The following is a 225,046-nucleotide window of genomic DNA, read 5'->3' as shown; positions in this document are numbered from 1 at the left end:
AAGCAGAAGACCCCGGAGGCCAGTACCGGCAGAAAGGCGCCGAGGCTGCGCCAGCTGGCGCGCTCCCCGAGGCTTTCACGAGTGCCGGTGGGCAGATGGCGCAGCATCAGCAGGCAGACGGCGGTGACCGCGACAATCGCTATCAGCGCTGAGGTCTGCCAGGCTGGGCCGACGGAGATCAGCAGCGGCCCGGCCAGCTGGCAGCCGGTAAAGGCCGAGGCGTAGAGACCGGTGAGGGTAGCGCGCTGGCTGCCCGCCGCGCCGCCGGTGATCCAGCTTTCGCCGAGTACGATAATGACCCCGGAGGCCAGGCCGGTCAGCAGGCGCGGCAGCAAAAGCAGCGTCATATCGGTAGTCATGCATGAGGCGATGGTCGCCAGCGCCAGCAGGATCAGACTGCCGCTCAGCAGCACGCCCATTTCAACGCGCCGGCACAGCGCAGGAGAGAGGAAAGAGGAGATCATCATGCCGGCGGGCGGCAGGGCGGCCAGCAGGCCGACGTACAGCGGCGCGATCTGCTGCTGCGCCAGCTCAAGACTGATTAACGGCACCGTATAGCCGGTGATAAATCCCACAAGCGACGCGGCCATGATCATCGCCAGCGTGGGGGCAAGACGATTCTGGTCTGGGTTAAACATTTTATTTCCGATGACGGAGAGGTCAGTAGTGGATCCTTCGGCAAATTGCCGTCCTGAGTTGCATAATAATTAATCGACTGGCCGTTGTCACCGTTGAAATCACTACCAAAAAAGGGCCGCAGGGCGGCAGGTGGGCTGTACGCCGCGCCGCCGCCGCATTTCGTGACGTTGTCAGCGTGGTAACGACAGGATATAACGGAGGGAGCGGCAGCGCCCCGACGCCGGTGAGCGACGGGGAAAAACGCGACGCATGACCGATTATTCAGCATTACGCTATGCAGGAAAGGAGTAATACATGGCCGTATCGCCGTCACTGATCGCCGAAGCCGTTGGCTGGCGACGTGAATTTCACGCCGCGCCTGAGCTCGGATATCAGGAGCAGGAGACCTCGCGCCGCGTTGCGGAGCTGCTGGCCTCGTTTGGGCTGCAGGTGCATCGCGGGCTGGCCGGCACCGGCGTCGTGGCGACGCTGGAGAACGGCCCCGGGCCGGTTATCGGCCTGCGCGCCGATATGGACGCCCTGCCGATCACCGAGCTGGGGAGCGTCAGCTACCGTTCACGCCGTCCCGGGGTGATGCACGCCTGCGGCCACGATGGCCATACCGCGATGCTGCTGGCGGCCGCCGCCCATCTGGCGCAGACCCGCCATTTCAGCGGCACCGTCCACTTTGTCTTTCAGCCGGCGGAAGAGAACCTCGGCGGCGCGCGCAAAATGGTGGAGGAGGGGTTGTTTGAGCGCTTCCCGATGGACGCCATCTACGCGCTGCATAACTGGCCGGGGATCCCTCTTGGCGAAGTGGCGCTCAGCGATGGCGCGATGATGGCCTCGCTGGACGCCTTCGAGATAACCCTGCGCGGAAAGAGCTGTCATGCGGCGATGCCGGAGAGCGGGGCCGATCCGATCGTCGCGGCGGCGCAGCTGATAATGGCGCTGCAGACCATTCCTTCCCGCCGCTTGTCGCCGCAGGATTCCGCGGTGGTCAGCATCACCCAGATAAACGGCGGCGAGGCGATCAACGTCCTGCCGGACACCGTGGTGCTGCGCGGTACCTTCCGCTGCCTGAGCAATCGCGTTCGCGCCCGCGTGCGGGAGCTTATCGAAAGCTATGTGGCGACCCAGCCGCAGGTGTCCGATGTGCAGGGCGAGATTAGCTGGTTCCCGGGTTATCCGGTGACCAAAAACCATGCGCTGCAGGCGCAGCAGGTGCGCGAGGTGGCTGCCGCCACTCTCGGCGCGCAAGCGGTGCGCTGGAATCAGGCGCCGTCGATGGCCTCCGAGATTTTGCCTGCATGCTGGAGGCCTGTCCGGGGGCCTATTTCTGGATAGGCACCGACGGCGAAACCCCGTCGAAGCCGCTGCATAACGCCAGCTATGACTTTAACGATGCGCTGATCGGCCCCGGCGTCGCCATGTGGGTGGGGCTGGTGGAGAAACAGCTGCCGGCGGCGTAACCCACCGGCAGCGGCAGAGGGAGCGCGCTGCGCTCCCTGAGGTCAGACGTCGGCAGCGGCTTTCAGTCGCGCTTTCATGTCGCTGTAGGCCGTCCAGGCATAGCGCTCCGCCCATTGCTGGTCGGCAATCGCTTCCACTTTCACCGCACAGTATTTGGTTTCCGGCGTTTTGGAGATCGGATCGAGGTTATCCTGGGTCAGCTCATTGCAGGCGCCCACCCACCACTGATAGGTCATATAGACCGCCCCCGGATTGATGCGATCGCTGAGGTCGGCGCGGGAAATCACCTTCCCGCGCCGGGAGCTGACCCACACCAGCTGTTTGTCGGCGATCCCCAGTCGTTGCGCATCCGCGGGATTCATCTGCACCCGTCCCGGCTCGTCGGCCAGCGACTGCAGCGCGGCGCAGTTGCCGGTCATCGAGCGGCAGGAATAATGTCCGACTTCCCGCACGGTGCACAGCACCAGCGGCCACTCGTCATCCGGGCGCTCCGCCGGCGCGCGCCAGGCGGTGGCGAACAGTTGCCCTTTACCCGAGGGGGTGTCGAAGCGGTTGTCTTTATACAGCCACGGCGTGCCGGGATGATCGAGGGTTGGGCACGGCCACTGGACATGGCCCATATCGCCCATTTTCTCCCAGGTCACGCCGTAAAACAGCGGGCAGAGTTCGCGCATCTCGTCCCAGATCTGCTGGTTGTTCTCATAGTGCATCGGATAGCCCATTTCGCTGGCCAGCAGGCTAATGATCTCCCAGTCGCGCTTCACATTCCCCGCCGGAGGGATCGCCTGTTCAAACCGCTGGAACCCGCGGTCGGCGCAGGTGAAGACGCCGCCGTGCTCGCCCCAGGAGGTGGCCGGCAGCAGGACATCGGCCATTTCCGCTGTTTTGGTCATGAAGATGTCCTGCACGACCACGAAGTCCAGCGCCTCGATGCCTTTGCGCACCAGGCCGAGGTCGGCTTCGGTCTGCAGCGGATCTTCGCCCATGATGTAATAGGCTTTGATCTCGCCGGTCAGCGCTTTATGCGGCACCTCGGTGATGCGGGTGCCGACCTGGTCGTCCATCAGCGCCGGGTCGATGCCCCAGGCGGCGGCGAATTTCGCCCGCACGTCCGGGTCGGTGACCTCCTGATAGCCGGGGAACAGGTTCGGCAGCACGCCCATATCGCAGGCGCCCTGTACGTTGTTTTGCCCGCGGACCGGCCCCACGCCGACGTTCGCCCGCCCCAGGTTGCCGGTGAGCAGCGCCAGGCTTGCCAGACCGCGCACCACGTCCACCGCCTGGCCAAACTGGGTGACGCCCATGCCCCACATAATAGTGGCGGAAGGGGCGGCGGCGAAGATGCGCATCGCCTCCCGGATTTCCCGCGCGCTGACCCCGACAATCCCTTCCACCGCTTCCGGGGCGTAATCCTTCACCGCTTCGCGGTAAGCATCCAGCCCTTCGGTATAGCGTTCGACATAGGCTTTGTTGTACAGCTCCTCCTCCAGCAGTACATAGCCGAAGGCATTCACCAGCGCCATGTTGCTGCCGTTGTTGAGCTGCAGATGACGGTCGGCAATGCGCGCGGTTTCAATGCGCCGCGGATCGCAGACGATGATTTTGGCGCCGTTGTCCCGGGCCTTGATTACCCGGCGGGCGACGATGGGATGGGAGTCGGCGCAGTTGTAGCCAAAGACCAGCAGGCACTTCGAGTTTTCGATGTCGCTAATCGAGTTGCTCATCGCCCCGTTGCCCAGCGCCTGCTGTAGCCCGGCGACGGAGGGGCCGTGGCAGACGCGGGCGCAGCAGTCGACGTTATTGGTGTTGAGCACCGCGCGGGCGAACTTTTGCATCACATAGTTGGTTTCGTTGCCGGTGCCGCGCGAGGAGCCGGTGGTCATGATGGCGCGCGGGCCATGCTTCTCTTTGATCTCCCTGAGCTTGCTGGCGGTATAGCGAATCGCCTCCTGCCAGCTGACCGGCGTGAAGGCGCCGCCTTTCTGGTAGCGGATCATCGGTTGTTTGAGACGGGGCGTCAGGAGCTGCGTATCGTTAAGAAAATCCCAGCCGTAGTAGCCTTTCAGACACAGCTGGTTCTGGTTGGTGACGCCGTCGGCGGCTTCCGCGCGAATGATTTTATTGTTGTCGACAACCAGTTTAAGTTTGCAACCCGCCCCGCAGTAGGGGCACACGCTCGTGATTTTTTTCATCAGTAACAGACCTGTTAACAGTGAACAGAGGATCGCTGTCGCGCCGGGCCCGACGGGCAACGATCGCGGTATCGCCTGGTGGTGATGCAGACGCAGGCCTGTTGCGCTATGCAGGTCTTGTGCCAGAATTTAAGCTCTTGATCTGTATTGAAAAATGAAAAGAGATTGATGACGGGAGCATGACCTCGTCACTAATGACGATGACGCAGAGCGCCGACGTCAGACGCTCTGCGGGAGTAAAACGCGGCTAGGCGAGAGGGCGGCAGCGGTCGAAGTGCGATTCGCTCAGGCCGACGTCGCGCGCGGCGGCGCAGATAGCCTGCCAGCTGCCGGCATCCAGCGGGATCCCCTGCGCCAGCCGCGCTTCGCGGTTGGCGGCCTCCCATTCGCCGGGCGCCAGCACCGGGGCATCGGCATCGTGCGGCGACTGCTTACACCATGCGATAAAGGCCTCCGTCTGCGCCTGGCTGTCCGGGGCATCGAACGCGTCCGGGCGCAGGATCACCGTGGTCATGCAGTTAAAGATGGCGTCGACGCTGGTCTGCAGGCTCTCCTGATGGGTGGTTTGCCCGCCGGAGAGCGCGCCGCCGAGCACTTCGCACAGCGTCGCCAGGGCATAGCCTTTGTGCTGGGCGAAGGTGAGCAGGGCGCCCAGCGGCGAGGTCTGCATCACCGCCGGGTCGGTAGTGGGTCGACCCTCGGCGTCAATCAGGCAGCCGGGGGCCACGGCTTCGCCTTTATGCCAGGCGACGCGGGTTTTACCAAAGGCGATGGCGCTGGTGGCGTAGTCCAGCAGCAGCGGCGGATGGCCCGCGCGGGGAAACACCACGCACAGCGGGTTGGTGCCGAAGCGGCTGTCCTTCCCGCGGAACGGGGCGACCATCGGGTCGCCGATGACGCTGACGAAGTGAATGGAGATCAGCCCGGCGGCGGCGCACTGTTCGGCCCAGTAGCCGATGCGTCCGACGTGATGCGCATTGCGCAGGGCGATAGCCGCCATACCGTGCTGCTTCGCCTTTTCAATGCCTAACTGCATCGCTTCGTGGGCGACCACCTGGCCGAAGCCGGCGTTGCCGTCGAGGGTGACCACGGCGCCAGCGTCTTTGGTCACCGTGGCGTGGCGGTTGAGCTGCAGAAAACCACCGGCGTGGGATTTGACGTAGCTGGGGATCATCCCGACGCCGTGGGAGTCATGCCCGGCAAGATTGGCGGCGATCAGATGGTCCGCGACGAGGGTGGCTTCCCCTGGGGTACTGCCGAGATGGGTAAACAGTGAGACGACAAACTGATGCAGATCCGTCGCCAGAAAGCGGTGTCCTGTAGGCACTGATTCTCTCCTGTAGTCTGTTGTTATTTTGTTATGTTTGCCGTTTTATGCTGCGCCGCCCGGCGCAGAAGGTCAAGGGCGGCGTCTCCCGGCGACATGCCGCTGCGCCAGCGCCTGCGCATACGACAGACGATAAAAAACCGGGCCGGGATCGCGTTTTAATTAACGCCATAAACACCACATTTTTAAATTCTGCCAGTGTCACAAAAGCCAGAAAAAAGCCATGCCCGTCGTTGCAAGGGGAGCTGATACCACTATATGTTAAATTTGTGTTTATTAATTGATGATTAAAGGTTGGTATCATGTATAAGAAAATAAGTGGTTTAGTGGTTTCACTGACGGCCGTTTTCGCCTGTGCCGCCTGGGCGGAGGTGCCTGCGGGCTATCCCGCGGATTATCAAAAAACGATTGATGCCGCCGTAAAAGAGGGCAAGGTGGTGATCTATTCCACGACCGACACCAAAGCGGCCGGGCCGTTAATTAAGGGATTTGAAGCGCAATACCCGGGCGTCAAAGTCGAATATAACGACATGAACAGTACCGAGCTGTATAACCGCTATATCAGCGAACAGGCCGCCGGGGGCGGCAGCGGGGATGTGGTGTGGAGCTCATCGATGGATACCGCGCTGAAATTAGCCACCGAATACGCCGAACAATATGCCTCGCCGGAGGTGAAGCAATTACCCGACTGGGCGGTCTGGCAGCAAAAAGCCTATGGCACTACCTATGAGCCGGTGGTGTTTATCTATAACAAACGGCTGATCCCGCAGAATGAGGTACCGGATTCGCATACCGCGCTGGCAAAACTTATCGCCAGCCAGGCCGATAAATTTAAAGGCAAAGTCACCACCTACGATATCGAAAAATCGGGCCTCGGCTTTATGCTGGCGGTACAGGACAGCCAGGCCGACGCGAACTATTTTGCCGACCTGGCGAATATCGCCAAAGGCGGCCTGACGGTGCAGTCTTCCACCGGCACAATGATGGAGCGCGTCTCCTCCGGCGAAAACCTGATCGGCTATAACATTCTTGGCTCTTATGCCGAAGCGCGGGCGAAAAACGATCCCTCTTTAGGTATTGCCTATCCGAAAGATTACGTGCTGGTGCTCTCCCGCGTCTCGTTTATTAGCCAGGAGAGCGAACATCCCAATGCGGCGAAATTGTGGCTGGATTATGTCCTGTCGGAAAAAGGCCAGCAGATCCTCGCCAGCCAGGCGGATATTCCCTCTATTCGTCGCGATATTGCAGGTAAAAATGATATCGACGGCATGACCGCGCTGCTGGGCAAAGCGTTAAAACCGATCCCGGTCAACGAAACGCTGCTCGATTATTTACAGCCGCAAAAACGTCTGCAGTTTATTAAACAATGGCGCAGCGCCGCCGCGAAATAATCCTCCCCTGGGGCATCGCCGATGCCCCTATTCACACCCGGCGGGTTTATTCACCTGACCGAAGGGATGAACCATGAACGTATTACGCAGAAAGTGGCAGGGGCTGCCGCGCGGCGTGGTGGTGTGCATCACGGCGCTGGTGATTTATGTCCCACTGTTATTTATTGTGGTGCAGAGTTTTCTTTCGGCACCGTTCTTTTCCCGCTCCAAATCGTGGAGTCTGGAAGCCTTCGCCTTTATTTTTACCGACCCGGATTTTTATCTGGCATTAAGGTCAGGTTTTATTCTGGCCTTTGGCCTGGTGATTATCGCCATTCCGCTGGGCGGTATTTTGGCGTTTCTGATGGTGCGCACCGATTTACCCGGCCGGCGGATCATTGAGCCGCTGATCCTGGTGCCGATCTTCGTCTCGCCGATGGTGCTGGGCTTTGGCTACGTGGTGGCCGCCGGGCCGGTAGGCTTCTTTTCCCAGTGGGCGCAGCAGCTGATCGGCTTTGTGCCGTGGAATATCTACTCGATGTTCAGCATTGTGGTCATCGCCGGCTTAACTCACGTTCCGCATGCCTATCTCTATATCTCTTCGGCGCTGCGCAGCGTCGGCTCCGACGTGGAAGAGGCGGCGCGCACCGTCGGCGCCACGCCGCTGCAGGTGATGACCTCGGTGAGTCTGCCGATGGTGCGGCCATCCATTCTTTACGCCTGCGTGTTGCTCTTTTTCCTCGGTCTGGAAGTCTTCGGTCTGATGCTGGTGCTGGGCGACCCCGAGGGCAACATGGTGCTGGCGACCTATCTCTACAAGCTGACTAACAAGCTCGGCACCCCCTCCTACCATCTGATGGCGGCGGTGGCGGTGGTGCTGATCTGCATCACCATCCCGCTGGTGATGCTCCAGCGGCGGCTGATGCGCACCGCCAACCGCTTTGTCACCATGAAGGGCAAGGCGTCCCAGGCGCGGGCGCTGCCGCTGGGCAAATGGCGCTGGGTGGCCGGGGCGGTGGTGGTGGCCTGGCTGACGGTGACCATCGGCGTGCCGCTGCTCGGCGTGGCGCTGCGCGCCTTTATCTCCAACTGGGGCGTCGGGGTGTCGCTGTGGGATGAGCTGTCGCTGGCGACGTTCCACAATATCTGGCAGCAGCCCAACCTGCTGCGGGCGATCGTCAACTCGATGGCTATCGGCATCGTCGGCGGCGCGCTGGCGGTGATCTGCTATCTGTTTGTCGGCATCGCCATGCACCGCAAAGCGGACAACGTCACCCGCTTTCTCGACTACAGCGTGCTGGTCCCGCGTGCGGTACCGGGGCTGCTGGCCGGTCTGGCCTTCCTGTGGGTGTTCCTGTTTGTGCCGATGTGGCTCGATCAGTCGCTGAAGCACGGCTGGCTCTCGGCGCTGCCGGTGGCCGACTGGCTGCGCGAACACCTTATCGTGCAACTGCGTGCCCTGCGCAACACTATCTTCAGCGTCTGGCTAGCCTACACCGTGGTATGGATGGCTTACGGCCTGCGGCTCATCTCTTCGACGCTGCTGCAGGTGGGCCCGGAGCTGGAGGAGGCGGCGCGCAGCACCGGCGCTTCCCGGGGGCAGATCACCCGCCACGTGACCGTCCCGCTGTCGCGCTATGGGCTGATTGGCTCCTGGCTGCTGATGTTCCTGATCTTTGAGCGTGAGTATTCCACCGGCGTCTATCTGCTGTCGCCGGGTACCGAAACCATCGGCTCGATGCTGGTGTCGCTGTGGGCGGCGGGGGCCATCGATATCGTTGCGGCGCTCTCCTTTATCAATATTCTGCTGGTGGTGATTGGCCTGGGTATCGCCCTGCGCTTTGGAGTGAAATTACATGATTGAGTTATCGGTAGAAAATCTGCATCTCACCTATGGCGACAACCCGGTGTTGAAGGGGGTGTCCATGACGCTCGGCCGGGGGGAGGTAGTATCGCTGCTGGGGCCTTCGGGAAGCGGGAAAACCACGCTGCTGCGGGCGGTGGCCGGGCTGGAAAAACCGACGAGCGGACGGATCGCCATCGGCAACCGCACGGTGTACGACGGCACGCCGCGCAGCGAGATCCCGGCCGAAGAGCGTAACCTCGGCCTGGTGTTCCAGTCCTATGCCCTGTGGCCGCACAAAACGGTGTTCGACAATGTGGCCTATCCGTTGAAGCTGCGTAAAGTGGCCGCCGGGGAGATAAAAGAGCGGGTGCAGCGTGTGCTGGATCAGCTGGGGCTGGGGCACCTTGGCAACCGCCATCCGCACCAGCTCTCCGGTGGCCAGCAGCAGCGGGTGGCCATCGGCCGGGCGCTGGTTTACAACCCGCCGGTGATCCTGCTGGATGAACCGCTCTCCAACCTTGACGCCAAGCTGCGCGAAGAGGCGCGGGTGTTTCTGCGCGAACTGATCATTAAGCTGGGCCTGTCGGCGCTGATGGTCACCCACGATCAGAATGAAGCAATGGCCATCTCCGATCGTATTCTGCTGCTGAACAATGGCGTCATTGAGCAGCAGGGGACGCCGCAGGAGATGTACGGCAGCCCGGCGACGCTGTTCGCCGCTGAGTTTATGGGCAGCAATAACCGCCTGCACGGCAAAGTGATGGCGCTGGAGAACGGCAGGGCGCGGATCGAAGGCGCCAGCTGGAGCCTGTGGGGGCGAGCGGGCGAGGGGGTTAGCGTTGGCGAGCCGGCGACGGCGGTGATCCGCGTCGAGCGCCTGCGACTTGACGGCGCCGCGCAGGATAATAGCCTCCAGCTACCGCTGCTGACCAGCATGTACCTCGGCGACCGCTGGGAGTACCTGTTCCGTACCGAAGGCGACGACTTTCCGCTGCGCGCCTACGGAACGGCGCTGCGCGATGCCGAACACTGCCATCTGACGCTCCCGGCGGAGGATGTGTGGATTTTTCCGCAGCGGTAGCCGCCCGTTACCCCGCCAGATGGCACACGGCTTCAATATTGTGCCCGTCTGGCGCAATCACAAACGCGGCGTAGTAACTGGCGTGGTAGTTTGGCCGTAGCCCCGGCGCACCGTTGTCCTTTCCTCCGGCGGCCAGCGCCGCCTGCCAGAAGGCATCGACCTGCTCGCGGCTGTCGGCGCGAAAGGCAATGTGCAGCGGCGCCGGTTTTTCCGCACTTTGATAGAGGCATAGAGAAGCATCGCCGCTGCCGGCCAGCTCTGCGCCGTAGCTCGGTTCGCCTTCGCCGACCAGCGTTACGCCAAGCGGGGCCAGGGCCTGCAAAAAGAACGCTTTGCTGGCGGCATAGTCGCTAACGCCGAATTTCACATGATCGAACATATCTTCTCTTCTCCTGTGGATGGTACATCACCAGCTGAAGGCGCTAGCCGGACAATAGATACAAGATAGTTAACAACGGTTATTAACTTTTTTAACAGCTCAAAATGTTTAATTATTCCTAATACGAGTATTTACAGACGTTTAATCTGCCATGTACCATAAACAAAAAATAACATTTGTGATACAAGTCACTCTTTTTTGGCGCATGGGTAAGCTCAGCGCGGTGTGAATGCCGCTGGTTTACCGCCTCAAGGTTATGGCAGCACTCTTCTCACGATGACAGACCGGTGAATTTCTCTCCGATTTCCCGCGTTTCGTTGAGAATCGTCTACTATCCAAACGATAACCCTATAAATGATATCGCCTCTGGCGATGTTTTATCCGACTTGCCGGGCCGGGCCAGACGCTAAGCGGTTTAAAAGCGCAATGGTATCGGTTCCAGCACGACATTCACTGGTTTTGTCAGCGACAAAAACAGTAATTTTCAATGACAGGAATGTGATGATGTCGAGCGAGAAAACCAACAATTCCAGGCGTGATTTCCTGGTGAAATCGATGGCGCTGATCCCGACGGTGGTGATCGGCGGCGCGGGAGCAGGGGCTATTGGCGTGGCCACCAGCGCGACCGCGCAGGCGGCCCCCGCTTCAGAGCCAGCCTCCGGGAACACCGCGGCGGCCAGCGACTGGAAGCCGCAGTTCTTCAACGATCGTGAGTGGGCGTTTATCAACGCCGCCGTCGCTCGCTTAATCCCGGCGGATGAACTCGGTCCCGGTGCCAAAGAGGCCGGCGTCCCGGAGTTTATCGACCGCCAGCTCAATACCCCTTACGCCACCGGCTCCATCTGGTATATGCAGGGGCCCTTCAATCCCGACGTGCCGAAAGAGATGGGTTATCAGCTGCCGTTGGTGCCCAAACAGATCTATAACCTCGGGATCGCCGACGCCGAGGCGTGGTGTCAGGACAAATATCATAAAACCTTCGCTGAACTGAGCAGCGAGCAGCAGGACGAGGCGCTCGGCCTGTGGGAATCGGGTAAAGCCGAGTTCAAACAGCTGCCGGCCTCGCTGTTCTTCACCTATCTGCTGCAAAACACCCGCGAAGGGTTCTTCAGCGACCCGATCCATGGCGGCAATAAAGGCATGGTCGGCTGGACGCTGATTAATTTTCCCGGCGCGCGCGCCGACTTTATGGACTGGGTTGAACGGGGCGAACGCTACCCCTTCCCGCCGGTATCAATTAATGGGGAGAGGGCGTAATCATGGCCACCGTATTGAAAAAAACCGATGTCGCGATCGTCGGCTTCGGCTGGGTTGGGGCGATCATGGCCAAAGAGCTGACCGAAGCGGGCCTCAACGTCGTCGCGCTGGAGCGCGGCCCGATGCGCGACACCTGGCCGGACGGCGCCTATCCGCAGGTGATTGATGAGCTGACCTACAACATCCGCCGCAAGCTGTTCCAGGATCTATCGAAAAGCACCGTCACCATCCGGCATAACACCAGCCAACAGGCGGTGCCCTATCGCCAGCTGGCGGCCTTCCTGCCGGGTACCGGCGTGGGCGGCGCCGGGCTGCACTGGTCCGGCGTCCATTTCCGCGTCGATCCCATTGAGCTGCGGATGCGCAGCCACTATGAAGAACGCTACGGCAAAAACTTCATCCCCCAGGATATGATCATCCAGGATTTCGGCGTCACCTACGACGAGCTGGAACCGTTCTTCGATAAAGCGGAAAAAGTATTCGGTACCTCCGGGACCGCCTGGTCGATCAAAGGCAAGGTCGTCGGCAAAGGCCGCGGCGGCAACGCCTTCGCCCCGGACCGCTCGGACGACTTCCCGCTGCCGGCGCAGAAAAACACCTGGTCGGCGCAGCTGTTTGAAAAAGCGGCGCTGGAAGTGGGGTATCACCCCTATAACCTGCCGTCGGCCAACACCTCCGACTCCTATACCAACCCCTACGGCGCGCAGATGGGCCCGTGCAACTTCTGCGGTTTCTGCAGCGGCTACGCCTGCTACATGTACTCTAAAGCCTCGCCGAACGTGAACATTCTGCCGGCGCTGCGCCAGGAAAAACGCTTTGAGCTGCGGACTAACGCCAACGTGCTGAAGGTCAACCTGACCGACGACAAATCCCGCGCCACCGGCGTGACCTACGTCGACGGCCAGGGGCGCGAAATGGAACAGCCGGCGGACCTGGTGATTATCGGCGCCTTCCAGTTCCACAACGTGCACCTGATGCTGCTCTCCGGGATCGGCAAACCGTACAATCCGGAGACCGGCGAAGGGGTGGTGGGGCGTAACTTCGCCTACCAGAACATGACCACCATCAAGGCCATTTTCGACAAAGACACCTATACCAATCCGTTTATCGGCGCGGGCGGCAACGGCGTCGGCGTCGACGACTTCAACGCCGACAACTTCGACCACGGCGCGGCGGGCTTTGTCGGCGGTTCGCCGTTCTGGGTCAACCAGGCCGGGACCAAGCCCATCTCCGGTTTCCCGGTACCGCCGGGCACCCCGGCGTGGGGCAGCAAGTGGAAAGCGGCGGTGGCCGACACCTACACCCATCACCTGTCGATGGATGCCCACGGCGCGCACCAGTCCTATCGGCAGAACTACCTCGATCTTGATCCGAACTACAAAAACGTCTTCGGCCAGCCGCTGCTGCGCATGACCTTCGACTGGCAGGAAAACGACATCAAGATGGCGCAGTTTATGTTCGATAAGATGGCGCCGATCGCCAAAGCGATGAAGCCGAAATATATCCTCGGCAGCCCGAAAAACGCCAACAGCCACTTTGATACCACCACCTACCAGACCACCCATATGAACGGTGGGGCGGTGATGGGGGAAGATCCGAAAACCAGCGCCGTGAACCGTTATCTGCAAAGCTGGGACGTGCATAACGTCTTCGTCATCGGCGCCTCCGCGTTCCCGCAGGGGCTGGGCTACAACCCAACCGGCACGGTGGCCGCGCTGGCCTACTGGTCAGCGAAGGCGATCCGTGAGCAGTATCTGAAAAATCCGGGTCCCCTGGTGCAGGCATAAAGGAAGGCAGATGATGAAAATGCAATGGTTATCGGCCCTGGTGCTTGGGGCATTGAGCTGCGCGGCTTTTGCCGAAGAGGCGCCTGCGGACAGCAATCTGATTAAGCAGGGGGAGTATCTGGCGCGGGCGGGGGACTGTGTCGCCTGCCACACCAACGGCAAAGCGGGGAAACCTTTCGCCGGCGGTTTGCCGATGGAGACGCCGATCGGCACCATCTACTCCACCAATATCACGCCGGATAAAGAACACGGCATTGGCGGGTACACCTTCGAAGAGTTCGACGACGCGGTGCGCAAGGGCGTGCGGAAAGACGGTTCCACGCTCTATCCGGCGATGCCGTATCCCTCGTTCGCGCGGATCAGCGAAGCGGACATGCGCGCCATGTACGCCTACTTTATGCACGGCGTGGAGCCGGTGAATGTCGCCAACAAGGACACCGACATCCCATGGCCGCTGTCGATGCGCTGGCCGCTGGCGTTCTGGCGCGGCATCTTCGCCCCGACGCCGAGCGACTTTGTCGCCAACCCGCAGGTTGACCCGGTGCTGGAGCGCGGCCGCTATCTGGTGGAAGGCCTGGGCCACTGCGGCGCCTGTCATACCCCGCGTAGCCTGACGATGCAGGAAAAAGCGCTCAGCGAAAGCGAAGGCGATGATTACCTGGCGGGCAGCAATGCGCCGATTGACGGCTGGGTTGCCTCCAGCCTGCGCGGCGAAAACCGCGACGGTCTGGGGACCTGGAGCGAAGCCGAGCTGGCCGAGTTCCTCAAAACCGGACGCAACGATAAATCGGTGGTCTTCGGCGGCATGAGCGATGTGGTGGAGCATAGTCTGCAGTATCTCTCTGATGACGACATCACCGCCATCGCTCGCTACCTGAAATCGCTCCCGCCGCGCGGCGGCAAACAGACCCCAGCCCCGGTGGAAGACAGCGTGGCGAAAGATCTGTGGAAGGGTAACGACAGTAAAACCGGCGCCGCGCTGTACGTCGATAACTGCGCCGCCTGCCACCGCACCGACGGCGCGGGCTATAAACGCGCCTTCCCGTCGCTGAAGGGCAACCCGGTGGTACAGACGGAAGATGCCACTTCGCTTATCCACATCGTTCTGACCGGGAGCACCACGCCGGCGGTGAAAGATGCGGTCTCCAACCTGACCATGCCGTCGTTCGGCTGGCGCCTGGACGACCAGCAGGTGGCGGATGTGGTCAATTTCATCCGCACCAGCTGGGGCAACAACGCGCCGGCGGTCAGCGCCAGCGATGTGGCGAAGGTGCGTAAGGAGACTGCGGCGCATGATGAGAAGGCGTTAGGCAACGCCGATATCTCGAAGCTGCCGGGGGCCGGACAGTAACCGTCAGGGTTGCGTCGCCCGCGCGGCGCAACCCATACTTAGCGACGACGTAAAATACTGGCTGAATCAAGGAGTTTGCCTTCATGCTGCATGCAGAGCGACTGACCTGCATCGTTGACGATCGACCGCTGTTTGCGGCGCTGACGCTGTCCCTCGCTGCCGGCGAGCTGCTGCAGATCGCCGGTGATAACGGCGCGGGGAAAACCTCGCTGCTGCGGATCCTCTGCGGCCTGGCGCGCCCGGAAAGCGGGGTGGTGAGCTGGCAGGGCCAGCCGCTGGCGAAGGTCCGGGAGTCATTTCACCGTCAGCTGCTGTGGCTGGGCCATAAACCCGGCGTTAACGCGGCGCTGACCGCCGATGAAAACCTGCGTTTCTTTTTTCCGGCCAGCCGCCTTCAGCAGCGGGAAAGCGCCCTCGCCGCCGTCGGCCTGGCGGGCTATGAAGACCTCCCCTTGAGCCAGCTCTCCGCCGGGCAGCAGCGTCGGGTGGCGCTCACCCGCCTGTGGTTAACCGACGCGCCGCTGTGGATCCTCGATGAGCCGTTCACCGCCCTCGACGCCACGGCGATGGAAACCCTGACCCGTCGCCTGGAGCAGCACGCCCGGCAGGGGGGATGCGCCATCCTCACCACCCACCAGCCGCTGCGGCCGCTGGGCTGTCCGTTGCGCACCCTGCGCCTCGGCGGCGACGCTGGAGGCGGGCAATGATGCGTGCGCTGTTGGCCCGGGAACTGCGCCTGGCGTGGCGCAGCGGGGCGGAGATCCTCAATCCGCTCTGGTTCTTTCTGATCGTCATCACCCTGTTTCCGTTCGGCGTAGGCGCCGCGCCGCAGCTGCTGGCGCAGATTGCGCCGGGCGTGGTGTGGGTCGCCGCGCTGCTGGCGGCGCTGCTGGTGATGGATCGGTTGTTTCGCGACGACTGGCAGGACGGTTCCCTGGAGCAACTGATGCTCCTGCCGACGCCACTGGTGGCGGTGGTGCTGGTGAAGGTGGTTGCCCACTGGATGATGAGCGGCCTGCCGCTGCTGATCGTCTCGCCGCTGGCGGCGCTGCTGCTGGGGATGAGTCTGCATGACGCCGGTGTGCTGGCGCTGACCTTGCTGCTCGGCACCCCGACGCTCAGTTTTCTCGGCGCGGTGGGGGTTGGCCTGACGGTCGGCCTGAAGCGCGGCGGCGTCCTGCTGAGCCTGCTGGTGCTGCCGCTGGCGGTGCCGTTGCTGATTTTCGCCACCGCGGCCTGCCAGGCGGCGGCCGCCGGGCTCCCGGTCGGCGGCTATCTGGCGATGCTGGCGGCGTTCTTAACCGCCAGCGCCACCCTGTGTCCGTTCGCCACCGCCGCTGCGCTGCGGCTGACCGTACGATAACTCGCTGCGCCTGCGGGCGCGGCCATCATAACCGTGTGAGTAAGCGTCTATGTGGAAAGCGTTACATCAACTGGCGATCCCCGAGCGGCTGTACCGCCTGTGCGGATGCTGGATCCCCTGGCTGGCGGCGTTGAGCGCGCTGTTGCTGGTCATCGGCCTGGGGTGGGGCTTTGGCTTCGCCCCCGCGGACTATCAGCAGGGGGAAAGCTACCGGATCATGTACCTTCACGTCCCGGCGGCGATGTGGTCGATGGGGCTGTACCTGGCGATGGCCGTCGCGGCCTTCGTCGGGGTGGTCTGGCAGATCAAAATGGCCGATCTGGCGATCGCCGCCCTGGCGCCGGTGGGGGCGGTCTGCACCCTGGTGGCGCTGGTCAGCGGCGCGGCATGGGGCAAGCCGATGTGGGGGACCTGGTGGATCTGGGACGCCCGCCTGACCTCAGAGCTGGTGCTGCTGTTTCTGTATGCCGGGGTCATCGCCCTGTGGCACGCCTTTGACGACCGGCGGCTGGCCGGGCGCGCGGCGGGGATCCTCGTGCTGGTCGGGGTGGTCAATCTGCCCATCATTCATTACTCGGTCTACTGGTGGAACACCCTGCACCAGGGCTCGACCAACCTGCAGCAAACCATCGACCCAAGCATGCGTCTGCCGCTGCGGATCTGCATCTTTGCCTTCCTCACGCTGTCGGTCACCCTGACCCTGATGCGCCTGCGTAACCTGATCCTGCAACTGGAGCGCCGTCGACCGTGGGTGGTGGCGCTGGTGAATAAAGGAGCCGCCCGATGAGCCCCGCCTTTTCGTCTTTCGCCGCCTTCCTCAATATGGGTGGCTATGCCGTGTACGTCTGGCTGGCGGTGGCCGTGACCGTCGCCGCCTTTGGCCTGCTGACGGTGCATACCCTGTGGGCGCGGCGGGCGCTGTTCCATGAGGTGCGACGCCAGCAGGCGCGCGAGCGGCGGATCGCTGCCGCCCGCGAACATGACAAGGAGGCCGCGGATGCAAGCGCGTCGTAAAACCCGGCTATATATCGTGCTGGCGGTGCTCGCCGGCCTCGGGCTAACCGTCAGCCTGACGCTGTACGCCCTGAGTAGCAATATCGATCTGTTCTACACCCCGGGGGAAATTATCTACGGTAAAACGGAAACCCGGGCGCTACCCCATACCGGGCAGCGCCTGCGGGTGGGGGGCTACGTTCAGCCGGGCTCCCTGCAGCGCGACCCGCAAACCCTCGACGTGCGCTTTAAGCTGTATGACGCCCGCGGGGGGGTGGACGTCAGCTATAAGGGCATTTTGCCGGACCTGTTTCGTGAAGGGCAGGGCGTGGTGGCCCAGGGCGTGCTGGACGGCGAGCGGCATATTACCGCCCAGCAGGTGCTGGCCAAACATGATGAAAATTACACGCCGCCGGAGGTGAAAAACGCCATGACGCCGGAGAAAACGGGGGCGCAGCCATGATGCCGGAGCTGGGCAACTTTTTATTGTGTCTGGCGGCGGGGCTGGCGCTGCTCCTGAGCGTTTATCCCCTGTGGGGCGCGGCGCGGCAGGATCGGCGGCTGATGGCCCTGGCGCGGCCGCTGGCCTGTGGGCTATTCGCCTGTATCGGCGGCGCCTTCCTGCTGCTGGTGCACGCCTTTGTGGTCAATGACTTTACCGTCCGCTACGTGGCGGAAAACTCCAACAGCGCGCTGCCGGTGTGGTATCGGGTGGCGGCAACCTGGGGGGCGCACGAGGGCTCACTGCTGCTGTGGGTTCTGCTGCTCAGCGTCTGGACCTTTGCCGTCGCCATCTTCAGCCGCCGGATGTCGCTCGACGCCGTCGCCCGGGTGCTGGCGGTGATGGGGATGATCGCCTTTGGTTTCCTGCTGTTTATCCTCTTCACCTCCAATCCGTTCAGCCGCGGCCTGCCGCAGTACCCCATTGATGGCCGCGACCTCAATCCACTGCTGCAGGATATCGGCATGATTTTCCATCCGCCGATCCTCTATATGGGTTATGTCGGCTTCTCGGTGGCTTTCGCCTTCGCCATCGCCTCGCTGCTGGCGGGCCGGCTGGATACTGCCTGGGCGCGCTGGTCGCGCCCCTGGACCCAGGCGGCATGGATGTTCCTCACCCTCGGCATCGTGCTGGGCTCGGCGTGGGCATACTACGAACTGGGCTGGGGCGGCTGGTGGTTCTGGGACCCGGTGGAAAACGCCTCGTTTATGCCGTGGCTGGTGGGAACCGCGCTGCTGCACTCCCTGGCGGTGACCGAAAAGCGGGGCAGCTTCCGCGCCTGGACGGTGCTGCTGGCCATCGCCGCCTTCTCCCTGTGCCTGCTGGGCACCTTCCTGGTGCGCTCCGGGGTGCTGGTTTCGGTGCATGCCTTCGCCTCGGATCCGTCGCGCGGGCTGTTTATTCTGGTACTGCTGATTGTCGCCATCGGCGGATCGCTGCTGCTGTACGCCCTGAAGGGTGGCCGGGTGCGGGCGCGGGTGGAACATACGCTGTGGTCGCGCGAGTCGTTCCTGCTTGGCAACAATATCTTGCTGATGGCCGCGATGCTGGTGGTGCTCCTCGGAACGCTGCTGCCGCTGGTGCATAAAGAGCTGGGCCTCGGCAGCATCTCCATCGGCGAGCCGTTCTTCAATACCATGTTCACCGCCCTGATGGCGCCGTTTGCGCTGCTGCTGGGGCTGGGACCGCTGATCCGCTGGCGGCGCGATGACGTCGCCAGGCAGATTAAGCGCCTGATTATCGCTCTGCTGGTGACGTTGTCACTTTCTCTGGCGCTGCCGTGGCTGCTGCAGGACCGTATCACCGCCATGGCGGTCATAGGCCTGATGATGGCCCTGTGGGTGCTGATCTTCGCCCTGCTGGAGGTTCACGAACGGGCCACCCACCGCCACGGTTTCTGGCGCGGCCTGCGCGCCCTGACCCGCAGCCAGTGGGGGATGGTGCTCGGTCACGTCGGCGTGGCGGTGACCGTTATCGGCATCACTTTCAGCCAGAACTACAGCGTGGAGCGCGATGTACGGATGCGTCCCGGCGACAGCATCGATATCCACCGCTATCACTTTGTGTTTAACGGCGTGCGCAATATCGTCGGCCCCAACTGGACCGGCGGCGAAGGCATTATCGCCGTGACCCGCAACGGCCGCCCGGAAGCGACGCTGTATGCTGAGAAGCGCTTTTACACCGCCAGCCGGATGATGATGACCGAGGCGGCGATCAGCGGCGGGCTGACCCGCGATCTGTACGCCGCGCTGGGGGAAGAGCTGAGCGACGGCAGCTGGGCGGTGCGTCTGTACTATAAACCGTTCGTTCGCTGGATCTGGTACGGCGGGGTGCTGATGGCCCTCGGCGGTCTGTGCTGCATGCTCGACCCGCGCTACCGGATGCGTAAGAAGCTGCAGGAGGCCTCATGAACCGGAAGCTACTGTTTATCCCGCTGGTGCTGTTTCTGGCGCTGGCCGCCGCGCTGTTCTGGCAGCTGATGCGCAACGCCGATGGCGATGACCCGACGACCCTCGAGTCGGCGCTGATTGGCAAACCGCTGCCGGAATTTCGCCTTGAAGCGCTGAATACCCCCGGTCAGACGCTGGACCGACGGACGCTGATTGACGGCAAGCCGCTGCTGCTCAACGTCTGGGCCACCTGGTGTCCAACCTGTCGCGCCGAGCATCAGTTTCTCAACGGCCTGGCGCAGCAGGGCGTGCGGGTGGTGGGGATGAACTACAAAGACGATCGCCAGAAGGCGATGAGCTGGCTGCAGCGCCTGGGTAATCCCTACAGGCTGAGCCTCTACGACGGCAACGGCATGCTTGGCCTGGATCTCGGGGTCTATGGCGCGCCGGAGACGTTTCTCATCGACGGTCAGGGCATTATCCGCTGGCGGCACGCCGGCGACCTGAACGAACGGGTGTGGCGCGAGGAGCTCCAGCCGCTGTGGGATCAATACAACCGGAGGGCGGGTTGATGAGAGGGGTAATGGTCATCCTGCTGGCGCTGATGCTGACCGGCCAGGCGTGGGCCGCCATCGATACCTGGCAGTTTAAGGATGAGGCCCAGGAGCAGGCCTTCCGCGAGATCACCTCCCAACTACGCTGCCCTAAATGCCAGAACAACAGCATCGCCGACTCAAACGCGATGATTGCCGCTGATATGCGGCAGAAGGTGTACGAGCTGATGCAGCAGGGTAAAACGAAAGGGCAGATCGTTGACTATATGGTGGCCCGCTACGGTCATTTTGTCAGCTATGAGCCGCCGCTGACCGCGGGCACGGTGCTGCTGTGGCTGGGACCGGGGTTGTTCGTGCTGGCGGGCGCGGGAGTGATTATCGCCCGCGCCCGCCGTCGCGACATTCCTGACGCGGCACTCACCGCCGAAGAGCGCCAGCGGCTGGCGGCATTATTGCAAGAAGGAAAAGAACGATGAGCCTGTTGGTGGTTATCGTCGCGCTGCTGCTGGCTGGCGCGCTGGGGCTGCTGTACTTCCCGTGGTCGGGCAAAGGGGCGGTAGACCGCGATGCCCTCAACCGCGCCCTGTACCAGTCGCGCCTGCAGGAGCTGGCGCAGGAGCGCGGCGAGGACAACCCGGCGCTGGTCGTCGAGCTGCAGCGCACGCTGCTGACGGATATTCCGCCCCAGGCACAGTCTGGCGAACGGCCGCTACGCCGCTGGGCGCTGCTTCCGGGCGCGCTGCTGCTGGTGGTCCTGAGTCTGGGCCTGTATCTGAAAACCAGCGATATTGGTCAGGTGCTGCTCTGGCAGCAGGCTGAACGACATTTCCTGCGCTGTTGCAGCAGGTTAAGGACCCGACGGCGGCGCCGCTGCGAATGGATGAGCTGGCGGAGCTGCGGCTTGGCCTGCGCAGCCACCTGCAGGATACTCCGAACGACCTCGCCGGCTGGCAGCTGCTTGGGCGGCTGGGCCTGTTGTTAAACGATGGCGAGACGGCGATCGGCGCCTTTGGCCGGGCGCATGCTCTGGCGGCGGACGACCCGGCAGCGGCTTTCGATTACGCCAGCGCGCTGGTGCGGGCGGGAGATAGCGGTCAGGTTCGGATGGGCGAGCTGCTGCTGCGTGACCTGCATCAGCGGCAGCCGAACAGCCTGCCGGTGCTGGAGATGCTGGCCCTGAGCGCGGTGCGCAATGAAGATTACCCCGAGGCCGTGGCGGCCCTGCAGGCGTTGCTGGCCCGGCTACCGGAAGGGGATGCGCGGCGCGAGGCGATCGTCCGCCAGCTGGCGCAGGCGCAGCAGCAGGCGCAGTAACTGCCCGGCGGCGCTGCGCTTGCGCGGGCCTACGAAGGGCGCGAATAGAGCGCCAAATCGCGGGTAGCCTTTGTAGGCCGGGTAAGCGAAGCGCCACCCGGCAACATGTTGGGCTCGGAGCCTGATTTCTTGCCGGAGACGGTTATCGGTTTTCCTGGTTCTCAGCCCGGGAAAGCGTTTCTCACGCGTGACTTCAGCGTACTCTGTGCTCCCGCTTCGTGGTGCTGCACCTGGTTCTCCGTGGCGCAGGGAGCGTCATGGAACGGCAACGACTGCCGTACGGTTCTCTCTCCCTCCGGAAGAAGGCCTGGGTGAGGGAAAGCACTGCCGGGAAGTCTTTTATGTTATCTGTGGCTTCAGCGTATTTTGCGCTCCCGGTTAATCTTCTGCGTTATGCCTGGCATGGCGCAGGGAGCGCACAGGGGGCGGCCAGTCGCCGCCGCCCCCTGTACCCCCGGGCTCCGGCCAGCAAAATCGCCGCTACGCGGTCCCTTCGACTTATCCCTGCAGGCTTCGGGTCGGGCCGAGGCAGCGTCCGTGCAAAACACGGCCCTCAGCCCGCATCCATGCGGGCTGCCCCGGCCTTCCGGGAACGTCTCAGCGATTTTGAGGCCGCAACACCGGCAGTTTCAGCAACAATGGTGAATAAATTAACGACAAGTCGCACGGACCGTAGGCCGGGTAAGTCGCAGCCGCCACCCGGCACAAAACCGGCTCCGCACCCGCTGCCCTTGCCCGGCGGCGCTACGCTTGCGCGGGCCTACGAAGGGCGCGAATTGAGCGCCAAATCACCGGGTCGGGTAAGGCGTAGCTGCCACCCGGCAAAAATACGGCACCAGAGCGTAGCCCGGATAAGGCGCCATACGCCGCCATCCGGGATTTTCTCTGCTGGCGCTGTCATGCCGCTGACGCGGCTTTCAGAAGCCTCTCGATGTTGTAAGTGTACGAATGCTATTCCAGAATTTCATGTCTGCTGTGTGCCAGGAGCGGACGTTGCCGCCTCACTCAAATTTGATGGGTATGCTTTAGAATTTTTATGGTAGATGTAAATGGTTCGCAGAATAAAACGTACAAGGAAAAGGTATGAAGATCAGACTTGCTGTGCCTGTGGAGGCAGAAGAATGCTGGAACATTCGAAATCAGGCTATACGTTACGGATGTAAGAGTAGTTATGATGATGCGGTTATTGCAGCCTGGACACCGGAAAAAATGCCTGAGAGCTACAGGAACGCCATTGTAGTGAATCCTTTTTTCGTTGTTGCTGCCCCTGATGGCAGACTGTTAGCTACAGGCTATCTTGATCTATCTACAGGAAGTATTGAGGCTGTATTTACGCTACCTCAATATACAGGTAAAGGTTTAGGTAGTCAGATTATTGAAGCCATCAAAAGTGAAGCTCGTGGACGTGGTTTTGAGCAATTGACTTTGTCCTCAACACCTAATGCCCAGACTTTTTATGAGAAACATGGTTTCAAACTTATGCAGGAAAGCATGTATCCCTCTGCCTTGGCGCAGGCTGAACTGCGCTGCATGGAAATGTCTATAAATCTCCTGGGATAGTGGTTCGCTGTCTAATCGCAATGATCAATATGCCCAGTTACCACTGCAGGTAGATCTTAAAAGCTTCAAAATTAACGTCCGCTCTTTGCACCGCCCGGACCTTGCTGAGCATGAATTTCTTCTGTCCTCAAGTGTGGAAGTGGCTAACAACATTCTGTATGAATCGCAATGTGGAGTGTGCCAAAGGAGCCAAGCTGGCAATCAGGCAGAGCATGGGATTACGCTAGGGACTAAGTTAATCAATCCTGCCATCGCAACACTAGATTAGCGTCAAGAAACGCTTTAGATTGCCGACATATACATTTAGCGTTATTCCTGAAAATAAACAAAATGGATTGAGCCGAATGAAAGAACTTTCACTTCTTGTTCCACTGGTGTTTACTGCGCCGGTACAGGCTTCTGAAGTCACGGTAGGTCAGATTTGCAAGGCGGCTTCTGCTGCGATGTTTGGCCGTGACCATAAGATCATGCAACTGGATAAAGTGGAATCAGGTATTGCCTACGTACATTATATCCGACAGAACGATGGCACCCGTTGGGCAATAAAGTGTAAACTTATAGGTGATCAGGTTATGTGGGCATCTGATAACCCTGACAGCACCGGTCGCTGGCGGGATGATCCTGCGGACAGTACAGTCAAATATTCTATTGATGGTAAAAAAATAATTATTACCGAGCTCTATACTGACGGTTCCAGTACCACGAACTCTTATCCCTTGATGCAGCTAAAATGACTTTGACCTGCTCTCCGTTGATTACGACACCTCAATGTTAGTAACGTAGTTGTGGGCGTGGCAAATTTCCGCTCCTCGCTCATGGCGGACCTTTGGCTCATCTGGTTTGTCCGCTCAATGCCAGGAGCAGGAAGAGCTGGCATCACTATGTAACACTCAACGCGGCGCGAGCCAGTCAGTCAGCTAGCGAGTTTTTGTAGGCCGGGTAAGGCGCAGCCGCCACCCGGCAAAAATACGCCACAAGAGCGGCACAACAGCGTAGCCGGGATAAGGCGTCACGCACAGCTATCCGGGATCCTCCCTGCTGGCGCTATGTTCAGCCGCTTCCGGGTTAAGTTCCCCGGTGTCGCAGAAATGACTGAAGAATCTCCCCCTTAGCATCAGCAGCAAGCTGCCGCTAAGCCCGCGGAGAACACCCTCTTAACGTCGCAACCGCGGTAGATCCCGAACACAGAAGTCAAAAAGGATTAGCTGAACGTCTTCAGCGCGGGACGCGAATAAATGCTAATCACTTGAGGGTGTTAGCTCGGTCATGTTCCCCGACGAACCGGATAGCGCTGCTGGCAGCTGGCAAAAGAATCGTTGATATACTCGCTCAGCTCCCACTAGTCCTGATAGCGAAACGACCCCGGGAATGGATGTGGTACGAAGCGCCTGGTAAGTAGGTCAAAGGGATTGCAGCTGAAGACGCGGTATTCACTGATCATTTCATCTGGCAGCCTGTCACTCGCACCGTTGGTAACGTGAAGATTCATGGTTAATTTTGGAATTCGGACGATTTATGCAAGCTATCAGACTATTCACCCTGATTCTGCCATTGTTCCTGGCACTCTGCGCCGGTATACCGGCCAGCGCCAGCACACCTTCAGGCAGCATTTCCTCTGCAAACACAGCAATTACCACTCATGATAATAACGGAAACCTCCTGCCGAATGCTCTGCGGATTCAGTATGATGTTGATTCAGATGGCAGAGTTCAGAATGTAAAGATACTGGAATCGACAACGACTCCGGAGTTTGAACATAAAATCATCGAGAAAATGATGAGTAAATGGCGCTTTGAAAAGGGGAAACCGGGAATAGCTAAAAGAGTAGTCGTCATGAGCCAACCCAAATCAACCGGCGGTCCCGCGAATAAGCAGTAAGCACTTTTGAGGATTAGTCGCCTGACGCATCATCTACGCCGGTAAAGTCCCTTGGGTGCCATGAGCAGACCTTTTAAAGGCTCATAGAAAAACAAGCGGAGTGTTCGCCTGTTAATTTTACATCCTGGCTTTATTTATAGATTATGGAATTCTATATGTTCTGAAAAGGATCTATCCATGAGTGTCCTCTTTCCACCCAGGCTGGCTCCAGGAGATGTTATTGGTGTAACCGCTCCCTCTGCTGGCGTACCTGAACATCTGCATCCCAGACTGGAACTCGCCATAAAAAACCTAAAGAAAAGAGGTTACCAGGTCCGCGAAGGACGCTGCTTACGCTCGCAGCACAAAAATAAAAGCGCCACTAAATTTTCCCGCGTTGAAGAATTAATGTCTTATCTTACTGACCCAGATATAAAAGCTGTTATGCCACCTTGGGGCGGTGATCTGGCGATGGAATTGCTTGATTTGATTGATTTTGATCTGTTGTCCCGGTCTAAACCAAAATGGTTTGTGGGCTTTTCAGATCTGAGTACACTTCATTTCCCACTGACGACGATATCGGGCTGGGCTACTTTGCATGGGCCAAACCTCATGGATCTTGGCGCTCAAAAGTTAGATGCCACCACTCAGGCCGTATGGGAAATTCTGGAATCGAATCGGGGAACTGTAATCAAACAGTACTCTTCAACAGCATTTCAAGCGGATGAAAATCAATGGGGAACAGCGTCAGACGGAGGTTTCAATCTGACCCAAAAAACACAGTGGAAACGCCTTGATGGTGTTACATCTTCTCTGACATTTAGCGGGAAACTGATCGGCGGCTGCCTCGAAATAATATCCAGGTTAGCAGGTACACCATTCGGGAATGTGCCCTTGTTCAAGGCGAGCAATAGCCCTCAAGGAATAATCCTCTATTTTGAAAATGTGGAAATGGCTCCCTGTGAATTAACACGCGCATTATTTAGCTTACGATTACAGGGTTGGTTTGATAACTTAAATGGTGTTCTTATCGGCAGAAGTGCTGCACCCGACGTAAGCGACCCGACTAAACATAATTATCTGGATGCCCTTAAAGCCGCTTTTGAGAATATTGCCGTGCCCGTACTGTATGATGTTGATATTGGCCACATACCTCCTCAAATATCCCTGGTCAATGGAGCCGATGCGACGGTATTTTTCGCTGAAAATGGTAGCTGGGTAACTCAGCAGTTGTAGATAAGGCAGTATTAATCACAAAGGCGGGCCTTGCTGTTCTTTTGCACTAAAGATCCGCTCTTCGTTCAGAGCGGATCTTCAGTGCAGTTAACTTTTCCGATTCGTGCAAGGAGCGGACAATGGTCCGGATTAATTTCTGTTAATAAAGAAGCAAGTCGGTCCATATACTCTCCATAATTTGCAAAAAATAAATCAACAAACCTCTGTCAGAATTTCCTTTCTGAACCGGAGGTGTTATGAACAAAATAAACTATCAAATCAAATACATTGAATATTTGTTAAGAAAATGCAGAACAATTTTGACTAATGACATTTCATTTCATGCAGACAGGTTAAGAGAAATATCTGGCACATATCCGGATTTACTCAACCCTGTAACGCTTAATGAGAAAATTTGCCATCGCATTTTATTTATCCACAACCCATTTTATACATTGCTTGCTGATAAACTTCTGGTCAGGCAGTATGTTGAGAAACGGACTAATTTAATTAAGCTTATTCCTTTAGTAGGTGTTTATAATAGAGTTGATGATATTGATTTCGACAAACTTCCCTCAAAATTTGTTTTGAAATGCAATCATGATAGTGGTAGCGCGGTCATATGCACGGATAAAACGAATATTGATCCCGCTAAGGTTAAAAGCAAATTAAAACTATCTCTTAAAAAGAACATGTATTATACGACCCGAGAATGGCAGTATAAAAACATACCACCCGTGATCCTATGCGAAATGTATCTGGATCTATTTTCCAGTAAACACCAGAATATAACTCCGGAAATGATAAGAATACATTGCTTTCACGGTGTGGCATGTTTTATCGAGGCCGACTTTACTGACAGCGATGGAAACGAATTCATTAACGTTTATGACAGAGCGTGGAATTTACAACCCTTTCAGATGGAATACCCAAACACGCCATTGCCGGTTGATGAACCAGAATCATTTCATAAATCCGTTATTGCCGCCCAGGACTTAGCAAAAGAAATAGACTACTGCCGCGTCGATCTTATGCTAAAAGGAGATGATATCTATTTCAGCGAAATAACATTAAGTCCCAAAAGAGGCAAACTTAAAATCACCCCATCAATTTGGGACGCAAAACTCGGCAGTATGTGGGATCTGTCTCTTGCTAAAACAGGTTCGATCGAGCCTGTGTATTCATGCCCTTAAACAGGCCATGAGAGTTTGAAAAGTGAGCCATTTTCTGGTGTTAAACTATAGCTAACGTCTCCACCGTGGGCGCACATAATGGCTTTAACTACCGACAACCCTAAACCACAGCCCTCTGGATTAATATTTTTGGCGTATTCTCCTCGCTGAAAAGGCTGGAATAAGGACTTCTGGAGTTCTTCAGGAATTCCAGGTCCTTGGTCCTGAACGATAATAAAATTATCGTTTCCTGTAATACCATTCTTTATTAACAGCGTTTGTGATGTGGAGTATTTTAAGGCATTGTCAAAAAGAACGGTGAGGCACTGAATAATGCGTAAGGGATCGCAAACGCAATACTGCTGGTTAATCTCAGTGACAATTTTGAAATGCTTTTTATCAAAGTCCGGCCAAAAGGTATCAAGCGCATTTGAAATCGTGGCCTTGAGATCGACTTCACTCAGCATCAAGGAGTACCCTGCGCCTCCTGAAGAACTCACGACGCGGAGATCTTCAATTAAGTTGGTCAGACCTTCAGTTTGTTTAAGAAGGTTTCTGAATAACGACGGTTCTGGTTCGAAAACGCCGTCAACCAGTCCCTGAAGCCTCCCACGTAAGATAGTCACCGGCGTCCGGAGTTCATGAGCAATTGCAGCATTCCATAAATTTCGCTGCGCATCCAGCGTCTGTAACTTTTCAGCCATCTCATTAAAGTCATTGACGAGCCTATTCATCTCTCCCAACTTAGAACTGCTGTTAAATGCTCTGGCACTAAGGTTTCCCTGAGAGATTTGTTTCAGGCTGTATGCAACGTCATTCAGTGGGTTGAATATTCTTGCAGACAGCTTTACGGTAAAGAAAAGTGCAACGACCAGACTGGTAATGGACGCCATCAGAATCCACATCCAGTCAAGGAATGTCATAGCATCTTCACTACCTTCGTTCATTCCACCCGGCAGGTAATAAATCAGGAAACTATAAAATAAGTAGGAACCTAGTATTGCAATGGCAATAATAACAAACGTTAACAACAACATATATGTCAAAATCTGACGGCTCAGAATCGTTTCTTTGTTCATTTTTTGTCACCCAACCGGTAGCCTAATCCTCGGATGCTTTCCGGAATGCCCTTCAATCCGGCATGTTCAAGCTTTTTCCGAAGTTTACTCATATGACTGTCTACAGTACGATCCAGCGAGTCTCCCTCAGGTAAACACGCATCGAGTAACTCTTCACGTGAACAGACTTTTCTCGGGTTTCTCGCCAAATAGGTTAAAAGCTTAAACTCAGTGGTGGTTAATACTGGCGTGGAAACCTCACCTTGTGCAGTGATTTCAACGTAAAACTCATCAGGATAAATCGTTAAAAAAGGCGTTCTTAAAGGCCGTGAATGTGTAGACTCTGCAACCGGTCTGGTTCTGCGAAGCACAGCTTCAACCCGGGCAATAACCTCAGATGGATTGAAGGGTTTTATCACATAGTCGTCAGCCCCGAGCCGTAGCCCCATCAGTTTATCAACGTCTTGATCCAGTGCTGTCACCATGATGACCGGTACATTCGTTTCCTTTCTTAACGTGGTGAGAACATTCCAGCCATCGTACACGGGCAGGTGGATGTCCAATAGCAGGAGATCAGGCTTGTTCAGACGGGTAAGATTGATTGCCTGCTCACCGTCTTCGGCTCTTAAGGTTTTCATACCTGCCTTACGTAAATAGCCTGTCAGTATGGCAGCGATGTCATCATCGTCTTCTGCGACGATAATCAGATTGTTGTTGTTCATATTTTCTTCCACAGTGCTGATGACAACATGCATTTTACCCTGAAAGCACTTTTATCGTCATGCTTAAAGCTCTTTAACTCAATTACAAACATTAATTTTCAATTTGATGTCTTTTGACAGGTACTTTTTGGAAAAGTTCATCAAGAAATTTTCTTAAAATTTTACCAGACTCACTCTCCATATTCACTACACATTTTATAAATAATTAATCAACATCGCTAAGTGATAATCTACAACCAGGTTAAGTGGTGCATGCAATATGTACTTTGTCTAAGGAGTTTTATGGTGCTGACTAAATGTTTTTTCCGGCGCGAGAATTTGATGGCCTCACTTTTATTTTGCATCGTTTCATATGGGTTGCTATCTACCTGGCTTTACCTTGTGCATTCAATTAATGAAAAAGTAGAATCAACATTACCCTCATCTTTACTGATTCGTGTTTTGATAATCATTACAGCATTATCATTTATTATTCAGAAAAAACCTGGAGTTTTTAAAAACTTCATTGCAATAACATTCGGTCTGGTTTTAGTGTTTATACACACCATCATTGTATTACATCTGCTTTTGAATACTTTTCCAGATATCTATGATTTTGTTTTTTATTATGAATTTTTTTTAATGGTTTTCTTTTGCGGACTACCTTTATGTTTATGTATAAGAATGGTTTGATATTATGCAATGTCAATATGATACATAACCTCAGGAGTGAGTACACATATCCTCCATAAAACATCCATTCACGATTGACATCATCACGTTACACTTAGCACATGGATTTATGACTGCTCTGTTCTGCTGTCTCGTTTCACTTAGCTGACATAATAAACCAACTGCAGAACCCTTTACACACAGATGTTTAATATAATTTATCATGATTTATAAAGGCAACGACAAACCTATGGCCCCCGGGGTTGCTATCTCACTTAAGAGACTTGCCTGGCGGCACAGAAAGAAATTGTGCATTACTTTCATGCTGGTTATTGCTGAAAACGTTGCATTCCTGCTCTACCCCGTTCTGGCGGGCATGGCGATAAATGCCATCCTGGGCGGACAGACGTCACATGCGGCCCTTTATGGCCTGATGGTTCTGTTCATGTGGTGCATGGGAGCCGCCAGACGTAGTGTCGATACGCGAAAGTTTGCACGTATCTACGCAAGTCTTGCTGTGACTGTAGTATTATCCCAGCGAAAATATTCACTTAATCACTCGACTATTGCTGCGAGAGTCACTCTGTCGCGTGAATTTGTAGATTTCTTCGAGTTGCACCTTCCCGTATTGATCACCTCGATCATTTCCCTTTTCGGCGCAGCAATTATGCTGTTATGGATTGAATTCTGGACAGGTATAGCCTGTTTGATCATCGTGGCAATACTGATGTGTTTTGTCTCAAGCTATGCCAGCAAAAATGAGACATTCTACAGACGGCTGAATAATCGCCTTGAGAAAGAGGTCGATTATGTTAATAAGGCGTCTTTTGGTGCTCTTAAGCGACATTATGACACACTTGCTCGTCTGCGCGTGGTGTTATCCGACAGAGAGGCATGGGGATATTTATCAATAGGCCTTCTGGTTTCTGCTCTCTTTTCCATGACCATTATCAGGATGAGCATGGAATCCGGAATTAATGCCGGACATATTTATTCCGTCATGACCTATATGTGGATGTTTGCAACAAGCCTTGATGACGCACCACAACTTCTTGAGAAATTTTCCCAGCTCAGGGATATCGGTAAACGGGTTTCGACTGACGATGAGACCTCTTTATCAGGAAAACCATGCTGAACTTTTACCCTTTGTATGTTGACTGGAAGTACACCTGATGCCGCACTTTTTCATTGAGCGCCCCATCTTCGCATGGGTTATTGCCCTGTTTATTGTTCTGACGGGACTGTTGTCCATACCTCGTTTACCGGTTGCGCAATACCCTGAAGTTGCGCCACCCGGTATTATCATTTCAGTGAGTTACCCTGGAGCTAGCCCGGAAGTGATGAACACATCCGTCGTGTCTCTGATCGAGCGTGAAATTTCGAGTGTTGACAATTTACTCTATTTTGAATCTTCCAGTGACACGACAGGGATGGCGTCAATTACGGTAACTTTCAAACCCGGCACCGACATCAAACTCGCCCAGATGGATCTGCAAAACCAAATTAAAATTGTGGAATCTCGCCTGCCGCAGTCGGTAAGACAGAATGGGATAAATGTTGAGGCAGCTAATTCCGGTTTTTTAATGATGGTGGGGTTAAAATCGCCAAGCGGAGCCTATCAGGAAGCTGACTTAAGCGATTATTTTGCAAGGAATGTTACTGATGAACTCCGTCGCGTACCTGGTGTAGGTAAAGTCCAGCTTTTTGGCGGAGAAAAGGCACTCCGCATATGGCTGGACCCGATGAAATTACACAGCTATGGGCTCTCTGTTACGGATGTATTAAGCGCCATCAGTCAACAAAACGTGATTGTTTCACCGGGCAGAACCGGAGATGAACCCGCGACGAGCAGTCAAGAGGTGACCTATCCAATAACGGTAAAAGGGCAGCTCTCTTCGGTTGAAGAATTTCGCAATATCACGATTAAATCACAGGTCTCAGCCGCCCGGGTGACACTGGCAGACGTTGCCCGCGTGGAATCCGGGTTGCAAAGTTACGCATTTGGCATCCGTGAAAATGGCGTGCCTGCAACGGCTGCCGCCATTCAGTTGTCTCCTGGCGCAAATGCGATTAGTACTGCGTCGGGTATCCGCGCGCGGTTAACAGAACTGTCCGGTGTGCTTCCCGAGGGAATGACATTCACCGTGCCTTTCGATACGGCTCCATTTGTAAAGCTATCGATATTGAAGGTAGTTGAGACATTTGTTGAAGCCATGGTTCTGGTCTTTTTCGTGATGCTGCTTTTCCTTCACAAGATACGCTGTACGCTTATTCCTGCGATTGTGGCACCCGTGGCGCTGCTCGGCACATTTACCGTAATGCTATTAAGCGGTTATTCCATCAATATTTTAACCATGTTTGGAATGATACTGGCCATAGGGATTATTGTTGACGATGCTATTGTTGTGGTGGAGAACGTCGAACGACTGATGGAAGACAAAAAAATGTCTCCACAGGATGCAACGCGAGAAGCGATGCGTGAAATTACGCCGGCAATCATTGGTATTACGCTGGTGCTCACTGCGGTGTTTATACCAATGGCCTTTGCCAGCGGTTCTGTGGGTATTATTTATCGACAGTTCAGCATTTCGATGGCGATATCCATTTTACTGTCGGCATTCCTGGCGCTGACGTTAACGCCTGCGCTTTGTGCAACCCTGCTCAAACCACATGGTATTCATCAGGGTAAAAGCAGCGTATTTTCAGCGTGGTTTAACGCTCACTTTCATCGCCTGACTTCGTTTTACGCCACTGGTCTGGGATTTGTACTGAAGCGTACTGGCCGTATGATGATGATCTACGCTGCATTATGTTTGGCATTGTTTGCCGGGCTGTCCACCTTACCATCATCATTTTTACCCGATGAAGATCAGGGTTATTTTATGTCCTCAATCCAGCTTCCTTCTGATGCCACGATGCAGCGGACGCTTAAGGTCGTCGATACATTTGAAGAGGAGATCGCCCATCGGCAGGCGGTAGAAAGTAACATTATGATTCTGGGATTTGGTTTTTCAGGGTCAGGCCAAAATTCGGCCATGGCATTCACCACCCTCAAGGACTGGAGACAACGCAAAGGAACCACGGCACAGGAAGAAGCTGACCATATTCGGTCCCAAATGGCAAACGTGCCTGACGCCGTAACGATGAGTCTGCTGCCTCCGGCTATTTCTGATATGGGAACCTCATCCGGGTTCACTTATTATTTACAGGACAGAGGGGGGAAAGGCTATCAGGCACTCAAAAAGGCGGCCGATGAGCTTATTGTACAGGCAAATCATAATCCTCACCTTGCCGATGTCTATATTGATGGACTTGGTGAGGGAACAAGCCTTTCCCTGCATGTCGACAGGGAAAAAGCGGAAGCCATGGGGGTTTCGTTTGATGAAATAAATCAAACCATTTCCGTTGCAGCAGGTTCCAATTATGTTAATGACTATACCAATAATGGTCGGGTTCAGCAGGTTATCGTCCAGGCGGATGCGCCATACCGGATGCAGCCTGAACAACTTTTGGCTTTGTCTGTTAAAAACCGTCTGGGGCAGATGCTTCCGTTATCCACTTTTGTAACGCTTTCGTGGAATGTTGCACCGCAGCAACTGATACGCTATCAGGGATATCCTGCCATACGCATAACCGGCAGTGCCGCACAGGGAAAATCGTCAGGTACCGCAATGGCGGCAATGGACAATCTGGCTAAGCACTTACCACCGGGGTTCGCCGGGGAGTGGGCGGGAAGTTCGTTACAGGAAAAAGAGTCTGCATCACAGCTTCCGGGTCTTATTGTGCTCTCGGTACTGGTGGTATTCATGGTGCTGGCTGCTCTATACGAAAGCTGGTCAGTTCCCTTCGCGGTCATGCTCGTTGTTCCTCTGGGGCTGCTCGGCGCTGTGCTGGCCGTATCCGTTACGAATATGACGAATGACGTCTTTTTCAAAGTGGGTCTGATAACCCTGATTGGACTTTCCGCCAAAAATGCGATTCTGATTATCGAGTTCGCGAGACAATTGATGAAAGAAGGAAAGAGTCTTATTGACGCGACATTGACGGCTGCAAAGCTACGCTTACGGCCAATTCTGATGACTTCTCTGGCTTTCACATTAGGTGTTGTTCCGCTGATGCTTGCCAGTGGAGCCAGCGACAGCACGCAGCATGCGATTGGTACCGGTGTATTCGGCGGGATGATTAGCGGAACGCTACTGGCCATTTTTTTTGTTCCGGTATTTTTCGTGACGATCACACGATTTACAGGCATGCGAAAATACAGACTGGGGAATAGCCGGAACGGCTAATCTCTGCCCTGTGTTCCGGCCAGTTTAAAGCAGACTTCTTGCTGAACTGGCTGGCATTACATTATCAAGGACATTATGACCATCATTACCACTCAAAGATTAATCATTCGCCATTTTAAGGAAGAGGATGCGGCAGCTCTTTTCGATTACCTCTCTTCACCACGTACTCCTTGCTTTAAGGATGAAAAGTTACATTCACTCGCTGAGGCAGAGGTCGACGTGGCTAAACGAGCCTCTGACCCAACACAGTTTGCCGTTTGTCTAAAAGAAACCGATACGTTAATCGGACATCTTTTTGCGGACAATAGCAACGAACCAGACAACAATACCTGGTCAGTAGGCTGGCATTTTAATCAACGTTTTGAACATCAGGGATATGCAAGCGAGTCAGTTGCTGCACTGTTTGATTATTTATTTAAAGTAAAAGGCGCCAGACGTTTGTATGCCTGGGTGGAAGATTATAATTACTCCTCTCAAAAACTATGCGAGCGACTACTTATGCGACGTGAAGGATGTTTTAAAGAATTTGTCTCCTTTGAAAACGAGGAGGGTAAGGCAAGGTATGACGACACATACATCTATGCGTTACTGCATAAAGAATGGACGAAGTAGAGGACGAAGAAAAATGTCCGCTCCTCGCTCATGGCGGACCTTTGGCTCAGTTAACAGTTCGCGCCGTGCCAGAAGCGGATCTCGCTTACTGCCAGGTATCAGTATTTACGGGAAGCAGATCAGCCAGGCTAGGGATATCTATTATTGAGTATTGAACTGAAATCGTATGTCTTGGATTTAAAATCGTTTGCGGGTGGGATATAGGCATTGAGCTTTTTACTGATGCTTGATACTCTCAGAGCACAAGCAGCGACCCAACACCATACTATAAAAGCCACAATAACGACGTATAGAGATTTCAAAATCTCTATACCATCACTCTGTGAAGAACCTCTGTATATCTCAGCACCGATATATAATAGCAACGATATTAACACAAAAGGTATTATCCACTTATGGAATTTATGAGGGTATATATTCCCGTTAGTAATTGTGTACATGCCCTGATAACGCAAGACTGCCTTCAAGGACGGAATCAATGACTGTGCATAATCGGAACTCAAGCATATGATTTTATAAGATAAATGCCAATCTCTATGCAGTCCGAATGACTGTAGGCGGAACTGCTGTTCCGCCTTTGCTAACGGATCGGAGATGGGTACAGAAGAGGTTCTAAGCCATTCGACTGCTTTTATCTGCTCGGAGGATGAGCGTGAAAAAAAGTCTCTGCGATGAAACTGAATATACTTTTTTGTAATCGCTCCAATGATAGTAAGAATGACTGCGGAAACCACTTGGTTACTAAATAGGTCCTTTATTACCGATATCATAGCTTTTCTCCTGCTTATCTAATTTCTAAAAGAGATAATATTTTATTTTTTAAAAGCTAAAGAATTTGGTTCCTCAATTTTATAGCAACTACTGTTCCTTTCAAAAGATCTCAGTCTAAAGAATACTACTTTCTCCGGCAGCAACTCCATTACCTGTGGTTTAACACGTAGCATAAAGTCATCAATGGAGCTATCCCGTTCCCGAACTTCCGCTCCTCGCTCAAATCAGACCTTCATCCCAGTCAGATTGCCCACGTCGTGCCAGAAGCGCAAGTAGGAACGCCAGAAGCCCGCAAATATTGATGCTTCGTTTCCCCGGGATGCTTACACTTACAAACCAAAAAAAAGCCCCTGCGCGAAAGCAGGGGCAAGCCATGTCAGAGCTTTTTTTTATTAGTTAAACACCATCCCGCCGTCGATCAGCAATGACTGACCGGTCATATAATCAGAATCCGGGCTGGCAAGATAGGAGACGCAGGCGGCGACATCTTCCGGCTCGGACAGGCGGCCGAGGGTGATGCGTTTGGCGAACTCGGCGGTACCGTAGCCCAGCGGTTTACCGGCGGCTTCGGACACCTGGCGGTCAATTTCGGCCCACATCGGCGTTTTGACAATCCCCGGGCAGTAGCCGTTGACCGTGATGCCCAGCGGCGCGAGGTCGCGAGCGGCGGTCTGGGTTAAGCCGCGTACGGCGAATTTACTCGAGCTATATACCGCCAGCTCCGGGTTGCCGACGTGGCCGGCCTGGGAACAGGCGTTGATGATTTTCCCGCCGTGACCCTCTTTCTTAAAGGCCTCGACCGCCGCCTGGATGCCCCAGATCACCCCTTTGACGTTGATATTGTAGACTTTGTCGACAATCTCCGGGGTAATGGACTCGATCGGCGTGGACGGCGCCACGCCGGCGTTGTTGACGATGACGTCGAAGCCGCCCAGCGTTTTGCGCGCCTGTTCGACGGCGGCAAACACCTGATCGCGGTCGGAGACATCCACTTTCACCGCCATGGCGCGGCCGCCGGCCTGGTTGATTTCGGAGGCGACCGCTTTGGCGGTGGCGTCGTTATAATCGGCAATGGCCACGGCAAATCCATCCTTCACCAGACGAAGGGCGATAGCTTTACCAATCCCCTGGCCGGCGCCGGTAACAAGTGCGACTTTTTTCATTTTCCTTTCCTTATTGTGATGACTTACAGAATCTGACTCAGATGCAGCTGGCCCATCAGCAGCGGGTTATCGCGATAATCTACCGGGATGGCCACCACCGCCGGGCCGTCGACGTCCATCGCCGCGTGCAGGGTCGGCTCCAGCGCCTCGGCGCTTTCCACGGCAAACCCTTTCGCGCCGAAGGATTCGGCATAGGCTTTAAAATCCATCGGCCCGAACTCGACGCCGGACAGGCGCTGGTATTTTTTCTCTTCCTGAATGGCCACCATGTTGTAGCCGTTATCGACCCAGATCAGGTGCAGTACGTTGGCTTTCAGGCGGACGGCGGTCTCCAGCTCCATGCTCGACTGCAGGAAGCCGCCGTCGCCGGAGACGGAGACCACTTTGCGCTCAGGATTGACCAGCCAGGCGCCGATGGCCCAGGGCAGGGCGACGCCCATGGTCTGCTGGCCGTTGGAGATCATCACCTGGCGGGCGCGGAAGCTGTACAGGTAGCGGGCAATCCAGATATGGAAGCTGCCCATGTCCACGGTCAACGTGACGTCGCTGTTGACGATGTCCTGCATGGCGCGAACGATGCGCAGGGGATGCAGGGCAAACTGGTTGAGCTGCGCGCCGCGGCGGTCCAGCAGCTCGCGCTGGTGCTGGCGGTCGCGGAGGATCTCCGCCGCCTGCGGGGAGAGCACCAGCCGATGATCGATATTTTGCGCCAGCTTGTTGAGAGTGCCGGCGATATCGCCCACCAGCTCGACATCCGGGGTGTAGTTGCGCTCTTCATAGGCGGGCAGCACGTCGATGTGCACCAGCGTCGCGTTGCCGCTGTTCCACATCGCCGGTTCGTATTCCACCGGGCTGTAGCCGATGCAGATCACCAGGTCGGCGAGCTGCAGCAGACGGTCCCCGGCCTGGTTGTTAAACAGCCCAACCCGGCCGGCGAAGCGAGAGAAGTTATCCTGATTCACCGCTCCGGCGGCCTGATAGGTGCTGGTGACTGGAATATGGCTGGTCTCCAGCAAACGGCGCAGCGCCTTGCTGTTTTCCGGCTGGCTGGCCATCAGGCCGAGCAGGAAGATCGGGTTCTTCGCCTGGGCGATAAGCTTCGCCACCTGGTCGATGGCATCATCCGGCGCGGCGCCCATCTGCGGGGCCCCGCTGGCCGGCAGCACTTTGCCGCTGACCGGGCCATCGACCACATCCTGCGGCAGGCTAACGAACGCGCTGCCCGGCCGGCCCTGCTCGGCCGCGCGGAAGGCGTTGGAGACCACTTCCGCCAGCGCATCCGGCGCCGTCACCTCGACGGCGTATTTGGTTACCGGGCTGAACATCGCCACCGTATCCATACTCTGATGGACCTGTTTGGCTTTATCGGCGCGTTTTACCGCGCCGCCCAGGGCCACCACCGGGTCGCCTTCGCTGTTCGCGGTGGCCATGCCGGTGATCAGGTTAGAACAACCCGGACCGGAGGTGACCAGCGCCACGCCCGCTTTGCCGGTAATACGTCCGACGGCGGCGGCCATAAATGCGGCGTTGGCTTCGTGGCGTACCGGAATAATGCGAATGGAGGAATCCAGCAGTGAATCGAAGACCTTGTCGATTTTAGCGCCGGGGATGCCGAACACCTGGCGTACCCCCTGAGCTTCCAGCTGACTGACGACGAGATCGGCGCCGTGCGCCCACTGGCGTACCGGATACTGTTTGTCCATGTGACCCCCTTAACATTCTACGGAACGGATGGCGGCATCGAGATTATCGGGATGCAGATTAGCCTGCAGGAACGCGCTGTCGGCGGGCAGGTCGATCATCAGCTTGTGAATTTCGCCGAAGGTCAGCACCCCGTGGTCGAGCTGGTAATCCAGCAGGTGACCGCCGCCTTTGCGGTCATCGGTAATAAAATGCTCGTGATACCCGGCGACGTTGATCCCCTGCATATGCTGCGGGGTCCGGAAGCCGACCAGCACCCCTTCGCGCTGGTTAAAGCGGAACACCGGCTGATCGTCGAGGACGTCGGTCATCGCCCGGTACGGCGGTGTCTGGCGCGGCACGGTGCGGGTATGGGCATGGCGGAAATGGCCGTCGATGCGCAGGGCGCAGAACAGGTTGTCAGAGGGGATTTGCTGGTCGATCACCTCGTGCAGTTGCTGGCGGCTCACCGGATGGTCAAAGGTTTTCCGGTACTGCGGCTGGAACCAGGTCATCACCGCGAACGGCGTTTTCTGCTCCGGCTGGGCTTTGCGCGCGCTGCCGTCGGCGCGCAGCTGATAGACCTGACTGCTGAAGGCGATCAGCTCCCCGTCCAGCTCATTAAAGGTGCCGAGGCCGAAATCGCCGTGTTTCAGCAGGTCCGCGATGGTGGTGCTGCCTTCGTAAACCCCGCTCAGCAGGGCGCTCATGAGCGATGTCTGATAGAGCACGCTCTCGGGATGCTGCGCGGAAAACGCCCGCAGGGTTTCGCATAGACTCTCTTCGCAGGTGCATTCAGCAGAATGATTCATATACCACTTCCTCGTTCAACAAATATAAGAAAGGTTAAATAAATGTTGACCCGATTCAGCTCACAGTTCCAATATAGAAACCATGCTGGTTTGAGACGTTTTCGATATGGAACTTCGTTATCTTCGCTATTTTGTCGCCGTCGCCAGGACGCGGCACTTCACCCAGGCCGCCAAGGAGCTGGGTATTTCACAGCCTCCGTTAAGTCAGCAAATTCAGCGGCTTGAGCGCGAAGTGGGGACCCCGCTGTTCCGGCGTTTAACCCGCGGGGTGGAGCTGACGGAAGCGGGAGAGTCTTTCTATGAGGATGCCCGCCAGATCCTCGCCATGAGCGATGCGGCGCTGGAGAAGGCCAAGGGCATTGCGCGCGGGATGAACGGCAGCCTGTCGCTAGGCATTACCAGTTCTGATGCTTTCCATCCGCAAATCTTCACGCTGCTGCACCGTTTTCAGCTCGACCACCCCGGGGTGACCCTGCACCAGATGGAAGACAATATGGCCAATCTGATGACCGCCCTGAGCGAGGCCGAGCTGGATATCGCCTTCGTCCGCCTGCCGTGCGAGAGCAGTAAAGCCTTTAATCTGCGGATTATCGATGAGGAGCCGATGGTTATCGCGCTGCCGCGCGATAATCCGCTGGCGACGCAGCCGACCCTTGCCCTGGAGCAGCTGCGCGACGTGGCGCCGATCCTCTTCCCGCGGGAGGTGGCCCCCGGGCTGTATGAGCTGGTGTATAACAGTTGCCTGCGCGCCGGGATCGATATGGAGCGCGCCTGGCAGTCGTCGCAAATTTCATCGTCGCTGAGCATGGTCAATGCAGGCTTCGGCTTCGCGCTGGTTCCGCAGTCGATGACCTGCATCCAGCAGCCGAACGTCAGCTATCACCCGCTTAGCGGGGCGCCGCTGAAGACCGATATCGCCATCGCCTGGCGGCGCTTCGAGCGCTCGCGTACGGTGAAACGCTTTCTGGCGATGTTCTGATCTTTGCGGCGCCAGCGGCTTACTGCGCCACCCAGCCGCCATCCATGTTCCATGCGGCGCCGCGCACCTGGGCGGCGGCATCGCTGCACAGAAACAGCGCCATTTCGCCCAGCTGCTGCGGGGTGACAAACTCCCCGGAGGGCTGCTTTTCCGCCAGCAGTTGCGCGCTGGCCTGCTCCGGGTCGACCCCCTCGGCGATGCGCTTATCGATCTGCTGCTGCACCAGCGGGGTTAGCACCCAGCCCGGGCAGATGGCGTTGCAGGTGATGCCGCTGCGCGCGGTTTCCAGGGCCACGGTTTTGGTCAGCCCGACCACCGCGTGCTTGGCGGCGACGTAGGCCGATTTCTCTTTCGACGCCACCAGGCCATGCACTGAGGCAATGTTGATGATGCGCCCCCAGTTGCGCTGGCGCATACCCGGCAGCGCCAGGCGGGTGGTGTGGAAGACGCTGGAGAGATTGATGGCGAGAATATCGTTCCATTTGTCCACCGGGAACTGCTCCACCGGGGCCACGTGCTGGATGCCGGCGTTATTGATCACGATATCGACGCCGCCGAAGGTGCTTTCGGCATAGCGCATCATCGCTTCGATCTGCCCGACGTCGCGCAGGTCGGCGTCGTGATAGCCGGGGATCTTGCCCAGCGCGGCGACTTCGGCCCGGGCGTGGCTGCTGTCGCCGAAGCCATTGAGCACCAGCTGGGCGCCTGCCTGCGCCAGCACTTTGGCGATCCCTAAACCGATGCCGCTGGTGGAGCCGGTGACCAGCGCCGTTTTACCGTGTAAGTTCATTTTATTACTCCTTCAATCTGGTATCAGACAATGCCGGTCACATAGAACGTGGCAATGACAAACAGTACCGCGAGGCTTTTGATCACCGTGATGGCGAAAATGCCGCCGTAGGCCTGGCGATGGCTCAGGCCGGTGATCGCCAGCAGGGTGATCACCGCCCCGTTGTGCGGCAGGGTGTCCATGCCGCCGCTGGCCATGGCGGCGACACGGTGCAGTACCTCGAGCGGAATATTGGCGGCGTGGGCGGCGGCGACAAAGGTCTCGGACATCGCCGCCAGGGCGATGCTCATCCCCCCGGAGGCCGAGCCGGTGATCCCGGCCAGCACCGTGACGCAGATCGCCTCGTTTAACAGCGGATTGGGAATGGCCGCGAGGGCTTTTGACAGCACCAGGAAACCCGGCAGGGCGGCGATAACCGCGCCGAAGCCATACTCAGAGGCGGTGTTCATCGCCGCGAGAATAGCCCCGCCCACCGCCGTCCGGCTTCCCTCCGCCAGCCGGCCGCGGATATTGCGATAGCCGCAAACCAGCACCAGCACAATGCCGGAGAGCAGCGCCGCCTGCACCGCCCAGATGGCGGTGATTTTCCCCACTTCGGTGACGACAGGCTTCGCCAGGCCCGGCAGGGTGAGCTCATGGCTGGCGCCGTACCACTGCGGGATCCAGTGGGTGAACAGCAGATTCAGCACCCCCACCAGCAGCAGCGGGGCGATAGCGATTAACGGATGCGGCAGATCGATGTCATCCGGGGTCTCCGGCTCATTTTGCAGGTCGGTCCCATAGCCTTCGCCGCGGGCCTGCGCTTTGCGGCGCTGACGCTCCAGCCACAGCAAACCGAAGATGATAATGAACAGCGAGCCGATAAGCCCCAGCCAGGGGGCCGCCCAGGCGTTGGTGCCGAAGAAGCTGGTGGGAATAATATTCTGGATCTGCGGCGTGCCGGGCAGGGCGTCCATGGTAAACGAGAATGCCCCGAGGGCGACGGTGGCGGGGATCAGCCGTTTGGGGATCCCGCTCTGGCGAAATAGTTCGGCGGCGAAAGGGTAGACGGCAAAGGCCACCACAAACAGCGACACCCCGCCGTAGGTCAGCAGGGCGCACACCAGCACGATCACCGGGATCGCGTGGCGGCGCCCAAGGATGCGGATGGCGGCGGCGACAATCGAACGTGAGAATCCCGACAGCTCAATCAGCTTGCCGAATACCGCGCCCAGCAGAAACACCGGGAAATAGAGCTTCACAAAGCCGACCATTTTTTCCATAAACAGGCCGGTAAAGGCCGGGCCGACCGCGCCCGGGTCGGTGAGGAGCACCGCGCCGAGGGCGGCGATCGGCGCAAAGAGGATCACGCTGTATCCACGGTAGGCTGCCAGCATCAGTAACGCCAGCGCGGCCAGGGCTATTATCACACTCATCACGACGTCTCACTCTCATTGTTATTGTAGGGGTACAGAACGCGATACTAGGGTTTCAGGGCGAAGCGCAGCTGGTGTTCCCGGCGCGACTGGATGCGCTGGTGCCGGGCCTCGTCCCAGCGGTAAAAGCCTTGCCCGCTGCGGGCGCCGGTGTCGCCTCGCGCCACTTTCTCCGCCACCAGCGACATCATCTCCGTGCCGCTGGCCAGCTCCGGCAGCAGGTGCTGGCAGATATCCTGGACTGTCGCCAGGCCGGTCATGTCCGCAGCCTCCAGCGGGCCGACCATCGCATAGCGGCGGCCCAGCGAGGCGCGCATCACCTGGTCCACCACCTCCGGGGAAGCGATGCCGCTGTGGACGATATGCAGTGCTTCGCGCAGCAGGGCGAACTGCAGCCGGTTGCCGACAAAGCCCGGCGCGGCGCGGTTGAGCACCACCGCCTCCAGCGCGCAGGCGGCGCAAAAGCCGCTCACCTCGCGCGCCAGATGAGGCAGCGTGGCGCTCCCGGGCACCACTTCCACCAGCGGGATCAGGTGCGGCGGATGCCAGAAATGAGCGATCAGTAGCCGTTCCGGGAGGCGCATGCCCTGCGCCAGCTGATCCGGCGGCAGGCCGCTGGTGTTGCTGGCGATAATCGCCTCGTCGGCGATCAGCGTTTCCAGCTCGGCGTACAGGGCGTGCTTCAGCGCCAGCCGTTCGGGGATCGCTTCAATCAGCAGCGTGGCATCGGCCAGGGCATTCAGCGTCGGGGTGGGGGTCAGACGGGCCAGCACCGCGTCGCGGTCGGCGGGATCCTGTTGACCGCTGGCCTCCAGCTCGCACAGAATGGCGCTGGCCACTGCCGGAACCTCGGCGAGACGCTGCGGATCGGTGTCATACAGGCGGACGGCGTGACCGTGGCGGGCGAAATGGCAGGCGATACCGACGCCCATCAGTCCCGCGCCGAGTACCGCCAGGCGTGGTGTAAACATAGTGGCTCCTGTTAACGTTGTAGAGTCATGGCGATGCCCTGGCCGCCGCCGACGCACAGGGTTGCCAGCCCTTTGCTGGCGCCCCGGCGCTGCATCTCATGCACCAGGCTGACGAGGATCCGGCAGCCGGAGGCGCCGATGGGATGGCCCAGGGCGATGGCGCCGCCGTTGACGTTGACCTTCTCGCTGTCCCATTCAAGCAGCTGGCCGACGGCCAGCGCCTGGACGGCAAAAGCCTCGTTGGCTTCGATAAGGTCCACCTCGTCCAGCGTCCAGCCGGCGCGCTGCAGCGCCTGGCGGCAGGCGCTCACCGGGCCGATGCCCATCACCGACGGGTCGACCCCGGCGACCGCTGAGCTGACAATGCGCGCCAGCACCGGCAGCCCAAGCTCGCGCGCTTTATCGACGCGCATCAGCAGGACCGCCGCGGCGCCGTCGTTCAGCTACGAGGCATTCCCGGCGGTGACGCTGCCGTCAGCCGGGCGAAACGCCGGGCGCAGCTGGGCCAGCTGCTGCTCGCTGGTCTCCGGGCGCGGTTGCTCATCGTCAGTCACGAATCGCGGCGGCTTTTTGCCCTGCGGGACGCTGACCGGGACGATCTCCTCGCGAAAGCGCCCGGCGGCGATAGCAGCCGCCGCTTTGCGCTGGGAGCTGGCGGCGAAGGCGTCCTGGCGCTCGCGGCTGATGTCGAAGGCGTCGGCGAGGTTCTCGGCGGTAATGCCCATGTGGTAGTCGTTGAAGGCGTCCCACAGGCCGTCCTGGATCATGCTGTCCTGCAGGCTGGCGTGGCCGAAACGCAGGCCGTCGCGGGCGCCATGCATCAGATAGGGAGCATTGCTCATGCTCTCCTGGCCGCCGGCGATAACGATCCCGGCGTCGCCGCAGCGGATCGCCTGCACCGCCTGCTGAACCGCTTTCAGTCCGGAGCCGCACACCAGATTGACGGTGACCGCCGGAGTGTCGACCGGCAGGCCGGCCCGCAGCGCGGTCTGGCGCGCCGGATTCTGCCCGCAGCCGGCGGTAAGCACCTGGCCGAAAATTAGTTCGTCGACCGCTGCGGCAGGCAGCTGGCAGCGTTCAAGCAGGCCGCGCACCACCGCCGCGCCGAGGTCGACGGCGGAAAGAGGGGCGAAGGCGCCGCGAAAGCTGCCTACCGGGGTGCGTACTGCAGCAACAATGGCAATATCGGTCATGGTCTCTCCTTAACTGAAGCGCATTTCGCGCACGTCGTCGGCGACGATCAGCCGTCCCGCCGTTTTACGTATCACCTCGTCGGGGCTGACCCCCGGGGCCACTTCGCGCAGGACAAACGCGCCGTCGACAATCTCCAGCAGGGCCAGGTCGGTGAGTACCCGGCGAATACAGCCCACGCCGGTGAGCGGCAGGGTGCACTGCGGCAGCAGTTTGGATTCGCCGTTTTTTGAGGCGTGGGTCATCACCACGATGATGTTCTGCGCGCCGGCCACCAGGTCCATGGCGCCGCCCATCCCCTTGACCATTTTTCCAGGGATCATCCATGAGGCGATGTTGCCCGCGACGTCGACCTCAAAGGCGCCAAGAACGGTCAGGTCGACGTGGCCGCCGCGGATCATGGCGAACGACTGGGCGGAATCGAAGATCGCCGCCCCGGTTTGCGCGGTGACGGTTTGTTTACCGGCGTTAATCATGTCGGCGTCGATGGTTTCCTCATCGGGAAATTCGCCCATCCCCAGCAGGCCGTTCTCCGACTGGAGCATCACTTCAATGCCGGCGGGAATGTAGTTGGCCACCAGCGTCGGGATACCGATCCCGAGGTTGACGTAGTCGCCGTCGCGCAGCTCCTGGGCGACGCGCATCGCCATTTGTTCACGGGTCAGCATCTCAGTGCCCTCCGGCGCGCAGGGTGCGCTGTTCAATACGTTTTTCGAATTGCCCGACGATCAGCCGGTCGACATAGATCCCCGGAGTATGGATGGCGGAGGGGGGCAGTTCGCCCGGCGGCACAATCTCTTCCACCTCCACCACCGTAATGCGCCCGGCGGTGGCCATCAGCGGGTTGAAATTCTGCGCGGTGTGGCGATAGACCACGTTGCCGTACCAGTCGGCTTTCCAGCCTTTGACCAGCGCGAAATCGCCGCGGATCGCCTCTTCAAGGATGTAGTGTCGGCCGTCGAACTGGCGCACCTCTTTGCCTTCGGCGACCGGGGTGCCATACCCGGTGGCGGTGTAAAAGCCGGGGATGCCAGCGCCGCCGGCGCGGATTTTTTCCGCCAGCGTTCCCTGCGGGGTGAGTTCTACCGCCAGCTCGCCGCTGAGCACCAGCTGTTCAAACAGCGCGTTTTCCCCGACGTAAGAGGCCACCACCTTGCTGACCTGGCGCGACTCCAGCAGCATGCCGAGACCGAAACCGTCGACCCCGCAGTTGTTGGAGACCACCGTCAGCCCCTGCACCTGGCGACGCTGCACCTCGGCGATCAAGTTCTCGGGAATGCCGCACAGGCCGAAGCCGCCGGCGAGCAGCGTCATGCCGTCCGTTAACCCTTCCAGCGCCGCTTCGTAACTGGCGACGCGTTTATCCAGTCCTGCCATCTTGTCTCTCCTGCCTTGCGATAGCCTTATCATTGGCGCAGGCGACTGATTTGATAATTTTGAATTTGTGACTCACTCATTTGGAATTTTAATTAATTTCCTGTTAACTAATTTTTTTCAATTAGTTAACAGGATGAAAAATGAGAATGAGTGTCAAACAGTTACGCGCGTTTTTAGCGGTAGCTCACACTCTGAATTTCGCCCACGCCAGCGAAAGGCTGAATCTGTCGCAGCCAGCTCTCAGCCTGACCATCAAAGGGTTGGAGGAGGCGCTGGGCGGCGCGCTGCTGCAGCGCAGCACCCGCAAAGTGACCCTCACCCAGGAGGGGGAACTCTTTCTGCCGATGGCCCGTCAGCTGCTGGCCGACTGGGATAACGTCGAGGAGGCCATGCGTCAGAGCTTTACCCTGCAGCGGGGTAAAATTTCGGTCGCCGCGATGCCGTCGTTTGCCGCCAACGTTCTGCCGGAGGCGCTGAAAGCCTTCCGCGACCGCTATGCCGGGGTGAACGTTACGGTGCATGACGTGATTAATGAGCAGGTGATCGAGATGGTGCGCGAGGGGCGGGTGGAGATGGGCATCGCTTTCGAGCCATCGCCCAACCACAACCTGCTGTTTACCCCGCTGGCGGTGGACCGCTTCGTGGCGATCGTTCCCCAACAATCCCCGCTGGCGAAGAAAAAGCAGCTCACCTGGCAGGAGCTGTTGACCCTCGACTTTATTACCCTGCAGCGCCCCTCGGCGGTACGCCTGATGCTGGAGGAGGCGCTGGCGCGCAGCGGACGTCAGCTGGATGTGGCGCTGGAGAGTCATCAGCTGGTGACGGTGGGGAGGATGGTGGCCAGCGGCCTGGGGGGCAGCGCGGTGCCGGCGCTGTGTAAAACGCAGATGGCATCGTTGGGCGCCGTCTGCATCCCGCTCAGCGATCCGCCGATTGAGAAGTGCGTCGGCGCGATCCATGCCGGACATCTGCCGCTGTCGAAGGCGGCGCAGGCGCTGCTGGATACGCTGAAAGGGTTTTTACCCACCTGAGGTGTGGGCGTCAAAAAAAACCGGCCTGCTGGCCGGTTTGACAATCAGATTTTACAGGCGTCGCCGCAGTCGTCGTCGGCAACGATCGCCTGGGCTTTTTTGTCCGCTTCTTCCAGACGCTCCGCGTTGCGCTCTTCCGCTTCATCCAGGCCGCTGAAGACCAGGTTGTCGAGATCAATTTCCATAAGTTACCTATCGTTGCTGGTTTTGAATCAGGGTCAAGTATAGGGCATAACCGCCAGCGGTTGTAGCCGCGCTTCGCGCCGAAGGCACAGAGCGTTAAGTCGCTGAGCGGAGGGCGTTACCTACCATAATTCATCGTTGACAGAATAAGTTTAACGACAAATAACGTCGCCAGGATAATTTCCTGCCTAAATATTAAATGAAAGGACAACGAAGGAGTAATTAAGCGTTGACGAAACGCTTTTATGTTAATATGGCCGCGATTATGGATGAATCTATGGATCTTAATCAATGGAACATACTGTTGCAGGCGCCATCAAAGAATGGCGTAAACATAATAAAGTGATCGGTCAGGTCAAAATAAGCTATAAAAAAGTTTTACGAAAATGCAGAGAGCTCTCGCTCGCAGGAGGTAAATACAGAGAATATCAAGGACTTTGTGCGAAATATCAGTGCGCGCGGTTGACCGCGGTGACCAAAGGACTGGTGCCTTTTGAGGATAAACCGTTTAAAGCGTATCTCAATAAACGGCTGTCAAAACGACGCAAACTGGATATTGCCCATGGTTCACTGAATTTCATCGAGAAAACGTTTCACCCTGATGTGCTGCCGCAGCTCTACAATGTCGCGGATTTTGGCCGCGAGATGTTTTCTATTCCCTTGAAAAATGGCGATAAGCTTGACGTTAAGCTGCTGGCCTCGCCGTTTCAGGAGGAAGGGGAGCTGATGCTGCAGCTGTTTCTTGGCGACCGGCGCGTCTATAGCGTCTGTTTTTCCTGCACCGACGATGGCCGCGCTTATATCGGCGGCATCCAGGGCGGGAAAGATATCACCAATGACGAAGTGAAGGTGCTGACTAAAGAGCTGCATGGCGCGCGGCCGAAAAATATCATCATGAGCGTGCTGTATGGTTTGCTGCGATATTTCAACATCTCCACGGTCTACGCCATCGATTCTGATTATCACGTGAAAAGCGATCTGGTGAAAGCCAGTTATTCATCGCTGTGGCTGGAAATGGGCGGTGAGAAACAGGCTCGCGGCTGGTATAAACTGCCGGCGCAAGAGATCAAAAAAGAGTATTGAAGAGGTGAAAAGTAAGCACCGGAGCCAGTTTATTAAGCGCGAAGGTCTTAAAGAGCTGATTCAGATTAATATGGCGAACGCCCTGCAGCAATTACCTTGCCTGCGCGGGTGAATTAACGCCACTCACACGTCAGGCGGGCAGCAGGGGGCTGCTGCCCGCCTGACGATATCCTTTCTTCACTGGCGCGTTTCCAGCCAGATTTCATCCTATCCCAGGGCTTTTGTGGCCGGTCGAAAATGGCGAGGCCGCGCGTCCGGCAAGCAGTGCCAGGAATACATTCCTCAGGTTTCGGCATGGGTACCGGCTTTGACGATCTGTAGCGCGCTGGGGCTCGCCACGCTGCCGCTGGCGGTGACGAACCCCGGATGGACGGTCTCGCCGCTGGCGCTGTCCACCAATGCAATAGGCGACGCGCTATGCAGCACGTGCTGGTGGCCCCATTCCATCAGGGCGAACAGCACCAGCGCCGGGATACTGCTGTGGCTGGTGCCGATGGCCGCCCTGGCGCTAATGCTGGGCTGGGCGCATCCGCTGGCCCAGATGAGCGGGTTCTTTACCAAAGCCGCGCTGATGACTTTCGGCGGGGCGTATGCCGTCCTGCCTTACGTTTACCAGGGGGCGGTGACCCACTATGGCTGGCTGACCGCAGGGCAGATGATGGACGTCCTCGCCCTGGGGGAATCGACCCCCGGACCGTTGATCATGATGGTGACCTTTGTCGGGTTTGTCGGCGGTTACACCAAAGCGGTATTGGGCGTTGATGAAGTGCTGCTGGGGGGCATCGCGGCGGCGTGCCTGGTGACATGGTTTACCTTTTGCCCTCGTTTATCTTTATTCACGCCGGCGGGTCGTTTATTGAAACCACCCATAATAAAGTGGGATTTACCGCGCCGTTGGCCGCCGCCGCAGTAGGGCTTATCGTCCATATGGCGGGACTGTCCGGCGCAGGATGAGGTTGGGCGGCAACGGGCCAGCGACCCGTTAGCGCCCAACCGGACCGGGGACCATCAGGTCGTGGGGCTTTCGCGGGTGGCCCGCGTCAGCGGGTTGCTGTCGAGTTCCAGCTGGTCGCGCAGCGCCCAGCCGCGCAGCTTGCCGGGGTTAAGCAATCCCGCCGGGTCGAGAGACTGTTTCACTGCCACGACGTCGGGACGAATCACGCCCTGTTTGCCGTCCTCAACCTGCAGCACGTGGGGGTTGTTAATCTTGACGTCGTTGTCGCGAAATATCTGCATGATGGCGTTAAGACGTTCGGGCGTGGTATAGCGCACCAGCTGCAGACCGCTGGCGGTGAGATTGCCCTCGATATCGCGCAGGAATTCAATATGGGACATCACCTCCCCGGCGAAGTGCTGCTCCATCTGTAAAATTTGCTGCGGATAGCGCAGCGGATCAAACGCCGTCTGCAGATAGGTCAGCGTATTGTCCACCTTGAGCGCATGCAGGGTGGTGTGGTTCCAGCAGTATTCCATTAACGAGCCGTTGCGCGTCCGGGCCTCCTCGCTGAACTGCCGGATGGCGTTGCTCCCGCGATGGCGCGGTAACAGGCTGGCGCAGAGTCCTTCGCTCTCCTCGGCGATCAGGCTGATAACCGCATGCTGCCCGGTGCGGTAACGATCCTTGAGGTGGCTAAAATAGTCAGCGATCGGCGTGGCCAGCAGCGCCACCTGACGCTTCACCAGCCCCGGCGAGCGGACGCAGGCGTTGGCATAGTTCAGCGCATCGGCGAAATCGTCAAACACGTCCAGACGTTCAATCCACTGGTGCGCAGGCGCCAGCGCCAGCTCAACCTCCAGGATAATGCCGTTGGTGCCGTAGGCGTGATGCAGCAGCAGCGCTTCGGGAGCCGGGACGGTCAGCACGCGGGGGACCGGCTCGACGGTCATCACTTTGACGCTGAGCACATTGCCGGGCGCCGCCAGCGGCCCATAGTTGATGGAGCCGATACCGCCGAACCCGCCGCCGTAGAGACCGCCCAGGCTCGCCAGTCGATAGGTCGATGGCATACAGCGCAGCTCCCAGCCCGTCGGGCGGGCGGCGGTTTCGATGTCCGCCAGGCGAATGCCGGCCTGGGCCCTCACTGTGCCGTTGCCGAGGGCGACGATCTGGTTGAGCCCGGTCATATCCACCAGCAGCCCGCCTTCGAGGGGGACCAGCTGTCCGTAGTTGCCGGTGGCGCTGCCGCGCAGGGTCAGCGGCAGCTGGTGCTGCGCGCAGGCGCAGACCAGCTGGCGCAGCTCCTCTTCATCGCGCGGGCGAACCACCGCGTCCGCCTGTTTCCCCGCCAGTTGCTCGGTGAGTAGCGGACTGAACCAGTGAAAATCGCGGGAGAGCCGTTTGATCTTCGCCGGCTGTAAGGTCCACTCCAGCGCCGGGAGTGCCTGCTGGATCACCGCGATCGCGTGTTGACGCTGTTCATCAGTCATCATTCTTTTTCCTGTTCGTCAGCAGAACATTAATGAGATTGCACGGCTTCGCTTTCATGCCAGGCGCTAAGCGCCCGGCGCGAAACCCAGGACATCACGCCAAACAGCGCGATACCGGCGAGAGAGATCAGCAGCAGCGCGGCAAACATCAGCGGGATATCCAGCTGGTAGCCAGCCTGCAGGATCTGATAGGCCAGTCCGGTATTGGTCCCGCCGGTCCCGGCGACAAACTCCGCCACCACCGCGCCAATCAGCGACAGCCCACTGGAAATACGCAGCGCGCCGAAGAAATAGGGCAGCGCCGAGGGGATACGCAGCCGCACCAGCGTTTGCCAGCGGCTGGCGTGATTGAGGCGAAAATAGCTCAGCAGGCCGGGGGAGACGCTGCGCAGTCCCTGAGTGGTATTGGAGATGATGGGAAACACCGCCATCAGGGTGGCGCACACCACCAGCGAGAGCGTGGCATCCTTCACCCAGATGATGATCAGCGGGGCGATGGCGACGATCGGCGTCACCTGCAAAAACACGATGTAGGGAAACAGGGCGGTTTCCACAAAGCGGTTCTGCACCAGGATAAACGCCACCGCGGCGCCGATGACAATCGACAGCAGAAACGAGATCAGGGTGATCTTGAGGGTGAACAGCAGCGCCAGCAGCAGCGGCGTGAGATGCGTCCACAGGCTTTCCAGCATCACCAGCGGCGACGGCACCAGAAAGGCCGGGATACGGAAATAGCTCACCGCGCCCTGCCACAGGAGCACCATCGCCACCGCGACGAGGGTCGGATAGAGAATTTTGAGAAAACGCGGATGCTGGATCCACGGCGTTGCGGTTGTATTTTTCATATTATGACTCCATACCGGACTGGCTGGCCTGCAACAGACTGTCCTGCAGCTGACGGGCATACAGGGAAAAGGCCGGGCTGACGCGGAACGCCTCGCTGCGCGGGAACGGCTCGCGGATGGGGATATCTTCGACCACCCGTCCGGGACGGGCCGCCATCATGATCACCCGCTGGGAGAGAAACACCGCTTCGTGGATCGAGTGGGTGACGAACACTACCGTCAGGTTTTGCTCCTGCCAGAGACGCAGCAGGTCGCTGTCGAGTTTGTTACGCGTAATTTCATCCAGCGCGCCGAAGGGCTCATCCATCAGCAGCAGCTTTGGTCGGGTGACCAGGCCGCGGGCGATGGAGACGCGCATTTGCATGCCGCCGGAGAGTTCGCGCGGCAGGACGTCGGCGAACTTGCCGAGGCCCACCAGCTCAAGGACTTCACTCACCCGGGTATTTCCCTCCGCCCGCGGCACGCCGGCCAGATCCAGCGGCAGCCTGACGTTATTGCGCACGCTGCTCCACGGCATCAGGGTGGCTTCCTGGAAGACGAACGACAGCGGATGCTGGGCCTTTTCCCGACTGTCGCGCCGCCACAGCATCAGCTTGCCGTCGCTGGGCTCCACCAGGCCGGCGACCATCTTCAGCAGGGTGCTTTTACCGCAGCCGGACGGGCCGAGCAGGGTAATAAACTCCCCCTGATTGATGGTCAGGTTGACGGGCAGCAGCGCCCGGGTGCCGTTGCTGTAGATTTTCTCCGCCGACAGCACCTCGATGGCCGGGGTGGCAGCGGCGGGTATAAAGCGGGTATCGCTCATCACGGTCAGTTTCGGGGCGGTATTCATGGCATCACTCCGGCGTCTTTGACCATCTCCAGGGTGTAAGTCTGCTCAAACGGCACCTTGCTGGCGTCGATCAGTTTGTTTTTCACCAGCATGTCCCAGGTTTTCTTCAGCCGCGGCTCGGTGATGATGCCGATGCCGCCGGACTTAGCATCGCCGCCGGTCACCAGCTGGTACTGCTTCATCTGGGCAATGCCAAAGGCGATCTGCTCGGCGCCCATCTGCGGATTCGCTTTACCGATCAGGCTGTTGCCGGGGGCGGGATCCCGCAGGTAGCTTTTCCAGCCTTCCATGGAGGCTTTGACGAAGGCCGCCACCGCCGCCGGACGTTTGCGGATGGTGTCGGCCATACAGATAATCGAGTTGCCGTAGGGCGGGTAGCCCCAGTCGCTGAGCGGATAGACATAGAACGGCTGTCCGCCTTTGGCGACGGAAAACGGCTCCGAGGTCACGTAGCCCTGCTGCACCAGGTTTTTATCGGCGAGGAACGGCTGAACGTTAAAGGTATAGGGGCGCACTTTGCTGCCAGCCAGACCCAGCTCGCTTTTCGCCCACGGCCAGAAGGAGGTATAGGCCTCGGTGGCGAGCAGGAAGGTTTTGTCTTTAAGTTCCGCCGGGTTCTCCACTTTGTCATGGGTGATAAACACCGTCGGCGAGTGCTGGAACACGGTGGCGACGGTCACCGCGTGCACCCCGGCCTGCCAGGTCTCCAGCGCCTGGCCGTTGTCGCCAAGGGTGCAATCCGCCTGACCGGCCGCCATCAGCTGCATGACGTTGATCTGCGGGCCGCCCATTTTAATTTCGACATCGAGACCGGCGTGTTGATACAGCCCGGTGGCCTGGGCCTGGTAAAACCCGCCGTGCTCGGCCTGGGCATACCAGTTGGTGAGAAAGGTAAACTTCTCCGCCGCGAAGCAGGAGGCTGAGGTCGCGAGGGCGGCCACGGTCAGCAGGGTAAAAACGGGCGTCAATCTGGTATTCATCAGGGCTCCCTGGATTCAGCAGCGAAAGAAGGTGGTAGGGACTGCACAAAGCCGTGCCAGTGCTGTTTGCCCCAGGTCGGTTCGCGACGTTCGACCCAGGCCATGCGGTGGATCTCGATGATCGCCTGCGCCCAGCTGGCGGCGAGGGAGTCGAGAAGCCCTTCGCCTTGCTCCCGCGTCGCCGGGGTCGGGTCGCCAATCACCCCGCTGGGGCCAAAGTCATACGACGCCCACGCCGCCGCCGGACGGCCTTTCGACAGGGTTGGGCAGGGGAATTCCGGGGGGAAATTAGCGACGGCCCGTTCCATATGGACGCACTCCGGCGCCAGCGCCAGCATCAGCGCCGTTTCGCTATGCCCGGCGTGCATCGCCATCCGCTGTTCATGCGGGCTGAGAAACTGTTTTTCGCAGTTGGGCACGTTGAACACGTCGTGGGGGATGGCGATGAAATCCCCGTGGCGCAGGCGCATTTCCCGGCAGGCGATCTGCAGGATCTGCGGCTGGCCGCCGTGGCCGTTGATCATCAGCAGCTTGCGAAAACCGGCCCGATAGAGAGATTCGGCGATCTCCAGCAGGGTATGCAGCAGCGTATCGCCGCTAAGGGTCAGGGTGCCGGGAAAATGCAGATGCTCCTCGGACTTACCGTAGACGATTGGCGGAATGGCGTAGGCCGGGATCGTCGCCGGCAGCCTGGCGAGGGCATGGCCCGCCACGCCGGAAGATATCACGCTGTCCACCGAGCAGGGCAAATGCGGGCCGTGCTGTTCGATCGCCCCGGTGGGGAGGACGATAACCGTATTGCTTTTATCCGGCAGGGCGGCCACGTCCGTCCAGCTCAGAAAAGGAAGAAAGCGCGCGGCAGGAATGTAACCGTTAATCATCGCGGTGCCTCGGAGTTAAATGACGGGGGTAACCAGACGGTCGCTTCGACTTCAATCAGTACCGTGGCGTCGGGCAGCATTTCGCTGACCTGCACCACGGTGGAAACGGGCGGCTGGTCGGGGTAAAACAGCTTCCTGACCCGGCTGTAATAGGGAAAATGGTCAAGGTTGCGAAAGTACTGCACCAGTTTGATAACGTCGCTCATTTGCCCTCCCGCGGACGCCACGGTGCGGCGGATGCTCTCCAGGACGTACCAGCTCTGGGCGAGGATCGGGCCCTGTTTCGCATCGGTTGAAAATTCGCCGGTCGCCCCCAGCAGCTCCCGCACCGGCTCAGGCACATCCTGAAAGCCGTTGACGATGGTGCCGGTCAGGGGATTGACCGGAATAATGCCAGAGAGAAAGATAAAATCGCCGGCTCTGCGCCAGGCAGCATACCGCGCCAGCGGCGCCCCGGCGCCTGCTTCAAGACTCATGTGCCATCTCCTCCTGCCACACGCGTCGGTGGGTTAACCTGCCGTGGTTAACCACCAGACGGGCGGCGCTGTTTAAAGGCCAGGTAAAACGGTCGCTACCCGGGAAAATCACCACGCTGGCCGCCGCCCCGACGGCAAAGGGCGCCGCGTCTGCCGGCGAACCGGTTAGCGCCGCGCGATCGCAGATCAGCCGCGACTGCTGGTCGAACAGGTCGCTGAGCTGAGCGCCGAACAGACCGCAGGCCAGGGTGTCCAGCGGGTCGTAGCTCCCCGCCGGGCAGAAGGCATCCTGCACGTTGTCGCAGCCGAGCAGGGTGGCCACGCCGGCGGCCTGCGCCTCGTGCAGCAGAGTGATCCCCCGCTGGCGCGGCGTGCGGCCGAACGTCGCATCCTGCAGCAGCAGGTTGGTCATCGGCAGAGCGATAAGGGTGACGCCGTGCGCCGCCAGCTGGCGCAGGATCGGCGCCGCCTGTTCGTCGCTGCCGGCGGCCAGCGCGCAGCCGTGGCTGCAGCAGATATGTCCGGGAAAAGGGTGGCGGGAGAGATGATCCGCCAGCCAGGTCAGCCCCTGAGACACTTCGCTGAGCTCCTCATCGATATGCAAATCCAGATCCAGATCCCAGCGGGCTGCGCTGCACAGCAGATTTTCCATGGCGGCGGCGTCCCAGTTGGAGGAGTGGATGAAGCCGCCCAGCAGGCAGCGCTCTCCGCTGTTGGCGACCGTCCGGGCGATGGCCTCCGCTTGCGCCAGCTCGCGAAACAAGGGCAGCGGGATCAGCGCCACCCGCTCCAGGGTGATGCCGACGGTATCGAGGCGGGCGATCTCCTGCCAGGCGTCCGGCGCGTCGGCGGTAAACCAGTCGACATGGCTGCGCAAATGGGTCACGCCATTCGCTGCCGCCCGGGCCAGCGCGGCGGACGCCCGACGTTGAATATCCGCCCTGGTCCAGTGTCGGCGATCCTCGTGCATGGCGTGGATTGCCGCCAGCAGCCCGGCCTGCGCCGGACGGCAGCGTTCAATGGTGAATGTCTTGTCCAGATGGGCATGGGGTTCCACCAGGCCGGGGAGCGTCAGGGCTCCCGCCAGGTCCCACAGGCCGGGAGTCGGCTGGTCGGTTGGGGTCAATGCGGCGATCCGGCCGTCGCGAAAGGCCAGGTCCGCCAGCAGCGGTTCACCGTTGGCCTGCGTCGGCCAGCCGTCGGGCAGCACCCAGGCCGGGAGTCGGGCGCGGCTGATACCGGTGAGCGGCGCACAAGAGGAGGGGAGCGTCATCGTCAGTCTCCTCACAGATCCAAAACCAGACCCGGCGATTTCGCCCGCGAACAGCAGAGCGTGATCTGGTCGTTGCCGGCTTTCTCTTCCGCCGTCAGCACGCTGTCCCGGTGTTCGGGGATCCCGTCGAGGACCCCGGTAATACACGACCCGCACATTCCCTGTTCGCAGGAGAGCATTACCTCCACCCCGGCGTGCTGTAATACCTGAGCAATGGTTTGATCCGCGGCGACCTGCAGGCGCTGCCCGCTGGAGGCCAGCTCAATATAAAACGCATTTTTCGCTGCAGTATTATTTTCCGTCGCGGGAGTAAAACGCTCGAAAACGAATTGCGACGGCGACCAGCGATATTCCTCCATGACCGACTGCAGTCGCTGAATAAAACCCTCCGGGCCGCAGGCGACCACTGCGGTATCAGGATCGGGCGTGGTTAAGCAGGCGGGGATCCGCTGGCGAAACGACGCGCCTTCCTCGCTACAGTGGATCGCCACCGTGCCGCCCGCAGCCAGCTGGGTCAGGCGCGGGGAGAAGGCCGTCTGGCGCGCGCTGGCGACATAATAATGCAGCTCCAGCCCCCCCTTTCTGGCGGCAATCGCTTCGGCCATCGCCAGCAACGGCGTGATGCCGATACCGCCGGCAAACAGCAGGTAGCGCCCGGCCTCCGGCAGGGGAAAATGGTTGCGCGGAGGCGAAATGGCGAGCCGATCGCCGGCTTTGAGCTGCTGGTGCAAATAGCGTGAGCCGCCGGTGGAGGTGTCAGTCAGCCTGATGCAAACTTCATAGCCATTGCCGCGGTCAGGCATGCCGCACAGGGAATACTGCCGGGGGCCAATGCCGGGGATAATAATATCGATATGCGCCCCGGCAGAGTAGGTCGGTAATATTTCCCCGGCCGCCGCCTGCAATATTAATGATAGATTTCCCTCTCCGTTGGGGCGTATTTCCCCGACCGAGACCGAAATAAGATCGTGGCTGTGCATTACCGTTTACTCTCCCTCATTCCGCTGTCTGCAGGGCGGCCAGGGGCGGCGAAGAGATAACTCCCCTTCGCGGTGAACTGTCCGGCGTGCAAGAAAATGGGTGAAACGATCGTTTCTCCGCTATGAATGCTACGGTATTGTGATAAAACTGTTGCGTCCAGAGCTTTGATTCGCACAACCCGTTGCAAAAAAGAGAGCACCCAAACCATGTTTGCCTTCTCCCGATTTCTGCTCTATTTCACTGAAGTGGCCCGTCAGGGATCGTTTCGTAAAGCGTCAGAGGCGCTGCATGTGTCGGCGTCTTCCATCGATCGTCAGATTTTGCGCGTGGAACAGGAACTGGCGATGCCGCTCTTCGAGCGCCATCCCACCGGGCTGAGGCTGACCGCCGCCGGGGAGCTGCTCCTGCACGCGGCCAATAACTGGAAAAAGGACTTTACCCGGGTCTGCGAGCAGCTGGACGATCTGCGCGGGTTGCGGCGGGGGCATGTGCGCATCGCCACCATCGATGCCATTAACCGGCATTTCTTTTCGACGATGCTCAAAGAGGTGCATAAACATTATCCCAACATCTCTTTTACATTGACCACCATCAACAATATCCACATCCAGCAGGCGCTGATCTCCGGCGAGGCGGATTTCGGGATCATGCTCAATCCCCAGACCTCTCGTGAACTGCAGGTCCGGGCGTTTGCCGAGATGAATATGGGGATTGTGGTGCCCACCGGCCATCCGCTGGCCAGCCGCAGCGCGGTGCGCTTTAGTCAGTGCCTCGACTACCCCTTTATCCTGCCGTCCGCCCCATTGATGATCAGCGAGCCGGTGGAGGCGCTGGTGAACATCAGCGGCAACGAGGTAAAGGAGGTGGCGGTATCGAATAACATTCACATGATCCGCACCCTGATCAAAGAGCAGATGGGCATCGGCATCCTGTGCCGGCTGGATATTCTCGATGAGATTGAGTCCGGCCAGCTGGCGTTTGTGCCGCTAACCGATCCGCAGCTTAAGCCTTTCACCCTGGCGCTGTGCGTCTCGCCCGCCCGCCAGCTTTCCCTTGCCGCCTCGATGATGTTGAACCAGCTGGAGATGCTCTTCAGTCAGCTGTGAGCGACCAGGCAGGCACTAAAATCATTCATTAACGCACCATTATGGTGCGTTTTTGGTGTGCGTGAATCAAAGGTTGCATGCCCAAGGGCGGCGGCGCAGGCGATTTCTCGCGGCCGCTCGCAGGCGTTTAAATCTGGCATTGTTTTTGTATAGCTGAGTGTGAGTAGAAGCGGTCAGTACGGGTTATCCATACGGGACATTGCTCAGTCACCATGTCGCGGTTCAATGTTGACCGGGATGGGAGGCTGAGCCACATTCGCTCGCTCCCCCTCCCGGCGTAAAGAGGAGAGGGATATGAAAACAGGCGCACGCCTTCCCCGGGGCATACGCTGGCTGGGCCTGATGGCCCTCGGCGGTGTCTCGCTGGCCGTTCAGGCCGAGGAGAAAATCGTTCTGCTGACCTCCTGGTACGCCCAGGCGGAGCAGGGGGGTTATTATCAGGCTCAGGCCACCGGGCTGTACAAAAAATATGGTCTCGACGTCGAGATCCGCTCCGGTGGACCGCAGGTCAACGGCATGCAGTTGCTGTTGTCGAAGCGGGCCGATGTGATCATCGGTTACGACCTGCAGCTGCTGGAAGGCATTCAGCGCGGCTTCCAGGCAAAGGCCATTGCCGCGCCCTTTCAGTACGATCCCCAGGGGCTGCTGACCCATGCCGATGTCACCTCCCTGCAGGGGCTGAAAGACAAAACCCTGCTGGTCTCCAGCTCCGGTCAGGCGACGTGGTGGCCGTGGCTGAAGGCGCAATACCAGCTGAGCGACGCGCAGGTTCGCCCCTATACCTTCAATATTCAACCCTTTGTCGTCGATGACGCTGTCGCCCAGCAGGCCTATGTCAGCTCCGAGGTGTTCCAGGTGCAGAAGGCCGGGGTGAAGGCGAACTTCTTCCTCTTTTCCGAACACGGCTATCCCCCCTACGGCGGCATCCTTATCGCCCGCCCGGATACCATCGCCGAGCGTAAAGCGGCGATGGCGAAGTTCGTCCGCGCCTCAATGGAGGGCTGGGTGAGCTATCTCAAGGATCCGGCGCCGGGAAATGCGCTGATTAAGCAGGACAACCCGAAAATGACCGACGATCTGCTCGCCTGGGGCGTGACCCAGATCCGTGAGCATCACCTGATCGACGGCGGGGATGCCGCCAGCCAGGGCTGGGGGACGATGACCGACGCGCGCTGGCAGAAGACCCGCGACTTTATGGTCAGCGCCGGTCTGCTGGCGGCGGCCACCGACTGGAAACAGGCCTACACCACCGAATTTGTTCAGGCCATGCAGGTTAAACCCTGAGGAGCGACGCCATGTCATTAATGATTAAAAATGCCCATGCCATCCTCAGCGGTCTGCCCGGAGAGGCGGCGCGGCTGGCCGGGCCGGATATTCGCATCCGCGACGGCAAGATTGCCGCCATCGGCAGCCTGACGCCGCTGCCGGAAGAGCGACAGATCGATGCCCGCGACTGCGTGATCTATCCGGCATGGGTGAACACGCACCACCATCTTTTTCAGTCGCTGCTGAAGGGCGAGCCGCAGGGGCTGAACCAGAGCCTGACGGCCTGGCTGAGCGCTACGCCGTACCGCTTTCGCGCGGCTTTCGATGAACATACCTTTCGTCTGGCGGTGCGCATCGGCCTGGTGGAGCTTCTGCGCTCGAGCTGCGCCAGCGTGGCGGATCACAACTACCTGTACTGGCCGGATATGCCTTTCGATACCTCGGAGATTGTCTTCAGCGAAGGGGAAGCGCTGGGGATGCGCATCGTTCTGTGCCGGGGTGGGGCGACCCAGGGCCGGGCGGTGGAGCAGGATCTGCCGGTGGCGCTGCGTCCGGAAACCTTCGACGGCTATATGGCGGATATCGAACGGCTGGTCAGCCGCTATCACGACCCCCGGCCCGATTCTCTGCGCCGGGTGGTGATGGCGCCCACTACCGTCCTGCACTCCGCGCCGGGCGCCCAGCTGCGGGAGATGGCGAAGCTGGCCCGCCAGCTGGGGATCCGGTTGCACAGCCATTTATCGGAAACCGTCGATTATCTCGACGCCGCGCGGCAGAAATTCGCCATGACGCCGGTTCAATTCTGCGCGGAACACGACTGGCTGGGAAATGACGTGTGGTTTGCCCATCTGGTGAAGCTGCTGCCGGAGGAGATTGCCCTGCTGGGCCGCACCGGAACCGGCATCGCCCACTGCCCGCAAAGCAACGGCCGGCTGGGCAGCGGCATCGCCGATCTGCTGGCGCTGGAGCAGGCCGGGGTCCCGGTCTCGCTGGGGGTGGACGGCGCTGCCTCCAATGAAGCGGCGGATATGCAAAGCGAAGCCCATGCCGCATGGCTGCTACAGCGCGCGCGCAAGGGGATGCTGGCGCAGCCGCGCTACGGCCGGGGGCGCCTTCGAGGGGGGGCCGATGCGGCCACGGTGGAGGATGTGGTGCGCTGGGGCAGCGCCGGCGGGGCGCAGATCCTCGGCTTAGCGCAGAGCGGCACCCTGCAGGTCGGGATGCAGGCGGACCTTGCCATTTACCGGCTGGACGATCCGCGCTACTTCGGCCTGCACGATATGGCCATTGGGCCGGTGGCCTGCGGTGGGCGCGCCGCGCTGAAGGCGCTACTGCTCAATGGCCGCCCCATCGTGGAAGACGACGCCATTCCCGGTCTCGACCTTGACGCGATGCGTCACGACGCGCTGGCGGCCGTCCGTACCCTCCAACAGCGCGCCGCTGTGTAACTGATAACAGGATAATGACGATGACCTCGACCACCCAGAATCAACGCTACGCCTTACAGGAACTGGAAAAAGAGGCGCTGATGGGCGCCCAGGGCGAAGAGACCTTCGCCCGCGAAGTGCGCTGTATCGACCTGTCGAACTTTGCCACAAGAAAAAATGACATTGCCGAACAACTGTGGGAGGCGGCGGTGGAGATTGGCTTCTTCCAGGTCAGCCATCACGGTATTCCGCTGGCGGATATCCGCCAGGCGTTCAGCATGACCGAGGCGTTTTTCGACCTGCCCGACGAGGTGAAGCGCCAGTATCCGCTGGCCGGCAACGCCGGCTGGGAGAGCAAAGCGCAGGTCCGGCCATCGACCCGCACGCCGGATCAAAAAGAGTCGTATCAGATCACCCGGCCGCTGATGGCCGGGCGCTGGCCCAGCGATCGGGAGTTTCCAGCATTCAAGCAGACGATGCTCGGGTTTGAATCGCAGTGCTGGCAGCTGGGGATGAAGATCCTCTCCTGCTTTGCTTTGAAGCTTGGTTTTCCGGAATCGTTTTTCACCACCGCGCACGATCCGCAGCGTGACACCTACCAGAGCACCTTGCGCATGCTGCATTACTATGCGACCGAGCAGTCGCAGCAGGGGATGTGGCGGGCCGGCGCGCACACCGATTTTGACTGTCTGACGCTGCTGTTCCAGCGCCCCGGCCAGGGCGGCCTGCAGGTTTGTCCCGGTAAAGACCGCGAAAGCCAGCAGTGGACCAGCATTGAGCCGCGGGAGGAGGTGATCACCTGCAATATCGGCGATATGCTGATGCGCTGGAGCGACGACCAGCTGCCGTCTAACTTCCACCGGGTGAGAAACCCGCTGCCCCATGAATATCAGGGGCCGCGCTACAGCCTGGCGTTTTTTTGCCAGGCCAATAAAGATGTCGAGATCCTCGGGCCGCAGAGGAAGTACCCGCCCATCAGCGCCGAGGATTATCTGCAGCAGCGGATCCAGGCCAATTTTGCCAAAGGGTAAGATGCTGCCTTGAGAGGTATACCTGCCGCCGGCTTTCGCTGGCCGGGCGGCAGGATATCCGGCGCTGAGCTTTTCAGCTACCGTGTTAAGTTCCCTGGTGTCGTTGAAATAACTGAAGAATATCCCCTAAGCGTCAGCAGCAAGCTACCTCGACTAAGGACCTCGAAATCACGCCCTTTATGTCGTAAACGCCGTAAAGCCAGCGCTCCGGGGTTAAAGGGATTACCTTAACTTTCTTGATTGCTGTTAGTGGGTTCAGGCTAACCAGGGCAGGGCGGAGGCAGAATTTATAGGCTGGTAACCGGCTACGCCGGGCTTTCGGCGCCATTTGACTCCACAGACACATGTAACCTTATCTGGCGCCTCCATGCCGCTGACGCGGCATTCAGAAGCTTTCCGATGCTGTAGGTTTTAACGTCTGCTTTGTGCCAAATGCTGACGCTCAGGAATTGAGTTTCAGGTACTTTAAAAGCGAGGCTAGCGACTCGACAGGTCCAGCGTGACAACTAGGTGAGCGGGTTTCATCCCAGGGCATTGCATCATCAGTGCAGAAGTCTCCTGCACATTCCATTTCAAGACGTTCGTCAATTAAACCAACAGGAACCCAGACATAAGGTACGTCTCGCAGACTGTTAGGCACAGTTGAGCCACATACATTGCAAAAATCTGTACGGTACCCCGTTGGCTTAGACCATGAAGCAATGCAGTTTTCCCCTTTAATCCAGCGAAACTCACTGTCTTTGACTAGTGTGGCGAGATTGTAACCCACACCGCTCTGCTTTCTGCAAAGCGAGCAATGACAACGATAAAACACTGCTGGTTTATGAGTAAGTTCAAATTCAATTGTTCCACACAAACAAGATCCATTCATTTCAAAACCATTCCTGCAAGGTCTAAGAGATTTTATGAAACATTACCATCTTTTTTGTACTGAATAGGAGCGCTCTTTTTGGCAACTCAAAATCAGCTATCAGTCGGTCTGAATATCCGCTCTTCGCTCACAGCGGACTTTAAACTCACCCAGTACGCCCGCTTCGAGCCAGGAGCGCACATTTTGAAAGCCATCAAGTCCTTAGTTTGATGCCCATCGGAATTGTTTACTTTACAATACCAGCTACGAACAGCCTAACTAAAGCCAGGTGATCACGTGCATTCAAACATGATTGAATACCTTAATATTTTCGTACAGGTTGTTGAGCAGGGCAGCTTTACAAGGGCCGCTGACATTCTGCAGATTCATCGTCCCACCGTGAGCAAAGCGATACAGCAGATAGAGGACGACCTCGGCGTAAAACTCATCCATCGCACTACCCGTAAGTTGAGCGTTACGGCTGAAGGGGAGGCGTTTTATCATCGTGCCAGGCTTGTATTGTCTGAAGTTAATGACATGATGGCGAGCTTTTCACCTACCCTTCCACCTCGGGGGCGGCTCAGGATTGATGTCCCGCTGGCGCTGGCTCACGCCATACTGATCCCTAATCTCAAACATTTCCAGTCACTGTATCCTGACATTGATGTCATATTGGTTTCATCGGACAAAAAAACCGATCTCATTAGTGAAGGTGTGGACTGTCTTGTCCGCCTGGGTGAGCTTCAGGATTCGAGTTTTATTTCCAGACGTCTTGGTGACATCAGGATGGTCACCTGTGCAGCCCCGTCTTACTTGCAACAATATGGACGACCGGAAACACTTGCGGATCTGGATCAGCATCGGGCAATAAACTTTTTCAGCGACCACAGTCGTGATGTGATGGAATGGAAATTTACTAAGGACGGGAAGATTGTTTCGTTGCGTCCCGTAGGCAGCATGCTGGTTGATAATTCAGATATTCTGCTCTCCTGTGGACTGGCGGGCCTCGGCATAATCCAGGCCACCTTTAACGCCCTTGCTCCACATATTGCTTCCGGCGCTCTTGAAGAGATTCTGACGCAATACCCTTCTGTGTCTAAGCCTGTGTCGGTGCTGTATCCGGACAGGCACTACCTTTCGCCCAAAGTACGGGTCTTTATCGACTGGTTCAGTGAAGTTCTGACCATGCAGAACCGCTGAAACCAATGGATTGTTAACAGATAATTAATACTGAAGTTCCCTGTCAGCTATTTTTGGTACGTTTATAGCAGCGTAGATTGTCAGTAAATAAACCGGGCATGTCTTCAACAATATTCGAAAGATGTGCTGATAACTGACGAGAGCTGAATATGTCTAAAGTTGTTACCTTTAACCGCACCGGTGGTCCGGAAGTTTTGGAAATTGTCGATATGGAGGTGCCCGCACCAGCAGCGGGTGAAGTTCAGATTCGCGTGCAGGCTATCGGTCTTAATCGTGCAGAAATCATGTACCGCAACGGCCAATATGTTATTGAGCCGGAATTTCCGGCACGTCTTGGTTATGAAGCGGCTGGCGTTGTGCAGGCCGTAGGTGAGAATGTTGAGGCGTTTACCACTGGCGATCTGGTCAGCGTAATCCCTTCGTTTATGTTTAATGAATACGGCATGTACGGCGAACTGGTCAATGCACCTGTGCACGCTGTTGTGAAGCATCCTGAAAATCTTTCCTTTGAGGAAGCCGCTGCAAGTTGGATGATGTATGTCACTGCATATGGCGCGCTGGTTGAATATGGCAACCTTCAGGCTGGGCAGAATGTTGTGATCCGCGCAGCATCAAGCAGCGTAGGACTGGCTGCCATACAGATTGCTAACATGCTGGGTGCTAAACCCATTGCGCTTACCCGAACTGCCGAAAAAAGAGACATGCTTCTTAAAGCGGGTGCCGCCACTGTTATCGCTAGCGCTGAGCAGGATATGGTTGCGGAAATCAATCATGCGACAGATGGCATGGGCGCCCATATTGTTTTTGATCCTGTCGGTGGGCCGGACGTGGCAAAACTGACCCAGGTGATGGCACCGCAAGGGATGTTCTTCCAGTACGGCGCGCTAGACAGCCGCGACCTTCTTGTGCCTGTCTTTGATATTCTCGGTAAGCATCTCACGCTGCGTGGATATGAGCTGTTTGAAATTACGACGGACCCTGAAAAAATGGCACGCGCAAAATCCTTCGTCACCGAAGGGTTACGTTCCGGCAAACTGAAACCTGTCATTGATAAAACATTTCCGCTTGAGGATATTGCGGATGCACAGCGCTATATGGAAGCAAATGGACAGGTTGGCAAAGTCGTTGTAGTGGTTGAGTAAACCTCAAACCCACTAACCGTTCACCCAGATGAGCTGGTATGAAAGGTGAAGCGGAGGGCCATACGCTGCAGATCAGGATTCAGCGGTGCAGACTTTTCTGACCTAAAGGGAAGGGGGCGGCACACTCTGCTTCAGTGGGGGTAGCTAATCACCTCAAATTGTTAGATACAAGGGGTGGGGGTGCCGATGCGGGTGACAAGGGTATCTCTGCCGCAGCCATAAAATCGATAAAACAGCGTATTCGCGGTGACAGATAGCGGCTGGCGGGCCACAGGACCGAGAAATGCCCATCCTTGACGCAACAGCCGGGCAACACCTCCTGCAGTTGTCCCTCATCCATTGCCTCGCGCACGACAAAATCAGGCACATAAGCGATGCCCATCCCCGCCACGCTTAAGCGAATGGCGGCCTCAATGTTATTGACCGTCATCACGGCAGCGGCCCTGAAATCTCCCGTCAGTCGCATACCGCGCAGTTCCCAGGGCTGGATCAGCCCCGTCGCGGGGAAGCGGAAAAAAATGCACTTGTGTGCCGCCAATTCCGCTGGTGAGCCGGGAACGCCGTATTCCGCCAGATAGGTCGGACTGGCGCAGAGCACAAAACGAAAACCTCCCAGCTTTCTGGCGATCAAGCGGGAGTCCGCTAATTCACCGCTGCGGATAGCGACATCAACTCCCTCATCGATCAGATTGACCAGCCGGTCGCTAAAGTCGAGATCCAGTTCAACCTGCGGATAAAGACGGCTAAAGGCGGTGAGGGCGGGGAGCAACAGGCGGTAGCCAATGACGGGCAGTGAAATCCTCAGTTTGCCGGTGGGCTGTGAGAGACTGCTGGTCAGCTCTGACTCGGCCTCCTGGATCTGCTCCAGGATACTCTGACAGCGGGTCAGAAATGCGGCCCCCTCCGCCGTCAGGCTGACGTTTCTGGTGCTGCGGTTGAACAGCCGGACCCCCAGTTTATGCTCAAGCCGGGCGACATTCTTACCCACCGCCGAGGCAGATATGCCCAGCAGCCTGGCGGCCTGAACAAAGCTTAGCGTTTCGGCGGTGCGGACAAAGGACGTCAGCGAGGTGAGGCTGTCCATCGATTATAAACCTTATGTCTCTTAAGAAGATATTTTCAGTCTATTTATCGGCAAGAACATCCGCAATAGGATGGCGACAGTTTATTCTTTCTTGCCGACTGATGAGGGCCGCCCGATGTTACTCCCCGCCAGAACACCTTCCCGATACGCCAGCGCCCTGGCCGCGCTTTCTGTCTTTATGGCGGCCTTGCTGCTGCCGTTAAGTTTTACCGGCGGTGTCATGACCACCCCCGCGATACAGCAGTCGCTGGGCGGCTCTCCCGCTGCGCTGTCGTGGCTGACCAATGGCTTTATGCTGACTTTCGGCAGCTTTTTGCTGGCCGCAGGGGTGACGGCGGATGCCATCGACAGAAAACGTATTTTTATCGCCGGCGCCGCGCTGTTGTGCCTGAGCAGCCTGCTGTTTTGTCTGACGCACAATCTCTTCCTGTCAGGCGTGTTGAGGGCGCTGCAGGGCCTGGCCGCGGCGATGATTTTAGCCAGCGGCAGTGCGGCGCTGGCCCAGCTGTATGATGGCGCCCAGCGGACGCGGGCATTCAGCATCCTCGGCACGGTGTTCGGCATTGGCCTGGCGTTCGGTCCGCTGCTGATCGGCTTCATGATCGACGCGGTGGGCTGGCGCGGCGTATACGCCCTGTTTGCGCTGCTCTCGGCAGGGGTTCTGCTTATAGGCCTGGTATCTCTGCCTGCGACAGAAAAAGCGAGCCGCGGACACCCGACAACCTGGGCTTAACCCTGTTTACGCTGGCCCTGATGCTGTTTACTGCATCGCTTATGGTCATTCCGGCCCGCGGTTTTTTATCCCTGACCACGCTGGCCTTGCTCATCGCGTCGGGGGGGCTGTTCGTGGCGTTTGTCGTACGCTGCCGGAGGGTGAACAACCCGGTGCTGGAACTCTCCCTGCTGCGTCATCCGCGTTTTGTCGGCGTACTGTTGTTGCCTGTCGCCACCTGCTGTTGCTACGTGGTCCTACTGATTATTGTTCCACTGCATTTTATGGGCGGAGAGGGGATGAGTGAGTCGCAGAGCGCACTGTATCTGATGGCGCTGACCACGCCGATGCTGGTTTTCCCATCCGTTGCGGCCCTGCTCACCCGCTGGTTTTCACCGGGGCAGGTGTCCACGGCGGGACTGATGATGGCCTCCGTCGGGTTGTTGTTGCTGGGCGATGCTTTTCACAGTAACCACCTCCCGCAACTGGTGCTGGCGCTGATCCTCTGTGGGGCGGGGGCGGCGCTTCCCTGGGGACTGATGGATGGCCTGGCGATATCCGCTGTGCCGGTCGCCAAAGCCGGTATGGCGGCAGGCCTGTTCAACACCGTACGCGTTGCCGGCGAGGGGATCGCCCTGGCGGTCGTCTCCGCGGTATTAACGGCAAGCAATACCCTGACCCTGCAGAGTCGCGTTCACGGGTATGCCCCCGAGGTGATTCACCGCGCCGCAGGCTGGCTGGGGGCCGGCAATATGCCGCAGGCGGCTGCGCTTTTGCCTGATTTTTCCCTCCGGGTGCTGCGCGAGAGCTATGACTCTGCTTATACGCTACTGTTTAGCGGGCTGGCGGTCGTCACCCTGCTGTGCGCCCTGATGATCTGGCTGACGCTATGCCGGAAGGGGGGCGCTATCCAAACCCGCGACAGTGGATCCTGAACCCCCTTGATAGCGCGGTGGCGTCACGCTTCCCGGTCTGCTCAGCGAACCGGAACTGTTATTGTTTCGCTGACGGAATTATGCTGATTAGGGCGGCCATATGCGCCGCTCCGGCAACGGAAACTGTGACTGACAGGCGGCGGTATGGCGAGTGATACGGACCGGATTTATATCGAGATTCTGGAAACGGTGCTGATGGCCACCCTGGATCCTGATTTGTGGAAATCGGCGCTGCAGAAACTGGCGTTTCTCACCGGCAGCGCCTTGATGGAGTTGTTTAACGTCAAGCCCGCCGAAAACGCAGTGGCGGAGCTGCTGGTGCGGGGTATGACGCCTTACATCTGGGCGTATCTATCGCCACGATCGGAACCCACCTTAGCGCCCTGTACCAGAAAACCCATACTCGACATCAGGCAGAGCTCCTGCTGATTCTCCGCGTAATCGACGGCGAATGGTTTCGCTCGGTCAGGAATGATGGTCGCGCAGGAAAACGGTCAGCACCTCTTTCGGCGGCACGCCGCCGCATTCGCCAATCATCCAGCCCACCGCGCCGCGGTGATAGGCGCCGTGAAAGAGCATGTGGTTCAGCATCTCCATCGCGGTCATATAGCCGTCGCCGCCGTCGACAAATTTGAAGGCGATACGTTCGTGGAAATCGGCGGGGGTCATGGCGCTGACGTACTGAATGTATTCGTCCGTACAGGCGGTCATGGCCGTTTCCAGCTCATCAACGGTTGGCGTCTCAGGGGTATTCAGCGCGGTGTAGCCGTGCGGCCTGCCGCGCAGGTTCGCCCGGAAAATCATATCAACGACATGGATATGGTTCATCAGCCTGATGGTCAGGTGACGCTTTTCGCCATGTACCGTTCCGTCAATCGCGCGGATCGCCTGTAAGGTGGCAAGGTCAATCCAGCGCTTGTATTTCAACAGCGTTACTACTGTGTCTTTGTCCATAGTCGGTCCCGGGTTGGTTGAATCGTTATCATACTGGTTATGCCGGTGAGCCGTCACTCACCGGCATCAGGCACAAAAAAGCCTCGCCGAGGCGAGGCTTTTCAATAAGCAGGTGATTTAGTCAAACACACCGTTAATCACGGCGGTGACGATCGCGGTGCTCAGGGCCACCAGCACCAGATCATCGCCGACCGCGCGCCATTCATAGCCCGGATAATAGGGCAGGTCGTTAATCATAGAAGCTGGCAGGGTCTTTTTGGCGATCCCCGGAGGGAGCGGTTTGCCGCGAGCGACATTTTTGGCGATACCCGGCGGCAGCGCCTGATAGCCGACCAGACCGTAGTTCACGGCAAGGGAGCGCGCCCGTGAGAAGCTAATATCGCTGTCGACGTGGTCGGGCTTGCCGTAGTTTTTCCGTTTGCCGTGATCTTCAGTGGACTGGCCTTTATTTTGCCCTTTATTGCCATGGTCGCCACTGTTACCGTTGTTACCATGATTGCCGCTATTGCCATGGTTACCACTGTTCCCGTGATTACCACCGCCGTTGCCATTGCCATTACCCGGGTTGGCATACGCTGGCGCGGCCATGACGGCAAGGGAAATAACCGCCGCCAGTGCTGTTTTGAGAGTGCGACGCTTAAGCATGATGTTGATACCTTAACAGGGAGTACACGCTTAAAAAAATAAGATAAAGCTATACCCCAGGCAATCTCATGTTGTCTTATTTTTTTGCCCTTATTTAATTAGCGGCGGGAAAAGGGTAGCGGGACGCGGACGAGCAATTCCATTGCTGCGTTTTGACAGACGGGCGACCGCGCCCCGCTAAATATCTTGCCGGGAGGATCGCTCCCGGGCGTGGAGAAAAAATGCCCGAAGCCATTGGGCAAAAGAGTACAAAGATGTTCCGCTTCATTTATCGCGCGTCTCACAAGACGGGGCGGATAGTAAATCCTGGCGCTGCCGCGCACAATCGGTCGGTTGTTTAGAAATAAATAACCCCATTGACCGCGCTCAGGATGCGACCCAATGACAGGCGACCCGATGGCCCGGGGCCACCTCGCGCAGCGCCGGAGGCTCTCTGCGGCAACGTTCGCTGGCCAGCGGGCAGCGGGATGAAAAGCGGCAGCCGGCGGGGGGATTGGCCGGATCCGGGATCTCGCCTTGCACCAGCGCCTGCGGTTCGCTGTGCGGGTCGAGGGTCGGCACCGCAGCCATCAGGGCGCGGGTATAGGGATGGAGGGGGCGGCTGAACAGCGCATCGCGGCTGGCGCTTTCCACCAGTTGCCCGAGATACATCACCGCCACATCGTCACATAAATGCTCCACCACCCCGAGGTCGTGGGAGATAAACAGAAACGTGACGCCGCGGTTGTCGCGCAGGTCGGAAAACAAATTGATGATCTGCGCCTGAATCGACACATCAAGGGCCGAGATGGGTTCATCGGCGACGATAAAATCCGGGTTGAGGATCAGCGCCCGGGCAATACCGATCCGCTGACGCTGGCCGCCGGAAAACTGATGCGGGAAGCGGGCATAGTGTTCCGGCGCCAGGCCGCAGATCTTCATCACGTCGATTACCCGGTCATATAGCTCATTGCGGGCGCACAGTTTGTGCTCCAGCATGGCTTCGCCAATCGCTTCGCCAATACGCAGCCGCGGGTTCAGCGAGCTATAGGGGTCCTGAAACACCAGCTGCATCCTGGGCCGGATAGCGCGCAGGGCAGGCGCGGTCAGGTCGGCCAGCTCCTGACCGTGAAATTTCACGCTGCCGGCGCTCTTCTCGTACAGGCCAAGCAGGGTCCGGCCGACGGTGGTTTTACCGCTGCCGGACTCGCCCACCAGGCCAAAAATGGTGCCCGGACGGATATTAAAGCTGACGCCGCCCACCGCGCGAAGCTCGCCGGTCTGCTGACCAAACAGGCCGTCGCGCAGCGGAAAATATTTTTTCAATCCATCCACTTCAATGACATAGCGTTCGCTCATGCTGTCACCTCCGCAAATTCGCTATAAAAGCAGGCAGCACGTTGGCGGTCGCCGAGCAGCGGCGGAATCGCCTCCCGGCAGCGCGCCGTCGCCCGCTCGCAGCGCCCGGCAAAGGCGCAGCCCGCCGGCAGGGCGGCCAGATCCGGCACCTGGCCGGGAATTGAGTACAGCCGCCGACGCCGCTCACCGGGCACCGGTCGGGAGGCGATCAGCCCCCGCGTGTAGGGATGCTGAGGATGCCGTAGCACTTCCGCGGTGGCGCCTTGTTCCACAATTCGTCCGGCATACATCACCACCACCTGCTCGGCCATCTGCGCGATCACCCCCAGGTCGTGGGTAATCAGCATCATCGCCATCTGGCTGGCCCGGGCCCGATCCCGCAGCAAGCGTAGGATCTGCGTCTGCACGGTCACGTCGAGAGCGGTGGTGGGTTCGTCGGCGATCAGCAGTTTGGGCCGACAGCTCAGCGCCATGGCGATCATCACCCGCTGCAGCATGCCGCCGGAAAGCTGGTGAGGATAGCGGGTCATCAGGCTGTCCCCGCGCGCCAGGCCGACCTCGCTTAACAGCTGGATGGCCTGATGCCAGGCGGCTTTCGGCGTGGCGCCGAGGTGGCGGATCGGCGGTTCGCATAGCTGCTCCCCGATGGTCAACACCGGGTTGAGGGCCGACATCGGTTCCTGAAAAATCATTGCCAGCTGGTGACCGCGCAGATCGGCCATCTGTCTGGCTTTCAGCCGCAGCAGATCGCGGTCCGCGAAGCGGATCTCGCCGCCGTCGATGCGCGCCGTCTGCGGCGGCAGGAGGCCCATCAGCGCCATGGCGGTGACGCTTTTGCCGCAGCCGGATTCACCCACCACGCCAACGGTTTGCCCGGCCTGAATGGTGAAAGAGACCTCCTGCACCGCGCGCACGCGAGAGCGTTCGCCGGCGAAAGAGACGGAAAGATGATCAAAGGAGACTAACGGCGTGGTCATTTCAGCCTCGGTTTCATATTGGGATCCATGGCATCGCGCAGGCCATCGCCCAGCACGTTGATGGCGATCACGGTGATAAAGATGGCGATGCCCGGCGGCATCCACAGCCAGGGGCGACGCTGGAAATCGATCAGACTGTTAGCGGCATCCATCATATTGCCCCACGACGGCGTCGGCGGCACCACGCCGAGGCCGAGATAGCTCAGCGCGGATTCACTGAGAATGGCGTTGGCGACGGCCATGGTCGCCATCACCACCAGAATCGGAATGGTATTCGGCAGCAGGTGGCCAAACAGCCGGCGACGCGCCGACAGTCCCAGCACCTGGGTGGCCAGCATAAAATCGCGTTCGCGCAGGGAGAGACATTGCCCGCGCACCAGCCGCGCCAGTCGGGGCCACTCCAGCAGGCTGAGCATCACCACCACCATATAAATGCGCGAGTCCGGCGAAAAATCGAGCTCAGAAAGCATCGCCCCGGCGACGATCAATAGCGGTAACCCGGGGATAGTCATCACCAGGTCGGCCACGCGCATGATCAGTTTGTCGGTTAACCCGCCGACGTAACCCGAGAGGGCGCCGAGCAGGTAGCCGAGGCACACCGACATCACCATGGTCAGCAGGCCGATAATCAGCGAGATGCGCCCGGCCAGCAGCAGGCGGGTGTAGACATCGCGACCGAGGAAATCGGTCCCCAGCCAGTGTTCCGCCCCGGGCGGCTGGTTGATGCTCAGGGCGTCGGTGGCATCATCACTCCACGGCGACCAGACGGGCCCCAGCACGCACCACACCGCCATCACCGCCAGCAGGATCAAGCAGAACATGGCCAGCCGGTTACGGCGCAGCTGTCGCCACCCCTGGCGCCAGGGAGAGGGGGTAATGTGCGCCAGCGCCGGGATAGCCGCCTGCCGCTGGCGGCGACGGGAAGCTAAGTAAGACAGGATCATCATGACCTCACCCGAATACGCGGATCGGCCCAGGCGTACAGCACGTCGGCGAGCAGATTCCCGACGATCGTCAGCACCGCCAGAAACAGGGTAAACCCCATCAGTACCGGATAGTCGCGGGCGGCCAGCGAGTCGATATGAATGTGGCCCGCCCCCGGCCAGTTGAATACCTTTTCGGTAATGATCGCCCCGGAGAATAGCCCCGGCAGCTCGAAGCCCAGCAGGGTGATAATCGGCAGCAGGGCGTTGCGCAGGGCATGTTTGAGGATCACCGTGCGCTCCTGCAACCCCTTGGCACGGGCGGTACGGATAAAATCCATTTTCACCACGTCGAGCATACTGGCGCGCACATAGCGCGTCAGGCTGCCCGCCTGCAGCATCACCAGCGCCAGCACCGGCAGCGCCAGATGGGCAGCCACCTGCAGCACATACTGCCAGCCGCTCTCGTCGCTGCCGGTATTGGTCATCCCGCCTACCGGCAGCCAGTGGAGATCGACGGCGAACCATTTAATCAGCAGCAGGCAGAGGAAAAAGGTGGGGAACGACATGGCGGCAAACACCGCGACGCTCACCAGATGATCAAACCAGGAGCCGGGTCGCAGGGCAGAAACCACGCCGACCGCCAGGCCGATGCCCCAGTAAAAGACCAGCGCGACGCTGGCCAGCAGAAAAGAGTTCCAGATGTACTGGTTGAGCAACTGGCTGACCGGGATCTGATACTGAAGCGAAAAGCCTAAATCACCGCGCAGCAACTGTCCCAGCCAGTGGAGGTAGCGGGTCAATAGCGGCTGGTCGAGGCCGTAGATCGCCTTTAGCTCCGCGGCGCGGGCAGCGGTCAGGGTGATATTGCCATCGATAAAGTCGCCGGGGGTTTTGGCAAACAGCAAAAAAATAATGAAGGAGGCCAGCAGCAGCATCGGCAGCGTTTGCAGCAGGCGCCTCAGGATGAAATTTCTCATGACGGTCTCACATCAGCCGCCGGTTAACCCGGCGGCCAGGGATTTATTTGACGATTTTTACATCCGGCAGGCTGCCGGTCAGGCCGTTGTAGATATCCGGCTTAAAGCCGCTGACGCGGGCGCTGCTGGCGGAAAGGATCTCGCGATAGCCGAGCAGGATCACCGGCGGATCGTCGGCCAGCACTTTATACAGCTGGTGGTAGATCGGCTTGCGCTGTTCGATGTCGAGCACCGCGTTGCCGGCGTTAATCAGCTTATCGACTTCCGCGTTATGGTAGCCGGACTCTTTAGCTTCGCTGCTGTAGAAATCCCATACCCCGTCGTGCGGGTCGTTGAGGGTGCTGGTGCTGAACGAGGCCAAATCGTAATTTCCGGCTTTGCGCTGCGCCATCAGGGCGTTGAAATCCACCACCTGCGGCTTCAGCAGCACGCCGATCTGCCGCCAGTTCTCCTTGGCGATGGGGATCAGCGCATCGTTGAGCACCTTCTTGCTCACCAGCAGGGTCAGCTCCAGGCGCTGGCCGTCTTTGGCGCGGATACCGTCGGCGCCTGGTTTCCAGCCGGCCTCATCCAGCAGCTTTTTGGCCTGGGCCGGATCGTAAGGGTAAGGGTTGACGCCTTCAGCGTTAAAGGCCCAGGAGATCGGCGCGATCGGTTCGATGGCGACTTTGCCGTATCCCTGATAGACCACGTCGATCAGCTTCTGCCTATCCAGGCCGTAAATCAGCGCCTGGCGCACCCGCTTATCCTGCAGCGCCGGGCGATGCACGTTGAATTCCACCTGGCTGTAGTCGCTGGAGCCGTAAAGATTAATATTGGCGAAGCCGAGCATCTTCAGTTGCTCAATATCGTCGGGGCGCGAGGTAAAGGCGTCGTAGTCGGTCTCCCCGGTCTGGAACAGCTGGAAGTTGGTGGACGGATTGGTCACGCGATAGATAAAGCGCGGCGTTGGCGGCGTCCCACGGTAAAAATGGCTATTGGCATGGAAGCGTATTTCCTGACCGGGAATATATTTGTCGTACACGTAAGGGCCGTTGCCCAGCGGCTTGCCGTGCAGTGAGCGTAGATAGTCGAGATTCCCCCGCTGATACCCTTTGCCGTACCAGGCTTTCGACAGTACAGGCCCGCCAATTTTGGCCAGCGTGGTGGCGCCTGGCTGCGTGGTGGTCACCTGCAGGGTGAGCGGGTCGATGACCTTCAGGCCGCTGACGCTGTCAGCCTTGCCGGCTTTGTAGTCCGCCCCGCCGGCGATATTGGCCAGGGTGATGTCGGTATCGCCATCATAGCTGGGGTCGAGCAGGACCGTCAGGGTAAAGGCGACATCTTCCGCCGTCAGCGGTGAGCCGTCGCTAAAGGTGAGGCCAGGGCGCAATTTGATGGTATAGACTTTGTTATCCGGGCTGACCGTCCAGCTCTCCGCCAGTCCCGGGACCAGCTTGCCCTGGCTGTCCCAGTCGATCAGGCGTGAAAAAATGACGTTAGTCACGTTCTCATCCCAGCCGTTGACGAAAAAGTAGGGGTTAAAGATCCCTTGCGGCTCTGAGATCCCGGCCACCACCGTGTCTGTGCGCAGTTTGGCGCTGGCCGGGATCTGGCTGGCGTCAGTGGCCGGGGTGATACCTTCTTTCAGGAGACCCTCAGCAAAGACAGCAGAAGAAAATGCTACCACGCCGCCGAGCAGGGCCACTTTTAGCGCCAGGGCGAAGCGGGTTTGTCTGGTTTTTAATCCTTGTTGTAATCTGGACAAAAGTGCTACCTCATCAAATGATTGCGTGGTTATTTACAATTCATGACGAAAGATAAGAGGCGCACTTCGCCCTGTCTAACACTGAAACGCTATGATTTATAACTAATTATCCTTAGCAAAGGATCGGCAATATAATCCCATTTTATGGCTATGAAGCAGTGGTTTCCGCTGTCTGATGATGGTTGGTCAGCATGCTGTCTGTGACCCAGCTTTTCAATCGCGAGGTTCTGAACAGGCGTCACACCTGCGCGGTATTCGCCGGCTGAAAGGGAACGATGATAGTGGCCCCGTACCGACCACCGTGTAGGGAGTAAGGCTCCCTGGCGGTCAGTTCCGGGCAGACGTTAACGCTCCTTCGCCGCTGGGGGAAGCAGGGAGGGTGCGGTTTCGGTTAGCGGCAACCAGAGCCGCTCGGGGTCATTAAATCCCTCTTCGACAAGGGCATAAAAGCGGCTGGCGTGGAGACCATCGACGAAGGCATGGTTAAACCGCCCGGCCACCGGGATAACGCCATTCTGCAATTTTCCCCAGGTGAGCGCGGGGACCGCCGCGCCGACGGCATATTCCGCATGGGTCATCGAGGTGAAGTGGAGCCATGGCAGACAGCTGGCGCAGATAAAATGCTCGCCATCGACGATGAGCGGCGCCGGGGATGTCTCTCTTGCCGCGACAATCTTCGGCGTGGCCGCGGCGCTGAAGGCGGTGAACTCGGGGGCATTGTCGCACCACACCTGACGGAATCCCTCTCCGACGGTCATCACCGGCGTCATTACTGCCAGACTGTCATATTCAATCACCTCATCGTTCCGCACTCGCTGGCGTAGCTGCGGTACCCCGTTGGCCGCGCGCAGCAGGGCATAGAGCGCGAGCTGAAAAAACGAGACCCGACGGTCCTTCGCACATTCGTACAGGCGCTGCGCCGCTATCGGCACGCAGAGATTAAAGCTGGGGTTGGCGAATTGGCGGTAAAAAGTGAAATGGTCCCGGCGGGGCCAGGATGCGGTGTCGATAATCCGGTAATGTGCCATGGATGCCTCCTGAATACTGGCGTTCTGCTGACTATGCGACGATTTCGATCAGGTTGCCATCGGGATCGGCGATCACCGCCTCATAATAGCCGTCGCCGGTGGTGCGCGGCGGCGAAATCAGTATTCCGGCGGCCCCGGCGCGTTGGGCGATGGCATCGACCTGTTCCGCCCCGCCCACCGAGAGGGCCAGATGCGCCCAGCCGGTATGGTTATTATCCGCGCTGGCCTGCTGCAGGCCAGGCTTGGTCATCAGCTCGATCACCACCTCGTCGTCGATAGTAACAAAATAGGAGGCAAAGCCGGGGTTGGTCTGGCTAAGGTATTTTTCATTGATGCTGGCGGCAAAGAAGTCCACCCAGAAGCGGGCCTGGACGTCGAGCTGTTGGGTCCACAGGGCGAAATGGGCAATTTTCATGGTAAACCTCCGGGCAGGAACGTTGACAACCAGAGCAGGGCAGACGATCATGCTTGCTACTGCTCGGTTTTGATCATTTAAGGATTGTGTTATGCTCGATTATGCTGCTTTCCCTCAACAGCGACAAGCGCTGATTTGCCAGATCCTGCAGGAAAACGGCAGAGTGGTGTGCGCGGAGCTGGCGGCGCGTCTTCAGGTGTCGGAGCATACCATCCGCCGCGATCTGCATGAGCTCAGCCGCGAGGGATTCTGTAAAAAGGTGTATGGCGGGGCGGTGCTGAGTCTGCCGGAAGCGGGGGATTACAGTGAGCGGAAAGATAAAAACCGCGCGATAAAGCTCAGGATCGCGCAACAGTGTGCCCGGCTGGTGAAGCCCGGCGGCACTATTTTCATTGATACCGGGACCACCAATCTGGCGATGGCCGAGGCGCTGCCCACCGAGCTGGCGCTGACGGTGGTAACGAACTCGCCGGAGATCGCCGCGGTACTGGTGAAAAAACCGCTGTATGACGTGGTGATCCTTGGCGGCCAGGTACAGCGAGCGAGCGGCGGTTGCGTCGGCGCCGCGGCGGTGGCTCAGGTGCAGGGCATGTTATTCGACCAGGGGTTTATCGGCGGCTGCGCGATGGCGCCAGAGTCGGGCCTGACCGGCTTTGACTATGCCGACTGCGAGTTCAAGAAAGCGGTCATTAAACAGTGCAGCGAGATTATTGTTGGTCTGACTTCGGATAAAATTCCGGCAGCAGCGCGGTTTGTGGTGGCCGCCAGCAGCGATATCGATGTGCTGGTGGTGGAAGAGAATATCAGTCGCGAATATCGCGTTGCCTTTCAGCAGCACGATATTCGCATCTATACCGTGTAACCCGCTAGCGGGTGAGGGAGGTGGCGATAAGCCGCAGGCCCAGCGCCCCCAGCACCGTCGCGGTGGCGATGTCGATCCGCCGCTTCAGCCGCAGGTAGACGCGCCGCGGGCGGTCGGCAGACAGCACCAGCGCCACCAGCGAATACCAGCTGACGTCGATCAGAAAGCTCATCAGCGGCACGATGTAATAGAAGGCGGTGGGGATCTGCGCCGGCAGCAGGGCGGTAAAAATTGAGGCGAACACCAGCGCCGTTTTGGGATTGCTGAGCTGAGTATACAGCCCGTCGCGGAAGGTCTTCAGCAAAGAGCGGTTGCCGGCCATCCCGCTGGCGGAAAAATCCATCGGCTGCGCCGACCCGCGAAAAATTTTATAGCCCAGCCACAGCAGATAGAGCCCGCCCGCCACCTTCAAACCAATAAACAGCTCCGGCACCGCGGTGAGCACCTTCTGCAGGCCCAGCATCGCCATAATGGAGAAAATGGCCGCACCGGCGCCGGTACCGAGGGCGGTAACCATACCGTGCAGACGCGAGCGAGCGACGGCATTGCGCGCGACAAAGATAAAGCTTGGGCCGGGACTGATCACGCCCATGATCAGCACCGCGGCAATGGCCATCAGGCTGGATAGGAACATAGCGACTCCTGTTATGTCCGCCGCAGGCAGGCGGTCGGTAACGTGTGGACGGTTGGAGCAGACAGAGTAGCAAACTGGTTCAGGAAAGCACGTCAAAAGGTGTGTATTAGACGGGGAGAAGCAGGCGTTGGCGGCGCGCGTTTTCTGCGCAACTGTTTGAATAACGATTCCCATTCTTGTCATCGATGGTAAACTGAATAACTGTGATCTTTGTCATACCGTAATAACTACAGAGAAGAGACACTGCTATGCAACATATCATTGAGGGCTTCCTCAACTTCCAGAAAGAGATCTTCCCCCAGCGTAAAGAACTCTTCCGCAGCCTGGCCTCCAGCCAGAATCCCAAAGCGCTGTTCATCTCCTGTTCTGACAGCCGTCTGGTGCCGGAACTGGTTACCCAGCAGGAGCCGGGACAGCTCTTTGTCATTCGTAATGCCGGGAATATCGTGCCGTCTTTCGGGCCGGAGCCGGGCGGCGTTTCCGCGACTATCGAATATGCCGTGGTTGCGCTGGGCGTGACGGATATCGTGATCTGCGGCCATTCCAACTGCGGCGCGATGAAAGCGATCGCCACCTGTCAGTGCCTTGAGCCGATGCCGGCGGTGTCTCACTGGCTACGCTATGCCGATGCCGCGAAAGCGGTGGTGGAAAAGAAAACCTGGGCTAGCGAAACCGATAAGGTCAACGGCATGGTGCAGGAAAACGTTATCGCCCAACTGAATAACATCAAGACCCATCCTTCGGTGGCGGTTGGTCTGCGCGACCATACCCTGCGCCTGCATGGCTGGTTCTACGACATCGAAACCGGCGATATTCAGGCGCTGGATAAAAACACGAAATCCTTTGTTTCGCTGTCGGAAAATCCGGACGTCTTTTTCGAATAAAGTCTTTCCAGGGCACGGAGGCCCTGCAAACCCTCACCACGCCACGCAAATTTTGCCAAAATGGGCGCCGCTTTGCAGATAGCGGAAGGCCTCCGACTGATTCGCGGCGACAGACCACTCCGCTTTACGCCGACAAGCCGCAGATAATCCAGCCAATCGGGTATTTATTGCTATCAGGCTTTTTTTGTGCTGAGAGTCAGTATTGTCCGGGATCCGGCGAATGCCGCATGGACCTGCCGGGAAAGGTCAGGAAGGGGAAAAACTAAAGCGCCGTCCAGGCGGCGCTTTAGGAAACGTTTAGGGGCAAGGGTTTATTTGCTCAGTTCAGCCGTCATATGAACACGGTTGTTAAACTGGGCGCTGGTAATTTTATAGGATGCACCCTGTTCTGCGGCCTGGGCGGCAATTTTAGCTTCCGCGCGGTCCAGCGTGGAGGCAGTGGCGCTGACGCTCTGAGCAAAGCTGGCAGCAGAGAACAGAGACAGCGCAGCAACAGCAACGAAATTTTTGATGAATTTCATGGTCGTATTCCTTAATTTGGTGTCTGATAAAGGGCCTGTTGCCCTGATGTGATAAAGAATACGCTTGATTGCTGGAGCCTAAAATCAAAACAATTTGCGAAACTCTTTCAAATAATATGAATGATTTTCCGCCGGTCGCGAGGCTGCGCGCGGCGGCAGGGTTGCATTAGCCGCTGTGGTCAGGCATCGGAGGTCGGCAGACAGGCGACTAAAAGAGAGCCTGTCGGTCATGAAATGATGAAAATGGCTATGACTGACCAGGCGGAAATTCACTTTAATCCTTTCCAGGCCGTTATAGACCCGCTTGCGATTAATCCCCAGCGTAGCGGCCATTTGATGAACCGACTGACCCTTCATGGTGGCATCAATCATCCGCATCTCCAGGCGGTTGAGCGGGGCTCGTTGACGGAAAGAAACGCTCTGACGTTGGTGACGCGGCACGAGTGGCCAGCGGCGCTCGGCCAGGCAGCGCAGAAGGCGGTTCACTTCACGTACCGCTTCGCGCTGGCTGACCCACAGTAGGGTATCCGCGAAAAAGGGGCGTCCGCGCCTTACGTTGCCGGCTGACGTAAAGCCAATGACCAGGCCCTGAAAGTGCTGAGCGATTTCAGCGGCAGCCAGGTAATCATGATAGTTTTCCAGTGACAAAATAATCACATCCAGCCCGGACAGTTCTGGAAGATGGCTGAGGGGCAGGGAGTGAATAACCTTTAATTCGGGCACTGTTTTCTGAATATCCCGAAAACACTGGGCGATACCGATATTAAAATAAATATTATTGCTGTGAATTAAAATATTCAACGAATAAACCCTGTTGCTGGCGATGTAAACGGCGCGGGGAGGGGATTAGCTGCGTACCAGAAGCTTATTCATATCAGCAGGCGAAGTGTTTATATAATTCATCATCCCCGGCGGTTTGTATGAATAAATTTCGGCTACGTAAACGTTATTAATATAATACCCCGCGCACTTAACGCGGATGATTAACGCGCTCTCCACGCCAGCCTGGTGTAAGCGAGACTTTAAGCTCTGAATAACCTGCCATAGGCGCTGCGCGGAAGGGCGGAGATTATTTTTTTCCCAAACGTTAATCATTAACTCTTCATCGCTGACCAGACGTTCTCTGCCGTGCGCCAGCAGGTACTCCAGTAAACAGGCCATGGTGCTGCGTAGCTGGACTTGCGTCCGTGTCCCGCGCAGCGTGATAATTTCCCGATGATGCAGGCAGTAGAAAATATTATCCGCTAACTTATAGCCAAGTAGTTTATAGCCTTTAGTCATCCACAACTCCCTGACAAATCCTCTTCTTGCCGGTGCAGAGTACCTGCCCGCTGCTGACTGACCAAGTGAATTTTATCAGTTAGAATAATCAAAACAAATAACCACACATCCATACATAACTAGAATAAAAATCTGATAATATCGCTTGATTCTGTTGTATTATGCGGTATAGGAAAAGTCTTAATCAGGCGACTGGCGAAGGTAAGCGGTTGAAAATATAGGTGGCATCGAAAATAATGCACTTAAATTGATTTGGATCAATTTAAGCTATTTCAGAGGGCGATGACCATTTACATTCTAAAACAAAGATTGAAATAACTTCCGTTACGCGGTGATACGCTAATTCTGAACTTGTGGAACTACCCAGGGAATGGTTCATTTTTTTTAGGAGCGTTTTTATGGTCATTGCAACTCGTAAGCCTCTGTGCAACAAACGCTGGTCGGCCAGCCCGGCCTCCCAGGATCTTCAGTTGACTCAGCTACGTCACCCGTGGGTCGCCACCAAAGCTAGCTGCAAAAGTAAAAAAGGCTGGAAGAGCCGCGGTTAACGGCTCGTCCACTTTCCCGGACAAAACGCCCCGGTCGTGCTCATGCCGCGACCCGGGTTTTACTGGGGTCATTGTTCTGCTCAACGATCACACCGAGCGCAGACAATAGCCTGAGGCGGTGTTCTCCACTCTGGCGAATCCCGGCAGGCCAAGATGCATACCGGCAATCAACCACCGTTCGCTGGCGGCCTGGCGCAGCAGGATCTCCCTGGTACGCCGGGCCTGTTCAGGATCGACGTCGAAGGCGACCGAGGCTTCTGGCCGCGCAGACTGAATGGACGGGAAATGGACGATATCCCCCCAGATCAGCAGCGAGGTATCGCCCGCTTCGAGACGATACCCGGTATGCCCGGGCGTATGGCCGGGCAGAGGGCACGGGCGGATCCCGGCGATCACTTCCTCATCATCAACCCCGCTGATTTGCGCCGCGCAGTTCGCCAGTACACGGCGAACAAGCAGCACGTTGCGCCGGCCGCGATCGCTGGCGTTGTCGAACGTGGATGTTGCCAGCCAGTAAGCGCTTTCCCGCGTAGGCAGGAACACCGTGGCGTTGGGATACGCTGGCGTACCAGCGGCGGACAGCAGGCCGCCGATATGGTCCGGATGGGCGTGGGTGAGAAGGATGGCGTCGATCTCCTCAGGACCAACGCCGAGCCGCGCCAGATTGGCGATAAGTTCGCCGCCAACGCCATTGGCTCCGCCGGTGCCGGTATCCACCAGCACCGTATTCCCGCGACCGCGGATCAGATAGGCGCCAATCGCAATGGTCTCCGGCGAGGCTAATCCTGAATGCCGCTGCAGATGTTCCGCCTCCTCCCGTGAGATACCCGAGAGTAAGGACAGCGGCGCTGACATCAGACCATCACTCACGGCAGTCACCGTCAGGTCGCCAGCGGTCAACGTATAAAAGGGAGCAGGTGACATGGCGACCTCACGCGCGCTGCGCCGGGTTGCGTAACCGGGCGGTGATGGGCTGATAGATAAAGACGGCGGCAGTCGTGGCCAGGTGATGCAGGTTGTCTCGTGGGAGGATGGCGGCATACCGGGTTTGTTCGGTCGCCAGGCCGCCTGGCTGCAGGAGTATCGGCGCAGCGACGGGCAAGTCCTCCGCGGTATCGCCCAGCAGCAGCACTTCATCCGGGGCAACCTCCCGCAGCGTATTATTCGTTAGAAAGAGGTGGCGATGCCAGTCGGCGATCGCCGATTGCCAGCGGGCAAAATGGCCGCCGCCGTTGCGGCGGTAGGCGTCGCTGTCGATGACGGTAGCATCGTGGATATCGTGCAGCGCCAGGTAGCAGGGGCAGCCCTCGCTGAGAGCGCGGAAGCGCTGGGAGGCGTAGAAACCGGGCACAGAGACCAGCGCCGGTAGTTTTTCCTGATTGTAAAAGGTATTCCACGCCGCTTCGCTTTGGGGATCGGTGTAGGCGCATTCGACGACATAGAGCATAGTGACCTCGATGAACAGATGATGTGGCGCACAAGGCGCTTTAGTGAGTTTTCATCATCCTATCGGCTAAAAATGGCGCTGAAAAACGATGTTAATTCAAGGCGTAGTGATATTCTGTCACTGACTTTCGGTGAGCCTGCACAAGGAGCATTGGCTATGCGTCGTAAAATCCCCAGCAGCGCTGCGCTACTGGCTTTTGAGGCCGCGGCTCGTCACGGCAACTTTGCCCGCGCGGCGGCGGAGCTCGCGTTAACGGAAGGGGCCATCAGCCGGCAGATTGCCCGTCTGGAAGCGCTCCTCGACAGTAAACTCTTCGACAGGACGGGGAGCCGGGTGCGGCTCAATCCGGCAGGCGCCCGCTACGCTCGTCAGGTCCGCGAGATCCTCGCTCGTCTGGAACGGGACACCCATGACGTCAGCGGGATGCCCGTCGATGGCCGCAGCCTGGAGATCGCCGTGCTCCCCACCTTCGCCAGCCGCTGGTTAATTCCCCGGCTCGGGCGCTTTGCGGCGCAGCATCCGCATATCGTGGTCAATATCGCCGCCCGCAGCGATCCCTTCATTCTGCCGGGAAGCGGATTTGATGCTGCCATCCATTTTGAACACCCGGCGTGGACCGGAATGGAGGTGACGTTTTTATTTGCGGAGTATTTGCTGCCGGTCTGCCATGCTGCGCTGCTGACGGATGACGATCTTCCGGGGCTGCTTAACCGGCTAACGCGCATTCACCGGCGGCAAAACCCGGACGCCTGGCTGCACTATGCCCGTGAGTGCGGTCTGGCGCTGGATAACCCCGCCCAGGGGCCGCGCTACGATCTGCATGAGATGGCGATCGCCGCGGTACTAAGTCAGCAGGGAGTGGCCCTGGTGCCGAAGATGTATGTGGAAAGCGAGCTGCGCGCCGGAACGCTGGCCGCCCCGTGGCCGGGCTCCCCGACGCTGGCTAAGCGCTTCTGCTTGATCAAACCCGGCGGCGGGGAGGGGGAGCCAGCGCTGCAGATGTTTGAGCGCTGGCTGCAGACGGAGATTGCGGCAGGTTAAGTCAGAGCTGGCCGGGAGACATTTAGCGCCGCCCATGGTTTCCTCCCTGTTTTACCGCGCGCTCGCTTTTTTACGCCAGGGAATAGTTTTCAGTATGGAATATTGTTGTTGCGAAGCCACCGCTTCCGCCCAGCGTCCAGACGGCCTCCATCTCTCGTCTTACAAAATATTGTCAGTTTATTTGTTTTATTCTGCTTATCGTCTTTGTCAGTATTACGCAGTCACTCCCGAGCTGAACCGAGATTCCGCTGAATTCAAACTGAATATACTCCGGCAGTACGCGGATACGAACGGGATTTTCTTGTGCATGTATTGCTGAGCGACTGCTATTCCGGGCGTTAAATAGAAGATCACCGTACTGCCTTACCCAGTGCGCTTTGGGTTCCTGTAGGGAGACAGCGACGGGCGGTAGCGTTCGCGAAAGCAGGCGGGTGCGATAGCGTGGCCAGTGGGTGGGGTGGCGAAGGGTAACGAATGGAGGACGTAATGATGAATTTTAACGCCAGAAAAGATGGAGTGAAGCGATGAGGAACAGGCTGATAAACGATGCAACCAGTTTGGTAAAGCAACCGCCGGGGCAGTCACGCTACCGGATGGTTGTTCTCCGGAGGGCGCAATATCGACAGCCTGCTGAATCAGCAACTGTTAACCCATATGGCGGCAGGACAGAAGCCGCAGCACCTGACGCGGGGCGGGATGAGGAAGAGGGGAACGCCTCAAGAGGAGTGTCCGCTTTTTTTGCAGGAAGTCTTGCCGGATTATTATTATCCGTTGGAGCTGAAACATCCAGAGCAATATACACGTCCCGATATCTGAAGCGCAGAAATCCGGTACTGCATGATAAACTGCAAAATCTGGGAGATCTGGATCTTCTGTATTTTCTTGTTGAGGATATTGTAAAATCTTTCGAAACAGCGTGTATGGTCAGTGATAAGAATCCAGCAGAATTTAACAAAATATGTGAATATTTCTTTGGTGGACTATGAATATAAAACGAACATTACTCATCCTGCTTTCCCGTGTTATCAGAGGGGCTGGGATGGGATTAGGTGCTTCAGGTATCGCGCTGGCTGGCTGGTTCTTTTTTTTCTCAGTAAATGAATATAAATTTCTCTGGGGTTTACTTTCAGTTGTGGGATTCCTGGTGGGGTATCTGATATATCGATTTGCATATGCATATATTTATGATGAATGGAATTATTATCATTAAGAAATTAAACGGCGTGGTCTGTTGATCGATTTTTGATGCTCATTAAAAGGGTTGGCTTCCTTAGCACTCATGTGGACTAGTATGGACTATGCAAGGAAAACGCTTTGCCAATACACAACATTTTAAGTCAGCAATACCAACGGGGAGCAGGTGATAAAATTCAGGAATTACAGAAGGAAAAATGATTGGTGCGTCTGAATGGACTCGAACCATCGACCCCCACCATGTCAAGGTGGTGCTCTAACCAACTGAGCTACAGACGCATTATGGTGCGTTTAATTGGACTCGAACCAACGACCCCCACCATGTCAAGGTGGTGACTCTAACCAACTGAGCTAATAAACGCATTATGGTGCGTTCGATTGGACTCGAACCAACGACCCCCACCATGTCAAGGTGGTGCTCTAACCAACTGAGCTACGAACGCAATGTTGTGGTGACAACGGGGACGCATATTAGCGGCAGGGAGGGGATGTGGCAAGAGGTAAACGTCACTTTTCTTGCACATTGCATGCGATTGCGGAACTTTTACTCATTCCGGATATATTTTACTGAACCACAAGGATATTTCTTCGCCAGCGAGCATCACGGCTCTTATTTTTCAGCCAGTCCAAACCTGCGCGGAAGGGTTGCCGATGTGTTAAATTATCGGCCACCAGAAGAGAAGGAGTCATAACGAAGATGAAATCGATTGGTATTTTTTGCGGTTCTTCAGCTGGCGAACATCCGCTGTACCTCGAAACCGCCCGTCTGGTTGGACGTACGCTGGCGCAGCAGGGGTTGGCGCTTGTCTATGGCGGCGGCAAAGTTGGTCTGATGGGGGCGGTCGCCGATGCGGCGCTGGAGGCCGGTGGCGTGGTGATCGGCGTGATGCCGCGCGGCCTGGTGGAGCGGGAAATTGCCCACCGCGGCTTGACGGAGCTGCATGTGGTCGAGGATATGCACGAGCGGAAAACCAAAATGGCGGCGCTGGCGGATGGCTTTATTGCCCTGCCGGGCGGGGCGGGGACGCTCGAGGAGATTTTCGAACAATGGACCTGGGCGCAGCTGGGGATCCATGAGAAACCGTGCGCGTTCCTGAATATTAAGGGTTATTACGATCCGCTTCAGGCGATGGTCGATAACATGGTACAGGAAGGGTTTATGCACCCGCGCTACGCGGAGATGCTGCCGTTCGCTACCTCGGCAGACGAGATTATCGCCGGTTTTCGCGACTATACGCCGCCGGCCCGTAAATGGGTTCAGCAGCCAGCTATTTAAACATCAAGCGCAGGGTAAACAGCGCGCAGACGATGAGCAGTAACAGCAGCAATTCGAAGCGATAGCGTTGCAGCATGATGTCCTCCTGAAAAAAACCGGCGCTGTTCAGCGCCGGTTTATCACCTTAACGCCCTGACCATTATGCCGCCGGTTTAACCGCCGGTTTAGCTGCGTGGTGTGCCGCTTTATGATGTTTCTTTGCAGCCTGCGCTTTCTGCGCGACTGCCGGTTTCGCAGCGGTTTTGTGGTGTTTCTTCGCCGCCTGCGCTTTCTGCGCTACTGCCGGTTTAGCAGCGGCTTTATGGTGTTTCTTCGCCGCCTGGGCTTTTTGCTCAGCAGCCGGTTTTGCAGCGGCTTTGTGGTGTTTCTTCGCCGCCTGCGCTTTCTGCTCGGCTGCCGGTTTCGCGGCCGCTTTGTGATGTTTCTTATGGTGAACGGTAGTATGGCTGGCTGCTGCACTCGGGGTGGTGCTTGCCGCATCGGCAGCGAAAGCAACTGATGACAGACCCATAGCAGCGGCAACGACCAGAGCTAATACTTTTTTCATTCTGAAATCCTCGACTTGGTTTCTTGAGTAACCCCACTGCGGGGCTGTTGGCAACACTATAAGCGCCTGCCGGGAGGCTATCAGTGAGTCTTTGGTGTCAGGGAGTAACGGAATGTACAACGCGCCGTTATAGCGAAGAACGAAAAAGCCCGCCGGAGCGGCGGGCTTAGACAAGTTAGCGCGCAGCGCGCTGTAAGATGATGCTGGAAGGCTGGCGCTGCAGAAAACGCATCCGCAGCATCATCATGATGGCGGCGGAGGTCAGACCGATGATAAATCCGCACCAGAAACCGGCAGGTCCCATGCGGGGCACAATCATATCGGTCAGCGCCAGCAGATAGCCGCTCGGCAAACCCAGCACCCAGTACGCGGTAAAGGTAATGAAAAAGATAGACCGCGTATCTTTATAGCCGCGCAGAATGCCGCTGCCGATCACCTGAATAGAGTCGGAGATCTGATAGATAGCCGCCAGCAGCATCAGGTGCGAGGCCAGCGTCACCACCTCGGGATTATCGTTATACAGCAGCGCAATCTGCTTACGCATCAGGACGGTAAAGATAGCGGTAAATACCGCCAGGCAGACCCCCACGCCCACGCCGGTGCGGGCCGAAACCTGGGCATCGATCGTTGAGCCCTGGCCAAGGCGGAAGCCGACGCGAATGGTGACCGCCGCCGCCAGCGACAGCGGCAGAACGAACATCAGCGAGCTGAAATTAAGCGCGATCTGATGACCAGCGACGTCAATGATCCCGAGCGGGGAGACCAGCAGCGCGACGACAGCAAACAGAGTGACTTCAAAGAACAGCGCCAGAGCAATGGGCAGCCCCAGCTGCACCAGCCGTAACAGGACGGCAAAATCAGGGCCGCTGAAGCGCTCGACGCAGCGGATATCGCGCATCGTACGCGCCCGGCGCACCCACCACAGCATGGTGGCGAACATCACCCAGTAAACGGAGGCCGTCGCCACACCGCAGCCGACGCCGCCCAGCTCGGGCATGCCGAAATGACCATAGATAAAAATATAGTTCACCGGAATGTTGACCAGTAATCCAATAAAGCCCATGACCATCCCGGGCTTGGTTTTTGCCAGCCCTTCACACTGGTTACGGGCGACCTGGAAGAACAGATAGCCCGGAGCGCCCCACAGCAGCGCGCGCAGGTAGCCAACCGCCTTCTCTGCCAACAGCGGATCGATGTTATGCATGGAGCTGATGATGTATCCGGCGTTCCACAGCACGACCATGATCAGCACCGAGACAAAGCCGGCCAGCCAGAAGCCCTGACGCACCTGCGGCGCGATACGCTCTCGCCGCCCGGATCCGTTAAGCTGCGCCACCACCGGGGTCAGCGCCAGCAGAAGGCCGTGGCCGAAGAGGATCGCCGGCAGCCAGATGGAGGTCCCGATGGCCACGGCGGCCATATCCGTGGCGCTGTAGCCACCCGCCATCACGGTATCGACAAAACCCATCGCCGTCTGCGCCACCTGCGCAAGGATGACGGGTATAGCCAGAGCTAATAACTGACGCGCTTCAACGAAATACTTCTGCACGTGAACACCTTCGAATTGTTGTTATTTTGAGACTAAAAAAGCCGCCGTAACTGGCAGCAAGGGGATAAAAATGAGGAATTTCCAGTCTATTGTAGCGAGGATTGGCTATTAAGCCAGTGAAAAAAGAGTCGAGGCACGAAGCGCGCTGGCAACCGCTTTGCCCTCCTGTTATTGTTCCCGATAGCGAAAGCGGTAATGATACCGTCATGATTTTCAACAGGAGCCAAACATGTTTACTGGTATTGTTCAGGGAACCGCGAAAGTGGTCTCCATTGATGATAAACCCAATTTTCGCACTCACGTGGTTGAGTTACCGGCACATATGCTGGAGGGGCTGGAAACCGGCGCCTCGGTAGCCAACAACGGCTGCTGCCTGACGGTGACCGAAATCAACGGCGCGCACATCAGCTTCGATCTGATGAAAGAGACGCTGCGGATTACCAATCTTGGCGATATTCAGGTCGGCGATGAAGTGAACGTCGAGCGAGCGGCGAAATTTAGTGATGAAATCGGCGGGCATTTAATGTCCGGCCACATTATGACCACCGCGGAAATCGTGAAGATTCTGACTTCCGAAAATAACCGTCAGATCTGGTTTAAAGTGCAGGATCCAACGCTGATGAAATACATCCTCTATAAAGGATTCATCGGTATTGACGGCATTAGTCTGACGGTGGGTGAGGTGACGGCGACCCGTTTCTGCGTACATCTTATTCCGGAGACGCTGCAGCGGACCACCCTGGGAGCGAAAAAACTGGGCTATCGCGTCAATATTGAGATTGATCCGCAGACCCAGGCGGTTGTCGATACGGTCGAACGCGTGCTGGCCGCGAAAGAGATGGCGGCTAAGGTCAATGAAGCCTGAAAAAAAATCCCCCGCCGATAAGCGGGGGAGTGTTATTTAACGGGCGACGCGCAGTCCATGTTCAATACCGCGCGAGAACACCACCTGCCAGAGCTGAATGTCGCGGGCGCGGAAGGCGCCGGCGCAGGCGTTCAGATAATAGGTAAACATGCGTTTGAAACGCTCAGAATAGTTATCGGCAATTTCCGGCCAGCTGGCGAGGAAACGCTCATACCAGGCCATCAGGGTCGTGTCATAATCGGCGCCGAAGTTGTGCCAGTCTTCCATCACAAAGTGCTTCTCGCTGGCTTCGGCAATGTGACGCACGGAAGGCAGGCAGCCGTTCGGGAAGATATATTTATCGATCCACGGGTCAACGTTATGGTCGGTGACCTTGGAACCAATGGTGTGCAGTAAAAAGCGGCCGTTGGGTTTCAAATTACGGTCGGCAACCTCAAAGTAGGTAGCGTAATTTTTCGGCCCCACGTGCTCAAACATGCCAACGGAGACGATGCGGTCAAAGCTGTCGTGCAGATCGCGATAATCCTGGAGACGAATCTCTACATCGAGATCGGCGCAGCGTGCCTGGGCCATTTTTTGTTGCTCGGCGGAGATGGTTACACCCACGACGCTGACCTGATAATTTCGCGCCATATATTCGGCGAGACCGCCCCATCCACAGCCAATATCCAGTACCCGCATGCCTGGCTCCAGCTCCAGTTTGCGGCAGATGAGATCCAGCTTAGCCTGCTGGGCGGCCTCGAGGCTCTGCGCCTCTTTCCAGTAACCGCAGGAATATTGCATATAGGGATCAAGCATCCGGCTGAAGAGATCGTTGCCGAGGTCGTAGTGCTCTTTACCGACAATCCAAGCACGTTTTTTACTTTGTAGATTAAACAGACGAGCGCCTGCGATGCGGAGTGTGTCTTTGAAATGGTGTGGGAGCTGCTTTTCCAACCCGGCGCGTAACACCTTGTGGAAGAATATATCCAGACGCTCGCATTCCCACCAGCCGTCCATATAGCTTTCGCCTAAACCCAGCGAACCTTCCTGCAAAACCCGTTTAAAAAAGAGAGGATTTTTAACCCGCAGGTCGGACGGCGCGGAGCCATTGATTTCAATTCCCGCACGGCCTAATAATTCAGCTGCAATCCGGTACCAGTCATCATTTGGTACACTTACTTCTTCTATACACGATGAACTCATAGCTTCTCCATCACGCCCAAGTGATCAGAACCTTAAAACAGCGTAGACGCTTTTTTGGCTTTGTGAGAAATCTCACGGATAATCCGTGAAGTCGCTATCCGACGTAAACAGAGGAAGGGAGATAACCCTTGCCGAAAGGCCTTCCATGGTGAAACGGAGGCATCCTGCATCCGTTAATCTGTAACTATTTTCTATTTATGTGAACCCGGATCCAGTATAGGACGCTAAGTACTGGCTTTCAATAAAAATTTCTTAGCATGCTAACGACTGGTCCGGGCCCTGGCGACGGGCATTACGCGTGGGAAGAATGGGGTGTCAGCTCCGGCGTCTGCTGCAGGCGATAGCCTATTCCGGCTAAGCCAATCGAAACCAGCATTACGCTGGTGGTGGTCAGCAGCGGCGTGGCGATCAGCGCGGATACCAGCAGACTGGTCAGGAAGCACAGGCCAAGCTGCAGGGTATTTTGCAGCGCCGCCGCGCGGCCGGTCGCCTGCGGAAAAGGCTTCAGCGCCTGAGCAACCACGATGGGGTAGATCCCGCCGTTGACCACCGCCATCATGCAGAACGGGATCATTAACGCCACCAGCGAGGCATGGGTTTGCAGGCCCACCAGCCAGGTGGCGGCTACGCTGACGGCAAAAATCACCAGCAGCCACGGCAGCATCTGTTGACCGGACCATTTCTGCAGCAGCGCGCGACAGCCATAGCCTCCCACCAGAAAGGCGATGGTCTGCGGAATATAGCTCAGGCCGATAGCGGTTGGGCCATAGCCCATTTCATGCAGGATAAAAGGTGAACCGGTAAGCCAGGCGAAGAAGCTGGCGGAACAGGCGGCGTAGATCAGGACGTTGCCGCTGTATTCCCGGGAGCGCAGCAGCGCGAGAAAGGTGATCTTTTGCTGCGTCACTACTACTGACTTCGCGGCTGCCTTCAGGCGCAGGGCAGGCAGCATCAGCAGCAGAGTGATGGCGAACAGGGTGGCGAAGATGGCTTGCCACTCGAAGTGCACCAGCAGCCAGCTGCCCAGCAGCGGGGCCAGCGCCGGCGACAGTCCTACCAGCGGCATAATGGTGGCGAAGATGCGGTTCGTGCGCTGGGCAGGATAGTAATCGGCGACCATCGCCTGCCAGGTAACGGCCGCGGCACAGACGCCAATCGCCTGCAGAAAGCGCAGCGCCAGCATCAGGGTGGCGTTGTGCACCCACAGCATCCCCAGACAGCCGGCCGCGAAAATCGCCAGGCCGCTCAGCAGCACCGGTTTACGTCCATAGCGGTCCGACAGCGGTCCCCAGAACAGCTGGCCCAGCGCGAAGCCGGCGAGGAACAGGCTCAGACTGGCGCTGATGGAGGCGGCGGAGGTGTTGAGATCCTGCTGCATGGCGGCAAACGCCGGCAGGTACATATCGGTGGCCAGAAAGCCCAGCACGCTCAGGCCGGCCAGCCAGACTAAAAATCCTTTCCCGGGTTGTGACATAACGTTCTCATAGTTGGTGTACAGGTACGATGCCGCAGAGTGTAGGGAGTGCATTGTGGCTTGTGAAACGCTAATATTTGTCACATGCATTCAAAAATTTTGCAGGCAGAAAATGTGGTCTGAATACTCTCTGGAAGTGGTTGATGCCGTCGCCCGTAACGGCAGCTTCAGCGCGGCCGCGCAGGAGCTTCACCGGGTGCCTTCCGCGGTCAGCTATACCGTGCGTCAGCTCGAAGAGTGGCTCGCCGTTCCCTTATTTGAGCGTCGCCATCGTGATGTGGAGTTGACCCCCGCCGGGGTCTGGTTTTTACAGGAAGGGCGCTCTGTTATCAAAAAAATGCAGATCACCCGCCAGCAGTGTCAGCAAATTGCGAACGGCTGGCGCGGACAGTTGTCGATCGCAGTGGATGATATTGTGAAACCGGCGCGGATGCGTCAGATGATCGTCGATTTCTATCGCCATTTTCCCGACGTCGAGCTGATCGTCTTTCAGGAAGTATTCAATGGGGTATGGGATGCGCTGGCCGACGGCCGCGTTGAGCTGGCGATTGGCGCAACGCGATCTATTCCGGTCGGCGGTCGCTATGCGTTCCGCGATATGGGGATGCTGAGCTGGGACTGCGTGGTGGCGAGCGATCATCCGCTGGCAAAGATGGAGGGACCCCTGAGCGACGACGTCCTGCGTAACTGGCCGTCGCTGGTGCGGGAGGATACCTCGCGCTCGTTGCCTAAACGGACAACATGGTTGCTGGATAACCAGAAGAGGGTAGTCGTCCCTGACTGGGAATCATCAGCAACCTGTTTGTCGGCAGGACTCTGCGTCGGCATGGTGCCGAGCCATTTCGCCCGTCCATGGATAGATCGCGGCGAGTGGACTGCGCTGGCGCTGGAAAATCCGTTCCCGGATGCCGCCTGCTGCCTGACGTGGCAGCAGAACGATGCCTCACCGGCGCTGAACTGGATGCTTGACTATCTGGGGGACAGCGACACGCTGAATCGGGAGTGGCTGCGGGCGCCGGAGAGATCCGCGCCCGCCAGATGCCTTAACGACGATAATCGACAAACGGGCCATCCGCTACCGAGCGGCGCTCAACCAGACGAGGGTGCACTTCGATAGACTGCGACTCTTCACGCTTGTTGACGATACGATCCAACAGCATGTTAAATGCGGCCTCGCCCAGGGAATCTTTCGGCTGATGAATGGTGGTTAACGCCGGGCTGAAATAGCGGGCGTTGCGCACATTATCATAACCGATCAGCGAAATGTCCTGCGGCACCCGCAGTCCCATTTCATCCGCCGCGCAGATAGCGCCCATCGCCATGATATCGCCGCCGCAGAAGACCGCCGTCGGGCGGTGCTGCTGGTTTAGGATCTGCTGCATTGCGCGGTAGCCGGACTCCGGCTCGAAGTCGCCCTGCACAATCCAGTTTTCCGGCACGCTGATATGCGCCTCTTTCATCGCCTGCATGAAGCCGGCAAGTCGCCCCGCGCCGGTGTTGCGCTCCAGCGGGCCCGGGATCACGCCGATTTCGCGATGGCCGCGTTCAATCAGGTAGCGTCCGGCGATATAGCCGCCCTGGAAGGCGTTATCGATCACCGCATCGGTGAAGTCGGCTTTCGCCTCGCCCCAGTCCATCACCACCATCGGGATATGGCGGTACTCTTCCAGCATGCTCAATACCGAATCCGGATACTCGGAACACATCACCAGCAGACCGTCTACGCGCTTTTGCGCCATCATCGACAGATAGGCGCGCTGTTTTTCCAGATCGTTCCACGCGTTACCGAGGATCAGAGTATAGCCCTTCTGGAAGCAGCTCTTTTCAACGGACTCAATAATTTCAGCGAAATAGGCGGCTTCGCTACTGGTCGCCAGCAGGCCAATCGATTTGGTGTGATTGACTTTCAGGCTGCGCGCCACGGCGCTCGGCGAGTAGTGCAGCTCTTTGATCGCCGCCCATACCGCATTACGCGTCTCTTCGGCAACGAAACGGGTTTTGTTAATTACATGTGACACAGTTGTAGTGGAAACGTTTGCGCGTTTCGCTACATCTTTAATAGTTGCCATTACATCTCACTCCATGCCTTGACCTGATCGCCTGATCATCGATACGTAAACGTTTGCCTACACACACCCTGAATACAATTTTCAACATTGCATCACGTCGGGAAAACGACACAGAACGACAGGAAGGGGTCAATGGCCGATACGCTTTTAAATTAGCGTGGGATTTTGTCCGATCTTGGGGCAAAGTGGAAGAGCAAAAATGTGCATCGCCCTAAATCCCGGAAGATTTTTGCGATTTTTTGTGCAAAAATGAGCAAGCTCACTTTTGGTGTGGGGATAACAAGAGGGAAAAATGATGGATACCAATTTAAAGTTTTCGCTGATCACCACGATTATTGCTCTCGGCGTGATTGTCGCTTTCAGCCTGACCGCCATACTGCACTAATGTTTCGCTGAGGGAGGAGCGCCGCTTCCTCCCCATATCCCGCTATTATTATCAATTCTGCAAAAATCTTTTGTCATTTCGTTCACTTTTGTTTTTTTGTGATTGATGTCATGCTTTTGACTTCTGATGTTACGCCGTCCTATCTGACGGTCTGATGGAGTCATTGAATGAAAATCAACTTTCCTTTACTTGCGCTGGCGATCGGCGCCTTTGGCATCGGTACCACCGAGTTCTCCCCGATGGGATTGCTGCCGGTGATTGCGAAAGGTGTGGACGTCTCGATACCGGTAGCGGGAATGCTGATCAGTGCGTATGCCATCGGCGTCATGGTCGGCGCACCGCTGATGACGCTGCTGTTGTCGCATCGCGCACGGCGCAATGCGCTGATTTTTCTGATGGGGATCTTCACCGTCGGCAACCTGTTGTCATCCATCGCGCCGGATTACACCACGCTGCTGCTGTCGCGGATTATTACCAGCCTCAACCACGGCGCTTTTTTCGGCCTGGGATCGGTGGTGGCGGCCAGCGTCGTGCCAAAGCATAAGCAGGCCAGCGCGGTAGCCACTATGTTTATGGGCCTGACCATCGCCAACATTGGCGGCGTGCCGGCGGCCACCTGGCTTGGCGAAACCATCGGTTGGCGGATGTCCTTCCTTGCTACTGCGGGATTAGGCCTGCTGGCGATGGTTAGCCTGTGGTTCTCCCTGCCGAAGGGCAGCGCGGGGGAACGTCCTGATGTCAAAAAAGAGCTTTCTGTCCTGCTGCGCCCGCAGGTGCTCTCCGCGTTGCTGACCACCGTGCTGGGCGCCGGGGCGATGTTTACGCTGTATACCTACATTTCGCCAGTGCTCAATACGCTGACCCACGCTTCATCGCTGTTTATAACCGCGATGCTGGTGCTGATTGGCGTCGGTTTTTCGCTAGGCAACTATCTGGGCGGCAAATTCGCTGACCGGTCGGTCTCCGGCACGCTGAAGGGCTTTCTGCTGCTGCTGATGGCGATCATGCTGGCGATCCCGCTGCTGGCGCAATCCCAGGCCGGGGCGGCCATCAGCATGATTGTCTGGGGCGCAGCAACCTTTGCGGTGGTTCCGCCGCTGCAGATGCGGGTTATGCGCGTAGCGCATGAGGCGCCGGGGCTCTCTTCTTCGGTGAATATCGGCGCGTTCAACCTCGGCAACGCGCTGGGCGCCGCCGCCGGTGGGGCGGTGATCTCTGGCGGACTGGGATATGCGTTTGTGCCGGTGATGGGCGCGATTATCGCTGGTCTGGCGCTGCTGCTGGTCTGGTTTAGCGGGCGAGCGCAGCCGGAAGAGGCTTTCGCCAGCCAGTAATCATCGGCTGGGCAAGGGCAAAAAAAACCGCAGCCGGGGAGACCCCGCTGCGGTTTGTCGTTTATGCCGCCAGGTTAGCCGCAACAAACTTCCAGTTAACCAGCGCCCAGAAGTGGTCCAGGTAGCTTGGACGGGCGTTGCGGTAGTCGATGTAGTAGGCATGTTCCCAAACGTCAACGGTCAGCAGCGGCTTCGCGTCGGTGGTCAGCGGGGTGCCGGCGTTGCTGGTGGAGACGATAGCCAGGCTGCCGTCGGCATTTTTGACCAGCCAGGTCCAGCCAGCGCCGAAGTTTTTCGCCGCGGCATCGGTAAATTTGGCTTTAAAATCCGCGAAGCTGCCGAAAGATTTGGCGATTGCGGCCGCCAGTTCGCCTTCCGGTTCGCCGCCGGCGTTAGGCGCCAGGCAGTTCCAGTAGAAGGTGTGATTCCAAACCTGCGCTGCGTTGTTGAATACGCCACCTTCAGACGTGCGGACGATCTCTTCGAGGGATTTGCCTTCGAACGCAGTGCCTTTGATCAGGTTGTTGAGGTTAGTGACATACGCCTGGTGGTGTTTACCGTAGTGATATTCCAGGGTTTCTGCGGAAATGTGCGGCGCCAGGGCGTCTTTTGCATATGGTAATGCAGGTAATTCAAACGACATTGCTACTCTCCTTATAACTTTTTGTTTTATCTCACATTGACAGGATGAGGTTTTCACCTGAATCGTGTTCTGACCGCCCGACGCTGTCGCGTCCCGGGCGTGTTATTGTATTGAGAATGTTAACATTTGCCGCAAGCAGTGAAAAGCCTTACAACGATAAAGGCTATTATCTCCGGTGCATGTGGTGAAGGCTTAACCGTTTTCTGCAGGAGTGGGCAATAAGCCGCCAAAATTGTTGCAACCCTGTATAAGGAGATGCCCTCTGCGGATTTGCGAACTCGCATGGCAATTAACTACTCTGCTTCGCCGCTGTCACGCAATGCGCTGAACAAAAAATAAAACTTTAATATCAAACGATTAATAAAAATATGCGCTCAGGCAATCGTCGCTATGCCAATAATTCATTGTCTATTTTTTAATTTGTATGACAAATATAGCCGCCAGCAGTAATTTCCCCAGGATGACGACGATGGCAAAAACAGATGAGGTGGTGAGCGCGAAAATGATCCCGGTGGTGCAGGGGATTGTTGACTGGATCGAAGCACATATTTTCGACACCCTGTCGGTGAGCGCGATTGCGAAAAAGTCCGGCTACTCACACTGGTACTTCCAGCGACAATTCGCCATGGTAACGGGCTGCACGCTGGCGAGCTACGTCAGCCGACGAAAGATGACGATTGCGACAATCTATTTAACGCAGACGCAGGCGTCGATACAGAGTATTTCTCAGTGCCTGGGATACGAGGGACAAGCCGCTTTCTGCCGGACCTTTCACCGTCACTTTGGCATGTCGCCGACCCGCTATCGTCGTGATACGCCGGGCAAAGAGAGCAATCTGCAATATCCCTTGCGGGTGGGGATGGAGATGGAGCAGGAGAGGCGGTCTGCCGCCGCAGCGGCAGACCGGGATCAGCGAATGGTTTTCGGCGTCATGACGCGACGAGCGCCGACATAATGGCGAACCCAGTAATCCTCGCTCAGGGAGGTGATTTGAATATCACGACCTGTGCGCGGCGACTGAATGAATTTTCCGTTGCCGACGTAGACGCCGACATGGTCGGCAGCGCCCCGTCCGCGGGTGCGGAAGAAGACTAAATCGCCGCTCTGCAGTTCATCACGATCCACCGGACGCGCATCGCGCAGGTGGTACATTTCGTTGGCCGTACGCGGGATGTGGATCTTGACCAGGTCCTTATAGGCGTAATAGACCAGCCCGCTGCAGTCAAACCCGGTGCGCGGCGAGGTGCCGCCCCAGCGATAGGGTTTACCCAACTGGCCCATCAGTTTATTCATCGCGGTACTTTGCGCTTTTTGCACCCGGACCTTGTGGGCGTCGGCGATCGTTAAATTCGCTTCGCTGGCCTCGGGCTTACAGCGTTTTTTATAGCCCTTGCGCACCACGCACTTGCTTTTGACGCTGTTTAGCGCCAGGGTCGGCTCGGCGCTGGCGGCGACCGTTTTCGCGCACTGCTTTTTATAACCTTTACGCAGCACGCATTTTTTCGTCGCGCCGGCGGCCTGACGATGAAGTGCGGTTTGGCTTGCTGCGGTAGTGCGGGTAGGGAGCCGGGTGCGCGAGGACTTTTTACTGGTGGTTTTAGCGGTGGTTTTAGTTTTTTGACTGGTTGCTTTTTTCTTGCGCTCTGAGCCACTTTTCGCGGGCAACGCTTTTGGCGAAGCGGAGGCGTGCGTATGCCCTGATGCCTGAGCCAGTGGCGTGAATGAGATAGACGTGAACAGTAATGCACAGAGCGATATCGCGATTTTGTTTAGCCGCGCCACTGAGCAATCCCCTGATTAATTACAGACATGTACAAATGCCTGACGATGAATGACAAACCGGAATGATTCTAAAGCATAAAAAGCCGGAAAGTTAATATTCTTTTGTATCAAAAATGTCGATTGGTTAACGATTGCAAGAAAACGCGTCAGACATTGACCGCCTCGCACAGAAAATGCGCAATGAGCGCCCGCCTGTGACCGCAAAATGATATTTTTAAGGCAACTTCGCGCAACAGAAGATAAAATATGAATAGTGAAAAAAATGTTATTATCCGTCCTGCCTACAGGACGCTACAATGACAAGTTACTGCCGTAGAAAGAAGTTTAAGGAAGCACGACAATGAGCTCGACTTTAGAAAAGATCCAACGCCAAATCGCTGAAAACCCGATCCTGTTGTACATGAAAGGGTCGCCGAAGCTGCCAAGCTGCGGTTTCTCTGCCCAGGCCGTTCAGGCGCTGTCCGCCTGTGGCGAACGTTTTGCTTACGTTGATATCCTGCAGAACCCGGATATCCGCGCCGAGCTGCCTAAATACGCCAACTGGCCGACTTTCCCGCAGCTGTGGGTAGACGGTGAACTGGTGGGCGGCTGCGATATCGTCATCGAAATGTACCAGCGCGGTGAACTGCAGCAGCTGATCAAAGAGACGGCGGCAAAGTACCATACCGACGAGCCAAAAGCGGAGTAATTCCCGCCATCAGTAAAAAAGCGACTTCCTGGAAGTCGCTTTTTTTATCACTCCGGGGTGGCCACTGGCAGCGGCCAGCCGCCCAGACGCTTCCAGCGGTTCACGATCTCGCAAAACAGCTGCGCCGTCTGCTCGGTATCATACAGGGCGGAGTGAGCCTGCGCGCCGTCGAACGGCATACCCGCGGCAATACAGGCTTTCGACAGCACCGTCTGGCCCAGCGCCAGCCCGCTTAGCGCGGCGGTGTCGAAGGTAACAAACGGATGGAAAGGGTTGCGTTTAAGTCCCGCGCGTTCGGCGGCGGTCATGGTGAAGCTGTGGTCAAAGGTGGCATTGTGCGCCACCATGATTGCCCGGCTGCAGTCGCTCTCTTTCATCCCTTTGCGCACCATTTTGAAGATGGCATGCAGGGCATCGTATTCGCTGACGGCCCCGCGCTGCGGGTCATGCGGGTTAATCCCGTTAAAAGCCAGCGCTTCGGGCTGCAGATTGGCGCCCTCGAAAGGTTCAACATGGAAATGCAGCGTTTCATCGGGCATCAGCCAGCCGTGCTCATCCATCTTCAACGTAATGGCGGCGATCTCCAGCAGGGCGTCGGTTTTGGCGTTAAATCCTGCGGTTTCAACATCGATCACCACCGGATAAAAACCGCGGAAACGGTCGCACAGACCATTCAGTTGAGCGTTCTCGGACATCAGATTCTCTTAGCTGGAAAAAAGTAGCGCGCATTATGGCAAATTTTGCCGCGGCTTGCAGCAGGCAGGGGTGAAAACAACGGGCGCCGTAGCGCCCGGGCGAGCCATGGCATTAAATATGCCAGCGTGGGGAAGCGTTAGTTGCCCAGACCTTTGCCGGCATCTTTCTCTTCAATGAGCTCGATTTTGTAACCGTCCGGATCTTCCACGAAGGCGATGACGGTGGTGCCGCCTTTTACCGGCCCGGCTTCACGGGTGACGTTGCCCCCGTTCTGACGGATCCGTTCGCAGGCTTCGGCGGCGTTATCGACGCTCAGCGCGATATGGCCGTAGGCGGTGCCCAGCTCATAGCTGTCCACGCCCCAGTTGTAGGTCAGTTCGATTACCGCGGTTTCGCTCTCTTCGCCGTAGCCGACAAAGGCGAGGGAGTACTTGTACTCCGGGTTTTCGCTGGTGCGCAGCAGCTTCATGCCCAACACGTTGGTATAGAAGTCGATAGAACGTTGCAGGTCGCCAACGCGCAGCATGGTGTGGAGTAAGCGCATAATGTCCCCTATGCAGTTTATTTGATAGATCAGAACGTTGAGTATAGCGGCGATACGTCGCCGCTATCAATGGAGGGATTACAGAGTCGGGTAATCGGTGTAGCCTTCCGCGCCGCCGCCGTAGAAGGATTCCGGGCGTTGCGGGTTAAGCGGCGCTTTTTTCTGCAGGCGAGCCACCAGATCCGGGTTGGCGATGTAATCGCGGCCAAAGGCCACGGCATCAATCAGCCCTTTATTGATAAGATCGTTGGCTTTTTCTACTGTGTAAGCGCCAGCGCCAATGATCACCCCCGGGAAGCGGTCGCGGACTTTCTGACGGAAAGCTTCACTGTAAGGTTTGCCGCCCGCCCAGTCCGGCTCGGACATGTGCAGATAGGCGATACCGCGTTTCGCCAGCTCGCTAATCAGATACAGCGCGTCTTCTTCTTCGTTCGGGCCATTATCCACATTCTGGAAGCTGCCAATCGGCGACACGCGGATGCCAATGCGCTCGGCGCTCCACTCTTGACTCACGGCGTCAACCACTTCCAGCACCAGACGGGCACGGTTCTCCACGCTGCCGCCGTACTGATCGGTACGCTGGTTCGCCGATGGCGAGAGGAACTGGTGCAGCAGATAGCCGTGGGCTGAGTGCAGCTCAACCAGATCGAAGCCGGCGTCACGGGCATTGCCGACCGCCTGACGGAAATCGTTGACGATCCCTGGGATCTCTGCGGTTTCCAGGGCGCGGGGCATTGAGGTGTCGACGCGAATGGCGTGGCCGTTTTCGTCACGCAGTGAGGTACGGGTGCCCGCGCTCAGCGCGGAAGGCGCTACCGGGGCGGCTCCGCCAGGCTGCAGGCTGCTATGGGAAATACGCCCGGTGTGCCACAGCTGGACGGCGATATGACCGTTTTCGGCATGAACGCCGGCGGTGATTTTCTGCCAGGCGGCAATCTGCTCCGGGCTGTGCAGCCCAGGCGCGCCGGCGTAGCCTTTGGCCTGCGCGGAGATCTGCGTCGCTTCGGTGATGATCAGCCCGGAACTGGCGCGCTGGCGGTAGTATTCGCCCATCAGCGGAGTAGGGATATCGCCCGGCTCAATGCTGCGCAGACGCGTCAACGGCGCCATAAATACGCGATTAGGGACGGTGACCGCACCGACTTTCAGTGGGCTGAATAATTTTGCTTCCGACATAGTGACTCCTGAGTAGACCGGTCGTCTAGTAACTGATGAAATAAAAACGCCTGTTATACCGCAGGCGCCGCAATAATCTGTTTGGCGTGGGCAAGGGCGCTTTCCAGCGGCGTTGCGCTACGCGTAATTTTGGCCTGCAGGTTGGCCCCGAGCCACAGGGAATACAGCACCTGCGACAGGGTCATGGCCTCGCCGTCAAATGCGAGACTGCCTTCCTGACGTCCTTTCTCCAGCGCGTCGCCCAGCAGGGCGATAATCTGGCTGGCTCCGCGATCCATGGCGGCGCGCATATCTTCCGACAGATCGCAAACCTCCGCGGATAGCTTGACAGTAAGACACCCGCTAATAATCCCCTGCTGGCAGAACTGATTCAGCGTGTGCTGATAGTAGGCCAGCAGGCGATCGCGATAGTTACCGTCGCCATGATCGAAGTGGTCCACCAGGCGCTGCAGATATCCGGTGTAGTGATGTTCAAGCAGCGCGACGCCGAAGGCTTCCTTAGAGCGAAAGTAGTGGTAGAAGGAGCCCTTGGGCACCTCCGCCGTCTTCAGAAGTTCGCTCAAGCCCATTCCGGTAAAACCGCGATGCATGCAAAGCTGCTCGCCGGTGGCCAGGATATGTTCTCGGGTATCGCAATCGCTGTGTCTGTTCATGCTGCACACTGTAGTAGACCGATTGGTCTAATGCAAGCGTCGGCGGAAAAATGTTAGCTGACGCAGCACGTAGTGAACAAAATTTGCGTCGGCGCGGGGAAACGTCTTCAATGAAAGGAGACGAGGGGACAGGAGGCGTGTGGTGGCAGAGCAGTTAGAATTTTTCCCGGTGCAGAGCCCGTGCCGGGGAATATGTCAGACCGATGAGCGCGGCTACTGTCGCGGCTGTTTCCGCAGCCGTGAGGAACGTTTTAACTGGCAAACGATGAGCGATGCGCAGAAACAGGAGGTTTTGCGTCTTTGCCGCCAACGGCTGCTTCGCAAAATACGCGCGAACAGGCCGGAGCCGGCGGAAGAACCGCAGCAACCCTCACTGTTTTAAGCCAAAAATTACGTATACTCAGAGCACTTTTTTATTGAGGAAGCGGTTATGGTTCAGCGTATTGCTATGGCTCCCCAGGGGCCGGAATTTTCACGTTTTGTGATGGGCTACTGGCGTCTGATGGACTGGAAAATGTCGCCTGGCGAGCTGGTCAGCTTTATTGAGCAGCATCTCGATTTAGGCGTAACCACCGTCGATCACGCCGATATCTATGGCGATTATCAGTGTGAGGCTGCCTTTGGCGAAGCGCTGAAGCGAGCGCCGCATCTGCGTAGCCGGATGGAAATCGTCAGCAAATGCGGTATCGCCACCCGGGCGCGCGCTGAGAACACCATTGGCCACTACATTACCGACCGCGATCACATCGTGCTCAGCGCCGAGCAATCGCTGCGTAATCTGGCGACGGACCATCTCGACTTGCTGCTGATCCACCGGCCGGACCCACTGATGGACGCCGACGAGGTAGCCGAAGCTTTTCTCGCGCTGCATCATAGCGGTAAAGTGCGCCATTTTGGCGTCTCGAACTTTACCCCCGCCCAGTTCACCTTGCTGCAGTCACGTCTGCCGTTTACCCTGGCCACCAACCAGGTCGAAATTTCACCGGTGCATCAGCCGCTGCTGCTCGACGGTACTCTCGATCAGCTGCAGCAACTGCGTATTCGTCCGATGGCGTGGTCTTGTCTTGGCGGTGGTCGCCTGTTTAACGAAGAGTGCTTCCAGGCGCTGCGCGATGAGCTGGCGCAGGTGGCGCACGAGCTTAACGCCGACAGCATCGAACAGGTAGTTTATGCCTGGGTGCTGCGTCTGCCGTCGCAGCCTCTGCCGATTATTGGCTCGGGCAAAATCGAGCGCGTGCGCTCGGCGATTGTGGCTGAAAAACTCAGCATGACCCGTCAGCAGTGGTTCCGCATCCGTAAAGCCGCGCTCGGGTACGACGTACCGTAACGGGCATTTCCCCTCCGGAAAGGCGTTCCTGGTTTACACTTAACAGGGAGACAGCCATCCGGAGGTGTTATGCAACGATGTATTCTCGCGATCTTATCCCTCGCATTTTGCGCTGGCGCACAGGCCGTTAGTGAAGATGTGCAACTTAATCTCGTGACCACCCAGGGCGTCGGTCAGACCATCGGCAGCGTCAAAATCACCGAAACCGACCGCGGACTCGAGTTCGCCCCCACTCTGCGGGCGCTACCGCCGGGTAAGCACGGGTTTCATATTCATGCCGAAGGCAGCTGCCAGCCGGCGATGAAAGAAGGTAAAGCCGTGGCCGCCGGGGCGGCGGGCGGACATTACGATCCGCAGCATACCGGCAAACACGAAGGGCCGTTGGGGGCCGGGCATCTTGGCGACCTGCCCCTGCTGGTGGTCAACGATGCGGGCGTAGCCGACCAGCCGATTATTGCTCCGCGCCTGAAAACGCTGGCGGAGGTGAAAGGGAAAGCGCTGATGGTCCACGTAGGCGGGGATAACATGGCCGACAGTCCGCAGCCGCTGGGCGGCGGCGGCGAACGGTTTGCCTGCGGGGTGATTAAGTAGTTCCTTCGCCAATTGTGCCGGCCACCGGGGCCTGTTCCAGCTGCGACAGGGCGCAGTACAGTCGCCAAATCGCGGCGGCCAGTTCCCGCGCCGCCGGCTGATGATGGTGGTTCAGGGCGTCGCAGATCCGCTGCAGCTCCTGCAGGGTGGAGGCCAGCGGGCGCTGCTGCACGCCGCGCTCGCTCATCACATCGCGTAACAGGTTGATGCACAGGTCGCGCACCTGGGCGAGAGGATCGGAGCGGGTTTCCCATTCGCGAAGCTGCCAGACGACGTGCGAGCAATTGAGCAGCACGACGCCCCAACGCAACAGCCAGCGGCGCGCCAGGGCATCCTTACTCTGGCTGAGCTGACTGACGTGGTGATAGACCAGCGATTCAAATTCATGCTCACTGTGCTGAGGATGACGGCTAAGCTGATCGACAAAGTGACGCCGTAACGCTCTGATATGGCGTCGCCCTTTGCGGGCGTCCGAGCCCGGACTCAGTACCGCAAAGGCCAGCCAGGCAAAGCCTACCCCGACAATCTTGCTCAAATTATCATTGAAAAAGGCCGCATAATCGTACACCGGCGGGTTGGTGACGGCGATAAACGAGCCCATAAAGACGATAAGCTGTCCCCACAGGCCGGCGTATTTGGGCCACTGCAGTTTGAGTAACTGCATGGTGGTCAGGAGCGGGAACAGGAACAGCAGAAACTGCCACAGGTCGGTTACCTGCACCATCAGGCCGAACTTCACCACGAAACTGAATAGCGACAGCAGGACCAGAGTCTGCATCAGCAATGTCAGCGAGCGAAACGGCGAGGCGGATACGGAGTAGAGCACGCAGCAGATGGAGGCCAGGGTCAGGGCCGCCGCACAGCTGGTCCACTGGGTACTGATCCCCCATGCGCCAATCGCCACCAGCGCGCAAAAGGTACGGACACCGTTGAGCAACGCCTCCGCCTGATCGGTATGGCGGGCTAACGGCGGGGCGGCGGGCACATTGAACTCGGCGATCGCCGAGGCATTTTCAACGCGGCGGATCCAGCGGCTGCTCTCCAGGTAAATGCGACAGAAATAGCGCAATCGCGCCCAGAAAGCGATGTGCCGGTAATCGGCATCCTGCCGCGGCGCCAGCGGCGCCAGGATCCGCGCAACGTGATAGCTGTCGGCATGAGGGGTGGCGAGCTCGGCGAGCAGCGACTCCAGTACCTGGCGAGTGTTCGCCGGCGCGTCAGGCCAGTTCAGCAGCATCCGTCGCAGACTGGAGATGACGCTGGTCATTCTGAGCTGCTGATGCAGGAGGTAGTTCAGCAGAGGATTCTGCCGACGGAAACGGTAGTGGCTCCAGAAGGCCTGGATACGCAGCAGGTTCATGGTCAGGATCTGGCCAATCACGCTCTCATGGGCGGTGCGAATGGCATCCGTCGTCTCCGGCACCCACAGCAGGCTGGCGTGCTCCAGCAGCCGGGCGTGCATGGTTTTCAGGGCCGTCAGCAGGTTGCTGCCGTCGGAGGTGCTTGGCAGGATCATCATCATTAGCCCGCCGCAGAAGATCCCGACGATGACTTCGCAGACGCGCGACTGGGCGATGACCCACAGCTCGTAGCTGTCGCTGATGTTAATCACCGGAAAGGCGATGATGGCGCAGGTATAGCCCGCCAGCTGAAAGGCGTAGGCGACGTTGTTGGTGAACAGGGCGCAGGCCCAGGTGCAGAGCGCCAGCCAGCCGGAGATACTGAACAGAAACAGCCAGGGATCGTTGAGTGTATGACCGGCAAGCAGCAGGGCGGCGCAGGCGCCGAGCAGGCTGCCTGCGATGCGGCCAAAACTTTACTGATCACGCCGCCGACGGTGGGAAAGCTGACCACCGCCGCGGACGTCATCGCCCAGTAGGGCTCATCAAGATCCAGCGCATAGGCGATACTCAGCGCAAGACACATCGCGATGCCGTTGCGCAATGCGTACCGCCACTGCGGCCGGGTGGCTTTAACCCAGGGGAGTGCGCGCCACGACAGGGTCTGCAGGTTCATTACTGCCCGCCAATTGAGACAGTGCAGGTGGTACCGGAGACCAGGGTGACATCGGCCGGCAGCGTATCAAAGGCAATTCGCACCGGAACGCGTTGGGCGAGACGAACCCAGGGGATATTTGGTTTGATGTTGGCCACCAGCCCGGTTCCCTGTTCCACGCTCTGGTCGACAATCGCGCGGCCGATGCTGGCGACATGGCCCTTTAGCGTCTGCTGATTGCTATAGAGAATAATTTGTGCCGGATCGCCGATGCGAATGTGGCGCAGTTTGGTCTCTTCGAAGTAGCCCAGTACGTAAAACGAATGGCTGTCCACCAGGGCAAAGACCGGATGGCCGGTGGTAGCGTAATCACCGACGCGGGTGGAAAGGTTGGTCACCCAGCCATCCACCGGCGCTTTGACAACCGTCTGGCTGAGCTGCCACTGCGCATGTTTCAGCGCCGCTTCGGTTACGCCGACCCCCGCTCTGGCGGCAGCCAGGGTGGTGGTGGCGGTATTCAGGGCGGTATTGACGTTCTCAAGGTCTTCAGCCGAGATGGCATTTTGCGACAGGCTTCGGCGACGGCGAGCCTCGCTGGCGGCCTTGCTTTGCTCCGCCTGCGCTTTCGCCACCTCCGCCTGGGCTTTCGCCAGCTGCGCCTGGGCGTTCAGCACCGCGATGCGATAGGGGGTGTCGTCGATGGTAAACAATACTTCCCCGGCTTTGACCCGTTGGTTATCGGTTACGTTCAACTGCAGAATACTGCCGGAGACCTGAGGGGTGATCCCAACCTGCTCGGCGCGCACTTTGCCGTCGCGGGTCCAGGGTGACTGAGTGTAGAAATTCCATAACAACCATGCGGCAATCAGGGCGACGGCCGCGACCAGCAGCGTTGACAGATATTTTAATCTTTTCATAACAGGGAGATCACCAGGCAATGAGTAATACCAGGGCCAGACAGACCGAGAGCGCGAACAGGGAGAGATCCATTAGTAGCGGGTGCCAGATGTCGCCCGCATACATCCAGTCACGCAGCTGGCGATGTAAAAACAACCAGATAAAGAAACCCAACAAGACGGCTTTGAACAGCGGAGGGAAATAGACGGATGCGCCGAACACCAGGTCCTGCAGCGGCAATCCGGATGTGTTAAGACTCAGTTTCACAAGCAAAAATCCTTTGCCATTACAGGGGTAACCTCAGGACGTGCTACTCTTTAACAGTGTAAATCATTGTTTTGGTTTTTGTTGAATCAAGTAATTCATTTGTTTTGATAATTCAAATGCTGCACACTATTCTAAAATCAGTATAATAACTTAGCAAGCTAATTATAAGGAGATGAAATTGGAATCGCCACTTGGTTCTGATCTGGCACGTTTAGTTCGCGTTTGGCGCGCGCTAATCGACCATCGCCTGAAACCTCTGGAGTTAACGCAGACCCACTGGGTCACGCTGCATAACATCCACCAGCTGCCGCCTGAGCAGTCGCAGATCCAGCTGGCGAAAGCTATCGGTATTGAACAGCCGTCGCTGGTGCGCACGCTCGATCAGCTGGAGGAGAAAGGGCTCATTTCTCGCCAGACCTGCGCAAGCGATCGGCGGGCCAAACGCATCAAGCTGACGGAAAAGCCGAACCGCTGATCAACGAGATGGAAGAGGTGATAGGTAAGACCCGTGATGAAATCCTCTCAGGGGTCTCGAAGCAGGAAGTGGAAACCTTGCTCCACTTAATCCGTAAACTTGAACAAAATATCCTCGATCTCCAGGCTAAAGATTAATTCTTTGCGGCCCGGGCTAATCCGGGCCTTTTTTCACCCTCCCTGCTGATGCCAGACGATCACCTGGTTACGTCCGTTATTCTTTGCTTCATACATGGCTTCGTCCGCGCGCTGAACGCACGCTTCCGCTGTCACGCTATTGTCGTAGGTGGTATACACCCCCATGCTGATGGTCATTCGCTCCGGTAAATGGCTCTCCCCGGCACTGACCGCCAGGCGGATACGCTCGGCGATCGCTTGCGCTTCTTTTTCACCGGTGTTGACCAGCAGCAGAGCAAATTCCTCACCGCCGATGCGTGCGGCGGCGTCATCTACCCGCGAATGGCTTTCCAGCACCGAGGCGGCGAACTGGATCACTTTGTCGCCCGCGACGTGGCCGTAGCTATCGTTGATGCGTTTGAAATGGTCGAGGTCGCTGATGAGCACCGACAGCGGATGCTGGGCATTCACCTTCGCCAGCTGTTGGTTAAGGGTGTCGTAGAAAAAGCTGCGGTTGTAGAGGCGGGTCAACGGGTCGCGGATCGAATTCTGATACGAATGGACATATTTGTGGTTAGACTCGCGATAGAGGATAAAGACGTCAACCAGTAGCACCAGAATCAGGAACAAGGTGCATAGCGTTTCGAAAAAACGCGCCTGGTACCAGGTCTGATCCAGCTCCCCTGCGGTGGAGAGCAGCTGGAAAAGCGTGAACAAATAAGCGCTGCAAAAAAAAGCGCCGCTGAACCAAAAAATATTACGCAGTTTACTCAAGCTAATTAATAAAATCAGCGTGATGAACCAAACTGCCATCAGCAGCCAGCCGATAATACTTTGCCACAACGGGGTAAAGGTATGGCTTAGATCGTCGATAAAATTGACGCTCAGCCACGGCGAATGGCTGGAGTATAGCCATGATAAAACAATAATGGTCAACGTAAAAAGAATACATGCTGTAAATGTAAGAACGTGTGCTTTCCACGAATGCATGATGCGCTGGCGAAAATAGTACAAAATAATAGATGACATGAATAACACAGCCATCATTATATTGCGGAAGAAATAATAGATAACGGCGTCATTTTGATTAACGACCGGGGCCGGATTGCAGGTAAGCCAGTCCGGATAGCTGCTGAGCGTGCCAAGCATCAGCAGCGCTGAGCAGGCAAACCCGAAAGAGACTGGAGTAAGGTAGAGACGCCGCTTGCTGCTCCAGTATTTCATGCCCATAAAACAGGCAATGGTAATATGAAAAACCATCAGGAAACTGGTCAGCAGCGGAAATAATATTGAGGAAGTACTACTGAAGCTGGTATGAAAAAACGCAGTCATCCCGGAAATGCCAACCCCGGCCAGTAAACAAATGCAAATATAAAGGATTAGACGTTTAACGATATGATGCACATGTTCGGGCATAGGCAATATTCCACATAAAAGGCAACGGCAGCGACGATGAGTCACCAGGGCTAATTTACGTTCTTGAGGGTAATAGGGGCGGGCAGTTAAGATATTGCGCAGGCGCAATGATTCATGGAATATTAAAATAAAGATGTCTGATGGTTACTACGAATTTATTACGGCGAAATAAACGTGGCTGAAAAATACGATGCGGCGCAACCGGCCGCATCGTAAGGGAAATTATCGCGGAGAGACGGTGACCTGGCTGCCGCTGCCGGCAATGGCCACGCGCTGACCAACGGAGAACGGAGTGCTGCCCTGTTTCTGCACTACCATAATGGTATTGCCATCGTCCTTACGGATTTCCAGTTCAACGCCCTGCGTTTTATTCATCGCGCCCTGAACGCCCTGACCGGCTACGCCGCCCGCGACCGCACCTGCCGCCGTAGCCAGAGAGCGTCCGGTACCGCCGCCGATGGTGTTTCCAAGGAACCCGCCCAGTACCGCACCGCCAATGGCCCCGATGGCATTGCTATCGTCGCCGCTCTGGATCTGTACGGCGCGCGTATGCACGATAGTACCGTAAGTCACGCTCTGCACCTGTTTGGCTTCAGATGCGGAATAAACGTCGCCGGACAGGCCGCTGCTGCTCACGCAGCCTGCGAGCGTAAAACCAATCATCGATACAGCCAAAACACGTAAAATCATTTATGAATCTCCTGTTCACCGAAGGTGTTCAATTGAACGTCCATACGGTTAATTATATGGCATTTAGTCGTCGGCGGGCATAGGTTCTCCCTGGACTATACAAAAAATAATAAACACTGGTGCTTCAACCTCAACTAAACGCCGGTTCTTTACGATGTTCTCTGATTTGTCGCTCTATTGTTAAAAAGTATTAGTACAACATAGCATTAACCGACACTTTATGATGGAGTGAAGGGCATACAAGGGTCATGGAATGAAGGAAAACGTATGAGATCGGGTCGCTTTATTGGCGTTATGTCTGGTACCAGCCTGGATGGTATCGATGTCGTTTTGGCCACCATTACTGAAAACATGGTGGCGCAGCAGGCTAGTCTCACCTGGCCCATTCCACACGCGATAAAAGAAGAGATTCTGGCGATTTGCCAGGGGCAGTCGCTGACCCTTTCGCAGCTAGGTCGTCTGGACACCCGTCTGGGACGGCTGTTTGCCGATGCCGTACTGGCGCTGATGCGCCAGGAAAGTCTCAAACCCACCGACGTCATCGCCATCGGCTGCCATGGACAGACCGTATGGCATGAACCGCAGGGAGAGGCTCCGCATACCCTGCAAATTGGTGATAACAACCAGATCGCCGCCCACACCGGGATAACCGTAGTGGGGGATTTTCGTCGCCGGGATATGGCGCTAGGCGGGCAGGGGGCGCCGCTGGTGCCGGCTTTTCATCATGCGCTGCTGGCCCACCCCGTCGAGCGACGTATGGTGCTCAATATCGGCGGGATCGCTAATGTGTCGCTGCTGGCGCCAGGTCAGCCGGTGCGCGGCTATGATACCGGGCCGGGAAATATGTTGCTGGACGCCTGGATCTGGCGCCAGAAGGGCAAACCGTACGACAAGGACGCCCAATGGGCTAGCGAAGGTAAAGTGCTGCTGCCGCTGCTGCAGGACATGCTGAGCGATCCGTGGTTTGCCTTGCCGGCGCCGAAAAGCACCGGTCGGGAATATTTCAATTACGGCTGGCTGGAGCAGCATATGGCCCGCTATCCGGGGCTACGCGGGGAGGATGTTCAGGCTACGCTTGCGGAATTGACCGCCGTCACCATCAGTGAGCAGGTATTGTTAAGCGGCGGCTGCGAGCGTTTGTTAGTGTGCGGCGGCGGCGCGCGTAACCCCTTGTTAATGGCGCGCCTGGCGGCGCTGCTGCCGGGAACCGAGGTCTCCACCACCGATGAGGCGGGGATCAGCGGCGATGATATGGAAGCGCTGGCCTTTGCCTGGCTGGCCTGGCGAACGCTGGCTGGTCTGCCGGGCAATCTGCCCTCCGTGACCGGCGCCAGCGAAGCCTCGGTGCTGGGCGCCATTTTTCCGGCTAACCCGCCGCAGAATCGGAGTTAACTGAAATCTTAAATACGACGCGACCGGTAAACTGGACAAGTTAAGCGGAGGGCGGAGTGCCCGCCGTGACCGGGAAAGTCGAAGGCAAACGAATGAAAAAATTCTTATCGCAGTTGTACCTTTTATGCTGGCGGGCTGTAGCTACTACAACCAGTTTGTCGAGCGGATGCAGACGGACACGCTGGAGTATCAATGCGACCAGAAACCATTGACGGTCCATCGCAATAACGCACGCCAGCAGGTCAGTTTTATCTATGATAATCAGCAACTGAACCTGTCTGAGGGGCTGTCGGCTTCCGGGGCGCGCTACACCGACGGCGTCTATGTGTTCTGGTCAAAAGGCGATACCGCCACCGTCTATAAGCGCGACCGCATCGTCCTTGATAACTGTCAGCTGCAGACGGCCAAACGTTGAGATTTCTGTCCGGGGGGCGCACAATAACGCCACCTTATGACTACATCCTCAATGGCCATGTCTGATAACGACGAACTCCAGCAAATTGCGCATTTGCGCCGTGAATACACCCGTGGCGGTTTGCGTCGCCACGATCTTCCTGCTGAACCCCTGCCGCTGTTTGAACGCTGGCTGCGTCAGGCCTGCGATGCGAAACTTGCCGACCCGACGGCCATGGTGGTCGCCACCGTCGATGAGCGCGGCCAGCCCTACCAGCGCATTGTGCTGCTGAAGCACTACGACGAAAAAGGGTTGGTGTTTTATACCAACCTTGGCAGCCGTAAAGCGCATCAAATTGAAAACAACCCGCAGGTCAGCCTGCTTTTCCCGTGGCATATGCTGGAGCGCCAGGTGATGGTAATCGGCAAAGCGGAGCGTCTGTCGACGCTGGAAGTGGTCAAATATTTCCACAGCCGTCCGCGCGACAGCCAGATTGGCGCCTGGGTCTCGAAGCAGTCGAGCCGGATCTCAGCCCGCGGCATCCTCGAAAGCAAATTCCTCGAGCTGAAGCAGAAGTTCCAGCAGGGTGAAGTGCCGTTGCCGAGCTTCTGGGGCGGATTCCGCGTCAGCATTGAGCAGATGGAGTTCTGGCAGGGGGGAGAACACCGTCTGCACGATCGCTTTTTATACCAGCGCGATAGCGGCGCCTGGAAAATAGACCGTCTGGCGCCGTAAACGCCGAAATTAGTTATCGAAGCGCTGGCGCTGAAAGGGCCGGCGCTTTATTCTATGTACTTTTCGCATCTGGCGAAAAGTCGTGTACCGGCAGAGGTGCAGTCGTTTATACATGGAGAATTTGATGGCAAGCAGTAACTTGATTAAACAATTGCAAGAGCGGGGGCTGGTAGCCCAGGTGACGGACGAGGAAGCGTTAGCAGAGCGACTGGCGCAAGGCCCGATCGCGCTCTATTGCGGCTTCGATCCTACCGCTGACAGCTTGCATTTGGGGCATCTTGTTCCATTGTTATGCCTGAAACGCTTCCAGCAGGCAGGTCATAAACCTGTGGCGCTGGTGGGCGGCGCAACCGGTCTGATTGGCGACCCAAGCTTCAAAGCCGCTGAGCGTAAACTAAACACCGAGGATACCGTGCAGGAGTGGGTGGATAAAATCCGCAAACAGGTGGCTCCGTTCCTTGATTTTGACTGCGGCGACAACTCGGCGATCGCGGCGAATAACTATGACTGGTTTGGCAGCATGAACGTGCTGACCTTCCTGCGCGATATCGGTAAACACTTCTCTGTTAACCAGATGATCAACAAAGAAGCGGTGAAGCAGCGTCTGAATCGTGACGATCAGGGTATCTCCTTTACCGAGTTCTCTTACAATCTGCTGCAGGGTTACGACTTTGCCTGCCTGAACAAGCTGCACGGCGTGGCGCTGCAGATTGGCGGCTCTGACCAGTGGGGCAACATCACCTCCGGCATCGATCTGACCCGTCGTCTGCATCAGAACCAGGTGTTTGGCCTGACCGTACCGCTGATCACCAAAGCGGACGGCACCAAATTCGGTAAAACCGAAGGCGGCGCCGTGTGGCTGGATCCGAAGAAAACCAGTCCGTACAAATTTTACCAGTTCTGGATCAACACCGCGGATGCTGATGTCTATCGCTTCCTCAAATTCTTCACCTTTATGGACATTGCGGAGATCAATGCCCTGGAAGAAGAAGACAAAAACAGCGGTAAAGCGCCGCGCGCCCAGTACGTGCTGGCAGAGCAGGTGACGCGCCTTGTTCACGGCGAAGAAGGCCTGGAAGCGGCGAAGCGCATTACCGAAAGCCTGTTCAACGGTAACCTGAGCGACCTGAGCGAAGCAGACTTCGAACAGCTGGCCCAGGATGGCGTGCCGATGATCGAAATGGAAAAAGGCGCCGATCTGCTGCAGGCGCTGGTTGATTCCGAGCTGCAGCCGTCCCGCGGTCAGGCGCGTAAAACCGTTGCCTCTAACGCGGTGACCATCAACGGCGAAAAACAGGCCGACCCGGAATATGTATTCAGTGACAGCGATCGCCTGTTTGGCCGCTACACCTTGCTGCGTCGCGGTAAGAAAAATTACTGCCTGGTCTGCTGGAAATAAAAAATACTGCCAGGGCGTGGGAAACCACGCCCTTTTTCTTTTTAGGGTTGTGGTAAGAAAATGAAGAACATCCTCGCCATTCAGTCTCACGTTGTGTTTGGCCATGCCGGCAACAGTGCCGCCGAATTTCCGATGCGCCGTCTGGGCGCCAATGTCTGGCCCCTGAATACCGTACAGTTCTCTAACCATACGCAGTACGGCAAATGGACCGGCTGCGTCATGCCGCCTTCGCATTTGACGGAGATTGTTCAGGGGATTGCCGACATCGACAAACTGCAGACCTGCGATGCGGTACTGAGCGGCTATCTTGGCTCCGCTGAGCAGGGAGAGCATATCCTCGGTATCGTGCGTCAGGTTAAGGCGGCCAATCCGGCGGCGAAATATTTTTGCGATCCGGTGATGGGTCACCCGGAGAAGGGCTGCATCGTCGCGCCGGGCGTGGCGGAGTTCCACGTGCGCTATGCGCTGCCGGCCAGCGATATTATTGCGCCGAATCTGGTTGAGCTGGAGATCCTGTGCGGTCATCCGGTCGCCAGCGTCAGCGAGGCAGTGGCCGCCGCGCGGGAGCTGATTGCCCAGGGGCCGGAAGTGGTATTAGTTAAGCATCTTGCCCGTGCGGGTCTGAGTATGGATCGTTTTGAGATGCTGCTGGTGACGGCCGAAGAAGCCTGGCATATTAGTCGGCCGCTGGTGGATTTCGGCCTGCGTCAGCCGGTAGGCGTCGGCGATGTGACCAGCGGTCTGCTGTTGGTTAAATTGCTGCAGGGGGCAAGTCTGCGCGATGCGCTGGAACACGTCACCGCCGCGGTGTACGAGATTATGCTCGCCACCAAAAATATGCAGGAATACGAACTGCAGGTAGTAGCGGCGCAGGATCGCATCGCCGTACCGGAGCACTGCTTCAGCGCCACCCGGCTGTAACTCCCAGGGCCTGCCCGACGGTCCGCCGGGCAGGTTCAGGCCTTATTTTAAGCCTTCAGCCGCCAGTGCGGCAGCCACCGCCGGACGCGCTGCCACCTGCGTCATCCAGCTGCCGATATGACCATAGGCAGCCATATCCAGTTTTATAGCATAGGCCCAGCGCAGCACCGTAAACAGATAACCATCGGCAATGGTGAAGCGATGGCCGGTCAGCCACTGTTTGTCTGCCAGCGCTGCATCAACGTATTGCAGCTTTTTCTCAAGCAGCCCCCGCGCGACAGGCTTATAGTCCTCCGGGGTATCCGGGCGGAACAGCGGGGTAAAGCTTTTATGCAGCTCGGTGGCCACATAGTTCAGCCATTCGAGAGTCTGATAGCGCGCAATCGAGCCCACCGGCGCCAGCAGATGACGATCCGGCACCTGGTCTGCGATGTACTGCATGATGGCTACGCCCTCAGTGAGCAGGATATCATCATCCAGCAGCAGCGCCGGCACCTGACCTTTCGGGTTGAACTGCAGATAGTCTTCCCCGTTTTCCAGCCGTTTTTGGGCCAGATCCACGCTCTGCAGGGTAAAATCCAGACCGCTTTCGCGCAGGGCAATATGCGAGGCAAGGGAACAGGCGCCGGGTTTGTAGAACAGTTTCATGCGTGACTCCTCGTGGCTGCAGTTTTCTGTATGTTAGTCCTGCCAGGGGTAAAAAAAAAGCCGCTAAACTAACGTTAGCGGCTTAAAAATAATTAGTTTTCCCTGCGGCGTCAGGCAGCCGCGGTTTCGCGTGCTTTAATGTCCGCGCTGTCGTCCTGAGTCATACGATTCAGTTTCGGCGCGGTCAGCAGCATCAGGGCGGCGATAACCGCGGTGACGATACCAATCTGCAGGAATACGTGACCGTACACTTCCAGCGACACCAGCGGATCGGTGACATTCTCCGGGACTGCCATCAGGTTAGCGATTTTCCCGGCGATGATCGCCGCGCCTGCCGTGGTGAGGAACCAGCTGCCCATAATGAAGCCCATCAGACGCTGAGGAACCAGCTGAGCGACCATCGCCAGGCCGAGGCCGGAAATCATCAGTTCACCGATAGACTGCAGCGCGTAGCTCAGAATCAGCCAGTTGACCGAGACGATACCGGCGTCGCTGGCGAACTTCGCCCCTAGAGGCAGGACGAGGAATGCGCCAGAGCACAGTACCATACCGATAGCAAATTTGTGCGGCATCGGCAGGCGGTCGCCCATCTTGTTGTAGATGGCGGCCAGAATCGGGCTACCAATCATGATCCAGAACGGGTTCAGCGCCTGATACTGTTCCGGTTCAAAGGCGAGACCGAGGATCGAGTGCTCCACGTTACGGATGGCGAAGAAGTTCAGCGAGGTCGGCATCTGGCTGTACAACACGAAGAAGACAATCGCTTCTACCATCAGCAGGAAAGCGACGATCATTTTACGACGCGGAGCGCCTTTCAGGCCTATGGTTTCTTTGGCGAAAATCACGACGATACCCAGTGCGACGACGCCCAGCACCATACGTGCGATACCCTGGTTGTGCAGCAGCCAGGTGGCGATAGCGACCAGCACCACCACGCCAGCGATGGTCGCCAGCAGTTTACCCATGTGTACCGGGGCAAAGTCCGGTTTAGAGCCGTACTGTTTAACCCATTTCTGACAGAAGGCGAAGTTAATAATGGTGATCACCATCCCCACCACGCTGAGGGCAAACGCTACGCTCCAGCCAAAACGTGCGGCCAGCCACGGGGTTGCCAGCATAGAGAAGAACGAACCGATGTTGATGGACATGTAGTACATGGTAAATGCACCGTCCAGACGTGGGTCGTTTTTGTCATAGCAGGTAGAAAGCAGGGAGGACGGGTTGGCTTTAAACAGGCCGTTACCGACGGCGATGGTCGCCATACCCATATAGACGATAGCGGCGTCATGACCGGACCAGGCCACCAGCGCATAGCCAATCGCCAGCACGATAGCGCCCAGCATGATGACACGCTTGGTACCCAGCACTTTATCACCCAGCCAGCCGCCAATGGCGACGAGGCCATAAACCAGCGCGCTAAAGGAGGAGAACAGAGTAATGGAATCCGCTTCCGACATACCCAGCTGTTTTACCAGGTAAACGGCCATGATCCCTTGCAGGCCGTAGTAACCAAAACGCTCCCACAACTCGATCGAGAAAATGAGATAGAACGCGCGTGGTTGTTTGAAAGCGTTCAGACTCACGCTTTCTGCTGGTTTATTGTTTGCAGTAGACACATATACCTCTTTTTTTACATCCCATATTTACTGGGGGGTGTTCGGGGCGCAATCTCGTTGGACCGCCGCCTTTATAGTTATTCTTGGAGGGAAAACGGCAAGTAATGTTCACTATCCTGGCGCATCAGGCAAGGCTTTTGTAATAATCTGTTACACATAATCAGGGTGGTATAATGCTCCGGACATATGAATGTTATACAGCGTTAAATTTTACCGTTTCGATATCGTTGGTATTTTTATCTTTTGGGTTCGCCGGTTTGCCGGGAAAAGGCGATATATTCTACTGATCTGGCGTAAGCATAGTGATATGGTCCATTATCTTAAAAAATCATGGGCCATTATCCTGACAATCTTTACTCATCCGTTGTATTGCCTGACATTTATTTCCATTCCAGTAACATTCAATCAACATAAAGTTGCGAGCATGATCTGGATCACAAATGCATAGAAATTTTGCGCTGATAAAAAATGAATGAACTAGTTGTTTGTTATATAACCGGATAATCATCCATAATCATGATGATTATGTGGTGTTAATGGCCGGTGAAATAGATGAATGCGGGCCATAACCCAGAGTTAAGCTATGACCGCAATAGAGACGAGACAGTCAGGCGTAGACTTTATCTTTGTATTCGCAAAGATCTTCAATCAGGCAGGAGCCGCAGCGCGGCTTGCGGGCAATACAGGTATAACGCCCATGCAGGATCAGCCAGTGATGACAGTCGACCTTAAACTCGGCGGGGACCACCTTCAGAAGCTTCTCTTCCACCTGCTCAACGTTCTTGCCCGGGGCGAATTGCGTCCGATTGCAGACGCGGAAGATGTGCGTGTCCACGGCGATGGTCGGCCAGCCAAAGGCGGTATTTAGTACCACGTTGGCGGTTTTACGGCCCACGCCGGGTAGCGCCTCCAGCGCTGCTCTGTCTTCCGGCACCTCACCATTGTGCTGCTCCAACAGGATGCGGCAGGTTTTGATGACGTTTTCCGCTTTGCTGTTAAACAGGCCGATAGTCTTGATATACGATTTCACCCCATCCACCCCCAAGGCCAGCATCGCTGCGGGCGTATTGGCCACCGGATAGAGTTTGGCTGTCGCTTTGTTGACGCTTACGTCGGTGGCCTGTGCAGAAAGCAGGACGGCAATCAGCAGCTCGAATGGCGAACTGAAATGCAGTTCGGTGGTGGGGTGGGGATCGTTTTCCCGCAGCCTGGTAAGGATCGCCAGGCGTTTGGCTTTGTTCATATTATGCTTTCCCTGTCACGTCGGACGGGGCGACAGAGACGGCCCGGGCCGCTTGCGCCTTCCGCTGTTTGCTACGTTCATCGATAAGGTATTTAATCGCCAGCATCATACCGAGGCCAATAAAGGCGCCTGGCGGCAGCATAGCCAGCAGGAAAGGGGGGTCGGTGTGGAAAACCTCGATGCGCAGAACCTTCGCCCAGCTGCCAAGCAGACTGTCGGCGCCGTCAAACAGGGTGCCGTTGCCAAGGATCTCGCGCAGGGAGCCCAGCACAAACATCGCGCAGGTAGCGCCCATGCCGATCGAGAAACCGTCCAGTGCCGACAGCGCTGGCCCTTTTTTGGCGGCAAAGGCTTCGGCGCGGCCGACCACGATGCAGTTGGTCACGATAAGCGGGATGAAAATCCCCAGCGACTGATAGAGGCCGAAGGCATAGGCGTTGATCAGCATCTGCACGACGCTCACCACCGAGGCGATAATCATTACGTAGATGGGGATCCGGATCTCCGCCGGCGTCCAGCGGCGCAGGCTGGAGATGGTCAGGTTGGTCAGGGTTAACACCAGGGTGGTGGCCAAACCCAGCCCGAGGGCGTTGGTGGCGGTCGAGGTGACCGCCAGCAGAGGACACATACCTAACAGCTGAACCAGGGCGGAGTTATTTTTCCACAGGCCCTGGACGATGACGTCTTTAACTTCGCTCATGGTTATTCTCCACAGGCGGTGAATTCAGGAAGTTGCGCAGGCAGCGTTTGTGCATATAAGCCTGCGCGCTTAACGGCATTGACCACCGCCCGGGGGGTGATGGTGGCGCCGGTGAACTGGTCAAAATCGCCGCCATCCTTTTTGACCGCCCAGTGGCTATCGCCCTGGCCGTGGATGACTTTCCCGGCAAAATGGGTAATCCAGTCCGACAGGCGAAGTTCGATTTTATCACCCAGGCCCGGCGTTTCATGATGCTCAGTTACGCGGGTGCCGAGGACCGTGCCGCTAAAATCGGCGGCAACCAGCAGCTGTATTGCTCCGGAGTAGCCGTCCGGCGCGGTGGCTTCCATCACCGCGCCGATCGGTCGATCGTTATTTTTGGCGATCCACACTTTATGCTGGCCTTTGCCCAGCGCCGGGGCGCTGACCAGATAGCAGCTCTTAAGCAGATCGTTATTATAGCGGTCGGCAGGTAAAACCTGGTCGAATAACGCCTTTTGCTGCAGGGCCGCCTGCTGGTCGATGGTGCTTTTGGTCAGCTCATTGATCGCCGCCGTCAGCCCGGTGGAACCGGCGGCAAACAGCGCCAGCGTGACGCCGTGTTTACGCATCGTTTTTAACATCATTGCTCTCTCAACGGTGGCCATATACGCGCGGGCGCGTGTAGTAATCGATCAGCGGCACGGTAATATTCGCCAGCAGAACGGCAAACGCCACGCCGTCCGGATAACCACCGAAGCTGCGGATGAGCCAGACCAGCAGGCCAGCGAGGGCGCCAAAGATCAGACGGCCGCGGTTGGTTGTTGAGGCCGTCACCGGATCGGTCAGGATAAAGAAGGCGCCAAGCATGGTCGCCCCGGAGAGCAAATGCATCTGCGGTGAGGCCAGGCTCTGCGGCGAAAAAATCCAGCCGAGGGTGGCGCACAGGCCGAGGCTAACAAGGAAGCTGACCGGGATATGCCAGCGGATCGCCTTCTGCCACAGCAGGAAAAGGCCGCCTGCCAGCCAGGCGATATTCACCCACTGCCAGCCCAGACCTGCCAGCACGCCGCCGTAGACCGGCAATTGGAGCACCTGCTGAACGCTATGTCCGGCATGCAGGGAGGTTTTAAAGGTATCCAGCGGGGTGGCCTGGCTGACGCCGTCGATACCCAGCCGCAGACTGGCCATGTCGCCTCCGGCGGCGGTATGACCGGTGAAGATCATCTGCAGCGCGTCGCTGAATGCCGGGATATGGGCGGCTATCTCATAGGAAGGCAGCCAGGAGGTCATCTGCACCGGGAACGAAATCAGCAGCACGACATAGCCGATCATTGCCGGGTTGAAGGGGTTATGGCCCAGGCCTCCGTACAACTGCTTGGCAATGACTACGGCAAAGGCAGTGCCGAGCACCACCATCCACCACGGGGCCAGTGGCGGAATACTCACCGCCAGCAGCAGGCCGGTGAGCAGGGCGGAATTATCTTTCAGCGTGGCAGCAACAGGCTGTTTACGCAGTTTGAGAATAGCGGCTTCGGTCGCCCAGGCCGTCAGGGCGGCGAGGACAATCTGCAGTACGGTGCCCCAGCCGAAAAACCAGGTCTGGACCACAATGCCAGGCACAGCGGCGAGCAGCACCAGCAGCATAATACGCGAGGTCTGCCGCTGGTTATGGGTATAGGGGGAGCTTGCGATTCTGAAAACCATTTATTCCTCGTTAACTGCCTGCTGTGTTGCTTTACGCGCCTGAACGCGGGCGATAGCCGCGGCGACGGCCGCTTTGCGCGGGTCGTCATTGGCTGCGGCTGACGCGAGATCCTGTTGTGTGGCCTGCTGTTCGGCTTTACGCGCTTTGGCGCGGGCGATAGCGGCTTCCACCGCCGCCTTGCGCGGGTCGACCGGTTTGACGGCCGGGGCGTCCACCGGCGCGGCCTGCTGTTCGGCTTTACGCGCTTTGGCGCGGGCGATAGCGGCTTCCACCGCCGCCTTGCGCGGGTCGACCGGTTCGGCGGCCGGGGCGTCCACCGGCGCGGCCTGCTGTTCGGCTTTACGCGCTTTGGCGCGGGCGATGGCGGCTTCCACCGCCGCCTTGCGCGGGTCGACCGGTTCGGCGGCCGGGGCGTCCACCGGCGCGGCCTGCTGTTCTGCTTTACGCGCTTTGGCGCGGGCGATAGCGGCTTCCACCGCCGCCTTTGCGCGGGTCGACCGGTTCGGCGGCCGGGGCGTCCACCGGCTCGGCCTGCTGTTCGGCTTTACGCGCTTTGGGCGCGGGCGATAGCGGCTTCCACCGCCGCCTTGCGTGGATCGACCGGTTCGGCGGCCGGGGCTACCATCGGCGCGGCCTGCTGCTGCGCTTTGCGCGCCCGGGCCTCAGCCTTACGCGCTTCGCGGGCGGCAATCGCCTCGCTGTTGTCAGGTTTGGCGCCGGCCTGGATCACGATCGGCTGCGCGGCATCGCGCTGTTTATCCCGTACCCGGGCCAGGGCGGCGCTAATCGCCTCCTGATCTTTGGCGGCAGGCTGAACGGCGGCTTTTTTATGCCGCTCGGCGCGCGCGGCTTTCTCACGCTCCAGGCGCGCCTGTCGGGCCTCGAATCGGGCTTTGGCTTCCGCAGCGCGCTGCTCTTCCTGACGAATCGCCGCGATCTCGGCCTTTTCCTGACGGAAGTACTGCACCAGCGGAATATTACTTGGACATACCCACGCGCAGGCGCCGCACTCGATGCAGTCCGCCAGATTATGGGCAGTGGCTTTATCGTGCTGCTGACCTTTGCTGAACCAGTACAGCTGCTGCGGCAGCAGATCGGCCGGGCAGGCGTCAGCGCAGGCGCTGCAGCGAATGCAGCCTTTCTCTTCCTGCGGTTCGCCCATCTCGCTGGCGGAAGGCGCCAGCAAACAGTTGGTTATCTTCACCACCGGGACGTCGAGCCACGGCAGGGTAAAGCCCATCAGCGGGCCGCCCATGATCACCATTGGCTCGGCGCTGGGGCAGAAGCCGGCATCGTTCAATAGATGGCGCACCGGCGTGCCAAGACGCGCCCAGACATTGCCCGGTCTGGTTACCGCTTCGCCGGTGAGGGTGACCACGCGCTCGGTTAACGGCTCACCGTCAACCACCGCGCGTTTCACCGCATAAGCCGTACCGACGTTCTGCATCAGCACGCCAATGTCCGATGAACGACCGCCGTGCGGTACCTGTTTGCCGGTAAGAATTTGGGTGAGCTGCTTGGCGCCACCGGAGGGATATTTGGTGGGGATCACGCGCAGCGAAATGCCATGGGCGTCGCAGAGCACCGCCCGCAGCATTGAGATGGCCTGCGGCTTATTGTCTTCAATGCCGATCAGCACTTCTTCAGGCTGCAGTATATGAGCGAGGATGCGGATACCCTCGACAATCTGCGCCGCGCAGTCCTGCATCAGGCGGTCATCCGCCGTGATATAGGGCTCGCACTCGGCGGCGTTAATGATCAGCGTTTTAATTTTATCTCCGCCACCGCGCAGTTTACTGCCGGTGGGGAATCCTGCGCCGCCGAGGCCAGCAACGCCAAACTGGTGGATACGCTCGATCAGCGCTTCACGCGTGCGGGTCTGATAGTCGCTCCAGCCATCGCGCTCGATCCAGCGGTCTTCGCCGTCGGCGTCAATGATCACGCTCATCTCCGCCAGCGCCGACGGGTGCGCGGTAGTGTGCGGAGCGATGGCGGCAATGGTGCCGGAGGTCGGGGCGTGAACGGGCAGCATTCTTCCCCAGCCGCGGGTCAGCGGCTGGCCGCGCAGCACCCGGTCGCCCACTTTAACGCACAGTTCGCCCTCGGCGCCAATGTGCTGCTTCAACGGGATAACAAAGCGCTGCGGCAGGGAAACCTGACGCAGCGGGGTGCCGTTAGACTGGGTTTTCATCTCAGGCGGGTGAATACCGCCGTTGAAATCCCAGACCTTGTCTTTTCGGAAAGCGGAAAATAGCTTAAACATGTTGTTCCACAGGAATATTTCGCACCGGGATCGTATGCAGATCCCATTTCCAGGTCTCCGGGGTGGTGGCCACCGGAACGAGTGAAATGCACTGGGTCGGGCAGGGGGCGACGCACAAATTGCAGCCGGTGCACAGGTCGCTCATCACGGTATGCATGGCGCGGGTCGCCCCAACGATGGCATCCACCGGACAGGCTTGGATACACTTGGTACAGCCAATGCAGTTCGGCTCGTCAATTACCGCGAGCATGCGGGCCGGCTCCGCTTCCTGTGCATCGCCGTCGACAGGCTGCGGGTCGACGTTCAGCAAGGCGGCGATTTTTAACATCACCGCTTCGCCACCCGGCGCGCAGCGGTTTATTTTCTCACCCTGTACGCCGACTGCTTCCGCATAGGGGCGACACCCAGGGTACCCGCACTGCCCACACTGGCTCTGCGGCAATAGCTCATCAATTTTTTCCACCACCGGGTCGTCCTGCACCGCGAAACGACGCGAGGCGTATCCCAGTATTAAGCCGAAAATCAGCCCTAACAGGCTGATGGCGATCACGGCTATCCAGACTGCGCTCATTACAACTTCACCAAACCACTAAAGCCCATGAAGGCCAGAGACATTAAACCGGCGGTAATCAGCGCGATGGCATTACCGCGAAACGGCGCGGGGACATCGGCCACCACCAGGCGTTCACGGATCGCCGCGAACAGCACCATTACCAGCGAGAAGCCGACGGCGGCGGCAAAGCCGTACAGCGCCGACTGCAGGAAATTGTGGCCCAGATTAATATTCAGCAGCGCTACCCCGAGTACGGCACAGTTGGTGGTGATCAGCGGTAGAAAGATCCCCAGCAGGCGATAGAGCGCCGGGCTGGTTTTACGCACCACCATCTCAGTAAACTGAACCACCACGGCGATAACCAGAATAAAGGCCAGGGTACGCAAATAAACCAAATTTAGCGGGATAAGGATCCAGGTATCAATCAGCCAGGCGCAAATAGAGGCCAGGGTCATCACGAAGGTGGTAGCGAGCCCCATCCCCATTGCGGTTTCCAGCTTTTTGGAAACCCCCATAAACGGGCACAGACCAAGAAACTTCACCAGAACGAAGTTATTGACCAGGACTGTACCAATAAAGAGCAGTAAATAATCAGCCATCATGCGACCTGAGACGAAAAAAAGCCGCTTATTATCGAATAAAACGATACCAGCGACAACAGGTTAAGTGTGGGGGTATTACGGATTAACAAAAGTCCGTTTTACCCGCTGCGAACGGCGAAAATAGGGCGCCAGCAGCGCAGCGGCCAGCAGCGGAAACAGCAGCTGACGCAGGGCAAGCACATCCGAGACCGGCGAGAAGGCAAAAGCCTTTATCGCCAGCAGCAGGGTGATGAGCAGCCAGATAATGTAGTGTTTCGGCACCACCGAGCGCCGCTTGAAAAAGGCGATAGTCAGCCAGAGCGTGTAATACCACATGGCGAGGGCAAACAGCAGCGAGGCGACCCACAGCGCCATATGGCCCGCGCTCATGGCGCGCAGTAGTGTATAGGTCTGCGGCGACATCAGCGCATTGGCAAAAAACAGCAGCGATAACGAGGCGCTCAGCAGCGCCACCAGCAACCAGGCCAGCGGAGCCAGCAGCCATCCGCCGATGCGCTCTGCAGATTGAGACGTCATGTTTCTCCCCTATTCAACGCCAGTGAATAAAATCAGGCCGGGAAGTATAAGCAACTGGCGTGAAGGATGACAGCCTTACTGCACGAATCGCCAAACGGATTTAGGAACCTGGCCCACATCGAACAATTTACCACCGGAGACCAGCTCTGCGCGACGATGATCGGCGGCGCGATACATATTCACGATCTCCTGGGTGTCAGTCAGGGAGTAGTTAAGGTGATCAAATAGTTTTTCAAGGCTTTCCAGCGAACTGATTTTGCGAAATTTTAATAAGTAGTCCAGCACGGTCATTTTCGTATCCATTTTATAATCGGAATTATTGCGTTGAATATTATCAGCATTCACTAAACCTACTCTCAACCAACGGCGCCTTCTGCTGGGGCCGCGTGGAATGAATCAGGTTATATAAACCCATGACAAGGGGCAAAGCCAGCCTTGAAGAGCAGGGAGAAGTTTAAGAATATTCTAAAATCAGACCGGGCGCCGAATGGCGCCCGCAAGAGAAGATTAACGCTGTTCGCCGTGACTGGCAATAACAGATTTGTACCAATAAAAACTCTTCTTTCGTTTCCGCGCCAGATTTTGCTGGTGATCGACATAGACAAAACCATATTGCTTTTGATAGCCGTTGAGCCAGCTCAGCAGATCGATAAATGACCAGGGGTAATAGCCGCGCACATCTGCCCCCAGCGCCAGCGCTTTTTCGAGGGCGCCAATATGGCTGCTGAGATAATCAATCCGCGGGTCGTCGACCACTTCCCCGTCAATAATCGGGTCCTTCGCGCCGAGGCCATTCTCGGTGATATATATCGGAATATCGCCATAGCGCGCCTTAATCATCATAATGCCGTCAGTTAGCCCCTGCGGCCAGATTTCCCAGCCCCATTCGGTATATGTACTCTGGGGATTACGCACGAAATAGAATAATCCCTCCACGCCAGGCTCACCGCCGGTAGCGATCTCAGGCGGCTGGGCAGATACCGTTTCCCGGCGATAGTAATTCAGACCGATAAAGTCGCAGCGGTTGTCACGGAGCAGCGCGTCGTCGCCTGGAGCAAAGCGAGGTACCCCCCACAGCGCCTGGGTCTGCGCCAGCAGGTCGGCAGGATAGGTGCCTTTCAGCACCGGATCGTACAGCCAGTGAGTATGGATGGCGTCAGCCAGTTCGGTGGCCTTAATGTCCGCCTCGCTGTCGGTGAGCGGGGTATGCGGTTGCAGTACGTTGACGAAGCCAATCTCGCCGGCCACAGCCATCTCGCGAAAGGCCTTCACCGCCAGCGCATGGGCGATAAATACGTGGTGGCAGGCCTGAATAGCACGCGCCGGATCGCGGACCGCCGGGGGATGGAGGCCGTTAATGTAGCCGTGCCCAATGAAGACAATGGTTTCGTTGAAGGTAGCCCACAGCTTCACCCGTGAACCAAAGCGCGCATAGCACAGGCGGGCGTACTCGGCGAAGGCCTCGGCGGTAGTGCGCGCTTCCCAGCCGCCCTCATCCTGCAGGGCCTGCGGCAGATCCCAGTGATAGAGGGTGATCATCGGCTCAATATTGTGCGCCAGCAGTTCGTCGATCAGATCGCTGTAAAACTGGACTCCCGCTTCATTCACCTTACCGCGCCCGGCGGGCAGCAGGCGGGGCCAGGAGATGGAGAATCGATAGCTTTGCAGGCCCATTTCGGCCATTAACGCCACGTCTTCGCGAAAACGGTGATAGTGGTCGACGGCAATATCGCCGGTGGTGCCTTCAAAGGTGGTACCCGGCAGATGAGAGTAGATATCCCAGATTGACGGTCCTTTACCGTCGGCGTCGTGTCCTCCCTCAACCTGATACGCTGCGGTAGCGGCACCCCATAAGAAATTGTGCGGAAAAGCGGCCATGAAAAAGCTCCCTGTCTGATGATAAAGGGAGTGTAATAAAAGCGCGAGCATACGTGCAACCGGTTTCTGAAACCGGTTGCACAGTTGCGAGGCGGGTCACTGTTTTAACGCGGAGCTACTTCGTGTGCACCACATCCGCTGGCGGTGGGGACTGATAGTTATCTATATGGTGTGCGATAACCAAAAGCAGTGCCGAAATACCAAAAACAACCCAGCCAATAAGTTCTACAATACGGGTAAAAACAGTTGTCATAACACTTCAATATCCTTTGAACACAGCGTGAAATGTTACTCGATGGTCAGCAGATCACAAGGGGTATCTGTCTGATTTCTCACACTTGCATGTAAGTCGCAAAGTAAGGAATGATAAGTTTTGCTCACGGTTTGTAAAATTATTCTCATTAACCTGGTGTTGATATCAGTTGCATAAGCGAGGCGGTAAGATGAGCGATGCGATCCGGGTGGGGCTGGTGGGGTTCGGTTACGCCAGCAAAACGTTTCATGCGCCGTTGATCGGCGGCACGCCGGGTATGGCGCTGAAGGCGGTCGCCAGCAGCGACGCCGATAAGGTCCATGCCGATTGGCCTGGCGTGAAGGTAATGAGTGCGCCGGGGGATCTGCTGGACGACCCGGATATCGATCTGGTGGTCATCGCCACCCCGAACGACACCCACTTTCCGCTGGCGAAAGCGGCGCTGGAGGCGGGAAAGCATGTTGTGGTGGATAAATCCTTTACCGTGACACTGTCACAAGCTCGCGAGCTGGAAAGCCTGGCGAAGCACTGCGGTCGGATACTTTCGGTGTTTCATAACCGGCGCTGGGACAGCGATTTCTTAACGGTCAGCGCGTTGATCAACGAAGGTCAGCTGGGGGAGGTGTGTTACTTCGAGTCGCATTTCGATCGCTTCCGACCACAGGTGCGCCAGCGCTGGCGTGAGCAGGCAGGTCCTGGCAGCGGCATATGGTATGACCTCGCGCCGCATCTGCTCGACCAGGTCGTGGTGCTGTTTGGCCTGCCGGTAAGCATCACGGTGGACCTCGCGCAGCTTCGGCCCGGCGCGCAATCCACCGACTATTTTCACGCCGTGCTGGCCTATCCGCAGCGGCGGGTAGTACTGCATGGTACGTTACTCGCCGCCGCGGAGAGCGCGCGCTTTATCGTCCACGGCTCGCGGGCCAGCTATATTAAGTACGGCCTTGACCCGCAGGAGGAGCGGCTAAAAAACGGTGAACGGCTGCCGCAGGAGGACTGGGGATATGATATGCGCGACGGTACCCTGACCCGTGCGGAAGGGGATGAACGTAGTCAGGAGAAATGGCTGACGCTACCGGGTAATTATCCCGCTTACTATGCCGCTATCCGCGACGCGCTTAACGGCGTAGGGGAAAACCCGGTCTCGGCCAGCGAGGCGATTCAGATAATGACCCTGATTGAGTTGGGTATCGAGTCGGCCAGACATCGCGCCACGCTCAGCCTGGTCTGAGGAGGAGCCCGGCAGCACGGCTGCCGGGCCGGTTATCAGCCTTTGGCAACCCGCTGAATGAGGGCGGCTTTTTCCTGTTCGCCGAGGAACGCCAGGGTCAGGCCGTTGATCTGCGCCTGACGGATCTGCTCCCGGCTCAGCCCTGCCGCCGGCGCCGCCACGGTATACTCGTGAATGATGTCCACACCCTGGACCGCCGGATCGTCAGTGTTGAGGCTCGCCAGCACGCCGTGCTCAAGGAACTGCTTCAGCGGATGCTGGGCCAGGGAGGCCACGGTGCTGGTTTGCACGTTCGAGGTCAGGCAGGATTCAATCCCGATGCGGTGCTCGGCCAGGTAGTCCATCAGGGCTGGATCCTCTACCGCTTTAACCCCATGGCCGATGCGCTCCGCGCCCAGCTCACGAATGGCCTGCCAGATACTTTCCGGGCCGGCCGCTTCGCCCGCGTGGACGGTGATATGCCACCCGGCGTCGCGGGCCTGGTTAAAATGGTTGCGGAACAGCGTACCCGGGAAGCCGAGCTCATCGCCGGCGAGGTCGAGGGCAGTGATGCCCTCGCGGTGGGCGAGCAGCGCCGCCAGCTCTTCCTGACAGGCGGCTTCGCCGAAGGTGCGGCTCAGAATACCGATCAGCCGGGCGTCGACCTGGAAATCGCGGCATCCCTCTTGAACCCCGGCAATTACCGCCTCTACCACGCCGTCGACCGGCAGCCGGTGGGTCATCGCCATATAGCGGGGAGAGAAGCGCAGCTCAACGTAGTGCAGGCCATTTCGCGCCGCGTCTTCGACGTTCTCATACGCCACGCGGCGACAGGCTTCCAGCGAGGCCAGGACCTTTACCCCCCAGTCGAGCTTGGCGAGGAAACTAACCAGATCGGGCTCAAGGCTGGTGACCTGGACGTGCGGACGCAGCGTGTCGAGGGTGGTTGCGGGAAGAGCGATATTAAATTCGCGGCCAAGATCGAGGATGGTTTGGGCCCGGATGTTACCGTCAAGATGACGATGAATGTCGGTTAATGGCAATGAGGAATCAATCATGGTCGCACTCTTTTTTTAGTTAAAGTGCACGTCATTATACAACATGAACATAACTGTTTAAAAGCATTGAAAAAATGTATGCGATACAAATAGCTGGCAGCAATCAGGTCAGCGTTACGGTCTTTTTGACGGGCCCCTTTAAAACGCAGAACGAATATCATGATTGACGCGATCCTGACCAGATCAGAAATGCACACGCGCTGACCGCGGCGCCCGCAAGGCAGACCGCCTGCCATCCCCAGTGGGAATAAAGCTGTGTGGCAACGATAGCCCCTGCCGCGCTGCCCAGCGAATAAAAACACATGTAAGCCCCAACCAGGCGGCTTGCCGCTGCAGGCCTGGCGGCAATGATCAGGCTCTGGCTGGAGACATGAACGGCCTGTACCGCAAAGTCCAGCGCAATGACGCCAGCTATCAGCCAAAGCAGAGAGGTTTCGGCATAGCCGATAGGAAGCCATGAGATGGTCAGCAGCGCCAGCGCCAGGCCGGTAGTGCGCTGAGCCCATCCCTGGTCAGCCCACTTGCCCGCTCTGGCGGCGGCCAGCATGCCAGCGAAGCCGGCTAAGCCAAACATCCCCGTCTGGGTGTGCGAGAGGGAAAGGGCGGTGAGCGGCATGACCATGGTCGTCCATAGCATGCTGAAAGCGGCGAAGATAAATAGCGCCAGGATCCCGCGCTTTCTCAGTTGCGGCTCGGTGAGGTACAGCTGAAACACGGACTTCAATAAGGAAAGGTAAGTCGGCTTTTGCGGCTGCGGCTGCTGCGGGGGCGAAGGCATGATTTTCCAGACGATCCCGGCAATCATCAACATCAGACAGGCAGCCGTGAGATACACGGCTCGCCAGCCGGCGATATCGGCTATCGCGCCTGAGATAAACCGAGATAACAGGATGCCTGAAACAATGCCGCTGGTCAGGGTACCCACCGCCTGGCCTCGTTTCTGCGGCGTCGCCAGTATTGCCACCCAGGCCACCAGCACCTGCACCACAACGGCCATCAGGCCGACGATCAGCATGGCGCCAAGCAGAGTTACTATATTGGGGGATAACCCTGCCGCGACTAACGCCGCTACTGAAAGCAACAGTTGACTCATCACCACGTATTTACGGTTCAACCAGTCCCCGAGCGGAACCAGGAACAGCAGGCCAATGGCATAGCCCGCCTGCGTAGCGGTGATGACGCTGCCAATCATGCCTGGCGACACCTTCAGGCTGACCGCCATCGAGTCGAGTAAAGGCTGTGCTGAATAAACATTGGCTACTGCCAGCGCGCAGGTTAGTGAAAACAACGCCGTTATCCCTGTGGTCAGCATCGTGTCAGGGACTGACGCAGTTTGGATCCTTTGGCCGGTACATCTACTTGCCTTACATTTCATAAGAGACCCTCTGTCTGGTTGCTTTTTAAAACTAGTGTACCTATAGAATTAGCCTTGCTGGTTTTTTTTTGCAACTGGTAAAGGTGAGGATTAAGCTAGATCAGTAGATAAATTGATAAGGAGCGCGCAGATGGCAAAGCAGGAATCACTTAGAACCAGTGAATGTCCGGTGGCGAGAACGTTGGAATCAATTGGTGAACGCTGGTGCCTGATGATTATCCGCGAAGCATTTGACGATGTGCGGAGATTCAGCGAGTTTCAAAAAAATTTGGGGCTGGCCAAAAATATCCTTGCCTCGCGGCTGAAGCATCTGGTTGATATCGGTATTTTCGAGATTTTACCGGCATCGGATGGCAGCGCATACAAGGAATATGTCCTGACTGAAAAGGGGCGCTCCGTGTTTCCCATTGTTGTGGCGCTGCGGCAATGGGGAGAGCGTTATATGTTTGAGCAAGGGGAAACCTATTCGGTCCTGCTGGATAACGCGCACGGCCAGCCCCTTCAGTATCTGGATGTGCGTTCCGCTCAGGGGGATAAACTGCAACCAGGCGACTGTCATCGCCGGCGCATTGTGTCCGATACCCGCGCCGAATAATGGCGTGAAGAATTTGCAGGATACCAGCGAGAATACGAGCGTACCGCTAAAGGGTCATGGAACAATCCTGACGTGTTTTTTTGCGAACTGCTTCTGATGCCAAAGCTCCGGACGCGTGAAAGTGACCCACCGCCAACCGCAGGAGGCGGTGCATAACCATTTACAATTATATTTTATTTGAATGTATTCATGTTACATATTAAATTCTGCTTACTTTATCGACGATGAGGCAAGGATGCGGATGTGGAGAGCGTAATCCATAACAATATTGAGGGTTTTCTGCTGTTGTTATTAAGCATGTGGCCGATTCTGCTGGTGGTATTCATTGGCGTCGCAATTTCATTCTATACCATGCTGTTACGCAAGACGGCGCTGGCCTGCCTGCTTTTCGCCCTCGCCATCGGCGCCGCAGGCTGGAGTCTCGCTTAGCCGCTGGCCTCAGGGTTTATCCAGCAGGCTCATACTGGAGGCGGCGGCGCCATCATTCAGATTGGCGGGCGAATGCCAGTCGCGACCCGCCAGCGCACTGTCGCTCTGTCCGCTGCCGACGCCTTGCTGCGTCGACAGCGATGAACCTTCCAGTGCTTCATCCGCCCCTGACCGATCGGGCAGGGAACTGGTATAGCCGCCATTATTCGAGTACGTATCCATGCCGTTGACTTCGTTAGGCACCGTGTCGGTAGTCGTACCGTCATCGTTAATGCAAAAAGAGCCGCCAATGCCGTTTGGCTGACAGTCTGCAGCAAAAGCCGGACTGGCCAGCGCGGTCAGTAGCAATAACGGTAAGCCGATTTCCTTCATTCTTATCTCCCAGGGCCGTGTGGTCTGCCAGACATTCTGTACTATAGCGGCGGCAGTAGCGCGGTAAGTAACAAAACTGTGTAATTTTGTAATGACCGGTGGACGGTTTGTCGTTCGGCCAGGAAAGAGCGTGCGTTAAGCGTGGCATAGCGGCTCGGCAGAAAGCGGTAATCAATTGTTAATTCTACGTAAAGGTTAATGAAAATTTAAGGGAACGCCGCTATGTTGGCAGCATCATACTTTCCATAAAGGATATGCCATGCGCGATAAATATTCCGGCCTGCAGATTGGGATTCACTGGCTGGTTTTTTTGCTGGTAGTAGTAGCCTATGCGGCGATGGAGCTGCGCGGGTTTTTTCCCCGCAGTGAACGGCCATTGATTAATATGGTGCATGTTTCCTGCGGGATCACCATTTTCGTGCTGATGGTGGCGCGTCTGCTGGTGCGGCTGAAATCGCCGGCGCCGCCGATCGTACCGAAACCATCGCCGATGATGACCGGTTTCGCCCATCTTGGTCACCTGGCGATCTATTTGCTGTTCATTGCCTTGCCGTTGATCGGCATGGTGATGATGTACTGGCGCGGTAACCCCTGGTATGCCTTTGGTCTGACCATGCCGTATGCCCCGCAGAGCGATTTTGAGCGGGTGGATACCCTGAAGGCGATCCATGAATGGTTGGCCAATGCCGGGTACTTTGTGATTGGCCTGCATGCTCTCGCCGCGCTGCTCCATCATTACTGGTGGAAGGATAATACTCTGCTGCGAATGATGCCTCGTAAGCGCTAAATCATCCTCTTTCACTTCCTGACCCCGTCCCGCGACGGGGTTTTTTTTTGCCTTCACCGTTAATAGAATATAGTATACCCCCCTATATGATACGGAGGCGTAATCGTGCCACATTCACCTGAAGATAAAAAACGGGCGCTCAGCCGCGTAAGACGCATCCGCGGCCAGGTCGAAGCCCTTGAGCGCGCGCTGGAGTCCGGCGAGCCCTGTATGACTATTCTGCAGCAGATCGCCTCGATTCGCGGGGCGGCGAACGGCCTGATGGGCGAAATGGTGGAGATCCACCTGCAGGACGAGCTGGTCAGCGGCGACACCACCCCTGAGCAGCGGGCCGCGAGAATGGCAGAGGTCGGTCATCTGCTACGATCCTATTTAAAATAACATCACGACGAGGAAGAGACAGTTATGAAATCACGCGCAGCAGTGGCCTTCGGCCCCGGTCAGCCGTTAAAAATCGTTGAGATTGACGTCGCGCCGCCGAAAAAAGGCGAAGTTCTGGTGAAAATCACCCACACCGGGGTGTGTCATACCGATGCCTTCACCCTCTCCGGTGACGATCCGGAAGGTGTCTTCCCGGCGGTGCTGGGCCATGAGGGCGGCGGGATTGTCGTGGAAGTAGGCGAGGGCGTCACCAGCCTTAAGCCGGGCGATCACGTCATTCCGCTGTATACCGCCGAATGTGGCGAGTGCAAATTCTGTAAGTCGGGTAAAACCAACCTCTGTCAGGCGGTGCGTGCCACCCAGGGTAAAGGACTGATGCCGGACGGCACCACTCGTTTCTCGTACAATGGCGAACCGATCTATCACTATATGGGCACCAGCACCTTCAGCGAATATACGGTTTGCGCCGAGATTTCGCTGGCGAAAGTCAATCCGCAGGCGCCTTTGGATAAAGTGTGCCTGCTGGGCTGCGGCGTAACCACCGGTATCGGCGCGGTGCATAACACGGCGAAGGTCAAGGCCGGGGATACCGTCGCGGTCTTTGGTCTGGGCGGCATTGGTCTGGCGGTGATCCAGGGCGCGGTGCAGGCGCAGGCCGGGCGCATTCTGGCGGTTGATACCAACCCGGATAAGTTCACTCTCGCTAAAGAGATGGGCGCGACCGATTTTATCAATCCGAACGACTACGATAAGCCGATTCAGGATGTGATCGTTGAGTTGACCGACGGCGGGGTGGATTTCAGCTTCGAGTGCATCGGCAATGTAAATGTGATGCGCGCGGCGCTGGAGTGCTGCCATAAAGGCTGGGGTGAGAGCGTGATCATCGGTGTAGCCGGCGCCGGGCAGGAGATCAAGACCCGTCCGTTCCAGCTGGTGACCGGCCGCGTGTGGCGCGGTTCCGCCTTCGGCGGCGTAAAAGGGCGCAGTCAGCTGCCGGGCATGGTGGAAGACGCCATGGCGGGTAAAATTCGCCTCGATCCGTTTATTACCCATCGCCTGCCGCTGGAGCAGATTAACGAGGCCTTTGATCTGATGCATGAAGGTAAATCGATTCGCACCGTGATCCACTTTGGCGACCAGTAATCCCCGACGCTGAAGGCGAATCGTCACCCATAAAAAAAGGGCCCGGATGGGCCCTTTTGTTTATGTCGATCAGTGATGGTCTGGGAGCGCGTAGGCGATGATGTAATCGCCGCGATCCGGTGACTGACGGGCGCCGCCGGCATTGATAATGATGTACTGCTTACCGGTTTTCGGTGAGACGTAGGTCATCGGGCCGGACTGGCTGCCGACCGGCAGACGCGATTTCCAGATCTCTTTGCCGTTGGCGGTATCAAAGGCGCGCAGGTAGAAATCCTGGGTGCCGGCGAAGAACAGCAGTCCGGACTGCGTTGCCAGCGATGCGCCAAGGGGCGGCATGCCGATTGGAATTGGCATGTGCATACGGATCCCCAGCGGCCCGGTGTCTTCTACGGTGCCAACCGGCACCTGCCACACCAGTTTCCCGGTTTTCAGATCCACCGCGGACATGGTGCCGAACGGCGGCTTCTGGCACGGAATGCCCAGCGGCGACAGGAAACGTTCGCGCATCGCGCCAAACGGCGTGCCTTCCATCGGCACGATGCCCATCTCGATCCCGCTGGCGTCTTTCGCCACCTTCGCGCGCGGCACCATATAGTTGGCCAGGCCCAGACGCATATCGTTGACAAACATCAGGCTGTTGTTTGGATCCAGCGAAACACTGCCCCAGTTCATGCCGCCGAGCGAGCCCGGGAACTGCAGGGAACGGTCTTCACCTGGCGGGGTAAAGACGCCCTGATGGCGCATCTCTTTGAACTGAATACGGCACAGCAGCAGGTCGAACGGTGTCGCTCCCCACATATCGGACTCGGTCAACGTCTGGTTGCCGATCATCGGCATCCCTACCGAGTAAGGTTGCGTCGGCGAGTAGCGTTCACCTTTGACGTTGCCCGCCGGCACCGGACGCTCTTCCACTTTGGCCACCGGCTCGCCGGTCTCGCGGTTGAGCATAAAGATCATGCCCTGCTTGCTGGTCTGCACCAGCACCGGGGTGGTGCCGCCCTTGCCGTCAGGCAGATCGTACAGCAGCGGCTGAGACGGCAGGTCAAAGTCCCACAGATCGTGGTGTGTGGTCTGGAAGTGCCAGCGCACCTGGCCGGTGGTGGCATCCACGGCCACGATAGAGGAGCTGTATTTATCGTCCAGCGCGGTACGTTCGCCGCCAAAGAAATCTGGCGTGGCGTTGCCGGTGGGCAGATAGATCAGATTCAGCTTCGCGTCGTAGGACATCGCCGACCAGACGTTTGGCGTACCGCGCGTGTAGGTCTGGCCTTCCGGCGGAACACCGGTCAGCGCTGGATTGCCCGGATCCCACGCCCATGCCAGTTTGCCGGTGTGGACATCAAACGCGCGGACCACGCCCGGTGGTTCGCCAGTGGAGTAGTTATCCGCGACGCGGCCGCCCACCACCACCACATTGCCCGCCACCAGCGGGGTGGAGGTCTGCTGATAGTAACCCGCTTTCACTTCACCCATGCCGACGCTGAGGTCGACAATACCGCGATCGCCGAAGCTTTCGCACAGTTTGCCGGTATCGGCATCAATGGCGATCAGGCGGGCGTCGATGGTCGGCAGGAACAGACGACGGGAACAGGCGGCCGGCTGCGTGCCTGCCGCTGGCGCGGTTTGCGCCTGGCTATCTTCATAATAGCCTAAGCCCCGGCAGCGCTGCCAGTTGGGTGAAGAGGATTTGGAGTCATAGCGCCATTTCTCTTTTCCGCTGTCCACATCCAGCGCCAGCACTTTACTGTAAGGGGTACAGACATAGAGAGTATCGCCAATCTGCAGCGGGGTGTTCTGATCTTCTGCGCCCGAGCCGTTGCTCTGTGGGATATCGCCAGTATGCGCTACCCAGGCAACCTGCAGCTGGTTGACGTTTTGTTTGTTGATTTGGTCGAGGGCGGCGAAACGGTCGCCGTGGGTGGTGTTACCCCAGTGCGCCCAGTTTTTCTGCTGTTCGCCTGGCGCGACGGGCTTGACTGGTACCGCTTCAGTCGCGCTGACCAGCGGTGCGGATTTGAACATCCAGCCAAAGCTCACCGCCAGCGCCACGGCGAGAACGGCGGCGACGCCATAGGCCGGGCCTTTTTTCGCCGGTGGGCTGGCGAGGAAAGGCCAGACCAGGGCGGCCAGGAAGGCCAGTACGCCGAGCGCAAACAGGCGCGAGAAGAGCGGCCAGTAGTTCCAGCCAGCGTCACTAATCGCCCAGATCACCGAGGCGATAAACGCCACGGCGTATAACAGAATACCGCCGCGGCGGTTGCGGAAAATCAACACCGCCGCGATGACCATGACCACGCCCATCAGCGCGAAGTACAGTGTACCGCCGACGAGGGCCAGTTTTGCCCCAAGAATACCCACAGCCAGACCGATGATGAGCATCAGTCCGGCGAGAAGCCACTGCAGGATCCGGGGGAATCCGCGCGGCGCGTTGCCAGTTGCCATGTAATCTCCTTAACCACACCAGCCACCTCACTGTGAACCAAATGAAACATGTTGCTTTTGAATCATTTTTGAATGAAGTGGTTTTAACCTTCATAAAACTGTATTTGTTGCTTGATTAGATTTCGAGTGAACCATTTGGTGAAATCGAGACATGATAGATCTGTTAAAGAAGTTTGCGCAAATGTTAATAAATAATTTCGCACTAAATGATTATTTTGCCGAATATGTCTAACGTCATGGGGAGCGGCGTCGGCGCGTTTGCAGGTTCCCCGGCCGCTGCGGGCCGGGGAGAAAGGGGGGTCAGGCAGGCATGGACTTACGGATAGCGCTGAGCAGCGTCTGCGTACCCGGGGTCAGTGTCGCATCGACGCGGGTTAAAATGCCGATGGGCTCTCCGGCGCCCTGGGTGGCGATCGGCAGGGCGGTTAGCACGCCACGGCGAAGATCGTCTTTTACCGCCCCGGAAGGGACAAACCAGACATAGTCAAAATCCACCGTCAGCTGGCGCGACAGGGAGGCGGAGAGGGTCTCGATGCAGCCGGCGGGCATCTTACAGCCCTGGCTCTGGAGCAGCGCTTCGGCGTTTTGCCGCGGCACGGTGCCTTTAGGTGAGACCACCACCGGCCACTCCATCACCCGACTAAGGGTCACCGTCTCCTGAAGCAGGGGATGTCCCGGGCGAACCACCAGCTTCAGGGATTCAAGGAACAACAGTTCGTAATGCAGCCCGCTCATCAGCTCCGGGTCGGACATACGTCCAATGCCGATGTCGATCTCCCCGGATTTTAAGCCGGCGAGCAGCATGGTGTTGTTCATAGTGGCGACCTGCAGCGTGATATCTTTTTGCTGCTTGTGAAACTGGCCGATCACCGTCGGCAGGATCCCCAGCGCGGCGGTGGGCAGCGCGCCGATGCGCACGATGTCGTTATTCAGGCCCTCTTTGCGGTTCAGCGCCTGGCCGGCCGAATTAAGGGCGTCAAGCACCTTAACGGCATGCGTCAGAAACTGTTCGCCGACCAGGGTTAGCTGCGCCCCAAGACGACCCCGCTCGAACAGCCGGGTACCGGTCAGCTGTTCTAGCTCGTTAAGCGTTTTCGAGAGTGCTGGCTGGCTCAGATTTAATGTTTCAGCCGCGCGCCCCAGCGTTCCCTGTTGAGCGACGGCCACGAAGGTGTGTAGATGGCGCAAGCGAATGCGCTGACTGAAGAGACCATTTTTTTCCATAGTAAGATGATGTTAAAAACACAGCGGTGAAAGAGACAAGCGGACTTGTTTAAATTTGATAACCAGATAGCAAAATATTATTAACATTTGAGTTGGTTACATGACAAGATCTTTCCCTGTGGTTGAAAACGCCTTCGCCCCGCAGAAACGGGGCGAAGGTGGTGGTCACCGCGACGGCTAAATATCGAAAAAGACGGTTTCGTTCTCGCCCTGCAGATGAATGTCAAAACGATAGACCACTTCCGTACCGCGAACCTCGCGCTCGGCGATTAAGGTTTTGCGTCTCACCTCCCACTCGATGAGATTCAGCACCGGGTCGCTGGCGTTGGCCTCGTGTTCATCGGCAAAGTACATCCGCGTATTCAGGCCAATATTGATCCCCCGCGCCACCACCCACAGGTTGACGTGCGGCGCCATCAGCCGGCCATCGCGACCGACCACCGGGCCCGGCTTGATGGTTTCAAAGCGCCAAATGCCGGAGGTGAAATCAGAGCAGGTACGCCCCCAGCCGCGGAAGGCCGGGTCGACGGCTTTATGCTGTTGACGATCGTCAGGATGGTTATAGCGACCCGCGGCGTTGGCCTGCCAGATCTCCAGCAGCACATCGCGGACCGGCGTCCCGGAGCCGTCGATGACCCGGCCTTCAATGGTGATGCGCTCCCCGGCGGTATCGGCGGTAGTGAGGACCGGGCCAAAATTTTTCTCAAAAATATGAAAGCCTGCGGCGTCCGGCGCCAGGCCGATATGAACATAGGGTCCCGCCGTCTGCGAGGCGGTTTCAGGCAGATACTCTTTCATCGGGCGGCCCCCTGAGTGCGATTTTCAAACAGCGTGGCGCGGTGGCCGCGCAGAACAAGGTCGAAGCGGTAGGCCAGACAATCCAGCGGTACGGCGGCGTGCATGTCCAGCTCGGCGATCAGCGTGCGCACGGCGTCGTCATTATTAATAGTCCTGACGATCGGGCACTGCTTAATCAGCGGGTCGCCTTCAAAATACATCTGGGTGATCAGGCGCTGGGCCCAGGCGTCGCCTGAGAGAGAAAAATGGATATGCGCCGGACGCCAGTCGCTGGCCTGGTTGCGCCAGGGGTAGGGGCCAGGTTTGATGGTGCGAAAACAGTAATAGCCGTTTTCATCGGTAAGCACCCGGCCGCAGCCGCCAAAGTTCGGGTCAATCGGCGCCAGATACTGATCTTTTTTATGCCGGTAGCGACCGCCAGCATTGGCTTGCCAGACTTCCACCAGCGTATTTTTCATCGGTCGGCCGAATCCATCGCGCACGTAACCGTGGACGATGATCCGCTCGCCGATCGGCAGGCCTTCTTTGGCATAGTTCAGGATTAGGTCATTATCCAGAGGGCCGAGGTCGTCGCGGCTAAATACCGGGCCGGTGATCTCTGACAGCGAGTTCTGCAGAGAGATGAGGGCGTTTTTTGGCGAGCGCAGGACGCTGGTTTTATAGCCCGGCGCGTAAGCGGGCGGGTGGCTACTGTAATCGCGATGGACAACCTCACGTGGGGACCATTTGTCGTTCATAGGGTACTCCGTGTAGACGGTAGAGGGGCATATTGTTGTAATGTCGCCAGAAGCAGTGTGTGTAAATGTATTGTTAATTTAAAGTGAAATTACAGGGTGTTTTTCATAACTATGGGTTATGTTTTGCGCAATGACCTGGACCGGCGGCAGGTTATCGCCATCACAGTTTGTAAATTCTTCCCCCGCGGCGAGGCAGCTTTCCTACACTCCAGGAAGTATTCACTGGAGGTAACACATCATGGCGAACACCATCACGGCTGATGAGATTCGGGAGCACTTTTCGCAGGCCATGTCGGCCATGTACCAGCAGGAAGTTCCGCAGTACGGAACGCTGCTGGAGCTGGTGGCTGACGTCAACCTGGCGGTACTGGAAAATTATCCGCAGCTGCATGAACAGCTCGCTAACGCTGACGAGCTGGCGCGCTTAAACGTGGAGCGCCACGGCGCGATTCGCGTGGGCACAGCGGAAGAACTGGCGACGCTCCGTCGCATGTTTGCCATCATGGGGATGTATCCCGTTAGCTATTACGATCTCTCGCAGGCCGGCGTGCCGGTCCACTCCACGGCGTTTCGTCCCATCGACGATGCCGCGCTGGCGCGCAATCCATTTCGGATTTTCACCTCGCTGCTGCGCCTGGAGCTGATTGAAAATCGCGCCCTGCGCGAGCGGGCCGAGGCGATCCTCGCGCGGCGCAAAATCTTCACCCCCCGCTGCCTGGCGCTGATTGCGCAGTATGAAGCAGAGGGCGAATTCACCTCTGCCGACGCGCGCGAGTTTGTCCAGGAGGCGCTGGAGACGTTCCGCTGGCACCGGCAAGCCACCGTCGATGAGGAGACTTACCATGCTCTGCATCGCGAGCACCGCCTGATTGCCGATGTGGTCTGTTTCCCGGGGTGTCATATCAACCATCTCACGCCGCGGACGCTGGATATTGACCGCGTCCAGTCCCTGATGCCGGAGTGCGGTATTGAACCCAAAGCGTTGATTGAAGGGCCACCGCGCCGGGAGGTCCCGATCCTCCTGCGGCAGACCAGCTTTAAGGCGCTTGAGGAGCCGGTGATGTTCGCCGGAGAACACCGAGGCACCCATAGCGCCCGCTTTGGCGAAATTGAGCAGCGGGGCGTGGCGCTGACGCCGAAAGGGCGCGCGCTGTACGATCGGCTGCTGCAGGCGGCAGGAACCGGGAAAGACAATCTCAGCCACCAGCAGCATCTACAGGAGGTGTTTAGCGAATTTCCCGACAGCGAATTTCTGCTCCGTCAGCAGGGGCTGGCCTGGTTTCGCTACCGCCTGACGCCCACGGGTGAGGCACATCGCCAGGCGTTTCGCCCGGGCGACGATCCGCAGCCGCTGATTGAGCGCGGGTGGGTGGTCGCCCAGCCGATTATTTATGAAGATTTTTTACCGGTCAGCGCGGCGGGCATTTTTCAGTCCAATCTGGGCAACGAAACCCAGGCGCGCAGCCACGGGAACGCCAGTCGCGAGGCGTTTGAGGCAGCTCTGGGCTGCCCGGTGCAGGATGAGTTTGAACTATACCGACAGGCGGAGGAGCGCAGCAAACGACGTTGCGGTCTGCTGTAAAATCAGTACCCTGCTGGCATCAGCCTTACAGGGAGCAGGTTATGCAACATCCGTCGAAACCGTTGGCGAAAACCCGTCAGGGAACGCTGGCCGGGAGCGCAGAACAGGGGATTCATATCTGGCGCGGCATTCCGTACGCCGCGCCGCCCGTGGGCCCGCTGCGCTGGCGCGCGCCGCAGCCAGCCGCCCGCTGGCAGGGGGTACGTCCAGCCGAGACCTTTTCCGCCGCCAGCTGGCAGGACATTGACTACTGCCGCGAGCTCGGCGGCGGCGATCCTGGCGCCTTCAGCGAAGACTGCTTATATCTCAACGTCTGGGCCCCGGCCAGCGCAGCGCAGCCGCTGCCGGTGATGGTCTGGCTGCACGGCGGCGGGTTTACCATCGGCGCCGGCAGCCTGCCGCCTTACGATGGCAAAGCGCTTGCCAGCCGCGACGTGGTGGTGGTGACAGTTAACTACCGGCTGGGCCATCTCGGCTTTTTCTCCCATCCGGCGCTGGAAGAAGAGGCGGGCGAACGTCTCTATAATTTCGCGTTGCTCGATCAGATTGCCGCTCTGCAGTGGGTTCAGGAGAATATCCACGCCTTCGGCGGGGATGCCGCCAACGTCACGCTGTTTGGCGAATCCGCCGGGGCGCGCAGCGTGCTGTCGCTAATGGCCTCCCCGAAAGCGAAAGGGCTGTTTCATAAAGCGATTATTCAGAGCGGGTATACGCTACCCGATCTGCCGCGGGAAAAAGCGCTGGAAAAAGGGCGCCTGCTGGCGGAACACTTCGCCTTACCGCAAGCCAGCGCTGAGGAATTGCGGGCGATCCCCGCGGAGGCCTTCTGGTCGCTCACCGCGCCGCTGAATACCGGGCCAGCGCCTATTGCCGGAGACGCGGTGCTGCCGCAGCCGATGCTGGAGACCTTCTTTGCCGGCCGCCAGCATCCGATACCGGTGATGATCGGCTCCAATAGCGATGAAGCCAGCGTGATGGCCGTGTTCGGCGTCGATATTGCCGGGCAGATCCAGAAGCTGCGCCGAGAGCGCCGTCTGGGGCTGGGGCTGATCAAACTCCTCTATCCCGGCGTGAAGGGCGATGAAGCGCTGGGGCGGGAAGTATGCCGCGACATGGCCTTCACCACCCTTGGTTATGTAGTGATGCAGGCGCAACAGCGCGTGGGTCAGCCGTGCTGGCGCTACTGGTTTGATTATGTCGCGGAAGCGGAGCATGACGCCTACCCGCATGGGGCCTGGCATGGCAACGAGGTGCCCTACGTGTTTGATAACCTGCGGTTGACCGACCCGGTGCGGCAGTACGCCAGCGAAGCGGATCTGGCCTTCGCCGCTCAGGTCGCTGACTACTGGGCGCAGTTTGCCCGCCTCGCCAGCGGCGAGCAGACGCTTTCCGGCGCAGTGCGCTGGCCGGCGTGCCTGCGCGGGCGGGATCGCCTGTTGCGCATTGGCTTGCATAAGCGCGCCGGGTTTAAAGTGGAGAACCGCTTTATGCGCGCCAGACTGGCGCTGTTTCGCCGGGTGATGAAGCATCACGTGACGCTGGAATAAATCCCATAATGCGCAACTGTCGCCACCGACCGGTGGCGACGTTATCTCACATGACCACCACCGGCTTGATCACCTTGCCGGACGCCGAATCGGCGAAGGCCTGGTTGATATCGGCCAACGGATAGCGGGCGATAAGCTTATCGATAGGGAATTTTCCCTGTTTATAGAGTTGCACCAACCGCGGAATAAACAGCGCCGGCACGGCGTCGCCTTCAATCACCCCGACCAGCGATTTTCCCTCCGCCATCAGGTCGTTCTGCACGTTAAGGGTGATATCTCCGGTAAAGCCCACAATCGCCACCGTTCCCAGCGGTTTCACCGCGTGTACGGCCTGCAGAACGATAGCGGAGACGCCGGTCGTTTCCACCGCGTAGTGGGCGCCTTTACCGGTGATTTGTTTAATCACGGCGACGGCATCCTGTTCCTTGCCGTTGATCTGATGGGTGGCGCCCAGTTCGCCCGCCAGGGCGAGGCGGCTGGCATGGATATCCACCGCGATAATCTGTGAACAGCCGGTTAATTTCGCTGCCATGATGGCGCTGAGCCCCACCGCGCCGCAGCCAAACACCACCAGCGATTCGCCGACCACCGGTTTCAGGCGGTTGAGCACCGTCCCGCTACCGGTCTGGATACCGCAGCCCAGCGGGCCGAGCAGGGTGAGATCAACCTCCGGGTCGACCACGACCGCGTTGCTGGCGCGGGTGACCACATACTGGCTGAAAGACGACTGGCCAAAGAACAGGGACAGATCCTGGTCTCCCAGCCGGTAGGGGGTGGTGCCATCCCCGCGTCGGCCGCCAAAATTAAGCGTATTAAAATCTTCGCAAGCCGAAGGGTGGTTGCTTAAACAATTTTCGCAGTCGTGGCAGGCGGCGTAGCTGAGCACCACGTGGTCTCCTACCCTGATGCCGCTAACCGCCTCGCCGACGCTGGCAACGATCCCGGCGCCTTCATGGCCGAGGATCGCCGGCATAGGCACAACCCCGGGGTTGTCGCGCATCACGGCGTCGGTATGGCAGACGCCGGTGGCGACAATTTTCACTAATATCTCGTCCTTCCCCGGCGGGGCGACCTCGACGTCTTTGATGACAAAAGGCTGCTGGTAGCCCAGCGTGACGGCTGCTTTCACTTGCATGGCATGACTCCTGAATGAATTCCCTGGAGAGCGTGGCGGGACAGCCCGAACGGCTCTCCCCTGTTGGCCGCTAACGTGAAGAAAGATAGCGGTTATCGGGGAAAAGTTAGCACCAGGCGCGATGGAAATTTGCGCGAATCGTGCCTAAAAAACGCGCGCGGCGAGGAGCGATACATGGGGTGAATATTCAGCACTGGAGAATAGATTTCCCTTGAATAGTCAGGGGTAAAAAGCGGCAGGCAGCGTGTATGCCCTGGCTACACGTCAGAGGAAATGAAAAAAACAGGCTGTTCCTCTGGACAGGGCTTTTTTACCTTTTTTCTGCTGGCAACAATTGGATTATTAATCGTTTTTGTCTAGAGTGGGCGGAAATTATCACGCAGCGTGATGACGCGTTGCGAATCAATTCACCCGTGCAGAAGGACGCTTTCTCAGGCATGAACCGCAGACGTTTTCTTAAATCTTCCATGGCTGTTGCCGCCGTATGCGGAACGTCAGGAGTCGCTTCCTTATTCAGTCAGGCCGCTTTTGCCGAAGACGCGGGCATTGCCGACGGGCAAACGCGTCGTTTTGATTATGCTGTTCTGCAGGCGATGGCTCACGATCTGGCGCGCCAGCCGTGGGGCGGCGCCCCGCGCGATCTGCCGCCGACGCTCGCCAATCTCACCCCGCAGGCCTATAACAGCATCCAGTACGATGCCAACCACTCGCTGTGGAACAATATTGAAGAGCGTAAGCTGGACATCCAGTTTTTCCACGTCGGGATGGGGTTCCGTCGCCGCGTGCGGATGTTCTCTTTAGACGCCAGCACCCAGCAGGCGCGCGAGATCCACTTCCGTCCGGAGCTGTTTAAGTACAATGACGCCGGTGTGGATACCCGTCAGCTGGAAGGACAGTCTGACCTCGGCTTCGCCGGGTTCCGGGTGTTTAAAGCGCCGGAGCTGGCGCGCCGCGATATCGTGGCGTTCCTCGGCGCCAGCTACTTCCGCGCGGTAGACAGCACCTATCAGTATGGCCTGTCGGCCCGCGGTCTGGCGGTGGATACCTTTACCGATACCCCGGAAGAGTTTCCCGACTTTACGTCGTTCTGGTTCGAAACGGTCAAAGGGGACGCCACGGTGTTTACCGTTTACGCGCTGCTGGACAGCCCGAGCATCACTGGCGCCTACAAGTTCACCATCCACTGCCAGGATACCCAGGTTATCATGGACGTGGAAAACCACCTGTACGCCCGCAAGGATATCAAACAGCTGGGTATCGCGCCGATGACCAGTATGTTCAGCTGCGGCAATAATGAGCGGCGGATGTGCGACACCATCCATCCGCAAATCCACGACTCCGATCGGCTGTCAATGTGGTTGGGCAACGGGGAATGGGTCTGCCGGCCGCTGAATAACCCGCAGAAGCTGCAGTTCAATGCCTTCCAGGACAAGAACCCGCGCGGCTTTGGTCTGTTGCAGCTGGACCGTGATTTCTCCCACTACCAGGATGTGATGGGCTGGTATAACAAGCGTCCCAGCCTGTGGGTTGAGCCGCGTAACCAGTGGGGCAAAGGGGCGGTCAGCCTGATGGAGATCCCAACTACCGGCGAAACGCTGGATAATATCGTCTGCTTCTGGCAGCCGGAAAAGGCGGTGAAGGCGGGCGACGAACTGGACTTCCGCTACCGTCTTTACTGGAGCGCGCAGCCGCCGGTGAGCACTCCGCTGGCGCGCGTTCTGGCCACCCGCACCGGGATGGGGGGCTTCCCCGAAGGATGGGCGCCGGGTGAACACTACCCGGATAAGTGGGCGCGTCGTTTTGCCATCGACTTTGTCGGCGGCGATTTGAAGGCGGCCGCGCCGCGCGGTATTGAACCGGTGATCACCCTCTCCAGCGGGGAAGCGAAGCAGATTGAGATCCTCTACGTCGAGCCGTTCGATGGCTACCGGATCCTTTTCGACTGGTATCCGACCACCGACTCAACCGACCCGGTGGAGATGCGTCTGTTCCTGCGCTGTCAGGGAGAAGCCATCAGCGAAACCTGGCTCTATCAGTATTTCCCGCCGGCAGCAGATAAACGAAACTACGTTGACGATCGGATCATGAAATAACCCTGAGTCACCCGACGCCCGCAGGCAGTCCCTGCGGGCCAGAAGAGAGCGCTATGACCGCAGATATCCTAGCAGTACCTGAGTCGATCCCGGTAACCGACGCGCTGACGCTAATCGCCATTGATGAGCGCTACGTTAGCGACCTGCACCAGCTGGTGGTCAAAAACCAGCGCTGGCTACAGCAGTCGCTCAGTTGGCCCGCCGAGGTGCGCAGCGAAGACGAGACCCGCCGCCATGTGCAGGGCAACGTGATGCTGCATCAGCGGGATTACGCCAAAATGTTTTTGCTGTTTCTCGATAAGCAGCTAGTCGGGGTCCTGTCGTTCAATCAGATCGAGCCGCAGAATAAAACGGCCTATATTGGCTACTGGATCGATGAAGAGCACCAGGGGCAAGGGCTGCTTTCCCGTTCATTACAGGCCTTTATCCGCCATTATGCCGCCAGCGGGCTGGTGCGCCGGTTTGTGATCAAATGCCGGGTGGCGAACACCCGCAGCAACCAGGTAGCGTTGCGCAACGGGTTTGTTCTGGAAGGCTGTCTCCGACAAGCCGAGTATCTGAACGGTAGCTATGACGATCAGAATATCTACGCCCGCATTATTGACCGCGATGAGGCATTAAAGCGCGCCTAACAGCGGCGTGCGGGTGATGTGCTGCTGGCCGTCAAGCGTTTTCGGGCCGCGCAGATGAATGGCCTCTCCCTCCTGTGCGGCAATCTGCACCTCGTCATTGATGGAGACCTGGTGCTCAACGATCACATCGCCGGTGATGACTGTCCGCCCCTGGATCAGCACATCGTCGTCGAGCAGAATCGGACCACCTCGCAGCTGCGCCTCGCCGCCGACCATCGCCCGATGCTTCAGCAGGCAGTTGCCTTCAATCACCGCATTCTCTGCCACCTGCGAACTGTAGCGCACGGTGGGAATGGCATCCTCTCCGCGACCGGCGATCAGACGCGCGTGCCCGTATACCCGGGCGTTATCGCATACCCAGACGTCGTTTTCTTCGTTCCCTTCAAGTCTTGCCTGGTCAAACACTTCCGCCCGATGTTCGACAAACGCATGCTCAACGAAGGCATCGCCGTAGATTTGCGCCTGGTGGAGAATGCGCGAGGCGCTGACGATGGCTCGCTGATAGATCTGCAGGACTTTGTCGCGATCGGCGGTTAACCCGCGCGCGGCAATCACCTGGCAGTGGGGGAGAAGACGCGCCTCGTCGGCAAGGCGACAATAACCGCGCACCTGGCTCTGCGTAACCGTGACGTTGTCACTGATCTGCGCGTGATGGCTGATCTGCGCGGCGTGAATGCAGGCCTGTCCGCCGATGGTGGCCTCATGGCTGACCACGCAGAACCCGGTTAAGCGGGCGTCGTCGCGGATGCGCGCCCCGGCGAAGACCACGCTGTTGACATCGTAGATCCAGCACTCCCCCTGCTGGCTGAGAGCGCATTCCTCATCCACCCAGCCGCCTTCGCTGCCCGCTTTAACGTCAGCGAAATCAATAAGCGCCACGATCTGGCGCAGGGTGACGCTTTGTTTGCCATGCTCTTCCTCATAACAATACTGCCGGGTCTGTTCGCTGAGACGGTATTTACGCATGGCCGATCCTTATTACTTATGGTTAACATAAACATAGCAAAGATCGCCATAGCGCGCGGGATAAGGTTCCTTTAGAATGCAACTTCAAATTAAATTGATATCATCAATAAAATGAATAAAACGCAAACGCCGCGGCAGGTGCTAAACCTGCCGGCGGGTTATTTTGGCATGGTGCTCGGCACCATCGGAATGGGCTTCGCCTGGCGTTACGCCAGCACCCTTTGGCCGGTCAGCCGCAGCATTGGTGATGGGCTGGTGACGCTGGCGATGGCGATGTGGGTCCTGCTCAGCATGGCGTTTATCAGCCGGGCGATCCGCTTTCCGGCGAGCGTGCTGCGGGAGATGCGTCATCCGGTGAGCAGCAGCTTCGTCAGCCTGTTTCCGGCCACCACGCTGTTGGTGGCGATTGGTTTGGCTCCCTGGTGCCGGCCGCTGGCGATCGGGCTGTTTGTGCCGGGCGTGGCGCTGCAGCTCGCCTATGCCGCCTGGCAAAGCGGTGGGCTATGGCGGGGGAACCATCCTCGCGAGGCCACCACGCCGGGGTTGTATCTGCCGACAGTAGCCAATAATTTTATCAGCGCGATGGCCTGCGGCGCGCTGGGATTTTCCGATGCCGGACTGGTGTTCCTCGGCGCCGGGGTCTTCTCCTGGCTGAGCCTCGAGCCGGCGATCCTCCAGCGTCTGCGCAGCGCAGGCGAGCTGCCGACGCCGCTGCGCACCTCGCTGGGGATCCAGCTGGCGCCTGCGCTGGTGGCCTGCAGCGCCTGGCTCAGCGTCAACGGCGGGGAGGCCGATACCTTCGCTAAGCTGCTGTTTGGTTACGGCCTGCTGCAGCTGCTGTTTATGCTCCGTCTGATGCCCTGGTATCTTCGTCAGCCGTTCAATGCTTCTTTCTGGAGCTTTTCGTTCGGCATTTCCGCGCTGGCCACCACCGGTCTGCATCTCGGCCAGGCCAGGGGAGACGGCTTTTTTCATCATCTGGCGATGCCGCTATTTATTTTTAGCAATCTGGTTGTCGGCCTGCTGCTGCTGCGTACAGCGTTGCTGTTGGTCAGCGGGAAACTGTTGCTCCAGGTCGACCGGGAAACACTCCTGAATAAGAAGGAAGGATCATGACAAAGCGTGACGCGGATTATTTTAGTCAAAAATACAGCCTGACCCGCACCCATTCCGAGGTGCTGCATGCCGCGACGATTGTGCCGCCGGGGCGGGCGCTGGATCTGGGCTGCGGCAACGGGCGTAACAGCCTTTATCTGGCGGCGAACGGCTTCGCGGTGACGGCGTGGGATAAAAATCCGATGAGCGTCAACAATCTGGAAAGTATTCGCGCCGCCGAGCGACTGGATAATCTGCAAACGGCGGTGAAAGACCTCAACAGCCTGAGCTTTGATGGCGAGTATGACCTGATCCTCTCCACCGTAGTGATGATGTTCCTCGAGCCTGACACCATCCCGGGCCTGATCGCCAATATGCAGCGCTGCACCGCCGCCGGCGGCTATAACCTGATTGTGGCGGCGATGGATACCGAAGACTATCCCTGCACCGTCGGCTTCCCGTTTGCCTTTAAACCTGATGAGCTTCGTGATTATTACCAGGGCTGGGAGCTGCTGAAATACAATGAGGACGTCGGCGAGCTGCATCGCACCGACGCCAACGGCAATCGCATCAAATTGCGCTTCGCCACCCTGTTGGCGCGCAAGCCTGCCTGATTCGCCGCGGCGTGGGAAGCTGAGCATGGCTCGCGCCGCATTCCCCGCCAGAGCCTGGGCAAGACAGAGACCCGTTGCGGCGAAAATGAGCCTGGAAAACCGCGCGATACCCCTTTTAAGTGATTATTTATTAACGTAATGTTCAGGCCATCAATATTTATAAATCTTCCTTGACGAAGCCCTTTTTTTGTCACAAAACTAGTGGGTCCTATTTGCTATAACGTCTGCCGAAAAAAAAACTGCATTTACAGGGATCTCTCTATGCGTACTCGCGTTTTACTGAAAGTCGCCGCTCTGGCGGGAATATTGGCGTTGACCGGCTGCGCGGCGAAAGTGGCGCAACCGGATCAGTATTCGGGCTTCTTAAAAGATTATTCCAGTTTGAAAGAAACGACCTCTGCCTCCGGCAAGCCGGAGCTGCGCTGGATCGATCCGAACTTCAATCCGGCCAACTATGACAATATCGTTTATCACCCGGTGACCTACTATCCGGTACCGAAGCCGACCACCCAGGTAGGGGAGAAGGCGCTGCAGGATATTCTTAACTACACCAACAAAGAGCTGAAACAGGCTATTTCCGAGCGTAAACCGCTGGCCACTACCGCCGGCAAGCGCAGCCTCATCTTCCGCGGGGCGATCACCGGGGTGGACTCCAGCAAAGAGGGGCTGCAGTTCTATGAAGTGATCCCGGTCGCTATGATTGTCGCCGGCACCCAGGCCGCCACCGGCCATCGTACCATGGACACCGATCTGTACTTTGAGGCGGAGGTCATTGACGCCAGCACCAATAAGCCGGTCATCAAGGTCGTACGTAAAGGGGAAGGCAAAACCCTGGCGAATGAGAATACACCGCTGACCGTCGATACCCTGAAGCAGGTTATCGATGATATGGCGGTCGACGCCGTTAAATTCGATCCCTCTCAGCGTTAATCGTGCCAGCGCCGTCTGACGACGGCGCTGTTTTTCTTCAGCCTCCTCAGGCCAGCCTTCGGCGCAGCAATAGCTGTTCCGGTTTGGCAAACATCACCATGTTACCCAGCAGGATCAGCGCCAGCCCGATCACGGCGTTGCTGTGCCAGACATACCCTTCATAGACGGTGGAAATGGATAAGGCGACCAGCGGAAACAGCAGCGTACTGTAGGCGGCTTTGCTGGCGCCGATGCGCCCCACGAGAGTGAAATAGGCGCCAAAGGCGATGACCGAGCCGAACAGCGCCAGGTAAAGCAGGGCGCCCAGATAGCTGACGGTCCATTCTGGCATAAAATTATCGCCGCGCAGCAGAGCGATCGCCCCCATCACCAGCGTGCCGTAGAGCATCGCCCAGCTGTTGGTGGTCAGCGTTTCCAGCCCGCGGCGCTGGTGGCGAATACTGAACATATTGCCGAGCGAAAAACCGTAGGTACCCAGGGCGCTCAGCCCGATCCCCCACAGCAGCGAGGCGTTCAGTCCGTTGGCCAGCAGGTCGTCCCAGAACAGGATGACGATACCGGCGAGACCCAGCGCGGCGGCGGCCCAGAAGCGGCCCGGCGGCTGCTGGCGGAAAAAGAGAAAGCTGTTGATGGCGTTAAACAGTACCGCCATCGAAAAGATCACCGATTCCAGACCGGTATTGATCCAGGCGGCGGCGGTATAAAAACACCAGAAATTAAAGCAGAAGACGCAGCAGCCCTGCAGCAGGCAGCAGAGATGATCTTTCGCGCCCAGCGGCCGCAGGCGTCGTGTGACGAGCAGAATCGCCAGCATCGTGACGCTGGCTACGGCGAAACGCCAGAAAATCGATACCGGCGCGGCCACCGGTCCCTGTTGTAAAAAAATCGCAATCCACGTTGTACCCCAGATCACGACAACGAGTGCATAGAGTAATGCGTTCACCCTGGTTCTCCTCTACCTGTTGATGGGAGGAGTATGCCGGCTGCCGCCTGCTGCGGCTTTCACCGGTTTGTTGTCGGCTTGCAAATTCTTGCGCTTATTTGCCCTCCGCTGGCGGTGAGGACTGGAAACCGCGCCGTAGTCTCCCTAGACTAGGGCTTTTACAGACAATGTGTGAAGACGATGGGTTACGGGACATTTGAAACATTACGGCGACAGAACGCGGTGCTGAAGGGAACCGTGGAGCTGAATTCCGGTATTCAACTGGCCGCCTGGTATAACAATTGCGATACCGTGACGGTGCGCAGCGACCATCATACTTTAAGTCTGTACGTCGCTGATGGCTACGAAAGCTATCAAAAGACGCCGCACGGCTGGAAAAATGGCGGCGGCCCGGATCGTTTTTGTCTGATGCCGAAAGGCGATGAAAGCGTATGGGATATCCGCGGCGATCTGTCGTTTGTGCATCTTTACTGTACCGATGCGCACCTGCGTCGCGTCGGCGAGGAGGTGTGGGACCGCAGCCCGGCGAACTTCACCCTGCAGGAAAAGACCTTCGCCAGCGATGATAAATCACCGCAGTGTATCGTCAGTTTTTGCTGGCTAACGACTGGCGGCAGCCGGCGAACCAGCTGACCCTCAGCGCCGCCAGCAGCTTACTGCTTACCCATCTGATCCAGCACTATTCCACCGTGCAGTGGCGTTTGCCGACGGTCACCGGCGGGCTGGCGCCAGGCGTAAAGCGTCACGTACTGGCCTGGATCGATGCTCATCTCGATCAGCCCTTGACCCTGGCCGACCTGGCGCAGCAGGCGGGTCTGAGTGAGTTTCATTTTGCTCGTATGTTTCGTCAGTCGCTAAATATGGCTCCGCATCAGTACGTCATGCAGCAGCGAATGGCGAAGGCGCAAAACCTGATCTGCCATAGCGCGCTGCCGTTAACCGAGATAGCGCTGGCCTGTGGTTTTAGCTCCCCCAGCCATTTCAGCCATCGGGTCAAAGCCGCCACCGGCCTGACGCCCTCCCAGCTACGGGCGGCGCAGCGCGGATAGCACGCCGTAACTCACCCCGCCGAGCACCACGCCCCAGAAGGCTGAGCCAATTCCCGCCAGCGTCACCCCGCTGGCGGTGACCAGGAAGGTTAGCACTGCCGCATCGCGCTCACTGGCCTGATGCACTGCCTGAAACAGACTCCCGCCGATGGTGCCGAGCAGCGCCAGACCCGCCAGCATCTGGATCCACGCCGGCGGCAGGGCCGACATCAGGGCGGTGATTGACCCGCCGAACAGACCGGCCAGCAGATAAAAACCGCCCGCGGCTATGGCCGCCAGCCAGCGCTGGTTCGGATCCGGGTGCGCCTCCGGGCTCTGGCATATGGCGGCGGTGATCGCCGCGATGCAGATGGAATAAACCCCAAACGGCGCCAGCAGTAGTGCCAACCCCCCGCAAACGACGATCAGTGCGGAGACCGGTACGGTATAGCCTGATGCCTGCAGGGTGGCGAACCCTGGAGCGTTCTGCGAGGCCATGGTGACGAGGAAGAACGGCAGACCGACGCTGAGCAAAAGCGCCGGAGTAAACTGCGGGACGACCCATTCCGGCGTCACAAATGCCAGCGGCACGGCGGCGCTAGCCACATCCCCGGACGCCGCCGCAATCAGCGCTCCAATCACCAGCGCGGCCACCACGGCGAAGCGGGGCCACAGCGCTTTACACAGCAGCCAGGCGGCGAGCATCCCGCCGCACAGCGGCAGATGATCCTGTAAGCCGGCGAAGGCCTGCAAACCAAACCGTAGCAGGATCCCAGCCAGCATCGCGGCGGCCAGCGAATGGGGAATGATCTTCATCAGCCGGGCAAACAGGCCGGTGGCGCCGCAGATAACGATCAGCGCGTTGGCGAAAATAAAGATCCCCACGGCCTCGGCGAGGGTCACCCCCTGCAGGCCGCTAACTAACAGCGCAGCGCCCGGCGTTGACCAGGCGGTGAGCACAGGAACTTTCCGCCAGGCGCTCAGCGCGAGAGTACTGATGCCCATGGCGAGGCCAAGAGCCGTCATCCAGCCGGCGATCTGCCCGGGGGTAGCGCCGGCCGCGGCGGCGGCCTGCCAGATGATGGCGGCGGAGCTGGCGTACCCCACCAACACGGCGACGAAGCCAGCGAACAGAGTGGGAAGCGGAAGACTAAACGAGCGCATCGATGATTCTCATGTGCGTTATAACATCCATTCACTGTATCATTGTGCGTTATAACGCACAAGCGGTGGTTCGCGCAGCTACCCTGGGAGAAAAACTCGCCGCCAGTGGCGTACGATGCCGTTAAACGTCCTGAAAAAATCAGACAAATGGCGGTATACTTTGCGCAGTAAAAACAGGAGGAAGGATGAATATTGCGCAACATCTGGCGGCAACGCTTAAAACCCTGCGCCAGCAGCGAGGCTGGAGCCTGTCGCGACTGGCGGAAGAGACCGGGGTGTCGAAAGCCATGCTCGGGCAGATTGAGCGGAATGAATCAAGTCCAACGGTGGCGACGCTGTGGAAGATTGCCACCGGGCTGAACGTACCGTTTTCGGCGTTCATCGTCCCGGACGCCAGCGCCGCGCCCTCCGCGTTTGATCCGCAGCAGCAGGCGATGGTGGTGACGCCAGTATTCCCGTGGGATCCCGAGCTGCGCTTTGACCATTTTTCGATAACCCTTGCCCCCGGCGCGCTGAGCGAATCAACGCCGCATGAGAAAGGGGTGATTGAGCATGTGGTAGTGATAAGTGGTACGCTGGATTTGTGCTTACAAGGGGAGTGGCACTCGCTGCAGGCGGGTGAGGGTAGGCGTTTCGCCGGCGACGCGACGCATGCGTATCGTAACCGCGGCGCCCAGGCGGCCCATTTCCATTCTCTTATCCATTATCCAAAAGAAAAAACCGCGAGCGAACCCGCGGCCAGACAAGATGACTGATGATAACCACTCACAACGTGACGAGGAAAATCCGGAATACGTGATGACAGTACTCTTCGCCGTGATTTGAGGGAAATATCTTTTCCGTCAATACTTTGTTGAAAAGTGAAAATTCGTCGTCGCGCGACGGCGGAAAAGGTTTTCGTCTGCGCCCGGTTCTGACTACAATAGCCGCCATTTCGACCCCCTTATACTGGATAACAACACGCGTATGCGCCTGCACAATCATCGTCTTGAACTTCTTAGTCCTGCCCGCGACGCCGGTATCGCTCGCGAAGCGATTCTTCACGGCGCCGATGCCGTTTACATCGGTGGACCTGGCTTTGGTGCCCGCCACAACGCCAGCAACAGTCTGAGCGATATCGCCGGGCTGGTGCCTTTCGCTCATCGCTTTGGCGCAAAGGTATTTGTGACGCTGAACACCATTCTGCATGACGATGAACTGGAGCCGGCGCAGCGGCTGATTACCGATCTCTACGACGCAGGCGTCGATGCGCTGATCGTCCAGGATATGGGGATCATGGAGCTGGATCTGCCGCCGATTGAGCTGCACGCCAGCACCCAGTGCGATATTCGCAGTGTGGAAAAAGCGAAGTTTCTCTCCGACGCCGGCTTCAGTCAGATCGTGCTGGCGCGCGAACTGAACCTCAGTCAAATCAAAGCCATTTACGACCACACTGACGCCACTATCGAATTCTTTATCCATGGCGCGCTGTGCGTGGCCTATTCCGGGCAGTGTTACATTTCGCACGCCCAGACCGGACGCAGCGCCAACCGCGGCGACTGCTCGCAGGCTTGCCGCTTGCCGTATACCCTGAAGGACGATCAGGGGCGGGTGGTGGCCTATGAGAAACATCTCCTGTCGATGAAGGATAACGATCAGACCGCCAACCTGGCGGCGCTGATCGACGCTGGCGTACGCTCCTTCAAAATTGAAGGCCGTTACAAAGACATGAGTTATGTGAAAAACATCACTGCGCACTACCGTCAAATGCTGGATGCCATTATCGAAGATCGCGGCGACCTGGCGCGCGCCTCGGCTGGACGCACCGAGCATTTCTTTATCCCGTCCACGGATAAAACCTTCCACCGCGGCAGCACTGACTACTTTGTTAATGCCCGCAAAGGCGATATCGGCGCCTTTGATTCGCCGAAATTTATCGGCCTGCCGGTGGGTGAAGTTCTGAAGGTAGGCAAAGACCATCTCGACGTTGAAGTCAGTGAACCGTTAACCAACGGCGATGGTCTCAACGTGATGATTAAGCGCGAAGTGGTGGGCTTCCGTGCTAATACCGTGGAAAAAACCGGCGAAAACCGTTATCGGGTATGGCCGAACGAGATGCCAGCGGATCTGCATAAAGTGCGCCCCCATCAGCCGCTCAACCGCAACCTCGATCATAACTGGCAACAGGCGCTGCTAAAGACCTCCAGCGAACGCCGCATCGCGGTAGATGTGACGTTGAGCGGCTGGCAGGAGCAGCTGGTTCTCACCATGACCTGTGAAGATGGCGTCAGCGTGACCCACACCCTTGACGGGGAGTTCGCCGAAGCTAACCAGGCGGAGAAAGCGCTGGCCAACCTGCGTGACGGTGTCACAAAACTGGGGCAAACCATCTACTATGCGCGCGAGGTGCAGGTTAATCTGCCGCCGCTGTTTGTGCCCAACAGCCTGCTCAACCAGCTGCGTCGGGAAACTGCGGAGATGCTGGATGAAGCGCGCCTCAACGCCTGGCAGCGCGGCACCCGCAAGCCGGTCTCCGTACCGCCGCCGGTCTACCCGGAGACCCATCTCTCCTTCCTCGCCAACGTCTATAACCACAAGGCGCGGGCGTTCTACCAGCGCTATGGCGTACAGCTGATCGACGCCGCCTATGAAGCGCACGAAGAGAAGGGCGATGTGCCGGTGATGATCACTAAGCATTGTTTGCGGTTCGCCTTCAACCTCTGCCCGAAGCAGGCGAAAGGCTCCATCAAGAGCTGGAAAGCCACGCCGATGCAGCTGATCCATGGCGATGAGGTCCTGACCCTGAAGTTTGACTGCCGTCCGTGCGAAATGCACGTGGTCGGCAAGATCAAAAACCATATCCTCAAAATGCCGCACCCGGGCAGCATTGTGGCCTCCGTCAGCCCGGACGATCTGATGAAGACGCTGCCGAAGCGCAAAGGGGCCTGATTCGAGTCGATGCTATTGGCAGGATGCCCGCGGTTTACGGTCGTCCTGCCAGCGGTGATGTTCGCGCAGGTCTGCGGCGGCCTCCTCGTGCTGGCTGCGAAGCTCATCGCTATCCGCTTCGTGCAGCAGCTGCTGTTCGAGACTTTGCACCGGAAAGTACTCGTGTCCCTGACGATGGGCCAACAGATGCCCGGAAAATAATGCGCACAGCAACAGCAGGGCGCTTATGCTTCTCTTTAACATACCTTTTCTCGACGGAACAATGGCGTGGACATACTATGTCAGGCGCAATGCAGGCTTTTTTTCGGGCATCTCAAAGAACGGCAAGAGTTTGTCAACGATGGCTGACGAAGGATGAAAAAAGGCCTGACGCGGAAGCCAGGCCAGAGTGTTACGCTTTCGGCGGCAGCGGTTTCCCGCTGTGCTCGCTCCCTTTTGGCGGCTGCTTGCCGTTGTGCTGCGGTTGTTTGCCATCGTGCTGCGGCTGCTTGCCATCGTGCTGCGGCTGCTTGCCATCATGCTGCGTCTGTTTGCCGTCTCGTTGTGGCTTTTTGCTGTTGTATTGCGCTTGCTTACCATCGTGTTGGCCGTTTTTCACCGGCGGTTTACCCTGATGCTGCGCGCCTTTTTCCGGCGGCGGCGGGTTGTCGGCAGCAAAAGCCCATGACGACATTCCCAGCGTCATTATGGCGGAGAGTAAAGCTAACTTCTTCATAGCAATATCCTTTCTTCAGATGTATCACCGTATTTCAGCAGGCAAAAGTGAAGATAAGATGGAGAAGTCCCTTTTCGGACTTCTCTGCATCCCACTCAGACTTTTAGCCCTGCGGCGGTCATCAGCAGGCGAAACAGCAGGCTTATGGCGGCCAGCGTCAGTACGCTGCCTCCCCAGAGCGCGATCAGCCACAGCAGACGTTTAGGCCAGGCAGTACGCATCAGTGATATCCCTCCCCAGGCTGAACTTTGCCGCGGAACACGTAATAGCTCCAGCAGGTGTAGCCAAGAATGACCGGAATAATCAGCAGGGCGCCCACCAGCATAAAGCCCTGGCTTTGCGGGGGAGCGGCAGCCTGCCACAGCGTGATGGCCGGCGGGATAATATGCGGCCAGATGCTGATCCCCAGTCCGCTGAAGCCGAGAAAGACCAGGCCCAGCGTCAGCGTGAAGGGCGAAACATGGCGGTCGCGCTGATGCAGCGTGCGCCACAGCCAGCCGCTAACGAGGATCACCAGCAGCGGTACCGGCAGCAGGAAATAGAGATTCGGCAGGCTGAACCAGCGGGCAGCAATCGCCGGGTGCGCCAGCGGAGTCCACAGGCTGATGACGGCAAACACCGCCAGCAGGGCACCCAGCAACTGCCGCGATGCGCTGCGCATTCTCTGCTGCAGCGCGCCTTCACTTTTCATCACCAGCCAGGTGGCGCCGAGCAGCGCATAGGCCACGCACAGTCCGAGTCCGCAGAACAGGCTGAACGGGGTCAGCCAGTCAAACATGCCGCCACTGAAGGCGCGACCGCTGACGGTGAAACCGTTGATCACCGACCCGACCACCACGCCCTGGCTGAAAGTTGCCAGCAGGGAGCCGCCAAAAAAGGCGCGATCCCAGAATGGCCGGTGCGACGGCGTAGCCTGGAAGCGAAACTCAAAGGCGACGCCGCGAAAAATCAGGCCGATCAGCATCAGGGTCAGGGGGATCGACAGGGCGTCGATGATCACCGCGTAGGCGAGGGGAAAGGCGCCAAACAGGCCGGCGCCGCCGAGCACCAGCCAGGTTTCATTGCCATCCCATACCGGCGCGACGCTGTTGACCATTACGTCGCGATCCCCGCCGCCCCGCACCGTGCTAAACAGCAGGCCGATGCCCAGATCAAAGCCATCCATGACGATGTACATCAGCGTGGCAAAGACGATAATCACGAACCAGATCACCGATAACTCGATACCCATTAGCGGGACTCCTTCTGCAGATAACCTTCAGTGGCGGCGGACAGCGGGCGGGCTGGCGTACCGGTTGTCGCCGGGAGCATCTCCTGCGGCCCCTTGCGGATCAGGCGCAGCATATAGCTGTAGCCGACGCCGAAGACGGCGCTGTACACTACGATAAAGGTCAATAAACTGACCGACATATGCAGATCGCCATGAGCGGAAACGGCATCGGCGGTGCGCTGAACGCCATACACCACCCAGGGTTGGCGGCCCACCTCGGTGGTCACCCAGCCGGCGAGAATAGCGATCAGGCCGGATGGCCCCATCCACAGGGCAAAACGCAGAAACGGCCGCGAGTGGTATAGCCGGTCGCCGCGACGCAGCCACAGGGCCAGCACGCCCAGCAGCAGCATCAACATGCCTAGCCCGGCCATCAGGCGAAATGACCAGAACACCACAGTAGAATTCGGGCGCTCCTCAGGAGCGAACTCTTTCAACGCCGGCACCTGTTTATCAAGACTGTGGGTGAGGATCAGACTGCCCAGGGCCGGGATCTCAAGCCCGTAGCGGGTGCGCTCCTGGTCCATATCGGGCCAGCCAAACAGCAGCAACGGCGTTGGCTCACCCGGTGGATTTTCCCAGTGCCCCTCAATGGCGGCGATTTTCGCCGGCTGGTGCTTCAGGGTATTCAGGCCATGCATATCGCCGATCAGCGCCTGGACGGGGGCGACCAGCAGCGTCATCCATAGCGCCATCGAGAACATCTTACGGATCGCCGGCGACTGATTGCCGCGCAGCAGATGCCAGGCCGCCGAGGCGCCGACAAACAGCGCGCTACTGAGAAACGCCGCTACTGTCATATGCAATAATCGGTAGGGGAACGACGGATTAAAGATCACCGCCAGCCAGTCGACGGGCACGACCTGGCCATCAACGATCTCAAACCCCTGCGGGGTCTGCATCCAGCTGTTAGAGGCGAGGATCCAGAAGGTGGAGATGATAGTACCCAGCGCCACCATGCAGGTGGCGAAAAAGTGCAGCCCCGGCCCCACGCGGTTCCAGCCGAAAAGCATCACCCCGAGGAAGCCCGCTTCCAGAAAAAATGCCGTCAGGACTTCATAGGTCAGCAGAGGGCCGGTTATGCTGCCTGCAAACTGTGAGAAACCGCTCCAGTTGGTGCCGAACTGGTAGGCCATCACCAGCCCGGAAACGACCCCCATACCGAAGTTGACGGCGAAAATCTTCGACCAGAAATGGTACAGCGAGCGCCAGACGGGATTTTTTGTTTTTAGCCATAAGCCTTCGAGCACCGCCAGATAGCTGGCCAGCCCAATAGTAATGGCGGGGAAGATAATATGAAATGAGACCGTAAAAGCGAATTGAACTCGCGCCAGATGGAATGCATCAAGACCGAACATGCAGGACTCCACAACAAAATTGATTCAGCGCAATTTTAGGTGGGGTGACGACTGAGGGGCAGAGGCAGTCACGCCATTTTTTATCATAACAGTTGGCCGCTGTTATGATTTTTCAGCTGTTGCCAGGGCGAGAAAATATCCTTGCGCAACCTTGATTAATCCCTGCGGAAGGTGATTAGGCGCTATTCCGCTGTCTGTCATATTATTGCTAACGGCTGGCTACGCGGCCCTGCCGCCGGTATGGCGTAGTCACCTGGTCGGCATAATATATCCTTACCACCCGCCGTAGCTCATATTTTGGCTTACGAAATCCGCCACGGATTTTTACTCTGATTTATTATCACTCATTAGTATGAGAATAAGTAAAAACGCTGAGCCGGTTAATCGTAAATTAAATAATAATAAATTGTCGGCTCCGCGGCTAATTTGTACTGTATGAGCTCGGGAATAAATAAAAGGGAATGCCAATGTCTGAAAAAGGATTACAGAGTCTGTGCATTACGCTTGGCGTAATGATTATCTTCTGGTTTGTTTTAATCTCGCTATTCTGGGTGGTGATATTTTAAACCCATCCCGTGCTATCACGGCGACGCGGCCGCCGCTGCAGATATAACAGTTACAGGAAACTATGATTTTTTTATAACTGATATATGATAATGGGACGTTATCGTACGGGGACGGCCGCAATGAAAAAGTATCAACAGTTGGCGCAGCAACTGACCGAGCAGATCGCCCTTGGCGTCTGGTTGCCTGGCGATCGGCTGCCGTCGCTGCGCGAGCAGGTGATCAGCAGCGGCATGAGCTTTATGACCGTCAGCCATGCCTATCAGCTGCTGGAAAGCCAGGGGCGCATCGTCGCCCGTCCGCAGTCGGGTTATTATGTTGCCCCCCAGCCGGTGAAGCTCCGCCAGCCGGCGCCGCCTGCCCAGGTCACTCGCGATGAAGCCGTCGATATCAATACCTATATCTTTGAGGTGCTCCAGGCCAGCCGCCAGGCGTCGATGCTGCCCTTTGCCTCGGCCTTTCCGGACCCGCGTCTCTTCCCGCTGCAGCAGCTCAACCGCTCGCTGGCGCAGGTGAGTAAAACCGCCACCGCCATGAGCGTCATTGAGAATCTGCCGCCGGGCAATGCAGAACTTCGGCATGCCATTGCCCGTCGCTATGCCCTGCAGGGGATGAACGTCTCGCCGGACGAGATCGTCATCACCGCCGGGGCGCTGGAGGCGCTTAACCTCAGCCTGCAGGCGGTGACCGAGCCGGGAGACTGGGTGGTGGTGGAAAACCCCTGCTTCTACGGCGCCCTGCAGGCGCTGGAGAGGCTGCGTTTGAAAGCATTGTCGGTGGCCACTGACGTCAGGGAAGGCATTGATCTGACGGCGCTGGAGGCGGCCCTGCAAAACTATCCGGTGAAGGCCTGCTGGCTGATGACCAACGGCCAGAATCCGCTCGGCTTCACCCTCAGCGCTGAAAAAAAAGCGGCGCTGGTGGCGCTGCTGGCGCGCTATAACGTGATGTTGATCGAAGATGATGTCTACAGCGAGCTCTATTTTGGCCGCGAAAAGCCGTTACCGGCGAAGTTCTGGGATCGCCAGGAGATGACGCTGCACTGCAGCTCGTTCTCAAAATGTCTGGTACCCGGCTTTCGTATCGGCTGGGTGGCGGCCGGCAAACAGGCGCGGCGGATCCAGCAGCTTCAGCTGATGAGTACGCTTTCCACCAGTTCGCCGATGCAGTTAGCCCTGGTGGATTACCTGTCCACCAAGCGCTATGACGCCCACCTGCGCCGTCTACGTCGTCAGCTGGCGGAGCGTAAACAGCAGGCCTGGCAGGCGCTGCTGCGCCATCTGCCGCCGGAGGTCATCGTCCACCACAGCGACAGCGGCTACTTTCTGTGGATCGAACTACCGGAAGGGGCCGACGCTAGCGCACTTAGCGCCCGGGCGCTGGCGTCGCACATCAGTATTGCCCCAGGGAAAATGTTCTCCACCTCCGACAGCTGGACCTCGTTTTTCCGTTTTAATACCGCCTGGGGCTGGGGGGAACGCGAAGAGCAGGGGGTGAAGCGCCTGGGGGAACTTATTCGCGAACAGCTTGCCTGACCCTGTCGTTTATTTTTCTCATGATAAACATTCTGCGAAAATAAGCGAAAGAGGATTTTTATCGAGGCCGGTCATTATTTTACCGGCGCTCACCATAGGAAATATGCATACCCCTCCTCATTCCCTAACTCGTTGTCTATAATCCATAAAGTCCTGCTTGTGTTGGCGATTTTTACGTAATGCGTCCCGGGTCACAACCTGAATAAATTCCCCTGGGGGCGTTAATCCGCTGACTACCCTTATTTCAGGAGATATTTTTACGGCACGGCTGCCGCTAATTCCTTTGTGACAGGAGTAACACCTGATGAGCAAAAAAATTGCCCGTTGCAGCCTTTATGTGCTGGGTATGGCTTGTTTGACCGTTCAGGCGGCAGAGCCGCTCACCTCGCTGGATAAACCGGAAGGGCGGCTCGATATTATTGCCTGGCCGGGATATATCGAACGCGGTCAGACCGACAAACAGTACGACTGGGTGAGTCAGTTCGAAAAGGACACCGGTTGCCAGGTTAATGTCAAAACCGCTGCCACCTCTGACGAGATGGTCAGTCTGATGGCCAAAGGCGGTTACGATCTGGTCACCGCCTCGGGTGATGCTTCGCTGCGCCTGATCATGGGCAAACGCGTGCAGCCGATCAACACGGCGCTGATTGCCGGCTGGGGCTCCCTTGATCCGCGTATTGCGAAGGGGGCGTGGTTTAACGTCGGCGGTAAAGTCTATGGCACGCCGTATCAGTGGGGGCCGAACCTGCTGATGTACAACACCCGCGTATTCCCGACGCCGCCGGACAGCTGGCGCGTGGTGTTCGTCAAGCAGGATCTACCGGATGGTAAAACCAACCAGGGGCGGGTGCAGGCCTATGATGGCCCGATCTATATCGCCGACGCCGCGCTGTTTGTCAAAGCCACCCAGCCGCAGCTGGGGATCGAAGACCCCTATCAACTGACCGAAACCCAGTACAACGCGGTGCTGAAAGTCCTGCGCGACCAGCAACCGCTGATCCATCGCTACTGGCATGACGCCACCGTACAGATGAACGACTTCAAAAACGAAGGGGTAGCCGCCTCCAGTTCGTGGCCCTATCAAGCCAACGGCCTGAAGGCGGAAGGCCAGCCGGTCGCCACCGTGTTCCCGAAGGAGGGGGTAACCGGCTGGGCGGATACCACCATGCTGCACAGCGAGGCGAAGCACCCGGTCTGCGCCTATAAATGGATGAACTGGTCGCTCACGCCGAAGGTGCAGGGCGATGTGGCGGCCTGGTTCGGTTCGCTGCCGGTGGTGCCTGAGGGCTGTAAAGCCAGCGCGCTGCTCGGTGATAAAGGCTGTGAGACCAACGGCTATGAGCAGTTTAACCGCATTCACTTCTGGAAAACGCCGGTTGCGGAAGGCGGGAAATACGTGCCCTATAGCCGCTGGACTCAGGACTATATTGCGATAATGGGCGGCCGCTAAGGATCGGAGGCAAACAATGACGTACGCGGTCGAGTTCCAGAATGTATCGCGCCTGTATGGCGATGTGCGGGCGGTGGATGGGGTTAGCATTGGCATACGCGATGGAGAATTTTTCTCGATGCTGGGTCCGTCCGGCTCGGGTAAAACCACCTGCCTGCGGCTGATTGCCGGTTTTGAGCAGCTCTCCGGCGGAACCATCCATATCTTTGGTCAGCCGGCCAGCGAACTGCCGCCCTGGCAGCGGGATGTGAATACCGTGTTCCAGGACTACGCGCTATTTCCCCACATGTCGATCCTTGACAACGTCGCTTACGGCCTGATGGTCAAAGGCATGGCGAAGAAAGCGCGCCATGCCCGCGCCCAGGAGGCGCTGGAGAAGGTGGCCCTTGGCTTTGCTCATCATCGCAAGCCCTCCCAGCTCTCCGGCGGCCAGCGGCAGCGGGTCGCGATTGCCCGGGCGCTGGTGAACCAGCCGCGGGTGCTGCTGCTCGATGAGCCGCTGGGCGCCCTGGATTTGAAACTACGCGAGCAGATGCAGGTGGAGCTGAAAAAGCTGCAGCAGTCGCTGGGGATCACCTTCATCTTCGTGACCCACGACCAGAGCGAAGCGCTGTCGATGTCGGATCGCGTGGCGGTGTTTAACAACGGGCGCATTGAGCAGGTGGATGCCCCGCAGGATCTCTATCTGCACCCCAGGACCGCATTTGTGGCCGGTTTTGTCGGCACCGCCAACGTTTTTGCAGCCGAGGAGGCCCGACGATTGTGCGGGATGGCGGGCAGCTGGTCGCTGCGTCCGGAGCATGTTCGCCTGCAGGGCGGCGGCGAGGTGCAGGTGCAGGGTGTGGTGCAGGCGGTGCAGTATCAGGGGGCGGCGACGCGGATCGAGCTCCGCCTCGCGGATGGCGACAAACTGCTGGTCAGCCAGGCCAACATCGATGGCGCGGCGGCGGCCAGCGTTCCGCGAACCGGGCAAATAGTACAGGCGTCATGGTCGCGCTCGGCGATGACCCCGCTGGAAAGCGGAGGCTGAGATGACCATGGCAATAATTCCTGCGCAGACCGGGCGCATATCGGGGATCTTCTGGCGCCGACCGGCGCTGGGCCTGTTTTTACTGCTGCTCGGGCCGCTGATGTGGTTTGGCATCGTCTATCTGGGATCGCTGCTGACCCTGCTGTGGCAGAGCATTTATACCTTTGACGACTTCACCATGTCGGTGACCAGCGACTTCACGCTGGCTAACCTGCGGGCGCTGTTCAACCCTGCCAACTACGACATTATTGTGCGGACCCTGGTGATGGCGCTGTGCGTCACGCTGGCCAGCGCGCTGCTGGCGCTGCCGATGGCCTGGTATATGGCGCGCTACACCAGCGGCAAAATGAAGGCCTTCTTTTATATCGCGGTCATGCTACCAATGTGGGCCAGCTATATCGTCAAAGCCTATGCGTGGGTGCTGCTGCTGGCGAAAGATGGCGTGGCGCAGTGGTTCCTCGGTCATCTTGGACTGGAGGGGGCGCTGAACGCGCTGTTGAGCGTCCCGGCGGTCGGCGGCAATACCTTGTCCACCTCCGGCCTTGGACGCTTTCTGGTGTTCGTCTACATCTGGCTGCCGTTTATGATCCTGCCGGTGCAGGCGGCGCTGGAGCGTATTCCGGGATCGTTGCTACAGGCCTCGGCCGATCTCGGCGCGGCCCCGCGGCAGACCTTTCGCTACGTGGTGCTGCCGCTGGCCATTCCCGGCATCGCCGCTGGGTCGATCTTCACCTTTTCGCTGACGCTAGGCGACTTTATCGTGCCGCAGCTGGTGGGCCCGCCGGGATACTTTATCGGCAATATGGTTTACTCGCAGCAGGGGGCGATCGGCAATATGCCGATGGCGGCGGCGTTTACCCTGGTGCCTATCGTCTTGATTGCCCTCTATCTGGCGTTCGTGAAACGTCTGGGAGCCTTCGATGCACTCTGAACGCGCGCCCTGGTATCTGCGACTGGCGACCTGGGGCGGGGTGATATTCCTCCACTTTCCGCTGCTGATTATCGCCATCTATGCTTTTAATACGGAAGATGCAGCCTTTAGCTTTCCGCCGCAGGGGCTGACGCTGCGCTGGTTCAGCGAGGCGGCCGGGCGCAGCGACATTCTGCAGGCAGTGACACTGTCACTTAAGATCGCTGCCCTGTCGACCGCCATTGCCTTAGTGCTTGGCACGCTGGCTGCAGGAGCCCTGTGGCGCAGCGCCTTTTTTGGCAAAAATGCGGTGTCGCTACTGCTGCTGCTGCCTATCGCCCTGCCGGGGATCATTACCGGCCTGGCGCTCCTGACGGCGTTCAAAGCGGTCGGCCTTGAGCCTGGCCTGCTGACGATCGTGGTGGGGCACGCGACCTTCTGCGTGGTGGTGGTGTTTAACAACGTCATCGCCCGCTTCCGCCGGACTTCGTGGAGTATGGTGGAAGCCTCGATGGATTTAGGCGCTACCGGTTGGCAGACCTTTCGTTACGTAGTGCTGCCCAATCTGGGGTCGGCGCTGCTGGCGGGGGGAATGCTGGCATTCGCTCTGTCGTTTGATGAAATTATCGTTACCACTTTTACTGCGGGGCATGAACGCACCTTGCCGCTGTGGTTGCTGAATCAGCTGGGGCGGCCGCGAGATGTGCCCGTCACCAACGTTGTCGCGCTGTTGGTGATGCTGGTAACGACGATACCAATCTTAGGGGCCTGGTGGCTCACCCGCGACGGCGATAACGACGCCGGAAACGGGAAATAAAACCATGAAACAGGATAATGCTATGCAACACAACCTATTGATAAACGGTAAGTTAGTGGCAGGTGAAGGCGAGAAGGTTCCGGTATATAACCCTGCAACCGGCGAAGTGATCCTGGAGATTGCCGAAGCGACAGCGGCCCAGGTCGATGCCGCCGTTGAGGCGGCGGACCGGGCATTCGATGCCTGGAGTCAGACGACGCCGAAGACGCGTGCGGAATGTCTCCTGAAGCTGGCGGACGCCATCTCGGCGCAGGCTGAAACCCTGGCGCAGCTGGAGTCGCTGAACTGCGGCAAGCCGCTGCACTGCGTGATTAATGATGAAATGCCGGCCATCGTCGACGTCTTCCGCTTCTTCGCCGGCGCCGCTCGCTGCCTGCCGGGGATGGCGGCCGGAGAGTATCTCGAAGGGCATACCTCAATGATCCGCCGCGATCCGGTGGGCGTGGTGGCCTCCATCGCGCCGTGGAACTATCCGCTGATGATGGCGGCCTGGAAGCTGGCCCCGGCGCTGGCGGCGGGCAACTGCGTAGTGATAAAACCCTCGGAGATCACCCCGCTGACGGCGCTGAAGCTGGCGGAGCTGGCAAAAGATATCTTCCCGGAGGGGGTTATCAACGTGCTGTTTGGCCGCGGTAAAACGGTGGGCGACCCCTTGACCGCCCACGTTAAAGTGCGAATGGTCTCCCTGACCGGATCGATTGCCACCGGAGCCCATATCATTGGCCATACCGCCTCGTCGATTAAACGCACCCACATGGAGCTGGGCGGTAAGGCGCCAGTGATCGTTTTTGACGATGCGGACATCGATGCGGTGGTGGATGGGGGTGCGGACCTTCGGTTTTTACTAACGCCGGCCAGGACTGCACGGCCGCCTGCCGGATCTACGCCCAGCAGGGTATCTATGACCAGCTGGTGGAGAAACTTGGGGCGGCGGTGGCCAGCCTGAAAATGGGGGCGCCGGAGGACGCTGCCACCGAACTGGGTCCGCTGAGCTCGCTGGCCCATCTTGAGCGCGTTAGCGCGGCGGTGGAAGCCGCAAGGGCGCTGCCGCAAATTAAAGTGGTCACCGGCGGCAGTCGGGCTGACGGCGCGGGCTATTACTTCCAGCCGACGCTGCTCGCCGGCGCCCGGCAGGAAGACGCTATTGTCCAGCGCGAAGTGTTTGGTCCGGTAGTCAGCGTGACGCCTTTCAGCGATGAAGCGCAGGCCCTGAGCTGGGCGAATGACTCTCAGTATGGTCTGGCCTCCTCGGTATGGACGAAAGATGTCGGTCGCGCCCATCGTCTTAGCGCCAGGCTGCAGTACGGCTGCACCTGGGTCAATACCCACTTTATGCTGGTCAGCGAAATGCCGCACGGTGGCCAGAAGCTGTCAGGCTACGGCAAGGACATGTCGATATATGGCCTTGAGGATTATACCGTGGTCCGCCATGTGATGGTTAAGCATAGCTAAATGATTGACCATTTAGCGCCAGGCGACTATTGCGCGATGGGTGTGTTAGGCCGCTAATAGTCACAATGGCAAAAATTGTCAAAACTCAACCCAGGGGATATGAGATTATTCTGATGCCCCTTCAAGAGCTAAGCCATCATGAGTGCCGGAGATAAGCGCCGGATGGGGTCCGCCAGTCACCCTGGGCGCACAGCGCCCGGCGGGTGGGGCGGCAACATCGCGGTTCGCGACCGAATTGCGGCCCCTGTCTGTCGGCAGGGGCTTTTTTGTGCTCGCAGAAGAGCGAAGAGATGAGCCGGCCAGTCGCGCCGGGATAACGAGAATACCGCTTTAACTACTTTCAGCGCTTAGTTTTTTTGCTGGGCAGGCTGGCGCTGCGCCGGTCACGAATGTAGGAAATAAGATTATACACCGCCGCGACCAGCAGGATTAGCGCGATGACCAGCGTGATGATTCCGGACATATCCACCTCGAAATTCACAGCGCGAACTGCGCTAAAGCATTACCAATGGTTATGAATGTAAGTATTATCTGACGCGAAGGCAAATGATATTTGTTGTCATTTAGCGCTATTTCTGACTCTTATCCGTGATGACGGAGATGAAGAGGTTATGTTACAACGGCTTGCCATCGCCATTTATCTTCTTACGATGACGGCCCGCGCGATATATTGCGCCTGTGGCGAAGGCGGCGATCCTTTTCCCCTTGCCGACGGCGAAATATTTTCCTTATTAGCGAAATTAACTCCCCTGAACAGAAAGTATTTCACGGCTAGAGATAAGCTTTTAATATTTACGGTTATCGCATGATATTTGTTCTGAATATTTTATAGCCCTGAGGCAGAGGCAAATACCGGATGCCGCCCGGTAGCGCGCCCCGGGTTTGACTTTCCGCCGCCGCTCATGCGATCATTTAGGGCATATTAGGTTTTGACGTTGATGTCGCTGTGAAAATTTTTGCTTTTATTCTGCTGGCTATCGGCGCTGTGGCGCTGAGCTATGGTAATGCCCCGGCGAAACGAATCCAAAGCTGTGAGAAGATGGGCGTAGGGCAGGCCGTCTGCGCCGCCGCCGAATGGGATAGTGAAAAAGTCAATGTACTGCCGCGCTATAACCCCAGTCTTAATAAGGTAATAGCTGCCGCGCAGTTAGCCCCCGCCGCCCGACAGCAAGATAACAACTCTGTTGTTCGCGCGTAAAAAAGCAGCCTCCAGGGCTGCTTTTTTAGGTTTCGTTGCTGAATTAAATGATTAAAACCAGCCAAATCTTACGGACAGCAGGCTGATAAGCGCGAACGCGGCGCAGACATTAATCATAACGACGGTTTTACTGGAGACATCCATAGCGCCACCCTAATGAGTAAGTCCTAAAGGTATAGTACGGCGCCAGCGGTTGCGCTATCAGATTAAGACGAATCAGGCTTTATTCTGAATATTCAGCCCGTTTCTGATTTTGTTATACAGGTATCTCTGAATCACGACGTCATGGCAGATAATCATCCCACCATGGAACGCCCTCAGGGAAGGAAAAAGTAAGAATGACGTTATATCAAAAAATGTTGGTGTTTTACGCCATTATGGGCGTGATATGCGCCGTGATTAGCTGGTTTTTAACCAAAGAGAGCCGGATGATCCGCCTGCTGGCGGCCCTGCTGATCGGCGCCACCTGGCCGTTCAGCTTCCCGATGGCGCTGCTCGTCTCGCTGTTTTAACCCTCAGGCGCTAGACGGCAGAAAAGGGTAGCACAAAGGGTGAGGTTACTGTATAAAAAACCAGTAACCTTATCATGGAGGCATACAGGTGAACGGTTTTTATTCGTCCGTCGCTGGCGCCACGCTGCGCTGGCACGATTTCCCGGGAGATGGCCTTCCGGTGGTGTTTATCCACGGCCTTGGCTGCGCGTCATCCTACGATTATCCCCGCATTGCCAGCGATCCCGCGCTCCGAGAACGGCGCAAAATACTCATCGATCTGCCGGGCTTCGGCTATAGCGATAAACCGCGCGTGTTTAGTTACAACATACATGAGCAGGCTTTAGTTTTGGAGCAGTTCCTCAGCCACCTGCGCCTGCAGCGCTTCGCGCTGTTCGGGCATAGCATGGGAGGGAGCATCGCCATCGAAGCGGCGGGGCTACTGGGCGAGCGGGTGACCACGCTGCTGGTCTCGGAACCCAATCTGTTCGCCGGCGGCGGCGAGTACAGCAGGCGCATTGCGGCTCAGTCAGAGTCAGCCTTTGTCGCTGACGGCTATGCCAGGCTGCTGGCGGAGGAGCGCTCGCCGTGGGCGGGTTGTTTACAAAACAGCGCCCCCTGGGCCGTCTGGCGGGCCGCCAGCAGCCTGATACGCGGCAGCGACACGCCCTGGTTTACCCAGCTATGCCAGCTGCGCTGCCAGAAAATGCTGATCGTCGGAGAGCGGTCGCTCCCTTACGCGGATAGCGACCTCGTTCAGGCACAAGGGATCCCGGTCGGCATCGTGCCCCATGCCGGACACTCGATGGCGTGGGAAAACCCGCAGGGGCTGGCGCAGCTTATCGCCAGCCATAGTTAAGAGGCGCTGGGCCTCAGAAGGGAAGCTCGCGGGGTTGGGTCTGGATCGTTATCCAGCGCAGCTCGGTGAATTCCGCGATCCCGGCCCGCCCGCCAAAGCGGCCATAGCCGGAGGCTTTGCAGCCGCCAAACGGCATTTGCGCCTCATCATGCACCGTTGGGCCATTGATATGGCAAATCCCGGTATGCAGACGTTGCGCTACGTTCCACGCTCTGGCGCTGTCGCGGCTGTAGACCGCAGCGGAAAGACCGTACTCACTGTCGTTGGCCACCGCCAGCGCCTCCTCTTCGCTATGAACGCGAATAATCGCTTTCACCGGACCGAAGGACTCTTCACGCCACAGCCGCATCTCGCGGGTCACGCCGTCCAGCAGGGTCGGGCTCATATGGGTATCGTTGGCTTTACCACCGGTCAGCAGGCGAGCGCCTTTCGCTAACGCATCGTCAATGAGCGCGTTGCAGCGGGCGATGGTGTTCATATCGACAACCGGGCCAGTGAGGGCGGCAGGCAGGGCGGCGGCGCGCCTGGCCAGCAGCGGGATAAACGCCTCCGCTACGGCATTGTCGACAATAATGCGCTCGGTGGACATGCAGATCTGCCCGGCGTTGGCGAAGGCGCCAAAAACAGCGCCCGCTGCCGCTTGCTCAATATCAGCATCGTCCAGCACCAGCAGGGGCGCTTTTCCACCGAGCTCGAGCACCGCTGGTTTCAGATACTGTCCGCAGGTGCGGGCGATAATGCGCCCCACCGGTGTGGAGCCGGTAAAGTTAACGCGCCGCACCGCCGGGTGGGCGATCAGCGATTCCACCAGCGCCGGCGCATCTTCAGGCGCACAGGTAAGATAGTTCACCACGCCCGGCGGGAAGCCCGCCGCGTCAAGGGCGTCGATAATCAGTCCCTGAGTGGCGGGGGAAAGTTCGGCGCCCTTAAGGATCACCGTGTTGCCACAGGCCAGCGGCGTCGCCAGGGCCCGGGTGGCCAGAATCAGCGGCGCGTTCCACGGCGCCATGCCCAGCACCACTCCCGCCCCCTGGCGGACGCCCATCGCCAGGTTACCCGGCACGTTGGACGGAATTATTTGCCCTTCAATCTGGGTGGTCAGCGCCGCCGCTTCACGCAGAATATCTGCCGCCAGATGAACGTTAAATCCGGCCCAGTGCGCGGTCGCGCCGGTCTCCGCCGCCATGGCGGCGATAAATTTCGCCTCCCGCAACAGCATCTGTTCCGCCGCCTCGAGCAGTAAGCGACGTCGTTCCGCCGGCGCAGTATCGCGCCACAGCGGAAAGGCGCAGGCCGCGGCTTCGACGCAGCGTTTGCCGTCGGCGAGGCTGGCGGCAGCGGCCACCGAGGCTGCCTCATCGTGGGCCGGGTGGCGTCGGGTAAAGGTGCGGCGGCCTTCGGCATCGTGCCACTGGCCGTTAATGTACAGATTGCAGGTGATTGTCATGGTGGAAACCTCTTGTTCTGCGGTTCCCCCAGTGTACCGGGCGGCACTGACGGGAAGCGTGAGCCGGGCGGTTATCGCACATTTTTTTGCAGGAATTTTGTGTGGCTCACAACATCCCGAAGCCCTCTGGCGTAAAAAACAGCGCAACGTCGATTAAACCAGCAAATTCCACGCGTTTTGCATAAGGTGATAGCCATTGATTATTTGCCGCCGTCAGGCGGCTGTGCTGTTATTACCGTTCTTATAATCAATAATCAGGACTTATAACCATGTCTACAGGGAAAACCACGCTGGCGCTGCTGCTGAGCGCACTGCTGCCGGCCGGCGCCGCCTGGGCCGCAGGCAATGACACTCTGGTCTACTGCTCAGAAGCCTCTCCGGAGTCCTTCAATCCGCAGATCGCCAGCTCCGGTCCGTCGTTCGTCGCCAGCTCGCAGGTACTGTATAACCGTCTGGTGAGCTTTGACCCGGTGAAAAATACGCCGATCCCGTCGCTGGCCACCGAGTGGCACGTCTCTGAGGATGGCAAACCTGGACCTTTACTCTGCGTCAGGGGGTGAAGTTCAACAGCAACAAATTCTTCAAACCGACCCGCGATTTTAACGCCGACGACGTCCTGTTCTCCGTGCTGCGCCAGATGGATCCTCAGCATCCTTATCATAAGGTGTCGCAGGGGAACTATGAATACTTCCACGACGTGGGCCTCGATAAGCTGATTAAATCGGTGAAAAAGGTGGATGATTACCATGTGCAGTTCGAGCTCAACGAGCCGAACGCGGCGTTTCTTGCCGACTGGGGCATGGACTTCGCCTCTATTCTGTCGGCAGAGTATGGTGAGGCGATGCTGAAGAAAGGAACGCCGGAAAACGTTGATAACTGGCCTGTCGGTACCGGGCCGTATGCGCTGCAGCAGTATAAAGTGGATTCGCAAATCCGCTATATTGCCAATCCCCACTACTGGGAAGGCGAGGTACCGACCAAGCACTTAATCTTCTCCATTACGCCGAACGTCGAGACTCGTCTGGCGAAACTGCAGACCAACGAGTGCCAGATTATTCCCGCGCCGTCGCCGGTACAGTTCCCGGTGATTAAGGGCAATAAAGATCTGGCGCTGCATGCGGTTGAGGCGCTGAACGTCGGCTATCTGGCGTTTAACACCGAGAAAAAACCGTTTGATAATGTGCTGGTGCGCCAGGCGTTAAACTACGCTACCGACAAGCAGGCGATCGTCAAGGCGGTATTCCTCGATTCCGGCAGCGTGGCGAAATCACCGATCCCGTCGACGATGCTCGGGTATAAGAAAGATCTCCCGGACTACGATTACGATCCGCAGAAAGCCAAAGCGCTGCTCAAGCAGGCGGGTCTGGAGCAAGGCGCGGAAGTGACCCTGTGGTCAATGCCGGTCCAGCGCCCCTACAACCCAAACTCAAAACGCATTGCCGAAATGATCCAAAACGACTGGGCGAAAGTGGGGGTGAAAGCCAAAATTGTCAGCTATGAATGGGGCGAATACCTTGCCGGTATGCGTAAAGGGGAGCACGACAGCGCCCTGTATGGCTGGATGTCGGACAACGGCGATCCGGACAACTTTGCTGGCACATTGCTCAGCTGTGATAATATCCAGACCGGCTCCAACGCCGCCCGCTGGTGTGATAAATCCTATGACGCGCTGGTAAAGAAAGCGCTGTTGGTGAGCGATCCGCAGGCGCGGGCCAAACTCTACGAACAGGCGCAGGAGATTTTTTATCAGCAGGCGCCATGGATCACCCTGGCGACCGGGAAAACCTTCTATGCGACGCGCAGCAACGTCAGCGGCTACACCGTCAGCATGATGGGGAGCGATTTTTCCAAAGCGAAGCTGAATTAAGCGAAAGGAGAACAGGATGGCACATCTGGATGAGGTTATCGTCAAAGTCGATGACGCCCTGGCCGAGGGCGTTATCGCGCATATGAATGAGCTGCTAATCGCCCTGAGTGATGATGCGCAACTCAGTCGTGAGGAACGCTATATCCAACAGCAGCGTCTGCGCACCGCCATCGCCCATCATGGGCGACAGCATCAGGAAGAGCAGGATGCGCGCCGCGAGCAGTTGACCAAAGGGGGCGCGATCCTCTGAAGATGCGCTCAGAACTGGCGTCTGGCCACCAGCCAGGCGCCCACCACCAGCATCACCGCCCCGCATAACGGTCCGATCAGCGCCCGCACCGGCACGCCGTGGGCGCGAACTAAATCCATGATCAACCCGCCCACCAGCTGGCTGGCCACCAGTACCGCAATGGTCGTCGCCGCGCCAACGTTTTGATAACCGCTGATGCTGGCGAAGACGAAAAAGGACCCCAGCAGGCCGGGGATCAGCGTCCACCACTTCACGCTCAGGGCCAGCTCCTGAAAGCCGGCGACGCCCTGGCGCAGCAGTAACATCGTCACGAAGATAACGATCCCGACCAGCGAATTGAGCAGCATAGCGATAAGGATCGTCGACGCCGACTGGGTGATGCGCACCATCAGAGTGTTCTGCACCACCAGGCCAACGCCGGCGGCGATCAGGCAGGCGAGAGTGAGCGACGCGTTCATGCTTTGCCGTCCGGGTCCTGACGCGCATCCAGCTGCAGCTGCATAAAGGTCAGATCCAGCCAGCGGCCAAATTTGGTGCCCACCTGCGGCATCTGCCCGGTGGTGATAAAGCCCAGCGTTTCATGCAGATGCAGCGAAGCGTGATTCTGCGACTCGATGCCGGCGACCATCACATGTTTATTCAGCCGTCGCGCTTCGGCGATCAAGGCGACCAGCAGCTTGCGGCCCAGCCCTTTCCCCTGATGTTCGGGATGAACGTACACCGAATGCTCCACGGTATGGCGAAAGCCGTCAAACGCCCGCCAGTCGCCAAACGAGGAATAACCGGTAATGACGCCGTCTTCCTCGCTCACCAGTACCGGAAATCCAGCCAGCTGGCGGGCTTCAAACCAGGCGATGCGGTTGTCGGTATCCACAGTTTTATCATTCCAGATGGCGGCGGTATGGACGACGGCATGGTTATAGATCTCGGCGATCGCCGCGCAGTCGTCTTTAATGGCAGGGCGAATGGACATAGCAAACCTCAATTTTTCGTACACTATAGTAGTACAATATTATTACAATAATGAACGCCACGCTGTCATCCGTTTTCAGCATAATTTTAACGGCTAACCCGGGAATAACACGTCGGTGGATGGTTGTGTAATGGGGGGGCGCACACTATAGTGTTACGTTATGAATACTATAGAAGACAACCTCAATCAGCGCATCAGCGCGCGCATCCGCATCGAGCGCGAGTCCCGCGGCTGGTCGCTGAACGACCTCGCCGAACGGGCCGGCGCCTCGCGGGCGATGATCCATAAAATCGAGCGTGGCGAAAGCAGCCCGACCGCCTCGATGCTGGGCCGCCTTTCCGGCGCCTTCGGCATCAGTATGTCGACCCTGATCGCCCGCGCGGAAATGCAGGAGGGCAAGCTGCTGCGCTTTGCCAGCCAGCCGGTATGGCGCGACCCGCAAAGCCACTATCTCCGCCGCCACGTTTCGCCGCGCAGCGATTTGCCGATCGATCTGGTGCAGATTGAGCTGCCGCCCGGTAGCGATGTGCCGATGCCCGCCGCGTCCTATGCGCTTGCCCGCCAGCTAATCTGGCTGCAACAGGGCGAGCTGGTGTTTGTCGAAGGCAATACCCGCCATGAGATGCAGGCGGGGGATTGTCTGGAGCTTGGCCCGCCCAACGATTGTCGCTTTATTAATGAATCCGCAGAGACCTGCGTCTATCTGGTGGTTCGCCTTAATCAATCGCCATCCGGCTCTTAATGTTAAAGCATAATACGCATAAAGCAGCTAGCCTCAGTACAGTCTGCTCACAAGAGGAGTTTGCTATGACAGATCAACCGCAACGCCATCGCCGCTGGGTGCTGGCTTCCCGTCCCCATGGTGAACCGACGGCAGAGAATTTCCGCCTGGAAGAGAGCGAAGTGCCGACGCCAGGCCCGGGTCAAGTGCTGCTGCGTACCGTTTATTTATCGCTCGACCCGTATATGCGCGGGCGCATGAGCGACGCGCCGTCCTATTCGCCGCCGGTGGCCATTGGCGCGGTGATGGTGGGAGGGACCGTGAGTCGCGTGGTCAGCTCAAATCATGCCGATTATCAACCCGGCGACTGGGTGCTGGGCTACAGCGGCTGGCAGGATTATGAACTCTCCGACGGCAGCGGACTGGTGAAGCTGGGTGACAATCCGCAACACCCGTCCTGGTCGCTGGGAGTTCTGGGGATGCCCGGCTTCACCGCCTACATGGGTTTGCTGGACATCGGCCAGCCAAAGGCGGGCGAAACGCTGGTGGTCGCCGCGGCGACCGGGCCGGTTGGCGCCACGGTTGGACAGATCGGCAAAATTAAGGGCTGCCGCACCGTCGGCATCGCTGGCGGCGCGGAAAAATGCCGCTATGCGGTTGAGACGTTAGGCTTTGATCTCTGCCTTGACCATCGTGCGGATGATTTTGCCGAACAGCTGGCCCAGGCCTGCCCGCAGGGTATTGACGTTTATTATGAAAACGTCGGCGGCAAGGTTTTTGACGCGGTGCTGCCGCTGTTGAATACCGCAGCGCGGGTACCCGTCTGCGGGCTGGTGAGCGGCTATAACGCCACCGGGCTGCCGGACGGGCCAGATCGTCTGCCGCTGCTGATGGCGACCATCCTCAAAAAGCGCATCCGGATGCAGGGCTTTATTATCGGCCAGGATTACGGGCATCGGATCGCCGAATTCCAGCAGCAGATGGGGCGCTGGGTGCAGGAGGGGAAAATTAAATATCGCGAACAGCTGATCGACGGTCTGGACCAGGCGCCGCAGGCGCTGATCGGCCTGTTAAAAGGTGAGAACTTCGGTAAGGTAGTGATCCGCGTCGCGGCGGACGACTAGCCTGGCGGGCTTCGACTTAACAGGCCCCTTTCCCGCCAGGGAAAAGGGGCCTGGCATAGAGGTCAGGCGTAGAAGGCTAACCGCTGGGCGAGCAGATCGACAAAGGCTTCGCGGTCCACATCCAGCATCAGGGTGGTATTGGGCCGATTGCCGGTCAGATGGTAGTAATCGACCACCGTCATCCCCTGGGTATATTTGCCTTCCGTTTCTACGCCAACCCAGCGTTCGATCGTGGTAAAGATCTCCGGCTTGAGGAGCCAGGCGATGGTGCAGGGATCGTGCAGCGGCGCGCCGTCGAAGCCCCACTTTTCATCTTTGTGGTAGGCCATAAAGAAGTCGAGCAGCTCGGCGACGATGGTCGACACCGGGTTGCCAATCTGGCGGAATCGCTCGATATCGGCGGGAAGGATTTGCGCCTTATGGGTGACGTCAAGGCCCGCCATCACCACCGGGATCCCCGACTGAAAGACCATTTCCGCGGCCTGCGGATCAACGTAAATATTAAACTCCGCCGCCGGCTGCCAGTTGCCCAGCCCCATGGCGCCCCCCATGATCACGATGCGGGCGATCTTCGCGTGCAGCTCCGGATGGCTGGCGAGCAGCAACGCCACGTTAGTCTGCGGCCCGGTGGCCACCAGGGTCACCGGCTCCTGGCTTTCCCGCAGCACGCTGGCCATCAGCTCGACGGCGGTGCAGTTCTGCGGCGCAAAGGCCGGCTCAGGCAGGCTCGGGCCATCCAGTCCGCTCTCGCCGTGCACGTTATCGGCGATGATCAGATCGCGCATCAACGGCTTCCACGCGCCGCCGGCAACCGGAATGTCCGGCCGGTTCAGCAGCGTCAGCATACGCAGCACGTTGCGCAGGGTCTTCTCCGGGGTCTGGTTGCCTGCGGAAGCGGTGACGGCTTTCACCTCCAGCTCCGGCGAGGCGAGGGCGAGGACCAGGGCGATCGCGTCATCATGTCCCGGATCGCAATCAATCATAATCGGCAGTGCCATAGCAGCTCCTTGTTGGCGATGTTCTGTGACCAGACTAACGCTGCGAGTCGAGGCAGACGAGATGGTATGCAGAATAGTGTGATGGAGACCACGATTGCTGCGAGGGCAACGCGTATCGTTACGCGACCGTCCGTAAACATGATGCCTCGTTTTGCGGTGGCGCAAGATGGCGCCCGGCGCGGCGCGATATAATAGAAAAATTGCTAATCCTTACGGATATTAATGGTTTGCTTTTCGGCGGGCGGGTTCTTATCCTTAAGAAAACTCAAGAGGTTATTACGATGAAAGATGTAGTAGATAAATGCAGCACCAAAGGCTGCGCCATTGATGTCGGGACGATCATTGATAACGAGGACTGCGTCTACCGGGCCGAGAAGGTGTTCCCAAGCCGCGAAGAAGCGGAATCCACCGTAGCCGCCGTGCGCGAACGTGCTGCCGCCGCAGCGCCGGCCAGTGAACCGCCGCAGGTCGATTACACCATCGTCGCCGCTGGCGACGCGGTGAAACTCGACCTCTCCATCGCCTTCTCCTGCCAGGCAGAAAAGATCATTTTCGAGTTATCCCTGCGAAATCTGCTTTAATTCGCTCCTGTAGCGGAAGCGCGATGCTCTGGCGGGCAGACGCCTTCCGCTGATGCAGCACGCTGCCCGCCCGGCGACCTGAGCCGGGTGAGCGCGGTTAGTCTTGAAAGACGACGTTTCCGCCAACCATGGTCATCACCACGCGGCTGGCGCCAATCTCCTCATGGGCTACGGCGAAGATATCGCGGTCCAGCACCTGAAAATCAGCGACTTTGCCGACCTCTATCGATCCGCGTACCGCTTCTTTCCCTTCCTGATAGGCCGCATTGATGGTGTACATCCGCACGCCGTCCGCCACGCTAATTGCCAGTTCCGGGCGAATAACGTTGCCGCTGGAAGATGATTTGCGGGTGACCGCTGCCTGAACCATTTTGCGCCAGTTCACCAGCGCCATAATGCCATCTGACCCGCCGGCGATGATGACCCCAAGGTCGATGATATCCCGTAGCCCTTTGCAGATTTCCCCCTTGATGCCACAGTAGCGGGCGCGCTGTTCATAGTCATATGCCGGGCCGCCGAGTGAAGGTTGTTCGGAAAGCAGAATGCCGTATTTTGCCGCCATCACGAAATCTTGCCGATCGCCCATTGAGCCGTGCAGCACATAATGCCGTCGGCTCTCCCCCGGATAGCGCTGAATCGCCTGCACGAAGCTGTTAATCGTGACTTTTACCGCCTTATCGCCGACCGCATGGACTGCCACCTGAAAACCGCGCTGGTGAGCCAGCAGAATCATCTGCTGTAGCGCCTCAACTTGTGCTTCCTCGGTCGCCTCGGGGCCACCAAACACCGAGCGTCCGCGATATCCCGGCCGGTCGGCGTAATCCTGATTCATCCACGCTGTGTGCGATGTGGGAACGCCATCGCAGAACAGTTTTATGGTCCGACAGTCCAGCCAGTCCCGGTCGGTGAACTGGGAGAAATCAAAGCTATCCAGATCGCGCTTCAGGGTGGCGCAGGACTGAACGCCCCGCTCGGCGGAGTAAAAGGCGATGGATACCCGGGCGGTGAGTTTTCCTTCATCCTGCAGTTCACGGTAGGCGGCGATGGCGCGATCCCCCGCAGCGCCCACCTCGCGCGTGTTTTCCCCCGGACCCATGGCGCCTTCCGTGTAGCTGGCATACCCTTCGCTGTTCATCAGGCGCTGGGCTGCCAGAAGGTTCTCTTTGAGGGCCGCTACGGTCAGACGGGGCATCGTGCCGGATGCGAGATGCAGGGCGGGCAGGTCGATGAAATTGCCGTCCAGTTCGCCACTGGCCGTTCGCCCCAGATGTCCGCCGAGGGGATCAGGGGGGCTGGCGTCAAGACCGGAGAGGGCCAGCGCCCGGCTGTTGACGATGCAGGAGTGACCGTCCCACAGGGCGAGCAGGGTGGGATGATCGGCCGTGACGTCGTCAATATCCCAGCGCGTCAGAGAGCGCTGCTCGGCCGCGCACTCCTTGATTGCGTTTGGATCCAGACCGCAGACACGAATCCATGCCCCGGCGGGAGTGCGGGCTGCCTGGTCGCGCAGTCTTTCCCGCAGTACTGCCAGGGAACGCACGTCCTGGCAGTTCAGGCAATGCCAGCTGTCAGCGAGCCAGCCGATATGGATATGTGAGTCATGCGCGGCGGGTAAAATGAGTTTGCCGCCAAGGTCAATGACCTGCGTCTGGGGACCAATATGCTGCTGAATCTCCTGGTCTTCACCAACGTTAATAATCCATCCCTGCTTCACGGCGATGGCGCGCTTAAAACTAAAATGTGCGTCCACCGTGGCGACCTTGCCGTTAATCAATACGCAGTCCGCATAAACGACATTATCCATTTATCCCTCCCTGGCTGATAAAAGTGCCGATCAATATAAATAGTAACCATGGTGATTATGTGGTTACTATATGACTACGAAGGGGGTGGAGTGTCAAGCGCGGTTGGTTGGCGGGTGTCCGCCTGGCGGTGGAATAGACGGTAAGGAAAAGCGCTTCGCCCGCCGATCGCGAGAGGCATCGGCGGGGAAGGGGCGTGTTATTCGAAGCGCCAGGCGAGGTTCAGGCCGATGCCGTAGTTACGTCCCGGGGCAGGCTCGTAGTAACGTCCGTTAGACTCGTTAACGATGACAGACCCGACGTACTCCCGGTCGAACAGGTTGTCGATGCGACCGAACAGATCCATATCCATCCTGCCGTAGCTCCATTTATAGCCGGTCGTCAGGCCAACCACCGTCCAGGAGGGCGCTTTGGCGGTGTTTTCGTCATTGGCCATGATATCGCTCATATAGCGAATATCGCTCCCGGCGTACCAACCTTGCTCCGGCTGATAGCCAAAGGAGGCGTAGCCCATATTGCGCGCGATCCCCGGAATGCGATTGCCATTGCAGCTGGCGTCGTCGCAGACGTTAGTGCGATAGGTCGCGTCCAGCCAGGTCCAGGCCGCCTTCAGACGCCAGCTCTCGCCAAACTGCTGATCCAGCCCCAGCTCCATCCCCTGACGGCGGGTCTTGCCGGCGTTTTTATAACTGGTGCGCCCGCCGCTGCTGCTGTCGACCACAATCTCATTATCGGTATTGGTCTGGAACAGGGCGGCGGTGAACAGCCCATTGCCGATCCGCGTCTTGCTGCCGATCTCCACCGTGTCGTTGGTGGAGGGTTTCAGGCCGAAGTTGAGGCCGCTCTGGTTATCGGAGCGGTAGGAGAGTTCGTTAATGGTTGGCGTCTCGAAGCCGCGGCCGGCGGAAAGATAGACGTTCCACGCGTCGGTCAGGGCATATTTCAGCGAGCCCGCGGGCAGCCATTTGTGATAGCTGGCATCACCGCTGTCATCGCCATTGCCTGGGGTGATGTAGTAGTCGTTCGAGTCGAACCATACCGAGCTGTAGCGAACCCCGGCATCGAGCGAGAGTTTGTCAGTGAGCTGCCACTGGGTCTGCAGGTAGGGGTCGACGTTCCACATCAGGTTGCGTTCGTTACGGCGCAGCGCGCCCTGTTCGCCATACTGCGGCGCGCCGTTGACCATCACAAAGTTTTCATACCCTTTGCGCCGCTCGCTCATGTTCTCGTAGTCGAGACCGGCGGTGAGCGTGACGGGCACCAGCAGCTCTCCGCGATGGGTCAGCCGGGTATCGATCCCCTGGTAGTGACGGGTAAGGTCGATCACCCCGCCGGCATGGCTCGGCTTCAGCTGCGGCGCGCGGGGGATCGACTGGAACTGCGTGGTTTCACGTTCTCCAGCGTACATCATAACGCTGAGATCGTCCTGGGCACTGAGCTGGCGCTCATAGCGCAGGCCGGCCTGGGTCTGTCGGGTATTCTTGCGGGTATTATACTGGTCGCCGCGCGGCGACTGGCGCGGGTTATCGCGCCATTCATCGGCGGTCAGGCCACCGGCGTCATTGGCTTTGATATCCACGCTATTCAGCAGCAGAGTCAGCTTACTGACGTCGTTGATGCGCACCCCCAGCCGGGCGTTCGCCAGATTTTTGCGCGCGCCGCTGTGATCGCGATAGCCATGGGTGGTGAAGCGATTGGTTGAGACCGTGTAATCCACATCGCCTGCGTGGCTGCCGTCGCCAACGGCGCCAGTGGCTTTCATCCCGTAGTGCCAGGTGCCGAAGCTGCCATAGTAGCTGCTGGCTTCCACGGTGGGCGGCTGGGTGCCGGTCTGGCTGGTGACGTTGATCACCCCGCCGGACGAGTTACCGTACAGGGCAGAGAAGGGGCCGCGCAGCACCTCAATGGTGTCAACGCTGCCGATATCAATATTTGAGGTCTGCCCCTGGCCGTCGGGCATGGTGGCCGGAATGCCATCCACATAGATGCGCAGTCCGCGCACGCCATAGGTTGAGCGCGAGCCAAAGCCGCGAATCGACAGCTGCAGATCCTGGGCATAGTTTTGCCGGTTCTGCACCTGCAGGCCCGGCACGGCGCCCAGCGATTCAGAGAGATTGACGCGCGGCGCGGCCTGGCGCATCTCATCCCCATTCACCACGCTGACGGCGGCGGGGGTATCCAGTTCAGAAACCATGGTTGGCGCGGCGGTCACCACCATGGTTTGTTCATCTGCGGCCTGGGCTGCCGCAATGAGCGGCAAGAGCAGGGCCGGGAGGGCGGCGTGACGCACGGACAGGATTTTCATCGATAATACTCAAAGACGAACCAAATGGAACATATGTATATATGTTACCTCGTTTGTAAAATATTTGAAAATTATTAACTGCTACTGGTTAACGGATAGTGCTCGCCAGGCATGAATTTACCGCACAACAACAATTAGCGCTCCACTTTGAGATAAATAATGATTACTATTCGCATTCAAAAATAAGGGTAAAGCCAGGACTTTACCGCCGGAAGCGATGTCGGGTCAGCACATACTGGTTTATCAAAGGGAGTCGTCATGTCATTACGTCATTTTGCCGCGCCGCGTCTGCGCCATTCACTGCTCGTCACTTCTCTGCTGCTGGCAGGCAGCTTTAGCGCCCACGCCGCGGAAGAGATGCTGCGCAAGGCCGTCGGAAAAGGGGCCTACGAAATGGCCTACAGCCAGCAGGAGAATGCGCTGTGGGTCGCCACATCACAGAGTCGTTCGCTGGACAAAGGCGGGGTGGTTTACCGTCTTGACCCCACCACCCTCGACGTGACGCAGATTATTCACAACGATCTGAAGCCGTTCGGCGCCACTATCAACCATGCCACCGGCACGCTGTGGTTTGGCAATACCGTCGACAGCACTGTCACCGCTATTGACGCCAAAACCGGCGCCGTGAAGGGGCGCCTCGTGCTGGACGAGCGTCAGCGCAGCGAAACCGTGCGCCCGCTGCAGCCGCGCGAGCTGGCGGTCAATGAGCAGACCAACACGGTCTACATTACCGGTCTGGGCAAAGAGAGCGTGATTTGGGTGGTAGATGGCGCGACCCTGAAGCTGAAAACGACCATTACCGGCACCGGGGCAATGGCGACGGGTCTGGCGATCGATCCGCAAGCTAAGCGTCTGTATACTACCAACGCCGACGGCGAACTGCTGACCATCGACAGCGAGAGCAACACGATTGCGTCGCGCAAAAAATTGCAGGATGACGGCAAAGCGCATTTCTATCTTAACCTGAGTCTCGATACCGCCGGCCATCGTGCCTTTATTACCGACAGCAAGCAGCCGGAAGTGCTGGTGGTCGATACCCGCGACGGCAAGGTGCTGGAGAAAATCGCCGCGCCGGAGTCGCTGGCGGTGCTGTTTAACCCGGCGCGCAACGAAGCCTATGTGACGCATCGTAAGGCCGGGGAAGTCAGCGTTATCGACGGCAAGAGCTACAAGGTGGTGAAGACCTTTAAAACGCCGACTCACCCCAACAGTCTGGCGCTCTCCGAGGACGGAAAAACGCTGTACGTTAGCGTGAAACAGGCTTCCAGCCGTGAGAAAGAAGCCACCGCGCCGGACGATGTGATCCGTATCGCCCTGTAAGACCTCAGCGCGACGAAACCGGAAAACGGTGGTCGCGCTCCGCAAGCCGCCGGGCCAGGCCCGGCGACTCACCCTCTGTTACAACGCCTATTGGCCTGACAACCAGATGGTTATACACTTAACCCTTTCCCGCCACGTGCGGGCAGTGGTAATCAGTGGAGATAAATGAAAAGCCATTCATGGTGATTTGCGCCGGCGCGATGCTGGCGCTGCTGGCAGGTTGTTCGTCAAACTACGTTATGACCACGAAGAGCGGTCAAACTATCGTTACCCACGGCAAGCCGCAGCTGGATAAAGAAACGGGGATGACCAGCTATATCGATGAGTCAGGTAATAAGCGGGAAATTAACAGCAGCGATGTGTCGCAGCTGGCTGAAGATAATTAAGTTCTGACCTCCCGGTTTGCCCGCGATGGACAAACCGGGAGTCCTGCCAGTTACTTCCTCAGCGTCGGCGCCGTGCTGTGAATCTCATGCACGCGTTTACGCACACCAAACCAGCCAGCCACCAGCAATACCGCCAGCAGCGGAATTGATCCTATGGTGTAGGTACCGTTCGGATAATCGAAGGCCATCAGCACCAGCACGCTGAACAGGAACAGCAGCGTCAGCCAGGAGGTGAACGGCGCCCCCGGCATTCTGAAGCTGACCTTTGCCGCTTTCCCTTCCTTGATCGCTTTGCGCAGACGCATCTGACACACCACGATAAAGCCCCAGGAGGCAATGATCCCCAGCGAGGCGACGTTGAGTACGATCTCAAATACCTGAGATGGCACCAGATAGTTGAGGAAAACCCCGACTACATATACCCCCAGCGTCGCCAGGATCCCGGCGTAAGGGACGTGGTGACGGCTCATCTTCGACATAAACTTCGGCGCGGAGCCTCCCATCGACATCGAGCGCAGAATACGCCCGGTACTGTAGAGACCCGAGTTAAGGCTGGAGAGGGCCGCGGTTAACACCACGATGTTCATCACGCTGCCGATATATGGCACGCCCAGCTTTGAGAAGAAGGTAACGAACGGGCTCTGTCCGGCCTGGTAGGCGTTCCACGGCAGAAGCAGCACCAGCAACACCACCGAACCGACATAGAACAGACCGATACGCCAGATCACGCTGTTGATGGCCTTCGGCACCATTGTCTCCGGATCCTTACACTCTCCGGCCGCGGTCCCCACCAGCTCGATGGAGGCGAAGGCGAAGACCACCCCCTGCACCAGCACCAGCGCCGGCAGGAGGCCGTGCGGGAAGAAGCCGCCGTTATCGGTGATCAGATGGAAGCCGGTGGCATTGCCGTCCAGCGGCTTACCGGAGCCGAGGAAAATGGTGCCGACCACGAGAAAGGCGACGATCGCCAGCACCTTAACCAGCGCGAACCAGAACTCCATTTCGGCGAACCACTTCACGCCGATCATATTCATGGTGCCGACGATAGCCAGCGCGCCGAGGGCGAAGACCCACTGCGGCACATCGCCAAACGCGCCCCAGTAGTGCATATACAGCGCCACGGCGGTGATATCGACAATCCCGGTCATCGCCCAGTTAACGAAGTACATCCAGCCGGCCACGTAAGCGGCTTTTTCACCGAGGAACTCCCTTGCATAAGAGACGAAGCTGCCGCTCGAGGGGCGGTGGAGGACCAGTTCGCCGAGGGCGCGAAGAATAAAGAAGGAGAAGATGCCGCAGACCAGATAGACCAGGGCGAGCGCTGGCCCTGCCATTTGTAAACGTGCCCCGGCACCGAGGAACAAACCGGTACCGATGGCGCCGCCGATGGCGATCATCTGTACCTGACGGTTGCCCATCGCTTTGTGATAACCCGCTTCATGTGAGTTAAGCCAGTGGCGTTTTGCAGCATGATGCTCCGCTGCATTTTCGTGTTTCGTATTCATTGATGTATCAGTTTCCTGTCAATGCCCATGTTTGCAGCCGGAATGGAGGACGGCTGGCACATTATGCTGGCTTTCTCATCATTCTGACGTAGGAGATAAGCTCAGACATGGCGCTGAATCCTACACGTAACCTAATAGTTACGCACCTAAAACATTTACCGAGAGCATTTGACAGATTTATCAATGAGATCAGCGTCGCAGAGTTTCCAGTAACAGCGTGAAAGCGCTGGTATGCTGGCGCCGGCTGGGGTAATAGAGATGGTAGCCGGGGAAGGCGGGGGTCCACTCCGCCAGCACCCGCACCAGCCGGCCGCTGGCTAAGGCCTCCGCCACGCAGTCATCCGGAACGTAGGCCAGCCCAAGGCCCGCCTCCGCCGCGTCGATGCGCTGCGGCAGGCTGTTGAGGATCAGCTGTCCCTCCACCCGCACCTGAATCTCCCGGTCATCGCGGGCAAATTCCCAGGCGTAAAGTCCCCCTCGTGTCGGCAGGCGCAGATTGATGCAGCGATGTTGGGCAAGATCCTAGGGCGTTTGCGGCGTACCGGCCCGCTGCAGATAGGCCGGCGAACCCACCACCGCCATCCGCATATCCGGGGCGATGCGCACGGCAATCATGTCTTTTGCCACCTGTTCGCCGAGACGCACCCCGGCGTCGAAGCGGTCACCCACGATATCCGTGAGCCCATTATCAACAGTGATTTCGATGTTAATATCAGGATATTGCAGCATAAATGGCTTTAGCGCCGGCCAGAGTACCGCGCTGGCGGCATGCTCTCCGGCGGTAATGCGCAGGTTGCCCGCCGGGCGTTCTCGGGTGTCTCGCAATGCAGCCAGGGCCTGCTCGATCTCTTCCAGATGCGGACCGAGGCGCTGAATCAGTCGCTCGCCCGCTTCGGTCGGCACCACGCTGCGGGTGGTGCGGGTCAACAGCCGGACATCGAGCCGCGTTTCGAGATGGCGCATGGCATGGCTGAGCGCCGACTGCGACACGCCAAGCTGGGCCGCCGCGCGGGTAAAGCTGCGTTCACGCGCCACCACCATAAAGGAGAGCAGATCGTTTACGTTCTCTTTTAGCATAATCTTTCCGGATTGATGAATACTGCTCACAGGTACGCAGAGTGTATGCCCGGCCTGAGGATTGTGCCAGCCTGATGGCCGGACGCAGTGGAGCAGAATGGTTATGGCGGATGATTTATTCCTCTGTGCAGGGCAGGTATTGTAATAGGCCCAAAAAACGCCAGCGCCAGGTGAACCGACATTCGCTGGCGCGGCATGACCGGGGGGACGGCAGCCCGAAAGATGATCCAAGAGTATCGCCAGGCAGAGTCTGGTAACCGGGGAGAAACAGAGATGAATATCAACGTGGTCGGCACCAGCGGCTCAGGCAAATCCACTTTGGCCCGGCGCCTGGCGCACAGGCTGGAATTACCCTGGATCGAGCTCGATCGCTTGTACTGGCGGCCGAACTGGCAGGGCGCGCCGGATGAGGCATTTTTCGCCGCCATTGCCGCCGCGACGGCCACGCCGGGCTGGGTGCTGGATGGCAATTACAATCGCAGCCGCAGCGTTAAATGGCGTGCGGTGGATTTGGTGATCTGGGTAGATTATGGTTTCTGGCGCACGCTGCGCCAGGCGGTATGGCGGGCGGCGAGCCGGGCGTGGCGACATCAGGAGCTGTGGCCGGGCACGGGCAACTGCGAGAGCTTTCGCCGTTCGTTCTGCAGCCGGGAGTCCATCATCCTCTGGACGCTGAAAACCTGGCGGCAGCATCGCCGACGCTATCTGGCCGTTATGCAGGATCCGCAATATCGTCATATTCGCTTCGTCCGGGTGCGCAATCCGCGGCAGGCCGAGGCGCTGCTCCGCGAGCTGGAAGCGCAGCGTTCAGCCGGGCATATCTAATTTTCAGCAGTACACATGTGAATTAATTGTTTCTCAATAGTTAGCAAAGATTTTAATAATGCAGGCACGTACTTTCATATGAGCCTGCGAAATGTCTTATCGAATCAGTATTCTGGATAAAAGTCCGCTTGCCGCCGGGGAAACCGCCGCGCAGGCGCTGGCGCGTACATTAACGCTGGCGCAACACGCCGAAGCCTGGGGCTACCACCGCTTCTGGGTCGCCGAACACCACAATACCGATCAGCTGGCGAGCCCCTCGCCGGAGCTGGTTATCGCCTGGCTGCTGGGCCACACCCGGCGGATCCGTCTTGGGTCCGGCGGCGTCATGCTCCAGCACTATAGCCCCTATAAGGTCGCGGAAAACTTTAACCTGCTGGCCGCCCTCGCGCCGGGCCGCATCGATCTCGGGGTCGGCAAGGCGCCTGGCGGCCTGCCGCTCTCCACCCGCGCCCTGCAGCAGGGCCTGCATCAAGAGGAGAAAGGGACCTTTGCCGATCAGCTGGCGCAGCTGGATAACTGGCTGTCGCTGACTGAGCCCGGGGGAGAGGAGAGCCTACGCGCCACGCCGATCCCGCCGCGCCGGGCAGATGGTTTTCTGCTCGGCGCCAGCCTGGAGAGTGCTGAACTGGCCGCCCGCCTTGACTGGAACTTTGTCTTTGCCGCCCATCTCAATGGCGACAGCGCGCTGCGCCGTGCCGTGTTCAACCGCTGGCGCGAGCTCAGCCCACGTGAGGCGATGGTCGCCGTCCAGGTGGTGGTTGCTGACGATCCGGCCACCGCCGCCGCGCTGGCGCAGCAGGTCGAGGTGTGGGGCGTCGAGCTGGAGAACGGCCAGCGGGTGACCGTCGGCAGTGAGGCGCAGGCCGTCGCTTTTGCCCGCCAGGCCGGCAGCCGACCGACGCGCATTGCCCGCCGTGAATCTTCGCTGATCTCCGGTACTCCCGAACAGGTTAAAGCCCGGCTTGACGCGCTGCAGGCGGAAGAACAGTTGGATGAACTCATCATTGATACCCCCATTAGCGACGGGCCAGCGCGCCTGCACTCCCTGCGCCTGCTGGCGCAGGCTCACTACGGCAAGGAGGTGCTGAATGTCCTTTGAACAACAACTGATTAGCTGGCGGCGCGAGCTGCACCAGAACCCGGAGCTCTCCCTGCAGGAGGTGGCCACCACCGCGCGGATCCGCGACTGGCTGCAGAGCGGCGGGCTGACCCTGCTGCCCTACGATCTGAAAACCGGGCTGGTCGCCGAAGTCGGCAGCGGCGACAAGGTGATTGCCCTGCGGGCGGACATCGACGCGTTGCCCATCGAGGAGGCGACCGGTCTGCCTTACCGCTCGCAGAATCAAGGGGTAATGCATGCCTGCGGCCACGATATTCACACCAGCGTGATGCTGGGGGCGGCGCTGCTGCTGAAGGAGCGGGAAGCGGAACTCCCGGGGCGGGTGCGGATCCTGTTTCAGCCGGCAGAGGAAAATTTTGGCGGGGCGAAAACCCTGATCCGCGCCGGGGCGCTGGAGGAGGTGTCGGCGATCTTTGGTATGCACAATGAGCCCGGCCTGCCGGTGGGCGAATTTGCCACCCGCGGCGGCGCGTTCTACGCCAACGTCGATCGCTTCGTCTTCAAAGTGACCGGGAAGGGGGCGCATGCCGCCCGCCCACATGAAGGAAAGGATGCGATCCTGCTGGCCAGCCAGCTGGTGACGGTGCTGCAGAGCGTGGCCAGCCGGGAAGTGAACACCCTCGACTCGGTGGTGCTCAGCGTGACGCGGATCCAGGGAGGCAATACCTGGAACGTGCTGCCGGAGAGCGTCGAGCTGGAGGGGACGCTGCGCACCCACAGCAGTGAAGTGCAGCAGCGGGTCAAGGCCCGGGTCAGCGAGATTGCCGCCGGTTTCGCCAGCGCCTTTGGCGCGCAGATTGACGTCTTCTGGTACGCCGGCCCGACGGCGCTGGTCAACGACGCCCGCTGGGCCGACTTCGCCAGCGAGGTGGCAGCCCGGGCCGGGTACCGCACCCACCATGCCGATCTGCATCTCGGCGGCGAAGATTTTGCGGTCTATCTTCAGCATATTCCCGGGGCGTTCGTCAGCATCGGCAGCGCCAGCGAATATGGTTTGCACCATCCGGCATTTAATCCGGATGAACGGCTGATTGCGCCCGCGGCGCACTATTTCGCCCGTCTCGCGGAAGAAGCGTTACAACACATTTAACGAATGACAGGGGAAGGGGTAGCTATGTCTGAAAATCGACAATTGCGTCTGGGAACCATATTGCATGGCGCATCGGGAAATATGTCCGCCTGGCGTCATCCGGCGGCCCAGGCGGACGCCAGTATTAATTTTGATTTCGTCACCCAGACGGCGCTAAAAGCAGAAGCGGGGAAGCTGGATTTTATTTTTGTCGCCGACGGTTTATATATTAACGAAAAATCGATTCCCCATTTTTTAAATCGCTTCGAACCCTTAACGGTACTTTCCGCGCTGGCCGCGATCACCCGGCGACTGGGGCTGGTGGGGACCTTATCGACTTCGTACAGCGAGCCGTTTACTACCGCCCGCCAGTTCGCCAGCCTTGACCATTTAAGCCAGGGACGGGCGGGGTGGAACGTGGTCACTTCCCCGCTGGAAGGGTCGGCGAAAAACTTCTCCCGGGCCCAACATCCGGATCATGCGCTGCGCTATCGCATTGCCGATGAATATCTGCAGGTGGTGAAAGGCTTATGGGATTCATGGGAAGAAGACGCCTTTGTGCGCAATAAGGAGACTGGCCAGTTCTTTGATAAAAATAAACTGCATACGCTCGACCACCACGGCGATTTCTTTAAAGTTGCCGGGCCGCTGAATATTGCCCGCACGCCGCAGGGCCGACCGATTATTTTCCAGGCCGGCGCGTCGGATGACGGCAAAAAATTAGCCGCGCGCCACGCCGATGCCATTTTTACTCATCAGGACTCGCTGGCCGAGGCGCAGGCATTTTATCGGGATGTCAAAAGCCAACTCGCCGCATATCAGCGCAGTCCGGACCAACTGCATATTTTCCAGGGCGTCAGCGTCATCGTCGGGGATGACGCCGAGGACGCGGAGCGGCAGTACCAGACCACCGCGGCGTTGGTCTCCATCGAAGATGCGCTGAATTATCTCGGGCGCTATTTCGAACACCATGACTTTTCGCAGTACCCGCTTGATGAACCGTTCCCGGATATTGGCGACCTCGGACAAAACAGCTTCCGCAGTACCACCGACGAGATTAAACGTCACGCCCGCGAGCGGGGCTTAACCCTGCGCCAGGTGGCTCTGGAGGCAGCCAGCCCGCGTCCGCGCTTTACCGGCACCGCCAGCGATGTCGCTGATGGCCTGCAACTGTGGTTCGAGCAGCACGCGGCGGACGGCTTCATTATTCAGGGCGGCACGCCGGAAACCTTCCCGCGCTTTGTGGATGAGGTGGTTCCGCTGTTACAGGCGCGCGGACTGTTCCGTCGCGACTATCCGGGCACCACCCTGCGGGAAAGTCTGGGTCTGGCGCTACCCGCTAATCAAATTCCAAAAATAATAAAAGAGAATCACGCTATGCAGAAAACAACACTCTTGCTGGCCGTCGCGTTGGCATTTAGCGCCTCATCGTGGGGTCAGGACGTCAAGATCAATGGCACCGGAGTGAGCCTGGAGGCCAACAAAACGCCGATTCACACAGCGAAAAATCCGCAGGCCATTGCCCTGTTGCCGCAAGATCTGCATCTGGCGGTGCCGGGGAAATTCACCGTCGCGGTGGCGGCCCTGAACTCTCCGCCGCTGACGGTCTTTGCCGATGACAACAAAACCCTGCTCGGCAGCGAGGCGGATATCGCTCGGCTGGTGGCGGAGAGCCTCGGGCTGGAAGTAAACGTGGTTCCCACTTCATGGGAAGACTGGCCGCTGGGGGTCACCTCCGGCAAATATGATGCCGCGATCAGCAATATTACCGTCACCAAAGAGCGGAAAGAGAAGTTCGATTTCGCCACCTACCGCAAAGACTCGCTGGGCTTCTACGTCAAAAGCACCAGCCCGCTGAGCAAGATTGACAAAGCGGAAGATATCGCCGGGCTAAAGATTATTGTCGGCTCCGGCACCAACCAGGAGGCGATCCTGCTGGCGTGGAACGCGGAGAACGTCAAGAAGGGGCTGAAGCCGTTTATCCCGGTCTACACCAAGGATGATGCCGCCCAGACGCTGGCCCTGCAGACCGGACGAGCCGACGCCTTCTTCGGCCCCAACGTGATTGGCGCGTGGAAGGCGGCGCTGACCGGCAAAACCAAACTGGTGGGCAGCGTCGATGGCGGCTGGCCAAAAGCGGCGCACATCGCGGTAACGCTGAAAAAAGACAGCGGGCTGGTGAATGCCGTCCAGGCGGCGCTGAACGGGGCTATCGCCAGCGGGGACTACGCCAAAGTGCTTAACCGCTGGGGCGAAGGGGTGGAAAGCATTCCGCAATCGGAAATCAATCCGCCCGGACTGGGCGACTGACAGGAGGCGCGATGAGCGAAGCATTCCGCGATATTTCTCCGGAGGCTCCGGAGCTGCAGCCGATTATTAGCGGGCTGTTTGCCGAATATGCCGCCCGCTACGGCGACTATTTTTCCCGCGATGCGGAAGTGGAGTTAAGTGAGTGGTATGTGCCGCCGCAGGGGCTGTTTATTGTCCTTGAGCGTGAGGGCGAAATTATCGCCACCGGCGCGTATAAGCCGAAGGATCGCCACACCGCGGAGATCAAGCGTATCTGGACGCACCGCCGTCTGCGCCAGCAGGGGCTGGCGGCGAAGGTGGTCCAGGAGCTGGAACGACGGGCGGTGCTGGCCGGGTACAGCCATATCTACCTGACCACCGGTTTCCGTCAGCCGGAGGCGGTAAAGCTCTATCTCAGCCAGGGGTATGAGGCGCAGTTTGATCTCACGCGAGACCCGGAAGAGTACAGTCAGCCGCCGTACGATGGCCGGCTGCGGTTCACTAAAGCGCTGGCGGTGAGCGCCTACAGCCACAGCGCCTGAGGAGGCATTATGCATTCATCTGAAACGATCAAAGTGGTGCCGGCGCGCTATCCGCTGCGGGTGGTCGGGGCTCTGGTCGCCCTGCTGGTGCTGGCGGTGGTGATCCAGTCGGTGGCCTTTAACCCGCGCTGGGAGTGGGGCGTCTTCGCCCGCTGGTTCTTCGACCCGGTGATCCTCGAGGGGCTGGGGCAAACCCTGCTCCTGACCCTGCTCGGCACGGTGCTAAGCGTGATCTTCGGCGGCCTGCTGGCGCTGGCCCGTTTGTCCTCATCGTGGCTGCTCAGCAGTCTCGCCTGGGGCTATATCTGGCTGTTTCGCTCGCTGCCGCTGATTGTGGTGCTGATCATTCTCTATAACTTTTCCTATCTCTACGACACCCTGTCGCTGGGGATCCCGTTTACCGGCGTCACCTGGGCCAGCTATCAGACCATTAACGTGCTGGGGCAATTCTCCACGGCGGTGGTGGGCCTGACCCTGGTGCAGAGCGCCTATACCGCGGAGATTATTCGCGGCGGCTTTCTTGGCGTCGACCACGGGCAGTATGAAGCCGCCGCCGCGCTGGGGCTACCCGCCTGGCGGCGCACGCTGCGCATTATTCTGCCGCAGGCGCTGCGCACCATCCTGCCATCCGGCTTCAACGAGATCATCAGTCTGGCCAAGGGAACGGCGATGGTGTACGTCCTGGCGATGCCGGAGTTGTTCTACACCATCCAGATGATCTACAACCGTACCCAGGAGGTGATCCCGCTGTTGATGGTCGGCGCCGCCTGGTATCTGGCGATCACCAGCGTCCTCTCCGCCATTCAGTATCTGGTGGAACGGGGCCTGGCGCGCAGCGAGCGCCGCTCGGCGGTAAACAGCGCCCGCAGCAGCCGTCTGAATCAACCCGCACGTCAACCACAGCCGCAGGAGGCCGTTCATGCCCAGCTCTCATAATGGCCATATCTCTATGACCGGGGTCAGCAAATACTATGGCCGCCACAAGGCGCTGGACGATGTGTCGCTGGAGATCCCCCCGGGCACGGTGACGGTGATCCTCGGCCCTTCCGGCTCGGGCAAGTCCACGCTGCTGCGCACCATAAATCACCTCGAACGGGTCGATGAGGGATTTATTCAGATTGACGGCGACTATATCGGCTATCGCCGCAAAGGCGACAAGCTGTATGAGATGAAAGAGAAGGAGATCCTCCGCCAGCGGATCAACGTCGGCTACGTGTTCCAGAACTTTAATCTGTTTCCGCACCTGACGGTGCTGGAGAACCTGATAGAGGCGCCGATCGCCCACCAGCAGGTCACGCGCAAAGAGGCCATTGCCCGCGCCTATGAGCTACTGGACGTCGTCGGACTGCGCAATAAAGCCGACGCCTGGTCGCGGCATCTCTCCGGCGGCCAGCAGCAGCGTATCGCCATTGCACGGGCGCTGGCGCTGAACCCGCGGGTGATCCTGTTTGATGAGCCCACTTCGGCGCTGGATCCGGAGCTGGTGGGCGAGGTACTGGATGTCATCAAGAAGCTGGCGCGATCGGGCACCACCCTGGTGGTGGTCACCCATGAGATTGGCTTTGCCCGCGAGGTGGCCGACCAGGTGGTGTTTATGGTCGACGGCAGGATCGTCGAGCAGGGCAGCAGCGACGAGGTGCTCAACCATCCGCAGCATCCGCGTACCCGGCAGTTTTTATCCAGGGTGCTGCCGTCATGAACAGAGCGCTAATGACCCTTGTTCTCAGCGCTTTGCCATGAGCGCTTACGCGGCGCTGGATCTGCGCGCCAATGAGCAGCCATTGCCGGTCACCCGCGACCCGCAGGCGATAGCGAAAATTCCGCCGGGCTATCGCTTCGTCGAGCCGGGGACGCTAACGGTGGCGATCTCGGCGCTCAATTCGCCGCCGCTGGCCCTGCTGGCCAGCGACAACCGCACGCGGATCGGTAGCGACCCGGATATAGCCCGCCTGCTGGCCGGAAGCCTTGGCCTGAAGCTCAGGCTGGTGCCCACCGCGTGGGAGGACTGGCCGCTGGGCATCGCCTCCGGCCGCTACGATGTGGCGCTGATCAATATCGCGGTGACCGAGAAGCGCAAAGAGAAGTTCGATTTTGCGACTTACCGGGTGGACTCCCTGGCCTTCTCGGTGAAATCCACCAGCGATATCGCCGCGGTAAACGGACCCGCCGATCTCGCGGGGCGCAAAGTGATCGTCGGGTCCGGCACCAATCAGGAGCGGATCCTGCTGGGCTGGAACGAGGACAACCGCGCCGCCGGACGGCCGCAGGCCCAGCCGGTCTACCTGACCGATGATGCCTCCGGCAACCTCTATATCCAGTCCGGGCGGGCGGATATCTTTTTCGGCCCGCAGTCGGTGGCAGCCTATAAAGCGGCGCTTAACGGCCAGACCCGGGTGGTGGGCCTGGGGCCGAAAAAAGCGTGGGTGGCGACAACCACCAAAAAAGGCAACGGTCTGGTCTATGCCCTGCAGGCGGCTCTCGACGGGGCGATTGCCCGCGGTGAATATCAGCAGGTGCTGGCGCGTTGGGGGGAGCAGGGCGAAGCGGTGGCGCAGTCGGTGGTCAACCCGCCGGGGATAACCTACTAACCCCCAGTGGCATGGTGTGCCGGGTGGGTGAGCGGCAAATTTCTGCCTACACTTAGGCTTTACCCTGGAGGCAGACCATGATAACCGTTTATGGCGTGCCGGGATGGGGCTCGACGATTAGCGAGCTGATGCTCTCCCTGGCCGATATTCCCTACGAGGTGGTTGACGTGGAGGGCTTTGACCAGCCCGGTCCGGCGCGCGAGCGTCTGCGACAGATTAATCCGCTGTGCCAGGTGCCCACCCTGAGGCTGGCCGACGGGAGCATCATGACCGAAACCGCCGCCATCGCGCTGATGATCCTCGACCAGCGTCCCGATCTGGCCCCCGCGCCGGGGACGCCACAGCGTCCGCAGTTTCAGCGCCTGCTGGTCTGGCTGGTGGCCAATGTCTATCCTACCTTTACCTATGCCGATTACCCGGAACGCTGGGCGCCCGCCGCCGCGGAGCAGCTGGTGGAGAATTGTCGCCAGTACCGGAAAAATCTCTATCTCTGGTTCGAACAGCAGCTGGCCGCCGGGCCGTGGGCGCTGGGCGCGTCGGTAACGTTGCTGGATTGCTATATCGCGGCGATGTACCGCTGGGGACCCCGCCAGGCGTGGTTTGACGACCACGCGCCAAAATTCGCCGCCATCGCCCGGGCGGTCTGTCAGCGACCGGAGCTGGCCGCGGCGCTACGCCGTAACAAGCTGATTTAACGCACGCGATGCCAACCAGAACGGCCATTCTGTGGTAGCGTTATGGCTCTGATCACAAGGAGTCTTTGCTATGCCGCATGTTGATATTAAATGTTTTCCCCGTGAACTGACTGATGAACAAAAAACCGCGCTGGCCGCCGACATCACTGAGGTGCTGATCCGCCATCTGAACAGCAAAGAGAGCGCCGTCAGCGTCGCACTCACTCAGGTTGAGCCGGACGCGTGGCAGGCCGTGTGGGACAGTGAGATCGCCCCGCAGATGGCGCAGTTGATTAAGAAGCCGGGTTATAGCATGTAACCCGACACCCGGAGGCGATGCTGCGCATTTGTCCGGGCTACGCGCTCTCAGCGGTCTGCAGTTCCGTAGCCCGGGCAAGGCGCTTTGCGCCGCCCCCGGGGAGGGGCTTCTCCGGCGACGCACTGAGAGAAACAGCATGTTCATCTATCCTAAGCGCCAGAGAGCCAACCGAGGTGGGTATGAAAGACGAATTGTTTGCCGATCTGCTGGCGAGTGCAGAAGAAATGGTCAGGATCGAGAAAGGTGAACAAATGCCGATGGAGCAGCACGTTCATACCTTCAGCGAAATTGACGTGAAAGCGATACGTGAAGCCACAGGTTTAAAACAGCAGGACTTTGCAGCGGCCGTTGGCGTTAGCTACGAGTTGGTTAAAAGCTGGGAAACGAAACGACGTCACCCAACCGGTGCAGCCAGAAAACTGCTTTTATTGCTTCAGGGTAATCCATTGATTATCAACTTGTTGAAGGTTGTTTGAAAGGTTATTCTTCGCAAGGAAAATGGCAGAGTTTGCCCTCTTTCGTAACCGGGGCCTTTAAAAAGGAGTGCATTACGTATGGAAACCAGCGATTCTATTTTGTAAGAAATCAAGAAATACAGCGCTCATATTGATAGGTTTAGAGCGCGAGCAAACACTCATGGTATCTGGTTGTTTATTGCTACCCTTGGATGCTGGGGGGTAACTGAGCCCAGTATTCGGATATTAGCATTCGTTATGCTTTTCTTTATTTTTTTTGTTTCTTCTACACGGTAGCTTTCCAGGTGAAAAGCGAACGTTTAAAAAGATTCACGATGATATAAAAAATAAAATAGTTGATAATTTAACACCAGAACAACAGCAAGAAAGGTTTCACGATCTTCTCATCGTTGAGAAAAAACGAAAGTCACTTGTTGGAATTATAAAAACAACCTTTATCTTTTTAGCCTGTTATGGTTTTTATTTTATGAGTTTATATTACTTCATACAGCACTGGCATAGTGACAAAGTAACAGCGTGTATTTAAATCAACCCGTCCTGGCATTTGAGCCGGACGGGCCGTTTGATTAAAACCAAATCTCCGTCTGCACGCCGAAGTTCCATGTCCCACCGGCGGTAAAGCCTTTGCTGCCGAAATCGTCATTTATCGCGTAGCGATCCAGCGCTTTATCCCAGTTCATCCAGGTGGCAAAGAAGCGGATTTCCGGCCGCGCCTTGATATCCAGCACATCGCCCACTTTAAAGGTGGGGGCGAAGGTCAGCTTGTAGAAATCACCGCGCACCGCCTGATACTGATAAACGTTGTCATTATAGCGATAGCTGCGCCCGTTCGGATTGAGATCCATATACTGCCACGAGGCCTCATACAGCAGGGCGAAGTGAGCGGAGATCCCCTGTGATACCCGCAGGTTAAACGTCGCCCAGTCGTAGCGGTCGCCGTCGCGATAGCGGTCTTCGCTATGCTGGGCTATCACCGACGGCGCCAGCTGCCAGTTTTTCCCCAACGGCAGGATGCCATACGACGCAAAGCGCAGGGAGGCCGCGTTCTCGGTCAGATCGCCATCGCTCCCCGGCTGACGCGCTTCGGCGCCCAGCCCGACGCCGTATTGCAGGGCGCTTTCAGACACCCCCGGCGCCAGGCCGTAGAACTGCTGTTTGTCGTGCAGGGCCAGCATCGCGTAGTAGCCGTTTTTGGCGGTGTTATCGCTGCGCAGGGCATAGCTCCCGGTGGTCGAGGTATTATCTTTCAGGTCATCGTTGCCCTGGGCGGTCATCACCGTGGTCATCAGTTGCCAGTTGCCGTAAAAATGGTTGGCGGTGAACAGCAGATTCTGGATGTCATTATCCGCGTAATTATCGCTGCCAAGGTCGCCGAAGTTACGCGCATACACCGAATAGTCGCCGCGCAGGCCGCTTCCCCAGTCAACATCATTGATCCCGCCGCCGGTACCGCCGAGGAACATGATGTCGCTATCGGTAAAGTGGATATCGAAGTTATCCCGATCGAAGCGCTTGCCGGCCCAAATTGAGGCGCGTTTTAACGGACCGGTGAATTCGGCAAAGTTACCCATCTCGACGTACAGCTGACGAATGTTCAGATGGTGGCTGTCGTTATCCTGAACCCACGGATCCGGGTTGGTGGCCCCGTCGGCGAGCATGGTCTTGAAGCGCGCCCATGAGCCATCGTTGAAGGTGAGCTTTTTGCCGAAGCTCAGCTCAGCGTAATTATCTTTTTCGTTACCGAGACGACCGACATGGGCATCGCCGTTGAGCGAACTGGCCGGGGAGACGCCTGGCCCGCCGCGGGCGCCTTTGCCATGGCTGTTGACTAACATCCCGGAACGGGCGTAGGCGTTAAAGGTAAACCCATCGTCCGGGGCGCGCTTCGCCAGCTGCTCGCTCAGTTGCTGATTAGTGGCCTGCTGTTTTTGTTCGCGAGCCGTGGTCTGCTGGCTGAGCGCCTGCACCTGCTGCTCCGCCGCCGCGGCGCGCTGCTCGGCGGCGGCAGTTTGCTGTTCTGCCCGCTGCGCGCGGCGGCTGGCCTCGCTGGCCTGCTGTTCAGCGAGATTGAGGCGCGCTTCCAGCTGCGCCAGCCGTTGCTCCACGCTCAAGCCGGCGGCGCTGACGCTGATGAGCGGAAAAAGGGCGCAGCAAACCGCTGCGCTAATCACAGAGATACGCATAAAAATCCTTAATTTATCCAGAGGTTAAATCAGCGGGGGCGCCTTACATGGCGGGGGATTCTCCGGCGGTCGGGGCCGGGGCTGGCGAGGCGCCGCGTCCGGCATCAAGGTCGGCACGAATCTGCTCATACTGATCGTCGAGGCGGTAGAAGCGGCCCATCCACAGCATCGAGGCGAGGATCAATAGCGCCGGAATGTATAGATAGCAGGCCTTGATGGCCAACAGGGCGCTGTCGCTCTGCGTGTGGTTGGCGATATAGCCGCTGGAGGAGAGCAGCACGCCGGTGATAGCCCCGGCACCAGCCATCGCCACCTTGCCGAGAAAACCGTTTATCGAGGTCAGGATCCCTGCGGTATTAATCCCGGTTTTCCACACGCCGTAATCCACCGGGTCGGCCTGCATCGAGAAATAGATAGCCGTGCGTTGGCCGGCGCCGAGGGAGAGGATCACGGCCCCGACGATCAGTCCCAGAACGTGGGCGCCAGACACCATCATAATCCCCATCCCGAGCAGATTGACCGCGCTGGCCACCAGATAGACATGACGTTTTTTCATGCGTCGGGCCAGCAGCGGGACGGTGAGGGTGCCGAGCAGGGGAACGAAGGTGGAGATCCCGGCGATAACCGCCGTCAGCTCGGTATTCCCGACGTAATAATGGAAGAAGTACACCAGGGCTCCGGTCTGAAAGAAAAAGGCACCCCACATCAGAAAGATATTGCTGGCGAAGACCCACCACGGACGATTGGCGCGCAGACTAATCCAGGCGCGTTTCAGGGTCATGCGCTCCCCGGTAAGGGTGATCTTTTCTTCGACGTTGCGAAAGCTCACCAGCAGGAAAAAGGCCGCCAGTACGCCAAAAATCACCGCGGTATAGAGGAATCCCTGCTGCTGGTTGCCTTTGCCTAGCATGCCGACCAGCGGCAGCGTAGCCACGGCGACGATGGTGGCGCCAAGGGAGCCCAGCAAAATGCGCACCGCCGACAGCGTGGTGCGTTCTGCGGAATCACTGGTTAAAAACGGCAGCATGGCGCAGAACGGAATATTCACCAGGGTGTAGAGGAACGACAGACACAGATAGGTGACAAAGGCGTACAGCAGTTTGCCGGTGGTGCCGAAATCCGGCACATAAAAGGCCAGAATACACAGCAGGCCAAAAGGCAGGGCGCCGATCAGCAGCCAGGGGCGGCAGCGCCCCCAGCGGGTGGTGGTATTGTCGATCACCAGCCCCATCAGCACGTCGGCCACGCCGTCTACCAGCCGGGTGACCAGGAACATCAGGCCGACATAATAGGCCGGGAGACCCATGACGTCGGTGTAAAAGAACATCAGCTACAGAGAGATCATCTGCCACACAAGGTTGCAGGAGAGATCGGCAATGCCATAGCCAAGGCGCTGCCGCCACAGGGTAAACGTTGTTTCTGCCATAAATCACTCGCTTATCGTTGTTGTTAAAGTCCGTACTGGCGAATAAACCAGGCCGGGGTACAGCTCCACGCATGGCAGTAACTGTTGATAAGCTTACTGCCATACGGGGAAAAGTCAGGATGTTGGGGGTCGAAAATTTCCCAGAAGGTGTCGGCGCCGTAGGCGACCATCGCCCCCCAGTAGGCTTTGATCTCCGTCACCGCCTCCTCGCGCAGGCCGGACTGTAGCAGGGCAACAATGTGATGATGACGCAGGTACGGGGTGTTCATGGCAATGGCGGGCGGCTGCTGCTGCAGGCGGCGCATCAGCGCCTGACGCTGCCCGGCGGTGCCAACTTCCGCCAGCACCAGCCAGATCTGCGACGCCCATGAGACCTGACGCACGGCGCCGCTGATAAACACCTGCCGATCGTTGTCCCACAGGTGGTGGAGGGCGGCCTCCTTCAGCTGCCAGAGCGTGGCAGTGTAGTCGGGTACCCGCTGCGGTTCAAAACGCTGCGCCAGCCAGAGGGCTCGCTGCAGACAGTAGATGAGCACCCCCTGCGCCGACGCCTGTTTATTCAGCTCCGCCTGCCAGTCGATAAAGACCCACCAGTCATCGCTGTCGCGCACCAGCCCCTGAGAATCGCAGCGGGTCAGCGCCAGCTCGATTTGCCGCCGCGCCGTGGGCCACAGCTCACCGACGGTTTCCGTGTCGCCGGTGCTTTGCAGGTAGTTATAAAGCACGTCGACAAAAAACAATGAGTAATCAAACAGAAAGGTGTCATCGGCGCGTACCTCTGGCTGAACAAAGACATTGGCGGAAACCATGCCATCTTCCCGGGTATGGCCGGCAAAGAGATACAGGCAGCGGCGGACCAGATCGTGGTGGCCGAAGGTCACGTCATTCACCTGCGCCTGCAGGCGCAGGTCGCCCAGCCACAGCCGACGGTCGCGTTTCGGCCCATCTTCAAACACCTCCTGCATGCAGTTTTTCAGGGTACGAACGGCAACGTCATCAATGGCTTTCAACTGCAGATCGGCGATGACCGCCGGGTGCGGGCTGCCGGCAGAGGTGACGGTTTCCAGAGCGATCTCATCGAACTGCAGACGAAACTTGCGCGACAGCGCTTTGACCTCCACCTTCAGGTAGCGCAGGCAATAGCGACGTGGCAGAGCGACCCGGGCGGGCAGGACGTCAAGCCACAGATCCTGCTGCTGCAACCAGCTGCTGCTCAGCCATCCCTGGTATTCGCTGAACGGCTCACAGACTTCGCTCAGCGTCTCGCCGAAGGAGAAGTGCAGATGGGCCGGGGCATCGGGCGGGCTGCCGACGCTGCGGCAGCTGAACTGCAGGTAGCCAACAAAATGGCTGCCAAAATCAATAATGATGCTGTCGCCGACGTTGAGCGGTTGCTGATAAAACTGCTCCGGCGTGCAGACGGTATTCCCCCGCCAGCCGTTCAGCGCTCCTGGTTCAGCGACGGCCTCGACGATGGCCTGCGGCGTCTGGCGCAGGCGTTGCAGCGCGGGCGTCAGGTCGGCCGCACGCTGTAAAAAGCGCGGGTGACGGATCATCGCCACGCTGGAATTGTATTGAATTGCTTGTGACATACTGCGTCCTCTCCGTTAGGTTAGGCGCAGCATAGGCCGTCGTCCGGCGCGGCTACCACTTTGGCAATGCCAAACCGTCAGTGAAAATGGCAGGAATAATGAGGTGGGGGCGCTGGCGATCACAAATCCGCACATCGGGCGCGTGCCGAGGGCCGGAATAGATTATCGTGCTCCTGCGCCATAGGTTGTTCAGGATTTGCTGTAATGATGACACTGACCGTTGAGTATTATTTCACCCATTCCCAGGATAAGCTCGGCATGTACGCCAGTGACCCGGAGGATAATAGCCAGGAGCACGGCCATGAATTTGCCGAACTGGTGATCGTCGAGGAGGGGCATGGGTTACACGTTATTAATGGTCGCCCGCTGTATATCCAACAGGGAGACGTATTTTACGTCCAGCCTGGCGATGTGCATTATTATGATGAGCTGGGGACGCTGAAGCTGATTAATGTCTTAATTAATCCGGCGGTGGCCTTTGGCTATTTACAGCAGATGGAGGGATTGCTGCAGCAATTATCCGCGCAGCGCGCCGCCTGCTATGGCTGGCTAGCGCCGGAGACTCGCAGCTATTGCCGGGAACTGGTGGAAAAGATATTTTCCCCGGCGCTGAGGGCGGCGGATAATACCCCGCTACGGGAGTCTCTCTTTTTCCAGCTGGTGACCACCATTCTCACAGCCGAGTCGGAAGCCGAATATAGCAGCACTCGCTATAAACTGCATAAATTACTCACCTGGCTTCAGGAGCACTGTTTCGAAGAACATAACTGGCAGCAGCTGGCGGAGCAATTTCATCTCACCACCCGCACCGCGTTTCGCCATATTAAAGAGGCCACCGGATTAACCCCGGATAATTATCTGAAACGTCTGCGGCTGGTCTCCGCGCGGGTCAAATTACGCGAAACGGAGATGACCATTACCGAAGTGGCTTATCTGTGCGGCTTCGCCAACAGCAACCACTTTACCACCCTGTATAAAAAAGTGTTTGGCCTGACCCCCAGCGCCGATCGCCGCCGCCCACCGGGTTAAAAGGGGGCCGCAGGCCGGGCAGGGGAAAAACCGGCCGCCCGCGGCAAGTCACTCTTATTCGTCGAGGGAGTTTGCCCGTACATGACGGCCGCTGGCGACAAAATTGCCGGTGCCAAGATGATGCAGGGTATTGAGCTTATCGTCGTCGAATTGCCAGCGTCCGGTGACGAACGCGCGCTCATCGGCGGCGGCAGAGACCACCTCTCCGAACAGGGTGTCGTACTGGGTCTGGGCCGCCGTCGCCGGCAGCAACCGGCACTCCATCCATGCCAGACATTCTCCTCGATCAGCGGCAGCCCCAGCTCCGGACCGGTTACTACCGGGATCCCCCAGGCATTGAATTTGTCCTCATCGCGGCCGCTGACGCTGCCGACGGCGTAGGTCCAGCTGGCGGCTGCGACGCCGGGAACCACAATGCCGAAGGTGCCATTGCGCTCGATGATCTCCCGCGTCCAGGTGCTTTTATCCACCACGATAGCCACCCGCGGCGGGGCGAATTCCACCGGCATTGACCAGGCGGCGGCCATTACGTTGCGCCGGTCGGACGGGGCATCGTAGCTGGTGATCAAAATGGTTGGGCCGTGGTTGAGCAGGCGGCTGGCGTACTGCAGTTCAACGTGGCGAAAGCGGCTCATAGGCGTTCCTTGAATAATGGGTCGGTTGGCAGGTAACACGTTAAGCCGCAATGAAAATGTAATCAATACGTCATCTCGTCTGACTATAGTCGCCAGCACTAAGTCCCAAAGAGGATCACAATATGTTGGCTCCCCTGATGCTATCCCAGGTGAGCGTGCCCCGTCGGATGTCGACCGCCGGGCTGGTCTCGCTGTCCCGAAAGGGAGGGCGATGATGCGCACGCTGACCCCTATCACCCTGCAGGAGGTCTCTTTCGCCTTCGCAGAGCCCCCCATTCTTGACCGCTTCACGTTGCATATCGAACCCGGCCGCATCGTGGCGCTACTGGGCCCTTCCGGCTGCGGCAAAAGCACGCTGCTGCGTCTGCTGGCCGGGCTGAGCGTGCCGGCCAGCGGCGAAATCCGCTTTGGCGACAGGCTGGTCGCCCGCGCAGGATGGGGATTGCCCCCGGAGCAGCGCGATATCGGCATGGTTTTTCAGGATTATGCCCTCTGGCCGCATATGAGCGTGGCGCAGAACGTCGCCTTTCCGCTGCGCATGCGCGGCGTCTCCCGCAGCGAACGCGAGCGCCGGGTCAGCGAGGCGCTGGCGCGGGTAGGCCTCAATGGCTTTGCCGAACGTAAGCCTTCAGGCCTCTCCGGCGGTCAGCAGCAACGGGTGGCGCTGGCGCGGGCGATCGTCGCCGCGCCGCGGGTGCTGCTGTTTGATGAACCGCTCTCCAACCTGGACAGCGAACTGCGCGAATCGCTGTGTGGCGAAATGAGCCGCCTGCTGCGACAGCTCGGCATCACCGCCCTGTATGTCACCCATGACCGACGTGAAGCCGAGCTGTTAGCCGACCAGATTGTCTATTTATCCGCGGGCCGCGTGGCCGCTGTCCGCGCCGTTACGCCAACCTCAGGGGAAGTTGCATGAACACCGTTATGACCGTTAAGAAAGGAGTGGTACTCGCGATGGCTCTCTCCGCCATGATGCTCTCCAGCGCCCATGCGCTGACCGTTTACACCGCCGGACCCGGCTCGCTGGCGAAAAGCCTGGCCAGCGGTTTTGAACAACAGACCGGGGTGAAGGTGACCGTTTTTCAGGCCACCACCGGCAAAGTGATGGCCCGACTGGAGGCCGAGCAGGCCAACCCGCAGGCGGATGTGCTGATCTCCGCCTCGTGGGATACCGCCGAAGATCTCCACCAGCGGGGCTGGTTGTTGCCTTTTGCGAGCGCCAACGCCGACCAGGTACCGGCGAACCTGAAATCGGCGGACTATATCGCCCAGGGCGTCTCCGCCCTGGGTATTGTCTGGAACAGTAAAAGCGGCACCCCGGAACCGAAAGAGTGGCGGGATCTCACCCAGCCGGCGTTTAAAGACAAGGTGACAACCCCCGACCCGGCGCTCTCCGGCGCGTCGCTGGATTTGCTGATCGGGCTGCAAAACAGCATGGGCGACCAGGCCTGGCAACTGTTTGACGATCTGAAAAAGAACGGCATGGTAGTCAGCGGACCCAACGCCCAGGCGGTGACGCCGGTGATGCAGGGGGCGAAAGCGGCGGTGTTTGGCGCGGTGGATTATGTCTCCTACGGCAACATTCAGCAGGGCGAGTCGCTGAAGGTGATCTTCCCGGCCAGCGGAACAGTGATTGCCCCGCGCCCGATGATGATCCTCAAAACCAGCCAGCATCCCGGCGATGCCAAAGCCTTTATCGATTACGTGCTGTCGCCGGAAGGTCAGGCGAAGGTCGCCGACGCCTGGCTGATGCCCGCCCGCCGCGACGTGGCGGCTAAACGTCCGCTACTGGACGCGCTGAAGGTGCTACCCACCACCAGCGAGGGCAGCAGCGAGCGGGGCGCCGTGCTCGCCCGCTTCAGTCAGCTGTACGCGCAGTAATTGATCCCGTTTCTCCGGCGCTGGCCGCCGGAGGACCCTCAGCTTCAGGAACCGGTTGTGAAACAAACATTCCTTTCCGGCGCGACCCTTGCCGCCCTGGTGATGCTGGTCGCGTTACCGTTAGTGTTTATTGTGCTGCAGGCGATTTTTCCCCATTTTAGCGCCGGTTCGCTCGGGGACGCCTTTGGCGGCATCCCGGCGCTGCTGGCCGATCCTCAGCTGCCGGCGATGCTCGGCGGTACGCTATGGATCGCCGCCGGCGTGGCGCTGGTCAGCGTAATGATTGGCCTGCCGCTCGGCATCCTGCGCGGTATGTTTTCGCTGCCGCTGCCCCGGCTGTGGGATCTCCTGTTTTTGATCCCCTTTCTTACGCCGCCCTATATCTCGGCGCTCTCCTGGATGCTGGCCCTGCAAAGCCAGGGCTATCTGCAGCAGCTGACCGGCTGGCAGCTGAACGATCTGCTGTTCAGCCGCAGCGGGATCGTGCTGGTGATGACCTTTAACATATTTCCGGTGGTCTACTTTGCCGTCTCCCGCAGCCTGCTGGCGAGCGGGACCCGGCTGGCGGTGGTCGCCCGCGTCCATGGCGCCAGCGCCTGGCGCGCCTTCTGGCACGTGACGCTACCGATGCTCTCCCCGGCGCTGGCGGCGGGCACGCTGCTGGCGTTTACCCTCGCTATCGAGGAGTTTGGCGTACCGGCGGCGCTGGGCAGCCGGGCGGGAGTGGTGATGCTGACGGTCGGTATTGAGAAAAAGCTGGCCGACTGGCCGGTGGATCTCCCTGGCGCCGCGCTATTGTCGCTGCTGCTGATGGCGGTGGCGTTATTCGCCTGGTGGCTGCAAAGGCGGCTGGTGGGGGAGAAAGAGATCACCAGCGTCACCGGTAAGCCGGGGGAGAACCACGGGGCATCGCTGGGCTGGATGATGCTGCCCGCCGTGCTGGCGATGGCGGCCGTCGGCGGCCTGGCGGTCGGCGTCCCCGCCGTCTCGATGATGCTCACCAGCGTGATGGGCACGCTCTCCGGTGGCGTGAGTGTTGAGAATGTCACGCTGCGTCATTTCGCGGCGCTGTTTGACCAGCAGGGAGATGCCCTGTCGGCCCTCGGCACCAGCCTGTCGCTGGCCCTGGGTTCGGCGCTAATCGTCGGCGCGCTGGGCCTGCTGGCCGCCTGGCTGGTGATGGTGCAGAAGATTAAAGGGCGCGGGATGGTGGACGCGCTGTCGCTGATGCCGGCGGCGCTGCCGGGCGTGGTGGTGGGGGTCGGTTTGATCCTGCTGTGGAATCAGCCCTTCTGGCCGCGCTCGCCCTATAACACGCTGTGGATGCTGCTGCTCTCCTATTGCTGCCTGCTGTTGCCCTGGCCGGTGCGCTATGTCGGCAGCGCGCTGCGCCAGCTGGGCCCGAACCTTGAGCCCGCCGCCAGGGTGCACGGGGCGTCGCCACTGCAGGCGCTGCGGTTGATTGTCCTGCCGCTGGTCTTTCCGGCGCTGCTGGCGGCGATGCTGATGGTGTTCGCGGTGGCCTCCCGGGAGCTGGTGACCTCGCTGCTGCTCTCTCCGGCCGGTACGCAAACCGTGGCGGTGTTTATCTGGCGCCAGTTCGAACAGGGTTCCGTCGGTCAGGGCATGGCGATGGCCAGCCTGACGTTGTTGACCGGTCTGGTCCTGATGCTGACGGCGCTGGCGCTGATGCAGCGCCGCACGCGCGGTTAACGCTAAGCGCACAAAAAGACGGTCGGCGCGGAAAATAGGCTATAAATGTCGGACACCTACAGCTGGAGGCCCTGATGAGTCCCTTTTACGCGCCTATTTTCCCGTCTGAGCTGGACGGGTGAGCCTGATGTTTCCATTGATACCCTGCGGGAACTGCATCTGCAGCATAACAGCGCCATCCCCTTTGAAAACCTCGACGTCCTGCTGCCGCGTGAAATCCACCTTGACGATGGGGCGCTGGAAGAGAAGCTGATCGCCGCCCGCCGCGGGGGGTATTGTTTTGAACAGAATGGCCTGCTGGAGCGCGCGCTGCGCGAAATAGGCTTTAACGTCCGCAGCCTGCTGGGCCGCGTGGTGCTGGCCAACCCGCCGCAGATGCCGCCGCGTACTCACCGTCTGTTGCTGGTGGAGGTGGCGGGGGAGCGCTGGATCGCCGACGTCGGCTTCGGCGGCCAGACGCTGACCGCGCCGATCAAACTGCTGGCCGATATCCCACAGCAAACGCCGCACGGCAGCTATCGTCTGGTGCATGAAGGGGATGAGTGGACGCTGCAGTTCAACCATCACGAACACTGGCAGTCGATGTACCATTTCGATTTAGGCCGCCAGTATGCGTCTGATTATGTGATGGGCAATTTCTGGTCGGCGCACTGGCCGCAGTCCCACTTCCGTCACCATCTGCTGATGTGTCGTCATCTCCCGGACGGCGGCAAAATGACCCTCACCAACTTCCACTTTACCCACTGGGAGAATAACCATGTGGTGGAGAAGGTCGATTTTGCCGATGTCTCCGCGCTGTATGAAGCGCTGCAGACCCGTTTCGGCCTGGGGGTGGACGATCCTAAACATGGCTTCAGCGAAGCGGCGCTGGCGGCGGTGATGGCGGCGTTCGATACCCATCCGGAAGCCGGGAAGTAAATCTCCTCATGCCCGGCGGCGCTGCGCTTGTGCGGGTCTACGGGGTATGAGCCTGTAAGAGGACCCTGTAGGCCGGGCAAGGCGACAGCCGCCACCCGGCGAAATTACAGGAACCGTGCCTGATATCTTGCCCGGCGGCGCTGCGCCTGCGCGGGCCTGCGAGGTATGAGCCTGTGAGAGGACCCTGTAGGCCGGGCAAGGCGACAGCCGCCACCCGGCGAAATTACAGGTACCGTGCCTGATATCTTACCCGGCGGCGCTGCGCTTGCGCGGGCCTGCGAGGTATGAGCCTGTGAGAGGACCCTGTAGGCCGGGCAAGGCGTAGCCGCCACCCGGCGAAATTACAGGTACCGTGCCTGATATCTTGCCCGGCGGCGCTGCGCTTGCGCGGGCCTGCGAGGTATGAGCCTGTGGGAGGACCCTGTAGGCCGGGTAAGGCGACAGCCGCCACCCGGCGAAATTACAGATACCGTGTCTGATATCTTGCCCGGCGGCGCTGCGCTTGCGCGGGCCTGCGAGGTTTGAGCCTGTGAGAGGACCCTGTAGGCCGGGTAAGGCGACAGCCGCCACCCGGCATAAAGCCTGGAGCCAGGTACGATAAATACCCGGACTTGGCGCGAAGGCCTCGTCCGGGCTACCGGTAAGGATGAATGGTAAACGCCGCCAGCGCTCAGCGCCGGGAGCGTACCACCTGGTAACGCCGGGTGAAATATTCCACCGGCGCGCTCCAGACGTGAACCAGGCGGGTGAAGGGGAAGATCAGAAAGATGGTCATTCCGAGCACCAGGTGGACGCGGTAAATCCATGCGACACCGTCCAGATGCGCCGAGGCGCCGCCGTGGAAGGTGACCACCGCCTGCGCCCAGTCCACCAGCTTGAGCATTTCGCTGCCGTCCGGATGCTGGGCGGAGAAGGGGATGGTCGTCAGCCCCAGCGCGCACTGAATCAGCAGAATGCACAGGATCAAAATATCCGCGGTCGTGGAGGTGGCGCGAATTCGCGGGTTGGTCAGGCGGCGCATCAGCAGGCCGATACCGCCTACCAGGGTCAGCACGCCGCAGATGCCGCCAAGGATCATGGCCATCAGCTGCTTCTGGGACATCGGCAGGAACCACGAGTAGACCCAGTGTGGGGTCAGCATGCCAAAGAGATGGCCAAAGAAGATGCCGAGAATGCCGATATGAAATAAGTTCGACCATAGCACCATCCCGCGCTTATCCAGCATCTGGCTGGATGAGGCGCGCCAGGTATACTGCCCGTAATCGTAGCGCAGCCAGCTGCCCACCAGAAAGACGGTGCCGCACAGGTAAGGGTAGATATCGTAAAAGAAGAGGTTCAGATACTGGATCATTTCGGGCCTCCGGCGCGGATGTCAACGTACTGCGGCGCCACATCCTGACTAAAGCGTCGTTGATAAGCTTGCATCGACGAGCTATCGCAAGCGGTCGCATTATCTTCGATAAACTTCACCTGCTCTTCTTCCCACACGGCGTCCAGCGCCTGACGGGTATCGTCGCGCTTTTCTCCCGCCACCTGTTTTGTGACACTGTCACTGGTGAGCGGGCTTTTAGCCAGCGCCAGCAGGGCGTCAAACAGCTGGTAGTACGGGCAGGCTCGCTGCTTAAGACGGCCGCCGATCAGCGCCAGAATCGGCGCGATATTCTGCAGCCCCTCCCGAGCCTCCGCGGGAGGTAGAATACTGAGATACTCCAGATACAGCGGCAGATGGTCGGGCAGCTCGCGACAATCGATCTGCAGACCCGCCTGCTGATACTGATTCATCAGGTCGACCATCGCCTGGCCGCGGTCGCGGGATTCGGCATGCACATGTTCAAACAGCAGCAGCGAGGTGGCGCGCCCGCGCTCGAACACCTCGCACCATTCGGCCTGGCGATCCAACAGCGGAGCCGTCAACAGCTCACCGACAAACGGCGTCAGGGAAGGGACATCGGCCCTGATCAGCGCCAGGGCGTCGTCGCGGTTCTCCCACAGTAACTCGTCGGGGTACTCCAGCAGCAGACCGATCACTTTCAGGATCCGCATCACTCGCCCTCCCCATGCTTACGCACGCCGCTGACGTCGATGGCGTCGATCCGCCGGCTGTTAAACAGGTTGAATTTCGTATCTGACCCGTGGCAGCCATCGCCGAAGGTAAAGCCGCAGCCGTTACGTTCCGGAAAGGCATCCTCCGCCAGTTCGCGATGGCTGGTGGGGATCACGAAGCGGTCTTCGTAGTTGGCGATCGCCAGATAGCGATACATCTCTTCGACCTGCTCAACGCTGAGGCCCACCTCTTCAATGGCGCGGGTATCGGTGACGCCCTCGACGGTTTGCGAGCGCTTGTAGTGGCGCATCGCCATCATCCGTTTCAGCGCGCGCAAGACCGGTCCGGTATCGCCGGCGCTCAGCAGATTCGCCAGGTATTGCACCGGGATGCGCAGACTCTCAACCGCCGGCAGGATGTTGCCGTTGCTCGGTAAGCCGCCGGCGTCGGCAACCGACTGGATCGGCGACAGGGGCGGCACGTACCAGACCATCGGCAGGGTGCGATACTCCGGATGCAGCGGCAGAGCCAGCTTCCAGTCCATCGCCAGCTTATAGACCGGCGATTTCTGCGCCGCCTCAATGACGTTGTGCGGGATGCCTTGCTTTAGCGCTTCCTCGATGACCGCCGGATCGTTTGGATTAAGGAACACCTCGCACTGGCGCTCATAGAGGTCGGTTTCATGTTCGGTACTGGCCGCCTCTTCAATGCGGTCGGCGTCATACAGCAGTACGCCAAGATAGCGGATGCGCCCGACGCAGGTTTCTGAGCAGACCGTTGGCTGCCCGGACTCAATGCGCGGATAGCAGAAGATGCATTTTTCCGACTTACCGCTCTTCCAGTTAAAGTAGATTTTTTTGTACGGACAGCCGCTGATGCACATCCGCCAGCCGCGGCATTTGTCCTGATCGATCAGTACGATGCCATCTTCCTCACGCTTGTAGATGGCGCCGCTCGGGCAGGTGGCCACGCAGCTCGGGTTGAGGCAGTGCTCGCACAGGCGCGGAAGATACATCATGAAGGTATTTTCGAACTGGCCGTACATCTCTTTTGCATGGCTTCGAAGTTACGGTCGCGGGCGCGTTTCTCGAATTCGCCGCCGAGCAGCTCCTCCCAGTTCGGGCCCCAGCTAATCTTATCCATACGCTCGCCGCTGATCAGCGAGCGCGGGCGGGCGGTCGGCAGATATTTGCCCTCCGGCGCGTTGTGCAGGTGCTGGTAGTCGTAGGTAAAGGGTTCGTAGTAATCGTCGATCGCCGGCAGCACCGGGTTGGCGAAAATCTTCGATAACACGCTGACCCGATTGCCGAGGCGGGGCGTCAGCTTACCGCTAATGCCGCGGATCCAGCCGCCTTGCCACTGATCCTGGTCCTCCCAGTTTTTGGGGTAGCCAATGCCCGGTTTGCTCTCCACGTTATTGAACCACGCGTACTCCATGCCTTCGCGGCTGCTCCAGACGTTTTTACAGGTGACCGAGCAGGTGTGACAGCCGATGCATTTGTCCAGATTCAGCACCATTCCAACCTGAGAACGGATTTTCATTTTTTCGCCTCCTGTACCTGATCGCGACCTTCGTCATCCAGCCAGGCAATATTCTTCATTTTGCGGATCATGATGAACTCGTCGCGGTTCGATCCGACGGTGCCGTAATAGTTAAAGCCATAGGCCAGCTGGGCGTAGCCGCCAATCATGTGCGTTGGCTTCGGACAGACGCGGGTTACCGAGTTATGAATGCCGCCGCGACGACCGGTCACTTCCGAACCCGGGATATTCATAATCCGTTCCTGAGCGTGGTACATCATGGTCATCCCCGGCGGCACCCGCTGGCTCACCACCGCCCGCGCGGTGAGAGCCCCGTTGGCGTTGAACGCTTCAATCCAGTCGTTATCTTCAATGCCCAGCTCTTTCGCGTCGGTTTCGCTAAGCCAGACGATCGGCCCGCCGCGCGACAGCGTCAGCATCAGCAGGTTTTCGCTATAGGTGGAGTGGATCCCCCACTTCTGGTGCGGCGTCAGGAAATTCAGCGCTTTTTCCGGAAAGCCGTTTGGCGGCACGGCCTTCATCTGGCTGACGCTGCGGGTATCAATGGGCGGGCGATAGGCTACCAGGCTTTCGCCAAAAGCGCGCATCCACGGATGGTCCTGATACAACTGCTGGCGGCCGGAGAGGGTGCGCCATGGGATCAGCTCATGCACGTTGGTATAACCGGCATTGTAGGAGACGTGCTCGCTTTCCAGTCCCGACCACGTCGGGCTGGAGATAATTTTGCGCGGCTGCGCCTGAATATCGCGAAAGCGGATCTTCTCATCCTCTTTATTGAGCGCCAGATGGGTATGATCGCGGCCGGTAAACTCTCCCAGCGCCTGCCAGGCTTTCACCGCCACCTGGCCGTTGGTTTCCGGGGCGAGGCTAAGAATAACTTCAGAGGCGTCAATGGCGCTGTCGATCCGCGGCCGGCCTTTGGCCGGACCATCGGGCTTGACGTAGTTAAGCTTGCCGAGGAAATCGACTTCGCTTTGCGTATTCCACGAAATGCCTTTTCCGCCGTTGCCAAGCTTATCGAGCAGCGGGCCGAGAGAGGTGAAGCGTTCCCAGGTGGCAGGATAGTCGCGTTCCACCAGGGCAATCGACGGTGCGGTTTTCCCGGGGATCAGATCGCATTCGCCCTTGCGCCAGTCAAGCACCTCGAACGGCTGCGACAGTTCGCCGGGGGAATCATGCTGCAGCGGGACCAGCACCACATCGGTCTCTTTGCCAAGATGGCCGACGCAGACCTGCGAGAAGGATTTAGCGATATCCTTGTAGATCTCCCAGTCGCTTTTCGCCTCCCAGGCCGGGTCGACGGCGGCGGAGAGCGGGTGGATAAACGGGTGCATGTCCGAGGTGTTCATATCGTCTTTTTCATACCAGGTGGCGGTCGGCAGGACAATATCGGAGAAGAGACAGGTACTGGACATGCGGAAATCCAGCGTCACCAGCAGGTCGAGTTTGCCCTCAATCGCCGCGGTCTGCCACTCGACTTCCTCAGGTTTTACCTCATCGCTGGCGCCCAGTTCATCACCCTGAATACCGCTGTCGGTCCCGAGCAGGTATTTCAACATGTACTCATGCCCCTTACCGGACGATCCCAGCAGGTTTGAGCGCCAGATAAACAGGTTGCGCGGATGGTTTTTGCCGCTATCCGGCTGCTCGGCGGCAAAGCGAATATCGCCTGATTTTAACGACTGGACGGTGAACTCCGCGGGGGAGAGCCCGGCGGCCTCGGCCTGCTGCTTAATGGTCAGCGGGTTGACGTTGAGCTGGGGCGCAGAGGGTAACCAGCCCATCCGTTCCGCACGGACGTTGAAGTCGATAAGGCTGCCGCTAAATTTGCTGGCGTCGGCCAGCGGCGACAGCAGCTCCTGCGCGGTCAGTTTTTCGTAGCGCCACTGGCTGGCGTGGTTGTAGAAATAAGAGGTACTGTTCATCTGCCGCGGCGGACGACTCCAGTCCAGGGCGAACGCCAGCGGCAGCCAGCCGGTCTGCGGGCGCAGTTTCTCCTGACCGACATAGTGCGACCAGCCGCCGCCGCTCTGGCCGACGCAGCCGCAGAATACCAGCAGATTAATCATCCCGCGGTAGTTCATATCCATGTGGTACCAGTGGTTCACCCCGGCGCCGAGGATAATCATTGAGCGGCCGTGGGTCTTATGCGCCGTATCGGCAAACTCGCGGGCGATTTGTTCGATATGTTGACGCGGTACGCCGGTGATCTGCTCCGCCCATGCCGGGGTATAGGCTTTGACCTCGGCGAAATCCTTCGCCGCATTGACATCGTCAAGCCCGCGATCCAGACCGTAGTTGGCCAGAATCAGGTCATAGACGCTGACCACCAGGCCGCTTTCGCCACTGGCCAGCGTCAGCTGTTTAGCCGGTAGCGGGTGAAGGGTCACCGGTGACTGCGCTACGCTGCGAAAATGCGGGTTTTCGTTGCCGCCAAAGTAGGGGAAGCCCACCGACACCACGCTGTCGCGAATATCCAGCAGCGACAGCTTAAGCTCGACATCTTTGCCGTCTGCCCGTTGTTCGAGATTCCATTTGCCTTTTTCGCCCCAGCGAAAGCCGATGGAGCCGTTCGGCGCCACCAGTTCGCCGTCGCTGTTATAAGCCACGGTTTTCCATTCCGGGTTATTACTTTCTCCGAGACCGTCAAGCAGGTCGGAAACACGCAGCATACGGCCCGGCGTATAGCTGCCGTCGTCGCGCGGCTCGAGTATCACCAGCATCGGCATGTCGGTGTAGGTCCGGCAGTAGTTGAGAAAGTAATCGCTCGGGTTATCGAGGTGGAAGGCTTTGAGGATCACATGGCCCATGGCCATCGCCAGCGCGCTGTCGGTGCCTTGCTTCGGCGCCAGCCACTGGTCGCAGAGCTTAGCGACTTCCGAATAGTCCGGCGTGATGGCGATAGTTTTGGTGCCCTTGTAGCGCACTTCGGTAAAGAAGTGGGCGTCCGGGGTTCGGGTCTGCGGCACGTTGGAGCCCCAGGCAATAATGTAGCTGGAGTTGTACCAGTCGGCGGATTCCGGCACGTCGGTCTGTTCGCCCCAGGTCATCGGCGAGGCGGGGGGCAGATCGCAGTACCAGTCATAAAAGCTCAGGCAGGTGCCGCCAATCAACGATAAATAGCGAGTGCCCGCGGCGTAGGAGACCATCGACATCGCCGGGATCGGCGAGAAGCCGGCGACGCGGTCCGGGCCATAGTGTTTGATGGTCCAGACGTTGGCGGCGGCGATGAGCTGGTTCAGCTCTTTCCAGCTGGAGCGGACAAAACCGCCTTTGCCGCGCGCCGCTTTATAGCTGCGGGTTTTTGCCGGATCCTGCATGATGCTATCCCATGCCAGCACCGGGTCGGGATGCTGCGCCAGGGCTTCGCGCCACAGCTCAATCAGTCGTTTACGCGCCAGCGGGTACTTCAGGCGGTTGGCGCTGTAGAGATACCAGGAGTAGCTGGCGCCGCGCGGGCAGCCGCGCGGTTCGTGATTTGGCAGATCCGGCCGGGTGCGCGGATAATCGGTCTGCTGGGTTTCCCAGGTAACGAGGCCGTTTTTGACGTAAATTTTCCAGCTGCAGGAGCCGGTGCAGTTCACACCGTGCGTGGAGCGGACAATTTTGTCGAACTGCCAGCGTTGACGGTAGCTGTCTTCCCAGTCACGGTTGTTGTTGTAGACCTGGCCGTGGCCGTTGGCAAAGGTCTCGCCCTTCTGCTTAAAGTAGCGAAAGCGATCCAGAAGTTTACTCATGACATTTCTCCTGCTCCGATGATGTCCGGCATCGTGCCACCCGGCCGGATGAGCGAACGAACTCGTAAGGCCGGATAAGGCGTAAGCCGCTATCCGGCAGATAAATCGTTATGGTTAAGCGGGTTTACGGCGGCCGTAGACCAGCCAGGTCACCAGCACGCAAACCACATAGAAGACAAAAAAGACTTTCATCGCGCCAACCGGTGAGCCGGTCATCGCCAGCGAGGTGCCGAAGGCTTTCGGAATAAAGAAGCCGCCGATGGCGCCGATCGCCGAGATAAAGCCCAGCGCGGCAGCGGTATCGGTCACCGCCTCGTGCTGCGCTTCTTCATCGCTTCCGCCGCGCTGTTTTACGCTGTCGATGGTGAGCTGGCGGAAGATGACGGCGATCATCTGGAAGGTGGAGCCGCTTCCCAGACCGGCGGTTAAAAAGAGCCCCATAAACACCACGTAGAAAGCGAGAAAGCTGCCGGAGCCGCTGCCTGGCAGGGTCAGAAACAGCAGGCCGGTAAACAGCGCCATCAGGACGAAGTTAACCAGCGTCACCCGCACGCCGCCGAGACGGTCGGAGATGATCCCGCCGAACGAGCGCGCCAGCGCGCCGATGAACGGTCCAAAGAAGGCGAGCTTGAGGATATCGACCGCGGGAAACTGGGTTTTCGCCAGCATGGCAAAGCCGGCGGAAAAGCCGATGAACGAGCCAAACGTCGCCAGATAGAGCAGGCTTAACAGCCACATATGCGGTCGCTTGAGCACGGGAAGCTGATCGCGAATCGAGGCCTTTGAACCGGCGATATCGTTCATGCCGAACCATGCCGCGACGGTGGCGAGCAGCAGCAGCGGTACCCAGACGAGCGCCGCATTACTCAGGGTGATTGTCGAACCATCGGGCTGGGTGACGCCATGGACGCCGAGAAAGGTGAAGAGCGGCAGGAAGATGACCGCCGGGGCGACCATCTGCATCACGCTTACGCCCAGATTGCCAAGACCGCCGTTGACTCCCAGCGCGCTGCCCTGTTTCGCTTTGGGGAAAAAGAAACTGATATTTCCCATGCTGGAAGCAAAATTCGCTCCGGCAAAACCGCATAGCAGCGCAATAATAATAAATACCCAGAACGGAGTAGTAATATTCTGGATTGCCACTCCTAACCAAATACAAGGCACGATCAGGATAACGGTACTTAATACGGTCCAGTAGCGCCCGCCAAAAAGGGGTACCATAAAGGAGTAGGGGACCCGTAATATCGCGCCGGAAAGTGAAGGCAGGGCGGTTAATAAAAAAAGCTGGTCGGTGGTGAAATGAAAACCGACCTTATTGAGATTGACCGCTACGGCGCTGAATAACATCCATACGCAGAAAGCAAGCAGCAGACAGGCCACTGATATCCATAGATTTCTTCGCGCAATGGCTTGGCCTTTATTTTCCCAGAATGCCTTGTTTTCAGGCCGCCAGTTGTTCAAAAGGTAATGATTATCTTTATCATTCTGCACCGACATATTGCCCTCTACTTGCCCGGAAAGGAGTAAATAAATAAGGTCAACAGCTGAATACAAGGGGATAGTGAATAACGCTTAATTTGCGTTATCTATGAAGCGTAGATAAAAAAAACGTGCTGACAGAGAGCACGTGGTAAGCGTAGCGGAATTAATTGTTACTAAATGTAAAGATAGCTAAAACAACTCCAGCTTAATCATCTTATTTACATAGCGGCTAAACGCCGCCTCATCCAGGGCCTGCGCGTCCAGCGCATAAATCCCGTCGAGGCCGCACACCAGGGCGATAAAGCGCCAGGCGATATCCGCCGCAGGCTCAGCCGACCGAAATTCGCCGCTGGCGAGGCCCTGCTCGATGATGGCGACGGTCTCGGCATGCCACATATTCATGGTCAGCAGGTAGGCCGCTTTGATGTCCGGATCGCTGTCGGCCAGCACCTGGCCTTCGCGCCACAGGCGGATATAGGGTTCCAGTCGGCCATCCTCGCTGCCGATCATCGAGAACAAGCGCTCGCGCCAGCTGGCGTCCTCAGCCACCAGCGGCATGTCGAGCATCTCGCGGATCAGGCGGATGAAAACCTGCGCTTTCAGCTCGCCGATGGAGGTGAAGTGGTGGTGCAGCTGCCCGGCGGCCACCTGGGCTTCGCGGGCGATCTGCCGCACGGTCATGGCGGCAAAGCCGCCGCGTAGCGCCAGGCGCATGGCGGCCTGCATAATCCCTTCCCGTCGCGCATCACGTTGTAAATAGTGCATAGAACCCCACTGTCATCTGGCTTTGGCCGAGTGTAACAAAAAGTTGGACATGTGTTCAACAATCCGGCAGGATCGCCATCCTGGACGTGTGTCCAATATTCAATATTGATTGAGGTACAAGCTATGTCACGGCAATGGATGACGCTGATGGCGATTTTGCTGGTTTATATTCCGGTGGCGATTGACGCTACGGTGTTGCATGTGGCCGCGCCGACCCTCAGCGTGGCGCTGGGTAGCAGCGGCAATGAGCTGTTGTGGATCATTGATATCTACTCATTAGTGATGGCCGGCATGGTGCTGCCGATGGGCGCCCTTGGCGATAAGATCGGCTTTAAGCGCCTGCTGCTGCTCGGCAGCGCCATTTTTGGCATCGCCTCGCTGTGCGCCGCGCTGTCGCCTACGGCCATGACGCTGATTGCCTCACGCGCTTTGCTGGCGGTGGGGGCGGCGATGATCGTCCCGGCGACGCTGGCCGGGATCCGCAGCACCTTTGCCGAGGCCAGCCAGCGCAATATGGCGCTGGGGCTGTGGGCAGCGGTCGGCTCCGGCGGCGCGGCCTTCGGCCCGCTGGTGGGCGGTATCCTGCTGGAGCATTTCTACTGGGGGTCGGTGTTCCTGATCAATGTGCCGATCGTGCTGGTGGTTATCGCGATTAACGCGAAAGTGGTGCCGCGCCAGCCCGCGCGCCGCGAACAGCCGCTCAATCTACTGCAGGCGCTCGTTTTGATTGCCGCGATCCTGATGCTGGTGTTTAGCGCGAAATCGGCGCTGAAGGGCCAGCTGGCGCTGTGGCTCACCGCGCTGGTGGCGCTCGGCGGGGCGGCGATGTTAACCTGGTTTATCCGCAAGCAGCTGTCGGCGGCCCGCCCGATGGTGGATATGCGCCTGTTCACCCATCGCATTATCTTAAGCGGGGTGATGATGGCGATGACGGCCCTGATTACCCTGGTCGGTTTTGAGCTACTGATGGCCCAGGAGCTGCAGTTTGTGCACCAGAAAACGCCGTTCGAGGCGGGGATATTTATGCTGCCGGTAATGGTGGCCAGCGGCTTCAGCGGCCCGATTGCCGGCCTGCTGGTGTCGCGGCTTGGGCTGCGCGAGGTGGCGACCGGCGGGATGCTGCTCAGCGCCTTCAGCTTTCTCGGCCTGGCGTTGACCGATTTCAGTACCCAGCAGTGGCTGGCCTGGGGGCTGATGACGCTGCTGGGCTTTAGCGTGGCCAGCGCGCTGCTGGCCTCCAGTTCCGCGATTATGGCGGCAGCGCCGAAGGAGAAAGCGGCGGCCGCCGGGGCGATTGAAACCATGGCCTATGAGCTGGGCGCCGGTCTCGGCATAGCGCTGTTCGGCCTGATCCTGACCCGCAGCTACAGCGCCTCTATTGCGCTGCCGTCTGGCCTGAGTGGCGCCATGGCGCAGCAGGCGGCGTCATCGATTGGCGAGGCGGTGAGTCTGTCCCAGGCGCTGCCCGCCGGGGTGGCGCAGGCGCTGATGGCGGCGGCGAAGACGGCTTTTATTCAGGCTCATAGCCTGGTGCTGGCGACGGCGGGTGTATTGCTTCTGCTGCTGGCCGCTGGGATCTGGCGCAGCCTCGCCACCGTGGCGAAACCGCAGTCGGCGCTATAGCTGCAGCGACAGATCCATCGCCGCGCGCCGTAGCGGGGCGAGAGCCTTCTCTTTTAACGCCGCGGCGCTGACCGTCGCGGCAGGTACCCCGACATTCAGGGCGGCCACCACCTGACCGTGACGCGACAGCACGGGTACCGCCAGCGAGCACAAGCCTACCTCGATCTGCCGGTCGGCGAGGGCATAGCCCTGCATGCGCACCCGGGCGATCTCTGCACGTAAACCGGACAAATCGCACAGGGTATGCGGAGTGTAGCGAATAAGCGTAGCCCGTGACAACGTCACTTCCAGCTGTTCCTCCGGCAGCGCGCTCAGCAACACCCGCCCCATCGACGTGGCCCACGCCGGCAGGCGGCTGCCTCGCCCCAGATCGATGCTCAGTAAATTATTGACCGCCGCGCGGGCAATATAGAGCACGTTATCCCCGTCGAGCGTGGCCGCCGAACAGGATTCGCCGAGCGCTTTGCCAAGATTATCCAGCGCCGTCTGCGCCACCTTGGCCAGCGGCGTGCCTGCCAGATAGGCGTGGCCGACGGCCAGCACCCGGGGGAGCAGTTCATAGCTACGGCCATCCGGACTGTGCACCATGCCCAGCGCGGCGAGGGTATACAAACAGCGGCGTACCGCCGCGCGCGAGATTTGCGTTTTCTGGCTGAGCTGGGAAATGGTCAGCCGCTGGCGCTGGGGGGTGAAGGCGTTAAGGACCTCAAGCCCGCGGGCCAGAGACAGCATAAAGTTAGGGTCGTGCTCGGCCTGCCTGGCGCTCAGCGTATTGGGTATATTGTCGCTCATCGCATCCTTCTCCGTTGCAGCGTAAAGCTCACGGCAGATCACTATACCTTGCGCAAAATGGGGCGCGCTGAATTGTGCCGGTTTTACCACCATGATCACATTAATAACCGTCTATTAACAAACGCGTCGATAATCGCACAACATTTCGATTATCGCCGTTGACCATCCGCCAGGCTGAACCCTATTGTCAATGGCACAGACCCCCGTTATGGATGTGGGTACAAAAAGTTATATATCTCATCAGGAACAGAAGATGACTGCCACCATAGAGCAAATCGAGAGCTGGATTGTGGATGTCCCGACCATCCGGCCGCATAAATTGTCGATGACCACCATGGGCTGCCAGTCGCTGGTGATTGTGCGCCTTACCCGTTCCGACGGCATCTGCGGCATCGGCGAAGCCACCACCATCGGCGGCTTGAGCTATGGCGTTGAGAGCCCCGAGGCCATCTTGTCAGCGATCACCCATTATCTGACGCCGCTGTTGAAAGGGCAGCCGGCCGATAACCTGAATGCGCTGACCGCCCGCATGAACGGCGCCATTAAAGGCAACACCTTTGCGAAGTCCGCCATCGAAACCGCACTGCTCGACGCCCAGGGCAAAGCCTTAGGTCTGCCGGTATCAGCCCTGCTCGGCGGCGCGCTGCAAACGGCGTTGCCGGTGCTGTGGACCTTAGCCAGCGGCGATACCGCGAAAGATATCGCTGAAGGAGAGAAACTGTTGGCCGAAGGCCGCCACCGGGCGTTCAAACTGAAGATCGGCGCGCGTGAACTCGCCACCGACCTGCGTCATACCCGCGCCATCGTTGAAGCGTTAGGCGACCGCGCCAGCATCCGTGTCGACGTCAACCAGGCCTGGGACGCCGCCACCGGCGCGAAAGGCTGCCGCGAACTGGCGGCGATGGGCGTCGATCTTATCGAACAGCCGGTCAGCGCCCACGATAATGCCGCCCTGGTGCGGTTTAGCCAGCAAATTGAAACCGCGATCCTCGCGGATGAAGCGGTCGCGACCGCCTACGATGGTTATCAGCTGGCGCAGCAGGGCTTTACCGGCGCTTACGCGCTGAAAATCGCCAAAGCCGGGGGGCCGAACAGCGTGCTGGCGCTGGCCCGCGTCGCGCAGGCGGCAGGGATTGGCCTGTACGGCGGCACCATGCTGGAAGGCACCGTAGGGACCGTGGCTTCTCTGCACGCCTGGTCGACGCTGCCGCTGCAGTGGGGTACCGAGATGTTCGGCCCGCTGTTGCTGAAAGACGATATTGTCAGCGTGCCGCTCACCTTTGCCGACGGTCAGGTGGCGCTGCCGCAAACGCCGGGACTTGGCGTCGAGCTGGATGAAGACAAACTGCATTTTTATACCCGCCAGCCGTAGCGGGGAACAGGAGAAAAAAATGTTATTTAAAGTGGAGATGACCGTCAATATTCCGCCTGGCTTTCCCGCCAACGAGGCGGAGGAAATAAAACAACGCGAAAAAGCCTATTCGCAACAATTACAGCGGGAAGGCAAATGGCGGCATATCTGGCGCGTTGCCGGCCTTTATGCCAACGTCAGTATTTTCGATGTTCAAGATGCCGAAGAATTGCATCAAATATTAATGGGATTGCCGCTATATCCCTTTATGGCGATAAAAGTGGAAGCCCTCTGTCGTCATCCGTCATCAATTCGCGATGACGATCGCTAATAATAATATCTGACCTCACGCCGGTATTACCGGCGTATACCCTGCAAAATATAAGAGAGAACCAGTATGAGTAATGTATTCGTACAACAGCCAGCTATTCAGAAATTATTACGCGACAGTGCCGGATTAGATGTTGCCGGCGGCGATGAACGTTTTAAGGCGATTATTCATCGTCTGCTGGAAAATATCTGCACGCTCATCGACGACTATAACGTTACGGAAGAAGAGTTCTGGCACGCGGTAAACTATTTGCACGAGCTGGGCGGGCGTCAGGAGGCGGCGCTGCTGGCGGCGGGTCTGGGACTGGAGCATTTCCTCGATCTGCGCCAGGACGCCATCGACGCGGCAGCGCATCGGGAAACCGGCACCCCGCGCACCATCGAAGGGCCGCTGTACGTGGCTAATGCGCCGCTGGCCGAGGGTCACGCCCGCATGGATGATGGCGCCGACGCCGGAGAAGTGATGTGGCTGCACGGTGAAGTCAAAGACACCGAAGGCCGGCCAGTGGCCAACGCTATTGTTGATATCTGGCACGCCAACACCCTCGGAAATTATTCCTTCTTCGACCCAGGCCAGAGTGAGTACAACCTGCGCCGGCGGATCCGCACCGGCGCCGATGGCCGCTACAGCGTGCGCAGCATCATGCCCTCCGGCTACGGCTGCCCGCCGGATGGCCCAACCCAGAAACTGCTGGACAGACTGGGTCGCCACGGCAACCGTCCGGCGCACATTCACTTTTTCGTCTCCGCGCCGGGTCATAAACATCTGACCAGCCAGATTAACCTCAATGGCGATAAATACCTGTGGGACGATTTTGCCTTTGCCACCCGCGACGGCCTGATTGCCGATCCGGTAAAAGTGACCGACCGCGAGATCATCGCGCAGCGCAATCTTGAGGGAGAGCACACCGAGGTTTGTTTTGATTTCACCCTGTGTAAAGCGCTGAGCGCCGACGAAGAGCAGCGCGGGATCCGCGTGCGCGCCAAAGAGTAAGCGGCATTATCGGCCCCGGGCACGCTACTGCCCGGGCCAGATATTGCACTCGAAAACGAAGAATTCACCCTGTTTCTTTCATCCTGAATCCTGCAGGAGGGACCGACTCATGCAAAAAACGCTCTCGACGCTCAAAGACAAAATCAATAATGCCTTAGTTGTCGACCGTGAAAATCATATTTACCGCTGCCATCGTTCTATATTTACCGACCAGCAGTTATTTGATTTTGAAATGAAACATATCTTCGAAGGAAATTGGGTTTTTCTTGCCCATGAAAGCCAGGTTGCCGAGCCGGGAGATTATTATACCCTGACGCTGGGACGGCAGCCGGTTATTATTACCCGCGATAAAAAGAATGAGCTGCACGCGCTAATTAACAGCTGCGCTCACCGCGGCGCCATGTTATGTCGACGCAAAACCGGGAATAAAAATTCTTTCACCTGTCCGTTCCACGGCTGGACCTTCAGCAATAATGGCAAATTATTAAAGGCCAAAGATGAGAGCACTGGCGGCTATCCGCCGAGCTTTAAACAAGACGGCTCCCACGACCTGCAAAAGTTGCCGCGTTTTCAGTCCTATCGCGGTTTCTTATTCGGTAGCCTCAATGACGACGTGCAGCCGCTGGAGGCCTATCTCGGGGAAACCTGCAAGATTATCGACCTGATCGTCGACCAGGCGCCGGAGGGGCTCGAGGTACTTAAGGGTTCGTCGAGCTATGTATATGAGGGCAACTGGAAACTGGGCGCGGAAAACGGCGCCGATGGCTATCACGTCAGCGTGGTGCACTGGAACTACGCCTCAACCATGTCACGCCGCAACTATGAAGCGGAAGGGACGCACGCGGTGGATGTCAACGGTTGGTCAAAAAGCCTCGGCGGCGGCTATGGATTTGATAACGGCCATATGCTGTTGTGGACCCGGGCGCTCAACCCGGAAGTGCGCCCGGTCTATGCCCACCGCGAACGGCTGCAGGCGGAATTTGGCAAACACCGTGCCGACCAGATGGTCAACGAAACCCGCAACCTGTGCCTGTACCCCAATGTCTACCTGATGGATCAGTTCTCGACGCAAATCCGCGTAATCCGCCCCATTGCGGTGGATAAAACCGAAGTCACCATCTGGTGCTTTGCGCCGAAAGGGGAATCCGACCAGGCCAGAGCGCTGCGAATCCGCCAGTACGAGGATTTCTTTAACGTCAGTGGGATGGGGACGCCGGACGACCTCGAAGAGTTCAGCGCCTGTCAGCGCGGCTATCTCGGCGAAAATCTGCCATGGAGCGACCTCAGCCGCGGCGCGCTGCGCTGGGTCGATGGCGCGGATGAGCATGCGCAACATGCTGGCTTTTCGCCGCGGTTAAGCGGGGTGAAATCGGAGGACGAAGCGCTGTACATCGCTCATCACCACCACTGGCAGACGCTGATGCTGGCGGCCATTGAACAGGAACAACAGCGTTACGACCAGTCCATTACCCAGCGCGTGGAGGTGGCCTGATGCTTAACCTCGAACAGGTTCGCCAGTTTCTCTACTACGAAGCCCGTCTGCTGGACGATCGTCAGTGGGACGAATGGCTCAGCTGCTACAGCCCGCAGGTGGTCTACTGGATGCCGGCGTGGGGCGACGATGACCAGCTGACCCGCGACCCGCAAAAAGAGATTTCGCTTATCTACTACCCCAACCGCGAAGGGCTGGAGGATCGCGTCTACCGCATTAAAACCGAGCGCTCCGGGGCCAGCACGCCAGAGCCGCGGACCACCCATATCATCAGCAACGTTGAGCTGATGGGCGAAAGCGACGAGGGTCTGGAGGTGCGTTACAGCTGGGTCACCTGGAGCCATCGCTATCAGCACACTGATGCCTATTTTGGCTCTACCTGCTGCACGCTAATTGAGCAGGACGGCAGGCCGCAGATCGTCCGTAAAACCGTGCGCCTGAATAACGACTATATCCGTCAGGTGATTGACGTTTACCACATTTAAGAGGCGCTTATGACCTTCAATATTGCTCTTAATTTTGAGGACGGCATTACGCGATTCATTCAATGCCATGCCGGGGAGAAGGTGCTGGATGCGGCCTATCGCCAGAAGGTAAACCTGCCGATGGACTGTTCGGACGGCGTTTGCGGTACCTGCAAATGCCACTGCGCCAGCGGTGAGTACGACCTGGGTGAAGATTATCTCGACGAGGCGTTAAGCGACGACGAAGCGCAGGCCCGTCAGGTGCTGACCTGTCAGATGGTCCCGACCAGCGACTGCGTGATCGATGTGCCGGTGGCCGCCGCGCAGTGTAAAACCGCGCTGACCAACACCGGGGCGCAGGTACGACAGGTGAATTTACTGTCCGATACCGCCATCGAACTGGTGGTCGCCCTCGATGAGCCGCTGGCCTTCCTGCCGGGGCAGTACGTCAACATTCAGGTGCCGGGTACGCCTCATGTCCGCGCCTACTCATTTAGCTCGCAACCGGGCTCCCTCGAAGGGCGTTTTCTGATCCGTAACGTGCCTGGCGGGATGATGAGCCAGTGGTTAACCCAGCGGGCGCGGCCCGGCGATCGTCTTACCCTCAGCGGCCCGATGGGCAGCTTCTATCTGCGCCACGGCGAACGTCCGCTGCTGATGCTGGCGGGCGGTACCGGCCTGGCGCCGCTGCTCTCCATGCTCCATACCCTGCAGACACAGGGCAGCCAGCGTCCGGTGATGCTGCTGTACGGTGTTACTCGTGACTGCGATCTGGTGAAAACCGACGCGCTGGATACCTTTACTCAACAGCTGACGGGGTATCGTTGGCTACCGGTGGTGGCCGATGAAAACAGCACTTGTCCGCAGCGCGGCTTTGTCACCGACCATCTCGACGACGCGATGCTGAACAACGGCGACGTGGACATCTATCTCTGCGGCCCGCCGCCGATGGTTAACGCGGTTGCCACGGCGTTGCGCGACCGCGGGATCACCCCGGCGGGGTTCTGGTATGAGAAATTTATCGCCAGTCAGAGCGCGGCGGCATAAGGAGACAAAATGCGTTTTACCGATAAAGTCGTCGTCATCACCGGCGCGGCGCAGGGCATTGGCCGCCAGACGGCGGAGCAGGCGGCTGCAGAAGGCGCGGCTCTGCTGCTCATCGATCGCTCGTCATACGTCCATGAGCTGGCGGCGACGCTGGCGCAATCCGGCTGTCTGGTGCTGGCGCTGGAGGCGGATCTGGAAGCGTGGGAAAGTACCGAGCAGGCGTTTGCCGCCGGGGTCGCTCATTTTGGCCGTATCGACGTGCTGATCAACAACGTTGGGGGCACCATCTGGGCGCGCCCCTTTGCCGAATATCAGCCGGAGCAGATTGAGAAAGAGATCCGCCGCTCGCTGTTCCCCACGCTGTGGGGCTGCCGCGCGGCGCTGCCATGGATGCTGAAGCAGGGCAAAGGCAGCATCGTCAACATTTCGTCGGTGGCGACGGCGGGAGTGAATCGGGTGCCGTACTCGGCGGCGAAAGGCGGCGTTAACGCGCTGACCCGCTCGATTGCCATGGAGTACAGCGGCAGCGGTATTCGGATTAACGCCGTGGCCCCGGGCGGGACCGAGGCGCCGCCGCGCCTGACGCCGCGTAACGAAGAGCAGCCGAGCGAGCAGGAAAAGGCGTGGTATCAGCAGGTCGTCGATCAGACGGTGGCGAGCAGTCTGCTGCACCGGTACGGCACGCTGGCGGAACAGGCGAATGCGA

235 protein-coding genes, 3 tRNA genes and 11 other annotated features (2 of these 249 cut by a window edge) are annotated in these 225,046 nt (G+C 58.4%); of the genes, 123 read left to right on the top strand and 115 right to left on the bottom strand.

Features of this window, described 5'->3' with window-relative positions; translation table 11 throughout:
* On the bottom strand, positions 1–638 hold the 5' portion of the coding sequence (locus KPHS_30730) for a putative transporter protein (protein YP_005227373.1). The gene continues 562 nt to the left of window position 1, outside the view; 638 of the gene's 1,200 nt are visible here — the first part of the coding sequence; its start codon is at positions 636–638; its stop codon lies off the left edge, out of view.
* Positions 639–933: 295 nt separating this feature from the next.
* Here KPHS_30730 and KPHS_30720 point away from each other — a divergent pair, with 295 nt between their 5' ends.
* Together KPHS_30720 and KPHS_30710 are read left to right on the top strand one after the other, a co-directional pair.
* Positions 934–1,965 (top strand): putative metal-dependent amidase/aminoacylase/carboxypeptidase, encoded by a 1,032-nt coding sequence (locus KPHS_30720; RefSeq protein YP_005227372.1) that lies wholly within the window; start codon positions 934–936, stop codon positions 1,963–1,965.
* Positions 934–2,090, top strand: a sequence feature (potential frameshift: common BLAST hit: gi|152970640|ref|YP_001335749.1| putative metal-dependent amidase/aminoacylase/carboxypeptidase). (Overlaps the previous gene by 1,032 nt.)
* The gene (locus KPHS_30710) at positions 1,929–2,090 is read left to right on the top strand and encodes a putative metal-dependent amidase/aminoacylase/carboxypeptidase (RefSeq protein ID YP_005227371.1); all 162 of its coding nucleotides are present in this window, start codon (positions 1,929–1,931) and stop codon (positions 2,088–2,090) included. It overlaps the preceding feature by 162 nt. The genes KPHS_30720 and KPHS_30710 overlap by 37 nt, the downstream gene beginning before the upstream one ends.
* 42 nt (positions 2,091–2,132) lie before the next feature.
* Here KPHS_30710 and KPHS_30700 read toward each other — a convergent pair whose 3' ends face one another.
* Positions 2,133–4,343, bottom strand: a complete 2,211-nt coding sequence (locus tag KPHS_30700) for a formate dehydrogenase H, selenopolypeptide subunit (RefSeq protein YP_005227370.1) — start codon at positions 4,341–4,343, stop codon at positions 2,133–2,135.
* 187 nt (positions 4,344–4,530) lie between these two features.
* Positions 4,531–5,610, bottom strand: a complete 1,080-nt coding sequence (locus tag KPHS_30690) for a malate/lactate/ureidoglycolate dehydrogenase (protein YP_005227369.1) — start codon at positions 5,608–5,610, stop codon at positions 4,531–4,533.
* 47 nt (positions 5,611–5,657) lie between these two features.
* Between KPHS_30690 and KPHS_30680 the strand changes: the two genes are divergently transcribed.
* From KPHS_30680 to KPHS_30650, 4 genes are all read left to right on the top strand, one after another.
* Positions 5,658–5,894, top strand: coding sequence for a hypothetical protein (locus KPHS_30680; RefSeq protein YP_005227368.1), 237 nt, complete (start codon positions 5,658–5,660; stop codon positions 5,892–5,894).
* A gap of 18 nt (positions 5,895–5,912) precedes the next feature.
* Positions 5,913–7,001, top strand: coding sequence for a putative ABC transporter periplasmic binding protein (locus tag KPHS_30670; protein ID YP_005227367.1), 1,089 nt, complete (start codon positions 5,913–5,915; stop codon positions 6,999–7,001).
* Positions 7,002–7,074: 73 nt separating this feature from the next.
* A complete protein-coding gene (locus tag KPHS_30660) occupies positions 7,075–8,844 on the top strand; it encodes an ABC transporter permease (RefSeq protein YP_005227366.1) in 1,770 nt (589 codons plus the stop codon).
* Positions 8,837–9,907, top strand: coding sequence for a putative ABC transport system ATP-binding component (locus KPHS_30650; RefSeq protein ID YP_005227365.1), 1,071 nt, complete (start codon positions 8,837–8,839; stop codon positions 9,905–9,907). Before KPHS_30660 ends, KPHS_30650 begins: the two co-directional genes overlap by 8 nt.
* Before the next feature lie 7 nt (positions 9,908–9,914).
* On the opposite strand, the gene KPHS_30640 is transcribed toward KPHS_30650, so the two are convergent.
* Positions 9,915–10,286: a glyoxalase gene (locus tag KPHS_30640; protein ID YP_005227364.1), complete on the bottom strand. Its 372-nt coding sequence runs from the start codon at positions 10,284–10,286 to the stop codon at positions 9,915–9,917.
* 501 nt (positions 10,287–10,787) lie between these two features.
* Between KPHS_30640 and KPHS_30630 the strand changes: the two genes are divergently transcribed.
* The 16 genes from KPHS_30630 to KPHS_30480 all read left to right on the top strand — a co-directional run bounded on the left by KPHS_30630 (position 10,788) and on the right by KPHS_30480 (position 27,121).
* Entirely contained in the window at positions 10,788–11,543 is a 756-nt protein-coding gene (locus tag KPHS_30630) for a gluconate 2-dehydrogenase (protein ID YP_005227363.1), read from the top strand.
* Positions 11,544–11,545: 2 nt separating this feature from the next.
* A complete protein-coding gene (locus KPHS_30620; RefSeq protein YP_005227362.1) occupies positions 11,546–13,330 on the top strand; it encodes a gluconate 2-dehydrogenase in 1,785 nt (594 codons plus the stop codon).
* Between the two features lie 10 nt (positions 13,331–13,340).
* The gene (locus KPHS_30610; RefSeq protein ID YP_005227361.1) at positions 13,341–14,681 is read left to right on the top strand and encodes a gluconate dehydrogenase cytochrome c subunit; all 1,341 of its coding nucleotides are present in this window, start codon (positions 13,341–13,343) and stop codon (positions 14,679–14,681) included.
* Between the two features lie 83 nt (positions 14,682–14,764).
* Positions 14,765–15,388, top strand: a complete 624-nt coding sequence (locus KPHS_30600; RefSeq protein YP_005227360.1) for a cytochrome c biogenesis protein CcmA — start codon at positions 14,765–14,767, stop codon at positions 15,386–15,388.
* Positions 15,385–16,044, top strand: coding sequence for a heme exporter permease component (locus KPHS_30590; protein YP_005227359.1), 660 nt, complete (start codon positions 15,385–15,387; stop codon positions 16,042–16,044). The genes KPHS_30600 and KPHS_30590 overlap by 4 nt, the downstream gene beginning before the upstream one ends.
* A 49-nt stretch (positions 16,045–16,093) precedes the next feature.
* Positions 16,094–16,831 (top strand): heme ABC transporter membrane protein, encoded by a 738-nt coding sequence (locus KPHS_30580; protein ID YP_005227358.1) that lies wholly within the window; start codon positions 16,094–16,096, stop codon positions 16,829–16,831.
* Entirely contained in the window at positions 16,828–17,058 is a 231-nt protein-coding gene (locus KPHS_30570) for a heme exporter protein C (protein YP_005227357.1), read from the top strand. The genes KPHS_30580 and KPHS_30570 overlap by 4 nt, the downstream gene beginning before the upstream one ends.
* Positions 17,042–17,500 (top strand): cytochrome c biogenesis, encoded by a 459-nt coding sequence (locus KPHS_30560; protein YP_005227356.1) that lies wholly within the window; start codon positions 17,042–17,044, stop codon positions 17,498–17,500. The genes KPHS_30570 and KPHS_30560 overlap by 17 nt, the downstream gene beginning before the upstream one ends.
* Positions 17,497–19,449 carry a cytochrome c-type biogenesis protein gene (locus KPHS_30550; RefSeq protein ID YP_005227355.1) on the top strand — a complete coding sequence of 651 codons (1,953 nt, stop codon included), beginning with the start codon at positions 17,497–17,499 and terminating at the stop codon, positions 19,447–19,449. The genes KPHS_30560 and KPHS_30550 overlap by 4 nt, the downstream gene beginning before the upstream one ends.
* Positions 19,446–20,000 carry a heme lyase/disulfide oxidoreductase (thiol:disulfide interchange protein) gene (locus tag KPHS_30540; protein ID YP_005227354.1) on the top strand — a complete coding sequence of 185 codons (555 nt, stop codon included), beginning with the start codon at positions 19,446–19,448 and terminating at the stop codon, positions 19,998–20,000. Before KPHS_30550 ends, KPHS_30540 begins: the two co-directional genes overlap by 4 nt.
* Before the next feature lie 11 nt (positions 20,001–20,011).
* On the top strand, positions 20,012–20,458 hold the full coding sequence (locus KPHS_30530; RefSeq protein ID YP_005227353.1) for a cytochrome c-type biogenesis protein CcmH: 447 nt from the start codon (positions 20,012–20,014) through the stop codon (positions 20,456–20,458).
* Positions 20,455–20,964, top strand: a complete 510-nt coding sequence (locus tag KPHS_30520) for a c-type cytochrome biogenesis protein CcmI (RefSeq protein ID YP_005227352.1) — start codon at positions 20,455–20,457, stop codon at positions 20,962–20,964. The genes KPHS_30530 and KPHS_30520 overlap by 4 nt, the downstream gene beginning before the upstream one ends.
* Positions 20,455–21,296 (top strand) — a sequence feature (potential frameshift: common BLAST hit: gi|238895109|ref|YP_002919844.1| putative subunit of heme lyase). Its footprint overlaps the gene before it by 510 nt.
* The gene (locus tag KPHS_30510) at positions 20,958–21,296 is read left to right on the top strand and encodes a cytochrome c-type biogenesis protein CcmI (RefSeq protein ID YP_005227351.1); all 339 of its coding nucleotides are present in this window, start codon (positions 20,958–20,960) and stop codon (positions 21,294–21,296) included. Its footprint overlaps the feature before it by 339 nt. The genes KPHS_30520 and KPHS_30510 overlap by 7 nt, the downstream gene beginning before the upstream one ends.
* A 1,904-nt stretch (positions 21,297–23,200) precedes the next feature.
* Complete coding sequence (locus KPHS_30500; RefSeq protein YP_005227350.1) at positions 23,201–23,590, top strand: hypothetical protein; 390 nt, start codon at positions 23,201–23,203, stop codon at positions 23,588–23,590.
* Positions 23,591–24,911: 1,321 nt separating this feature from the next.
* Complete coding sequence (locus KPHS_30490) at positions 24,912–25,949, top strand: peptidase U61 LD-carboxypeptidase A (RefSeq protein ID YP_005227349.1); 1,038 nt, start codon at positions 24,912–24,914, stop codon at positions 25,947–25,949.
* A 236-nt stretch (positions 25,950–26,185) separates the two neighbouring features.
* A complete protein-coding gene (locus tag KPHS_30480) occupies positions 26,186–27,121 on the top strand; it encodes a glycosyltransferase (RefSeq protein YP_005227348.1) in 936 nt (311 codons plus the stop codon).
* Here KPHS_30480 and KPHS_30470 read toward each other — a convergent pair.
* Both KPHS_30470 and KPHS_30460 read right to left on the bottom strand, forming a co-directional pair.
* The gene (locus KPHS_30470) at positions 27,118–28,179 is read right to left on the bottom strand and encodes a sensor histidine protein kinase (RstA regulator) (protein YP_005227347.1); all 1,062 of its coding nucleotides are present in this window, start codon (positions 28,177–28,179) and stop codon (positions 27,118–27,120) included. The two genes, KPHS_30480 and KPHS_30470, sit on opposite strands and share 4 nt — an antisense overlap.
* Entirely contained in the window at positions 28,176–28,880 is a 705-nt protein-coding gene (locus KPHS_30460; RefSeq protein ID YP_005227346.1) for a response regulator, read from the bottom strand. The genes KPHS_30470 and KPHS_30460 overlap by 4 nt, the downstream gene beginning before the upstream one ends.
* Positions 28,881–29,162: 282 nt before the next feature.
* On the opposite strand from KPHS_30460, the gene KPHS_30450 reads away from it, so the two are divergent.
* From KPHS_30450 to KPHS_30420, 4 genes are all read left to right on the top strand, one after another.
* Complete coding sequence (locus KPHS_30450; RefSeq protein YP_005227345.1) at positions 29,163–29,552, top strand: putative transport protein; 390 nt, start codon at positions 29,163–29,165, stop codon at positions 29,550–29,552.
* Positions 29,553–30,237: 685 nt separating this feature from the next.
* On the top strand, positions 30,238–30,666 hold the full coding sequence (locus tag KPHS_30440; RefSeq protein ID YP_005227344.1) for a membrane protein: 429 nt from the start codon (positions 30,238–30,240) through the stop codon (positions 30,664–30,666).
* A 37-nt stretch (positions 30,667–30,703) separates the two neighbouring features.
* Positions 30,704–33,820 carry an acridine efflux pump gene (locus tag KPHS_30430; RefSeq protein YP_005227343.1) on the top strand — a complete coding sequence of 1,039 codons (3,117 nt, stop codon included), beginning with the start codon at positions 30,704–30,706 and terminating at the stop codon, positions 33,818–33,820.
* A gap of 75 nt (positions 33,821–33,895) precedes the next feature.
* Positions 33,896–34,432: a putative acetyl transferase gene (locus tag KPHS_30420; RefSeq protein YP_005227342.1), complete on the top strand. Its 537-nt coding sequence runs from the start codon at positions 33,896–33,898 to the stop codon at positions 34,430–34,432.
* Positions 34,433–35,595: 1,163 nt separating this feature from the next.
* Here KPHS_30420 and KPHS_30410 read toward each other — a convergent pair.
* From KPHS_30410 to KPHS_30390, 3 genes are read right to left on the bottom strand one after another with little or no spacing between them, the layout of a single operon-like run.
* Complete coding sequence (locus KPHS_30410; RefSeq protein ID YP_005227341.1) at positions 35,596–36,366, bottom strand: short chain dehydrogenase; 771 nt, start codon at positions 36,364–36,366, stop codon at positions 35,596–35,598.
* 23 nt (positions 36,367–36,389) lie between these two features.
* The gene (locus tag KPHS_30400; RefSeq protein ID YP_005227340.1) at positions 36,390–38,069 is read right to left on the bottom strand and encodes an acetolactate synthase large subunit; all 1,680 of its coding nucleotides are present in this window, start codon (positions 38,067–38,069) and stop codon (positions 36,390–36,392) included.
* 9 nt (positions 38,070–38,078) lie between these two features.
* Positions 38,079–38,858 (bottom strand): acetolactate decarboxylase, encoded by a 780-nt coding sequence (locus KPHS_30390; protein YP_005227339.1) that lies wholly within the window; start codon positions 38,856–38,858, stop codon positions 38,079–38,081.
* Positions 38,859–38,964: 106 nt separating this feature from the next.
* On the opposite strand from KPHS_30390, the gene KPHS_30380 reads away from it, so the two are divergent.
* Positions 38,965–39,837, top strand: coding sequence for a LysR family transcriptional regulator (locus KPHS_30380; protein YP_005227338.1), 873 nt, complete (start codon positions 38,965–38,967; stop codon positions 39,835–39,837).
* Between the two features lie 19 nt (positions 39,838–39,856).
* On the opposite strand, the gene KPHS_30370 is transcribed toward KPHS_30380, so the two are convergent.
* The 7 genes from KPHS_30370 to KPHS_30310 all read right to left on the bottom strand — a co-directional run bounded on the left by KPHS_30370 (position 39,857) and on the right by KPHS_30310 (position 45,581).
* Positions 39,857–40,627 (bottom strand): 3-hydroxybutyrate dehydrogenase, encoded by a 771-nt coding sequence (locus KPHS_30370; protein ID YP_005227337.1) that lies wholly within the window; start codon positions 40,625–40,627, stop codon positions 39,857–39,859.
* Positions 40,628–40,650: 23 nt separating this feature from the next.
* Complete coding sequence (locus KPHS_30360; protein YP_005227336.1) at positions 40,651–42,045, bottom strand: citrate transporter; 1,395 nt, start codon at positions 42,043–42,045, stop codon at positions 40,651–40,653.
* A gap of 44 nt (positions 42,046–42,089) precedes the next feature.
* The gene (locus KPHS_30350) at positions 42,090–43,013 is read right to left on the bottom strand and encodes a 3-hydroxybutyryl-CoA dehydrogenase (RefSeq protein YP_005227335.1); all 924 of its coding nucleotides are present in this window, start codon (positions 43,011–43,013) and stop codon (positions 42,090–42,092) included.
* Positions 43,014–43,024: 11 nt separating this feature from the next.
* Positions 43,025–43,426 carry a beta-ketothiolase gene (locus tag KPHS_30340; protein YP_005227334.1) on the bottom strand — a complete coding sequence of 134 codons (402 nt, stop codon included), beginning with the start codon at positions 43,424–43,426 and terminating at the stop codon, positions 43,025–43,027.
* Positions 43,025–44,206: a sequence feature (potential frameshift: common BLAST hit: gi|238895095|ref|YP_002919830.1| beta-ketothiolase), on the bottom strand. It overlaps the preceding gene by 402 nt.
* Positions 43,457–44,206, bottom strand: a complete 750-nt coding sequence (locus KPHS_30330) for an acetyl-CoA acetyltransferase (RefSeq protein ID YP_005227333.1) — start codon at positions 44,204–44,206, stop codon at positions 43,457–43,459. (Overlaps the previous feature by 750 nt.)
* Before the next feature lie 9 nt (positions 44,207–44,215).
* Positions 44,216–44,872 (bottom strand): putative acetyl-CoA:acetoacetyl-CoA transferase beta subunit, encoded by a 657-nt coding sequence (locus tag KPHS_30320; RefSeq protein ID YP_005227332.1) that lies wholly within the window; start codon positions 44,870–44,872, stop codon positions 44,216–44,218.
* 1 nt (position 44,873) lies between these two features.
* On the bottom strand, positions 44,874–45,581 hold the full coding sequence (locus KPHS_30310) for a 3-oxoadipate CoA-transferase subunit A (RefSeq protein ID YP_005227331.1): 708 nt from the start codon (positions 45,579–45,581) through the stop codon (positions 44,874–44,876).
* 140 nt (positions 45,582–45,721) lie between these two features.
* Here KPHS_30310 and KPHS_30300 point away from each other — a divergent pair, with 140 nt between their 5' ends.
* Complete coding sequence (locus KPHS_30300; RefSeq protein YP_005227330.1) at positions 45,722–46,612, top strand: LysR family transcriptional regulator; 891 nt, start codon at positions 45,722–45,724, stop codon at positions 46,610–46,612.
* A gap of 44 nt (positions 46,613–46,656) precedes the next feature.
* Here the strand turns inward: KPHS_30300 and KPHS_30290 are convergent, their stop codons facing one another.
* Positions 46,657–46,797: a hypothetical protein gene (locus KPHS_30290; protein ID YP_005227329.1), complete on the bottom strand. Its 141-nt coding sequence runs from the start codon at positions 46,795–46,797 to the stop codon at positions 46,657–46,659.
* A gap of 289 nt (positions 46,798–47,086) precedes the next feature.
* On the opposite strand from KPHS_30290, the gene KPHS_30280 reads away from it, so the two are divergent.
* Positions 47,087–47,878 (top strand): DUF535 family protein, encoded by a 792-nt coding sequence (locus tag KPHS_30280; RefSeq protein YP_005227328.1) that lies wholly within the window; start codon positions 47,087–47,089, stop codon positions 47,876–47,878.
* 282 nt (positions 47,879–48,160) lie between these two features.
* Here KPHS_30280 and KPHS_30260 read toward each other — a convergent pair whose 3' ends face one another.
* Entirely contained in the window at positions 48,161–48,340 is a 180-nt protein-coding gene (locus KPHS_30260) for a hypothetical protein (protein YP_005227327.1), read from the bottom strand.
* Positions 48,341–48,371: 31 nt separating this feature from the next.
* Here KPHS_30260 and KPHS_30270 point away from each other — a divergent pair, with 31 nt between their 5' ends.
* Entirely contained in the window at positions 48,372–48,791 is a 420-nt protein-coding gene (locus KPHS_30270) for a chromate ion transporter (CHR) family chromate transporter (protein YP_005227326.1), read from the top strand.
* A 95-nt stretch (positions 48,792–48,886) separates the two neighbouring features.
* Here KPHS_30270 and KPHS_30250 read toward each other — a convergent pair whose 3' ends face one another.
* Genes KPHS_30250 through KPHS_30180 form a run of 8 tightly spaced genes read right to left on the bottom strand, consistent with a single transcriptional unit; the run spans position 48,887 to position 56,572 of the window.
* Positions 48,887–50,308: an FAD-binding protein gene (locus KPHS_30250; RefSeq protein ID YP_005227325.1), complete on the bottom strand. Its 1,422-nt coding sequence runs from the start codon at positions 50,306–50,308 to the stop codon at positions 48,887–48,889.
* 26 nt (positions 50,309–50,334) lie between these two features.
* Positions 50,335–51,150 (bottom strand): ABC transporter ATP-binding protein, encoded by an 816-nt coding sequence (locus KPHS_30240; protein ID YP_005227324.1) that lies wholly within the window; start codon positions 51,148–51,150, stop codon positions 50,335–50,337.
* Position 51,151: 1 nt separating this feature from the next.
* Positions 51,152–51,982 (bottom strand): ABC transporter ATP-binding protein, encoded by an 831-nt coding sequence (locus tag KPHS_30230; RefSeq protein ID YP_005227323.1) that lies wholly within the window; start codon positions 51,980–51,982, stop codon positions 51,152–51,154.
* Entirely contained in the window at positions 51,979–52,962 is a 984-nt protein-coding gene (locus KPHS_30220; RefSeq protein ID YP_005227322.1) for an ABC transporter substrate-binding protein, read from the bottom strand. Before KPHS_30220 ends, KPHS_30230 begins: the two co-directional genes overlap by 4 nt.
* The gene (locus KPHS_30210) at positions 52,962–53,843 is read right to left on the bottom strand and encodes a putative creatininase (RefSeq protein ID YP_005227321.1); all 882 of its coding nucleotides are present in this window, start codon (positions 53,841–53,843) and stop codon (positions 52,962–52,964) included. Before KPHS_30210 ends, KPHS_30220 begins: the two co-directional genes overlap by 1 nt.
* Positions 53,840–54,319, bottom strand: coding sequence for a putative endoribonuclease (locus tag KPHS_30200; RefSeq protein ID YP_005227320.1), 480 nt, complete (start codon positions 54,317–54,319; stop codon positions 53,840–53,842). The genes KPHS_30210 and KPHS_30200 overlap by 4 nt, the downstream gene beginning before the upstream one ends.
* On the bottom strand, positions 54,309–55,592 hold the full coding sequence (locus KPHS_30190; RefSeq protein YP_005227319.1) for a putative cytosine deaminase: 1,284 nt from the start codon (positions 55,590–55,592) through the stop codon (positions 54,309–54,311). The genes KPHS_30200 and KPHS_30190 overlap by 11 nt, the downstream gene beginning before the upstream one ends.
* Positions 55,593–55,603: 11 nt before the next feature.
* Positions 55,604–56,572: a ferredoxin gene (locus KPHS_30180; protein ID YP_005227318.1), complete on the bottom strand. Its 969-nt coding sequence runs from the start codon at positions 56,570–56,572 to the stop codon at positions 55,604–55,606.
* 207 nt (positions 56,573–56,779) lie between these two features.
* On the opposite strand from KPHS_30180, the gene KPHS_30170 reads away from it, so the two are divergent.
* The 4 genes from KPHS_30170 (at position 56,780) to KPHS_30140 (ending at position 61,403) form a co-directional block, all read left to right on the top strand.
* The gene (locus KPHS_30170) at positions 56,780–57,679 is read left to right on the top strand and encodes a LysR family transcriptional regulator (protein ID YP_005227317.1); all 900 of its coding nucleotides are present in this window, start codon (positions 56,780–56,782) and stop codon (positions 57,677–57,679) included.
* Between the two features lie 294 nt (positions 57,680–57,973).
* Positions 57,974–58,963: an ABC transport system periplasmic binding component-related protein gene (locus tag KPHS_30160; RefSeq protein ID YP_005227316.1), complete on the top strand. Its 990-nt coding sequence runs from the start codon at positions 57,974–57,976 to the stop codon at positions 58,961–58,963.
* 11 nt (positions 58,964–58,974) lie between these two features.
* The gene (locus tag KPHS_30150; RefSeq protein ID YP_005227315.1) at positions 58,975–60,393 is read left to right on the top strand and encodes an amidohydrolase; all 1,419 of its coding nucleotides are present in this window, start codon (positions 58,975–58,977) and stop codon (positions 60,391–60,393) included.
* 20 nt (positions 60,394–60,413) lie between these two features.
* Positions 60,414–61,403, top strand: coding sequence for a 2OG-Fe(II) oxygenase superfamily dioxygenase (locus KPHS_30140; protein YP_005227314.1), 990 nt, complete (start codon positions 60,414–60,416; stop codon positions 61,401–61,403).
* Between the two features lie 1,153 nt (positions 61,404–62,556).
* On the opposite strand, the gene KPHS_30120 is transcribed toward KPHS_30140, so the two are convergent.
* Complete coding sequence (locus KPHS_30120) at positions 62,557–62,706, bottom strand: hypothetical protein (protein ID YP_005227313.1); 150 nt, start codon at positions 62,704–62,706, stop codon at positions 62,557–62,559.
* A gap of 504 nt (positions 62,707–63,210) precedes the next feature.
* Here KPHS_30120 and KPHS_30130 point away from each other — a divergent pair.
* Positions 63,211–63,453: a LysR family transcriptional regulator gene (locus KPHS_30130; protein ID YP_005227312.1), complete on the top strand. Its 243-nt coding sequence runs from the start codon at positions 63,211–63,213 to the stop codon at positions 63,451–63,453.
* Positions 63,454–63,602: 149 nt separating this feature from the next.
* On the top strand, positions 63,603–64,595 hold the full coding sequence (locus KPHS_30110; protein YP_005227311.1) for a putative NADPH:quinone reductase and related Zn-dependent oxidoreductase: 993 nt from the start codon (positions 63,603–63,605) through the stop codon (positions 64,593–64,595).
* Positions 64,596–64,743: 148 nt separating this feature from the next.
* On the opposite strand, the gene KPHS_30100 is transcribed toward KPHS_30110, so the two are convergent.
* A complete protein-coding gene (locus tag KPHS_30100; RefSeq protein ID YP_005227310.1) occupies positions 64,744–65,679 on the bottom strand; it encodes a LysR family transcriptional regulator in 936 nt (311 codons plus the stop codon).
* Positions 65,680–65,794: 115 nt separating this feature from the next.
* Here KPHS_30100 and KPHS_30090 point away from each other — a divergent pair, with 115 nt between their 5' ends.
* The 3 genes from KPHS_30090 (at position 65,795) to KPHS_30070 (ending at position 67,755) form a co-directional block, all read left to right on the top strand.
* Positions 65,795–66,412 (top strand): major facilitator superfamily protein, encoded by a 618-nt coding sequence (locus KPHS_30090; protein ID YP_005227309.1) that lies wholly within the window; start codon positions 65,795–65,797, stop codon positions 66,410–66,412.
* Positions 65,795–67,326: a sequence feature (potential frameshift: common BLAST hit: gi|152970575|ref|YP_001335684.1| putative transport protein), on the top strand. It overlaps the preceding gene by 618 nt.
* Positions 66,433–67,326, top strand: a complete 894-nt coding sequence (locus tag KPHS_30080; protein ID YP_005227308.1) for a putative transport protein — start codon at positions 66,433–66,435, stop codon at positions 67,324–67,326. (Overlaps the previous feature by 894 nt.)
* A 144-nt stretch (positions 67,327–67,470) precedes the next feature.
* Positions 67,471–67,755 carry a hypothetical protein gene (locus tag KPHS_30070; protein ID YP_005227307.1) on the top strand — a complete coding sequence of 95 codons (285 nt, stop codon included), beginning with the start codon at positions 67,471–67,473 and terminating at the stop codon, positions 67,753–67,755.
* A 36-nt stretch (positions 67,756–67,791) separates the two neighbouring features.
* Here the strand turns inward: KPHS_30070 and KPHS_30060 are convergent, their stop codons facing one another.
* The 9 genes from KPHS_30060 to KPHS_29980 form a co-directional block, all read right to left on the bottom strand.
* Positions 67,792–68,280, bottom strand: a complete 489-nt coding sequence (locus tag KPHS_30060; protein YP_005227306.1) for a DinB family protein — start codon at positions 68,278–68,280, stop codon at positions 67,792–67,794.
* 117 nt (positions 68,281–68,397) lie between these two features.
* Positions 68,398–68,925 carry a membrane protein gene (locus KPHS_30050; protein ID YP_005227305.1) on the bottom strand — a complete coding sequence of 176 codons (528 nt, stop codon included), beginning with the start codon at positions 68,923–68,925 and terminating at the stop codon, positions 68,398–68,400.
* A 366-nt stretch (positions 68,926–69,291) separates the two neighbouring features.
* Positions 69,292–70,263 (bottom strand): oligopeptide ABC transporter ATP-binding protein, encoded by a 972-nt coding sequence (locus KPHS_30040; RefSeq protein ID YP_005227304.1) that lies wholly within the window; start codon positions 70,261–70,263, stop codon positions 69,292–69,294.
* Positions 70,260–71,240: a putative ABC transport system ATP-binding protein gene (locus tag KPHS_30030; protein YP_005227303.1), complete on the bottom strand. Its 981-nt coding sequence runs from the start codon at positions 71,238–71,240 to the stop codon at positions 70,260–70,262. The genes KPHS_30040 and KPHS_30030 overlap by 4 nt, the downstream gene beginning before the upstream one ends.
* Positions 71,237–72,187, bottom strand: coding sequence for an oligopeptide ABC transport system permease component (locus KPHS_30020; RefSeq protein ID YP_005227302.1), 951 nt, complete (start codon positions 72,185–72,187; stop codon positions 71,237–71,239). Before KPHS_30020 ends, KPHS_30030 begins: the two co-directional genes overlap by 4 nt.
* On the bottom strand, positions 72,184–73,143 hold the full coding sequence (locus KPHS_30010; protein ID YP_005227301.1) for an oligopeptide ABC transport system permease component: 960 nt from the start codon (positions 73,141–73,143) through the stop codon (positions 72,184–72,186). Before KPHS_30010 ends, KPHS_30020 begins: the two co-directional genes overlap by 4 nt.
* A gap of 43 nt (positions 73,144–73,186) precedes the next feature.
* A complete protein-coding gene (locus KPHS_30000; protein ID YP_005227300.1) occupies positions 73,187–74,890 on the bottom strand; it encodes an oligopeptide ABC transporter oligopeptide-binding protein+C3707 in 1,704 nt (567 codons plus the stop codon).
* A 344-nt stretch (positions 74,891–75,234) separates the two neighbouring features.
* A complete protein-coding gene (locus KPHS_29990) occupies positions 75,235–75,918 on the bottom strand; it encodes a putative chloramphenicol acetyltransferase (RefSeq protein ID YP_005227299.1) in 684 nt (227 codons plus the stop codon).
* A 31-nt stretch (positions 75,919–75,949) separates the two neighbouring features.
* On the bottom strand, positions 75,950–76,333 hold the full coding sequence (locus KPHS_29980; protein ID YP_005227298.1) for a glyoxalase I, nickel isomerase: 384 nt from the start codon (positions 76,331–76,333) through the stop codon (positions 75,950–75,952).
* Between the two features lie 91 nt (positions 76,334–76,424).
* On the opposite strand from KPHS_29980, the gene KPHS_29970 reads away from it, so the two are divergent.
* Positions 76,425–77,195, top strand: coding sequence for a putative DeoR-type transcriptional regulator (locus KPHS_29970; RefSeq protein YP_005227297.1), 771 nt, complete (start codon positions 76,425–76,427; stop codon positions 77,193–77,195).
* A gap of 4 nt (positions 77,196–77,199) precedes the next feature.
* Here the strand turns inward: KPHS_29970 and KPHS_29960 are convergent, their stop codons facing one another.
* Positions 77,200–77,829 carry an amino acid exporter gene (locus KPHS_29960; protein ID YP_005227296.1) on the bottom strand — a complete coding sequence of 210 codons (630 nt, stop codon included), beginning with the start codon at positions 77,827–77,829 and terminating at the stop codon, positions 77,200–77,202.
* A gap of 248 nt (positions 77,830–78,077) precedes the next feature.
* On the opposite strand from KPHS_29960, the gene KPHS_29950 reads away from it, so the two are divergent.
* On the top strand, positions 78,078–78,713 hold the full coding sequence (locus tag KPHS_29950; RefSeq protein YP_005227295.1) for a putative carbonic anhydrase: 636 nt from the start codon (positions 78,078–78,080) through the stop codon (positions 78,711–78,713).
* A gap of 33 nt (positions 78,714–78,746) precedes the next feature.
* On the opposite strand, the gene KPHS_29940 is transcribed toward KPHS_29950, so the two are convergent.
* The 4 genes from KPHS_29940 to KPHS_29910 form a co-directional block, all read right to left on the bottom strand.
* Positions 78,747–78,869: a hypothetical protein gene (locus KPHS_29940; RefSeq protein ID YP_005227294.1), complete on the bottom strand. Its 123-nt coding sequence runs from the start codon at positions 78,867–78,869 to the stop codon at positions 78,747–78,749.
* Between the two features lie 155 nt (positions 78,870–79,024).
* Positions 79,025–79,234, bottom strand: a complete 210-nt coding sequence (locus tag KPHS_29930; RefSeq protein ID YP_005227293.1) for a DUF1471 domain-containing protein — start codon at positions 79,232–79,234, stop codon at positions 79,025–79,027.
* Positions 79,235–79,318: 84 nt separating this feature from the next.
* On the bottom strand, positions 79,319–80,035 hold the full coding sequence (locus KPHS_29920; protein ID YP_005227292.1) for a hypothetical protein: 717 nt from the start codon (positions 80,033–80,035) through the stop codon (positions 79,319–79,321).
* Positions 80,036–80,080: 45 nt separating this feature from the next.
* Positions 80,081–80,515 carry a winged helix-turn-helix domain-containing protein gene (locus KPHS_29910; protein YP_005227291.1) on the bottom strand — a complete coding sequence of 145 codons (435 nt, stop codon included), beginning with the start codon at positions 80,513–80,515 and terminating at the stop codon, positions 80,081–80,083.
* A gap of 398 nt (positions 80,516–80,913) precedes the next feature.
* Between KPHS_29910 and KPHS_29900 the strand changes: the two genes are divergently transcribed.
* Positions 80,914–81,063, top strand: coding sequence for a hypothetical protein (locus KPHS_29900; RefSeq protein ID YP_005227290.1), 150 nt, complete (start codon positions 80,914–80,916; stop codon positions 81,061–81,063).
* 87 nt (positions 81,064–81,150) lie between these two features.
* Here KPHS_29900 and KPHS_29890 read toward each other — a convergent pair whose 3' ends face one another.
* Both KPHS_29890 and KPHS_29880 read right to left on the bottom strand, forming a co-directional pair.
* Positions 81,151–81,987, bottom strand: coding sequence for a beta-lactamase (locus tag KPHS_29890; RefSeq protein ID YP_005227289.1), 837 nt, complete (start codon positions 81,985–81,987; stop codon positions 81,151–81,153).
* A 7-nt stretch (positions 81,988–81,994) separates the two neighbouring features.
* Complete coding sequence (locus KPHS_29880) at positions 81,995–82,510, bottom strand: hypothetical protein (protein YP_005227288.1); 516 nt, start codon at positions 82,508–82,510, stop codon at positions 81,995–81,997.
* 156 nt (positions 82,511–82,666) lie between these two features.
* Between KPHS_29880 and KPHS_29870 the strand changes: the two genes are divergently transcribed.
* The 3 genes from KPHS_29870 (at position 82,667) to KPHS_29850 (ending at position 84,761) form a co-directional block, all read left to right on the top strand.
* Positions 82,667–83,551, top strand: a complete 885-nt coding sequence (locus tag KPHS_29870; protein YP_005227287.1) for a LysR family transcriptional regulator — start codon at positions 82,667–82,669, stop codon at positions 83,549–83,551.
* Positions 83,552–84,148: 597 nt separating this feature from the next.
* Entirely contained in the window at positions 84,149–84,367 is a 219-nt protein-coding gene (locus KPHS_29860) for a type VI secretion ATPase, ClpV1 family (protein ID YP_005227286.1), read from the top strand.
* 223 nt (positions 84,368–84,590) lie between these two features.
* The gene (locus KPHS_29850) at positions 84,591–84,761 is read left to right on the top strand and encodes a hypothetical protein (protein ID YP_005227285.1); all 171 of its coding nucleotides are present in this window, start codon (positions 84,591–84,593) and stop codon (positions 84,759–84,761) included.
* 186 nt (positions 84,762–84,947) lie between these two features.
* Here the strand turns inward: KPHS_29850 and KPHS_t00390 are convergent.
* The 3 genes from KPHS_t00390 to KPHS_t00370 all read right to left on the bottom strand — a co-directional run bounded on the left by KPHS_t00390 (position 84,948) and on the right by KPHS_t00370 (position 85,188).
* Positions 84,948–85,024, bottom strand: a tRNA-Val gene (locus tag KPHS_t00390).
* 4 nt (positions 85,025–85,028) lie between these two features.
* Positions 85,029–85,107: transfer RNA gene (locus tag KPHS_t00380), tRNA-Val, on the bottom strand.
* A gap of 4 nt (positions 85,108–85,111) precedes the next feature.
* A tRNA-Val gene (locus tag KPHS_t00370) sits at positions 85,112–85,188 on the bottom strand.
* Positions 85,189–85,442: 254 nt separating this feature from the next.
* Between KPHS_t00370 and KPHS_29840 the strand changes: the two genes are divergently transcribed.
* On the top strand, positions 85,443–86,021 hold the full coding sequence (locus KPHS_29840; RefSeq protein YP_005227284.1) for a TIGR00730 family Rossman fold protein: 579 nt from the start codon (positions 85,443–85,445) through the stop codon (positions 86,019–86,021).
* A gap of 139 nt (positions 86,022–86,160) precedes the next feature.
* On the opposite strand, the gene KPHS_29830 is transcribed toward KPHS_29840, so the two are convergent.
* Complete coding sequence (locus KPHS_29830; protein ID YP_005227283.1) at positions 86,161–86,568, bottom strand: acid resistance repetitive basic protein Asr; 408 nt, start codon at positions 86,566–86,568, stop codon at positions 86,161–86,163.
* Positions 86,569–86,743: 175 nt separating this feature from the next.
* Positions 86,744–88,117, bottom strand: coding sequence for a multidrug efflux protein (locus KPHS_29820; RefSeq protein ID YP_005227282.1), 1,374 nt, complete (start codon positions 88,115–88,117; stop codon positions 86,744–86,746).
* Between the two features lie 229 nt (positions 88,118–88,346).
* On the opposite strand from KPHS_29820, the gene KPHS_29810 reads away from it, so the two are divergent.
* Positions 88,347–88,982, top strand: coding sequence for a riboflavin synthase subunit alpha (locus tag KPHS_29810; RefSeq protein ID YP_005227281.1), 636 nt, complete (start codon positions 88,347–88,349; stop codon positions 88,980–88,982).
* Between the two features lie 36 nt (positions 88,983–89,018).
* Here the strand turns inward: KPHS_29810 and KPHS_29800 are convergent, their stop codons facing one another.
* From KPHS_29800 to KPHS_29780, 3 genes are all read right to left on the bottom strand, one after another.
* A complete protein-coding gene (locus KPHS_29800; protein YP_005227280.1) occupies positions 89,019–90,167 on the bottom strand; it encodes a cyclopropane-fatty-acyl-phospholipid synthase in 1,149 nt (382 codons plus the stop codon).
* Positions 90,168–90,459: 292 nt separating this feature from the next.
* On the bottom strand, positions 90,460–91,641 hold the full coding sequence (locus KPHS_29790; protein ID YP_005227279.1) for a putative MFS-family transport protein: 1,182 nt from the start codon (positions 91,639–91,641) through the stop codon (positions 90,460–90,462).
* Between the two features lie 1,043 nt (positions 91,642–92,684).
* The gene (locus KPHS_29780) at positions 92,685–93,710 is read right to left on the bottom strand and encodes a DNA-binding transcriptional repressor PurR (protein ID YP_005227278.1); all 1,026 of its coding nucleotides are present in this window, start codon (positions 93,708–93,710) and stop codon (positions 92,685–92,687) included.
* A gap of 552 nt (positions 93,711–94,262) precedes the next feature.
* Here KPHS_29780 and KPHS_29770 point away from each other — a divergent pair.
* Positions 94,263–95,429: a putative transport protein gene (locus KPHS_29770; protein ID YP_005227277.1), complete on the top strand. Its 1,167-nt coding sequence runs from the start codon at positions 94,263–94,265 to the stop codon at positions 95,427–95,429.
* Positions 95,430–95,490: 61 nt separating this feature from the next.
* Here KPHS_29770 and KPHS_29760 read toward each other — a convergent pair whose 3' ends face one another.
* A complete protein-coding gene (locus KPHS_29760) occupies positions 95,491–96,072 on the bottom strand; it encodes a superoxide dismutase (RefSeq protein YP_005227276.1) in 582 nt (193 codons plus the stop codon).
* A 469-nt stretch (positions 96,073–96,541) separates the two neighbouring features.
* On the opposite strand from KPHS_29760, the gene KPHS_29750 reads away from it, so the two are divergent.
* On the top strand, positions 96,542–97,027 hold the full coding sequence (locus KPHS_29750; RefSeq protein ID YP_005227275.1) for a regulatory protein: 486 nt from the start codon (positions 96,542–96,544) through the stop codon (positions 97,025–97,027).
* Here KPHS_29750 and KPHS_29740 read toward each other — a convergent pair.
* Positions 96,982–97,566 (bottom strand): putative lipoprotein, encoded by a 585-nt coding sequence (locus tag KPHS_29740; RefSeq protein ID YP_005227274.1) that lies wholly within the window; start codon positions 97,564–97,566, stop codon positions 96,982–96,984. The genes KPHS_29750 and KPHS_29740 overlap by 46 nt on opposite strands.
* Before the next feature lie 628 nt (positions 97,567–98,194).
* Here KPHS_29740 and KPHS_29730 point away from each other — a divergent pair.
* Complete coding sequence (locus KPHS_29730) at positions 98,195–98,542, top strand: Grx4 family monothiol glutaredoxin (RefSeq protein ID YP_005227273.1); 348 nt, start codon at positions 98,195–98,197, stop codon at positions 98,540–98,542.
* A gap of 47 nt (positions 98,543–98,589) precedes the next feature.
* Here KPHS_29730 and KPHS_29720 read toward each other — a convergent pair whose 3' ends face one another.
* The 4 genes from KPHS_29720 to KPHS_29690 all read right to left on the bottom strand — a co-directional run bounded on the left by KPHS_29720 (position 98,590) and on the right by KPHS_29690 (position 101,611).
* Complete coding sequence (locus tag KPHS_29720; protein ID YP_005227272.1) at positions 98,590–99,237, bottom strand: ribonuclease T; 648 nt, start codon at positions 99,235–99,237, stop codon at positions 98,590–98,592.
* Positions 99,238–99,374: 137 nt separating this feature from the next.
* Positions 99,375–99,782: a glyoxalase I gene (locus KPHS_29710; RefSeq protein YP_005227271.1), complete on the bottom strand. Its 408-nt coding sequence runs from the start codon at positions 99,780–99,782 to the stop codon at positions 99,375–99,377.
* A gap of 78 nt (positions 99,783–99,860) precedes the next feature.
* On the bottom strand, positions 99,861–100,958 hold the full coding sequence (locus KPHS_29700; protein ID YP_005227270.1) for an N-ethylmaleimide reductase: 1,098 nt from the start codon (positions 100,956–100,958) through the stop codon (positions 99,861–99,863).
* Positions 100,959–101,011: 53 nt separating this feature from the next.
* Entirely contained in the window at positions 101,012–101,611 is a 600-nt protein-coding gene (locus tag KPHS_29690) for a putative transcriptional regulator (RefSeq protein YP_005227269.1), read from the bottom strand.
* Between the two features lie 139 nt (positions 101,612–101,750).
* Between KPHS_29690 and KPHS_29680 the strand changes: the two genes are divergently transcribed.
* The 3 genes from KPHS_29680 to KPHS_29660 all read left to right on the top strand — a co-directional run bounded on the left by KPHS_29680 (position 101,751) and on the right by KPHS_29660 (position 103,529).
* Complete coding sequence (locus KPHS_29680) at positions 101,751–101,993, top strand: DUF1289 domain-containing protein (protein ID YP_005227268.1); 243 nt, start codon at positions 101,751–101,753, stop codon at positions 101,991–101,993.
* 48 nt (positions 101,994–102,041) lie between these two features.
* The gene (locus KPHS_29670) at positions 102,042–102,938 is read left to right on the top strand and encodes a putative oxidoreductase, NAD(P)-linked (protein ID YP_005227267.1); all 897 of its coding nucleotides are present in this window, start codon (positions 102,042–102,044) and stop codon (positions 102,936–102,938) included.
* 153 nt (positions 102,939–103,091) lie between these two features.
* A complete protein-coding gene (locus KPHS_29660) occupies positions 103,092–103,529 on the top strand; it encodes a superoxide dismutase (RefSeq protein YP_005227266.1) in 438 nt (145 codons plus the stop codon).
* On the opposite strand, the gene KPHS_29650 is transcribed toward KPHS_29660, so the two are convergent.
* Positions 103,522–105,141 carry an FUSC family protein gene (locus KPHS_29650; protein ID YP_005227265.1) on the bottom strand — a complete coding sequence of 540 codons (1,620 nt, stop codon included), beginning with the start codon at positions 105,139–105,141 and terminating at the stop codon, positions 103,522–103,524. The two genes, KPHS_29660 and KPHS_29650, sit on opposite strands and share 8 nt — an antisense overlap.
* A gap of 141 nt (positions 105,142–105,282) precedes the next feature.
* Between KPHS_29650 and KPHS_29640 the strand changes: the two genes are divergently transcribed.
* Positions 105,283–105,408 carry a hypothetical protein gene (locus tag KPHS_29640; protein ID YP_005227264.1) on the top strand — a complete coding sequence of 42 codons (126 nt, stop codon included), beginning with the start codon at positions 105,283–105,285 and terminating at the stop codon, positions 105,406–105,408.
* A 136-nt stretch (positions 105,409–105,544) separates the two neighbouring features.
* Here KPHS_29640 and KPHS_29630 read toward each other — a convergent pair whose 3' ends face one another.
* Positions 105,545–106,441: a putative multidrug resistance protein gene (locus KPHS_29630; RefSeq protein YP_005227263.1), complete on the bottom strand. Its 897-nt coding sequence runs from the start codon at positions 106,439–106,441 to the stop codon at positions 105,545–105,547.
* Between the two features lie 10 nt (positions 106,442–106,451).
* The gene (locus tag KPHS_29620; RefSeq protein ID YP_005227262.1) at positions 106,452–106,688 is read right to left on the bottom strand and encodes a DUF1656 domain-containing protein; all 237 of its coding nucleotides are present in this window, start codon (positions 106,686–106,688) and stop codon (positions 106,452–106,454) included.
* Between the two features lie 178 nt (positions 106,689–106,866).
* Between KPHS_29620 and KPHS_29610 the strand changes: the two genes are divergently transcribed.
* Together KPHS_29610 and KPHS_29600 are read left to right on the top strand one after the other, a co-directional pair.
* Positions 106,867–107,163 carry a transcriptional regulator SlyA gene (locus tag KPHS_29610; RefSeq protein YP_005227261.1) on the top strand — a complete coding sequence of 99 codons (297 nt, stop codon included), beginning with the start codon at positions 106,867–106,869 and terminating at the stop codon, positions 107,161–107,163.
* Positions 106,867–107,300: a sequence feature (potential frameshift: common BLAST hit: gi|288935187|ref|YP_003439246.1| MarR family transcriptional regulator), on the top strand. (Overlaps the previous gene by 297 nt.)
* The gene (locus KPHS_29600) at positions 107,172–107,300 is read left to right on the top strand and encodes a MarR family transcriptional regulator (RefSeq protein ID YP_005227260.1); all 129 of its coding nucleotides are present in this window, start codon (positions 107,172–107,174) and stop codon (positions 107,298–107,300) included. (Overlaps the previous feature by 129 nt.)
* A 33-nt stretch (positions 107,301–107,333) precedes the next feature.
* Here the strand turns inward: KPHS_29600 and KPHS_29590 are convergent, their stop codons facing one another.
* Positions 107,334–108,695: a GGDEF domain-containing protein gene (locus KPHS_29590; RefSeq protein YP_005227259.1), complete on the bottom strand. Its 1,362-nt coding sequence runs from the start codon at positions 108,693–108,695 to the stop codon at positions 107,334–107,336.
* Positions 108,696–108,917: 222 nt separating this feature from the next.
* Positions 108,918–109,385, bottom strand: a complete 468-nt coding sequence (locus KPHS_29580) for a putative outer membrane lipoprotein (protein YP_005227258.1) — start codon at positions 109,383–109,385, stop codon at positions 108,918–108,920.
* A gap of 267 nt (positions 109,386–109,652) precedes the next feature.
* On the opposite strand from KPHS_29580, the gene KPHS_29570 reads away from it, so the two are divergent.
* From KPHS_29570 to KPHS_29530, 5 genes are all read left to right on the top strand, one after another.
* A complete protein-coding gene (locus KPHS_29570) occupies positions 109,653–110,777 on the top strand; it encodes an anhydro-N-acetylmuramic acid kinase (RefSeq protein YP_005227257.1) in 1,125 nt (374 codons plus the stop codon).
* Positions 110,778–110,901: 124 nt separating this feature from the next.
* Positions 110,902–111,192, top strand: coding sequence for a lysozyme inhibitor (locus KPHS_29560; protein YP_005227256.1), 291 nt, complete (start codon positions 110,902–110,904; stop codon positions 111,190–111,192).
* Between the two features lie 51 nt (positions 111,193–111,243).
* Positions 111,244–111,906 carry a pyridoxamine 5'-phosphate oxidase gene (locus tag KPHS_29550; protein ID YP_005227255.1) on the top strand — a complete coding sequence of 221 codons (663 nt, stop codon included), beginning with the start codon at positions 111,244–111,246 and terminating at the stop codon, positions 111,904–111,906.
* Positions 111,907–112,018: 112 nt separating this feature from the next.
* Positions 112,019–113,305: a tyrosyl-tRNA synthetase gene (locus KPHS_29540; RefSeq protein ID YP_005227254.1), complete on the top strand. Its 1,287-nt coding sequence runs from the start codon at positions 112,019–112,021 to the stop codon at positions 113,303–113,305.
* Positions 113,306–113,365: 60 nt separating this feature from the next.
* Positions 113,366–114,226: a pyridoxamine kinase gene (locus KPHS_29530; RefSeq protein ID YP_005227253.1), complete on the top strand. Its 861-nt coding sequence runs from the start codon at positions 113,366–113,368 to the stop codon at positions 114,224–114,226.
* A gap of 42 nt (positions 114,227–114,268) precedes the next feature.
* Here KPHS_29530 and KPHS_29520 read toward each other — a convergent pair whose 3' ends face one another.
* On the bottom strand, positions 114,269–114,874 hold the full coding sequence (locus tag KPHS_29520; protein YP_005227252.1) for a glutathionine S-transferase: 606 nt from the start codon (positions 114,872–114,874) through the stop codon (positions 114,269–114,271).
* 110 nt (positions 114,875–114,984) lie between these two features.
* A complete protein-coding gene (locus tag KPHS_29510) occupies positions 114,985–116,490 on the bottom strand; it encodes a putative peptide transport protein (protein YP_005227251.1) in 1,506 nt (501 codons plus the stop codon).
* 190 nt (positions 116,491–116,680) lie between these two features.
* Between KPHS_29510 and KPHS_29500 the strand changes: the two genes are divergently transcribed.
* Positions 116,681–116,938, top strand: a complete 258-nt coding sequence (locus KPHS_29500; RefSeq protein ID YP_005227250.1) for a hypothetical protein — start codon at positions 116,681–116,683, stop codon at positions 116,936–116,938.
* A gap of 159 nt (positions 116,939–117,097) precedes the next feature.
* On the opposite strand, the gene KPHS_29490 is transcribed toward KPHS_29500, so the two are convergent.
* The 11 genes from KPHS_29490 to KPHS_29390 form a co-directional block, all read right to left on the bottom strand.
* Positions 117,098–117,733 carry an endonuclease III gene (locus tag KPHS_29490; protein YP_005227249.1) on the bottom strand — a complete coding sequence of 212 codons (636 nt, stop codon included), beginning with the start codon at positions 117,731–117,733 and terminating at the stop codon, positions 117,098–117,100.
* 1 nt (position 117,734) lies between these two features.
* Entirely contained in the window at positions 117,735–118,433 is a 699-nt protein-coding gene (locus KPHS_29480) for an NADH-ubiquinone oxidoreductase (RefSeq protein YP_005227248.1), read from the bottom strand.
* 2 nt (positions 118,434–118,435) lie between these two features.
* A complete protein-coding gene (locus KPHS_29470) occupies positions 118,436–119,059 on the bottom strand; it encodes an electron transport complex protein RnfG (RefSeq protein YP_005227247.1) in 624 nt (207 codons plus the stop codon).
* Between the two features lie 7 nt (positions 119,060–119,066).
* On the bottom strand, positions 119,067–120,119 hold the full coding sequence (locus tag KPHS_29460; RefSeq protein ID YP_005227246.1) for an electron transport complex protein RnfD: 1,053 nt from the start codon (positions 120,117–120,119) through the stop codon (positions 119,067–119,069).
* Positions 120,120–120,596, bottom strand: coding sequence for a hypothetical protein (locus KPHS_29450; RefSeq protein ID YP_005227245.1), 477 nt, complete (start codon positions 120,594–120,596; stop codon positions 120,120–120,122). It abuts the gene before it with no gap.
* Positions 120,120–122,383: a sequence feature (potential frameshift: common BLAST hit: gi|238895009|ref|YP_002919743.1| electron transport complex protein RnfC), on the bottom strand. (Overlaps the previous gene by 477 nt.)
* Positions 120,665–122,383 (bottom strand): electron transport complex protein, encoded by a 1,719-nt coding sequence (locus tag KPHS_29440; protein YP_005227244.1) that lies wholly within the window; start codon positions 122,381–122,383, stop codon positions 120,665–120,667. Its footprint overlaps the feature before it by 1,719 nt.
* A complete protein-coding gene (locus tag KPHS_29430) occupies positions 122,376–122,933 on the bottom strand; it encodes an electron transport complex protein RnfB (RefSeq protein ID YP_005227243.1) in 558 nt (185 codons plus the stop codon). The genes KPHS_29440 and KPHS_29430 overlap by 8 nt, the downstream gene beginning before the upstream one ends.
* Positions 122,934–122,953: 20 nt before the next feature.
* Positions 122,954–123,535, bottom strand: coding sequence for a Na(+)-translocating NADH-quinone reductase subunit E (locus KPHS_29420; protein YP_005227242.1), 582 nt, complete (start codon positions 123,533–123,535; stop codon positions 122,954–122,956).
* Positions 123,536–123,613: 78 nt separating this feature from the next.
* Entirely contained in the window at positions 123,614–124,054 is a 441-nt protein-coding gene (locus KPHS_29410; RefSeq protein YP_005227241.1) for a putative oxidoreductase, read from the bottom strand.
* 75 nt (positions 124,055–124,129) lie between these two features.
* On the bottom strand, positions 124,130–124,399 hold the full coding sequence (locus KPHS_29400) for an oriC-binding nucleoid-associated protein (protein YP_005227240.1): 270 nt from the start codon (positions 124,397–124,399) through the stop codon (positions 124,130–124,132).
* A 162-nt stretch (positions 124,400–124,561) separates the two neighbouring features.
* Positions 124,562–125,932, bottom strand: a complete 1,371-nt coding sequence (locus KPHS_29390) for a 6-phospho-beta-glucosidase (protein ID YP_005227239.1) — start codon at positions 125,930–125,932, stop codon at positions 124,562–124,564.
* A 443-nt stretch (positions 125,933–126,375) separates the two neighbouring features.
* Between KPHS_29390 and KPHS_29380 the strand changes: the two genes are divergently transcribed.
* Positions 126,376–127,416 (top strand): putative oxidoreductase, encoded by a 1,041-nt coding sequence (locus KPHS_29380; protein ID YP_005227238.1) that lies wholly within the window; start codon positions 126,376–126,378, stop codon positions 127,414–127,416.
* 35 nt (positions 127,417–127,451) lie between these two features.
* Here the strand turns inward: KPHS_29380 and KPHS_29370 are convergent, their stop codons facing one another.
* Both KPHS_29370 and KPHS_29360 read right to left on the bottom strand, forming a co-directional pair.
* Positions 127,452–128,453, bottom strand: a complete 1,002-nt coding sequence (locus tag KPHS_29370; RefSeq protein YP_005227237.1) for an adenosine deaminase — start codon at positions 128,451–128,453, stop codon at positions 127,452–127,454.
* Positions 128,454–128,610: 157 nt separating this feature from the next.
* On the bottom strand, positions 128,611–129,765 hold the full coding sequence (locus KPHS_29360) for a major facilitator family transporter (protein ID YP_005227236.1): 1,155 nt from the start codon (positions 129,763–129,765) through the stop codon (positions 128,611–128,613).
* Between the two features lie 274 nt (positions 129,766–130,039).
* On the opposite strand from KPHS_29360, the gene KPHS_29350 reads away from it, so the two are divergent.
* Both KPHS_29350 and KPHS_29340 read left to right on the top strand, forming a co-directional pair.
* Entirely contained in the window at positions 130,040–130,423 is a 384-nt protein-coding gene (locus tag KPHS_29350; RefSeq protein YP_005227235.1) for a putative transcriptional regulator, read from the top strand.
* A gap of 243 nt (positions 130,424–130,666) precedes the next feature.
* The gene (locus KPHS_29340; protein ID YP_005227234.1) at positions 130,667–130,852 is read left to right on the top strand and encodes a hypothetical protein; all 186 of its coding nucleotides are present in this window, start codon (positions 130,667–130,669) and stop codon (positions 130,850–130,852) included.
* Between the two features lie 9 nt (positions 130,853–130,861).
* Here KPHS_29340 and KPHS_29330 read toward each other — a convergent pair whose 3' ends face one another.
* Positions 130,862–131,224, bottom strand: a complete 363-nt coding sequence (locus tag KPHS_29330; protein YP_005227233.1) for a hypothetical protein — start codon at positions 131,222–131,224, stop codon at positions 130,862–130,864.
* 259 nt (positions 131,225–131,483) lie between these two features.
* Between KPHS_29330 and KPHS_29320 the strand changes: the two genes are divergently transcribed.
* The 3 genes from KPHS_29320 (at position 131,484) to KPHS_29300 (ending at position 133,535) form a co-directional block, all read left to right on the top strand.
* A complete protein-coding gene (locus KPHS_29320; protein YP_005227232.1) occupies positions 131,484–132,011 on the top strand; it encodes a cytochrome b561 in 528 nt (175 codons plus the stop codon).
* Positions 132,012–132,116: 105 nt separating this feature from the next.
* Complete coding sequence (locus KPHS_29310) at positions 132,117–132,392, top strand: metal/formaldehyde-sensitive transcriptional repressor (protein ID YP_005227231.1); 276 nt, start codon at positions 132,117–132,119, stop codon at positions 132,390–132,392.
* Between the two features lie 24 nt (positions 132,393–132,416).
* Entirely contained in the window at positions 132,417–133,535 is a 1,119-nt protein-coding gene (locus KPHS_29300; protein YP_005227230.1) for an alcohol dehydrogenase class III, read from the top strand.
* Between the two features lie 69 nt (positions 133,536–133,604).
* Here KPHS_29300 and KPHS_29290 read toward each other — a convergent pair whose 3' ends face one another.
* The 4 genes from KPHS_29290 to KPHS_29260 all read right to left on the bottom strand — a co-directional run bounded on the left by KPHS_29290 (position 133,605) and on the right by KPHS_29260 (position 138,736).
* Positions 133,605–135,977, bottom strand: a complete 2,373-nt coding sequence (locus KPHS_29290) for a glucose dehydrogenase (RefSeq protein ID YP_005227229.1) — start codon at positions 135,975–135,977, stop codon at positions 133,605–133,607.
* Positions 135,978–136,277: 300 nt separating this feature from the next.
* A complete protein-coding gene (locus KPHS_29280) occupies positions 136,278–137,201 on the bottom strand; it encodes a putative transcriptional regulator (LysR family) (RefSeq protein YP_005227228.1) in 924 nt (307 codons plus the stop codon).
* A 177-nt stretch (positions 137,202–137,378) separates the two neighbouring features.
* The gene (locus KPHS_29270; RefSeq protein YP_005227227.1) at positions 137,379–137,999 is read right to left on the bottom strand and encodes an intradiol ring-cleavage dioxygenase; all 621 of its coding nucleotides are present in this window, start codon (positions 137,997–137,999) and stop codon (positions 137,379–137,381) included.
* Positions 137,996–138,736 (bottom strand): protocatechuate 3,4-dioxygenase subunit beta, encoded by a 741-nt coding sequence (locus tag KPHS_29260; RefSeq protein YP_005227226.1) that lies wholly within the window; start codon positions 138,734–138,736, stop codon positions 137,996–137,998. Before KPHS_29260 ends, KPHS_29270 begins: the two co-directional genes overlap by 4 nt.
* 238 nt (positions 138,737–138,974) lie before the next feature.
* Between KPHS_29260 and KPHS_29250 the strand changes: the two genes are divergently transcribed.
* Positions 138,975–140,318, top strand: a complete 1,344-nt coding sequence (locus KPHS_29250) for a VOC family protein (RefSeq protein YP_005227225.1) — start codon at positions 138,975–138,977, stop codon at positions 140,316–140,318.
* Positions 140,319–140,359: 41 nt separating this feature from the next.
* Positions 140,360–141,865, top strand: a complete 1,506-nt coding sequence (locus KPHS_29240; RefSeq protein ID YP_005227224.1) for a putative carboxylesterase — start codon at positions 140,360–140,362, stop codon at positions 141,863–141,865.
* 46 nt (positions 141,866–141,911) lie between these two features.
* Here KPHS_29240 and KPHS_29230 read toward each other — a convergent pair whose 3' ends face one another.
* Entirely contained in the window at positions 141,912–143,000 is a 1,089-nt protein-coding gene (locus tag KPHS_29230) for a Zinc-containing alcohol dehydrogenase superfamily protein (RefSeq protein ID YP_005227223.1), read from the bottom strand.
* Between the two features lie 437 nt (positions 143,001–143,437).
* On the opposite strand from KPHS_29230, the gene KPHS_29220 reads away from it, so the two are divergent.
* The gene (locus tag KPHS_29220) at positions 143,438–145,093 is read left to right on the top strand and encodes a glucan biosynthesis protein (protein ID YP_005227222.1); all 1,656 of its coding nucleotides are present in this window, start codon (positions 143,438–143,440) and stop codon (positions 145,091–145,093) included.
* 53 nt (positions 145,094–145,146) lie between these two features.
* Positions 145,147–145,725: a ribosomal-protein-L7/L12-serine acetyltransferase gene (locus KPHS_29210; RefSeq protein YP_005227221.1), complete on the top strand. Its 579-nt coding sequence runs from the start codon at positions 145,147–145,149 to the stop codon at positions 145,723–145,725.
* Here the strand turns inward: KPHS_29210 and KPHS_29200 are convergent.
* On the bottom strand, positions 145,711–146,691 hold the full coding sequence (locus KPHS_29200; RefSeq protein YP_005227220.1) for a putative LpxA-like enzyme: 981 nt from the start codon (positions 146,689–146,691) through the stop codon (positions 145,711–145,713). The two genes, KPHS_29210 and KPHS_29200, sit on opposite strands and share 15 nt — an antisense overlap.
* Positions 146,692–146,802: 111 nt before the next feature.
* On the opposite strand from KPHS_29200, the gene KPHS_29190 reads away from it, so the two are divergent.
* The 3 genes from KPHS_29190 (at position 146,803) to KPHS_29170 (ending at position 149,330) form a co-directional block, all read left to right on the top strand.
* A complete protein-coding gene (locus KPHS_29190) occupies positions 146,803–147,807 on the top strand; it encodes a TDT family K+-tellurite ethidium and proflavin transport protein (protein YP_005227219.1) in 1,005 nt (334 codons plus the stop codon).
* A complete protein-coding gene (locus KPHS_29180; RefSeq protein ID YP_005227218.1) occupies positions 147,804–148,400 on the top strand; it encodes a putative methyltransferase for tellurite resistance in 597 nt (198 codons plus the stop codon). The genes KPHS_29190 and KPHS_29180 overlap by 4 nt, the downstream gene beginning before the upstream one ends.
* 261 nt (positions 148,401–148,661) lie before the next feature.
* On the top strand, positions 148,662–149,330 hold the full coding sequence (locus KPHS_29170; RefSeq protein YP_005227217.1) for a DUF3313 domain-containing protein: 669 nt from the start codon (positions 148,662–148,664) through the stop codon (positions 149,328–149,330).
* 46 nt (positions 149,331–149,376) lie between these two features.
* On the opposite strand, the gene KPHS_29160 is transcribed toward KPHS_29170, so the two are convergent.
* Positions 149,377–150,273, bottom strand: a complete 897-nt coding sequence (locus KPHS_29160) for a putative transmembrane protein (protein ID YP_005227216.1) — start codon at positions 150,271–150,273, stop codon at positions 149,377–149,379.
* Between the two features lie 180 nt (positions 150,274–150,453).
* Here KPHS_29160 and KPHS_29150 point away from each other — a divergent pair, with 180 nt between their 5' ends.
* Together KPHS_29150 and KPHS_29140 are read left to right on the top strand one after the other, a co-directional pair.
* A complete protein-coding gene (locus KPHS_29150; RefSeq protein YP_005227215.1) occupies positions 150,454–150,906 on the top strand; it encodes an AraC family transcriptional regulator in 453 nt (150 codons plus the stop codon).
* Positions 150,454–151,322 (top strand) — a sequence feature (potential frameshift: common BLAST hit: gi|238894978|ref|YP_002919712.1| AraC family transcriptional regulator). (Overlaps the previous gene by 453 nt.)
* A complete protein-coding gene (locus KPHS_29140) occupies positions 150,867–151,322 on the top strand; it encodes an AraC family transcriptional regulator (RefSeq protein YP_005227214.1) in 456 nt (151 codons plus the stop codon). Its footprint overlaps the feature before it by 456 nt. Before KPHS_29150 ends, KPHS_29140 begins: the two co-directional genes overlap by 40 nt.
* Here the strand turns inward: KPHS_29140 and KPHS_29130 are convergent.
* A complete protein-coding gene (locus KPHS_29130; RefSeq protein ID YP_005227213.1) occupies positions 151,299–152,465 on the bottom strand; it encodes an inner membrane protein YdcO in 1,167 nt (388 codons plus the stop codon). The genes KPHS_29140 and KPHS_29130 overlap by 24 nt on opposite strands.
* 185 nt (positions 152,466–152,650) lie before the next feature.
* Between KPHS_29130 and KPHS_29120 the strand changes: the two genes are divergently transcribed.
* Positions 152,651–153,220, top strand: coding sequence for a putative regulator (locus KPHS_29120; protein ID YP_005227212.1), 570 nt, complete (start codon positions 152,651–152,653; stop codon positions 153,218–153,220).
* Between the two features lie 10 nt (positions 153,221–153,230).
* On the opposite strand, the gene KPHS_29110 is transcribed toward KPHS_29120, so the two are convergent.
* Positions 153,231–153,398 (bottom strand): hypothetical protein, encoded by a 168-nt coding sequence (locus KPHS_29110; protein YP_005227211.1) that lies wholly within the window; start codon positions 153,396–153,398, stop codon positions 153,231–153,233.
* Between the two features lie 33 nt (positions 153,399–153,431).
* Between KPHS_29110 and KPHS_29100 the strand changes: the two genes are divergently transcribed.
* Positions 153,432–155,393 (top strand): putative protease, encoded by a 1,962-nt coding sequence (locus tag KPHS_29100; RefSeq protein YP_005227210.1) that lies wholly within the window; start codon positions 153,432–153,434, stop codon positions 155,391–155,393.
* Between the two features lie 12 nt (positions 155,394–155,405).
* Here the strand turns inward: KPHS_29100 and KPHS_29090 are convergent, their stop codons facing one another.
* From KPHS_29090 to KPHS_29050, 5 genes are all read right to left on the bottom strand, one after another.
* Positions 155,406–155,636, bottom strand: a complete 231-nt coding sequence (locus tag KPHS_29090) for a DUF2554 family protein (RefSeq protein ID YP_005227209.1) — start codon at positions 155,634–155,636, stop codon at positions 155,406–155,408.
* A 148-nt stretch (positions 155,637–155,784) separates the two neighbouring features.
* Positions 155,785–156,108: a hypothetical protein gene (locus tag KPHS_29080; RefSeq protein YP_005227208.1), complete on the bottom strand. Its 324-nt coding sequence runs from the start codon at positions 156,106–156,108 to the stop codon at positions 155,785–155,787.
* 95 nt (positions 156,109–156,203) lie between these two features.
* Positions 156,204–156,329 carry a DUF2474 domain-containing protein gene (locus KPHS_29070; protein ID YP_005227207.1) on the bottom strand — a complete coding sequence of 42 codons (126 nt, stop codon included), beginning with the start codon at positions 156,327–156,329 and terminating at the stop codon, positions 156,204–156,206.
* Positions 156,329–157,339 (bottom strand): cytochrome d terminal oxidase polypeptide subunit II, encoded by a 1,011-nt coding sequence (locus KPHS_29060; protein YP_005227206.1) that lies wholly within the window; start codon positions 157,337–157,339, stop codon positions 156,329–156,331. The genes KPHS_29070 and KPHS_29060 overlap by 1 nt, the downstream gene beginning before the upstream one ends.
* Entirely contained in the window at positions 157,339–158,736 is a 1,398-nt protein-coding gene (locus KPHS_29050; RefSeq protein ID YP_005227205.1) for a cytochrome oxidase bd-II subunit I, read from the bottom strand. Before KPHS_29050 ends, KPHS_29060 begins: the two co-directional genes overlap by 1 nt.
* Positions 158,737–159,422: 686 nt before the next feature.
* On the opposite strand from KPHS_29050, the gene KPHS_29040 reads away from it, so the two are divergent.
* The 7 genes from KPHS_29040 to KPHS_28980 all read left to right on the top strand — a co-directional run bounded on the left by KPHS_29040 (position 159,423) and on the right by KPHS_28980 (position 166,494).
* Positions 159,423–160,835, top strand: a complete 1,413-nt coding sequence (locus KPHS_29040; protein YP_005227204.1) for a transcription regulator GntR — start codon at positions 159,423–159,425, stop codon at positions 160,833–160,835.
* 304 nt (positions 160,836–161,139) lie between these two features.
* Positions 161,140–162,285 carry a putative ABC transporter periplasmic binding protein gene (locus KPHS_29030; RefSeq protein YP_005227203.1) on the top strand — a complete coding sequence of 382 codons (1,146 nt, stop codon included), beginning with the start codon at positions 161,140–161,142 and terminating at the stop codon, positions 162,283–162,285.
* Positions 162,286–162,301: 16 nt separating this feature from the next.
* Positions 162,302–163,315: a putative ABC transporter ATP-binding protein gene (locus tag KPHS_29020; protein ID YP_005227202.1), complete on the top strand. Its 1,014-nt coding sequence runs from the start codon at positions 162,302–162,304 to the stop codon at positions 163,313–163,315.
* A 1-nt stretch (position 163,316) separates the two neighbouring features.
* Entirely contained in the window at positions 163,317–164,246 is a 930-nt protein-coding gene (locus tag KPHS_29010; RefSeq protein ID YP_005227201.1) for an ABC transporter permease, read from the top strand.
* Positions 164,236–165,042, top strand: a complete 807-nt coding sequence (locus tag KPHS_29000) for a putative transport system permease component (RefSeq protein YP_005227200.1) — start codon at positions 164,236–164,238, stop codon at positions 165,040–165,042. The genes KPHS_29010 and KPHS_29000 overlap by 11 nt, the downstream gene beginning before the upstream one ends.
* A gap of 4 nt (positions 165,043–165,046) precedes the next feature.
* Complete coding sequence (locus KPHS_28990) at positions 165,047–165,988, top strand: gamma-aminobutyraldehyde dehydrogenase (RefSeq protein YP_005227199.1); 942 nt, start codon at positions 165,047–165,049, stop codon at positions 165,986–165,988.
* Positions 165,047–166,494, top strand: a sequence feature (potential frameshift: common BLAST hit: gi|152970476|ref|YP_001335585.1| gamma-aminobutyraldehyde dehydrogenase). Its footprint overlaps the gene before it by 942 nt.
* Positions 165,976–166,494: a gamma-aminobutyraldehyde dehydrogenase gene (locus tag KPHS_28980; protein YP_005227198.1), complete on the top strand. Its 519-nt coding sequence runs from the start codon at positions 165,976–165,978 to the stop codon at positions 166,492–166,494. It overlaps the preceding feature by 519 nt. The genes KPHS_28990 and KPHS_28980 overlap by 13 nt, the downstream gene beginning before the upstream one ends.
* A gap of 340 nt (positions 166,495–166,834) precedes the next feature.
* Here the strand turns inward: KPHS_28980 and KPHS_28970 are convergent, their stop codons facing one another.
* A complete protein-coding gene (locus tag KPHS_28970; protein YP_005227197.1) occupies positions 166,835–166,957 on the bottom strand; it encodes a small membrane protein in 123 nt (40 codons plus the stop codon).
* Positions 166,958–167,440: 483 nt separating this feature from the next.
* Between KPHS_28970 and KPHS_28960 the strand changes: the two genes are divergently transcribed.
* From KPHS_28960 to KPHS_28940, 3 genes are all read left to right on the top strand, one after another.
* Positions 167,441–167,692: a hypothetical protein gene (locus tag KPHS_28960; protein YP_005227196.1), complete on the top strand. Its 252-nt coding sequence runs from the start codon at positions 167,441–167,443 to the stop codon at positions 167,690–167,692.
* Between the two features lie 338 nt (positions 167,693–168,030).
* Positions 168,031–168,204, top strand: a complete 174-nt coding sequence (locus KPHS_28950; protein YP_005227195.1) for a GhoT/OrtT family toxin — start codon at positions 168,031–168,033, stop codon at positions 168,202–168,204.
* A gap of 88 nt (positions 168,205–168,292) precedes the next feature.
* Positions 168,293–169,042, top strand: coding sequence for a putative hydrolase (locus KPHS_28940; protein YP_005227194.1), 750 nt, complete (start codon positions 168,293–168,295; stop codon positions 169,040–169,042).
* A 13-nt stretch (positions 169,043–169,055) separates the two neighbouring features.
* On the opposite strand, the gene KPHS_28930 is transcribed toward KPHS_28940, so the two are convergent.
* On the bottom strand, positions 169,056–170,489 hold the full coding sequence (locus KPHS_28930) for a putative NAD-dependent aldehyde dehydrogenase (protein YP_005227193.1): 1,434 nt from the start codon (positions 170,487–170,489) through the stop codon (positions 169,056–169,058).
* 31 nt (positions 170,490–170,520) lie between these two features.
* On the opposite strand from KPHS_28930, the gene KPHS_28920 reads away from it, so the two are divergent.
* From KPHS_28920 to KPHS_28890, 4 genes are all read left to right on the top strand, one after another.
* On the top strand, positions 170,521–170,646 hold the full coding sequence (locus KPHS_28920; protein YP_005227192.1) for a hypothetical protein: 126 nt from the start codon (positions 170,521–170,523) through the stop codon (positions 170,644–170,646).
* A 112-nt stretch (positions 170,647–170,758) separates the two neighbouring features.
* A complete protein-coding gene (locus KPHS_28910; protein ID YP_005227191.1) occupies positions 170,759–171,049 on the top strand; it encodes a dipeptide ABC superfamily ATP binding cassette transporter, binding protein in 291 nt (96 codons plus the stop codon).
* Positions 170,759–172,356 (top strand) — a sequence feature (potential frameshift: common BLAST hit: gi|152970470|ref|YP_001335579.1| dipeptide transport protein). Its footprint overlaps the gene before it by 291 nt.
* The gene (locus KPHS_28900) at positions 171,046–172,356 is read left to right on the top strand and encodes a dipeptide transport protein (protein YP_005227190.1); all 1,311 of its coding nucleotides are present in this window, start codon (positions 171,046–171,048) and stop codon (positions 172,354–172,356) included. (Overlaps the previous feature by 1,311 nt.) The genes KPHS_28910 and KPHS_28900 overlap by 4 nt, the downstream gene beginning before the upstream one ends.
* A 16-nt stretch (positions 172,357–172,372) precedes the next feature.
* A complete protein-coding gene (locus tag KPHS_28890; RefSeq protein YP_005227189.1) occupies positions 172,373–172,606 on the top strand; it encodes a DUF2526 family protein in 234 nt (77 codons plus the stop codon).
* An 8-nt stretch (positions 172,607–172,614) separates the two neighbouring features.
* Here the strand turns inward: KPHS_28890 and KPHS_28880 are convergent, their stop codons facing one another.
* Together KPHS_28880 and KPHS_28870 are read right to left on the bottom strand one after the other, a co-directional pair.
* Positions 172,615–173,064 carry a putative transport protein gene (locus KPHS_28880; protein ID YP_005227188.1) on the bottom strand — a complete coding sequence of 150 codons (450 nt, stop codon included), beginning with the start codon at positions 173,062–173,064 and terminating at the stop codon, positions 172,615–172,617.
* Entirely contained in the window at positions 173,061–173,579 is a 519-nt protein-coding gene (locus tag KPHS_28870) for a putative acetyltransferase (RefSeq protein YP_005227187.1), read from the bottom strand. Before KPHS_28870 ends, KPHS_28880 begins: the two co-directional genes overlap by 4 nt.
* Before the next feature lie 160 nt (positions 173,580–173,739).
* Between KPHS_28870 and KPHS_28860 the strand changes: the two genes are divergently transcribed.
* Both KPHS_28860 and KPHS_28850 read left to right on the top strand, forming a co-directional pair.
* A complete protein-coding gene (locus tag KPHS_28860; RefSeq protein YP_005227186.1) occupies positions 173,740–174,321 on the top strand; it encodes a putative regulator in 582 nt (193 codons plus the stop codon).
* A 65-nt stretch (positions 174,322–174,386) separates the two neighbouring features.
* Positions 174,387–175,424: a putative NAD(P)-binding dehydrogenase gene (locus KPHS_28850; RefSeq protein YP_005227185.1), complete on the top strand. Its 1,038-nt coding sequence runs from the start codon at positions 174,387–174,389 to the stop codon at positions 175,422–175,424.
* A gap of 62 nt (positions 175,425–175,486) precedes the next feature.
* Here KPHS_28850 and KPHS_28840 read toward each other — a convergent pair whose 3' ends face one another.
* Positions 175,487–176,422, bottom strand: coding sequence for a pyrimidine specific nucleoside hydrolase (locus KPHS_28840; RefSeq protein YP_005227184.1), 936 nt, complete (start codon positions 176,420–176,422; stop codon positions 175,487–175,489).
* On the opposite strand from KPHS_28840, the gene KPHS_28830 reads away from it, so the two are divergent.
* Both KPHS_28830 and KPHS_28820 read left to right on the top strand, forming a co-directional pair.
* A complete protein-coding gene (locus KPHS_28830) occupies positions 176,384–176,614 on the top strand; it encodes a hypothetical protein (protein ID YP_005227183.1) in 231 nt (76 codons plus the stop codon). The two genes, KPHS_28840 and KPHS_28830, sit on opposite strands and share 39 nt — an antisense overlap.
* 89 nt (positions 176,615–176,703) lie before the next feature.
* The gene (locus KPHS_28820; RefSeq protein ID YP_005227182.1) at positions 176,704–177,003 is read left to right on the top strand and encodes a DUF406 domain-containing protein; all 300 of its coding nucleotides are present in this window, start codon (positions 176,704–176,706) and stop codon (positions 177,001–177,003) included.
* A gap of 97 nt (positions 177,004–177,100) precedes the next feature.
* On the opposite strand, the gene KPHS_28810 is transcribed toward KPHS_28820, so the two are convergent.
* Both KPHS_28810 and KPHS_28800 read right to left on the bottom strand, forming a co-directional pair.
* Positions 177,101–178,807 carry an amidohydrolase gene (locus KPHS_28810; protein YP_005227181.1) on the bottom strand — a complete coding sequence of 569 codons (1,707 nt, stop codon included), beginning with the start codon at positions 178,805–178,807 and terminating at the stop codon, positions 177,101–177,103.
* A 197-nt stretch (positions 178,808–179,004) separates the two neighbouring features.
* A complete protein-coding gene (locus tag KPHS_28800; protein ID YP_005227180.1) occupies positions 179,005–181,110 on the bottom strand; it encodes a putative tonB-dependent receptor in 2,106 nt (701 codons plus the stop codon).
* 258 nt (positions 181,111–181,368) lie between these two features.
* On the opposite strand from KPHS_28800, the gene KPHS_28790 reads away from it, so the two are divergent.
* A complete protein-coding gene (locus KPHS_28790; RefSeq protein ID YP_005227179.1) occupies positions 181,369–182,430 on the top strand; it encodes a putative receptor in 1,062 nt (353 codons plus the stop codon).
* A 179-nt stretch (positions 182,431–182,609) separates the two neighbouring features.
* Positions 182,610–182,816 carry a YgdI/YgdR family lipoprotein gene (locus KPHS_28780; protein YP_005227178.1) on the top strand — a complete coding sequence of 69 codons (207 nt, stop codon included), beginning with the start codon at positions 182,610–182,612 and terminating at the stop codon, positions 182,814–182,816.
* A gap of 50 nt (positions 182,817–182,866) precedes the next feature.
* On the opposite strand, the gene KPHS_28770 is transcribed toward KPHS_28780, so the two are convergent.
* From KPHS_28770 to KPHS_28750, 3 genes are all read right to left on the bottom strand, one after another.
* A complete protein-coding gene (locus KPHS_28770; protein ID YP_005227177.1) occupies positions 182,867–184,321 on the bottom strand; it encodes an L-asparagine permease in 1,455 nt (484 codons plus the stop codon).
* A 189-nt stretch (positions 184,322–184,510) separates the two neighbouring features.
* The gene (locus tag KPHS_28760) at positions 184,511–184,750 is read right to left on the bottom strand and encodes a putative LysR-family transcriptional regulator (RefSeq protein ID YP_005227176.1); all 240 of its coding nucleotides are present in this window, start codon (positions 184,748–184,750) and stop codon (positions 184,511–184,513) included.
* Positions 184,511–185,398: a sequence feature (potential frameshift: common BLAST hit: gi|152970457|ref|YP_001335566.1| LysR family transcriptional regulator), on the bottom strand. It overlaps the preceding gene by 240 nt.
* Positions 184,844–185,398, bottom strand: a complete 555-nt coding sequence (locus tag KPHS_28750) for a LysR family transcriptional regulator (RefSeq protein ID YP_005227175.1) — start codon at positions 185,396–185,398, stop codon at positions 184,844–184,846. Its footprint overlaps the feature before it by 555 nt.
* Before the next feature lie 273 nt (positions 185,399–185,671).
* Between KPHS_28750 and KPHS_28740 the strand changes: the two genes are divergently transcribed.
* The 11 genes from KPHS_28740 (at position 185,672) to KPHS_28640 (ending at position 195,300) form a co-directional block, all read left to right on the top strand.
* The gene (locus KPHS_28740; protein ID YP_005227174.1) at positions 185,672–186,223 is read left to right on the top strand and encodes a hypothetical protein; all 552 of its coding nucleotides are present in this window, start codon (positions 185,672–185,674) and stop codon (positions 186,221–186,223) included.
* Between the two features lie 91 nt (positions 186,224–186,314).
* Complete coding sequence (locus KPHS_28730) at positions 186,315–187,322, top strand: putative luciferase-like monooxygenase (protein ID YP_005227173.1); 1,008 nt, start codon at positions 186,315–186,317, stop codon at positions 187,320–187,322.
* On the top strand, positions 187,312–188,433 hold the full coding sequence (locus KPHS_28720; RefSeq protein YP_005227172.1) for a putative peptidase: 1,122 nt from the start codon (positions 187,312–187,314) through the stop codon (positions 188,431–188,433). The genes KPHS_28730 and KPHS_28720 overlap by 11 nt, the downstream gene beginning before the upstream one ends.
* A gap of 24 nt (positions 188,434–188,457) precedes the next feature.
* Complete coding sequence (locus tag KPHS_28710) at positions 188,458–190,722, top strand: NtaA/DmoA family FMN-dependent monooxygenase (protein ID YP_005227171.1); 2,265 nt, start codon at positions 188,458–188,460, stop codon at positions 190,720–190,722.
* Between the two features lie 11 nt (positions 190,723–190,733).
* On the top strand, positions 190,734–191,243 hold the full coding sequence (locus KPHS_28700) for a putative acyltransferase (protein ID YP_005227170.1): 510 nt from the start codon (positions 190,734–190,736) through the stop codon (positions 191,241–191,243).
* Positions 191,244–191,252: 9 nt separating this feature from the next.
* Positions 191,253–192,179: an amino acid ABC transporter permease gene (locus tag KPHS_28690; protein YP_005227169.1), complete on the top strand. Its 927-nt coding sequence runs from the start codon at positions 191,253–191,255 to the stop codon at positions 192,177–192,179.
* Positions 192,163–192,942 carry an ATPase gene (locus tag KPHS_28680; protein YP_005227168.1) on the top strand — a complete coding sequence of 260 codons (780 nt, stop codon included), beginning with the start codon at positions 192,163–192,165 and terminating at the stop codon, positions 192,940–192,942. The genes KPHS_28690 and KPHS_28680 overlap by 17 nt, the downstream gene beginning before the upstream one ends.
* Before the next feature lie 37 nt (positions 192,943–192,979).
* Positions 192,980–193,831: an ABC transporter substrate-binding protein gene (locus KPHS_28670; protein ID YP_005227167.1), complete on the top strand. Its 852-nt coding sequence runs from the start codon at positions 192,980–192,982 to the stop codon at positions 193,829–193,831.
* Between the two features lie 77 nt (positions 193,832–193,908).
* Positions 193,909–194,526 (top strand): GST-like protein, encoded by a 618-nt coding sequence (locus KPHS_28660; protein ID YP_005227166.1) that lies wholly within the window; start codon positions 193,909–193,911, stop codon positions 194,524–194,526.
* 70 nt (positions 194,527–194,596) lie between these two features.
* On the top strand, positions 194,597–194,824 hold the full coding sequence (locus KPHS_28650; RefSeq protein YP_005227165.1) for a tautomerase enzyme family protein: 228 nt from the start codon (positions 194,597–194,599) through the stop codon (positions 194,822–194,824).
* Between the two features lie 179 nt (positions 194,825–195,003).
* The gene (locus KPHS_28640) at positions 195,004–195,300 is read left to right on the top strand and encodes a helix-turn-helix domain-containing protein (RefSeq protein YP_005227164.1); all 297 of its coding nucleotides are present in this window, start codon (positions 195,004–195,006) and stop codon (positions 195,298–195,300) included.
* Between the two features lie 566 nt (positions 195,301–195,866).
* Here KPHS_28640 and KPHS_28630 read toward each other — a convergent pair.
* From KPHS_28630 to KPHS_28610, 3 genes are all read right to left on the bottom strand, one after another.
* Entirely contained in the window at positions 195,867–197,483 is a 1,617-nt protein-coding gene (locus KPHS_28630) for a putative maltoporin (protein YP_005227163.1), read from the bottom strand.
* Between the two features lie 43 nt (positions 197,484–197,526).
* Entirely contained in the window at positions 197,527–198,810 is a 1,284-nt protein-coding gene (locus KPHS_28620; protein YP_005227162.1) for a putative sugar transport protein, read from the bottom strand.
* 122 nt (positions 198,811–198,932) lie between these two features.
* Entirely contained in the window at positions 198,933–200,501 is a 1,569-nt protein-coding gene (locus KPHS_28610; protein YP_005227161.1) for a putative sugar hydrolase, read from the bottom strand.
* 204 nt (positions 200,502–200,705) lie between these two features.
* Between KPHS_28610 and KPHS_28600 the strand changes: the two genes are divergently transcribed.
* On the top strand, positions 200,706–201,530 hold the full coding sequence (locus tag KPHS_28600) for a positive regulator for rhaBAD operon (protein YP_005227160.1): 825 nt from the start codon (positions 200,706–200,708) through the stop codon (positions 201,528–201,530).
* A 54-nt stretch (positions 201,531–201,584) separates the two neighbouring features.
* On the opposite strand, the gene KPHS_28590 is transcribed toward KPHS_28600, so the two are convergent.
* Positions 201,585–201,782: a hypothetical protein gene (locus KPHS_28590; RefSeq protein YP_005227159.1), complete on the bottom strand. Its 198-nt coding sequence runs from the start codon at positions 201,780–201,782 to the stop codon at positions 201,585–201,587.
* A gap of 594 nt (positions 201,783–202,376) precedes the next feature.
* On the opposite strand from KPHS_28590, the gene KPHS_28580 reads away from it, so the two are divergent.
* From KPHS_28580 to KPHS_28550, 4 genes are all read left to right on the top strand, one after another.
* Positions 202,377–203,081: a putative ABC transport system substrate-binding component gene (locus KPHS_28580; RefSeq protein ID YP_005227158.1), complete on the top strand. Its 705-nt coding sequence runs from the start codon at positions 202,377–202,379 to the stop codon at positions 203,079–203,081.
* Positions 203,078–204,046 (top strand): putative ABC transporter substrate binding protein, encoded by a 969-nt coding sequence (locus KPHS_28570; protein ID YP_005227157.1) that lies wholly within the window; start codon positions 203,078–203,080, stop codon positions 204,044–204,046. The genes KPHS_28580 and KPHS_28570 overlap by 4 nt, the downstream gene beginning before the upstream one ends.
* A gap of 57 nt (positions 204,047–204,103) precedes the next feature.
* Positions 204,104–205,759, top strand: a complete 1,656-nt coding sequence (locus tag KPHS_28560; RefSeq protein YP_005227156.1) for an ABC transporter membrane protein — start codon at positions 204,104–204,106, stop codon at positions 205,757–205,759.
* 351 nt (positions 205,760–206,110) lie between these two features.
* Entirely contained in the window at positions 206,111–206,677 is a 567-nt protein-coding gene (locus KPHS_28550) for an N-hydroxyarylamine O-acetyltransferase (RefSeq protein ID YP_005227155.1), read from the top strand.
* A 670-nt stretch (positions 206,678–207,347) separates the two neighbouring features.
* Here the strand turns inward: KPHS_28550 and KPHS_28540 are convergent.
* The 7 genes from KPHS_28540 to KPHS_28480 form a co-directional block, all read right to left on the bottom strand.
* Positions 207,348–208,028 carry a respiratory nitrate reductase 2, gamma subunit gene (locus KPHS_28540; RefSeq protein ID YP_005227154.1) on the bottom strand — a complete coding sequence of 227 codons (681 nt, stop codon included), beginning with the start codon at positions 208,026–208,028 and terminating at the stop codon, positions 207,348–207,350.
* Entirely contained in the window at positions 208,025–208,720 is a 696-nt protein-coding gene (locus KPHS_28530) for a cryptic nitrate reductase 2 subunit delta (protein ID YP_005227153.1), read from the bottom strand. Before KPHS_28530 ends, KPHS_28540 begins: the two co-directional genes overlap by 4 nt.
* Positions 208,720–209,766, bottom strand: a complete 1,047-nt coding sequence (locus tag KPHS_28520; protein YP_005227152.1) for a cryptic nitrate reductase 2 subunit beta — start codon at positions 209,764–209,766, stop codon at positions 208,720–208,722. The genes KPHS_28530 and KPHS_28520 overlap by 1 nt, the downstream gene beginning before the upstream one ends.
* Positions 208,720–210,263 (bottom strand) — a sequence feature (potential frameshift: common BLAST hit: gi|152970433|ref|YP_001335542.1| cryptic nitrate reductase 2 subunit beta). (Overlaps the previous gene by 1,047 nt.)
* Entirely contained in the window at positions 209,736–210,263 is a 528-nt protein-coding gene (locus KPHS_28510; RefSeq protein YP_005227151.1) for a cryptic nitrate reductase 2 subunit beta, read from the bottom strand. It overlaps the preceding feature by 528 nt. Before KPHS_28510 ends, KPHS_28520 begins: the two co-directional genes overlap by 31 nt.
* Positions 210,260–214,000 carry a cryptic nitrate reductase 2 subunit alpha gene (locus KPHS_28500; RefSeq protein ID YP_005227150.1) on the bottom strand — a complete coding sequence of 1,247 codons (3,741 nt, stop codon included), beginning with the start codon at positions 213,998–214,000 and terminating at the stop codon, positions 210,260–210,262. Before KPHS_28500 ends, KPHS_28510 begins: the two co-directional genes overlap by 4 nt.
* 114 nt (positions 214,001–214,114) lie before the next feature.
* Positions 214,115–215,497, bottom strand: a complete 1,383-nt coding sequence (locus KPHS_28490) for a nitrate extrusion protein (RefSeq protein ID YP_005227149.1) — start codon at positions 215,495–215,497, stop codon at positions 214,115–214,117.
* Positions 215,498–215,671: 174 nt separating this feature from the next.
* Positions 215,672–216,247, bottom strand: a complete 576-nt coding sequence (locus tag KPHS_28480) for a TetR family transcriptional regulator (protein YP_005227148.1) — start codon at positions 216,245–216,247, stop codon at positions 215,672–215,674.
* A gap of 123 nt (positions 216,248–216,370) precedes the next feature.
* On the opposite strand from KPHS_28480, the gene KPHS_28470 reads away from it, so the two are divergent.
* Entirely contained in the window at positions 216,371–217,870 is a 1,500-nt protein-coding gene (locus KPHS_28470) for an energy-dependent efflux protein for methyl viologen resistance (protein ID YP_005227147.1), read from the top strand.
* On the opposite strand, the gene KPHS_28460 is transcribed toward KPHS_28470, so the two are convergent.
* Positions 217,865–218,755 carry an IclR family transcriptional regulator gene (locus KPHS_28460; RefSeq protein YP_005227146.1) on the bottom strand — a complete coding sequence of 297 codons (891 nt, stop codon included), beginning with the start codon at positions 218,753–218,755 and terminating at the stop codon, positions 217,865–217,867. The two genes, KPHS_28470 and KPHS_28460, sit on opposite strands and share 6 nt — an antisense overlap.
* A gap of 115 nt (positions 218,756–218,870) precedes the next feature.
* Between KPHS_28460 and KPHS_28450 the strand changes: the two genes are divergently transcribed.
* The 7 genes from KPHS_28450 to KPHS_28390 form a co-directional block, all read left to right on the top strand.
* Complete coding sequence (locus tag KPHS_28450; RefSeq protein ID YP_005227145.1) at positions 218,871–220,034, top strand: L-Ala-D/L-Glu epimerase, a muconate lactonizing enzyme; 1,164 nt, start codon at positions 218,871–218,873, stop codon at positions 220,032–220,034.
* Between the two features lie 19 nt (positions 220,035–220,053).
* A complete protein-coding gene (locus tag KPHS_28440) occupies positions 220,054–220,344 on the top strand; it encodes a putative muconolactone delta-isomerase (RefSeq protein YP_005227144.1) in 291 nt (96 codons plus the stop codon).
* 66 nt (positions 220,345–220,410) lie between these two features.
* Entirely contained in the window at positions 220,411–221,337 is a 927-nt protein-coding gene (locus tag KPHS_28430; RefSeq protein ID YP_005227143.1) for a catechol 1,2-dioxygenase, read from the top strand.
* Between the two features lie 109 nt (positions 221,338–221,446).
* Positions 221,447–222,829 carry a 3-phenylpropionate dioxygenase subunit alpha gene (locus KPHS_28420; protein YP_005227142.1) on the top strand — a complete coding sequence of 461 codons (1,383 nt, stop codon included), beginning with the start codon at positions 221,447–221,449 and terminating at the stop codon, positions 222,827–222,829.
* On the top strand, positions 222,829–223,314 hold the full coding sequence (locus KPHS_28410; RefSeq protein YP_005227141.1) for a 3-phenylpropionate dioxygenase subunit beta: 486 nt from the start codon (positions 222,829–222,831) through the stop codon (positions 223,312–223,314). Before KPHS_28420 ends, KPHS_28410 begins: the two co-directional genes overlap by 1 nt.
* 9 nt (positions 223,315–223,323) lie before the next feature.
* Positions 223,324–224,340: an NADH oxidoreductase for HCP gene (locus KPHS_28400; protein ID YP_005227140.1), complete on the top strand. Its 1,017-nt coding sequence runs from the start codon at positions 223,324–223,326 to the stop codon at positions 224,338–224,340.
* 9 nt (positions 224,341–224,349) lie between these two features.
* Positions 224,350–225,046 carry the 5' portion of a 1,6-dihydroxycyclohexa-2,4-diene-1-carboxylate dehydrogenase gene (locus tag KPHS_28390; RefSeq protein YP_005227139.1) on the top strand. 77 nt of this gene lie beyond the right edge of the window, so only the first 697 of its 774 coding nucleotides appear in the window; it begins with the start codon at positions 224,350–224,352; its stop codon lies off the right edge, out of view.

It is taken from the genome of Klebsiella pneumoniae subsp. pneumoniae HS11286 (assembly GCF_000240185.1).
GTDB classification, from domain to species: Bacteria; Pseudomonadota; Gammaproteobacteria; order Enterobacterales; family Enterobacteriaceae; genus Klebsiella; species Klebsiella pneumoniae.
Note: the sequence above shows the minus strand (reverse complement) of the source record. Positions and strands in the feature narration are given on the sequence as shown.

Coding starts and splice junctions, on each gene's coding strand:
- KPHS_30720 (YP_005227372.1), top strand. CDS start 934: ATGGCCGTATCGCCGTCACTGATCGCCGAAGCCGTTGGCTGGCGACGT.
- KPHS_30710 (YP_005227371.1), top strand. CDS start 1,929: ATGCTGGAGGCCTGTCCGGGGGCCTATTTCTGGATAGGCACCGACGGC.
- KPHS_30680 (YP_005227368.1), top strand. CDS start 5,658: ATGCTGCGCCGCCCGGCGCAGAAGGTCAAGGGCGGCGTCTCCCGGCGA.
- KPHS_30670 (YP_005227367.1), top strand. CDS start 5,913: ATGTATAAGAAAATAAGTGGTTTAGTGGTTTCACTGACGGCCGTTTTC.
- KPHS_30660 (YP_005227366.1), top strand. CDS start 7,075: ATGAACGTATTACGCAGAAAGTGGCAGGGGCTGCCGCGCGGCGTGGTG.
- KPHS_30650 (YP_005227365.1), top strand. CDS start 8,837: ATGATTGAGTTATCGGTAGAAAATCTGCATCTCACCTATGGCGACAAC.
- KPHS_30640 (YP_005227364.1), bottom strand. CDS start 10,286: ATGTTCGATCATGTGAAATTCGGCGTTAGCGACTATGCCGCCAGCAAA.
- KPHS_30630 (YP_005227363.1), top strand. CDS start 10,788: ATGATGTCGAGCGAGAAAACCAACAATTCCAGGCGTGATTTCCTGGTG.
- KPHS_30620 (YP_005227362.1), top strand. CDS start 11,546: ATGGCCACCGTATTGAAAAAAACCGATGTCGCGATCGTCGGCTTCGGC.
- KPHS_30610 (YP_005227361.1), top strand. CDS start 13,341: ATGATGAAAATGCAATGGTTATCGGCCCTGGTGCTTGGGGCATTGAGC.
- KPHS_30600 (YP_005227360.1), top strand. CDS start 14,765: ATGCTGCATGCAGAGCGACTGACCTGCATCGTTGACGATCGACCGCTG.
- KPHS_30590 (YP_005227359.1), top strand. CDS start 15,385: ATGATGCGTGCGCTGTTGGCCCGGGAACTGCGCCTGGCGTGGCGCAGC.
- KPHS_30580 (YP_005227358.1), top strand. CDS start 16,094: ATGTGGAAAGCGTTACATCAACTGGCGATCCCCGAGCGGCTGTACCGC.
- KPHS_30570 (YP_005227357.1), top strand. CDS start 16,828: ATGAGCCCCGCCTTTTCGTCTTTCGCCGCCTTCCTCAATATGGGTGGC.
- KPHS_30560 (YP_005227356.1), top strand. CDS start 17,042: ATGCAAGCGCGTCGTAAAACCCGGCTATATATCGTGCTGGCGGTGCTC.
- KPHS_30550 (YP_005227355.1), top strand. CDS start 17,497: ATGATGCCGGAGCTGGGCAACTTTTTATTGTGTCTGGCGGCGGGGCTG.
- KPHS_30540 (YP_005227354.1), top strand. CDS start 19,446: ATGAACCGGAAGCTACTGTTTATCCCGCTGGTGCTGTTTCTGGCGCTG.
- KPHS_30530 (YP_005227353.1), top strand. CDS start 20,012: ATGGTCATCCTGCTGGCGCTGATGCTGACCGGCCAGGCGTGGGCCGCC.
- KPHS_30520 (YP_005227352.1), top strand. CDS start 20,455: ATGAGCCTGTTGGTGGTTATCGTCGCGCTGCTGCTGGCTGGCGCGCTG.
- KPHS_30500 (YP_005227350.1), top strand. CDS start 23,201: ATGAAAGAACTTTCACTTCTTGTTCCACTGGTGTTTACTGCGCCGGTA.
- KPHS_30490 (YP_005227349.1), top strand. CDS start 24,912: ATGAGTGTCCTCTTTCCACCCAGGCTGGCTCCAGGAGATGTTATTGGT.
- KPHS_30480 (YP_005227348.1), top strand. CDS start 26,186: ATGAACAAAATAAACTATCAAATCAAATACATTGAATATTTGTTAAGA.
- KPHS_30470 (YP_005227347.1), bottom strand. CDS start 28,179: ATGAACAAAGAAACGATTCTGAGCCGTCAGATTTTGACATATATGTTG.
- KPHS_30460 (YP_005227346.1), bottom strand. CDS start 28,880: ATGAACAACAACAATCTGATTATCGTCGCAGAAGACGATGATGACATC.
- KPHS_30450 (YP_005227345.1), top strand. CDS start 29,163: ATGGTGCTGACTAAATGTTTTTTCCGGCGCGAGAATTTGATGGCCTCA.
- KPHS_30430 (YP_005227343.1), top strand. CDS start 30,704: ATGCCGCACTTTTTCATTGAGCGCCCCATCTTCGCATGGGTTATTGCC.
- KPHS_30420 (YP_005227342.1), top strand. CDS start 33,896: ATGACCATCATTACCACTCAAAGATTAATCATTCGCCATTTTAAGGAA.
- KPHS_30410 (YP_005227341.1), bottom strand. CDS start 36,366: ATGAAAAAAGTCGCACTTGTTACCGGCGCCGGCCAGGGGATTGGTAAA.
- KPHS_30400 (YP_005227340.1), bottom strand. CDS start 38,069: ATGGACAAACAGTATCCGGTACGCCAGTGGGCGCACGGCGCCGATCTC.
- KPHS_30390 (YP_005227339.1), bottom strand. CDS start 38,858: ATGAATCATTCTGCTGAATGCACCTGCGAAGAGAGTCTATGCGAAACC.
- KPHS_30380 (YP_005227338.1), top strand. CDS start 38,965: ATGGAACTTCGTTATCTTCGCTATTTTGTCGCCGTCGCCAGGACGCGG.
- KPHS_30370 (YP_005227337.1), bottom strand. CDS start 40,627: ATGAACTTACACGGTAAAACGGCGCTGGTCACCGGCTCCACCAGCGGC.
- KPHS_30350 (YP_005227335.1), bottom strand. CDS start 43,013: ATGTTTACACCACGCCTGGCGGTACTCGGCGCGGGACTGATGGGCGTC.
- KPHS_30340 (YP_005227334.1), bottom strand. CDS start 43,426: ATGCGCGTCGATAAAGCGCGCGAGCTTGGGCTGCCGGTGCTGGCGCGC.
- KPHS_30330 (YP_005227333.1), bottom strand. CDS start 44,206: ATGACCGATATTGCCATTGTTGCTGCAGTACGCACCCCGGTAGGCAGC.
- KPHS_30320 (YP_005227332.1), bottom strand. CDS start 44,872: ATGCTGACCCGTGAACAAATGGCGATGCGCGTCGCCCAGGAGCTGCGC.
- KPHS_30310 (YP_005227331.1), bottom strand. CDS start 45,581: ATGGCAGGACTGGATAAACGCGTCGCCAGTTACGAAGCGGCGCTGGAA.
- KPHS_30300 (YP_005227330.1), top strand. CDS start 45,722: ATGAGAATGAGTGTCAAACAGTTACGCGCGTTTTTAGCGGTAGCTCAC.
- KPHS_30290 (YP_005227329.1), bottom strand. CDS start 46,797: ATGGAAATTGATCTCGACAACCTGGTCTTCAGCGGCCTGGATGAAGCG.
- KPHS_30280 (YP_005227328.1), top strand. CDS start 47,087: ATGGAACATACTGTTGCAGGCGCCATCAAAGAATGGCGTAAACATAAT.
- KPHS_30270 (YP_005227326.1), top strand. CDS start 48,372: ATGGCCGCCCTGGCGCTAATGCTGGGCTGGGCGCATCCGCTGGCCCAG.
- KPHS_30250 (YP_005227325.1), bottom strand. CDS start 50,308: ATGATGACTGATGAACAGCGTCAACACGCGATCGCGGTGATCCAGCAG.
- KPHS_30240 (YP_005227324.1), bottom strand. CDS start 51,150: ATGAAAAATACAACCGCAACGCCGTGGATCCAGCATCCGCGTTTTCTC.
- KPHS_30230 (YP_005227323.1), bottom strand. CDS start 51,982: ATGAATACCGCCCCGAAACTGACCGTGATGAGCGATACCCGCTTTATA.
- KPHS_30220 (YP_005227322.1), bottom strand. CDS start 52,962: ATGAATACCAGATTGACGCCCGTTTTTACCCTGCTGACCGTGGCCGCC.
- KPHS_30210 (YP_005227321.1), bottom strand. CDS start 53,843: ATGATTAACGGTTACATTCCTGCCGCGCGCTTTCTTCCTTTTCTGAGC.
- KPHS_30200 (YP_005227320.1), bottom strand. CDS start 54,319: ATGAGTCTTGAAGCAGGCGCCGGGGCGCCGCTGGCGCGGTATGCTGCC.
- KPHS_30190 (YP_005227319.1), bottom strand. CDS start 55,592: ATGACGCTCCCCTCCTCTTGTGCGCCGCTCACCGGTATCAGCCGCGCC.
- KPHS_30180 (YP_005227318.1), bottom strand. CDS start 56,572: ATGCACAGCCACGATCTTATTTCGGTCTCGGTCGGGGAAATACGCCCC.
- KPHS_30170 (YP_005227317.1), top strand. CDS start 56,780: ATGTTTGCCTTCTCCCGATTTCTGCTCTATTTCACTGAAGTGGCCCGT.
- KPHS_30160 (YP_005227316.1), top strand. CDS start 57,974: ATGAAAACAGGCGCACGCCTTCCCCGGGGCATACGCTGGCTGGGCCTG.
- KPHS_30150 (YP_005227315.1), top strand. CDS start 58,975: ATGTCATTAATGATTAAAAATGCCCATGCCATCCTCAGCGGTCTGCCC.
- KPHS_30140 (YP_005227314.1), top strand. CDS start 60,414: ATGACCTCGACCACCCAGAATCAACGCTACGCCTTACAGGAACTGGAA.
- KPHS_30120 (YP_005227313.1), bottom strand. CDS start 62,706: ATGGATGAGTTTTACGCCGAGGTCGTCCTCTATCTGCTGTATCGCTTT.
- KPHS_30130 (YP_005227312.1), top strand. CDS start 63,211: ATGCTGGTTGATAATTCAGATATTCTGCTCTCCTGTGGACTGGCGGGC.
- KPHS_30110 (YP_005227311.1), top strand. CDS start 63,603: ATGTCTAAAGTTGTTACCTTTAACCGCACCGGTGGTCCGGAAGTTTTG.
- KPHS_30100 (YP_005227310.1), bottom strand. CDS start 65,679: ATGGACAGCCTCACCTCGCTGACGTCCTTTGTCCGCACCGCCGAAACG.
- KPHS_30090 (YP_005227309.1), top strand. CDS start 65,795: ATGTTACTCCCCGCCAGAACACCTTCCCGATACGCCAGCGCCCTGGCC.
- KPHS_30080 (YP_005227308.1), top strand. CDS start 66,433: ATGCTGTTTACTGCATCGCTTATGGTCATTCCGGCCCGCGGTTTTTTA.
- KPHS_30070 (YP_005227307.1), top strand. CDS start 67,471: ATGGCGAGTGATACGGACCGGATTTATATCGAGATTCTGGAAACGGTG.
- KPHS_30060 (YP_005227306.1), bottom strand. CDS start 68,280: ATGGACAAAGACACAGTAGTAACGCTGTTGAAATACAAGCGCTGGATT.
- KPHS_30050 (YP_005227305.1), bottom strand. CDS start 68,925: ATGCTTAAGCGTCGCACTCTCAAAACAGCACTGGCGGCGGTTATTTCC.
- KPHS_30040 (YP_005227304.1), bottom strand. CDS start 70,263: ATGAGCGAACGCTATGTCATTGAAGTGGATGGATTGAAAAAATATTTT.
- KPHS_30030 (YP_005227303.1), bottom strand. CDS start 71,240: ATGACCACGCCGTTAGTCTCCTTTGATCATCTTTCCGTCTCTTTCGCC.
- KPHS_30020 (YP_005227302.1), bottom strand. CDS start 72,187: ATGATGATCCTGTCTTACTTAGCTTCCCGTCGCCGCCAGCGGCAGGCG.
- KPHS_30010 (YP_005227301.1), bottom strand. CDS start 73,143: ATGAGAAATTTCATCCTGAGGCGCCTGCTGCAAACGCTGCCGATGCTG.
- KPHS_29990 (YP_005227299.1), bottom strand. CDS start 75,918: ATGGCACATTACCGGATTATCGACACCGCATCCTGGCCCCGCCGGGAC.
- KPHS_29980 (YP_005227298.1), bottom strand. CDS start 76,333: ATGAAAATTGCCCATTTCGCCCTGTGGACCCAACAGCTCGACGTCCAG.
- KPHS_29970 (YP_005227297.1), top strand. CDS start 76,425: ATGCTCGATTATGCTGCTTTCCCTCAACAGCGACAAGCGCTGATTTGC.
- KPHS_29960 (YP_005227296.1), bottom strand. CDS start 77,829: ATGTTCCTATCCAGCCTGATGGCCATTGCCGCGGTGCTGATCATGGGC.
- KPHS_29950 (YP_005227295.1), top strand. CDS start 78,078: ATGCAACATATCATTGAGGGCTTCCTCAACTTCCAGAAAGAGATCTTC.
- KPHS_29930 (YP_005227293.1), bottom strand. CDS start 79,234: ATGAAATTCATCAAAAATTTCGTTGCTGTTGCTGCGCTGTCTCTGTTC.
- KPHS_29910 (YP_005227291.1), bottom strand. CDS start 80,515: ATGACTAAAGGCTATAAACTACTTGGCTATAAGTTAGCGGATAATATT.
- KPHS_29900 (YP_005227290.1), top strand. CDS start 80,914: ATGGTCATTGCAACTCGTAAGCCTCTGTGCAACAAACGCTGGTCGGCC.
- KPHS_29890 (YP_005227289.1), bottom strand. CDS start 81,987: ATGTCACCTGCTCCCTTTTATACGTTGACCGCTGGCGACCTGACGGTG.
- KPHS_29880 (YP_005227288.1), bottom strand. CDS start 82,510: ATGCTCTATGTCGTCGAATGCGCCTACACCGATCCCCAAAGCGAAGCG.
- KPHS_29870 (YP_005227287.1), top strand. CDS start 82,667: ATGCGTCGTAAAATCCCCAGCAGCGCTGCGCTACTGGCTTTTGAGGCC.
- KPHS_29850 (YP_005227285.1), top strand. CDS start 84,591: ATGGGATTAGGTGCTTCAGGTATCGCGCTGGCTGGCTGGTTCTTTTTT.
- KPHS_29840 (YP_005227284.1), top strand. CDS start 85,443: ATGAAATCGATTGGTATTTTTTGCGGTTCTTCAGCTGGCGAACATCCG.
- KPHS_29830 (YP_005227283.1), bottom strand. CDS start 86,568: ATGAAAAAAGTATTAGCTCTGGTCGTTGCCGCTGCTATGGGTCTGTCA.
- KPHS_29810 (YP_005227281.1), top strand. CDS start 88,347: ATGTTTACTGGTATTGTTCAGGGAACCGCGAAAGTGGTCTCCATTGAT.
- KPHS_29800 (YP_005227280.1), bottom strand. CDS start 90,167: ATGAGTTCATCGTGTATAGAAGAAGTAAGTGTACCAAATGATGACTGG.
- KPHS_29790 (YP_005227279.1), bottom strand. CDS start 91,641: ATGTCACAACCCGGGAAAGGATTTTTAGTCTGGCTGGCCGGCCTGAGC.
- KPHS_29780 (YP_005227278.1), bottom strand. CDS start 93,710: ATGGCAACTATTAAAGATGTAGCGAAACGCGCAAACGTTTCCACTACA.
- KPHS_29770 (YP_005227277.1), top strand. CDS start 94,263: ATGAAAATCAACTTTCCTTTACTTGCGCTGGCGATCGGCGCCTTTGGC.
- KPHS_29760 (YP_005227276.1), bottom strand. CDS start 96,072: ATGTCGTTTGAATTACCTGCATTACCATATGCAAAAGACGCCCTGGCG.
- KPHS_29750 (YP_005227275.1), top strand. CDS start 96,542: ATGGCAAAAACAGATGAGGTGGTGAGCGCGAAAATGATCCCGGTGGTG.
- KPHS_29730 (YP_005227273.1), top strand. CDS start 98,195: ATGAGCTCGACTTTAGAAAAGATCCAACGCCAAATCGCTGAAAACCCG.
- KPHS_29720 (YP_005227272.1), bottom strand. CDS start 99,237: ATGTCCGAGAACGCTCAACTGAATGGTCTGTGCGACCGTTTCCGCGGT.
- KPHS_29710 (YP_005227271.1), bottom strand. CDS start 99,782: ATGCGCTTACTCCACACCATGCTGCGCGTTGGCGACCTGCAACGTTCT.
- KPHS_29700 (YP_005227270.1), bottom strand. CDS start 100,958: ATGTCGGAAGCAAAATTATTCAGCCCACTGAAAGTCGGTGCGGTCACC.
- KPHS_29690 (YP_005227269.1), bottom strand. CDS start 101,611: ATGAACAGACACAGCGATTGCGATACCCGAGAACATATCCTGGCCACC.
- KPHS_29670 (YP_005227267.1), top strand. CDS start 102,042: ATGGTTCAGCGTATTGCTATGGCTCCCCAGGGGCCGGAATTTTCACGT.
- KPHS_29640 (YP_005227264.1), top strand. CDS start 105,283: ATGACCGGCAAGCAGCAGGGCGGCGCAGGCGCCGAGCAGGCTGCCTGC.
- KPHS_29630 (YP_005227263.1), bottom strand. CDS start 106,441: ATGAAAAGATTAAAATATCTGTCAACGCTGCTGGTCGCGGCCGTCGCC.
- KPHS_29600 (YP_005227260.1), top strand. CDS start 107,172: ATGGAAGAGGTGATAGGTAAGACCCGTGATGAAATCCTCTCAGGGGTC.
- KPHS_29590 (YP_005227259.1), bottom strand. CDS start 108,695: ATGCCCGAACATGTGCATCATATCGTTAAACGTCTAATCCTTTATATT.
- KPHS_29580 (YP_005227258.1), bottom strand. CDS start 109,385: ATGATTTTACGTGTTTTGGCTGTATCGATGATTGGTTTTACGCTCGCA.
- KPHS_29570 (YP_005227257.1), top strand. CDS start 109,653: ATGAGATCGGGTCGCTTTATTGGCGTTATGTCTGGTACCAGCCTGGAT.
- KPHS_29560 (YP_005227256.1), top strand. CDS start 110,902: ATGCTGGCGGGCTGTAGCTACTACAACCAGTTTGTCGAGCGGATGCAG.
- KPHS_29550 (YP_005227255.1), top strand. CDS start 111,244: ATGGCCATGTCTGATAACGACGAACTCCAGCAAATTGCGCATTTGCGC.
- KPHS_29540 (YP_005227254.1), top strand. CDS start 112,019: ATGGAGAATTTGATGGCAAGCAGTAACTTGATTAAACAATTGCAAGAG.
- KPHS_29530 (YP_005227253.1), top strand. CDS start 113,366: ATGAAGAACATCCTCGCCATTCAGTCTCACGTTGTGTTTGGCCATGCC.
- KPHS_29520 (YP_005227252.1), bottom strand. CDS start 114,874: ATGAAACTGTTCTACAAACCCGGCGCCTGTTCCCTTGCCTCGCATATT.
- KPHS_29500 (YP_005227250.1), top strand. CDS start 116,681: ATGTTATACAGCGTTAAATTTTACCGTTTCGATATCGTTGGTATTTTT.
- KPHS_29490 (YP_005227249.1), bottom strand. CDS start 117,733: ATGAACAAAGCCAAACGCCTGGCGATCCTTACCAGGCTGCGGGAAAAC.
- KPHS_29480 (YP_005227248.1), bottom strand. CDS start 118,433: ATGAGCGAAGTTAAAGACGTCATCGTCCAGGGCCTGTGGAAAAATAAC.
- KPHS_29470 (YP_005227247.1), bottom strand. CDS start 119,059: ATGATGTTAAAAACGATGCGTAAACACGGCGTCACGCTGGCGCTGTTT.
- KPHS_29460 (YP_005227246.1), bottom strand. CDS start 120,119: ATGGTTTTCAGAATCGCAAGCTCCCCCTATACCCATAACCAGCGGCAG.
- KPHS_29440 (YP_005227244.1), bottom strand. CDS start 122,383: ATGTTTAAGCTATTTTCCGCTTTCCGAAAAGACAAGGTCTGGGATTTC.
- KPHS_29420 (YP_005227242.1), bottom strand. CDS start 123,535: ATGGCTGATTATTTACTGCTCTTTATTGGTACAGTCCTGGTCAATAAC.
- KPHS_29410 (YP_005227241.1), bottom strand. CDS start 124,054: ATGACGTCTCAATCTGCAGAGCGCATCGGCGGATGGCTGCTGGCTCCG.
- KPHS_29390 (YP_005227239.1), bottom strand. CDS start 125,932: ATGGCCGCTTTTCCGCACAATTTCTTATGGGGTGCCGCTACCGCAGCG.
- KPHS_29380 (YP_005227238.1), top strand. CDS start 126,376: ATGAGCGATGCGATCCGGGTGGGGCTGGTGGGGTTCGGTTACGCCAGC.
- KPHS_29370 (YP_005227237.1), bottom strand. CDS start 128,453: ATGATTGATTCCTCATTGCCATTAACCGACATTCATCGTCATCTTGAC.
- KPHS_29360 (YP_005227236.1), bottom strand. CDS start 129,765: ATGCTGACCACAGGGATAACGGCGTTGTTTTCACTAACCTGCGCGCTG.
- KPHS_29350 (YP_005227235.1), top strand. CDS start 130,040: ATGATTATCCGCGAAGCATTTGACGATGTGCGGAGATTCAGCGAGTTT.
- KPHS_29330 (YP_005227233.1), bottom strand. CDS start 131,224: ATGAAGGAAATCGGCTTACCGTTATTGCTACTGACCGCGCTGGCCAGT.
- KPHS_29320 (YP_005227232.1), top strand. CDS start 131,484: ATGCGCGATAAATATTCCGGCCTGCAGATTGGGATTCACTGGCTGGTT.
- KPHS_29300 (YP_005227230.1), top strand. CDS start 132,417: ATGAAATCACGCGCAGCAGTGGCCTTCGGCCCCGGTCAGCCGTTAAAA.
- KPHS_29290 (YP_005227229.1), bottom strand. CDS start 135,977: ATGGCAACTGGCAACGCGCCGCGCGGATTCCCCCGGATCCTGCAGTGG.
- KPHS_29280 (YP_005227228.1), bottom strand. CDS start 137,201: ATGGAAAAAAATGGTCTCTTCAGTCAGCGCATTCGCTTGCGCCATCTA.
- KPHS_29270 (YP_005227227.1), bottom strand. CDS start 137,999: ATGAAAGAGTATCTGCCTGAAACCGCCTCGCAGACGGCGGGACCCTAT.
- KPHS_29260 (YP_005227226.1), bottom strand. CDS start 138,736: ATGAACGACAAATGGTCCCCACGTGAGGTTGTCCATCGCGATTACAGT.
- KPHS_29250 (YP_005227225.1), top strand. CDS start 138,975: ATGGCGAACACCATCACGGCTGATGAGATTCGGGAGCACTTTTCGCAG.
- KPHS_29240 (YP_005227224.1), top strand. CDS start 140,360: ATGCAACATCCGTCGAAACCGTTGGCGAAAACCCGTCAGGGAACGCTG.
- KPHS_29230 (YP_005227223.1), bottom strand. CDS start 143,000: ATGCAAGTGAAAGCAGCCGTCACGCTGGGCTACCAGCAGCCTTTTGTC.
- KPHS_29220 (YP_005227222.1), top strand. CDS start 143,438: ATGAACCGCAGACGTTTTCTTAAATCTTCCATGGCTGTTGCCGCCGTA.
- KPHS_29210 (YP_005227221.1), top strand. CDS start 145,147: ATGACCGCAGATATCCTAGCAGTACCTGAGTCGATCCCGGTAACCGAC.
- KPHS_29200 (YP_005227220.1), bottom strand. CDS start 146,691: ATGCGTAAATACCGTCTCAGCGAACAGACCCGGCAGTATTGTTATGAG.
- KPHS_29190 (YP_005227219.1), top strand. CDS start 146,803: ATGAATAAAACGCAAACGCCGCGGCAGGTGCTAAACCTGCCGGCGGGT.
- KPHS_29180 (YP_005227218.1), top strand. CDS start 147,804: ATGACAAAGCGTGACGCGGATTATTTTAGTCAAAAATACAGCCTGACC.
- KPHS_29170 (YP_005227217.1), top strand. CDS start 148,662: ATGCGTACTCGCGTTTTACTGAAAGTCGCCGCTCTGGCGGGAATATTG.
- KPHS_29150 (YP_005227215.1), top strand. CDS start 150,454: ATGGGTTACGGGACATTTGAAACATTACGGCGACAGAACGCGGTGCTG.
- KPHS_29130 (YP_005227213.1), bottom strand. CDS start 152,465: ATGCGCTCGTTTAGTCTTCCGCTTCCCACTCTGTTCGCTGGCTTCGTC.
- KPHS_29120 (YP_005227212.1), top strand. CDS start 152,651: ATGAATATTGCGCAACATCTGGCGGCAACGCTTAAAACCCTGCGCCAG.
- KPHS_29110 (YP_005227211.1), bottom strand. CDS start 153,398: ATGGCGGCTATTGTAGTCAGAACCGGGCGCAGACGAAAACCTTTTCCG.
- KPHS_29100 (YP_005227210.1), top strand. CDS start 153,432: ATGCGCCTGCACAATCATCGTCTTGAACTTCTTAGTCCTGCCCGCGAC.
- KPHS_29090 (YP_005227209.1), bottom strand. CDS start 155,636: ATGTTAAAGAGAAGCATAAGCGCCCTGCTGTTGCTGTGCGCATTATTT.
- KPHS_29080 (YP_005227208.1), bottom strand. CDS start 156,108: ATGAAGAAGTTAGCTTTACTCTCCGCCATAATGACGCTGGGAATGTCG.
- KPHS_29070 (YP_005227207.1), bottom strand. CDS start 156,329: ATGCGTACTGCCTGGCCTAAACGTCTGCTGTGGCTGATCGCGCTCTGG.
- KPHS_29060 (YP_005227206.1), bottom strand. CDS start 157,339: ATGGGTATCGAGTTATCGGTGATCTGGTTCGTGATTATCGTCTTTGCC.
- KPHS_29050 (YP_005227205.1), bottom strand. CDS start 158,736: ATGTTCGGTCTTGATGCATTCCATCTGGCGCGAGTTCAATTCGCTTTT.
- KPHS_29040 (YP_005227204.1), top strand. CDS start 159,423: ATGAAAAAGTATCAACAGTTGGCGCAGCAACTGACCGAGCAGATCGCC.
- KPHS_29030 (YP_005227203.1), top strand. CDS start 161,140: ATGAGCAAAAAAATTGCCCGTTGCAGCCTTTATGTGCTGGGTATGGCT.
- KPHS_29020 (YP_005227202.1), top strand. CDS start 162,302: ATGACGTACGCGGTCGAGTTCCAGAATGTATCGCGCCTGTATGGCGAT.
- KPHS_29010 (YP_005227201.1), top strand. CDS start 163,317: ATGACCATGGCAATAATTCCTGCGCAGACCGGGCGCATATCGGGGATC.
- KPHS_29000 (YP_005227200.1), top strand. CDS start 164,236: ATGCACTCTGAACGCGCGCCCTGGTATCTGCGACTGGCGACCTGGGGC.
- KPHS_28990 (YP_005227199.1), top strand. CDS start 165,047: ATGAAACAGGATAATGCTATGCAACACAACCTATTGATAAACGGTAAG.
- KPHS_28970 (YP_005227197.1), bottom strand. CDS start 166,957: ATGTCCGGAATCATCACGCTGGTCATCGCGCTAATCCTGCTGGTCGCG.
- KPHS_28950 (YP_005227195.1), top strand. CDS start 168,031: ATGACGTTATATCAAAAAATGTTGGTGTTTTACGCCATTATGGGCGTG.
- KPHS_28930 (YP_005227193.1), bottom strand. CDS start 170,489: ATGACAATCACCTGCAATCTGTACATTAACGGCCAGTGGCACGATGCC.
- KPHS_28910 (YP_005227191.1), top strand. CDS start 170,759: ATGTCTACAGGGAAAACCACGCTGGCGCTGCTGCTGAGCGCACTGCTG.
- KPHS_28890 (YP_005227189.1), top strand. CDS start 172,373: ATGGCACATCTGGATGAGGTTATCGTCAAAGTCGATGACGCCCTGGCC.
- KPHS_28880 (YP_005227188.1), bottom strand. CDS start 173,064: ATGAACGCGTCGCTCACTCTCGCCTGCCTGATCGCCGCCGGCGTTGGC.
- KPHS_28870 (YP_005227187.1), bottom strand. CDS start 173,579: ATGTCCATTCGCCCTGCCATTAAAGACGACTGCGCGGCGATCGCCGAG.
- KPHS_28860 (YP_005227186.1), top strand. CDS start 173,740: ATGAATACTATAGAAGACAACCTCAATCAGCGCATCAGCGCGCGCATC.
- KPHS_28850 (YP_005227185.1), top strand. CDS start 174,387: ATGACAGATCAACCGCAACGCCATCGCCGCTGGGTGCTGGCTTCCCGT.
- KPHS_28830 (YP_005227183.1), top strand. CDS start 176,384: ATGTCCCGGATCGCAATCAATCATAATCGGCAGTGCCATAGCAGCTCC.
- KPHS_28840 (YP_005227184.1), bottom strand. CDS start 176,422: ATGGCACTGCCGATTATGATTGATTGCGATCCGGGACATGATGACGCG.
- KPHS_28820 (YP_005227182.1), top strand. CDS start 176,704: ATGAAAGATGTAGTAGATAAATGCAGCACCAAAGGCTGCGCCATTGAT.
- KPHS_28810 (YP_005227181.1), bottom strand. CDS start 178,807: ATGGATAATGTCGTTTATGCGGACTGCGTATTGATTAACGGCAAGGTC.
- KPHS_28800 (YP_005227180.1), bottom strand. CDS start 181,110: ATGAAAATCCTGTCCGTGCGTCACGCCGCCCTCCCGGCCCTGCTCTTG.
- KPHS_28790 (YP_005227179.1), top strand. CDS start 181,369: ATGTCATTACGTCATTTTGCCGCGCCGCGTCTGCGCCATTCACTGCTC.
- KPHS_28780 (YP_005227178.1), top strand. CDS start 182,610: ATGGTGATTTGCGCCGGCGCGATGCTGGCGCTGCTGGCAGGTTGTTCG.
- KPHS_28770 (YP_005227177.1), bottom strand. CDS start 184,321: ATGAATACGAAACACGAAAATGCAGCGGAGCATCATGCTGCAAAACGC.
- KPHS_28750 (YP_005227175.1), bottom strand. CDS start 185,398: ATGCTAAAAGAGAACGTAAACGATCTGCTCTCCTTTATGGTGGTGGCG.
- KPHS_28740 (YP_005227174.1), top strand. CDS start 185,672: ATGAATATCAACGTGGTCGGCACCAGCGGCTCAGGCAAATCCACTTTG.
- KPHS_28730 (YP_005227173.1), top strand. CDS start 186,315: ATGTCTTATCGAATCAGTATTCTGGATAAAAGTCCGCTTGCCGCCGGG.
- KPHS_28720 (YP_005227172.1), top strand. CDS start 187,312: ATGTCCTTTGAACAACAACTGATTAGCTGGCGGCGCGAGCTGCACCAG.
- KPHS_28710 (YP_005227171.1), top strand. CDS start 188,458: ATGTCTGAAAATCGACAATTGCGTCTGGGAACCATATTGCATGGCGCA.
- KPHS_28700 (YP_005227170.1), top strand. CDS start 190,734: ATGAGCGAAGCATTCCGCGATATTTCTCCGGAGGCTCCGGAGCTGCAG.
- KPHS_28690 (YP_005227169.1), top strand. CDS start 191,253: ATGCATTCATCTGAAACGATCAAAGTGGTGCCGGCGCGCTATCCGCTG.
- KPHS_28680 (YP_005227168.1), top strand. CDS start 192,163: ATGCCCAGCTCTCATAATGGCCATATCTCTATGACCGGGGTCAGCAAA.
- KPHS_28670 (YP_005227167.1), top strand. CDS start 192,980: ATGAGCGCTTACGCGGCGCTGGATCTGCGCGCCAATGAGCAGCCATTG.
- KPHS_28660 (YP_005227166.1), top strand. CDS start 193,909: ATGATAACCGTTTATGGCGTGCCGGGATGGGGCTCGACGATTAGCGAG.
- KPHS_28650 (YP_005227165.1), top strand. CDS start 194,597: ATGCCGCATGTTGATATTAAATGTTTTCCCCGTGAACTGACTGATGAA.
- KPHS_28640 (YP_005227164.1), top strand. CDS start 195,004: ATGAAAGACGAATTGTTTGCCGATCTGCTGGCGAGTGCAGAAGAAATG.
- KPHS_28630 (YP_005227163.1), bottom strand. CDS start 197,483: ATGCGTATCTCTGTGATTAGCGCAGCGGTTTGCTGCGCCCTTTTTCCG.
- KPHS_28620 (YP_005227162.1), bottom strand. CDS start 198,810: ATGTTCTTTTACACCGACGTCATGGGTCTCCCGGCCTATTATGTCGGC.
- KPHS_28610 (YP_005227161.1), bottom strand. CDS start 200,501: ATGTCACAAGCAATTCAATACAATTCCAGCGTGGCGATGATCCGTCAC.
- KPHS_28600 (YP_005227160.1), top strand. CDS start 200,706: ATGATGACACTGACCGTTGAGTATTATTTCACCCATTCCCAGGATAAG.
- KPHS_28580 (YP_005227158.1), top strand. CDS start 202,377: ATGATGCGCACGCTGACCCCTATCACCCTGCAGGAGGTCTCTTTCGCC.
- KPHS_28570 (YP_005227157.1), top strand. CDS start 203,078: ATGAACACCGTTATGACCGTTAAGAAAGGAGTGGTACTCGCGATGGCT.
- KPHS_28540 (YP_005227154.1), bottom strand. CDS start 208,028: ATGATCCAGTATCTGAACCTCTTCTTTTACGATATCTACCCTTACCTG.
- KPHS_28530 (YP_005227153.1), bottom strand. CDS start 208,720: ATGCGGATCCTGAAAGTGATCGGTCTGCTGCTGGAGTACCCCGACGAG.
- KPHS_28520 (YP_005227152.1), bottom strand. CDS start 209,766: ATGTACGGCCAGTTCGAAAATACCTTCATGATGTATCTTCCGCGCCTG.
- KPHS_28510 (YP_005227151.1), bottom strand. CDS start 210,263: ATGAAAATCCGTTCTCAGGTTGGAATGGTGCTGAATCTGGACAAATGC.
- KPHS_28500 (YP_005227150.1), bottom strand. CDS start 214,000: ATGAGTAAACTTCTGGATCGCTTTCGCTACTTTAAGCAGAAGGGCGAG.
- KPHS_28490 (YP_005227149.1), bottom strand. CDS start 215,497: ATGTCGGTGCAGAATGATAAAGATAATCATTACCTTTTGAACAACTGG.
- KPHS_28480 (YP_005227148.1), bottom strand. CDS start 216,247: ATGCACTATTTACAACGTGATGCGCGACGGGAAGGGATTATGCAGGCC.
- KPHS_28470 (YP_005227147.1), top strand. CDS start 216,371: ATGTCACGGCAATGGATGACGCTGATGGCGATTTTGCTGGTTTATATT.
- KPHS_28460 (YP_005227146.1), bottom strand. CDS start 218,755: ATGGTGGTAAAACCGGCACAATTCAGCGCGCCCCATTTTGCGCAAGGT.
- KPHS_28450 (YP_005227145.1), top strand. CDS start 218,871: ATGGATGTGGGTACAAAAAGTTATATATCTCATCAGGAACAGAAGATG.
- KPHS_28440 (YP_005227144.1), top strand. CDS start 220,054: ATGTTATTTAAAGTGGAGATGACCGTCAATATTCCGCCTGGCTTTCCC.
- KPHS_28430 (YP_005227143.1), top strand. CDS start 220,411: ATGAGTAATGTATTCGTACAACAGCCAGCTATTCAGAAATTATTACGC.
- KPHS_28420 (YP_005227142.1), top strand. CDS start 221,447: ATGCAAAAAACGCTCTCGACGCTCAAAGACAAAATCAATAATGCCTTA.
- KPHS_28410 (YP_005227141.1), top strand. CDS start 222,829: ATGCTTAACCTCGAACAGGTTCGCCAGTTTCTCTACTACGAAGCCCGT.
- KPHS_28400 (YP_005227140.1), top strand. CDS start 223,324: ATGACCTTCAATATTGCTCTTAATTTTGAGGACGGCATTACGCGATTC.